Genomic DNA, 223899 nt, shown 5'->3' with positions numbered 1-223899 from the left:
GCTCCGGCCTTCCATCCGATCGTCGTGGCCCTTGGCAAGGGTGATTGCGCCCTTCGTTGTCCTAGGCAACAACTCGAAGAACGCTGCCAGCCGGTCGCGGTCGTAGGCGAGCGTCGGTGGCAGTTGCCAGAGCACCGGGCCGAGCTTGTCGGCCAGCGCGAGGACGCCCGAGGCGAAGAAGTTGGCCAGTGGCGCCTCGACGTCGGCCAGCTTCTTCAGGTGCGTCACGAAGCGCGGGCCCTTGACCGAGAAGACGAAGCCGGGCGGCGTTTCGTCGTACCAGCGCTGGTACGACGTCGGGCGTTGCAGTGAGTAGAAGGAGCCGTTGAGCTCGATCGAGTTGAGCCGGCGGGAGGCGTACTCCAGCTCGGCCCTTTGCGGCAGGCCCTCCGGATAGAAGACCTTGCGCCAGGGCGGATAGCGCCAACCGGAGATACCAACCCGGTACGGCGTATCCGCCCAGCGGTCCATGCGTCTAGAGCTTACGGAGCAGGGGCAGGACGTCGGAGGTGAACTGGGTGAGGAAGCGCTCCTGGTCGTGGCCGGGACCATGCATCACCAGGTGGTTGAAGCCGGCGTCGAGGTACGGCTGCAGCTGACGGACCACCTCTTCGGGGTCCGAGGCGACGATCCAGCGCTGGGCGACCTGCTCGATCGGCAACTCATCGGCGAGGCGCTCCATCTCGGTCGCGCTCTCGACGCTGTGCTTCTGCTCCGGGGTGAGCGACAGCGGCGCCCAGAACCGGGTGTTCTCCAGCGCGAGCGCGGGGTCGCGGTCGTACGAGATCTTCACCTCGAGCATCCGGTCCACGTCGTCGAAGGAGCGCTCGCCCTTCTCCGCGCCCTCCTTGACGGCCGGGATGAGCTTCTCGGTGTAGAGGTCCATGCCCTTGCCCGAGGTGGCGATGAAGCCGTCCGCGGTACGACCGGCGTACCGGGCGACGACGGGACCGCCGGCCGCGACGTACACCTTGACCGGGGTCTCCGGGCGGTCGTAGATCGAGGCGTCGACGAGCTGGTAGAACGGTCCGTCGGAGCTGACGCCCTCGTCCTGCGTCCACAGGTTGCGGATCAGCTCGACCGCCTCCCGCAACCGCGCGAACCGCTCCTTGAACTCCGGCCACTCGCGTCCGGACACGGCGATCTCGTTCAGCGCCTCACCGGTACCGACGCCGAGCATGATCCGCCCCGGGTAGAGCAGCCCCATCGTCGCGAACGCCTGCGCGATCACCGCCGGGTTGTAGCGGAAGGTCGGCGTCAGCACCGACGTGCCGATCAGCACCCGGTTCGTCCGCTCCCCGACCGCCGCCATCCAGGCGAGCGCGAACGGGGCGTGCCCACCCTCATGCCGCCACGGCAGGAAATGATCAGAAACCGTCACACTGTCGAGCCCAAGCTCCTCGGCCCGCACCGCGTACTCCACCAGATCCCGCGGCCCGAACTGCTCGGCAGACGCCTTGTACCCGACCCGAATACTCACCATTGCTCCCGTCTCGTCACCCATACCTACCCCCACTCTCCCACCAACCCAGCCCACCCCCGAGATGTTCCACCCCCGACAGTCGACGACTCACCCAGCCCGCGTTTTGCGTTGTGACACAGATGGGGGCATCGTGGGAAACACGCGAAGCACCGGGGCTTCCTTGGATTCGTCGCCCCGGTGCTCCGCTTCAGTTCCGCCCGGATACCTCGAAGAAGTGCCTGCGGATCCGCGACATCACTGATCGGGCGGCCCTTTCTGCCCGCTGGGGAAAGCCGTTGGCACGCCGCCGGGCAGCACGGGAAATCTTCCCGGTTTTTCCCGGCCCGGCCCCCTGTGCCGCACGTTCGGCGACCGCTTCAACTGGTCGTTACGAGCGGAGGGGATGCGATGACAGCCAACGTAGCGGCGCCCAGAGGGATCGTCTGGCAACTCACCTACGCCTGCCCGCTGCGGTGTGTGCACTGCTACACCGAGTCCGGCCGCAGGCCCACCCGTCAGCTGAGCCGGCCCGAGCAGTCGCGCGTCGTCGACGCGATGATCTCCCTGGAGCCGTACGAGATCAGCCTCGGTGGCGGTGAGCCGTTGATCGTGCCGGGCGTCTACGAGCTGGCCGAGCAGATCCGGGCCGCCGATGTCGGGGTCTCGGTCTGGACCAGCGGCTGGACGATCGGCCCGGATCTGATCGACCCGATCCTGGACAGCTTCGACGCGATCCACGTCAGCGTCGACGGCGCCACCGCCGAGATGCACGACGCGATCCGTGGCCGTCGCGGTTCCTTCGACCGCGCGACCCGTGCCCTCGAACTGCTCGGAGCGGGCATCGACGACCGGCGCAGGCGCGGCCAGTGGGTCCCGTACCTGGGGATCGACTGTTGCGTGACCAGGAGCAACTTCGGCCAGCTCCGCCAGTACTGCGGGGAGCTCCTGCACCGCTTCCCCGAGGTCACCGTGGCCAATCTCGATGCCTGTCTGCCGAACGGACTGGCCAGCCGTGCCGGATTCGCCGAGCACGAACTTCTCACCGAACAGTTGTGCGCCGAGCTGACCAGTGACGAACTGGGTGCCGAACTGCGCTCACTGGCGCCGCGTGGCGTGACGCTCGGGCTCGACGCCTACCAGGCCTGGCGCCCGTCGGCGGACAACCTCCAGCCGGAGACCGGCTTCATGGAGGTGGAGGCCGACGGCAGCGTGCGGGTGTACCCGTTCCTCGAGTGGACGGCCGGCAGTCTGCTGACCGAATCCGCCGCGGAGGTCTGGGCGCGGGTGCACGAGTACCGCCGCGATCCCTTCCTCGCCGAGGTGTTCGCCTCGGTGACCGACATGACCGGCTGGGCGGTTGCCGTCCGCCGGCTCGACGAGCACTTCGGTTCGGGTGAGACGCAGCAGCGGATCGCCCGCAGGCCGGAGTTCATTGCGTTGCCGGCAGTTCCTGCTCCGGCGGCGGACCGACACCTCAAGGAGAAGGTATGACCACAGCAGTCCTCGACGACTTCGACCTCGATCTGCGGATCGACGACGCCATCAGGCCGGAGCGTCACCCCGACCCGACCCAGACGTCCTGCGAATGCAGCTTCCGAACGCTCTGTCCGGAGTGCACGACCAAGGGCGACCGCTGCACCGCCTGACCTGAGCAGCCTGCCGGCCACCAACAAGACAAGGAGAAACCATGACGACAGCCATCCTCGACGACTTCGACCTGGATCTGCGGATCGACGAAGCGATGCAGCCGACCCGCCACCCGGATCCGACCCAGACGTCCTGCGACTGCAGCGTCCGGTCCAACTGCTGCGGCTAGGCGACCCAAGAGAAGGCCGCCGGGCGCCAGCCGCCCGCACGGGGTGGAGCCCGGCGGTCCACCACCCACAGCCTCGCCTCACCCGGGACTGACGCGCAAGGAGAGAACAGATGACCACCTCGACGCTCGACGAGTTCGACCCCGACCTCCACCTCGTGGACCCGGCGTGGCGCGGCGGACGGCGGAAGGCCGGGCTCCGATGACACAGCAGGCGGTGCGTGCCGCCGATGGTCACACGTCGGGGCGGAGGTGGCGGCCGGTCGTGTCCGGGGTGCTTGCGGAGAGGGCCGGGCGTCGGGCATTGGAGGTCGCCGGGCTGGTTCGGCAGGTGGTGGCGGGGGATCCGGAGTACGCCGGTGGGCTCGAAGGCACGGCTGGAGCGGCGGTGCTGTTCGGGCAGCTGGACCGGATTCATCCGGACCAGGGCTGGGACGTCGCGGCGCACGAATGCGTCAAGCTGTCGGTGCGCGAGATCGAAGAGACGGCGAACACCGAGCCGGGCTTGTTCAACGGGCTCGGCGGTCTCGCCTTCACCGCCTGGTCGTTGTCCCGCGGCGGCACCCGGTACGCCGGACTGCTGGCCGGCTTGGACGACCGCGTGACCCGTGGTGCTGTCCGCCTGGCCGAGGAGTTCACGGCCAAGCCCTACGACCGGCCGATCGTGGAGTACGACGTCATCTCCGGGCTGTCCGGGATCACCGGCTATCTCCTGCTCCGCAAGGACGAACCGGCCGTTGCCGAGGCCCTGCCGAAGATCCTCGAAGCCCTGGTCGCATTCTGCGGCATCGGACCCGGCGGACCGAACTGGTTCGTCTCACCGGAGACGCTCGGCCCGGCCATGCTGTCCGATATCTTCCCGGCCGGCATGTACAACCTCGGACTCGCGCACGGCATCCCCGGCCCGCTTGCGCTGCTGGCTCTGGCGTACGACGCCGGCCAGCGGGTCGACGGGCAACTGGAGGCGATCGAGCGAGTGGCCCACTGGCTGGTCGACCAACGGTGCGACGACGAGTGGGGACCGGGCTGGTCGATCGGAGCGGAGCGCGAGCCGACTCCACGTCACGCTGCCCACAACGCGTGGTGCTACGGCAGCGCCGGAGTCGCCCGAGCGCTCTGGCTGGCGGGACGGGCCACTGGTGACGACCGGCTGCGCGCCGAGGCGCTCGAGACGATGGACGGCATCTACCGCCGCCCTTCGAACGTCCGGGGCATCGACAACTCGCCAGGGCTGTGCCACGGCGTCGGCGGGTTGCTCCAGCTGACCTCGCTGTTCGCCGCCGAGACCGCGACCGCCGGCGATGTCGCAGTACCGGCTGAGGTCACGGCGGCCGGAGCGTTCGAAGCGGAGGCTGCCGGGCAGGTCGAGCGGTTGCTGGAGCTCTTCGATCCTGAGCTGCGTACCGGGTACTACGCGCTGGAGACCGAGGGTGCCCGGAACGAGAGCGTCGGTCTGCTGGATGGTGCCGCGGGAGCGGCGCTGGCATTGCTCGCGGCGACGACCGCGGTGGATCCGGTGTGGGACCGGCTCCTGTTGATGGCCTGAGGGAGGCGTCGTGAGCAAGGGACTGTACGAACCGCTGGACTGGGTGATGGTGCGCACGCCGTTGCTACCGGTCGAGGACTACCTGACCTTGACGGGTGGATCGATCCCGACCGCGCCGGGGACCGCGCTGCCGTCCGACCCACAGATCCAGCGAGCGCTGGCCGTCGGTGCGGGCGATCTCTTCCAGGCGTTGGAGAAGCCCGCTACCGATGTCAAGTCCGCACGGCGCCTCAACAGCAGCTTGTTGCGCTACCTGATCAGGATGTCCGCGCGGCCGACCCCCTTCGGCACCTTCGCCGGCGTGGCGGTAGCCGAGTGGGGTGACCACACAGACCTCTTCATGGACGCCGAGGCAGCCCGGCCACGCACCAGACCGGACATGGGCTGGCTACTAGGCCTGGTCGCCGACCTGGAGAAGCGTCCCGAGGTACGGGCCGGTCTGCGCTGGTACGCCAACCCAGCGGCCTGCATCCGGGCCGACCGCCTCTTCCTGACCGAGCGAGCCGTCATCGACGATGCCAGCGAGGCAGCACGCGCGATCAACCTCCGTGCGACACCGGCAGTCCGTACTGCGCTCAGCACCGCCCACAAGCCAGTCCCGTACGCCGAACTGCTCTGCGCTCTCACTGCCAGCGGTGCCCCGCCAGAGAAGGTAGAGCCGTTCCTCGCTCAACTGTGGGAGCAGACAGTCCTCCTCACCGAGCTACGGCCGCCCCTGACTGTCCCCGAGCCGGCCCGCTACGTCGCCGACCTCCTGCGCGCTGTCCCCGCGGCAGCAGAGGAAGCAGCAGCCCTGACAGACCTGCTGGACGAGCTGGCCGAGTGGGACCGGCTGGACCCTGAGCAGGCTGTCGCTGGGTACGCCAAGCTGGTCGCGAGGGCCCGGACGATCTACGAGGGGCCGGCCGAGAAGGGACCCTTCCAGACTGATCTGGCACTGGCACCGGTCGGCAAGAAGGTCAACCAGGAGATCGCCGACGAGGCCGCGCGCCTGGCCGAGTTGCTGCTGCGACTGTCACCGCACCCGCGAGGTACGGGTGCGCTGAAGAAGTACCGCAACGACTTCCAGGAGCGGTACGGGCAGGACCGCGAAGTACCGCTGCTGGAGCTGCTCGATCCCGAACTGGGGCTGGGCTCGCCGGACCATGAGGGTGACGACCACCACGACCATGACCACGGTGGGCGCGAGCGTTTGCTGACTGAGCTGGCGCTGGATGCGATCAAGGACGGCCGACTGGTCGTCGAGCTGTCCCAGGAGCTACTGGACAAGCTCAGCTCCGACGACTTCGAGCCCGAGCGGTCCCCGTCGTCGTTGGACGTCGTGGTGCTCGTCGCGGCCACCTCTGCCGAGGCCCTGGACACCGGCGACTTCCAGCTGGTGGTCGGCCCGAACCTAGCCAGCGGTTCGGCAGGCCGGGTGCTCGGCCGGTTCGCCGACCTGATCGGCGAACCGGCCTTGGCGGGCCTCCGTACTGCGGCCGCCGCCGACTCAGAACGCAACCCGGGCAAGCTTTTCGCCGAAATCAGCTACACCTCACGTTATGCGCGCAGCAACAACGTCGCGATCCGGCCGCTGGTCCGGGAGCGCGAGGTTGCCTTCGGCCTGACCCCCAGTGCTCCTGAAGAGCAGCAGCTACGGGTGGACGAGCTTGTCGTCGCGGTGCAACACGACCGGTTCGTCATCCGGCACCAGGGACGTGAGGTGGTGCCGTCCGCCGGCCACATGCTCAACGCGATGGGCGCACCCGATGTCGTGCGCTTCCTGGACGAGGTGAGCCGGGACGGTCGCGCGATGACCGGCAGCTTCGACTGGGGACCGGTTGCGCGGTTCCCGTTCCTGCCGCGGCTCCAGGTCGGGCGGCTGGTGCTCGCTCCGGCGGTCTGGCGGCTGGACCCGGGAGTGCTCGCCACCGAGTCGGCAGAGGTCTTCGCTGCTGCCTTCAAGACCTGGCAGGCCCGGTGGAACGTGTCGCGGCGGGTGTACTTCGGTTCGTCGGACAACCGCCTGCTGCTGGACCTCGACGACCCCAACCACGTGGCTCAGCTGTTCGAGCAGGCTCACAAGGGCAAGGAGACAATCCGGCTCCTCGAGGCGCTCCCAGGGCCGGACCAGGCCTGGGTAGCCGGCAGCAACGGCACATACCTCAGCGAGCTCGTCGTACCGGTCGTATTGCGGGAAGCCGTGCAGGAGCACCACGTAGTACGGCGTTCTCCTGTTGTTGTCGACTCCAAGCGGTCATACTTGCGGCCGCCAGGTAGCGACTGGCTCTACACGAAGCTGTACGTGCTGCCGACGTACGAGGACGACTTGGCGGCCGGGCCCGTCCGTGAGTTCAGTGCGCGAGCATTGGCCGACCGCACGGCCGACTCGTGGTTCTTCATGCGGTACGCCGACCCCGAGCCGCATCTACGGGTCCGTTGGCATGGCGACCCCGCAGTACTGGCCAGCGAGCTCGCACCGAAGTTGCTTGCTTGGGGAGCTGAGTTGGTTGAGGGCGGCTACCTGCAGCGGTTCGCTTTGGACACCTACGACCAAGAGGTCGAGCGGTACGGCGGCCCTGCCGGGATGGAGTTGGCAGAGCGCCTCTTCGAGGCCGACAGCATCGCCGCGGCCGAGCTGCTGGAGCTCCGCGCGAACAGGCAACTCGACAACGACCGGACCCTGCTCGGGGTCTACACCGTCGATCACCTGCTCGCCTCACTCGGCCTGGCGCCGGATGAGCGGGAGCAGAACTGCAGGGAGCGGGTCAGGGATCGCAAGGCCACGTCGGAGGAGTTCCGGGAGAAGCAGCGGGAGCTGCGGACGGTACTAGGCGATCCGAACTGGCTCGATCCGGCTGCGGCCGAGGTGCTGGCGCGGCGAGCCGCGAAGGTGTCAGAGATCGCACGCCAGCTTGACGAGTTGAGCCAGCGAGGAGAGCTGAGCACCACGAAGTACGACCTGGCCAGGAGCTTTGTGCACATGCATTGCAACCGCTACCTGGGTTGCGGTCATCCGCCCGAGCAGCGTGTGCTGGGCCTGCTCGTGAGGACCAGGGAGAGCCTCGCCCGGGCGCCGTGGCGAGAGCCGCGCAGGTGACGACGGCGCGGCCGCTGGTCGGCATCCAGGACCTGGCGACTCCTGACTGGGCGCTGGCCAGCCAGGAAGCCTCCCGCTCCGGCATGTGGAAGGTGTTGTCGTCGCTGCCATCAGCTGCTCGGCTAGTGCTGCGGTTGGCCTGGCGAGCGTCCCCTTGGATGACAGTCGTGGCCGCTGTACTCGCGGTGGCCAGCGGCTGCGCGACTGCCTTTGGTCTCCTTGCCACTGCCGACGTACTGACTGCCCTGCTGGCAGGCGGACCCACACCGGATCGTCTGACCGATGCGCTGCCCGCCGTACTGACTGTGGTGTCGCTGTTCTCGGCCCGTGCGGTGCTGGAGGCCGCCGAAGGCGCAGTACATGCCGTGCTCCGTGCGCGAGTCCATCAGACCGCGCAGCTGGAGCTACATGAGGCGGTGGTCGGAGTCGACCTGATCGCCTTCGAGGACAGCGAGTTCCTGGAAATCCTCCGGCAGGCCCAGGACGACGGCGTCCGCAACATCGAGACCAGCGTCAAGGCGATCGCCGACCTCGCCGGCGCCGCCATTCAGCTGGCTGCAGCAGTCACCGCCACTGGCTTGCTGCACCCGCTGCTGGCGCCGCTCGTGGTTGTGACCGTGCTGCCTGAGGCCTGGGCGGCGACCAGGGCCGCACGGCTCGCACACCAGTCCTTCCTGGACATGGTGGCGGAGCGGCGGAGTCAGGCGATCGCCAGCGAGCTGATCATCGATCGCAAGACAGCTGCGGAGCTACGGGCTTGTACGGCCGGTCCGGCCCTATTGACCGAATACCTTCGGATCACCGCGCTCCTGACGGCAGAGAACCAGCGAGTCGAGATGGCGCGGTCGAAAGTACAACTGCTCGGCCGAGCTGCCCGTGGGGTCGGGACCGGGGCAGGGTTCGCAGTACTCGGATGGATGCTCTATGACGGGGCCCTGCCGCTCGCACTCGCCGGTACTGCGGTAGTGGCGATGCGGATGGCTGCGTCGACTCTGACGCGGTCAGTGCACGTGGTGAACCAGTTGTACGAGAACACGCTCTACATTGAGCTGTTCACCGCCCTGCTGGAGCAGGCGAGGCGGCGGACTCGTCCACCGACCGATGCACAGGCACCTGGCGATCCTGAGGAGTTCGTGCTCGAGCAGGTCGAGTTCAGCTACCCGGGGCAGGCCGAGCCCGCGTTGCGGGACATCAGCCTGACCATCCGGAAGGGCCAGACGATCGCGTTCGTCGGCGAGAACGGGTCCGGCAAGACGACCCTGGTCAAGGTGCTGACCGGGCTCTACCAGCCGACCGCCGGACGGGTGCGCTGGAACGGTACCGATCTTGCGACGGTCGAGGCGGATTCGGCGTACGAGCAGATCGCCGTCGTTCTGCAGGAACCCGCGCGGTGGCCGATGTCGGCTCACGACAACATCCGGATCGGGCGGCTCGAACGGGCCGACCCGGATGGTCTGGCGCTGACCGCGGCGATCAACGCGTCAGGCGCGGACACGGTGATCGATGGGCTGCCGGCTGGTGGCGAGACCGTCTTGTCGCGTCAGTTCAGCAACGGCCGCGATCTGTCCGGTGGCCAATGGCAACGTATCGGCGTGGCCCGCGGGCTCTACCGCGACGCGCCGATCCTGATCGCCGACGAGCCCACCGCCGCGCTGGACGCCCGCGCCGAGCAAGCCGTGTTCGAGTCGCTGCGCAGGCTGAGCGACGGCGGGCGGACGACACTGCTGATCACGCACCGGCTCGCGAACGTCCGGCATGCCGATCTGATCGTGGTGATGGAGAACGGCCGGATCGTCGATCACGGCGACCATGGTGAGCTGATCAGGCGCGATGGGCCGTACGCCGAGCTCTACAACCTGCAGGCGGCGGCGTACCAGCCGGTCTGACTACCAGCCGGCCTGGCGGGCGAGGATGACCGCGTCCGCGCGTGAGGCGACCTGGAGTTTTCCGAAGATGACCGAGAGGTGGTTGCTGATCGTTTTCGGGGCGAGGGTCAGGCGGCGGGCGATGGCGGAGTTGGGGAGGCCTTCGACGAGCAGGCTGAGGACTTCGCGTTCGCGGGCGGTCAGGTCGGGGAGGTCGGTTCGTACGGTCGGGACCGGCAGCAGGAGTTCTGCGAGGCGGGCGGCGAAGGGTGGGCCTAGTACTACGTCGCCGGCCGCGACTCCGCAGATCGCGCGGGTGATCTGTTCGGGGGATGCGTTCTTGCGGATGTAGCCGCCGGCGCCGGCCTGGAGGGCGGAGACGATCGCGGCGTCCTCGTCGGCCATGGTGAACACCAGGACGCGCGCTCCGCAGCGGCGGATCTCGGTGATCGCGGCGACGCCGCCCAGGTCCAGGTCGATGACCACGACGTCGGGGCGATGGACCGTCACCGCCCGGACTGTGTCGCGGGCGTTGTCGGCATCGGCTAGTACGCGGTAGCGGGTTTGGGTGCTGAGCATCGCGCGCAGGCCGCCGCGGATGACCGGGTGTCCGTCCGCGACGACGACCGACACCGGCGGCTCTGCCGGGTCTGCGTCCATCGAGAGTTCCACCACTGTTCCAGTGAACCGTTCAGGGTGGTGATTGCTGCCTTCCCGGCGGACACCGTTGAGGGACGGGGGTGCTGCCCCATCGGGTACGACGTAATCCGGTTGCCCGGTGCGGAGGTGGCTGACAGGGTCGGCGGTATGCCTACCTTCGTTGCGCCTGACGGGACCAAGCTGGCCTACCACGTGGCCGGCGACGGGGCGCCGGTTGTTTGCTTGCCGGGCGGGCCTATGCAGGCTTCGGAGTATCTCGGGGAGCTTGGTGGGCTTGGGGAGTACCGGACGTTGGTGATGCTGGATTTGCGGGGGTCGGGGGCTTCCGAAGTACCGGCTGACGCGGATTCGTACCGGTGTGATCGGCAGGTTGAGGACGTCGAGGCGTTGCGCGAGCAGCTGGGGCTGGAGCAACTGGATTTGCTGGGGCACTCGGCTGGGGCCAACTTGGCGGTTCTGTATGCGACTCGCTACCCGTCGCGCATCCGCAAGCTCCTGCTGATCACGCCCAGCGTGTACGCGGCCGGCCTCACGATCAGCGCCGAGACGCGGCTGGCGCAGGCTCGGTTGCGGAAGGGTGAGGCGTGGTTCGCTTCGGCGTACCGGGCGTTGGAGGCGGTCAGCGCAGGAGATCACGCGGCGGAGAACTGGGCGGCGCTGGCGCCGTTTTCCTACGGGCGTTGGGATGCGGCTGCTCAAGCGCATCAGGCCGCGGAGGATGCTCAGCGCAACGATTCGGCGGCGCGGATCTACGGGGCCGAGGGGGCGTACACACCGCACTCCACCCGCGCCGCGCTCGCGACCTTCCCAGCGCCTGTACTTCTGACAGCCGGCCAATTTGACCTGGGAGCGCCGCCCGCGACCGTCGCCGAGTTCGCTGATTTGTTTGCCGACGGCACCTTCATCGAACACCCGGCCGCCGGCCACTTCCCCTGGCTGGACGACCCCGCCGCCTTCACCTCCGTCTTGAGGAACTTCCTGTGACCTGGCCCGTACTGACCGGCCCGAGGGTGACCCTAAAGGTGCTCACCATGGCTGACATCGACGCGTGGATGGCCGGCGACGACGAGGAACAACAACGCTGGTTCGAGGCCCCCGGCCCCGCCCCACGCGAGAACGTCGTCCGTCACGTCGAGCAGTCCCGCAACTCCTGGGCGACCTCAGGATCCAAGCGCCATTGGGCAATCTGGCTGGAGGACATCCTTGCCGGAGGCATCGACATCGCGAACCGCGGCAGCGGCGACGCCTACCTGTCCTACGTAATCTTCCCACCCAGTCGCCGCCAGGCCGTCGCCACCGAGTCGATCCCCCTGGTCACCACCTGGGCCTTCACCACCTGGCCGATCACCCGAGCCGTCGCCATCATCGACGAACTCAACACCGCCTCCCGCGCGACCGCCGAATGCACCGGCTTCCACTTCGAAGCCGCAGCCGACCCCACAGAGCACACCGAATCCGGCCACATGCTCCGGTACGTCCTACCCCGCCCCTAGATCGGTCGCTCGACCTTGCCCCCGGTGTACCAGGCGAGGTCGGTGATGATGCGGTTCACTGTGTCGTCCAGGGAGCTGGACGAGCCAATGGTTTTCTCGTCCGGTACGCCGAGGAAGTCGTCCGGCTGGTACCACTCGCGCATCTGCTCGACCGTCACCTCAGCCGCCAACGGTTTGGTCAGATGCCGCCGAGCCGTCTCGTCGAACGGGATCTCGAAGTAGTACACGCCGGTCACCCCCACGTGATCCGCGACGAGTTGGCGCAGCATCTTGCCGTAGTGCGGCTCGTACAGACCGCCTTCCAGTACTACGTGATATCCACTGTCCAGCGCATACCGCGCAGCCAGGTCGATCAACCCGACATTCGGAGCGCCGTCCCAGGGGTGCTCGCGCAGCAGCGTCCGCCGCAGGTAGTCCTGCTCGACCCAGGCGACGCCGGTGCCGATCCGCCGCCGCAACTCCTTCGCCGTAGTGCTCTTGCCCGACGCTGAGTTTCCCCGGAGCACCACCAGCCGCGTCGTCGCATCCCCAGTCATCCGGCGACCCTAGACGACGCCTCCGACGAAATGCGGCGACTACGAGGCGATGCGCTCGCGGGTGGGGGCTGGGCCGGCGTGGGGCTCGGGTGGGTTGATTTCGGCCCAGACGGCGTCGAGGGAGAGGCCGAGGACGTCGGCGATGGCGGCTATGGTCGGGAAGGCGGGGGTGGCGACCCGGCCGGTCTCGATCTTGCGGAGGGTTTCGGGGGAGACGCGAGCGTCGAGTGCCGTCTCGAGCATCGAGCGCTCGCCCCGGGCGCGACGCAGCAGAGCGCCGAGGCGTTGTCCGCGTTCGACCTCTCCGGGGGTGAGCGGCAGTCTGACCATGATCCAATGATAGTACCGGGATACTATTACCGGGATAGTTATTGGTTGCGTGATGAAGGGCCCCACATGATCGAGATCCTGACCCCCAGCGAACTGACCCGAGCCAAGGACACCGGCGCCCTGGTCGCCGACATCCTGCAGACGGCGAAGAGCAAGACCACGGTCGGGACCAACCTGCTGGAGATCGACCAGTGGGCGCACACCATGATCGACGAGGCCGGCGCCCAGTCCTGCTACGTCGACTACGAGCCGTCCTTCGGGCGCGGCCCGTTCGGACACTACATCTGTACTTCCGTCAACGACGCCGTGCTGCACGGACTGCCGTTCGACTATTCCCTAGCCGACGGCGACCTGGTCACCCTCGACCTCGCCGTCCTGCTCGGTGGAGTCGCCGCGGACTCGGCGATCAGCTTCATCGTCGGCGACTCGAAGCCGGCCGAGAGCGTCGCGCTGATCGACGCGACCGAGCGAGCACTGGCCGCTGGGATCGCTGCGGCCAAACCTGGCGCACGTATCGGCGACCTGTCCCACGCCATCGGTACGGTCCTCAGCGCGGCCGGATACCCGATCAACACCGAGTTCGGCGGCCACGGCATCGGCTCGACGATGCACCAGGATCCGCACATCTCGAACACCGGCCGCGCAGGTCGCGGCTACAAGCTCCGCCCCGGCCTGCTCCTCGCCCTCGAGCCCTGGGTGATGGTCGACACCGACGAACTCGTCACCGACGACGACGGCTGGACCCTCCGCAGCGCCACCGGCTCCCGCACGGCCCACAGCGAACACACCATCGCCATCACCCCCGACGGAGCCGAAATCATCACGCTCCCGAGGTAACGAGGGCAGCTATCGGAGTGGCGGGCCGGGTCGTACGGTCGGTACGTCCGCGGCGACCTCGTCGGTCTTCAGCAAGTCGGTGATCGCGCCGTGGCCGGCCAGCTCGATCTCTGGCGCGATCTCCGCGAGCGGTACCAGCACGAACGCGCGCAGGTGGGCACGAGGATGCGGGAGGGTCAGTACCGGATCATCCTGGACGACCTGCTCATCGCCGTCCCACACCGCGATCACGTCGACGTCCAAGGTCCGTGGCCCGAACCTCCGCTCAGGATCCCGCACCCGCCCGCCGGCCTGCTCGAGCCCGTGCGCCAACTCGAGCCAGCCACCCGCCGTCACATCACCCTCGACCAGCACCACCGCGTTCAGGTACTCAGGCTGATCCGGATCCCCCCACGGCGGTGTCCAGTAACTCCCGGACACCTCCACCAGATACTCGTCGAGCCCATCCAACGCCTTGCGCAGGTTGGCTTCCTGGTCGCCCAGATTGGAGCCCAAGGCAAGCACCGCACGCGTCATCCCATCGCCTCCACCACTCGCGGTCGTCCGGCAAGTGTCTCAGCACGGGGATGTCAGTCCTCGGTGACCTTGATGATCGTCCGGCCGCGGGCGGCGAAGGCGTCGGGAGCTTCGTCGAGCGGGCGGACGCTGTTGACCAGCGGGGTCACGCGGCCGTCGCGGAGCCGGGTCGCCAGTTGGATCAGCTGGTCGCGGTTCGGCTCGACTACGAAGTACAGGGCACGGCCGCCGGCGGGCTGGACGGTCGGCGGTTCGGCGATCGTGACGAGAGTGCCACCGGGTCGTACCAGCGCCGTGGAGCGGGTGAGGACCTCGCCGCCGATCACGTCCAGTACGACGTCGACCTGGCCGGCCTTCTCCAGCTCCTCGACGGTGACGAACTTGTGGACGCCCAACTGCTTGGCGCGGTCCTCGTCGGCGGCACGGCCGATACCGATGATCTCGGCGCCGATCTCCCAGGCCAGCTGTACGGCGAGGGAGCCGACGGCACCGCCGACGCCGTTGATGAGGACGGTCTGGCCTGCCTTCAACTGAGCGTGGTCGTACAGCGCCTGCCAGGCCGTCAGGCCGGAGATCACCAGTGCGGCCGCATCGACGTGCTCGACACCCGCCGGCAGCGGCGCCAGGTTGCGGGCTTCGACTGCGGTGTACTCCGCGAGCGAACCGTTGCGGGTCCAATCGGCCAACCCGAAGACCCGCTGCCCCACGGTGAGGCCGGTGGTGCCGACGGGGACCTCGGCGACGACGCCTGAGAGTTCGTGACCGGGAACACTCGGGGTGCGGTCGCGGCCGGCGCGGTCGGTCCACGTGCCCGGCCAGTCGAGCTCGCCCCGGGTGAAGCCGGCGGCGTGGACTTGCACGATGACGTCGTTCTCGGAGGTGTGCGGGTAGGGCAGCTCGGTCAGGGACAGCCCGGCGACACCGGCCTCGCGATCCCGGACAGTGATGGCACGCATGATGGTCCTCGCGGTAGTGGTTTTCTGCTGGTACTTCCGACGGTACTCACGTGTGGCCCGCCATCAGTGGTCCACCTGCCGACTGTTGCGCTGGGCCAATTCTCGCGGCGAATGGCCCAGCCGGCCGGCCTCCGAATGGACCAGTCGGGCAGGCCTTCCCGGTCGTACCGTCGAAGCATGATCGTTTTGGATGACCTCGTGATCCCCTCCACGACCGCCTCGGCGGCGGCCCTCGAGCTGGCCTCGGCGTACCAGTCGCCGTCTTTGCAGAGCCACTCACACCGCGTCTTCATCTGGGCGGCGGCCTACGCGAGGGAACATGACATCGCGTATGACGCGGAGCTGCTGTTCGTGGCCGCGATGCTCCACGACATCGGCCTGGTCACCGAGTTCGACAACCACACCCTCTCCTTCGAAGAGGCCGCCGGCCACATAGCCCGAGTCTTCGCCACCGGCGCCGGCTGGCCCGCTGCCCGCCGCGACCGCCTGGCCGAAGTCATCGTCCGCCACATGTGGCCCGAGGTAGACGTAACCACCGACCCCGAAGGCCACCTGATCTCCCGAGCCGCGGCGTTGGACATAGCCGGCAAAAACCCCGACGACTTCACCCCCGCCTTCCGAGCCGAAGTCCTGGCTAAACACCCCCGCCTGAACCTCGTCGAAGAATTCCTGACCTGCTTCAAATCCCAAGCCACCAGAAAACCCACCAGCTCAGCCGCCCGAGCCATCAACTCCAACCTCGATTCCAGAATGCTCACCAACCCCCTCGACGCCAACTGATCCCACGCGCCCCGCTACGCCTCGCTCCTACGTCGCGAGCTACGCCAAGCGCTCCCACCGGCCCTGAAGCGCGTGCTGCGCCCGCTTACACAAGAGCACCAGCAAAGCGCCCGTCTGGCGTTTACTGAGCAGCGGCCGGCTGCGGCGGCGGCGGCGAGTAAGGGACGCCTAGGAGCTGGGATAGTTCGCGATGAGGGCTGCTATCCAGGTGTCGTGGTGTTTTTGATGTAGGCGGCGGCCGGACCCCAATAGTCTGCGTGGCCTTCTGCGTAGAGGCGCGCCCAGGGTTGCTCGCCCGTACGGTGGCCGCGGACCAGCAGTTCGTGCGCTCCCGAAGTACGGGCGGCGATCTGCGCGGGGAACGCCAGCCGCTGCTCCCGATCGAGTCCGTAGCCGTCCGCCAGGGCACGCAAACGCGGGCCGTCGACCTCGACGTCGCCTCCTGCCGCGAACGGTACGAACGCCGTCGCGGCGTACCCGAGATCCCACAGCCGCGTCGACGGCCCGGCGTTGTCCCAGTCGATGAACACCCAGCGCTGGCCGTCGCGGATCAGATTCCACGGAGCGAGGTCGTTGTGACCGATCAGGTCACCCCCTGAAGGCTCCGGTACCAGCGTCTGCCAAGCGATATCCGGCGGCGCCTGAAAGCTCTCCATCGCATCATGCAGCTCGCGAATCAGCCTGCCCACGCGACGCAACTCGTCCAGCGAGAACGAGCAAGCGACGGCTTCCGCACAGTCGCCCCAACCCGGACGACCTCCGCGGCCACGTTGCCTCCGGTCAACACCTCTTCCATGTCTTCAGACATCTCGCCCACCCACCGCACGCTACGTGACGCAGAACCGCCCCCGGTCGCGCCGACTGATGCGCGACCGGGGCGGCTGAAAGCAGGTGGTGCTAGATCAGGGTGCGGTCCAGCTGACGGCGTCCAGGTAGACGGCGCCGGTCCAGCCTGGGTTGTCCACCTCCACGCCGATGCCCTCGATGCTGGTGACGGCCGGAATCGTCAGCGTGAACGTGTTCCAGGCGCCCGGTGTGAGGACGATGTGCTGGCCGAACCGCTCGATGAACGAGCCGTTGTTGCCGTCCGTCACGTAGCCCTTGGCCTCGATCGGGTGGTTGGCGCTGGCGGGCAGGTACATCTTGAAGGTCACCACCGAGCCGACCCCGATCCCGGTCAGGTCGGAACCCGAACGGTAGCCCGCGTACTGCTCCCCGGTCTGCGGCAGCTTCAGCGAGCGGGTGCCGGCGAACTTGTACGTGGTCGACGACGAGATCGACGTCCCGTCCCAGTCGACGGCCCACCCCTGGACGCCACCGCTCTCCCAGCCGAAGCCGCTGTACGCCGCCCAGGCCTGCCCACTACCGGCAGCTACCAGACCCAGCGACAACCCAGCCGCCGCGACAGCTCCGACAATCCGACGTGATCGAAAAAAGCGCATGCCAAATTCCCCCCTCGTTGGATACAACCCCCGTGAGCTTCAGATCGCTCACCGTGCTCGATTTTGCTTGCTCAGCACCGCCCTGGCAAGACCCCACCAAGGGATGAAACGCTTGAATCACAAGCCTTTCGAAGGCAACCACGCCCTCCAACCACCAGGAACCGAGGCCGCGCCACGCGACCACCCCCAACCCTGAAGCCACCCCAACCAACGCCAGTCGACCATCACCAATACTTGCCCTTATGGGCGACAACCGGCCGAGCGAAAGCACCGAATCCGTGCTCGTCAGGGCAACGGCGTACGGCGCCTGGAAAGGCGCCGTTCTGCCGGCGTCGGCCGGACTCGTATTCCTCGGACTAAGCATCGGTCTCAACGAACTCAACCTGATCCTCATCGCTCTGGCATTCGTCCTGGCCGGTGCCCTACGCGCAATGTGGTGGGCCCGAACCTGCTCCACCGGTCAACTGCTCGACCGCGACAACGCACTCGTCTGGACGTACCGCGGCGAGGTCAGAGACACGATCCCGTGGTCAGACCTTCGCCACATCGTGTTCGAACGCGGCTCACGCCAGATCATGTGGTCGCTGGGCACCAAGACCGGCGGCCCGTTCCCCCACATCCTGGTGGACTCCCGAACCGACCCCTCACCATCAGGCTTCCGCTATTTCGCCGACCTGATGCTCCTCAACCCCACCGACCTGAAAACCGCAGACCGAAACCTGGCCGAAGCCTGTCGCCACCGCGGAATCACCTTCCACGGCGTCGACTCGAACTGGTAGCGGCTTGTCGCCTCAGGTCCGGTTGGCGCCGATGGCTTCCGCGAGCCGGGCGTCGGCGCCGGTGGAAACCTCCAACTTGCGGAACCGCTGATCGAATTCACCCAGCGCCGCCTCGAGGGAGTCGCGGCCGATCTTCTCCGCCCGATCATCAGAATCCAGCGCGTACGGTACTCCGAACAGCGCAACGGCCTCACCCAGAAGCTCAGCCCAGCCGGCCCCGAGCAGCCGCGGCAGCCCGGCCACCGCCGTCAACGCGGTGTCCCCACCCCAGTACCGGAAATACGAGTCGAATCCGCCCGAGTTCACTTCCTGCCGGAAATCGCAGATCGCCAGCACCTGCCGATCCCGCTCATTCAGCGAGGACCTGTCCTCTTCCGCATACTGCTCATAAAATTCCCAGACATCAGTAGCCATAAGCCGAACCTACTAGCAACGTTGCTAGGTTCCCGACCATGACCGTCAAAACCAACGACGACCTCCCGGCCAACGAATGGCCGATCTGAGACATGGTGCTTCCGAACCACGGACGGACGACCGACTGGGCCGGACGTCGGTAGTCAGCTGCTCTGGAGTTCGCCGACAAGCTTCTCGACGCGACCGCGAATCTCGTCACGCACCTGGCGTACGACCTCAATCGGCCGGCCGGCCGGATCGGTGAGTTCCCAGTCCTCGTAACGCTTACCAGGAAAGATCGGGCACGCATCGCCACAGCCCATGGTGATGACGACATCGCTCCCGCGAACCGCTTCGGTCTCGAGGAGCTGCGGCACCGCGCCAGTGATGTCGACACCAACCTCCCGCATCGCCTCGACAGCAACAGGATTGATCTGATCGCGCGGCTCCGACCCCGCCGACCGCACCTCAACACTGTCTCCCGCCAAATGACGAAGCCACCCAGCAGCCATCTGGGACCGGCCGGCGTTGTGGACGCAAACGAACAGGACAACTGGCTTGCTCACGTGGTTGCTCCAGTAGTTGTGGTGTCGGTGTGTGGGGTGACGATTTCGTCGGCGGCCCGGCCGGCATCCGGGTACAGGATCGCCAGCAAGCCGACTCCAACGACCGCACCGAAGAGTTGCGCGACGACGAACCCCACCAGGGATCCGGGCGCGATTCCCGCGAAGGTGTCGCTGAAGGCACGGCCGATACTCACCGCGGGATTGGCGAACGACGTCGACGACGTGAACCAGTACGCCGCGCCGATGTAGGCCCCCACGGCTGCCGGCGCGACCGCTGCGCGACCGGACCACCCGAGCGCGAAGATCAGCACTATGAGTCCGGCCGTGGCGACGATCTCACCGAGCCAGAGATGCCCGGTACTGCGATCGGTGGTCGACCAGGACACAGCGGCCTTGGCGTACATGAGGTTCGCCAGCACGGCTCCGGCGATGGCACCGACGATCTGGGCAGGAACATAGGCAGTCAGCTCTCGCGACGTCAGTCCCGCGCCGGTACGCCGCCCAAGCCACCAGTCGACAGCCGACACGACCGGGTTGAAGTGCGCCCCGGACACCGGCCCCAACATCAGGATCAGCACTCCGAGTCCGAGCGCCGTAGCAAACGAGTTCTCCAACAACTGCAACCCGACATCCCCCGGCGACAACGAAGACGCCGCAATGCCCGACCCGACGACAACAGTCACCAATAGCCCGGTACCAACTGCTTCCGCGACCACTCGTCGCCACAACACCGCCGCGTTGCTCACCTGCGCCCCACCGACTCATCGTGCGAAAGAACAGGCGCCAACCGGTCGATCCGGCCGGCGATCTCGGCGTACGCGGCCTCGAACGCCGCGTCGGTGTCGACCGCCGCGGGATCCGGCACGGCCCAGTGCAGTCGCGGCCGCGACTCGGCCGGGAGGTGCTCGTACGCGATGTCGCACACCGCAACGACGAGGTCGTCTCGCTCGACCACGTCACGCACGTGGGCCGTCCGCCACCCAGCCGGATCAAGGCCGTGCTTGCGGGCGACCCGGACGGCGCGGGGATTCGGCTTGGCAGCAGGTTGAGTACCAGCCGACAGAGCCGGGATGTGGCTGCGGCGCGACCAGATCGACGCGGCCAACTGCGAGCGAGCGGAGTTGTGCGTACAGACGAAGACCACCCGCGGCGGCGTCGCCAGCGAGGGGGTGACCACGGACTCCAGCGCCTCGGTCACCAGCCGCACGTACGTACGCCGGCGGTCACCCTCAGACCGGGAACGCGCAACCAGGCCGGCCTCCTCGAGCACCTTCAAGTGATGGGCGATGAGGTTCGTCGGCAGATCCAGTACCGCGCCCAGCTCACCGGGAGCGGCGTCACCGGCGACCAAGGTGTCGACGATCGCCAGCCGCGCCGGGTCCCCGAGAGCGGCGTGAATCCGCGCTCGCTCAGTCAAGGTCGATCGCTCAGTATCCATTGACTCAATGATCACTGAGGTATTTCAGAGAGTCAAACCGCCGGCAGCTAGGCCGACGCGCTGGCCGGCGTGGCAAGCAGGGCGGAGATCCATTGCAACCGCTCACGCACCGGCCAGTAGTAGACCCAGGTGCCGCGCCGCTCGCAGTCCACCAGACCAGCCTCACGTAGTACCCGCAGATGATGCGAGATGGTCGGCCCACTCACATCGAACGGCGGGGTCAGATCGCACACACAGCTCTCGCCGTCGGCGGACGCGATCATCGACATCAGCCGGAGCCGAATCGGATCGGCCAGCGCCTTGAACACCGCCGCCCCCTCAGCTGCACCCTCAGCATCCAGAGCCGCCTCAGAGATCGGCGCACAGCAACCCCCGGCGACCTGAACGGCGATCTTCTGTTTAGACATACATCTATCTTGACTCCTATCGAATCAAGAGGCAAGGTGGACATCACTGATTAGACGAACATCGAGACAGGAGATCGACCGTGAGCGAGCAGAACCCCGCCACCGTTGCCGCACCGGCGGGACCGGTCGTGGTCATCGGCGCGGGCCCAGTCGGCCTGGCCGCCGCCGCCCACCTAGCCGAGCGCGGCCTGGACTTCCTCGTACTGGAGTCCGGCCCCACCGTCGCCGCCGCGATCGAGGAGTGGCGGCACGTGAAGCTGTTCAGCCCCTGGCGCTACGACATCGACAGCGCCGCGCGCCGCCTGCTCGAGCAGTCCGGCTGGATCGAGCCCGATCTCGCCAAGCTCCCGACCGGCGGCGACCTGATCGACTCCTACCTCGCCCCACTCGTCAAGACTCCCGAGCTGACCGACCGCATCCGCTACAACGCAGCTGTCACAGCGGTGACCCGAGTCGGCTACGACCGCCTCCGTACTGCGGGCCGCGAGCAAGCACCGTTCCTGATCCGCCTCGCCGACGGTACCGAGCTCCTCGCCTCAGCCGTCATCGACGCCACCGGCACCTGGCGCCGCCCGAACGTCCTCGGCGGCTCCGGCATCCCGGCCCGCGGCGAATCCGACATCACCGACAGCATTGCCCACGCGCTCCCCGACGTACTGGGCCGAGACCGAGACCGCTTCGCAGGACGTCGTACTGCGGTAGTCGGCGCCGGCCACTCCGCCTCCACAACCCTCCTGGACCTTGGCGAACTCGCCGAACAGGTACCCGGCACCGAGATCGTCTGGGTAGTACGCAACTCCAACCAAGCCCGTACCTACGGAGGCGGCGAGTCCGACGAACTCCCCGCCCGCGGCGCCCTGGGCACCCGACTGAAGAGGCTCGTCCAGTCCGGCAAAGTCGAGCTGACCAGCAACTTCCGCATCGAAGCCGCCACCCGTACCGCAGACGGCAGGGTCGAGCTGACCGCCGGCGAACGAAGCGTCATCGCCGACACCGTGGTCAACGCCACCGGCTTCCGCCCCGACCACGACATGGTCAGCGAGCTACGCCTGGACCTGGACTCCATCATGGGATCCACCCGGGCCCTCGCCCCGCTGATCGACCCGAACCAGCACTCCTGCGGGACCGTACCGCCGCACGGCGCCGACGAACTAGCCCACCCCGAACCCCGCTACTACGCGATCGGCGCGAAGTCCTACGGCCGAGCCCCAACCTTCCTCCTCGCCACCGGCTACGAACAGGCCCGCTCGGTCGTAGCCGCCCTAGCCGGCGACTGGGAAGCCGCACGGGACGTCCAACTCGACCTCCCCGAAACCGGCGTCTGCTCCTCCAACCTCGCGTACGGCGACTCCAACGACGAGGCAGCCGGCGGATGCTGCGGCCCCGCCCCACAAGCCGTCGAGATCTCCGCACCAGCCGGACGCGGCCTGGCCACCGGCATCAGCGGCGGCCTGCTGACCGTCATCGACAACGCCCCAACGAACCAGTCGAGCTGCTGCAACTGATGAACCACCCCGCTGCGGCGATCGCCTCGGGCACTGGCGATCGCCGCAACGGACAGCGTCGCGACGTCGTCGCAGTGCTCGCCATCACCACCACCATCGGCTACGGCGTCCTGTACTACGCCTTCAGCGCACTCCTCGCCCCGATGACCCACGATCTCCGGATCTCCACCACCACAGCCACCGGAGCACTCACCACCGCAGTACTCGTCAGCGCCGCCATGGCCATCCCAGTCGGCCGCTGGCTCGACGCCCGCGGTGGCCATGGAGTCATGACCGCTGGCTCGCTCGTGGCGACCGTTGCCGTCCTCGCCTGGTCGCAAGTCCAGACACCAGCCCAGCTCTACGCCGTCTTCGTGGCGATCGGCGCCGCCTCGGCGATGGTCCTCTATCAGCCGGCCTTCGCCATCCTCGTCGCCGTCACCGCACCTGCGAAGCGAGGCAATGCCCTGCTCGGCATCACCCTCGTGGCAGGCTTCGCCAGCTCGATCTTCATCCCACTCACCGGCCAGCTCATCCACGCCTACGGATGGCGCAACGCCTTGGTCGTCCTGGCCGCCGTCGTCGCCCTGATCACCGTGCCTTTGCACGCGGTGGGACTCCGCCATACCCGTCCAGCAACGTCGACAGGCACTCACCACGTACCCAGGTCACCTACCCGAGTACTACGCGACGCCGGATTCTGGCTGATCGCCTGCGCCTTCATCCTGCACAGCGCGGCCCTCGCCGTCATGGCCGTCCACCTCGTCACGTACCTGACCCAACTCGGCCACTCACCAACCGTCGCCGCCACCTTGACCGGCCTGCTGGGCCTGCTGTCGGTCACCGGCCGCATCATCACCACCGTGGCCAAACGCTTGCTACCCATCACACTCGTCGCCGCCGGCATCATCACCCTGCAAGGCGTCGCCATCGCCCTACTTCCCTTTATCGGAAGCACAGTCACCGGCGCGGCTATCAGCCTGATTCTCTTCGGCCTCGGCTTCGGCGTCGCCTCGATCGCAACCCCCGCCATCCTGCTCGACCGCTATGGCGACGAGGGCTACGCCACCATCGCCGGCATTCTCGGCACCCCCACCACCATCAGCCGCGCCACAGCCCCACTCGCCGCAGCCGCCCTGACCGCCATCACCGGCTACCGGCCTCTCATCCTCGGCGCCGCCGCAGCCTGCATCACCGCCGGACTGTTCCTCGCCCTGACTAGGCGTCGGGATCACGCAGCCCAACCGCATCATGCCGCCAGAACGCATCCGGATAAACAAGCGTCCCCGTCATCCAGGGCTCGTACGCCGGAAGCCTGACGATCTGGAAGGCACCCTCAGGGATACGCAACGACGGCCGCCGGAACCCCAGCCCGCCCCCGGCCTGGAACCCGAGCTGCGAGTAGTACCCCGGATCCCCCTCCAACCACACCAGCGGAACCCCTCGTCTCCCAAGGATCTCGAGCCCGTGCCGAATCAGCGCCGCCCCGATACCGCGCCGCTGAACCTCAGGCCTCACACCCACCGGGCTCAGCACCTGCACCTCGACCAACCGCCGAGCCGCATCCAGCAAACTGCCGCTGAACATCACATGCCCCACCACCCGGCCGTCCTGCTCAGCGACCAACGAAAGACCACTGGTCTCCCTCAAGGCGCCAGCCAGCTCAGCAACAACACCGCCATGATCGCCGAACGCCTGCAGGTGAACCTCCCGCACAGCCTGGTCATCACCCGGAAGTTCCTCTCGAAGCTCCATCCCCACAGTCTGCAGGAACCTGCAGCTCACCGTGTTCAAACGGCTGCCTGACTCTCGTACCCCCCCAGAATGGGCACGCGAGACGACCACCTCGACCGGCCGAAAGGGGCTGACCGTTTGTGCGGGCGGTACTGCTGAGCGGCGCGCTTGCGGTGATCTGCTCGCTATTGGGGACCCGCATCGCGATCGGGTGGTTCGTCCGGCACGGCTTCGGCCAGCCGATCAGGCACGACGGGCCGACCACCCATCACGTCAAGCGCGGTACGCCGACCATGGGCGGTCTGGTGATCCTGCTGAGCGCCGCCGCGGCGTACCTGGCGGCAACGATCCTGACCGGCGGGCGGCCCAGTACCAGTGCCTGGCTCCTGATGTTGCTGTTCCTCGGCTGCGGCGTGATCGGCTTCCTCGACGACTTCATCAAGGTCTACACCCAGAACAACCAGGGTCTGAGCGGCCGGGCCAAGATGGCAGGCCAGACGCTGATCGCGCTCGTCTTCGGAGTACTGGCGACGCAGTTCTTCGCCGACGAGCGCGGTGTCAGGCCGGCTTCGCAGTACCTCTCCACCACCCACGACTGGGGGATCAAGCTGCCCCTGGTCGTGGTCCTGCTGGTGATCTGGTTCATCGTGGCCGCAACCTCCAACGGCGCCAACCTCACCGACGGTGCCGACGGCCTGCTGGCCGGCTCCTCGGCGCTGATCTTCGGCGCGTACACGATCGTGAACATCTGGCAGAACAACCAGCTGTGTGGCTCCTCGCGGCCCGAAGTCGTGGAGTCCCAGTGCTACCAGGTGCGCGACCCTCTCGACCTCGCAGTCTTCGCGACCGCCATCGCCGCGGCATGTGTCGGCTTCCTCTGGTGGAATGCCAAGCCCGCCCGGATCATGATGGGCGACGTCGGCTCGCTCGCCATCGGCGGCGCCCTGGCCGGGCTGGCGATCATGTCCCGTACCGAGCTTCTGCTGATCGTCATCGCCGGACTGTTCGTCCTCGAGACGCTGTCCGTCCTGCTCCAGATGATCACCTTCAAACTGACCAGGCGACTCACCGGAACCGGCCGCCGGATCTTCCGGATCACCCCCATCCACCACCACTTCGAACACCTGGGCTGGGACGAGGTCACCGTGGTGATCCGGTTCTGGATCATCGCCGGAATCTCGGTGGCACTGGGCCTCGGAATCTTCTACGCCTCCTGGCTCGCCTGACCCCGCAGACGCCGACCCGATCTGCACAGAATCTTCGCAACTCGTCCGCACATCCTGCCCACCGGAGCTCCTAGGGTCGCGGCATGATCCGGCTCCGTGGGGTGACCAAGCGGTACGGCGAGGTGCTGGCCGTCGACGATCTGAGCTTCGACGTCGAGCCGGGCAAGGTGACCGGATTCCTCGGCCCGAACGGCGCGGGCAAGTCGACGACGATGCGGATCATCCTCGGGCTCGATCGGCCCAGCTCCGGGGAGGTGCTGGTGAACGGGCGACCGTTCGCGGCGTACGCCGAACCGCTGCGCGAGGTCGGGGCGCTGCTGGATCCCGGCTCGGTGCACTCCGGCCGTACCGGGCGCAGCCATCTCCGGGTGGCGGCCCGGACGAACGGCCTCCCGCTGCGCCGGGTCGAAGAGGTGATCGAGCAGGTCGGACTCGATGGCGCGGCCCGGCGCCGTATCAAGGGCTACTCGCTCGGCATGCGCCAGCGGCTCGGGATCGCGGCGGCACTGCTGGGCGATCCGCGGGTACTGCTGTTCGACGAGCCGATCAACGGACTGGACCTCGATGGGGTCCGCTGGATCCGCGACCTGTTGCGCCGGCTGGCCGACGACGGCCGTACCGTCCTGGTCTCCAGTCACCTGATGAGTGAGATGGAGCAGACGGCCGATCGCCTGGTCGTCATCGGTCGTGGCCGGCTGATCGCCGACGCGACCACGGCGGAGATCCTCAACGGCCTCGGGCGCCGTCAGGTACTCGTACGCACCCCACAGCCGGTCCAGTTGCTCAGACACCTGCAGGAGCGGGGCTTTACCGCTTCGCAGCTCGACGGCCAGGACCTCCAGGTCGAGGACCGGACGGCCGAAGAGGTTGGCGAGCTGGCCCACAGCTTCGGCGTACCGCTCCATCACCTCTCGGATGTCCAGCAGTCCCTAGAGGAAGCATTCATCGAGCTGACCGGCGACAGCGTCGACTACCACGGCCGCCCCGCCGAGGTAGCACCATGACGCCCCAAGCCCCTCCGGTCACCGGTCTACAGGTCTTCGCACGCACCTGCAGCGCCGAGTGGCTCCGACTCTGGACCGTCAAAGCCACCTGGTGGTTCCTCGCCGTAGCCGCCTCGATCATGGTTGCCCTCGGCGCCGTCGCTGGCTTAGACACAGGCGGCGACGCGCCCCCACCCCCAGACGCCACAGCCTGGACCGCCGCGCACTTCACCGTCCTACCGGCCCTGTTCCTCTTCCTGGCCCTAGTCCTCACCGCAGTGACCTCCGACTACGCCACCGGCGGCATCATCCCAACCCTCCAGTGGACACCCCGCCGCACGACCCTCTTCCTCGCACGCACCCTCGTCACAGCCGGAACCGCAACCGTCCTAGGCACACTGCTAGCCCTAGCCTCCGCCCTGGCCGCCTTCACCGGCGCCCACCCACTCCTCGGCCTCCCGCTTGCCGAAGGCATCGACACCCTCGCGACCATTGCCTTCGTATTCGCCGCGGGCACCGCCCTCGCGGCCGGCCTCGGCTTCATACTGCGCAACACCGCAGGCAGCCTCGTCGCGATCTTCCTACTGATCCTCCTGCTCCCGCTTGTCCTCCCCCAGTTCGGCTACCACTGGCTGACGACCATCGCCGACCTACTACCCGGCTCACGCGCGGTCTTCCTCCTGAACGGCGAACCAACCGACCGAGGCTTCACCCACACCTCCTCGGTAGTCGTCATGCTTGCCTGGTCCACCACCGCTCTCCTCCTAGGCCACCTGCGCCTACGCCACACCGACGCGAACCCCTGAGCGCCCACGGGGCGGGGTTGAGCCGCGGCAAGCGCGGGCCTTTCTACCCACGTGATGACTGACCTCCGGCTCTACGACCGGCTCGGCCCCCGGACCAGATTAGGAGTGGAGCACTAGGAGGCAATCATGACAACAACCATGCAAGACCAGTCTTCTCCGCCCCGGTCCCCTCGCACCGATTGGACATCCCGCATCCTCGTCCGCGAGATGTGGGCCACGGTAGCGATCGCCGCGATGTGGCTGGCCGTCCTCTTCGTCGGCATCTACGGCGGCAACGCAACCTTCCACAGCGTCGACTCGAGCTACAGCACCATCCCCTCAGTAATCTTCGTATCCCTCTTCGCCGCCCTAGGCACCGCCTCAGTAGCCAAACGAGTCTTCACCCGCAAACCGGAGTAGCCGGCACGTACGGTCGGTCGATCATGTGGCGGGATGGCCTCGACCGCAGTCGGGTTGATCTGATCACGGAACTGTAAGGTCACCAGCCATGGACGTCGGGTCTCTCGCCGAGTGGGTTTCCGGCCTTGGAGCGCTCGCTGCTGCGCTCGTTGCGTTGAACGTCGCAACTGATGCTCAACGCATCGCAAAGGAAGATCGCCGCGCAGCTGTCCGCGACCGTTTGGCGGGACGTCTGGTCGAGCTGATCAAGGCTGTCGAGTACGACATCCTCCTATCCGAGGATCGCGGCGAGATCCAACGATCAGCAACCACTGCCGCGCTCTGCCGGGTGCTGTGGGGGCAGCGAAACTGGTTCGGCACGACCTGGCATGTCTATTGCGAGGAAGACCAACGGTGGCCCGAAGACCTGTACCAACACGGTCAGTTGTTCCCTCGAATGCGGTCTGAGCTGCAAGAGGCCCTCAACCAGCTAGATCACCAAGACGCCATAGAGGACCGCCCGCGCGTACCGCTGCGGGACCGCGCGCTGGCCAAACTCGGGCTGCAGCGAAGGCAGCGCATTTGAAGGCCTGGACGGCTAAAGCGTCGTGGGCCAAGACTCGGCCCGCTGCTCTGCGGCGTTGACCGGCGTCACCGGGACGACCCGTTATTGAAACTCGAGCCTGAGAAGCCTGCGGTCGCCGAATGGATCGATACGACTACGGTCCCCAAGCCATTCGTCAACCGGCCCGGGGCGGCCTTGCAGGGCTACTTGACCGGAGAGGTGACCGTTTCCTTGGACAGGTGGCCTTGACGAATGGTCCTCAAGCAGGGCGAGTGGGATAGGTCCAGCGGTACGACGGGTAGCGGCATGAATTCCGACCGAGCGAGCGACGGTGCTCGTCCACGGGGCAGGCCTCGCCGCAGCAGCGTGGGTCCGAGGTCTTCGAGCAGCTCACTCGGCACGTGATGGCGGGGCGCGGTCGAAGAAGCGGGCGCAGCACGCGCGCCCGGGGTGGGTGGGAGCGGTCCGCGGAGCGGGCGACGGCGGAGCCTGCATAGTGGGGCCGCGTGGGGGAACCACAGCACCCCGGAATGACAAAACCCCAGGTCATCCACCTGGTGACCTGGGGTTTTGCTGGCGCGCTCGGAGGGATTCGAACCCCCAACCTTCTGATCCGTAGTCAGATGCTCTATCCGTTGAGCTACGAGCGCCGGACAACGAAGGGTAACGATACACGCGGGGTGGGGGTGGGTGCCAATCGGCTCCGTTGGGGCCTTCGGGAGGGCAAGGCGAGCGGGTCGGCGAGGTCGTCGCGGGTGGGTTCGGTGCGGCGTACGGAGGGCGGTCAGTACGGCGCACCGGGAGGTCAGTTGAGGAGGGTTTTTACGGAGGTGCCGGAGTCGGTTAGTTTTTCGCCTAGGCCGGAGAGGGCTTCGCCTACTGAGGCGAGGATGCCGGAGAGGTCTTGGAGGTTGCCGGCGAGGCTTTCGATTTCGGTGGCTACGCCGCCGATGGAGCCGCTGCCGTCGTTGAGGCGCTTGGCGGCGGCGTCGCCGATGCCGGGGATCTTGTCTAGTTCGCCGGCCAGGCCGGCGAGCATGCCTGCGGCGTCGTGGAGTTTGTCCTTGGCGGAGTTCATCGTGTTGGCGCTGCCGGTCAGGGCCTTGCGGGCGCCGCCTTCGCCGTCGTCGCCGACCAGGGCGCCGGCGGCTTTGGCGGCTTGTTCGCCGGCTTCGGCCAGGCCGGTACCGATCGTTTTCATCAGGTCCGGGAGGCGGCCGATGAAGCCGAGTGCGTCGTCGGGCAGGCCCTTGACCAGCTTCAGGAGTTTGTCGAAGTCATCGGAGTTGTCCAGCACGAATCCGACGGCCTTTTTCACATCGCCGAGGTCACGTCCACCCAGCAAATCCCCAAGATCCATGCCGGGATGGTATTCCCCAAAGCCCGCCGAAAGGGTCAGAACTCAGCAGGTGTCGTCTGCTGTTCGGCCCGCAACTCATTCAGTAGCGTAGGCGTGATCTCCACTCCGGACGCGGCGGCCGAAGCGACCGCCCGGAAGTAGTTCTCGTAGCCGGCTGGCGTGAACAGGGTCGTCAACCGAGCCACCGAGCTGCTCGCGTTCCGGTACCCATGCGCCTGCCCCCGCGGCACCGCCACGGAACCACCCGCGCCAACAGTCAGTACGCCGTCCGCCGTGTCGAACGTGACCTCGCCATCGGTCACCAGGAAATACTCCTCATGCCCGTGATGGACATGCGGCGCCGCCCCCAACGCACCGGCGGAGAGCACCGACTCGACCACGGACAAAGCGCCACCAGTCTGCGAACCCGAGATCCGCACGGTGAAGACGCCGAAGGGCAACTCGAGTACTTCGCCATCGCCGGGCGCGCCGACGACGATGTCCGGGAAGGAGGTCACCGCCGCAGCATAAGCAGGAACCAGGACCATCCTCCGAGCGTCAAAGGCGAGATCCGGGGGACAGAAAAGGGAGAAACGCTGCGTGGCCAGTGCACTTGTTCGCGGTACTGCGATCGCATGCGGCGTCGCCGCCGTCGCCGGCCTGGGGATCGGCATCGCCGTCGGCAAACCCATCCGGCCGGCAGACGTCCAATCGACACGCCTTCTCCCGAAGGACCTCTGCGCCCGACTCGGTGACATCTCGACTTTGTTGCCCAAAGCCACGACCGTCAAAGCGTTCACCCAGCTGGGCATCACCGAGATCACCTGCGCGATCGACGTCCCCGAGCAGACCCAGCCGACCTTCTCGGCCGCGTCGATCAAGATCAGGATCACCCCGTACGCCGGCCGCGAAGCGGGCCCCGGCCAGCCACCATCCACCCCACTGGACGTCGCCAAACAGGCCTTCGCCCGCAAACCCTGGCCCACCGTCAACGACCGCCCGTACCCCACCAAGGTGGACAAACACGCCGGCCAGGACCCCCGCGTCGCCGTACTCGTCTACCGAGCCGACCTGACCGTCCAGGTCGACTATGCCGCCCACCCCATCGACCTGGCGACCGCACAGCAGGCTGCCCAGGTACTGGCGGACCGGGCCATCTGGGAGAGCCAGTGAACCCCACGCCGGAGCTAGCCGGCTATGAGCTCGACCAGCGCCTACTGGAGCACCCGCTGGCCGAGATCTGGCGTGGGCGCTCCTCCACCGGCATGGAGATCATCGCCCTCATCCTCAGCGAGCAGGGCGCAGCAGACGCACAGGTCCGCGACAGGTTGACCAAGGCGAGCCGCGCGGCCGCGCTGGAGCCGCACCAGCACCAGACACCGCTATGGGCCGCCAACCTCACCACCGACCGGCCGTACGCGGTAACGCAGCTAGTGCCGGGCCAGTCAGGCGCAGAGCGACTCCTGGACCCGCTGGACGGCCTACTGGGCAACGACGACGACTCACTGGACGCAGTGCGCTCCCAACTGGCCCAGCAGTACGGCCTACGGCCGCCAACGGCCAAGAAGCCAGACGGCGGAGGCAGCCCAACGGATCGAGCGGGCAGACTGCCGGACGGCGGAGGGAGTTTGCAGGAGGTGCTCGGGGCATGGGTGGCGCAGGCGGCGCCACCCGGTGCAGGGATCGTCGGCAGGCCCCAGGGCTGGTGGCCGAAGCTCCTCTCAGCACTAGCGGTCCTGGTCGTTTTCTGCGCTCTGTACTCCGTCGGGACCAAGATCGGCAGCCAAGCCAAGGAGCAGGAGCCGACCCCCGCGGTGCTGGTCAGCCCAGCCCCGCTGCCGTCCCCAGGACTACTCCCAGCTACCCCCAAGCCCAAGTAAGTCCGCCGCTTCAGACCACTGACCACCGCAAACCGGCCGCGTGAGCACCCCGCGGCCGGTCTTTTTTGCTGGGAAAGCCCTTGTCGGCGGAATTTTGTGACCGTCCTCACGTCCAGCCGGTTCTCAACACGCGCTCCGGTCGCGTACCGTTAGTACCACTTGCACACTGGTATACGCCCACTAGACGTACTGGTATGCGACAGATCACACCGCCAGCCAGCTGAATCGAACCGCCGGAGACCCCGGCGGCCGACGTCGTACCCGAACCTCAGCGTCGAGGGCCGGGGCAAAACGCCGGGACGATCGCGAGCGAGAGGGAATGAGCCGCCGATGACGACAACCGCCAGCCCTGCCCATACCGAGACTGCCCTCAGAGTCGAGAGCCCGCCGACCAGCGCAAGCGCCTACGACCTGAGCAACGCCCCGACTGAGCACCAGGGCCTGCTGGCCTGGGTTGCCGAGGTTGCCGAACTCACCCAGCCCGACCGGATCCATTGGGTCGACGGTTCCGACGCGGAGTACAAGCTGCTCACCGACGAGCTGATCGCCGGCGGCACGCTGGTCCGGCTCAACGACGAGAAGAAGCCGAACTCGTTCTGGGCCCGCACCGACCCTTCCGACGTCGCCCGGGTCGAGCAGCGCACGTTCATCTGTTCGGTCGACGAGGCCGACGCCGGCCCGACCAACAACTGGATGGCGCCGGCCGAGATGAAGGCGCTGATGACGGAGCTGTACCGCGGCAGCATGCGCGGCCGGACCCTGTACGTCGTCCCCTTCTGCATGGGCCCGCTGACGGCCGAGAAGCCGATGTTCGGCGTCGAGATCACCGATTCGGCGTACGTCGTCGCGTCGATGCGGATCATGGCCCGTACCGGCGCCGAGGTCCTGCAGAAGATGGGTACCGACGCGAAGTACGTGCCCTGCCTGCACTCCGTCGGCGCGCCGCTCGCACCCGGTCAGAAGGATGTCCCCTGGCCGTGCAACGACGAGAAGTACATCGTCCAGTTCCCCGAGGAGCGGACGATCTGGTCGTACGGCTCCGGTTACGGCGGCAACTCGCTGCTGGGCAAGAAGTGCTACTCGCTGCGGATCGCGAGCGCGATGGCCCGCGACGAGGGCTGGCTGGCCGAGCACATGCTGATCCTCAAGCTGATCTCGCCGGAGAAGAAGGTCCACTACATCGCGGCCGCGTTCCCGAGCGCGTGCGGCAAGACCAACCTGGCCATGCTCGACCCGACCCTGGAGGGCTGGGAGGTCGAGACGCTGGGCGACGACATCGCCTGGATGCGGTTCGGCGAGGACGGCCGCCTGTACGCCGTGAACCCCGAGTTCGGCCTGTTCGGCGTCGCCCCCGGTACCGGCTGGAAGACCAACCCGAACGCGATGCGCACGATCGAGAAGGGCAACTCGCTCTTCACCAACGTCGCGCTGACCGACGACGGTGACGTCTGGTGGGAGGGCTACTCGCAGACTCCGCCGAACCACCTCACGGACTGGAAGGGCCGCGAGTGGACGCCGGAGTCCGGCGAGCTGAGCAGCCACCCGAACAGCCGGTTCTGCACGCCGATCAAGCAGTGCCCGATCATCGCCGACGAGTACGAGGACCCCAACGGCGTACCGATCTCCGCGATCATCTTCGGCGGTCGTCGCGCGACGACCGTGCCGCTGGTGACCCAGTCCCGCGACTGGGACCACGGTGTCTTCATGGGTGCGACGCTGTCGTCCGAGACCACCGCCGCGGCGGTCGGCGAGGTCGGCGTCGTCCGCCGCGACCCGATGGCAATGCTGCCGTTCCTCGGCTACAACGCCGGCGACTACCTGAACCACTGGCTGACCGTCGGCAAGGAGCACGCCGCCGACAAGCTGCCGAAGATCTTCTACGTCAACTGGTTCCGCAAGGACGAGGCCGGCAAGTTCGTCTGGCCGGGCTTCAGCGAGAACGGCCGGGTGCTCAAGTGGATCATCGAGCGCCTCGACGGCACGGCTGAGGCGGTCGAGACCCCGATCGGCCTCGTGCCGGCCGTGGACGCGCTCGATGTCACCGGCCTGGACCTCAGTCTCGAGGCCCTGCAGGTCGCGCTGAACGTCGACGAGGAGGAGTGGAAGGCCGAGCTCCCGCTGATCGAGGAGTGGTTCACCAAGCTCGGCGACAAGGTCCCGGCGACGCTCAAGCTCGAGCTCGACAACCTCAAGGCCCGGCTCGGCTGACGCCTTGACGGCTGAAACACCCCGTACTCCGACCAGCTGACCGGAAGCCAGCGCCGTCGGACTGCAGAAGCGCCCCGGCCGATCGGCCGGGGCGCTTCGCTTTCCTGTCGCCGACCCGGCCGCGAGGTTAGGTTGACCGCATGGAGATTCCGGGGAGTGTTCGGGAGTTGCTGGAGTCGGATGCGCTGGCGCATCTGGTGACGATCAATCCGGATGGGAGTCCGCAGGTTTCGGTGGTCTGGGTCGGGGTGGACGGGGACGAGATCGTCGCCGCGCACGTGCCCAACAACCGCAAGGTGCAGAACATCCGCCGGGACGGCCGGGTCGCGCTGTCGATCGAGACCGATCGGCAGAATGCGATGGGCCTGACGGAGTACCTGGTGATCAAGGGGACAGCACGGATCACGGAAGGTGGTGCCGTGCCGTTGCTGCGAGAGCTGGCGAAGACCTACCAGGGGCCGGATGCCGACTTCCTGCCCGGTGACGATCTGCCGGCTGGGTACGTCACGCACATCACCGTCGACAAGATCTCGGGTGTCGGCCCTTGGGCCTAGGACATCCCCAAGGTCGATTCCCGTGGGATGAGGTGAGTCGGCAGCTCCAGTACGCCGTGATGCGGGTCGCCTGCGATGGCGTCGAGCAGCAAGGTCGCAGTACGGCGGCCGAGCTCCTCTAGTTGCAAGTCGACCGTCGTCAGCGGCGGACGGCTCGCCTCGGCCATGACCGACCAGTTGTCGTAGCCGGTGACGGCTATGTCGACTGGTACCGACTTGCCCAGCTCGCGGAGCCGGTCGCAGACACCACGGGCCAGCTGATCGCTTCCGCACGTGATGGCGTCGGGGGCGCTGCGCAGTAGCTGGTCGACCGACTGGCGGCCCCAGCGCTCGCTCCACTCACCGTAGAGAGGCTCACCGAGGAAGGCGCTGCCCGCCGCTTCGATCACTGCGTGAGCCCGCTCAGTGGCCGACCGGTGGTTGGCCGGGCCGGTCACATGAGCGATCCGCTCGCGCCCGAGCCCTCTCAGGTGCGTGACGACGGAAGCCGCGCCGCCCGCGTCGTCGACGATCACCGACGCGTCGTCTGGATCAGTGGACGCGGCAAGCGCATAGACAACCGGCAGCGGTACGTCGATAGGCCCGCGCGGCTCAGTACGCCGGCCGGTCACCACGATCCCATCTACCCGCCGGGCGACCAGCGACCGCAAGTAGTGCTGCTCCCGGAGCGGATCGTCCCGGGTATCGCACAGAATCGTCGCCAGCTCACCCGCGCTCAGCACGTCCTCGACACCGCGCATGATCGGGATGCTGAACCGCCCCGAGCTGTCCGTGGTCAGCAACGCGACCGTGTACGTCCGCCCCGACGACAGCGCCCGCCCCCGGGTATCCGGCGTGAACCCGAGCTGCTCGGCCGCCCTCCGAACCCGTTCCCGCGTCGCCGGGCTGAGCTGGCCGGTGTTGTTGAGCGCCTTCGACGCGGTCCCCGCGGACACCCCGGCGAGCGCGGCCACGTCGACGATCCGCGCCTGCTGCCTCATCTTTTTCCTCCCGAGCCCTGCCGCAACGTCTGGCGACAGCTTAGTATCGATCGCGGAAAACGTGTGCCGTTTTTCCGCAATCAGTGTGATGTAACCCGCCCCGAACCATCACGCGAAAGGCTTCATCATGGTCGAAGGGATCCACCGTCGTGACTTCTTGCTCGCAACCGGCGGCCTGGCTGCCGGCATGACCGTCAACTCATCCGCCGCCCACGCCGCTACTCCCGCTGCTCCTTTCGAGCCGCCTGCCAGTCGGGGCGGCCATTACGTCCCCAACCGTGCTCCCCTGCAACCAGTGCCCTTCCAGAAGCTCCCACCCGGCGCTATCGAGCCACGCGGCTGGCTGGCGCAGCAGCTCGACCTCCAGGTGAAGGGCCTCTGCGGCCGGTACGACGAGATCTCCGACTTCCTCCCCTACGAGGGCAACGGCTGGGTCGACCCGTCGCAGGGTGCCTGGGAGGAGCTGCCCTACTGGCTCAGGGGGTTCGGCGATCTCGGGTACGTCACCGGCGATACCGGCGTACTGACCAGGGCCGAGCGCTGGCTCAACGGGATCATCGCTACCCAGGCACCTGACGGCTGGTTCGGCCCATCACGGTTGCGGACCTCGCTGGAGGGTGGGCCTGACTTCTGGCCGGGGATGCCGTTGCTGGCGGCCTTCCGGTCTTGGTACGAGTACAGCGGGGATGAGCGGGTTATCCCGTTCATGACGCGGTATCTGCAGTTCCAGGACGGGCAGCCGGCTGAGGTGTTCAACCGGTCGTGGGGCGCGTATCGGTGGGGTGACAACATCGACAGCGCCTACTGGCTCTACAACCGGACCGGCGACGAGTGGTTGCTCGACTTGGTCAGCAAGATGCACTCGGGCTCGGCCGACTACGTGAACGGCATCCCTACCTGGCATAACGTCAACCTGGCGCAGGGGATCCGGGAGCCGCTGCAGTACGGGCTGCTGAGTGGCGACCCTGCGCACAGCGCAGCGACGTACCGGAACTACGCGACGATCATGGGGCTCTATGGCCAGTTCCCGGGCGGTGGGTTCGCTGGGGACGAGAACTCGCGACCTGGGTTCGGCGATCCGCGGCAGGGCTTCGAGACGTGCGGGATCGTCGAGCTGATGCACACGTTCGAGATGCTGACTCGCTTTACCGGTGATACCTCCTGGACCGACCGGTGCGAGGAACTGGCCTTCAACCTGCTCCCTGCCTCGTATGACGAGCAGCAGAAGGTCCTGCACTACATCACGTCCGCCAACAGCATCCAGCTGGACGACGGGGTGAAGCATGGGCAGTTCCAGAACGGCTTTGCCATGCAGGCTTACAAGTACGGGGTGCATCAGTACCGGTGCTGCCCGCACAACTACGGCATGGGCTGGCCGTACTACGCCCAGGAGCTGTGGCTGGCTACTACCGACAACGGGCTCGCCGCCTCCATGTATGCCGCCAGCAAGGTCACAGCGAAGGTAGGAGCAGCCGGTACTACGGTCAGCATCGTCGCGGACACCGACTACCCGTTCGGGGACGCCATCACGCTCACCGTAACCGGCAGCGCTCGATTCCCCTTGTATCTAAGGGTTCCTGGCTGGGCAGCGGAGTTCACTGTCACGGTTAACTCGGTTAAGACCCCGGCGCGAGCCGAGGGTGGTTGGGTCAAGCTGGACCGCGCCTGGCGTTCCGGTGACCGGGTGAAGCTTGTCCTGCCGATGCGGACGACCACCCGGACCTGGTCCGCCAACCAGGGCGCTGTGTCGGTCTCTCGTGGCTCGCTGACGTATTCGCTGGCTATCGAGGAGCGCACCGAGGTCATCGGCGGTACGCCGGAGTGGCCGGAGCTAGCCGTCTATCCAGAGTCCCCCTGGAACTACGGCCTGGTCGCCGGCAGCAGCTTCGACCTGGTACGCCGTACTGTCCCGCGCGACGCCAATCCGTTCACCCACGCCGGTACGCCACTGCTCTTGAAGGGGTCGGCTCGACGCATCCCCCAGTGGGAGGCAGACAGCGAGGACGTGGTCGGGCTACTGCAGGCCAGCCCGGCGCGGTCCACGCAGCCGGTGGAGCAAGTGACGCTGATGCCGATGGGGGCGGCTCGGCTGCGCATCACCTCCTTCCCGTCGGTTGCTGCCAGGGGTGCTGAGTGGCGGTACCGCACTCGGGTGACCGCGTCGCATGTCAACGACGGGGACTCGCTGGAGGCGGTCGACGACGGGCGTACTCCGTCGTCGTCGGCTGACACGTCCATACCGCGCTTCACCTGGTGGGATCGGCGGGGGACGACCGAGTGGATCCAGTACGACCTGAGGTCGGTACGGGTCGTCTCTGGGGTGTCGGCGTATTGGTTTGACGACACTGGGTTCGGCGCTTGTCGGGTGCCGGCCGCATGGCGGGTGCTGTGGCTTGACGGTTCCACGTGGCGGGAGGTGGTGGGCTCATCGGCGTACGGGGTGGAGAGGGATCGGGCCAACTCGGTTTCGTTTGCTCCCGTACGGGCGCAGTACCTGCGTGTGGAGGCGGTACTGAGGCCTGACTTCTCCGGTGGGCTGCTGGAACTGGCCTTCAGCTGACCGGTCTGCCCGCCGCAGATTGGGGCGCGGATCGGCGGCGGGCGGATTAGGTTGGCGAGATGAACATCGGAGTGATGCTGCCGGTCGGTGGGAACGACGGACCGACCGGAGGGATGCCGACCTGGGCGGATGTCAAGGCGATGGCGGTCGCGGCGGACGAGGCTGGGCTCGACTCGGTGTGGCTGGCTGATCACTACTTCTACAAGGCGCCCGACGAGACTGTTTACGGGATGCATGAGTCGTGGACGCTGCTGAGTGCGGTCGCTGCGGTGACCTCGCGGGTGGAGCTGGGCAACATGGTGCTCTGCTCGTCGTTCCGGGACCCGGGACTGACGGCGAAGATGGCGGCGACGCTCGACCTGGTGTCGGACGGGCGGCTGATTCTCGGGGTGGGCGCTGGTTGGCACGACCCGGAGTACGAGGCCTTCGGTCTGCCGACTGATCACCGGGTCGCGCGGTTCGAGGAGTGGCTGGAGATCGTCGCCCGGCTGCTGCGGCACGAGACGGTGACGTTCGACGGTACGTACCACCGCGTTCAGGACCTGGCGCTGCAACCGCCGCCTGCGCGCCAGATCCCGCTCCTGGTAGCAGCCCGCCGCCCCCGCATGCTCGACCTCACCGCCAAATGGGCCGACCAATGGAACACAGCCTGGTTCGGCCAGGTAGACGACACGGTCCGAAGCCGCCTCGACGACATGCGGTCCGCCATAGCCAAGACCGACCGCCCCACCGACTCCGTCGAGCTAACCGTCGGCATCACCGTCACAGACCCCGACCAGCCCTCCGTAACCGAGCCAGAAGCAACCACCCTCAACGGAACAGTCGAGGAACTGGCCCGGTCATTCAAAGAATACGAATCCTTAGGCGTAACCCACCTGATCGCCGCCACCGAACCAATGACCCCCCGCTCAACCCACCGCCTGGCGGAGGCCAAGAACCTAGCCTTCGGCTAACCACCAGTACGCCCGCCGACCTCACCCCGTACGCCGTACCCAGCTCGTGGCGCTGCGCGCCACCTCGCCTTCGCCTGGATGCTGACGGCACCTAGTCCTTCGAAGCCGATCAGCCCATGGGGTGGACCTGGTCGGCCCGGACGGGACGTGTCGTCGAGGGCGGCGACCCGTGAACGTGCCTACCGACAGGACGTAGTGCTCGTTTTCAGGCTGACCAGCACCTCCGTGAGCGTGCGGCTCAATTGAGTAGCCGACTATGTCCTGTCGGTAGGTACACGACCCTCGGGTTCTGGCGGCCGGTTCTCCAGAGCTACCGATGGCCGGCTGAGCCCGTGGCGCAGGCTCAGGGCTGCTGGTTTGGTCGCCTGGCGCCGCGCTTGGTGTGTGGTGGCGGTCCGGGGCCGGGTGGCGCCGCGAGATGGGTGGGGAAAAGCAGAGAGCCGCCTCGCCTTGCGGCTGGGCGGCTCTCGGGTAGTGCGGAGGCGGAGGGATTTGAACCCTCGAGAGGGGATTACCCTCAACCCGCTTAGCAGGCGGGCGCCATCGACCGGACTAGGCGACGCCTCCTCCGTTGCGTCATAGTGCGACGCGACGACGGCCAAGACTATCCGGACAACCGGTCCGGCAGCAAAGTGGGGCCGGATGGCCGTCTTGGGGAAGGGTTTCGTTCACCTGTAACCTGGCCGAATCGACGGGGGTCGTAACGTGACGTCAACCAAGGAGGCCGTGTCGGCGTCTGATGTACAGGGGACCTACTCTGACGGTCCCGCACGCCGCCACGTCGTCGATCAGGGAACGGAGCCATGACGCGGAGTACTCGCGCAGCTGGACGCAGGTCCGCGCCTCGCGCCAACCGTTCCCGGCAACCTGCCCAGCGGGCCTTCCGCACCCGGACCGTCTCCAAGGCCCTCGGCCTGACGCTGCTCAGTGCCCTGATCCCCGGCCTCGGCTTCGTCATGGGCGGCCGTAAGAAGCTCGGCGCGTTCGTGATCACCCTGTACGCCGGCCTGCTGCTGCTCGCAGCGTACGTCGCCCTCACCCAGCGTGGCGCCATCGTCGACCTGGCCGTCGACCCGAGCCGGCTGCTGCTGGCCACCGGCGGCGTCCTGGTGATGGGCTTCATCTGGATCTGCATCGTCGTCTCCAGCCACAAACTGCTCCGCCCGATCAGCCTGACCTCGGTCGGCCGGTTCACCGGCTCGGCCTTCGTCGGGCTGCTCTGCTTCGGCATCGCGGTCCCGACCACCTTCGCCGCGCAGACCGTGATGGCCCAGCGCGACCTGGTCGGCAGCGTCTTCAAGTCCGAGAAGGACTCCAAGAGCGCCACCCGGCCGAACGTCGACAAGAAGGACCCGTGGGCCAAGAAGCCCCGGCTCAACATCGTCCTGCTCGGCGCCGACGACGGCGTCGGCCGCGAGGGCACCCGGACCGACACGGTGATCGTCGCCAGTATCGACACCAAGACCGGTGACACCGCGCTGATCTCGCTCAGCCGGAACTGGATGCGGATGCCGTTCCCCGAGGACTCCCCGCTGCACGAGAAGTACCCGGACGGGTACTACGACCCGAGCGGCCCGGCCGAGCAGCCGGAGTACTACCTCGACTCGATGTACGACAACATCCCGAAGAAGTACCCGGGCCTGCTGGGCCCGACCGACAACATGGGCGCGGACGTGCTCAAACTGTCGGCCGGCGCTGCCCTCGGCCTCGACATCGACTACTACATGCAGGTCAACCTCAAGGGCTTCGAGCAGATCATCGACGCCCTCGGCGGGATCACCGTCAACATCAACTACAAGGTGCCGATCGGTGGCGACTACGGCGCCGGCCCGGGTTCGAACACGGCCCGCAAGCCGTCCGGCTACCTGCAGCCCGGCCCCAACCAGAAGCTCAACGGTCACGACGCCCTCTGGTTCGCCCGCGGCCGATACGGCCTGAGCGACCCGTCCCGGCAGGAGCGGCAGCGCTGCACGATCCACGCGCTGGTCAACAGCGCCAGCCCGGCCGCCCTGGTGACGAGCTACAACCAGATCGCCGCGGCCGGCAAGCAGCTGCTGCGCACCGACATCCCCGGCGACATCCTGGGTGACTTCATCGAGCTCGGCCTCAAGGTGAAGAACGCCAACGTCACCAACGTCGACCTGGACAAGTCGAAGAACTTCCCGACCGGCCAGAACCCGAACTACGAGGCGATGCGCGAGCTGGTCCAGAAGGCGATCCAGCCGAAGACCAAGCCGGTCGCCTCCACCCCGTCGAACAAGCCGTCGACCTCGACCACGAAGAAGCCGGGCAAGAAGCCCACCACGGCCAAGCCGCCGGCCGGCCAGCCGCAGAACCTCGCCGACGCCTGCGCCTACGACCCGACCCAGACCGGCAACTGACGGACTCGACCGGACCCGCCATCCGAGTCGGTGGCGGCGGTTGAGATCCTGGGTGGATGCGTACGACGTACCGGATGCGGCCGGGGCGGTTCCTCGGGGTTCCGGCTGCTGGGTTGATTCTGCTGGGCGTGGCGGCGGTGCTCTGGGGTATCGGGGTGCCGGCGGCCGCAGTGGCCGTGTTCGGCGTACTGGGCGGGCTCGTGGTGCTGGCTGGGCTGTGGATCCTTGCCCGGCCGCCGGTGCTGCTCAGGCTGGGGTCCGACGATGTCCAGGTGCGCGGGCTGCGGACCGAATGGAAGGACATCACCGAGGTCGGCCGGACCGGTACTACGCAAGGCCAGGCGATCATCCTGCGCACCAAGCAGCAGGAGCACTCGGTGCTGATCCCCGTGCACTGGCTCGTACCGGCGCGGGTGGACAAGCTCGAGACCGAGCTGCGGGAGCGGCTCAACACGGCCAACGGCTACAAGATCTGGGACGGTACTGCCGCCGAACCTGCTGACCCCGCAGAATGAAGGTCGTTCGTTTGACCTGACAAAGGGAGTCCGGAGACCGTGCTGTCGTTCGAGATGTCGTCCGAGGAACTGCTCGCCTACCGGGGGACCAACCCCCGGCCGGCCGATTTCGACGAGTTCTGGGACAAAGGCCTGGCCGAGCTGGCCGGTACCGACCCGGAGACCGAGTTCGCCCCGGCGACCGACTTCCCGCTGCCGTTCGCGCAGGCCGAGCATCTGTACTTCACCGGCACCGGCGGCTACCGCGTGCACGCCAAGGTGATCCGCCCGGCCAACCCCGAGGGCCCGGCCGTCCTGATGTTCCACGGGTACGGCGGTGAGCAGCCGAACTGGGTCGACCTCCTCCCGTACGCCGCCCGCGGGTTCACCGTCGCGGCTCTCGACGTCCGCGAGCAGGTCGGCTACCGCAGCGACACCCAGCAGCCGAACAGCTTCTCGCTCCGCAACCACCTCGTCGAGGGTCTGGACGGCGGCCCCGAGACGCTGCTGTACCGGCACGTCTTCCTGGACACCCGGCGCCTCGCCGACATCATCGGCGCCCTGCCCGGGGTCGACCCGGCCCGGATCGGCACGACCGGCTGGAGTCAGGGCGGCGGCCTCAGCCTGGTCACCGCGGCCCTGACGCCGACCATCAAGTACACGGCGAGCGTGTTCCCGTTCCTGGCCGATTACCAGCGCGCGTGGGAGCTCAACCTCGACAAGGGCCCGTACAACGAGATCACCACCTGGTTCAAGAAGCGCGACCCCAGGCACCTGCGCGAGCAGGAGGTGTTCACGACGCTCGGCTACATCGACCTACAGCACCTGGCAGCCCGGATCCAGGCCGAAGTTACGCTCTACTCCGGCCTGGAAGACCAGACCTGCCCACCGTCGACGCAGTACGCGGTCTACAACAAGCTGACCGGCCCGAAGCAGCACCGCACATACCCTGACCTCGGCCACGACGACCTTCCGGGTGCCCACGACGAGATCTTCCAGCTGCTCAGTCAGAAGCTCTGAAACCCTCGGTAGCCCCGCAGTACCCGCCTCCACCTTTTAGGTGAGTACTGCGCGGCCGCCTTGGCGTCAGTTCGCCTCTTTACCGACCCAGTAGTGCCAGGGTGGAGAAGCCACTGGAGACCGGGTCAGACCGTCCGGCCAGGTCGCCGGCAGATCATGACTCCGAGCTGCGTACAAAATCACCTCCGATGCGGTCCGGTCGCCGCGGACGGCGACTCGTGCGGCTGTCTCGGCCCGCATGTCCGCCAGGTAGTGGATGGCGGGCAGGAACTCGGCGCTCAGCCGGGGACTCAGCCGGCCGACGGGCTCGTCGTCCAGCCTGATCTCCACCACCATCTGGTGCCGCTCCTGGAACCCGTCCACCTCCTCGACGGCGATCATCGTCCCGTACGCCCAGCACTCGCCTTCCGGCCGGAAGAACGGTGTGAGGACGTCCGGATGGACCTCACTGCCCGGCACTACGATCCCGCTGCCCGGTGGCAGCAGGTGGTAGCTCCCGGGCGGTGGCAGGTTGACCGGGACCAGCATGTGCGGCTGGCCCAGGGCGACGGCGACGCTGGCGTGGAACTCGGTGCCGTTGTCCCCCTTGCCCTCCCAATCGGCGGGCTCCCATTCACTGACCCACAAGTGGCACGGCACCTGCGGTTGCAGGCCCTGCGCCACCAGTTCCGACAACACCGGGTGGTACCGGTGCGCATCGTCCCTCGGCAAGTAGCCGACCACACTTCCCTGCACCCGAACAGCGATCGAGCGAGGGTCGAAGCGGTTCCGCGGTTCTGGGACCAAGTCCGCGGTGGTGTCCAAATCTGCGCCGCGCGCCGGGATCGGATCAGGAAACAGCCGACGGATCGCCTGCTCGTGCGGAGCCTCCCGCACGACTTCCTGCCCACACCACAACGCATCTCCCCACAGACTGAACGGAATCGATTCCATCTCTGCCCTCCAGTCCCCGTTGACCGGTTTACTCGGCTCATCCCGTCCAGACCCCTGGCCGTTACACCGAGTGAGCGTATGAGAACTAGACTGCCCAGGCCGGACCCGTTTCACGCATGAATCAAGGACCTGTTGCGCAACAGTGTTGTACGGTCCGAACTCTGGACGCGGCGTGTCTTGTGGAGCGAGCAAATCGGAGAAGATCGTGCAAATGCACGGGAAGGAACGTCATGCAGGGGAGTCATTCAGTTGCTTCAAGCACGGTTGACGCGGCCCAGATCGAGGCTGCCGTCGAGCGGCTCGACGGGATCGCGGTCCGTACTCCGCTGCAGCGCAACCCGCGACTCTCCGCACGCACGGGCGCTGACGTCTGGCTGAAGCGCGAGGACCTGCAGATCGGCCGTTCCTACAAGCTGCGCGGGGCGTACAACCTGATCGCCCAGCTCGACGAGACCGCGAAGAAGGCCGGTGTCATCTGCGCGAGTGCCGGCAACCACGGCCAGGGCCTGGCGTACTCGTGCCACACCCTCGACGTCCACGGCCGCGTCTACGTTCCCCGTACTACGCCACGCCAGAAGCGGGACAGGATCGCGGCACTCGGCGGTGACCAGGTCGAGGTGATCGTGACAGGCGACACCTATGACGACGCGGCCGCTGCCGCACTGGCTGAGGCGGAGGCCACCGGCGCGACGCTGGTTCCCGCGTTCGACGACCCCAGAACCGTTGCAGGGCAGGGCACGGTGGCCATCGAGATCCTGGAGCAGCTCGGCCAGGTCCCGGACGTATTGGTCGTCCCGGTGGGAGGTGGCGGGCTGATCGCCGGTGTGGCGACTTGGCTCGCGCAGCGGCATCCCGGCGTACGGGTTGTGGGCGTGGAGCCTGGTGGGGCAGCAAGTATGGCTGCTGCGTTGGCTGCCGGCTCGCCTGTGACGCTGCCGCACTTGGACAGCTTTGTGGACGGCGCTGCGGTACGCCGGGTCGGTGACGTGACGCTCCCGTTGGTTTCGGCCGCGGGGGTGGAGATGGTGTCTGTGCCCGAGGGGTTGGTCTGCTCGGAGATGCTGGAGCTGTACCAAACCGACGGGCTCATCGCTGAGCCCGCCGGCGCCTTGTCTGCAGCGGCTCTGGGCAACGGGGTCGAGATCAAGCCGGGCCAGTCTGTCGTGTGCCTGCTCTCCGGTGGGAACAACGATGTCAGCCGGTACGGCGAGATCCTCGAGCGATCCCTTGTCCACAAGGGACTCAAGCACTATTTCCTGGTGACCTTCCCCCAGGAGCCGGGAGCTTTGCGGCAATTCCTCGACGACGTGCTCGGGCCTGACGACGACATCACCCTGTTCGAGTACGTGAAGCGCAACAACCGGGAGACCGGTGTCGCCCTCGTCGGCATCGAGATCGGCCGCCCCACTGACCTCACCGGTCTGCTCGACCGGATGGAGGCGGCCCCTCTCGACATCGAACGCATCAAGCCCGACTCCGCCGAGTTCCGCTACCTGATCTAGCGTCCGGCGCCGGAGCGCCGGACGCTAGATGCGATCAGGGCGTCGGCAGCGACCAGACGTCCGCGATGGACGGGTCGTAGCCGGAGGCGGTCGCGTTGTGCTGGATCCTCACCCGGACGGTCTGGCTGGTCAGCAGCGTCGGGTCGTCGACGACGAACTGGTAGGTCTGCAGTCCGGCGCCCGGGCTGCTGATCACCCGATGCTTGACGACCTTTCCGTTGACCAGCACCTCGTAGTCCTTCGTCTGCGCCTTGTCGTAGGTCTCCACCAACCGCATGACGAACGGCTGGCCGGCCGTGATACCGAGGTTGAACTCGAACCATGCACCGGGCACGAACATCCCGGCGTACCGTCGGGTCCGCCCAGCCTCCACGGTCGTCCCCGACGACGGCGCGGCCGTCAACGAGTGCGCCGACTCGGACGCCATCACGCCGAGATCCACATAGTCGATGGCGTTGCCCGGCTCCAGCGACTCATTCACCGTGAAGCCGATCGCCGGCGCCACCGCATCGAGGAACTTCACCCCGAACGACACTGCACCGGCATTCACAGCAACCGGTACTGCGATGCGCGCCGTGACCGTGGTCTGCGTGCCCGGCGCCAAGGTCACGGACTCCGTCGTCGGCGCCGTCCAGCCCTCGGGCACGGTCACCTCGAGCTTGCCGGTGACCGGAGCCGTCGAGCGGTTCTTCACCACGGCCGTCAGAGTCGCGGTCGAACCGGGCTCTCCGGCGGCCGGCGAGCCGGTCACGCTGAGCCGGATCGGCGCCGGCTCGACCACGAACCTGTAGGTGCCCGACGCAACCGTCATCGCGACGGTCGAGCCCTCGTCGACCACATTGCTCACGTGATCGGCACCCGTCAGCGGATTCCCGCTCTCGGTGACAGCGCCGATGTTCGGCGCCGGGATCCGTACGGTCGCCGTGGTGTTGGCCGGCACGGTCACGTCCAGCGTCAGACCGTACTCGGTCGTGCCCTTCCAGCGGCTGGCGATTTCGCCGTACGGGGTCTGGTACCGGTAGTCGGACGAGTCGATGCCGCTGCCCGGTGTCGGCGCGATCAGTGCCTTGCGGTAACCCGGCTCGGCGGCCGAGACGCCGGCCAGCGAGCGATACATCCACTCGCCGACAGCGCCGTACGCGTAGTGGTTGAAGGAGTTCATCCCGACGTCGTTGAAGGTGCCGTCCGGGTTGATCGAGTTCCAGCGCTCCCAGACCGTGGTCGCACCCTTGCCGATCTCGTAACCCCAGGACGGGTACGAGGTGTTCTGCAACAGCTTGTACGCAAGGTCGGAGCGGCCGATCTTGGTGAGCACCGGCAGCAGCCCGTCGACCCCGAGGAAGCCGGTCGACAGGTGAGTATCGCGGCGCAGGATCGTGTTGGCGAAGTGATCGCCGGCGGCGGTGACCTTGTCGGTCGGGACCAGGTCGTTGGTGAAGGCGAGGATGTAGCCGGTCTGGCTGTCCGTGCCCACCGTGCCGTCGGCCGCGACGAACCTCGCCTGGAACGCAGCCTTGGTGTCCTCATAGACCTTCTGGTACTTCGCTGCGTCGGCCTGGTTGCCGATCGCGGCCGCCATCTGGCTCAACTGGCGAGAACCCTTGGCGATGAACGACGTACCGATCAGGTCGCCCGGGGTCGGATCGTCGAGGTTCAGCCAGTCGCCGTAGTCACCGCCGCCGCGGATGAGCCCGTTGGAGCTCGCGACGAGGTAGTCGACGTACCGGCGCATCGAGTCGTAGTGCTGGCTGATGACGGAGGTATCGCCGTATGCCTGCCAGAGCGTCCACGGCACGTTGACGCCCGCGTCGGCCCAGCCTGCATTGCCGAGACCGCCGTCGAACGAGTTGGGCACGGTCGGCGCGACGCTGGCGTAGGCGCCGTTGGCCGCTTGGCTGTCGCGGAGGTCCTGCAGCCACTTGGTGAGGAAGGCCTGCGAATCCAGGTTGTAGACGGCGGTACGGGCGAACACGTTGATGTCACCCGTCCAGCCCATCCGCTCGTCGCGGGCCGGGGTGTCGGTCGGGATCGAGAGGAAGTTGCCGCGCTGTCCCCAGACGATGTTGCTGTGCAGCTTGTTCACCAAGGCCGAGTTGGTGGTGAAGCTGCTGGTCTTGGCTCCGTCGGTGCCCATCACGACGCCGGTGATGGCGCTGGCCGGTGGGGCGGTGGGTAGGCCGCTGAGCTCGATGTACCGGAAGCCGTGGAAGGTGAAGCGCGGCTGGTACGTCTCGGGGCCGCTGGTGGCGAAGGTGTAGCGGTCGGTGGCCTTCGCGCTGCGGAGGTTGTCGGTGTAGAGGGTGCCGTCGGGGTTGAGCACCTCGCCGTACCGGATCTTGACGGTCTGGCCGGGGGTGCCGGTCAGCTTGAAGTTGCCGACGCCGACCATGTTCTGGCCGAGGTCGTAGAGGTAGACGCCGGGAGTGGGCGACGCGATCGCCTTGGCCTGCAGCTCTCCGGTGACCCGGACAGGCTGGTCGGTTTGCTGGGCCAGCTTGGACGTCGCGCTCGGCCGGATCTGGACCGGCGTCCAGTCGGTCGGGGTCTTGCGGGCGTCGTAGGTCTCGCCGTTGAGCAGATCAGCAGCCTGTACCGCGCCTGGCGCGGTCTCCCAGCTCGAGTCAGTGGCGAACACGTCGGTCGTGCCGTCGGTGTAGGTCACCCGGAGCTGGGCGGACAGGGCAGTCTGGCTGCCGTACTTGTTGGAGCCGAACATCGCCACGTTGCCGGCGAACCAGCCGTTGGCCAGCTCGGCGCCGATCGTGTTGCTGCCCTTGGTGATCAGCTTGGTGACGTCGTAGCTCTGGGACTGGATCCGGTGCGCGTAGTCGGTCCAGCCGGGAGCGAGGTGCTGGTCGCCGACCTTCTGGCCGTTGAGGCTCAGTTCGTAGATGCCTTGCGCGGCGGCGTACATCCGGGCCTTGGCGATCCTCTTGGGCAGAGTGATGTTCTTGCGGAAGACGGGGACGGCCTTGCCGGGGAGCCAGAGGTCGGTGGTGCCCTTGACCTCTAGGCCGCCGGTGGGGAGGACCGTGCCGTCGGGGAAGGTCTGGTCGCCGCTGGGGAAGGCCGTGTCGATGAGCTGTTTGCCGGCGGCGTTGGTGACCTTGAGGGTGTGAACGACACCTGCCTCGACGCCGTTGGTGCGGAAGCCGACCAGGCCGGGGGCGTCGTGGTCGGAGCGGTCGCGCTGGTCGACCTGGGTGTTGTTGATCCAGGTGGTGATCGTGTGGCCCGCGACGGTGATCTTGAGGTGGTTGCGCTGCTTGAGGTTGACGCCGTTGAGCGGGATCTCACCGAGCAGGCTGTAGCCGGTGGCAAGCTTCACGTGCGGGCGGAGGAGGGGACGGGCGTCGTTCTCCTGGTTGAGCTGCCACATGTAGCCGTTGCCACCACGGCCGCGGAAGAAGAAGCCGAGCGCGTCCTTGGTGAGGGTGACGTCGGCGTCGATCGTGTAGTCGGTCCACTCCGCGCCGGGCTGGCTGTCGGCGCCGATCCAGTCGCCTTGCCAGTCCTCGGGCTTGAGGTTCGCCGTCTCGAAGGTGGCGACTGGGGACCAGGCGGATGCGGTGCCGGTGTCGTCCCAGACCCGCACCTGCCAGAAGTACTGGGTGTACGGGGTCAGGGCTGGTCCGGCGTACGCGACGTCGACCGAGCGGTCGTCGGTGACGACGCCGCTGCTCCAGATGTCGGGGTCCGCGGTCTTGGCGGCTGTCGAGGCGACGTGGACCTCGTACTTCGTCTGCGCTGCTCCACGACGGCTGGAGTCAAGCTGCCAACTCAGCCGAGGTGCACCTGGCGCGATCCCCAGTGGGTTGGTGAGGCTGTTGGTCCGCAGGCTGCCCACGGTCGTAGGCCCCGGGGCTGTCGTGCCCGCCGTGGCTGCAGCGTCCGGGGTGGTAGCCGATGGCGGCGGCGCGGCTGTCGCCGGCAAGAGCGGACTGATCAAGACGGCGGCAGCCACCAGGCTGCCGATGCGTAAACGGAGAGACATCTGGACGGACTCCTCGAGATTCGGGCGGGATCTTCTGACGGAGCACGGCACTCGGTAGAGGCGAGGCCGGAACTGGACAGCGAGAACAGACCCGTCGGCCATGCGGCCGGCAGGCGATCGTGGCGATATGAGTCGTGCTCGACCGGCGGAAAGGACCGGTAGGAGCTGTCGGCAACCAGCGGAGACGGTCGGGGGGTGTGGTCGACCGGGGCGGCCGACTGTTGGTTAGAGGAGGCCGCGGCGGGCGGCCCAGACGATGGCTTCTACGGCGGTGCCGAAGCCGAGACGGTCACAGGCGGCGCGGGTGCGCCGGCGTACGGTGCGTTCGGACAGATCGAGGCGGCGGGCGACGGAGTCCATCGGCAGACCGGTCGCAAGCAGCCGGAGCAGTTGCAGGTCGTCATGGCTGATCTCGCGATGCGCCCCCCGCCCAATCCGCGCCAACGCTTCCCGCGACCGCACATCCCGCCCCAGCGGCTCCTGCTCCGCACTGTCTCGAGCCACCAGGTCCCGAGCAGCCGGCTCACGCCCCGCCATCTCCCGAACCACCAGGTCCCGAGAGTCCGGCTCATGCCCCGGTATCTCCCGAACCACCAGGTCCCGAGAGTCCGGCTCACGCCCCGGTATCTTCCGGACCACCAGGTCCCGGTCAAGCGGCTCGCGCAGTCGTTCCCGCGCAGAGGCTTCCAGGGCAAACGCCTCCCGAGTCAACGTGTCCCGCGGCTCCGGATGGTCGCGCGGGAGGGCACGAGGTTGTTGCTCTCCGGAATACGGATCGCTGGCTCTCGGATGGTCGCGGTGGAGGGGGCGAGGTTGTTGTGCGGCTCCGGCGTACAGGTCGGAGGGTTCGCGGTCGTGGGGAGCGGGTTGGGCGGGGTGGGGTGGGTTGTGGGGGATGGCTCGGAGGTGGGGTGGATTGGGGTGGGGGCGGTTCTCTGGGGCCAGGGGGTCGTTCTGGAGGGTGGTCATGGGGGTCACCTTGTTCCGAACACCCGGGACTCGGCGGCGTCCCAGTCGGCCGGTTTGCCCTGCGGCTGGTAGGGCCGCAGCTTGTGGGTTGCGCGGACTAGTGCGCGCATCGCGGTTAGGTCGGGGAGCGGTTCGCCTAGGGCTCGCGCTTGGACTAGTACGTTGCCTAGAGCGGATGCCTCGACTGGACCTGCCAGGACCGGCAGGCCGCAGGCATCTGCTGTGAGCTGGCAGAGCAGTTCGTTCTGCGAACCGCCGCCGATCACGTGTACTACCTCGATCTCCCGCCCGGCGACTTCCTGCGCCAGCCGGAGCGTCCGGCGGTACGCGAGCGCGAGACTCTCCAGCACACACCGCGCGACAGCCGCCCGCGACCGCGGCGCATCCTGCCCGGAGCGGGCGCAGAACTCCTCGATCCTGCCCGGCATGTCGCCGGGGGCAAGGAAACTCGGATCGTCCGGATCAATCAGTACTGCGAACGCCGGCGCCTCGGCAGCCGCGCGCAACAGTCCCGGTAGATCATCATCCCCCCACACGCGCAGGCACTCCTGCAGAATCCACAGCCCCATCACGTTCCGCAGGAACCTGATCCGGCCGTCGACACCCCCTTCGTTCGTGAAGTTCGCCGCTTGCGCCTCGGCGGTCAGCACCGGCTCGTCGAGCTCCAGCCCGACCAGCGACCAGGTCCCCGACGAGATATAGGCGAACCGCTCCCCCTCCACGGCCGGCACCGCAACCACCGACGAAGCGGTGTCATGCGACCCCACCGCGATCACCGGCGTCGCCGGATCAAGTCCCGTCTCCTCAGCAACCGCCGGCAGCAACCCCCCGATCACCTGCCCCGCTTCCCGAATTTCCGGCAACAACCCGTCCGGTACTCCGATCCGCCTGGCCAGCTCTGCACTCCACCGCCGAGCCCGCACGTCATACAACTGGGTAGTCGAAGCGTTGGTCGCCTCGGCCCCGACCTCGCCGGTGAGCCAGTATCCGAGCAGGTCCGGAATCATCAACAAGGTGGTGGCCCGCTCGATCCCTTGCTCAGCGGCCAACTGGTAGATCGTGTTGAACGGCAACTGCTGCAACCCCGTCACCGCATAAAGCTCGTCTGCAGAGATGCTCTGCAACACCCGCTCCATCACCCCGTCGGTCCGCCCGTCGCGGTAATGCACCGGATTCCCAAGCAACCGTCCCTGCGAGTCCAGCAGCCCGTAGTCCACCGCCCAGGAGTCAATCCCCAAGCCATCCAACCCCGCCGGAGCCGGAGCTGAGGCCGGAGCTGAGGCCGGGGCGGTGGCCGGGGCGGTGGCCGGGGCGGTGGCCGGGGAAGGGCGAGCTGCAGTGGTGCCGCGGGTTTGGGTGAGAGTGTTGGCGGCGGCCAGGCCGACGAGGATCTCGCGGTACAGCGCGAGGATGTCCCAGTGCAGGGTGTTTCCCAACCGCACCGGGCCGTTCCAGAAGCGGTGGACCTCGGTCAGCTCCAGCCGGCCTGCGCCGCCTGAAGCGCGCCGGCTGCCAGCCGTGCGGCCACGGGCGGCCGCGTCGACGTGGCCCAGCATCACCCGGCCGCTCGAGGCGCCGAGGTCTACCGCTGCGAGGTTCACTGCCATGGATCAGCCCTCAGACCTTTACGACGCGGAGGTCTAGGTGGAGAAGGTCGGCTACTGCTTTCAGCTCTGCCACGCGGTGGCCGGTGCCTAGGGCCCAGTGGTGGGCTATGCCGGAGGCGGACCAGGCGTCGGTCCATTCGCCGGGGTCGCAGCCGAAGTCGACGCGGGAGGTGGTGTTGCCGATCTGGAGGAGGGGGCCGGGGACCACCTCGCCTTCGGAAGCGATCAGGCGGAAGGAGCCGTCGCGGAGTTGACCGAGACCGAGTGCGGTAACCGGGCCATGCTTGACGTCAAACTCGACGGAGACACCCCAACCGCGCTTCCCGTGGTAGATGCCAAGCCCACGGAGCAACGGCTTCTCAGCACTGATCGCCAGGTGGGCTGGGCCGTCGTGGCCCATCTCCACCACGTTGTCGTGGAAGTTCAGCGCCTGCAGCTCGGTGAAGGAACCGCCTGCGCCCAGCTTGTCCATCACCAGCATCGCCAGCGACGTCCGCAGCTCGTACTCCCCCGCCGCCGGCACACCTCTTGCCGTGAGCAACGAAGCGCCGAGAATCATCCCCGCGGCGACCCGCTCGTGCGTCTCGCCGTCGAGCCCGCGGTGGTAGTACGCCAACGTGTCCAGCTGGAAGTCCTCGACCAACCGATCCAGCGCGACCGACACCGTCGCACCCCACCGGAAGTCGTCCTCGTTCACCGAATCGTCCAGCGTGAAGATCTCCCGGGCGACCTTCATCCGGAGCGCCGTCTCCGCCTCGGTGACCTTCTCGACCCGGACCCGCAGGTCGTCGATCTCCAGAATCTCGACATGCCCACCGAGCTGCGCCGAGACCAGCGTCGGATCCGTGATCACGTCCATCATCCCGGGGTAGAGATGCCCCAGCAGCCCATGCCGCCCGTGCCGGAACGCAGCTCGTACGCCGGCCGCCTTCAGCCACCGCTCGATCCGGGCCCACGCACGCTCATCTTCCACGTATCCCGAGACCGACCGGAAGTCGATCCCACAACGCTCGAACGCGTTCGCCATCTCCGGCAGCGGACAAGCACCGCAGTACGCGAGCCAAGCCCCGGTGTCGAACGAAGCGTGATCCATCGACTCCGTCGGCTGCAGATTGAGCAACAGGACCGGCGCCCCACTGCGCTGCGCGATCGGCACGAGCATCGACGCGGTCATGTACGTGGTGAGGAACCCGACGATCAGATCGCAGTCCGCGAGCCTCAGCTTCTCAGCCGCCGCCGCGCCTTCCGTGGCATCGGAGATGAAGCCGACATCGATCACCTCGCAATCGAGCGCGGAGAACCGCTCCGACACTCGTCGCGCCGACGCCTGCAGTTGCGGCAGCAACTCGGGGAACTGCGGCCAGTACGCGCCAAGCCCACCCGCGACCAGGCCGATCCGCGTCTTCCGCGGTTCGACCCACGGCAGCAGGCCATGCCCGTCCACCGAGCGGCTCGGATCACTGCTCCACATGGCGAAACTCCTCAGCGCAGGAAGGCGGCGGCAACGCCGGCGTCGACGGGTACGTGCAGGCCAGTCGTCTGGGACAGATCCCCAGCAGCGAGGGCGAAGACGGCCGCAGCCACATGCTCCGGCAGCACTTCCCGCTTGAGCAGCGTGCGCTGCGCGTAGAACGCCCCCAACTCAGACTCCGGTACGCCGTACACCGCGGCGCGTTGCGCACCCCAGCCCTTGGCGAAGATCCCCGACCCCCGGACGACCCCGTCAGGGTTCACGCCGTTGACGCGGATCCCGTACTCGCCCAGCTCGGCGGCCAGCAGCCGGACCTGATGCGCCTGGTCGGCCTTGGCCGCGCCGTACGCGACGTTGTTCGGACCGGCGAAGACCGCGTTCTTGCTGGAGATGTAGACGATGTCGCCTCCGATGCCCTGATCGATCAGCACCTTCGCGGCGGCGCGGGAGACCAGGAACGACCCCTTCGCCATCACGTCGTGCTGCAGATCCCAGTCCTTCTCGGTCGTCTCGAGCAGCGGCTTCGAGATCGAGAGGCCGGCGTTGTTGACGACGAGATCGACGCCACCGAAGGCGAGCACGGCCGCCTGCATCGCCTGCTCGACCGCCGCACCATCTGACACGTCCGCAGCGACGGCGATCGCGCGGTCCGTAGTACCGATCTCCTTCGCGACTGCCTCGGCTGCGGCGAGGTCGAGGTCCGCGACGACGACGCACGCGCCTTCCTCGGCCAGGCGCTGGGCGATCGCCTTGCCGATGCCGGAACCACCACCGGTCACGAAGGCGACCCGGGTGGCGAGCGGCTTCGGCTTGGGCATTCGCTGCAGCTTCGCCTCCTCCAGCGCCCAGTACTCGATCCGGAACTTCTCGCTCTCGTCGATCGGCGAGTACGTCGAGACGGCTTCCGCGCCGCGCATCACGTTGATCGCGTTCAGGTAGAACTCGCCGGCTACCCGAGCGGTCTGCTTGTCCTTGCCGAAGCTGAACATCCCGACGCCGGGCACCAGAACGATCGCCGGGTCGGCGCCGCGCATCGGCGGGCTGTCCGGCGTCGCGTGGCGGTCGTAGTACGCCGCGTAGTCCTCGCGATACCGCAGATGCAGCTCCCTGAGCCGGAGCGTCGCCTCCTCGATCGAAGCAGTCGGTGGCAGGTCGAGAACGAGCGGCCGGACCTTCGTACGCAGGAAGTGATCGGGGCACGAGGTGCCAAGCGCCGCGAGCTCAGCCAACCGCTCCCGAGCAGTGAACTCCAGCACGCCCTCAGAATCGTTGTAGTGCCCGACCTGCGGGTTGTCCGTCGAGGCCAGCCCACGGATCACCGGCGCCAACGCCGCCGCCCGCTGCCGCCGCTCGACCTCAGGCAGAGCTTCATATCCCGGTACTACGCTCCCGAACGGCTCAGCCTTGCCGCGCTCGGCAAGGAAGCGCTCCGCCGTCCGGATGATGTCGAGCGAGTTGGCCTCGCACTCGGCAGAGGTGTCGCCCCAGGCAGTGATGCCGTGGCCGCCGAGGATGACGCCGATCGCTTGCGGGTTGTCCTTCTTGACCTGCGCGATGTCGAGCCCGAGCTGGAACCCGGGACGCCGCCACGGCACCCAGACGACGTGGTCGCCGAAGCATTCCGCGGTCAGCTTCTCCCCGTCGGCGGCCGTCGCCAGCGCGATCCCCGAGTCGGGGTGCAGGTGATCGACGTGCGGCGCGTCCACGAGTCCGTGCATCGCGGTGTCGATCGACGGCGCGGCTCCGCCCTTGCCGTGCAGGCAGTAGTCGAACGCCGCGACCATCTCGTCCTCACGATCCACACCGGGATAGACCTCGACGAGGGCGTTGAGCCGGTCTTGCCGTAGTACCGCCAGGCCGGCGGCGGTGAGCGTGCCGAGGTCGCCGCCGGAGCCCTTCACCCAGACGAGCTCGACGGGCTGCTGGGTCACCGGGTCGATGGCCGTGCCCTTCGCGGACGTGTTGCCGCCCGCGTAGTTGGTGTTGCGCGGGTCGGCGCCCAATCTGTTGCTTCGCGCAACAAGCTCGGCGGCTGGTTCAGACACTGTCATGCTCCCCATCCGGCCTGCTGGCCGTCGGCTCGGTCTTTGGTGATCTGTTCGAAGTAGCCGCTGCGGTGGTAGGCGGCGACCGGGTCCGGGTCGAGACCTTGCGCGATGCGCAGGTCAGCCAGGAGAGGGCGGACATCGGTGTTGAAGGCGTCCATGATCGCGGCGTTCGCAGCGAGGACGTCACCGTCCTGCTGGGCCTTGCGCAACGCGTCCCGGTCGACCAGCAGCGCCTTCGCGGTCGCCTCCTGGACGTTCATCACCGAGCGGATGATGGCCGGGATCTTCGCCTCGATGTTGTGGCACTGGTCGAGCATGAAGGCGATCCCGCGATCCGGGTCGAGGGCGTCGCCGCGGACGATCTCGTTCATGATCCGGAACAGCTGGAACGGGTCGGCCGCACCGACCATCAGGTCGTCGTCGGCGTAGAACCGGCTGTTGAAGTCGAACGCGCCGAGCTTCTTCGCCCGCAACAGGAACGCCACGATGAACTCGATGTTCGTCCCCGGCGCGTGGTGCCCGGTGTCGATGCACACCACGGCCTTCGGCCCGAGCTCGAGACAGTGTGCGTACGACGTACCCCAGTCGGGGACGTCGGTCGCGTAGAAGGCCGGCTCGAACAGCTTGTACTCGAGGAGCATCCGCTGGTCGTCGCCGAGCCGGTCGTAGACCTCCCTGAGTGCCTCGGCCAGCCGGTCCTGCCGGTCCCAGAGGTCGTCCTGGCCCGGGTAGTTCGTGCCGTCGGAGAACCACAGCTTGAGGTCTCGCGAACCAGTGGCGTCCATGATGTCGATGCACTCGAGCAGGTGGTCGGTCGCCTTGCGCCGGATCCGGGGATCCGGGTTGGTGACGCTGCCCAGCTTGTAGTCGTCGTCCTGGAAGACGTTGCTGTTGATCGCGCCGAGCCGGACGCCCTGCTCCTTGGCATACGCCGCGAGCGCCGCGTAGTCGTCGACCTTGTCCCACGGGATGTGCAGCGCCACGCTCGGCGCCACCCCCGTGTACTTGTGGACGACGGCCGCGTCCGCGATCTTCTCCTCCGGCGACCTCGGCACGCCGGGCTGGCTGAAGACCTTGAACCTGGTCCCCGAGTTGCCGAACGCCCATGAGGGCAGCTCGATCTCCTGACGGCTCAATGCATCGGTCACGGCGGTCATATCAGTCCTCGGTACTCGGAGTCAGATGGAAGATCTCGGGCAGCAGCACGAACGACTCGTCCGGCGGCCGGCCGTCGATACCTGTGAAGTACTGAGCCATTTCGGCTTGCCAGCGGGTGTTGACCTCGGTCGCCGCCATCGCCTTCTGCGCCGCCTCCAGGTCCTCGGCCTCGACGTAACCGACCAGCAGGCCGTCGTCGCGGAGGAAGAGCGAGTAGTTGTGCCAGCCGGAGTCGCGGAGCGCGGCTTGCATGTCGGGCCACACGTCGCGGTGGCGTTCGGCGTACTCGTCCAGCCGGTCCTTGCGGACCTGGAGGCAGAAGCAGTAGCGGTTCATGGCAACTTGCTCAGAAGTCGAACTTGTCGATGTTGGCGGCGGTGAACTCGGTCGGGGGGCCGAGCACGATCTCACCGTCCTTGCCGACGGTGTAGTCGCCGAGCTTGCCCGCCTTGAACTTCTCACCCTCGGCGCCGGTGATCTGGCCGGACTTGAGCGCGGCGCCGGCGTACGCGGCCAGGTAGCCGATGTCGGCCGGGTTCCAGAGGGCGAACTTCTTGACCGTGCCGTCCTTGACGAACTTGCGCATCTGGTTCGGCAGGCCGAGGCCGGTGATCGCGACCTTGCCCTTGTAGTTGGAGGCGCTGACGTAACGCGAGGCGGCGGCGATGCCGACCGTGGTCGGCGACACGATCACCTTGAGGTTCGGGAACGACTGCAGCAGGCCCTGCGCCTCGGTGAACGACTTCTGGTCATCATCATTGCCGTAGGCAACCTTGACCAGCTTGAGCTTGGCGTTCTCCGGCTTGGCCAGCTCGGTCTTCATCACCTCGATCCAGGAGTTCTGGTTGGTCGCGTTCGGGGTGGCGGACAGGACGGCGATCTCACCAGAGCCGCCGGCCAGCTCGCTGGCCATCTTCACCAGGCTCTCGCCGATGCCCTGCGTGGTGGCCTGGTTGATGAACGCGTCCCGGCAGTTCTTCGAGGCGTCGGAGTCGAACGAGACGACCTTGATGCCGGCCTTGCGGGCCTGGTTCAGCGACGGGCAGACCGCGTTCGGGTCGTTGGCCGCGACCACGATCACGTCCTGCGTCTGCTGGATCAGCGTGTTGATGTAGCTGACCTGCGAGGACGCGCTGGCGTCGTTCGGGCCGACCAGTTTGTACTCGCCCTTGAGCTCACCGACCGCGACCTTGCCGCCGCCGACCTCGACGTCGGTGTACGGGTTGTTGAGCTGCTTGGGCAGGTAGGCGATCTTCAGGCCTTCCTTGAGTGGCGCGTTCGGGTCGGCCGCGGCCGAGCCGGTGCTGCTCGGCGCGCCGGTGGCCTCGTTCGCCGTACTCGCCTTGGTGGTGCCACCGCCGCAGGCGGTCAGTGCGAGCGAGGCGACGGCCACCGTCGACAAGGGCACCGCCAGGCGGCGTGAGATGCGGAAAGACATGAGCTGTCCTTTCTGGACAAGTGGCCCTACAGGGGATTGGTGGTCCGGTGCCGGCGGCGCTGGACCGAGCCGCGAACGGCGTTGGCAAGGTTGGGGGCGAGCACGGAGACGATCAGCAGGACGCCGGTGACCACGTTCAGCGCCTCGTTCGAGACGTCGGAGAGGCGAAGGGCGTTCTGTAGCGAGGCGAGCAGGACGACACCGGCGATCACGCCGGGCAATGCGCCCTTGCCACCGAAGATGGAGACACCGCCGAGCAGGACGGCCGCGACGACCGCGAGCTCGAGTCCGGCGCCGTTGTCGGCTCGGGCACTGGAGTACCGCAGGGTCCAGAGCACGCCGGCCAGGCCGGACACCAGACCGCTGGCGACGTACAGCCAGAACTTGAGACGGCCGGGGCGGACACCGGCGAAGCGGGCTGCCTGCTCGCTTGCGCCGACGGCGAAGACGGCCCGGCCGATGGGCGTCGCGTGCAGCAGGACGCCGAAGACGGCGGCCAGCACGACGATGATGAGCAGCACGTTCGGGATCGACGTACCGGCGATGTTGCCGGTCACCCAGTCGGTGTATTGGACCGGGAAGTCGGCAACGGCGCTGTCGCCGAGCACGACGAAGGCCAGGCCGCGGTAGAGGGCAAGGGTGCCGATGGTGACGGCGAGGGACGGTAGGCCGAGCACGGTGACGAAGAAGCCGTTCACCGCTCCCAGGACGGCGCCGAGGAGTAGGCAGAGCGGGATGATCGTCTCGATCGGCTGATTCGAGTTCCACAGGGAGCCCATCACCGCGCTGCACAGGCCGAGGGTGCTCGCCACCGACAGGTCGATCTCGCCGGTCACGATCACCAGCGTCATCGGCAACGCGACGAGCGCGATCGGCAGCAGGTCGAGGATCAGGAAGCCGAAGTTCTGCGAGGTGCCGAAGTTCTCGACGGTCGCCGCCGCGACGATCAGCACGACGACGGTGACCGCGATGATCGCGACGTTCCAGTTGGCGACCTTGGCCGTCAGTCCTGCGGTGCGGCTCTCGATGGCGGTTTCAGCTGACATGAGAGCCTCGCTTCTTCAGAGACGCGGCCATTCGGACGGCGACCAGGCGGTCGGCGCCGATGGCGAGCAGGATCAGGCCGCCGACGATCGCCTGCTGCCAGAACTGGTTGATCTCCAGCACCGCGAGCGAGCTGCCGATCGTGGTCAGCAGCAGCGCGCCGAGCGCGGCGCCCCAGACCGAACCGCTGCCGCCGAAGACCGCGACCCCGCCGACCACGACCGCGGCGACCACGTTCAGCTCGTATCCGGTGCCGGCCGCCGCGTCGATCGTCCCGAACCGGGCCGCGAACAGGACCCCGGCCAAACCGGCCAGCGCCCCACTGACCCCGAAGGCGCCGATCGTGCGTCGCCCGACCGAGATGCCGGCCAGCCGCGCGGCCTGCGGGCTCGAACCCATCGCATACAGCTCGCGGCCGACGCGGTAGTTCCGCAGGACGACGCCGGTGACGCCGAGGACCAGCAGCGCGATCAGGACCAGATACGGAACGCCGAGCAAGGTCGCGTTGCCGAAGTCGAGGAAGCCCGCCGGCAGTTCGTCCGCGTTGATCTGCTGGCCACCGGCCCAGAAGTAGGTGATGCCACGGACGACGTACAAGGTGCCGAGGGTGACGACCAGGGCGGGGACGTTGCCGTAGCGGACGAGCACTCCGTTGACCGCGCCGCAGACCCCGCCGACGGCGGCGCCGATCAGCAGCGCCGGCAGGACGGGTAGTCCGGGGTGGTCGCGCAGCAACGTGCCGACGGTGAACGCGCTCAGGCCGAGCACTGACCCCACCGAGAGGTCGATGTTGCGGGTGATCACCACCACGGCCTGGCCGACTGCCAGAACGGCCAGGATCGCGGTGCCGAGCAGGATGTCGCGGATGCTCTGGCCGGACAGGAAACGCGGATTGGAGATCGTGGTCACGGCAACCAGCACCGCGAGCGCCAGCACGATCCCCAACTCACGAGCCCGCAGGACCAGATCGAGTGACGAACGCCGGGAGGCGCCCGCAGGCAGATTCGCGGCCGGCGGGGCGAGGTCGGGTCCAGCAGAGTCTGCGCCGGCTGAACGGGCGCGGGTGGGTGCGGCGGTCATACCGAGGCCTCCTGTCCCATTGCGGCGAACATGACCGACTCCTCGGTGGCCCGCTCGCGGTCGAGCTCGGCGACCAGCCGGCCCTCGCGCATGACGAGCACCCGATCGGCCATCCCGAGCACCTCGGGCAGCTCCGACGACACCATCAGGACGGCGACTCCTTCCGCGGCGAGGCTGGACATCAACCGGTGCACCTCCGCCTTCGTGCCGACGTCGATCCCGCGGGTCGGCTCGTCGACGATGAGCAGCTTCGGCGCCGTCGCCAGCCACTTGGCCAGCACGACCTTCTGCTGGTTGCCACCCGACAAGGTGCCGACCTCGTCGGACAGCCGGCCATACTTCGTCTTCAGGCGCTGGGTCCACTCCTTGGCCGAGCGGCGCTCGCTGCTGCCGGTGAGGAACCCCAGCTGCGAGAGCGCGCGCGACCTGGGCAGCGTCACGTTGCGCTCGATCGACAGCTCCATCACCAGGCCTTGCTGGCGGCGGTCCTCCGGCACGAGCGCGACCCCGGCGGCCATCGCGGCCCGCGGCGAGGCCGGCTTCAGCGTCTTGCCGCCGACCTTGACCGTGCCCGCGTCGCGGGGGTCGACGCCGAAGATCGACTGGACCACCTCGGACCGGCCGGAACCCACCAGCCCGGCCAGCGCGACGATCTCGCCGGCCCGGACCTCGAAGGAGACATCGGCGAAGACGGGATCGCGGGTCAATCCGGTCACGCTCAGCACCACCGCGCCCGGCGTCACGTCCTGCTTGGGGAACAGCGCGCCCAGCTCGCGGCCGACCATCCGGCGGACCATCTCGTCGACGCTGACCTCGCTGACCAGGTCGGTCGAGACATGCTTGCCGTCGCGCATGATCGTCACCCGCTCGCACAGGGCGGTGATCTCCTCGAACCGGTGCGAGATGAAGACCAGCGCGGCGCCGTCGTCACGCAGTGAGCGCGCGACCGCGAACAAGCGCTCGACCTCGACGCCGGTGAGCGCCGCGGTCGGCTCGTCCATCACGACGACGCGAGCGTCGGCGGACAAGGCCTTCGCGATCTCGACCAATTGCTGGTCGGCGATCGACAGACCACGCGCCGGACGGCTCGGCTCGATCGCCACACCGAGCCTGCTGAAGAGCTGCTCGGCCTGCTTGATCATCGCCGCGCGGTCGATGGTTTTGAAACGACCCAGTGGCTGCCGGCCCATCGCGATGTTCTCCGCGACGGACAGATCGGGGAACAGCGTGGGCTCCTGGTAGATGACCGCGATCCCGGCCGCTTTGGCGTCGGCCGGGCTGGTCAGCTCGACCGGCGCGCCGTCGAGCTCGAGGCTGCCGGCGTCCGGGCGATGCACGCCCGCCAGCATTTTCACGATGGTGGACTTGCCCGCGCCGTTCTCACCGACCAACGCGTGCGCCTCTCCTCCGTACAGATCGAAGGAGACGCCCTGGACGGCGGCGACGGCGCCGAACGACTTCGACACCTCACGCACCCGCAGTACTGGGGCTTCGGTCGGCATGCTCACCTCCGGCGGGTTCTGATGGTCGTTGAAAGGTCGTTGCTGAAAGGTTTCAAGAAGATTGCACGAAGGTAATGGCGGGCTGCTCAGGCCGTCAAGGCCTCGCACGGAGTCTGTGGAGAACCGCGCGGAAAGACTGAGGTTTTCCACAGGAAAGCAGGTACGCTTCGTCAGCTATCACGTTTCAACCCCGGGGAGGCCGCGTGGCACCGAGTGGCGCTGCCGACCGCGCACGCCGTACCCCGGACCCGGCCCTACCGCCGAAGCAGACCCGTACTCCGAACCCGCCCCGCACCCCGAACGCGGTGCGCGACCAAGAGCGGCTGGCGAAGACCAACGCACGGCGACAAGCCCGGCGGTTGCGGCCGGGCGGCGCGACCCGGAGCGCAGCCGGCGTGAAGGATGTCGCGGCCGCGGCCGGCGTCTCGCTCGGTACCGTCTCGAACGTCCTGAACCGGCCCGAAATGGTCAGCCCGACGACGCGCGCGAAGGTCGAGTCCGCGATGGAGTCACTCGGCTTCGTCCGCAACGAATCGGCGCGGCAACTGCGGGCCGGCTCGAGCCGGATCATCGCGTACCTGATGCTCGACGCCGGCAACCCGTTCTTCACCGACGTCGCGCGCGGTGTCGAGGAGGCGGCACAGAAGGCCGGCCTGTCCGTCTTCCTCTGCAACAGCAACGAGGACGCGGGGCGCGAGGCGGACTACCTCGATCTGCTCGAACAGCAACGCGTTCAAGGCGTGCTGATCACGCCGATCGACCCCGACTCGTCCCGCCTCAGCACGCTGCCCGACCGCGGTACGCCGGTCGTCGTGGTCGACCGCGCGATCGACGACGGCGAGCACTGCTCGGTGGCCGTCGACGACGTGTTGGGTGGCGAGGTCGCGCTGACGCATCTGATCGAGCTCGGGCATCGCCGCGTCGCCTTCGTCGGCGGGCCGAACACGATCGGCCAGGTCACCGACCGGCGCGAGGGTGCCCAGGAGGCCTTGCGGAAGGCGGGTTTGCCGGCCGACAGCCTGGTCGACGTGCTCACCGGCGCGTTGACAGTCGCCGAAGGTAGGGGCGCTGGGCAACGACTTGCCGGGCTGCCCGCGGATCGGCGGCCGACGGCGGCGTTCTGCGCAAATGACTTGCTGGCGTTGGGGTTGCTGCAGCAATGTGTGAGCCTCGGGCTTCGAGTACCGGAGGATCTCGCCATCGTGGGGTATGACGACATCGAGTTCGCGGCGGCTGCCGCAGTACCGCTGACTTCGGTGCGGCAACCGCGTCAGCTGCTCGGGCGTACGGCGGCGGAGTTGCTGCTGGACGAGTCTTCGAACCCGGATCACGAGCATCAACGGGTGACGTTCACCCCGGAGCTCGTGGTCAGGACGTCGACTCGGGGCAATGCGTAGTACGGCAGCCCTTGTACTGTCCGGAGCGCCGGGCGTCGGGAAGACGACCGTGGGGTGGCGGGTGTGGGATCGGTGCATCGATCTCGGGCAGGCTCCCGCGTTCGCGGACCTCGATCTGCTGGGGGCGGTTTGGCCGGCTCCGGCTGACGATCCGTACAACGCGCGACTGAAGGCGACCAACCTGGCTGCCGTGTGGGCGAACTACCAGCTGGCCGGGAGTCGGCGGCTCATCGTGGCGGGGGTCGTCGAGAGTGCGGACGAGCGGCGGCTACTCGAGGAGGCGACAGGTGGGCCGGTGCTGATCTGCCGGCTGGACGCGTCCGATGGCGAGTTGGCCCTTCGGATCGAGCGACGTGGGCGCGAGGAAGGTGACGACCTCACCAGGCTGGCGGCGCGTGCCGCCGAGTTGTCGGCGCAGCTGGCTGTTGACGATCCCAGTGATTTCTCGGTGGCTACGGGCGGCCGTAGTACCGGCGAAGTCGCGGCTGAGGTGCTCGCGCGCTGGTCGTGAGGGTTGTTCGCCTCGGTCCCGGGCCGGTTGTCTGACCGCCGTACCCCTGCGGACGCCGGTAAGTTCAGCCGGCCCGGGGCCGAAGGAAACAAACCCTACCCGGGTAGTTCAGTACGCGGGAGGTCGTCGCGGGTTGTGAGATCGGCCGGGAGGCCGTCGTTCAGGACCAGATCGATGGTGTTGTCGGCGTTCCGGAGGGCTGCGACCAGGCCTGGATCGGGGCTCGCCAGGATGGGCTCCAGATCGGCTTCGCCCAGTTCCTCGCGGGGGTGGTAGGCGAGGCGCTCGTCGGTCAGTGAGAACTCGGTGGTGACACCGGGCTTGTCGCCGCGCGGGTCCTGGCGGTACCACCGGCCGTCGAGCTGGATCGCGACCATACCGTGCAGGAAGTGGCCGCCACGGCCGTTGGAAAGCTTCTGGTAGCAGAGTCCGGCGGGCACACCCTCGGCCCGGAGCAACGCGGTGAGCAGGTGCGACTTGGCGAAACAGAGACCGGCGCCTTGCTCGAGTACCTCGGACGCCGTCACCGTCACGACCGGATCGGCGATGTCCATCGAGTGCTTCACCTCGTCGCGGGTGAAGTCGAAGGCGGCGCGGGCGAAGTCCGTCGTACCGGGGTTGTCAGCGCGGAGCCGGGCGGCCAGGGCGGTGATCGCGGGATGCGAATGATCGATCACCTCGTCCTCGGCCAGGTATCCGCTCACAGCTGCAGTTTCGCATGAATGTCCGACATTCGACACTAATCGTCTCAGCTGATGGTCGCGACGGTTGACCTAGAGAGAACTCCAGCATCGAGGGTTCTGGCTATGACTGAGTTGAACATCGCCCTCGGGGCCATGGAGTACGGCACCCGGATCGACGAGAAGACCGCCTTAGCGCTGCTGGACGCGTACGTCGACGCCGGCGGCGTCTGGATCGACACGGCCAACTGCTACGCCTTCTGGCAGCACGAGAGCGGCCATGGCGGGCAGAGCGAGGAACTGCTCGGCCGCTGGTTCGCCAGTCGGCCCGGCGTTCGCGACCGGGTCAAGCTCGCCACCAAGGTCGGCTGCGAGCCGCTGTGGCCGGGGAGCTATCCGGAGAAGTCCGAGGGGCTGAGCGCCAAAGCGATCGACGCGGCCTTGGAGACGTCGCTCCGCCGCCTCGGCATCGACCACATCGACCTGTACTTCGCGCATCGTGACGACCGCGAGACGCCGCTGGAGGAGACCGTCGCCGCCTTCGGCAAGCACGTCGCGGCCGGCACGGTCGGACGGATCGGACTCTCGAACTACGCGCTCTGGCGGGTGGAGCGGATGCGCGGCCTGGCCGAGCAGCAGGGCGTGGAGGCACCGACCGCGCTGCAACTGCGCTACTCGTACGTCCAGCCGCGGCCGTTCGTCCGCGACCACGCCCACGACCACCGCTTCGGCTGGATCACCGACGAGGTCCTCGACTACGCCGAACTCAACCCGGACCAGCAACTCTTCGCCTACAGCCCCCTGATGTCCGGTGGCTACGAACGAGCCGACCGCCCCTTCCACGAAGCCTTCACCCACCCCGGCACCACCCGCCGCCTGGAAGCCCTCACCACGGTCGCCACCGAACTAGGCGTCACCCCCAACGAAGCAGTAATCGCCTGGCTCACCGGCGGCACCCCCACCATCACCCCCATCATCGGCATCACCACCCCCACCTACCTCACCACCGCCCTGTCCGGCGCCCAACTAACCCTCCCCACCGACCTCCGCTCCCTCCTCGACCAAGCCTGGTAATCACTCCTCGATGCTCACGTTCTGTTGAATTCATACTCAGGTCTTCACGTTCCGTGACGACAGGCGTAAGGTCCGGTACTCACCGCGCGATCAGGGATGCGGACCTGGTGGGGGCCGCAGTTGGCAACGCCTGTGGGGGCAACGAGATGGCAGAGGAAACGTGGCATCAAGCCCGGCTGATTCCTACCTCAGGAATCAACGGAGCGGACGAACAGGAACGCCGGGCGACTTCAGCTCTGCTGGCGGTGATGACGTCGGTCCGCGAGTTCGGCCGCGTGCTGACCCAGCCGTTTGGAGCACCCGCCGGTGTCCTGGAGACCTACATCGAGGTTCCGTTCGAGCTCGGTGACCGGCGGCTCTATCCGGACGGGCTGATCCGCGCCCGTCGCGGTCAGAAGGAATGGACCGCACTGGTCGAGGTGAAGACCGGCGTCAACGAACTGGCGTGCGAGCAACTCGAGGCCTATCTCGACATCGCCCGTGAGCGGGGATTCGATGCGGTGATCACGATCTCGAACGAGATCCCGGCGATCGCCGGGATGCATCCGACCAAGGTCGACAAGAAGAAGCTCAAGCGGGTTGCGCTGCATCACTGGTCCTGGTCGATGGTGCTGGCAGAGGCCGTACTGCAGAAGGAACACCGAGGGGTTGCCGACCCGGATCAGGCCTGGATCCTCGGTGAACTGATCCGGTACCTCGAGCACCCACGGTCTGGCGCCCTGCAGTTCGAGGACATGGGCGGCTCATGGGTGGCGACCCGCGAGGCGGTTGCGGCCGGAACCCTCCGCCCTGGCGACAAGTGCGCACCGGAGGTCGCCGCCCGGTTTGACGCGCTGCTTCGCTACGTCAGCCTTCAACTGGGCCGGCGGCTAGGCGACGACGTCACTCCAGCACTCAGCCGTAAGGAGATGGCGGAACCGGCGCTGCGCTCGCAGGCGCTCGTCCAGTCCATGTGCACGACAGGGACCATGCAGGGTGCGATCAGCATTCCGAACGCGGTCGGGCCATTGATCGTGACAGCCGATCTGCGGGCTGGACAGGTGATCTGCCACGTCGACATCGCAGCGCCCAAGGATGGCAAGCCGACCACCCGGGTCAACTGGCTGGTCCGTCAGCTGCGCCATGCGCCCGATACCGCAAGGCTCGAAGCCTTCACGCTGCACTCCCGCGGACCCGGCACCGCCGATCTGCTCAAGAACGTCCGGGAGCAACCCACCCGGCTGATCGAGGATCCCCGGAAGGAGCTGCGATCGTTCCGGGTCGCACTCACCCTGCCCCTCGGCTCAAAGCGCGGGCGTGGCCGGGGTGCCTTCATCGACTCGGTCGAGGCCGCGATCAACACCTTCTACGGCGATGTCTTGCAGGACCTACGGGCCTGGACGGCGACGCCTCCACGTCTGCGGGAGACGCCAGAGCAGCCGGCGGAGCCGCCAGCCCTCACCTCTACTGCACTGTCCTCGCAGGACGGGCAGGAGCTGGACACCGTCCAGCCGGATGACCCCGATCAGACGATCGCTCTACCTGATGACACTGCCGATGTACCTGCCGAGCAGGTGGAGCCGATCGAGCCGGTGGAGGCTGCTGAGACCGCCGACGGAGAGATCAACTCGCCGATATCTGTCCCGGAACCCGACAAGGGGATGCTTGTGGACCGGGTTTCGTGACACGATTTCGGGGTGGACAAGGATGGGTTCTGGGAGCTTGTCGAGGCGGCTCGGGTTGAGGTGGATGACACCGTCGCGGATCCGGATGGAGTCGCTGACGCGTTGACCAAGGCGCTGGGTGAGTTGGCGCTGGAGGAGATCGCCGGGTTCGGCGTCGTGTGGGAGCGGTTGCAGGCGGAGTCGTACCGGCAGGATCTGTGGGGTGCGGCGTACCTGATCAACGGCGGCGCCTCCGACGACGGGTTCGACTACTTCCGCGGCTGGCTGGCCGCGCAAGGCCGGGAGACCTGGGAGGCCGCGCTGGCCGATCCGGACTCGCTGGCCGATGTGGTCGACGAGGATCTCGGCGAGGGATTCGAGGGGTTCAACGGCGAGGGGATGTTGAGCGTGGCTCAGCATGCCTACGAGGCGGCGGGCGGCTCCAGCGCGGAGTACTGGGAGATCGTCGAGGCTGCCGGTATCGACAGCCCGGACATCCCGGCCGGCGAGAACTTCGACTTCGACGACGACTCCGAGATGGAAGCCCGCTACCCGCTGCTCGCCGGTCTCCAGGACAGCTAGCTCCATCCGGCCGCCGCTTCGGGCCAGTCCTCACTGGTTGCGGACCGGCGGCGTCAGGCGGGTTCGCCGCTCAGGCGTTCTATGAAGGTGCGGAGCGAGCGGCGCCAGCCGCTGGGTTGACCGGTGTCTTCGTCGGCTACGGCGAGGCTGACCAGGTGCTGGGTCATTTCGAAGCCGGCGACCGCCTCGCGGAGGGCGGTCAGCGTTTCGTCGGGGATGGCGTGGCGGCCGTGGTCCGGTTCGTCGTGGTCCTGGCCGACCGGGTGGCTCACCCAGCCTGTGCCGAAGCTGCTCGGGACCAGGAGTTCGGGGACGAGTGACTCGTGCGAGAGGGACGCCAGGTCCTTGTTGCCGTTGTCGATGCTGAAGATCGTCGTACCGCGGCGGCGTACGTCGTCGATGCGCTCCAGCAAGGTGTCGGCCGGGGTCTGCTCGGTGACGACGAGGAGCGACTCGCCACGGCCGGACTCGCGGAGGCGGTCGAGGCCGATCGACAGGTGCGGGGGTGCGTCCGGCGGCGGCGCCCAGCGGACCAGCGACGGGCGGATGTCCTCGATGCCGGCGCGGTGCAGCTCGTCGTCCAGGTGGGCGGTGAGGTGCCAGGGCTCGTCGTCGGCCGGGCCGAACAGCATCAGGCCGCCGGTCCGGGTGGTGAACCTGCGCAGCGAATGGGCGAACTCGGTCGTACGGCTGCCGAGCTCCGTCCCGGTCAGCATCTCGCGCAGGAGCGATGCCTTGGTGAGATCCACACTCCAAAACTGACACACCGAACACGACGGCGCGACTTGGCCCGTGTGGGTGATCTGGGTCACGGCGCCGTGACGAAGTGACGGGTGGGTCCGACTTACTCGTGTCGGCGCTTCGGACGGGGGGCGCCGCGGCCGGGCCATTGGTTGCTGCAGAGGGCAGCCGATGGGCCGGTTCACCCACCAGGGAAGGAAAAACAGATGAGCTTCGCAGACAAGGCCAAGAACGCCGCGGAAGACCTGGCCGGTAAGGCCAAGGAGGTCGTCGGCAAGGTCACGGGTGACGACAGCCTGGAGACCGAGGGCAAGACGGACCAGGGCGTCAGCGACCTGAAGCAGGCCGGCGAGAAGGCCAAGGACGCCTTCAAGCACTGAAGCGCCTGAAGTTCGAAGGCTGAGCTGGCCGTTCTCGAGCGGCTAGCTCAGCCGGTCCGCCTTGGATTGCAGGTAGTTGCGCTCGGGGATCGACGTCGTACGCCGAGCCGCCTGCAAGTAGCTCGCCCGCGCTCCGTCGAGATCACCCGACATCTCCAGCAAATGCGCGCGAACCGCCTCCAGCCGGTGATGCTCGGTGATCCGGTTGTCGGAATCGAGAGGCTCCAGCACAGCCAGCCCCTCCTTCGGCCCGGTCGCCATCGCCACCGCCACCGCGTGGTTCAGCGTCACCATCGGGTTGTCCGAGATCTGCTCCAGTACCTGATACAGCGCGACGATCTGCGGCCAGTCGGTGTCCTCCGACCGCTCGGCAGTCCCATGTACTGCGGCAATCGCCGCCTGCACCTGGTACGGCCCGAGCTGAGTCCGCGACAACGCGTCGGTGACGAGCGCCTCTCCCTCGACGATCGCCGCCTTGTTCCACTTCGACCGATCCTGATCCGCCAACGGAACCAGCCCGCCATCCGCATCCGTGCGCGCCGGCCGTCGCGCATCGGTGAGCAACATCAACGCCAGCAGCCCTTGCACTTCACCGTCGTCGGGCAGCAGCCGGCGAACCCCGCGCACCAGCCGAATCGCCTCGGTCGTCAGCTCCGCGCTGTGCAACGAGGTGCCCGACGAGGCGGTGTAGCCCTCATTGAAGATCAAGTACAGAACATGCAGCACCGCACCCATCCGGGCATCCCGCTCAGCCTCGGGCGGCATCTCGAAAGTACTGCCCGCCTGCTTGATACTGCGCTTCGCCCGGGAGATCCGCTGCGCCATAGTTGCCTCAGGCACCAAAAACGCGGCGGCGATCTGCGCGGTGGTCAAACCGCCGACAGCCCGCAAGGTCAGCGCGATCTGCGACGCCGCCGATACCGCTGGATGGCAACACAGGAACAACAAAGTCAACGTGTCGTCCCGCCCGGCCACGTCGTCGACATCCGGAGCCGAGGCAACGAACTCCTCAGGAGCAGCGAGGTTCGCCGCGTTCTCCTCGCGCCGACGCCGCGCGGACTCGCTGCGCAGCAGGTCGGTCAATCGCCGCGAGCCGACCCGGATCAGCCAGCCGCGCGGGTTGTCAGGCACCCCTTCCGACGGCCACTGCTGAGCAGCCGCGAGGAGGGCCTCCTGCACAGCCTCCTCGGCCAGGTCGAAGTGCCCGTAGTGCCGCACGAGCGCACTGAGCACCTGCGGCGTCTCCTCCCGCAGCAGGAGCTCGAAGTCGCTCACATCTCCAGCCCGGAGCTGTCCATCACAGGTCGCACCTCCACGGCGAGGTACTTCGCGTCCGGCATCCGGGCCGCGTAGTCGATCGCCTGGTCGATGTCGTCGCACTCCACCAGATAGAAGCCCGCCAGGTGCTCCTTGGCTTCGGCGTACGGTCCGTCGGTCGTGGTCAGGGTGTCGCCGCGGACGGAGACGGTCCGGGTGGTGATCGGATCGGCCAGCCCGGCGGCACTGACCAGCATGCCCTGTTCGGTGAGCTCGTGCATCAGCTCTTCGTGCGACCGGGCCAGGCCCTCGCGCTGCTCGGCCGTCAGTCCGGCCCAGCTCTCCTCGTTGCTGTAGATCAGCAGCATGTACTTCACAGGCACCATCCTGACGGTCGCGGAGGTCCCAGCGACCCCCTTTCACCCGGTACGTCGTAGCCGGACCGGCCGATCTCGACATGGCGACTCAAAATGTCGAGCCGCCGACCAGGGGTCCGACGTACCCGGCAAGAGGCGCCCAGCCCGGGTGTCCGGAGTACTGGAGGCCCCGCATCATGGAGAACAGTCCCGATCCGAAGCGCTGGTTCGCCCTCGCCCTGCTGTGTCTGGCGGGGTTCATGATCATCCTGGACGCCTCGATCGTGCTGGTCGCGGTGCCGTCGATCGAGCGGGAGCTGACCTTCTCGACCGGTGGAGTGCAGTGGGTGCCCAGTGGCTATGCACTGATGTTCGGCGGCCTACTGCTGCTCGGTGGGCGAGTGTCGGACCTACTAGGCCGTCGGCGCGTACTGATCGCCGGACTGCTGCTGTTCGCGGCCTGCTCGCTCCTGTGTGGCTTCGCCTGGTCAGGGGATGCGCTGGTGTTCGCACGTGGCCTACAGGGGATCGCTGCCGCAGTACTGGCTCCCAGTGCGCTCTCCATCGTCATGACGACGTTCCCGGACGGCGCTGAGCGGAACAAGGCGCTGGGGATCTGGGGAGCGACCAGCGGTGTCGGCGGTACGGCCGGGTCGCTCATCGGCGGACCAGTGACAGACGGACTCGGCTGGCAGTGGATCTTCTTCATCAACGTGCCTGTGTGCCTGCTGGTAGTCGCCCTGGCCCCGGTACTGCTCAAAGACAGCCGTGGCCCCGGCCGCCGCGGCTTCGACATCGCCGGTGCCGTCACTGTGACCGCTGCATTGATCGTCCTCGTGTACGCCGTAATCGAAGCACCCACGTCATCAGCCGGGCGGACCACATTGCTGGCCCTCGTGTCGGCCGGTCTCTTCGCGTTGTTCGTGCAGGTGGAGAAGCGGTCGGCGGCCCCACTCGTCCCGCTCAGGATCTTCCGGTCGCGCGCGGTGGTCGGCGGCAACCTGATCGGGATGACCTGGGGGCTGGCCGCTTTCGGGCTGAACTTCGTCTACACGCAGTACGCGCAGCTCGCCCTCGGTACCTCCGCGATCCGCTACGGGCTGATGTCCTCCGTGCTCGCCGCCGCGGCGGTCGGCGGATCGATCGTCGGGCAGAACCTGGTCACCCGGATCGGCCCGCGCCCGATCGCCGCCGCCTCGCTCGTCGTGGCGGGTATCGGCAGCACGGTCATGAGCCTGATGTCCGTCTCGTCCGGGTACTTCGAAGTCGCATTCTGGGGGCTGACCATCTTCGGAGCCGGACTCGGCGCGGGGTCCGTGGCCGGGGCGATCGCTGCCCTGAGCGAGGTGGCCGAGAAGGACTCGGGAATGGCGTCGGGGCTGCAGAACGCCACGTTCCAGATCGGTGGGGCGGTGGGGATCGCAGTACTGTCCGCGGTCGCGGTCGGGAACACGCACGGGAGCGCGCCGGCTGAGTTGGTGTCGGGCTACCGGGTCGCGTTCGCGGCGTGCTGGGCGTTCATCGCGGTCGGCTTGGTCGGTACAGGCCTGCTGGTCGGCAGGAAGCGGGCAGCTGACCGCGAAGCAGCAACAGTCGCCGCTTGACGGCTTGCAAGCGCAGTCGGCTCAGGTGCTGAGCACGGTCGGGCGGAGCTCGACGCGGTCGCCGATGATCGTGGAGACGTGGCCTGCCACCTGTTGAGCGCGGGCGTCGTCGGCGACATCGACCAGGAAGAAGCCCGCGAGCTGTTCCTTCGCCTCGCCGTACGGGCCGTCGGTGACGACGCGAGCGCCTTCACGCACCTGCACCACCCGGCCGTCGCCGGGCAACGACAGCCCCTCGGAGCTGACCAGCTCACCGCTCACGGCGAGCTCGCCCTTGAACTTCGTCAACGCGCGCACAGCCGCGAGATCGGCCGGGGAGCCGCTCGGCCGGTCGCCGCCGTAGATCAGTACGAGGTACTTCATACCGCCGGATCGTAACGACCCGCACAGACAAAACCCCGCGAGCCGATGGCTCGCGGGGTCGTCCACTTCAGTCGATCAGAACCAGTGGCGTCGTCCCCCGACAGCGCGACCGGTAGAGCCGAGCAGGAACAACACTGCTCCGATGACGAGCAGCACGATGCCGATCGTCCACAGGACCGGAATACTCAACACGAATCCCAGAATCAACAGGATCAGTCCGAGGATGAGCATGAAGCCTCCCTTATCTCCTCTGGCCGCCAGGGCGGGGGTTGGCGGCGCCCAGTTCAAGTGCCCATCCGTAATCCCCGCTAACCTGTCAACGCGTAGTACGGGCGCGGCCACGCACAGTCAGCGTCGCCAGGGGAATTCCGGCGTGCGCTTGTTCTGGAACGCGGCGATCCCCTCGACCAGCTCACCCTCGGCGATCGTCTCCTGGTACCGCCGGAAGGCGAGCGAATCCGCGTCCTTCCCGGCGAGCAGCGCGTTGACCGTCTCCTTCGCCGAGCGAATGGTCAGCTGCGACCGCGAGATCAGCGTCGCGGCGAACTCGGCCGCACCGGCATCGAGCGCGTCCTCGGCGAAGACCCGATCGACCAGCCCCTTCGCATACGCCTCGTCGGCAGTCAGCAGGTCACCGCTGAACAGCAGGTACTTCGCAGTCGCAGGCCCCACCAGATCGAGCAGAACCTTGATCGCCGCGGGCGGATAGACCACGCCGATCCGGGCCGGCGTCACCCCGTACGTCGACCCGCTCGCCGCGAACCGGAAGTCGCAGTTGACCGCGATCTCCAGCCCGCCGCCGATGCAATGGCCCCGGATCACCGCGACCGTCGGCTTCGGGAACTCGCGCAGTGCCGCCTGCGCTCTCAAGTTGTGAGCCCGGAGCTCCGCCATCGGATCGGCCGGGTCGGCTCCGGAGACCAGCTCGCCGATGTCGGCGCCCGCCGAGAAGCTCGGCCCCGCGCCGGTGACGAGCAGGACCTTCACCTCGGGATCCGCGGCCAACTCGGCCAGCAACCCCGGCAGCGCCTCCCACATGGCCCGGGTGAGCGCGTTCCGTTTGGGTACCCGGTCGATCACCACCCGTGCCACAGCACCGGTCTCGACGCTGAATCCGAGCTCGTCCATGACGCGCAGTCAACCAGACACGACACCCCGCCGCCGCGCGGTGAATCACAACCGCTGAGCGTGCGGCATGTACGTAATTCGTTAAAACGCCGCGCCAGTTGGTGGACCTGTCAGGAAGTGTGCTTGACTCCTCCGGTCGATAACGTTTTGATCTCGGCAGATTGGGTGGACGCAGTGGCTGAAGGACGGCATAGACAGGCGCGGCACCGTCAACCGCGCCCCAAGGTGATCGGCCCCGGCATCGTGAAGGTTGCGATCCCAGGCGCCGCGGTGGCTCTACTGGCCACCGGCTCCGCAGTCGCATTCCCCGACGAAGCCCCGAAGCACGACGTGACTACCGCCAGCTCGCCCCTGCAGCTGAAGCGTGAGGCACCGACCAGCCGGGACGCGAATCGTCCGTCGTTGGACCTCACTCCGACGCAGGCGCCCTCGAAGGCGCCGGCCGCCAAGCACCTCAAGAAGCAGGCTCCGATCCCGAAGCCCAACTCGGTCAAGACCCGGGCCGCGGAGAGCGTGAAGACGGTCGCCCCGCCGAAGATCATCGGCAGCAAGTTCACCACCACCGACCTCAACGTGTGGTCCGCCCCGGTCACCGGCAACCTGCTGACCGTCCTGGAAAAGGGCAGCAAGGTCTCGGTCACCGGCAAGGTCCAGGGCATCTGGGCCGAGATCGTCCGCGACGGCGTCTCCCGCTGGGTCAAGGCGCAGTACCTGGCCGCGACCAAGCCGGTCGAGCAGTCCGTCGAGGGCACCCCGTCGCAGGCAGCCTGCAAGTCGGGCTCCAGCGTCGAGGAAGGCCTGACCGCGGACGCCATCCGGGTGCACCGCGCGATCTGCCACTTGTTCCCCTCGGTCACCTCGTACGGCGGTCTGCGCAGCGGCGACAGCGGCAGCGAGCACTCCACCGGTCACGCGCTCGACATCATGGTCAGCGGCGAGACCGGCCAGGAGATCGCCGACTGGCTGCGCGCCAACCGCAAGGCGATGGGCGTCAGCCAGCTCATCTGGCAGCAGCACATCTGGACGGTCCAGCGCAGCAGCGAGGGCTGGCGCGCGATGGAGGACCGTGGCGGCGCCACGGCCAACCACTACGACCACGTCCACGTCACCGTGTACGGCAACTCCGGCACTGCCTGAGGCAAGCTTTGACGAACGGCCCGGCTCCCTCCCATGGGAGCCGGGCCGTTCTGCTTGTGGTCAGGGCTCGAGGTTGTGGTTGAGGTGGAAGAAGTTGTCCGGGTCGTAGGCGCGCTTGACCGCGCGGAGCCGGCTCAGGTCGGCTTCGCAGTACGCCGAGGTCGCGCGGGCCGGGTCGGCCAGGAAGTTGAGGAACGTCCGCCCGCTGTTGCGTTGGTCGAGCTCCGGGACCTCCTGGTCGATGATCAGCGAGTACGCCGCTTCGCGGTGCCCGACCGGGCCGGCGCCGGGACCGGGGTGCGCCATCGCGCCACCCCAGTGCCGGATCTCGACGGTCGCGCTGGGCAGCGTGGCCAGTCGGTCGAGCAGATCGTCGTCGAGGGTGTCGAGCAGATCGAGGTAACGGGCCGGGGTTCCGCCCATCGACGATCCGGCGTACGGGGTGGTCCTGAGTTCGCCGGCGAGTCGTTGGCCCGCGACCTCGAAGAGGGGCTTGAGGAGGTGTTCGGCCAGTTCGGGCTCACCGGAGTACGAGGCCTTGATCGCGAGTGCGCGGGTGCCGTCGGGGGTGCGGGTAAGGAGGATGGCGGTGCTGAGCTCGTTGGGGATGGTGGCGGACCAGTCGCGGTAGAACTTGAGCGTCTCGGCTGCGTTGTCGATCGCGAAGTAGACGATGCCGGAGTGGACCTGCGGTACGGAGTACAGGCGGAACTCGAGCGAGGTGACGATCCCGAAGTTGCCGCTGCCGCCGCGGATCGCCCAGAACAGGTCCGGGTGCTCGTCCGCGCTCGCCGTGACTACACGACCGTCCGCAGTGACTACCTCGGCGCGGATCACGCTGTCGGCCGCGAACCCGTACTTCCGGGCGAGCCAGCCGACGCCGCCGCCCAGCGTGTAGCCGGTGACGCCGACGTCCCGTGACGATCCGGCCAGCGGCGCCAGCCCGAACTGCCCAGCTGCGTCGATCACTGCACCCCAGCGGGTCCCGGGGCCGACCTTGGCGACCATGCGCTGCGGGTCGACCAGTACTGACGTCATGGCCGAGGTCCTGAGCAGGATGCCGCCGTCAGCCGGCACCCGAGTCCCGTGCCCAGTCGCCTGTACTGCGATCGGCAACCCGAGCTGCCGGGCCGTGCGTACTGCCGCCTGCACGTCTGTGCGGCTAGAGGCCTCTGCGACCACCAGGGGACGCGAGTCGAAGGTGGGGACGATCGACTTGCGCAGTACGTCGTACTGCTCGTCTCCTGGCCGGTGGACCGACCCGTTGAAGCCGGATCCGAGCAGTGCCGCTACAACGTCACTACCAGTCGTCTCTACCGAGTAGATCGCTTGCGTGCTCATCCTGCTGCTCCCTCGCGTGTGCCTGGCTCTTACACACACGTCGAAGCGGCTGGGCCCAGATAGACACGACCGGTCGAACTATTTTCGTCAGGCGGGGATCTCGAGGGATTCCAGCCGGGAGAGGTCGGCCAGGATGTTGAGCTCGGTGATCCTGCCGTTGTGAACGGTGAGGTCCATGACACCCAGCAGGGTGTCGCCGACGACGGTGATGGCGCCTGGGTAGCCGTTGATGAGGGCCAACCGGCCGTGGGGGGCCAGCCTGCCGAACATGACTGCTTGCTCGACGACGGCGAGGGCGCCTCGCATCAGCTTGGAGACGGCAGGGCCGCCTACCGCGGTACCGGCGTCGGCGCGGAGTACGACGTCGGGGTCGAGGAGGGAGAGCAGCGCCTCGAAGTCGCCGCTGCGGGAGGCGGCGAGGAAGGCTTCGACGACCTCGCGCTGGCGGGTGACGTCGCTGTCGGTGACCGGGGCGCCCTGGACCCGGCGGCGGGCGCGGGAGGCGAGTTGCCTCGCGGCGGCCGGGGTCTTGTCGACGATCTCGGCGACCTCGTCGAAGCTGAGCCCGAACATGTCGTGCAGCACGAACGCGAGCCGCTCGGCGGGCGACAGCTTGTCGAGTACGACCATCATCGCCAGCCCGACCGCGTCCGCCTGGGCGGCCTCTTCCGCCGGGTCGAGCGGACTGAGGATCGGGTCGGGCACGAACATGTCGAGCGAGTCCTCGCGACGGGTCTTGCGGCTGCGCAACTGGTCGAGGCAGACCCGCGACACCACCGTCGTCAGCCAGCCGCCGAGGTTCTGGATCTCGCTCGCGTCGGACCGGCTCAGCCGCAGCCAGGCCTCCTGGACCGCGTCCTCCGCCTCGGTCACCGAGCCGAGCATCCGGTACGCCACCGAGCGCAGCTGGGCGCGGTGCTGCTCGAACTGGCCGGCCAGTTGGTCGAAATCGTCCACAGGTCACAATCTCCCGTCGCGGTCCGTCAATCCTCTGACGGTCGTCGAGGACATCATGTGACAGCTCGGGGGTCCGGCGCCGATCATTACGGCCATGGCCGACCGTGAGCTCGTCTTCGAGGACCACTTCGACGGACCGACCCTGGATCCCGCCGTCTGGCTGCCGAATTACCTTCCCCAGTGGAGTTCCCGGGCCGCGACGGCGGCGCAGTACGAGCTGGCGGACTCCTGCTTGCGACTGTTCGTCCCGCCGGATCAGGGCCTGTGGTGTGAGGACGACCACACGCCGCCGATGCGCGTCTCGGGCATCCAGTCGGGCAACTTCTCGGGACCGGTCGGGAGCACCATCGGCCAGCAGCCCTATCGCGACGGACTTGCCGTCCGCGAGGAGCAGCCTGCGTTCTGGGGCTGGACTCCAACTGGTGGCTACATCGAGCTACGCGCCCGCGCCGTCGTCTCGCCGCGCTCGATGGTCGCCCTGTGGATGGTCGGCCTCGAGGACAGCCCCGAACGCTGCGCCGAAATCTGCATCACCGAGATGTTCGGCAAGTCCGTCACGCCTGGCTCGGTCGAGGTCGGTATGGGCCTCCACACCTTCCGCGACCCGTCCGTCCCCGAAGACTTCGAGGCCGTCCGCCTCCCCTTGGACCTCACCGACTTCCACCTGTACGCCGTCGACTGGACACCCGACCGCGCCGACTTCTACGTCGACGACGTTCTGATCCGCACCTGCCCAAGCCCACCGGCCTACCCCATGCAACTGATGCTCGCCGTCTTCGACTTCCCCGACGGATCCTCAGCTGAAGCGGTACCTGAGTTCGTCGTCGACTACATCCGCGGCTACAAGTGAGCCAGCAGCTGGAGTTTGTCGTGCGACGGCGTGCCGGGCGTGGCGTGGTAGGTGATGAGCATCTGGTGTGGGGCGCCGGGAAGTGCGAGTTTTTCGTAGTTGAGGGTTAGCGGGCCTACTTGTGGATGGTTGAAGCGGGTGGTGCCGCTGGTCTTCTGGCGGACGTCTTGTTTGGCCCAGAGGGTGCTGAAGCGATCGCTGTGCAGGCTCAGTTCGCCGATCAAGGTGGCGATCTGCGGGTCGTCGATGTCGGGGGCGATGATCGAGCGGAGGTAGGCGACGGCCTTGGCGGTCATCTCGTCCCAGTCGAGGTAGAACTCGCGCATCTCCGGCTCCAGGAAGGCTGCGCGCATGGTGTTGACGCCAGGGGCGAAGAAGGGGCTTAGGGCAACGGCCATGCGGTTCGCTGCCAGGGTTGTCAGGTAGCGACCCTGGACCAGGGCCGGGGTGGTCGGCCAGCTGTCGATGAGGCTTTGGATGCCGGTGCTGACCTGCTCGGGTCGGGCAGCGCGGCGGCGTACCGGTTTGGTTGGGGTGGTGAGGTTCTTGAGGTAGGTCTCGGAATCCGCATCCAGTTGGAGCGCACGGGAGAGGCTGTCGAGCACCTGGTCGGAGGGGTGCTGGTCACGGCCCTGCTCGAGCCGCAGGTAGTACTCGACGCTGATGCCGGCCAGCAGCGCGACCTCCTCCCGGCGCAGCCCGGGTACGCGTCTACGGCTGCCCCCTGGCAGCCCTACGTCCTCGGGGCGCAGCCGCTCGCGACGTACCTTCAGGTACTCGCCGAGGTTACTCATGCTTCCAGAGTAGAGGCGTACTACGGGCTCATCCTGCCCCTGCCGGTACCAGTGTCAGCAGGGCCTTCTTCCCCGGCGCTGGTCGACGCACGCTCGGCATATGAACTCATTCTCATCTACTGCTAGCGAAGTACTGGCCGGTGTCGACCTCTCCGGTCAGCGTGCGCTCATCACCGGCGCCAACTCAGGGATCGGTGTCGAGACCGCCCGTGCGCTTGCCGCAGCTGGTGCCGAGGTCGTGCTCGCGGTCCGGAACGTTGTCGCAGGCAAGGAAATCGCCGCGGCGATCGGCGGCGCCGCCCGGGTCGCCGAGCTGGATCTCGCCTCGCTGCCCTCCGTCCGCTCCTTTGTCGACGGCTGGGATGGTCCGCTGCACATCCTGGTCAACAACGCCGGCATCATGGGCGTACCGGAGCTGACCCGTACGCCGGAAGGCCGCGAACTGCAGTTCGCCGTCAACTTCCTCGGCCATTTCGCCCTCACCGTCGGGCTGCACGACGCCCTGGCCGGTGCGGGCAACGCACGCATCGTCTCGCTCAGCTCGAACGCTCACCTGATGGCCCCACCGGTCTTCGACGACCTCGACTGGGTCTACCGGCCGTACCACCCGATCGCTGCGTACGGCGAGTCGAAGACCGCGACCGTCCTGCTCGCCGTCGAGGCGACCCGACGCTGGGCCGCCGACGGGATCGTCGCCAACGCGGTCAACCCCGGCGCGATCGCGACCAACCTCCAGAAGCACACAGGCGGACTCCAGACACTGGTCGAGCGCCGCAAAACCGTCGAGCAGGGCGCAGCCACCTCGGTCCTCGCCGCAACCCTCACCACCGGCGGCCGGTACTACGAAGACTGCGCCGAGGCGCCCGTACTGACCGGGCCACCGGTCATGTTCGGCGGCGGCGTCGCACCCTTCGCCCTCGACCCGGGCAACGCCGAGCGGCTGTGGGAGATCGCTGCGAAGCTGGTCGCCTGACCGCGCTGCTTGTTATCGTTCGGGCGTGATCACGCGTCTGAGCAGCTGGTGGCCCGTCGACTAGGCGGCCACCTTGCTTTGCGCGAACCCAACCGGCCGCCTCGATGAGGCGGCCGCTGTGATGTCTCCTCGTTGGGCGGCCTGACCCCGAGGACTGACCATGCCCACTGTGAATCGCACCTGGTCCGGACTGATCTCCGACCTGCTCAACGGCCGTGACCTCACGCCGGAGGACGTCTGGTGGGCGATGGACAGCGTGGTCGGCTCCGAGGCGACGTCGGCTCAGGTCTCCGGGTTCCTGATCGCTCTGCGGGCCAAGGGCGAGACTGCGGACGAGATCGGTGCGATGGCGGCGGCGCTCCGGCAGCACGCCACCTCCGTCCGCATCCCGGGGCGCTTTGTCGACATCGTCGGGACGGGTGGTGATGGGACGGGGGCGATCAACATCTCGACGATGGCGGCGATCGTGGCCGCGTCTACTGGCGTGACCGTGGTCAAGCACGGTGGGCGGGCCGCGTCTTCGCAGGCCGGCGGTTCGGCCGACTTGGTCGAGCACTTGGGCATTCCGCTCGACCTGTCTGCCGCTGATGCTGTCCGGGTCGCCTCGGCGGCTGGGCTCACTTATCTATTCGCACCCCGGTTCAACCCCGCTCTGCGGCAGGTAGCTGCTGTACGCCGGGAGCTGGGCGTCCCGACCGCGTTCAACGTGCTCGGCCCACTCCTCAACCCCGCTGATCCGGTCTGCCAGTTGGTGGGAGTTGCGGATGCACGCATGCAGCCGGTGCTGGCCGCAGCGATCGCTAGTCGCGGCACCACGGCCCTGGTTGTCCGAGGCGACGACGGCCTCGACAAGCTGACGACTACTACCTCCTCCCGCGTCTGGGTAGTCCGCAGTGGCTGCTCTGCACCCGAGTCCTTGGACCCCCGCTCGTTAGGCCTTGCCCGGTCGTCACTTGCTGCGCTGCGAGGCGGTACTGCGGCGGGCAACGCCCGGGTGCTCCACCGCGTGCTGGCCGGGGATCGTGGGGCTGTGCGGGACGTAGTACTGCTGAACGCTGCGGCTGCTGTAGCCGTCGGGCGGCTGACGGATGAGCCGCTGGTGGAGCAGCTGGCTGTCGCGTTGGAGCAGTGTGCAGAGGCGGTCGACAGTGGTCGGGCGGCTGCAACACTGGGCCGATGGATCGCCGGATCCACCAGCACCTAACCTTCCCCGCCGGCTAGCGACCTTGGAAGAGACCGGTGGCGCGGTAGGCGGCGTACATGTCCCACACCACTTCCGTCTGCGGCTGCAGAGGTGCCGGTAGGTCGTCAGGCCCGAAGAAGCCAGCCTGGATGACTTCATCGTCACCAGGGATCAGTTCACCCGTCCACTGCCTGGCCTCGAAGAGCATGGCGAAGCACTGCAGGCGGTCGCCGTTTGGGTAGGTGATGGTGTGCAGCGCAGCCTCCGACAGGGAGCCGAACGGGGTCAGGTCGTCGGGGTCTACACGCAAGCCGGACTCTTCCAGCAGCTCCTGCGCTGCGGTCTCGCGAAAGCTCATCCCTGGCTCAGTACGAACCTTCGAAGGCCATCTGTGGAGACTACGTGCGGTAGCGGAGGAGGGTTATGCCGGAGCGGAAGGGTTGGGTCTCCACTAGCTGCAGGGTGGCTGGGGTGCTTGTGCCGGGGAAGAGGCGGGCGCCCTTGCCGATCACTACCGGGTAGACGAACAGGCGGTACTCGTCAACCAGGCCGGCGGCCGCTAGCGCGTGGACGAGGGTGATGCTGCCGGTAGCGACTATGTCTTTACCGGCGGTGGCCTTCAGGGCCTCTACCTCGTTCAGCCCACGCAGTACCGTGCTGTGCTCCCACTGCGGATCCTGCAGGGTCGTGGAGACCACGTACTTGGACACTGCGTTGAGGTAGTCGGAGATACCGGTCGGGTCGTCGGTCTGGTGCGGCCAGTAGCCGCGCATGTCCTCGAACGTCTGCCGCCCGACCAGGAACGCATCAGCGGCCTCCCGCTGCACCTCCAGCGCACCCAGTACGTCGGACAGGTCCTCGTCGCCAGGGTTGAACCACCCCTCGCTCGCGTCGATCACCCCGTCGAGCGTGATGTTCTCGGTCACCACCAGGTCCCGCATGCCCCAGCCTCCTCCGTCGTTTCGGGGTACGTCGGAACCCCGTACCCACTCTCGACAAGTCAGCGGGGCTCTTTTGCGCGACCGGCCGGTGCTACGTAGCGTGAGAGTGTGACTGTGGATCCGTACGGGGACGAACGTCTGGTGGAGTTGTACGACGAGGACAACCGACCGGGGGCAGACCACGAGTACTTCCTGAAGCTCGCGGACGGAGCCACCAAGGTCATCGACTTCGGATGCGGTACCGGCCTCCTGACCCGCGCCTTCGTGCAGCCCGGGCGGGTGGTGCTAGGGGTCGATCCGAGCGCGACGATGCTGAACTACGCGCGCCGGCAACCGGGCGCGGAAGACGTCACCTGGATCGACGGTGACGCCGGCGCGGTCCTGCCCGCCGGCGACGCGGATCTGGTCGTCAGCAGCGGCAACACGATGATGCACATCACCGCCGATGACTTTCCGTGGGTGCTCGAGGCGCTCGCGGCGGCGTTGAAGCCCGGTGGGGTGTTGAGCTTCGAGAGTCGGAACCCGGCCGCACGGGCCTGGGAGCAGTGGGGACCGGAGGCGACCTACAGCGAGCGCGATACGCCGGCCGGACATCTGAAGGAGTGGATGGAGGTCACTGAGGTCGGCAACGGCCGGGTGGTCTTCGATGCGCACAACGTGTTCGAGGACGGCGTCGACACCGTCTACACGACCACGCTGTACTTCCGTACGGTCGACGAACTCCGCGCCGGGCTGGAGAAGGCAGGCTTCGGCGACGTCGAGGTGTACGGCGGATGGCACGAACAGCAACTGACGGACGACTCCCGGCTGTTCGTAGTACGGGCAACCAAGTCGTAGCCCGAGCAGCCGAGTTGTCTACAGACTCGTCAGGCCTTGGCCGCGGGGTTATTGTGACGTGGGGGTGACGCGGACACAGAATCCCTTGCTGACAAAGGGATTCTCCTATCTGAAGTAGCTGTTCTCGAGAGGGGCATCACCGTGGGAACCATCACCACCAGCGACGGCACCGAGATCTTCTACAAGGACTGGGGCAGTGGTCAGCCGATCGTGTTCAGCCACGGCTGGCCGTTGTCGGCCGACGACTGGGACAACCAGATGCTGTTCTTCCTGCAGCAGGGGTACCGGGTCGTCGCCCACGACCGCCGCGGCCACGGCCGGTCGACGCAGACCGGTGACGGCCACGACATGGACCACTACGCCGACGACCTTGCAGCCGTCGTCGAGCATCTCGATCTGCACGACGCGATCCACGTCGGCCACTCGACCGGCGGGGGCGAGGTCGCGCACTACCTGGCCCGCCATGGCGAGGGGCGGGCGGCGAAGGCGGCGCTGCTGTGCGCAGTACCGCCGCTGATGCTGAAGACCGACGCGAACCCGGACGGCCTGCCCAAGGAGGTCTTCGACGACCTTCAGGCGCAACTCTTCGCGAACCGGTCGGAGTTCTACCGCGCGCTGCCGTCCGGCCCGTTCTACGGGTTCAACCGGCCGGGCGCGGAGCCGTCCGAGGCGATCATCGCCAACTGGTGGCGGCAGGGGATGATGGGCGGCGCGAAGGCGCACTACGACGGCATCGTCGCCTTCTCCCAGACCGACTTCACCGAGGACCTGAAACAGATCACCATCCCGGTCCTGGTCATGCACAGCGAGGACGACCAGATCGTCCCCTACGTCGCCGCCGGCCCCCGCTCAGCAGAGCTCCTGAAGAACGGCGTCCTCAAGACGTACAAGGACTACCCGCACGGCATGCCGACCACGCACGCCGACGTCATCAACGCCGAGCTCCTCGAATTCATCCGCTCCTGACTCCGGTTGTCGTCGCGGGCTTGCGGACGATGAGATACCCCTGATCGACCTTCTCCCACTCCGCACGCCCGCGTACGGCCGTCATCCACAGCTCGAACCCGCCATCCCGCAACAGCCCGGCGACCTCGTCCGGCCGCTGCCGGTAGAAGTCGAGCTCGAGCGCCGTACCGCCGTACTCGGTCCGCCGCACCTGGTCCTCCCCGACTTGGAAGGCCAGCATCAGTACTCCGCCTGGCGCGAGCACCCGGTAGAACTCGGCGAACACCGCTGCCCGTTGCTCCCACGGAACGTGGATGACCGAGTAGTAGGCGAGCACTCCGCCCAGCGACCCGTCGGGCACGTCCAGCGCCAGCATCGAGCCTTCCTCGAATCGCAACTCGGGGTAGCTCTGCCGAGCCAGCGCCAGCATCCCCGGCGACAGATCGATCCCGAACGCATCCAGCCCCAGCTCGGCCAGCAAGACGGTCACCCGGCCGGGTCCGCACCCCACGTCCGCCACTGGCCTACCGGTGGGTTGGACGAGCTCCGCGAAGGTCGCGAACAGGGATCGGTCGAGCGGCAGGTCGTCGAAGGAAGACTGCACGAGATCGGCATGCTCGGCCGCCAGGGCGTCGTACGAGGTCCGGGTGGTGGTGAGGAAGTCCGCCATGGCCAGGACCCTAGGGGGTGGCTCCGACAAGTTTCGTACGTGGTTGAATTCCGGCGATCAAACGTTCGAAACAGTGAGGAGTTTCGTGTGAACAGGCTTGTCCGTGGGGTGCTCGCGGTGTCCGCTTCCACAGTCGTCATCCTGGCCGGGACGACGATTCCGGCGTCGGCGACCGAGGGCAGCCCGAGCGGCGCGCCGCCGGAGGGGAGCATCGGCGTCTGGTGCGTTTCGGTCACCGGCGCGAAGGCGTGCTTCGGGGAGTACGGCGACAAGGTCTGGGTGAAGGACACCAAGGCGAACGGCGAGCCCGCCGCCGGCACCATCTCCGACACCGAGTCCGACGTGAGCTGGCACCGCGAATGCTACAACGGCCGTGGTGCCGACGGCGGCTGGGTGATGTGCGACTTCGACGTACCGGAGAACGACGAAGGCCTTCTCTGGGCCGTCAACAACCCCTTCGTCGGCGCCCAGGCCAGCACCAAGATCTGGACCACCATCATCTGACCTGCCCGGGATTCCGCGGTGAGGGTCGATCCTGGGGCAGACTCGTGACTTGTTCCTCGTGGCCGGGTTCGGCACGCACTGGATGAGGGAGAGCGCTGGTGACGACTACCTATACGACTCGGCCGTTGTCGCCGGAGACCTGGGACGACTTCAGCGCGCTGGTGGAGGCCAACGGCGGGGTGTGGGGTGGCTGCTGGTGCATCGGCTTCCATGTCGAGGGGTTCGGCGAGAAGCCCCACAGCGCTGAACGCAACCGCGCCGCAAAGCGAGCCCACGTGGACCAAGGCACCGTGCACCAGATCCTCGTCTACGACGCGGATGGCGTGTGCGTGGGTTGGTGCCAGTACGGACCCCCGGCCGAACTACCCAACATCAAGAATCCGGCCAAGTACGCGGCCGGCGCCTCGGAGCTACCCGCATGGCGGATCGGCTGCATCTTCACCGGCAGCCGCCACCGCGGCCGAGGCGTCGCCCGCGCGGCGGTCGCCGGCGCACTGGACGCGATCCGCGCCGCCGGCGGCGGAGTGGTGGAGGCGTACCCGGAGCAGACCACCGACCGCAAGCCCCAACGCGGCGCCTTCCTCCATACCGGCCCCGAAGAACTCTACGAACAATTCGGCTTCACCCGCGACCGCCAGATCGCCAAGTGGCGCTGGGTCATGCGCACCGAACTCTGACCAGCGGAGGGCGTGGGATTCGAACCCACGATGACGGTCACCCGCCATACCGGTTTTCAAGACCAGCGCACTCGGCCACTATGCGAGCCCTCCAGGCGGTCACCCGGAGGTGGCGCCGAAGGTTGAGGATACCGGTACGGGTTGGGCCGGCGGGCGGAGGTGGCACCGCGCCGTACGGGGGTGCGTAAAGAGTTGGAGTCTCTTCGGCGGACGTTGTTACGCTCCGAGGTCGAGAGTCCGACTGCAGCCAGGGGAATGTCATGCCGAACGTCGCGTCGCTCGGCTTGCCCAATATGCGGGGGCGTGCGCCGTTGCTGGCTGGGTTGGCGATCGACTCGTTCGGGGGCGGCTGCGCGGGGCCCTTGTTGCTGCTGTACTTCGTGCGCGTGGCGGGCATCCCGCTCGGTACTGCGGGATTGATGCTGACCGTGGCGACCATGTTCTCCATCGCCGCGCCGGCCGCCGTTGGGGTGGTGATCGATCGGGTCGGGCCGCGGAACCTGGTGATCGGGGCGCAGTTCGCGCAGGGGCTGGCGTTCACCGGGTTCTTCTTCGGGCGTTCGTTGTGGCTGCTGTTTCTTTGTGCGCTGGTGACGACGACCGGGCAGCGGGTCTTCTGGTCGGCGATCTTCAGCCTGCTGGCGGACATCGCGGATCCGGGTGACCGGGACCGCTGGTTCGGGCTCGGCGGGATGATGCAGGCGGCCGGGTTCGGGCTCGGAGCGCTGGCTGCCGGCGTACTGCTGAGCATTGGCGGGGATACGCCGTTCCTGGTCGGTATTGCGGTGAACGCGGTGACCTTCTTCGTCGCTGGCGTGCTGTTGCTCGGGTTGCGCGCCCGGCATGAGGCGCAGGCTGCTCAGGACAGTGGGCCTGCTCCGCTGCTGCGGAAGGACAAGGCGTTCCTGGTACTGATCGCTGCGAACACCATCCTGGCGCTGTGCACGATGATGATCGGGGTGGCGCTTCCGGTGTACGTGACCGAGGCGCTGCCCGAGGCACCCAAGTGGATCGTGGGAGTGCTGCTCGCGGCGACGTCGGTCGTGCTGGCGACCGGGCAAACGCTAGTAGTGCGGCATACCGAGCAGCGGCGGCGTACTTCGGTACTGGTACTCACTGGCGTGCTGTGGGCGGTGTGGGGAGTGCTGATGGCGGCGCTGCTGCATGTGCCGGCTGGGCTTGTGGTGCCGGGGTTGGTACTGGCGACTGTGGTTTTTGCCGGGGCTGACGTGCTGCATGCGGCCACTGGGAACGCGCTGGCTGCCGCTGTTGCGCCGACTGTCGGACGTGGCAAGTACCTTTCGTACTGGCAGTACTCGTTCACCTTCGCGAGTGTGCTGGTGCCGGCGTTCTTCGCGCAGCTCTTCGAGGTGCGGGAGGAGCTGCCCTGGGTGACGCTGTCGGTGCTGGCGCTGGTCGCGGCGGCGACGATCGTGGTGCTCGAGCGGGTGCTGCCGGATGCGGCGACGCGGCGTACCTGAGCTTCGGCGGGGCTTGATTCGCGGCGTTGCGATTGACGGGTCAGGCATTCTTGCGCTCTTCGAACAGGTGTTCTAATGTCCTTCTCGTAGCTCGCGGATTTCACTCCCACCCCAAACCTTCGCTCGCGACGGCTGAGCCTCCCACCTCCGATGTGGACAGCCGGGATCGAGCGCTGGCCGCCCGGGCAGTGAGGGCCCGGGCTGTGGAGTACCCGCTCGCTGCCAAGTACAACTGCTAACGGAAGACCGAGGTGATGCAAGACGAGAGGACGTCCTCATGTTGCTGGAACACCGTGGCCGGAGACCGGTCGTCCCTGAGTCCGCGTACGTGGCGCCATCAGCCGTGCTGTGTGGAGCCGTCGTGCTGGGCGAGGGCAGTCGGGTGCTGCACGGCGCAGTACTGACGGCGGAGGACGGTGAGGTCCACCTCGGAGAGAACAGCGTGGTGATGGAGAACGCCCTGGTGCGCGGCCGGGCGAACCATCCCGCGGTGATCGGCGCTACGGTCTTGGTCGGACCGCACGCCCACGTGAACGGCGCCACGGTCGAAGCTGAAGTCTTCATCGCCACGGGCGCCTCATTGTTCCCAGGATCGATCGCCGGCACCGGCGCCGAACTGCGGATCAACAGCGTGCTCCAGGTCAACTCCCGCCTGGCCGCCGGCGCCGTCCTGCCGATCGGCTGGATCGCGGTCGGTGATCCCGCTCAGCTCTTCTCCCCCGATCGACACGACGAGATCTGGGCGATCCAGCAGACCCTCGACTTCCCCGGTACCGTCTACGGCGCGGGTCGCGACACCACCATGCGCGACATCATGGCCGGCCAGTCCGCCTACTACGGGACCCACCACCAAGACCGCCAACTCCCCGACCCCCACTAACCCCACACGCTTCTCCGACGCAGCGGGTGCGTAGACGTCGCCTGCTCGAACGCTGCGAAGGATCACACCGTCCTCGAACGGACCGGGGTCTACGAACCGATGCCGGCCCATCCACCCGGTCCGGCGCGCTCCCGCGCCAGCGCGCGGCGGGCGGCGGGCGGCGGGCGGCGGGCGGCGGGCGGCGGGCGGCGGGCACACCCTTCGCACTCCCGGCGCGCAGCGTGCCGCACTGCTGGTGCGTGGTGAACTCGGCCCGTTCCCAGCAAGCTAGCGGTAGAGCTTCTCGAGTGCGGTGAGGGTGTATGTCGTCACGTGCCCCGGAGGCTGAGAGGCACAGGTCATGGCGGCGTCGATGGTGGTCGCCCCAGCAGTAACCGTCACCACATAGACGACTCCGCCGGCATCAGCAGCGTCTGCCTGGGTGCCGTCGCCGGCATTGGTGCTGCCGCTTTCGCGGCCGCGAGCGTCGGCATAGGCGTCGGCGCCTCTCCGGGCCGACGCGCCTGCGCTGGCGCTGCCGGGGGGCTGCGTAGCTCCGGTGGCTTTGGTGTCTGCGTCGGCGTTTGTGTGTGCCGCGGCGCTGGTTGTGGGGTGGGTTGGGGTGTTGGTGTCGGGGGTGGTGGTTAGGTGGATTTGCCAGGTGGTGGGGGTGGGGGTTCGGACTTGGGTTGGGTGTAGGGCGTTGAGGGAGAGGGGGGCGCCGGCTGTGCGGGCGAAGTGTTGGGCTGCTTGGACTGGGGGTGGGTGGGCGCCTGAGCCTCGGAGGTACTCGGGGACGATCAGGCCTTCGTTGTAGTGGGTGGCCAGGTCTACGGCTTTGGTGCTGGGGACGTGGCCGTAGAAGAGACTGTGGGGGAGGAAGACCAGGTTGGCGGCGAAGCGGTCGCCGCCTATGTGGCTGCATTCCCAGGTTCGGTCGGGGAAGGCATTCGAGAGGGCGGCTGCGGCTGGGCGGCCGCGGATGGCGCAGCAGGCGTCGTGGCGGCCGTGGGTACAGATCAGGTAGATGGGGTCTGTGCTGGGAGTGCCTGGATCGCGGCCGGACAGGACGTTCAGAAGATGTTCGTCTGTGGGGAGGTCGCCCCAGCGGACGGATTCTTGGCCGGGGCGGCTGTCTATCAGGGCCCAGCGGCGGGTGGTACTGCGGTCTTGTCTGCCGTGGCGGCGGATCAGTACCGGTCGGATTCCTGCTGCCGCGCACAGCCGTGCAACCTCACCAGCCAGACCGTCTCCGAGTGCGGTCAGGGCTTTTCGAGGCCAGGGGGCCCGGTGTTCTATCAGGAGCCAGCGGATGGCGGGTGGGGCTGTGGCTGAGAGTGTGTCGCCGCGGTGTTCGGCTGCGGCGGCGCATCTGAGGCCTAGGGCTTCGGCGAGTTCCTCAGCTGTCTTCACGGGGGCTCTGTACGAGGACTGCTTCGGTCAGGAGGCGGCGGACCAGGACCAGTTGGTCTGCTTCGTCCATCGGGAGGTCGGATACTTTCACGTCGGTACCTGCACACAAGGCGGCCACGGCGGGATACGTTGCCTTAGGCAAGGAGATTGTGCGGTCGGCCAGGTGCAGGCGGACGGGGTCCCCCTCGACCAGGTGGAAACGGAGGCCGGGGCGTAGGCGGACCGTAGTACTGGGGTTCAGAGCAGCAATGGCGGCGGCGTGGGCCAGCGGGGGTAGCGGGGCTGGGCGGTTGCCGGACCAGGTGCGACGGCGTAGCCGTGGGGCTAGGTCTGTGGGGGTGGTTTGCTCGATGCGCTTGGTGAAGAGGGCTGTGACCTCTTCTAGGACTCCGGCTAGTTGCGAGGGGTCGCCGGGGTCGAAGCCGAGCGGGAGGGCTGCGCGCAGGGCGGGTTCGTCGGCTGCTAGGGCTGCTAGTTCTTGGACTAGTAGGTAGCGAGTCATGGTGTGCAGGCCGACGGTTAGGTGGGCGCTGACGCCGCCTAGCGCTTTGGCGGAGTGGAGGAAGCCGCGGGGGACGTAGAGGGCGTCGCCGGGGCGGAGTACGTCGTCGATCACTGGGGCTCGGTCGCGGGCTGCTGCTGCGACGGCTTGGGAGTGGTCGGTCCAGGGCTGGTTGCGGAGGGGGTCGACGTGGACTGGTTCGTGTACGGTCCAGTGCTTTTCGCCGGCTACCTGGAGGACGAAGACGTCGTGTACGTCGTAGTGGGCGGAGAAGCCCTGCGACTCTGCGGGAGTGATGTAGGCGTTGATCTGCACTGGGTGCTTGGCGTCGGACGACAGCTGTGTGGCGAAGTCGACCAGTGCCGGCCAAGTACGGTGCAGAGCTTGCAGTACTACGGTGTGGCCGCTCGCGAAGAGGGCGGCTACCTTGTCGTCGCGGATCTGGTCGCCGATCTCCGCGCCGACTCCTGCGGGGCCGGTGAATTGGCTGTCGCCGACGACCGTGCCGTTCTTGGCGATGCGCAGGAACGGGGTGCGGAGGCCGCGGTGGGACAGGAGTTCGTCGGCGGCTTGCAGGCTGAACAGGTCGCTGTAGTCGCCGCCGTGTGAGAGCAGTGCGCGGGCACCCCAGTAGGAGCGGCCGAACTCGTCTAGGTCGAGCTCACCGCCCACACAGCGCCGGAGAGCCGGGCGCCCTTCCGGAAGCCACCCGCTCTCCGGCACTGGGCTCATCAACTTGAGAAGTTCCCGTCAGCACCGCCGTCAGCGCCACCGTCCGCGCCGCCGTCATGGCCACCGGCGTTGGCGCCACCATCGGCCAAGCCCTCGCCACCAGCTCCGCCATCGGCTCCGCCGTCCGTCACACCCGGCGAAGCGCCACCGTCAGCCGGACCCTCAGCACCGCTGTCAGCACCGCCGTCAGCTCCGCCGTCACTGACACCCGGGGAAGCGCCGCCATCGGCGGGTCCTTCGGCGCCACCATCGGCACCGCCGTCAGTACCGCCGCCTACGGCTCCGCCGTCTGCAGGGCCTTCACCTGCGCCGCTGTCAGCACCGCCGTCTGCGCCGCCATCGCTGACGCCAGGGGAAGCGCCACCGTCAGCCGGTCCCTCGGCACCGCCGTCTGCGCCTCCGTCAGTACCGCCGCCCACAGCTCCACCGTCGGCAGGGCCTTCGCCAGCGCCGGCGTCTGCTCCGCCATCGGCGCCGCCGTCGTGGCCGCCTACCGTTGCGCCGCCGTCGGCGAAGCCTTCACCCTCGGCGTTTCCGGGGAGTCCGGAGCCGCTCGATGAGGTGTTGCCGCCACCGTCAGCGCCGCCATCGGTCGCGCCGCTGGACGCACCACCGTCGGCCGGCCCCTCGCTGTCGGCCGACGAGGTCGTCATGTCGTCGTCGCTCAAACCCATGATGCTGCTCCCTTCGAAGTACCCGGAGTGTCCTGTCGCCCATCTTGTGCGCAAAGTAGACCGGGCCTAAACCCTTGAGCGCGTTACAGCGAGCACTCGGTTCTTCAGCGATCAGCTGATCAACCGAGCACGTCCTGCCAGACCTTCAGAAAAGCATCCGTGACCGACTCCGGCCGCACCGCGATCCGCAGCCAGTCCGGACCCAGCCCAGGGAACGTGTCACCCCGCCGTACGGCGAAACCGCGTTCCCGCAACTGTTCCCGTACTACCGCAGCACCGGCCACATGCACCAGCACGAACGGCCCCCGCGCAACCCCGTACGTCGAAACAGCAGCCGTACACCTCAGACCGGCCAGCAGATGAGCCCGTTGCCGATCCAGATCAGCAGCCGCCTGCGCCGCCTCGGCCACAGCGCGCTCGTTGCTGCAAGCAATCGCAGCAGCCAGCGCAGGAGTGGACACCGGCCACTGCGACTGCACCGCCGCCAACTGCTCGATCAGCGCCGGCGCCGCCACGACGTACCCGACCCGGAGGCCGGCCAGCCCCCAGGTCTTGGTCAGACTCCGTACCACCACCAGCCCGGGAATCGACGCCCCCACCAGCGACTCCGGCTCCCCGGGGACCGCGTCCATGAAGGCCTCGTCGACGACCAGGATGCGGTCGGGGCGGGCGAGTTCGCGCAGCTCATCGGCGCCGTGCAGGATCGACGTCGGGTTGGTCGGGTTGCCGATGACGACCAGGTCCGCGTCGGAAGGCACCGCACGGGGATCCAGGGCGAACCCCGTCTCCGGCCCCAGGATCACCCGGTCGACCAGATGGCCGGCCGAGCGCAAAGCAGCCTCGGGCTCGGTGAATTGTGGGTGAACGACGACCGGGTGCCGCGGCCGGAAGGCGCGAGCGATCAGTACGAAGGCCTCGGCCGCGCCCGCGGTGAGCAGGATCTGCGACGGGTCACGACGATGCCGCGCCGCCACAGCCGCGAGCGCCGCGTCCTGGCGCGGGTACGCGGCGAGGTCGGTCAGGCTCGCACCGACCTCCTCGACCAGCCAGCCCGGCGGCGTACCGGCCCGGACGTTGACCGCGAGATCGACCAGGCCATGCCCGACCTCGAGATCGCCATGGTGGTCGAGGTCGAAATCGTCGGGGCGCAGCGTCACAGCAGGAGGCTAGCTCGCTTGTCCGGACTTTGGGCGGGTGATCTCAGGAAACCTAGCGAGAAGACACCGTGAAGCGTCGGTTCTGCAGTGACGGATTGCGCCGCCGGGTCTCGGTGAGCCGATCCGCGGAGATCTCGGCGGAGGCGATCCCGTCCGCCTCCCCGACGGCGGCGATGGCGATGCCCTGCGGGTCGATGATCTGGCTCAGACCGCAGTACTTCTTCCCGTTCTGCGCGGCGGCGGCGACATAACAGGTGTTCTCGATCGCACGAGCCGTCAGCAGCGTGGTCCAGTGATGCTCCTTGAGCGGGCCGCGCACCCAAGCCGCCGGTACTACGAACACCTCCGCCCCCGCATCGACCAGCGCTCGCGACAACTCGGGGAACCGCAGGTCATAGCAAGTCATCAGTCCGAGCTTCTGCCCGGCGACCTGGACGACGACCGGCGCGACGTCGCCCGGCGTCAGCTGGTCCGACTCGCGGTAGCCGAACGCGTCGTACAGGTGGATCTTGCGGTAAGCGCCGAGTAGATCACCGTCCGCGCCGACCGCGAGCAGCGTGTTGTACGGCCGGGCCTCGTCGCAGCTGCGCTCGAACATGCCCGCGACGATCGCGACGCCGTGCTCGGCCGCGGCTTTGCGCAGCGTCCCGACGAACTCGCCGTCGAGCGCCTCGGCCAGATCGCCGACCGAACCGCCCTCGGTCGCGAAGTCCGCCATCATCGCCTCGGGCAGCACGACGAGATCCGGCCGGCCGGCCGCCGCGTCGGCGACGAGCCGCGTCACCAGCTCACGGTTGGCGGCCTTGTCGTGCGAACTGGCGGTCTGCACCACGGCGATCTTCACCTCCCCATGGTGCCAGGCAAGGACCAAGGGAAGGAAGGAAAGCGGAGGGGTCGGGCAGACTGATGGGGTGGAGTTCGATGTGGTGGTGCTGGCCGGGGGTGGGTCTACTCGATTTGGTGGAGTGGACAAGGCGCTGCTGGTGCTGGACGGGGTGTCGTTGATCGATCGGGTGCTGACGGCAACGAAGGCCGCGGTGTCGACGGTTGTGGTGGGACCGGAGCGTGGGGTTTGCCGGGCGGTGGAGTGGGCCAGGGAGGATCCGCCGGGTGGTGGGCCGGTGGCGGGGATCGCGGCCGGGCTCACCATCGGACGAGCACCCGTCGTTGTGTTGGTGTCTTGCGATCTGCCGTGGATCACGGCTGACGACGTCACCAGGTTGGTCGACGGGGTCGGGGAGCGTGACGGGTTCGGGTTGCTGGACACGGACGGTCGGGAGCAGTGGCTGGCGGCGGCGTACCGGCGTACGGCGCTGGTCGAGGCGTTGAAGCGGGTCGGTGATCCGCAGAACAAGTCGGTCAGGCGGCTCTTCCTCGGCCTGGACCTCGCTTGGTCGAAGCCCACCAGGGCCGGCGACGACGTCGACTCCTGGGCCGACCTCGACGACTAATTGCTTCGACACCCAGGAGCGAGCGCCCTACCTTGGCGGCAATGGATATCGCCGCGATGGTTGAGAAGACCTGTCCGGGGAGTTCGATCGAAGAGGTGGTCGAGCGGTCCGGTGGCCGGCTGAGCAAGGTGTTCGAGGTACGCCGGAACGCGGCCGAACCGGTGATCGTGAAGATCTACGAACCGGAGTGGGCCTGGAAGCAGGCCAAGGAAGTCCATGTCTATGGGCTGCTGCAGGAGCACCTCGGCGACTCCGTGCCAAGAGTTCTGCACGCCGAGCCCGGCGACCCGGCCTTCACCGTGCTGACGAAACTCGACGGCGTGCCGTTGTCGGAGGCGGAGCCGCCGGACTGGAAGAGCGTCTACGTCCAGCTCGGCGAGTTGCTCCAGCGAATCCACCGTATCCCGCAACCGGCGTACGGCTATCTCACCGACGAGGTGCTCGAACCGCTCCCCACCAACGACGCCTACATGCGCCGCCAGTTCACCAAGAAGCTCAACGAGTTCGACCAGCTCGACGGCGATCCACGGCTGAGCGAAAGCATCGGACAGTACGTCGAGCAGCACGCGGAACTCCTCGGCAACGCCACGCAGCCGGTCCTCTGCCACAACGACTTCCACGAGGGCAACGTGCTCGTCGACCCGGTGACCTGGCAGGTGCGGGGGTTCATCGACGTCGAGAACGCGATCGCCGCCGACCCGTTGATGGATCTCGCCAAGACCGAGTGCTACTCGATCTGGGGCAACGCGGACAAGCTCGCCGGCCTCGTCGAGGGCTACGGCGCACTCCCCACCGACTGGCGACCCCGCACGACGCTCTACCGCCTCTACCATTCACTGGAACTGTGGGACTGGTTCAAGTCGATAGGCACCGTCGATCCACTCGAGAGCATCGCCGGTGACATGGCGAAGATCGTGAGCTAGCCGAGACCGGACGCAGTACGGTGGCAGGCATGCGAGCTGTCGTTTGTGAGGGTGCCGGTGGCGTCGAGGTCCTGACGATCGGTGAGATCGAGGATCCGACCCCTGCCGTCGACGAGGTCGTCATCAACGTGGTCGCCGCCGGGGTGAACCGGGCGGACCTGCTCCAGCGGCAGGGGCACTACCCGCCGCCTCCGGGCGCACCCGGCACGATCGGGCTCGAGGTGTCGGGCACGATCGCCGCGGTCGGCGCCGAGGTCGAGGGCTGGTCGGTCGGTGACGAGTGCTGCGCGCTGCTCGCCGGTGGCGGGTACGCCGAGAAGGTCGTCGTACCGGCTCCCCAGGTGATGCCGGTACCTGAGGGCGTCGATCTGGTGAGCGCGGCCGCGCTGCCCGAGGTGGTCGCGACGGTGTGGTCGAACGTGTTCATGACCGCCCACCTCAAGGAGGGCGAGACCCTGCTCGTGCACGGCGGCTCGTCGGGGATCGGCACGATGGCGATCCAGCTCGGGGTGGCTCACGGTGCGCGGGTGCTCTGCACGGTCGGCAGCAAGGACAAGATGGACTTCTGCCACCGGCTCGGCGCGGAGGTCGCGATCAACTACAAGGAAGCCGAGTGGGCGTCGGTGGTCAACGAGGCCACCGGCAAACAGGGCGCCGACGTGATCCTCGACATCATGGGCGCGAAGTACCTGCAGGACAACGTGAAGACCCTCGCGTACGACGGCCGGCTGGTCGTCATCGGGATGCAGGGCGGGACCAAGGCCGAGCTGGACCTCGGGCGGCTGATGTCGAGGCGCGGATCCGTCACCGGTACTGGCCTGCGGGTCCGCTCGGTGGCCGAGAAGGGGCAGATCCTCGCCGAGGTGGTCGGGCACGTCTGGCCACTCGTCGCTGCCAAGAAGGTACGCCCGGTGATCCAGCGCACCTATCCCCTGGAGGCCGTCGCTCAAGCGCACGAAGCGCTCGAGCAGTCCAACCACATCGGCAAGATCCTGCTGACGATCTGAGAACTACTCGGCCGCGGGGAAGTTCGCGGCCAGCCACTCCGGGTCCGGGGCGACCAGCTGGATGACGTCGATCCAGGTGCCCTCGGGGTCGCGGACGAAGAAGTGCCGCTGGCCCCAGACCTCGGTGACCACCTCGGTCTCCAGCGTCACGCCGGCCTCGACCAGGGATGCCGCCAGCCGATCGGCGTCGTCGACGATGAAACCGAAGACGTTGCCGCTCTCGGTGAGCGCGGAGACGGCGGCCGGGACCGACTCGTGGCCGCGTTCGGTGATGGCCAGCTCCCAGTCGGCGTCACCGCGCCGCAAGGTGATGAACCAGCCGATGTCGAGGGCGATCTTCAGGTCGAAGTGCCGCTCGTAGAACGCGGCGACCTCGGCCGGGCGCGCGGTGACCACCGTCGCGCCGAATGCTGCGGGCTGCATGAAGCTCCTCACCGGTGGAGGTCGGGTACCGCTGAAGGTTAGTGGCCGGGCAGGCCTTGTTGACCGGAGAATACTGAGTATGCATACTCAGTATCTATGTCGATCAAGCACGGTTTGCTGGCGCTGCTCCGGACGGAACCGAAGTACGGCTACCAACTGCGCGGCGAGTTCGAGGCGGCCACCAACTCGACCTGGCCGCTGAACATCGGGCAGGTCTACACGACCCTGACCCGGCTCGAACGCGACGGCCTGGTGCAGGCCGGCCAGACCGGCAAGGACGCCGACGGCCGGTCGCTGTACGAGATCACCGAGGCCGGCCGGGACGAGCTGGCGAAGTGGTTCGAGACGCCGGTGACCCGGGAGTCGCGGCCGCGGGACGAGCTGGCGATCAAGCTCGCGCTGGCGCTCGCCGTACCGGGGATCGACGTGACCGCGGTGCTGCAGCGGCAGCGCGCGGCGACCATGCAGTCGATGCAGGAGCTGACCCGGCTCAAGCGCGGCAGCCGCGACGGCGAGATCTCCTGGCTGCTGGTGCTGGAGTCGATGATCTTCGGCGCCGAGGCCGAGATCCGCTGGCTGGACCACTGCGAGGCGATGCTGTCGCGCCATCGAAGGACCAGCACGCCGGTGATTCATTCCGAGGAAGACCAAGAGGCGGGGGCCCACTCATGAGCACGATCCTCGACATTCGCAATCTCTCCCGGGTGCACGGAACCGGCGAGCAGGCCGTGCACGCGCTGCGCGGCGTCGACCTGGCGGTGGCATCCGGTGAGCTCGTGGCCGTGATGGGCCCGTCCGGCTCGGGCAAGTCGACGCTGCTGACCTGCGCCGGCGGACTCGACCGGCCGACCAGCGGCGAGATCCTCGTCGACGGCAACGACCTGGCCACCCTGAGCACCAAGGGTGTCGCGTCTCTGCGCCGCCGCCGGATCGGGTACGTCTTCCAGGACTTCAACCTGATCCCGGCCCTGACCGCCGCCGAGAACGTGATGCTGCCGCTCGAGCTGGACGGCACCCGCGCCCGTACCGCCCGCAAGTACGCCGAAGCCGCGCTGGCGGAGGTGGGCATCGCGGAGCTGGCCGACCGGTTTCCCGACGAGATGTCCGGTGGCCAGCGCCAACGCGTCGCGATCGCCCGCGCCATCGTCGGCGAACGTCGCATCCTGCTCGCCGACGAGCCCACCGGTGCCCTCGACTCCGAGACCGGCGAGGCCGTCCTCCAGCTCCTCCGCGACCGTTGCGACCAGCACGGCATCGCCGGCGTCCTCGTCACCCATGACGCCCGGCACGCCGCCTGGGCCGATCGCGTCGTCTACCTGCGTGATGGTGTCCTGGTAGGCCAGGCGGGTCCGCTCCCCGAGGTCGACGTGCTGCTGGAAACGCACTGATGGCCGGCTGGGGACCCCCGCTCCGGATCGCCCGGCGGACCGCGCGGCGTTCGATCGGGAGGACTCTGCTTGTCGCCGCGCTCATCGGCGTACCGGTGTTCGCCGCATCGTGGATCGGGCTGATGGACAAGGCGCAGACACCGACCGGCGAGACGCTCGCCCGGACCACGATCGGCTCGGCGGACGCCCAGCTCACCGTCTCGACGTACGCGAAGCTGAATCCGTGGCCGGCCCGGCCAAGCCTGATGACAGGCGACCCCGGGATGCTGGAGGGCACCGATCAGCAGCCACGCGACACCAGCAAGGTCGATCCGCTGCCATTCCTGCCGCCGGGGAGTACGACGGCCCGCGCATTGACTGAGGTCGGGACGGTCGACGTGCGTGGGCCAGGGGCTGACACCTCGGTCGGGCTGGTCACAGGCGACGGCCGGAGCAAGCTGACCGCCGGCACCTTCCGGCTCGACGGCGGGCAGCTGCCCGGTAAGCCCACAGAGGTCGCGGTCTCTCCCTCGCTGGCTGAGTACCTCGGGCTCCTGGACGGCGACAAGCTCAAGGCCGATGCCACGCTGACCGCGGCGAGCGGACACAAGTACCAGGTCGTCGGACTGGCCCGTACCTTCACCAATCCCAGCCTGCGCACGATCTTCGGTACTCCGGACACCCCGCTCGCGACCCTGGATCCGAACTCCCCGATCGTCTATCTCGCCGACCTCCCCGACGGCACCGACGCGGACGCCCTGAGCGACCGGCTGCTCGGCAACGGCCTGGCCTTGTTGCCAAGGGCAAACATCGTCGACCCGCCGCCGGATCCGTACGGCGGCTCGACCGACGCCGGGGCCGTCGCGGTGATGGCACTGGTGATCGGATTCGGCATCCTCGAGATCGTCCTGCTCGCCGGTACCGCGTTCGCCGTCATCGCCCGTCGGCAGACCCGCGACCTCGGACTCGTCACGGCGGCCGGCGGGACACCACGCGACATCCGCCGGATCGTCTTGGCGCAGGGCCTGTTCATGGGGGCGATCGGCGCGGGCGGCGGGCTGCTGCTCGCGATCCTCGCAACCCTTGCCGGCCGGCCCCTGTGGGAGAAGATGCTGTCGACGCTGATCGTCAGCAACGAGATTCCGTGGCTCAGCCTGGTGCCGATCGCGGCCCTGGGATTGCTGGCCGGTCTTGCCGCGGCGATCGTGCCTGCGATCAGCGCAGGTCGGCAGACGCCGCTGGCTGCACTCAGCGGGCGGTTCGCCGCGGCCGGCGGAGTGGTCAGACTGCGTAGGCCGGCGATCGGACTGGTCATCTTCGGTGTGGTCAGCACGATCATCGGCAGCATCTGGATGTCGAGGGCACTGGTGGAGGCCCAACGGCAGGTTGCCGCTCAAGGCGAGCACTACCGGGCGACCGTCACTCCAACCGAGCAGATCGCGTTGGTACTACTGGGCATCACCGCGACGATCGTCGGTCTGGTCTGGATGCTGCCGAACCTGGTGGCCAAGCTGGCCGGGTTCGCCCGATTCCTGCCGCTGAGCGGGCGGCTCGCACTGCGCGACGCGGCCCGGCACAGACATCGCACCGGGCCGGCCGCGGCCGCCATCATGATGTCGGTCGGAGCGACCGCAGCGATCGCGTTCGCGATCTCCAACTCGATCGCGGCCGACGCCGAGGACTACGTCCCGGAAAGCCTGCACGGTGACGCCGTCCTGCGCTTCTCGCCGGGTGGGGTCACCTACTCGCCGGTGACGGCGCAGCGAGTGGCCGACGCGCTGCCGACCGAGAAGACCTACGAGATCGGCCAGATCGTCCAGACCGGGGCGAAGCGCAATGGTCCCTTCACCCCCACGCTCGCTGTCGTCACGCCGCCGACGGCGACCCAGTCCGGCTACACCTTGATGGCCGTCGACCCGGCGTACATCGCACGATTCCCTGGCTACGGCCCGCAAGCGGCGGCGGCCCTGCGTACCGGCAAGATCGTGCTCCCCTCTCCGGCTGGGATCAAGGACGGGAAGGTCCCGGTGAGTTCGGACGGTGACCCCGAGAGCAAGTCGGCGATCACCGTGCCGGCGACTGCGGTTGCCTCCGCTCCGACGGCGGGTCAGCTGTCCACCTCGGCGCTGATCAGCACGGAAGCCGCCAAGAAGCTCGGCACCGTCGATCCGTACCTGGCGGTCTACCAACTCGAGCGCGAGCCGACCGGCGACGAGCTCAACGCAGTGGCGAAGCTACTCGGGCACGACGACTATCTGCACGTGGAGAAGGGCTATGAGAGCCCGGCGCGGCTGTGGTTCCTCGGGCTGATGGCCGCGGCGACCATCGTCACATTGCTCGGGGTGGCCATCTCGGTCTCGCTGTCTGCGGCGGAGGGGCGCGCAGACCTCGCGACACTGGCCGCGATCGGCGCCCAGCCACGGCGTCGGCGCAACCTGGCCGCCGCGCAGGCCTGGGTGCTGGGTGAGCTGGGATGTCTGCTGGGCGTGGGAGTCGGTGCTCTGTACGGCTACACGGCTCATGCGGCCTTCGGGTCGCCGCACTTCATGATTCCGTGGCGGGAGATCGGGGGCATCGTGATCGTGGTGCCGTTGTTCGCGGGGTTGCTGGCCTGGTTGCTGACCAGGTCCCGGCTGCCGATGGTCAGCCGGGTCGACTAGCCGGTACTACGTACGCCGCCGCACCTCGTTGCCCTGGGCACCTATTCGGCGATCCTGGTCAGCTCGGGATGGGCAACCGGGTGCAGCGGCGTACTCGTCACCCGCCACTGGCCGCACGCGCAGCGCTGGTAGCTGAGTAATCCCTCACTGACGGGATGCGACGACTCGACGTGCCAGCGGTGCCGGTGGACTTCAGCTGTGGTGGTCATGGGTCCATCGTGCTGTAATGACATTGTGCATCTCAACCCTTACGGCGCCGACGCGGTCCTGCTGGCCGTGAATCTGGTGACCAACCCGGCGTCCACTGCCATCGAGCTGGCCGAACGCTGCGAGGAGAGTGGCGTCGAGAGCCGGCTGGTGCGGGCCAGACGGGTGACGTCCGCCGACCTCGCCGCGGTACGGGTCGCACTGGACGAGTGGCTTGAGGTCGTCGACGCACCCGACGAGGACAGCCGGGTGCGATTGATGAACGCGATGCTGGCGAAGTACACGGAGCATCCCCGGCTGACCAATCACGCCGGCGACGGTTGGCACATGCATTACCGGCCTGACGGCGTACCGGTCGGACGGCTGGTCGCGACGCTGATCAGCACCGGTACCGCGCTGCACCTGGCCGGCCGCGGCATGTCCAGGCTCGGCCGATGCGCCGCGGACGGCTGCGACAACGTGTACGCCGACCTGTCGCGCGGCGGTCGGCAGCGCTATTGCAGCCCTGCGTGTGCGAACCGTGACGCCGTGCGCAGGCATCGCGCCAAGGCCTCCTGAAGGCCCGAACCCAGCAGACCTAGGATGGGTTCATGAGCGAGAGCAGCGGCGAGAACCAGGGCGAGCGGGAAGCACAGATGACCGGCGCCCAGACCGAGGACGGCAAGATCCTGATCGTCGGTCCGGACGGCATGGCTGTCGAAGGGCCGCCGCGTGACCGCAGCGACGAGCGGGACAACGAGCCGCGCTCGGTGACCGAGCTGGTCGAGCAGCCGGCCAAGGTGATGCGGGTCGCGAACATGATCCGGCAGTTGCTCGACGAGGTGAAGGCGGCACCACTCGACGAGGCCTCGCGCAACCAGCTGCGGGCGATCCACGAAGCCTCCATCAAGGAGCTCGAGAGCGGCCTCGCGCCGGAGCTGGTCGAGGAGCTCGAGCGGCTGAGCCTCGACTTCACCGAGGACAGCACGCCCACCGAGGCGGAGCTGCGGATCGCGCAGGCCCAGCTGGTGGGATGGCTGGAGGGTTTGTTCCACGGAATCCAGACCGCGCTGTTCGCCCAGCAGATGGCGGCCCGCCAGCAGCTGGAGCAGATGCGCCGCGCCCTCCCCGGCGGCCAGGGGATGCCTGCCCCCGAAGAGGGTTCGCCCTTCCCCGGCCCGCCGCAGCCCGGCACCACGGACGGCCCGGGCAGCGGAGGCATGTACCTCTAGCTCACTGGAGGTTGAAGAGTTCTTCGAGGACGGTGGCGACACCGTCCTCGTCGTTTGTGGGGCAGACGACGTCGACCATCGCCAGCACCTCGGCGTGCGCGTTGGCCATCCCGTACGACGTCCCGGCCCAGGCGAGCATCGGCAGATCGTTCAGCGAGTCGCCGAACGCGATCGACTGATCGGCCGTGATCCCCAGCTCAGCAGCGAATTCGGCCAGCATCGCCGCCTTCGAGACCCCGCTCGCGGAGATCTCCACCAGGCTGGTGCCGCCGCTGTGGCTGGCCGTCACCCGCGTCCCGACCAGCGGGCCGATGACGGCCAGCAGGTCGTCGGAATGCCTGCTGGGATGGCGAACCAGCAGCTTCGCGGCCGGTTCGGACAGCAACTCGTCGAGCTGCGCGACCAACGTGTCCTCGGGTTTCGGCCACCGATTGAGATAGTGCGGCTCCTGTCCGTAACGGTCGGTCCGCTCGATCGCGAACTCGACGTCGGGCAGCTCGGCCCGGATCGCCAGCGCGACCTCCAGGGCGACCGCCGGATCGATCAGCGCGGTCCGGATCGCCTTACGCCCAACGACGTCGTAGAGAATGGCGCCGTTGGCAACGATCGCGACACCGTGCGCGCCGACCAGGTCGGCCAGGTCGTGCAGCCAGCGTGGCGGCCGGGCGGTCACCATCACGAACTGGGCGCCGGCTTCCTGCACCGCGAGCACCGCCGCCTTGGTGCGCGGAGAGATCGAACGATCACTGTGTACTAAGGTTCCGTCAAGATCGGTCGCGACCAGACGGGGCGGGCGGACTGCTGTGGGGATCGGCACCGGACCACCGTATCTTCCTGCGACCGAGTCGCCTATACCTCTTCGAGCAGGCCCGGCGCAACCGTTTGGACAGCGCTAAACGTGCAATCTGATTGACCGTTGAACAACGTCATCAGACCGTTACGGCAGGAAGCTGCAAAGGCAGCCAGTTCCCATGCACAGCAGGGTTTCCGCGTGATTTCATGCGGTGGCGAACGGGGAACCGGGGGCGATTCAACCGCGTCCCAGTCCTGTTCCGGATCACCGTCCGGCGCAGCCCCACCCTGGTAAAGACCGTCGACATATCGATGTGGAATTGGGTGCAACCAAATCCGCGTCCACAGCGTCAACAGTTATGGATCGGTGCGTCCCGCGCCGGGACGACAGGGGTGGGTCGGCAACAGATCGGTCCATCAGCTAGTGGGCTCGGGTGTTCGAACGTCATTCACCGTTCGTTCACACGAGTCCTGGAACTTGGGGAGCCACGATGATCGTCAACAGCGCCAAGATAGCGGGGCAAGGGAGCAACGGCTCTCGTGCGGCTGTCGACAGATCTTCCATCCTGGAAGGGACGATGACCGGCTGCACCGCACGCACGGACATCTTCCAGCACCGGTTGATGGAAGAGCCGCCGCCCGCATCGGCGACCCGGCGGACACGGGAACGCTATGACCAGTTGGTCCGTGAGGCCAAGGCCGTCTGCGCGTCCTGCCCGTTGTTCACCGACTGCCTGTTCAGTGCCGTCGCCCAGCACGATGTCAGCGGCTTCGTCGCGGGCACCACGGCTGCGCAGCGCCGCTCGATGCGAAACCTGCTGGACGTCGAGGTCCAGGCAGACGATTTCGACCAGCTCGCCGGAGCGCGGGGCACGCGCCGGCCGGTCAGCCACGAAGAGGTCCTGCGGCTGCGTACGCAGTACCCCAACGACAGCCTGGAATCCCTGGCCATGCGGCTGGGATGCTCACTGTCGACCGTCAAGCGCCACCTGCGCAGGGCCCGCCGGGGACAGAGCCCGGCGACCAAGGCACCGCGCGCCCGCCCGGAGCTGAGCGCCGTCCTGGACGCGTTCGACGCCGTGGTGGACCGGCCCTGCCAGTCACCTCGTCCCGGCACCACCCGCGTCGCCTGACCTGATACTCGGCCCGCCAGCGGACTATCAGTCATTCAAAAGGCCGTGGCCCCTGCTACAGCAGGAGCCACGGCCTTTGCGTCGTACAGCTTGGTTGCCCTGTGAAACTATCTCCGACGGCTATTTCATTGTCGTCGAATAGTTCCTCACGTGAGCCTCAGAAATATCGATTGAGCACCGCGGCGACACCGTCGTCGCTGACCGACTTGGTGACTTCGTCGGCTTTCGCTTTCACTTCGTCGGGCGCCGAACCCATCGCAATCCCGAGCCCGGCGAAGACGAGCATCTCGATATCGTTGCGGCCGTCGCCGAGCGCGAGCAGGTCGTCGGATTCCAGCCCGTACTGCGCCAGCGCGACCTTCAGGCCGGTGCTCTTGTCGACGCCCTCCGGCGCGATGTCGAGCCAGGCGGTCCAGCCGACCGCGTAGCTGACCCCGTGCAGGCCGAGGCGTTCGGCCAGCTGGATGAAGTCGTCCTCGGACTGGTCCGGATCGCGGATGATCAACCGGGTCACGTGCCCCGGCGCCAACTCGGCGTCGGAGACGACCCTGATCCTCACGTCGTCCGAGCCCAGGTCGCCGGGCGGGAACGGCGCGGTCACCCGATAGCCGGTGTCTTCCTCCTCGACCGCCATCCGGGCGTTCGGCGCGTACTTGCGGACCGAGGCGATCACTGTGGTCGGGTCGAAGGTCCGCTCGTCCACCACTTCGCCGGACGGCTGCCGCAGAGTGCGCGCACCGTTGCTACAGACAACAAATCCGGCAGGCAGGCCGAGCAGCTCGGCGACTGGCTGGGTGGTCTGCCAGGACCGGCCGGTCGCCAGGATGATCGGCACCTCGGCAGCGGCCCGGCGGACCGCGTCGACCACGGCGGGCGAGAGCCGCTCGTCGTGGTCGATCAGGGTGCCGTCGATGTCGAGGGCAACGGCCTTGGGCCGCCAGCCATCCGTCATTTGCCCACCGGTTCGAGGACCTCGCGGCCCCCGACGTACGGGCGGAGCGCTGCCGGGACCCGGACCGAGCCGTCCGCCTGCTGGTGCGTCTCGAGGATCGCGACCAGCCAGCGGGTGGTGGCCAGCGTGCCGTTCAGGGTCGCGACCGGACGCGGCCTGCCGTCCGCGTCGCGGTGCCGGATGTTCAGCCGGCGGGCCTGGAAGTCGGTGCAGTTCGAGGTGGAGGTGAGCTCGCGGTACGCGCCCTGGGTCGGCACCCAGGCCTCGCAGTCGAACTTCCGGTACGCCGAGGCGCCCAGATCACCCGTCGCGGTGTCGATCACCCGGTAGGCCAGCTCCATCTTGTCCAGCATCTCCTTCTCCCAGCCGAGCAGCCGCTGGTGCTCGGCGGCAGCGTCTTCCAGGGTGCAGTAGGAGAACATCTCGACCTTGTCGAACTGGTGGACACGGATGATCCCGCGGGTGTCCTTCCCGTACGAGCCCGCCTCGCGGCGGTAGCAGGACGACCAGCCCGCGTACCGGATCGGGCCGGCGGAGACGTCGAGGATCTCGTCCATGTGGTAGCCGGCCAGCGGGACTTCCGACGTACCGACCAGGTAGAGCTCTGGCTCCTCCAGCCGGTAGACGTCGTCGTGGGCGTTCAGGTAGCCGGTGCCGCCCATGATCTCGGGCTTGACCAGGCTCGGCGTGATCATCGGGGTGAAGCCGTTCTCCACCGCCTGGGCGATCGCGAGCTGGAGCATGCCGAGCTGGAGCAGCGCGCCGACACCCTTGAGGAAGTAGAACCGGGCGCCGGACACCTTCGCGCCGCGCTCCATGTCGATCGCGCCGAGCAGCTCGCCCAGCTCAAGGTGGTCGCGGGGCTCGAAGCCCTCGGCCGCGAAGTCGCGGGGCTTGCCGATCTCCTCGACGACGGTGAAGTCCTTCTCGCCGCCGACCGGGGCCTCGTCGGAGACCAGGTTGGGCAGCTTGCCGGCCAGCTCGTTGAAGCGGGCCTCCGCCTCGGTCGCGGCGGCCTCGTTGGCCTTCACCTCGGCGGCGAGCGCCTTGGTGCGCTCGAGCAGGGCGGTCCGCTCGTCGCCCTTGGCCTGGGCGACCTCCTTGCCGAGGCCCTTCTGCTCCGAGCGCAACGACTCGAACGCCGCGATGGACGATCGACGATCACCGTCGGCCGCCAGGACCTGGTCGACCAGGTCGGTACTCTCGCCACGCTTGGTCAGGGACGCGCGGACGACATCGGGGTTCTCACGGAGCAATTTGGCATCGATCACAGGTGCAGGGTATCGGGGCGTGTCAGCGGCGGCGAAGTGTATTCGGGATGATGAGCTGAGACCAGCAGGTCACCTAGGGGGAAATCAGCCGGTATGAACCACCATCCACCGACTCATGTTGGCCGTGCGCTGACGGTTGTCCTGGGTGCGCTGCCGTTCATCGTGGTGACCCTTCTGGTGTTCGGCGACTGGCCGCCGTTGCGGCGCTGGGACGAGTCGGTCGCCGCTCGCGTCGCGACGTACGGCGCCACCCACCCGAGCACGGTGGACGTCTGGCAGGTGATCGGGGCGGTGATCCTGCCGTGGACCTCGCGAGCGGTGATCCTGGTCGTCGCCATCTACCTCTGGCACCGGCGCGCCCGGCTGCTGACCGTTTGGCTGGTTGTCTCGGCAGGGGCCGAGCTGGGGCTGGTCCAGGCGGTCGAGCACATCTTCGAGCGGCCGCGGCCGGCTCAGATGCTGGTCGAGTCCGGCGGCTGGTCGTACGTCTCCGGGCACGCCACCGCCGCCTTCGTGATGGCCGGGGCACTCGGAGTCGTGCTCCCGTCGGTCCGTGGTTGGCGACGGCGCTTCCGGCTGCTGGTGACGCTGCCGACGATCGCGGTGGTTTGGATCGCGTCCGTCGACCGGGTCGCGCTGAACCTGCACTGGGTCTCCGACGTGCTCGGCGGCTGGGCGCTCGGGCTGGGGATCCTGACGGCGACCTCGATCGGTTTCGGGCTGCGGCCGGGGCTGCGGCGACGCCGGCGACGGCTGCCGTCGGACGAGAACGGTACGTCGGTACCGCCGCGGGCCGCTGTCATCGTCAACCCGATCAAGGTGGGTGACGGGGTCGCGTTCCGGCGCAAGGTGACCCGGGCGCTCGCGGTCCGGGGGTTCGACGATCCGCTGTGGCTGGAGACGCGGGAGGACGATCCGGGCAACGCGATGGCGAAGCGGGCGATCGAGAACGAGTCGGATCTGATCCTGGTCGCGGGCGGCGACGGTACGGTGCGGGTCGTTTGCGCGGCGTTGTCGGGTACCGGCATCCCGGTGGGCGTGATTCCGGCCGGCACGGGGAACCTGCTGGCCCGGAACCTCCATATCCCGCTGGATCTGGATGACGCGCTGGAGCGGATCCTGGACGGGCGGGACCGGCGGATCGATCTGGTGAAGGTGTCCGGGGACGGCCTCGACACGGATCATTTCGCGGTGATGGCGGGGCTCGGGCTGGACGCGGCGATCATCACGGGGGCGCCGCCGATCCTCAAGGCGCAGATCGGCTGGACGGCGTACCTGGTCTCGGCGGCGAAGAACATCAACCATCCGTCGGTGAAGGTCCGGATCGTGCTGGACGACGAGGAGCCGGTGGAGCGCCGGGTGCGGACGGTCGTGGTCGGCAACGTGGGGATGCTGCAGGCGAACATCCCGCTGCTGCCGGACGCGCGGCCGGACGACGGGCTGATCGACGTGGTGGTGATCGCGCCGCGGCGGGTGACGCAGTGGCCGCTGGTCTTCTGGCGGGTGATGACGCGGACCAAGCGCACCGAGATGTACCTGGAGCGCTTCACCGGCCGCAAGGTGGAGATCACCGCCGCGGTCGACGTCCAGCGCCAACTGGACGGCGACGGCATCGGCCCCGGCCGAACCCTCACCGCCGAGGTCGAACCCGGCTCCCTAGTAGTCCGAGTCCCCAAACGCCGCTAGCCCCCCTCCCCACCCCGCCTCGCCCGCCTGGCCCGCCTCGCCCGACTCGCCCGCCCGCCCGCTCGCCTCGCCCGCCCGCTCGCCCCGCTCGCCGCCCGCCCGCCCCGCTCGCTCGCTCGCTCGCGACATCTCAGGGGTTAACCCCTGAGATGGTGGGTTGCCCCCTCAGATTCTCGCTGGGCAACCCACCATCTGAGGGGTTAACCCCTCAGATGTGGCGGGGTCAGTGGGGGTCGGGGGTGTCGCGGGGTTGGGCGGCTTCTTTGCGGAGGGTTTCGAGGGCTTCCTCTTCCTCGGGCGAGAGTTTGGCGTCGCTTTCGAAGGACTTGACCTCTTTGGCGTACGAGCGGGCGTCGTTGCGGCTGTTGATCGAGGTGAGGACGACGCCGTCGCCCTTGTCGTCGAGCAGGGCCATCGACCAGGACAGGCGGCCGCCCATGTCGCCGTACGCGTCGTAGCGGACGACCGCGAGGTGCTGCAGCGTCTCGCGGAGTTCGCTGCGGGCGTCCTCCAGCTCCTTGCTCAGCCTGCGCAGCTCGGACTTGACCGTGCCCGGCTTGGCCTCGGGCTGAGCCGGCTGGGGCTCGGTCTGGGACACCGTCTGGGGCTGCGGTTGTGGGGTGGCGGGCAGCTTCGCCGCGGCCTTGGGCGTGCCGGACTGCGCCCTCAGCGCCTGAATGGCGAACACGAGGGCGAGCACCGCCACGAACAGAGCGGCGATCCCGAAAGCACCGGCTAACGTCGAAGACACGCACCGCAGCCTAATGGCTGCGTGGTCAAGCGGCTGCGCTGCGTTGCCCGACGGGTGCCCCACGGCTGCCCCGCGGCTGGCCCGCGGAGCCCCGGCAGGGTCCGAATCGGGCTATTCGTGGTCGGGCACGTAGATTCGCGGGGTGACTCATTCGCCTGACCCCAGCAGCCACAGCAACAGCCCCGGCCCTCTGCCTGGAGTGCACGACCTCGGTTACGCACGCCTCGACACCGACCGCCTGGAACGCACAGGGGACGCCGAGGTGGTCTACGGCGCCGGGAAGACGCCTGAGCAGGTTGTAGAGCTCCTGCGCACCCTGCACGAGACACACCCGGGCCACGCCGTACTGGCGACCCGCCTGACCGTCGAGGCGCAGGAGGCGGTCACCGCCGCTCTGCCGGAGGCAGTAGTCGACCCGGTTGGCCGTACTGCGGTGCTGGGCTCTGCACCTGTGCTGCGAGGGACGGTGGCGGTCGTAGCAGCCGGTACTTCGGATGCACCGGTGGCGGCCGAGGCTGCGACGACTGTCGGGGTGTTCGGGGCCAACGTTGACCTGATCACGGACGTCGGGGTGGCCGGGCTGCACCGGATCATGAGCGCGCGTGAGCGGCTGGATGCGGCCGACTGCCTCATCGTGGTCGCCGGGATGGAAGGGGCGCTGCCGAGTGTCGTCGGTGGGCTCGTGGGGGTGCCGCTGGTCGCAGTACCGACATCTGTTGGGTACGGGGCGTCGTTCGGTGGGGTCGCCGCGTTGCTGGGGATGCTCAACTCGTGTGCGCCTGGCGTGACCGTGGTGAACATCGACAACGGCTTCGGGGCCGGGGTCTTCGCCGCCCGGGTCGCGCGTCGTGCTGCCCCGGCTGAGGTGAAGTCCCAGTGAGAATCGCCTGGATCGACTGCGCGGCCGGCGCCTCCGGCGACATGCTCCTCGGCGCCTTCCTCTCCGCCGGAGCCGACCTCGAGCTAGTCAACGCAGCAGTAGCCGCCGTCGACGCCTCGCTCTCGATCACAGTCGAACGAACCACCCGCCACCAGATCGCCGCTACTAAAGCATCGGTCCGAGTAAGCGGAGAACTCCACCCTGAGAACTTCCCGGACCTGGCGCCGGCTAACGCCGGCGCTTCGGGTCACGTTGAGGCCCTGAGCACGCCCGAACGGGTGGCGGGCGAGGCTGAGCACGGCAGCGACCGCGCCGGTGAGGCGACCGGCCACGAGGCCGATGCCGCCGAGCCCGCTGGTGATGTGCCATCGCTCCGCTCGGCCTCGGCCGGGGAGGTGGGGCACGAACACGGTGAGGCCGATGGCACGCACGCCGCTGGTCACGGGCACGGGCATAGGCACGCTGGTGACGTGCCCGGGCAGGAGCACGGCGAGCACGGAGCCGGGCACGGGCATGGGCATGGGCACCCCGGTGACGCGTCGGAGGGCGACGTCGGGCATGGGCATGGGCACGGGCACGCTGGTGATGCGTCGGAGGGCGACGTCGGGCATGGGCACGGGCACGGGCACGCTGGTGATGCGTCGGAGGGCGACGTCGGGCAAGGGCACGGGCATGGGCATGGGCACCCCGGTGACGCGTCGGAGGGCGACGTCGGGCATGGGCACGCTGGTGACGGGCCCGATGGCGGGGCCGGGGCTGGGCATGGGCATGCCGGGGGCGGTGGGCATACGCGGACCTGGGGTGAGGTGCGGAGGCTGATTGAGGGGGCTGGGCTTTCTGACGCCGTGCGGGAGCGGGCGTTGGATGTGTTCGCTCGGTTGGCTCGGGCTGAGGGGGCTGCTCATGGGGTTGAGCCTGATGAGGTGCACTTTCATGAGGTCGGGGCGTTGGATGCGATCGCGGACATCGTGGGGGTTGCGGCGGCGTCGGTTGCGTTGGAGCTGGATCGGATAGTTGTTTCGACGATCGCGTTGGGGGGCGGGCGGCAGGTTCGCGGGCAGCATGGGGGGATTCCGGTGCCGGGGCCCGCGGTGCTGGCGTTGTTGAGTGAGGCGGATGCGCCTGTGGTCGGTGGTACGGCGCCGTACGAGATGACCACGCCGACTGGGGCGGCGCTGCTCGCCTCGCTGGCGGATGATTTCGGGCTGCTGCCGCCGATGCGGATCCAGCAGACCGGCATCGGCGCCGGCGGGCGCGACCCGGTCGAGGTGCCGAACATCGTCCGGGTGATCGTCGGTGACGCGCTCGATCGGCCGGCCAGCGAACTCGTCTACGAGACCAACGTCGACGACCTCGACCCGCGGATCTGGCCGCAGGTGCTCGCCCGGCTGATGGAGGCCGGCGCGGCGGACGCCTGGCTGACCCCGATCCTGATGAAGAAGGGTCGCCCGGCGCACACCCTGTCGGTGCTGGTCGGCGGCGCGAACGCCGAGGAGGTCCGCTCGGTGATCCTGTCCGAGACGTCCGCGATCGGCCTGCGCGAGTCGTCGGTCCGCAAGCACGCGGCCGACCGCGAGTTCGCCAGCGTCGAGGTCGACGGCCAGCGCATCCACGTCAAGATCGCCCGGTACGGCGGCCAGGTGGTCAACGTGCAGCCCGAGTACGACGACGTCGCCGCGGCCGCCTCGGTCCTGAAGAAGCCGATCAAGTCCGTCCTGGCCAAAGCCATCGCCGCGGGCCACGAACTCTGGAGCTAGCACCAGGTGCTGCGGTGCCGGAGTGGGCAGCGCCGGAAGCCTGCTGGCGCCCGGCACCCTGACGCTGCCAGGGCTGCGCGACTAGGAAGCGTCGGCCGGGTGGGGCAGGTCGGGGTGACGGCCGGTGTAGGGCGGGGCGAAGAAGACGAGGAGGGCTAGGTCTTCGGTGACGTCGACGAAGCGGTGGGGTTCTTCGGCGGGGACGAAGAGGACGTCGCCCGGGCCGATCAGCTCGGTCCGGGACGGGGTGACCAGGGTGGCGCGGCCGGTGGTGACGACGTAGATCTCGTCCTCGCGGTGCGGCTGCTGGTCATCGGTTTCGCCGACCGGGATCGAGTACGTCCCCACCGACAACGACTTGGTCGTCAGCTGATCCACGTAATGGCTCGGCAGCTCGTGCTTGAACTCGCCCGCCCCTGAAATCTTGTGCACCGGCTGAGACTAGGGCACCCAGCCGGATAGCCCTAGGGCGTGGAGACCTTCTGGGCTTCTGGCTTGGCTTTGCGTTTCGGCCAGTCGTACGGCCACCACTGGGCGCCGCCGCGGCGGGCCCAGACGATCAGGCCGATCAGGACAGCGAGCTCGATCGCTGGGCAGACGGTGTCGCGGAGGCGGGTGCTGAACCACTCGAGCGAGTCGGACAGGAACGGCGCCACCTGGCGTGCGTTCGGGTCGCGGCCGGGGACGTAGGCGATCGCGATCATGGTGGTCCGGATGACCATCCACTTGTCCACCTTCGACGCGGCCACCGCGGCCAGCGCGACCCACGCGATCACGTCGTACCAGGGCAGGGAGTACATCGCCGTGACGATCCACGCGATCCCGTAGATGGCGGTGTAGCGGATCGCCTCGGGGGTGTGGTCGTCCGGGTGGGTGCGCGGGACGAGCGACTTCGGGAAGACCTGGGAGAGCAGGATCGCCAGCACGATCAGGCCGACCCAGGCGGCGATCGCGAGCACCGTGCGGACCAGGCCGTTCGGCAGGAACAGGGTGAAGAAGCTGAGCAGCACCTTGTGCGGGGTGCCGGTGGAGATGAAGGAGCTGTTCGAGCGGGCCTGCTGGAGTGCTTCGAGGCCGACTACGGCGTACAGGCCGGCCATCGAGATCGCGCCGCCGATGCAGAACATGATCGCCTTGCGGCGGTCGGCGCGCAGTGACCAGAGCATGGCTACGCCGACCAGGCCGATCGAGAGCTTCGTACAGCCTGCGATGCCGAGCATGATGCCGGCCAGGAGGATGTGTCGGCGGAAGAGCACCAGCGCGATCACCGCGAACATCACTGCGATCGCGTCGTTGTGGGCGCCGGCCAGAACGGTCCAGAGCAGCAGTGGGTTGCCGAGGGCGAGCATGGCGACGCGGCGCTTGGCAGGGAGGCTGGGGCCGACGAGCTTCATCAGCAGCAGGCCGGAGACGATCAGGCTGACCGCGACGGACAGCTGCAGCATCCAGACGGTGAGCTGCATCGAGTCGCCGCCGACCCAGGACGAGAACCACTGGACCCAGGTCGCGATCGGGCCGTAGACGCTCTTCGCGCCCTGCCACGGGCGCTCGGTCGCGGCGATCACCGGGTCGTAGCCGAGGCGGATGGTGTCGGCGGGGGCTGTCGTGTACGGATTGCCGCCGAGCGACATGATCCGGCCGTACGCGGCGTAGATCAGGACGTCGCCGGAGGCCATCGGAGGTACCAGGGTGACGGCGGCCGTAGTACCGATGCCTAGGGCAACCAATCGGTTGACGCGGGGGGCCCAGCCGTTCTTGATCGCCCGTGCTGCAAGGAAAACACCGTAGCCGCCGAGCAGGATCGCGACGTAGATCATCAACGTCACGAGCCAGTCGTTCGGCTTCGTGTTGAACCAGTACGACGGCAGCCAGGCGTGCCGATTGGTCAACGTCAACACCACAACCGAAGGCCCCAGCAACCCGGCAGCAACGATCAGAGCCGTCGACGCCAGATACAAACCGACTGCTCGCTTGCCGTCACGGTCGGCGGTCGGCGAGGCGGCAACCACCTCTTCAGCGTCTTCAGTACTCATTTGCTGGGCCCGCGGGTGGGGACGGCGTTGCGAGCCGACAAGGCTCGGCGGACGTGGAGGTACTGGCGGGCTCGGTGGAGTTGGCCTCGGAGGTCTGTGCCGGTGGCTCGGTGCCGGACGTCGATGGGGACTTCCAGGATGCGGAAGCCTTTGCGGCCCAGGTCGATGCTGAGGGCCGCTTCTACGCCGAAGCCCTGGGCCAGGGGGCGGGCTGCTTCGAAGGCGACTCGGGTGAGGCAGCGTTGGCCGGAGAGGGGTTGTTCGGGAGCCCAGCCGGTGGCTTGCTCGATGCCGGAGCGGGCCAGGCGTACTACGAAGCCGTGGCCGCCCGCCTTGCTGCCGTCGGCGCGGATCTGGGCGGGGAGGGTGCCGATCGTCATGTCGGCACGGCCGGCCAGTACGGGCTCGATCAGCGGCTCGGCGCCGGCCGCGGAGTCGGAGAGATCTGCGTCGAGGAAGAGAAGGTGTCGTGGTTGCGCACCATCTTGCTCCGCCACGGCGGCGGCGCCGGTCTCCATGGCCGCGGCTTTTCCGCGATTCTTCGGGTGCCGTACGACGGTCGCGCCGGCCCGCTCGGCGGCCTCGGCCGTCCCGTCGGTGGAGCCGTCGTCGACGACCACGACCAGGTCGACGCCGGCGATCTTGCGCACCGCGTCGACGGTCGCGACGATCCGCTCGACCTCGTCCTTGGCCGGGATCACGCACGCGACGGATCCCAGCGGGGGCTCGACGGGAGGCAGATCAGTACCGGACACAGCACCGCAGCCTAGTTGTTCCGCAGCCGATCCCCGCCTTCGTACCCGCACCCTGTGGATATCTCGTCCTTTCGACCGATCCCCGGCACCCTCCTCGCCAAGTTGGAAATCCTGCAAAATTGTCGGACAATCAGACAGAATCACGGCAGCCTGCCGCTCACGGCCAGGCTGCCGTAGCTTGGTGGGACGGGATCCGGACGAGAGGGCAGGCAGATGACCGAGGCGTATGGCGTCGACAGCGAGGTCGGGCCGCTGCGAACCGTGATGCTGCACCGGCCGGGCAACGAGCTCCGCCGGCTGACACCACGCAACAACGACAAGCTGCTCTTCGACGGCCTCCCCTGGGTGGGCCGCGCGCAGGACGAGCACGACGCGTTCGCGCAGGTGCTCCGCGACCGCGGCGTCGAGGTGCTCTACCTGCACAAGCTGCTCGCCGAGTCACTGAGCGACCCGGCCGCCCGTGCAGTGGCGGTCAGTGGCGCGACCGAGGATCTGCGACTCGGCGACACGCTGCGCAGCTACCTGCAGGCGAGTCTGACCGCGCTCGACCCGGAGCAGCTGGCCGAGGCGCTGATGGCCGGCGTACGCAACGACGAAGTACGGGCCGGAGGTGGGCTCGTCACGTCACTGCTCGCCCACGAGGATTTCCTGATCGACCCGCTGCCGAACCTGCTGTTCACCCGCGACTCGAGCGTCTGGATCCATGACAACGTCGCCGTCACCTCACTGGCGATGCCGGCCCGCGTTCGCGAGTCGCAGCTGACCGAGCTGATCTACACGTACCACCCACGCTTCGCCGGGGCCGAGAAGGTGTACGACCACAGCCTGGAGCACGTCGAGGGCGGCGACATCCTCGCCCTCGGGCCCGGAGTGCTGGCCGTGGGCGTCGGCGAGCGGACCACGCCGGCCGGGGTCGAGCGACTCGCGCGGCGGGTGTTCGCGAAGGGCCTGGCGCACACCGTCCTCGCCGTGCCGATCGCACAGCAGCGGGCGACGATGCACCTGGACACCATCTGCACGATGGTCGACGTCGACGCCGTGCTGATGTACCCGAACATGGCCGAGGAGATGCGCGCGCTCGCCGTCACCGCCGAGGGCGACGAGCTGCACGTCGCGGAGTCCGAGCCGTTCCTGGTCGCCGCGGCCAAGGCGCTCGGCATCGACACCCTGCGCCGGATCGATACCGGTCTGGACCCGGTCACCGCCGAGCGCGAACAGTGGGACGACGGCAACAACACCCTCGCGCTCGCCCCGCGCGTCTGCATCGCGTACGAACGGACCGTCGAGACGAACCAGCGGCTGGAAGAGTCCGGCGTCGAGGTCATCCGCATCGCCGGTTCCGAGCTCGGGTCCGGTCGAGGCGGCCCGCGATGCATGTCCTGCCCGGTACTACGGGACCCGGTCACCGTCGCCTGACGCATGCAATCAGGCTCCGGATGTGGCAGCGATGCCGCATCCGGAGAGGTACCTGACAACGCAAGTACGAGGGACGACACGCGGAGTGAAATCGGGGGTTGTCGACAGGGCCGGTTATGAGTACTCTTCATGCCTAGGCCCAGGCCCTGTTGCTCCCCCGTCAGCAGGACTTGGGCCGTCCACGTGAAAGGGCCCCGCACTCATCGAGTGCGGGGCCCTTTGTTCTGTCCTAACGGATCGTCAACTGACGGCTGGCCAGACCGGCCCGGGCCGCCCGCTCTTCGGTCGTCAGCGGAGCCTCGGTGGCGAGCGCCTTGTCGAGCGCGACGGCGAACTCACCGGCCGGCTTCTCCAGGTCAGCGGCCTCCGCGTCGGCGGGCAGCTCCCACACCGGCGCCAGTACGCCGAGGGCGCGGAAGGAACCGATCAGACGGCTGCCCTCGGTCAGCGCGGACGAGCCGGCCGCGTGCAGCCGGGCGAGCGCGTCGAGCAGGGTGTCCTCCGCATGCGGCAGCACCCAGCGCAGGTACCGGCGGTCGCCGATCTGGGTCCAGTACGCCGCTTCGACCGACTCCAGCCGTACGGTCGGAGCAGCCGCCGCGTTGGCGCGCTCGAGCCCCGCCGCCACCTCACCGGTCGGGTCGTCGACGTTCTCGCCGACCCAGTAGTCGAAGCCCTCGTGCACCTTGACGGTGATCGGCTTGGAGGTGTCGATCAGGTCCTGCAGCCGCGGACCGTCCTTGAGCAGGTCGCCCAGCTGGATCGGGTTGCCCGGCTCGGTCGCCAGCGCGGCGGTGATCGCGTGCGCGACGTCGCGGCTCGGGTCACCGGACGAGGCGTGCGTCTGCAGGCCGATCCAGATCGTCTCGTCGTCGCGGACCAGCCCGGGCATCGCCATCGGCAGCAGGGTGACCAGGTTGACGGTCTTGCCCTTGTGCTCGCCGGCCAGCGTGACCTCCGCCGTACCGGCCGGGACGATCTCGCGGAAGGCGATCAGGTCGCACTCGGACGGCAGGCCCTCGAACGGGCGGACCACGAAGCTGTCGGCCGCCTGCGCCTTCTCACGGCCGTGGCACTGCTTGAACCGCTTGCCGGAGCCACACGGGCAGGGTTCGCGCGGGCCGACGTCGACCAGGTCGGCCGGGTCCAGCGTGACGGTCGTGGTGTTGTTGGCGCGGTTGCGCGACTTCTTTCCCATACCCCGCAGTCTTGCAGTACCGGGCTACCGGTCACCAACTCGCGGTCAGCGCGGAACGAGGGCGTACACGGTACGCCGGTGCTGAGCGGTCCGGACGCCCCATTCGGACGTCAGCACGTCCACGATCGCCAGGCCCCGGCCACCGACCGCGTCGGGGTGCGCGTCGGCGATCCGGCGCGGCTCGGTCTCACCACAGCCGTCGACCACCTCGAGGTGGATTCCGGCCTTGTCGATCCACCAGGCGGCACGCACCTCACCACCCGGCAGCGGCGGCGCGTACCGGATCGCGTTGGAGAGCAACTCCGAGAGGACCAGCTGCGCGTCGTCGCAAGCGTGCTCTGTCACCCGGTGCCGCTTCAGATAGCCGGCCAGACGGCGGCGGGCGTCCGCTACCGCGGACACTTCATGCGGCAGTACGACGTCCACAACACTCACGTCGGCGGGCAAGGTCGCAGAGGACAAGCAGGGTCTCCTCAAGTCGGAACAACACTCCCACTTCTGCCCCCGATCGGGCGTCCGAAAACACCCTTGCGTATTCCGTTACATAGCGGCGCCGAAGTTCACGCGTTTAGCAGAGAAACCGAGACAATTCGGACGGAATTGAACGTCCAAATAACAGCTCGCATTCGGCCCGTCACGCAGAAGGACAAAGTGAGACGCACTGCACAAACGCTCCGCAACCGGCTTCGCTCGAATGAGCGCGAACCGGAGTGGTCAATCGGGTCGGTGGGAGCGCCGCAGCGGCAGGTGGAGCTTGCGGCGGGAGGGCTGGGCCGGGAGGGCCGGCGAGGTCTGCGGAGGGGTCGCCAGCGTCTGGATGGCCAGCTCCGGGCGGTCGCTGATCAGGGCGTCGACGCCGATGTCCTGGCAGTGCCGGACGTCCTGCTCGGTGTTCACGGTCCAGACGTGCACCTGGTGGCCGTGTTTGTGGGCGCGATCGACGTACTCCGGGTGGGCGGTGACGATCTCCAGGCTCGGACCGGCATACGAGACCCCCGTGGGCAGGGAGCCGTCGCGGAAGCGGAGCGGGACGCGGTCCATCAGCAGGACCGTGCGGAGGCCGGGCGCCAGGACGCGCATCCGGCGCAGTGAGAGCCAGGAGAAGCTCATCACCCGGATGGGCGACTCCGTGCCGATCTTGGGGTGGGCCCAGCCGAAGCGGTCGAGCATCTCGATCAGGCGGCGCTCCACGAGCCCGGCGTACCGGGTGGGGTGCTTGGTCTCGATCGCCAGCTCCAGCGGTCGGCCGGCGTCGCGTACGGTCTCCAGCAGCCGCTCGAGGGTGAGCACCTTGGTGAGGTCGGGGTCGGGCAGCTCGGCCTCGTCGTCGAGCTCGGCCCAGGGGTTCTTCCACGAGCCCCAGTCGAAGCCGTCCAGCTCCTCCAGGCTCATCGTGGACAGCACCCCACGCCCGTTGGAGGTCCGGTCGATCCGCCGGTCGTGGACGCAGACCAGGTGCCCGTCAGCGGTCAGCCGGATGTCACACTCCAGCCCGTCCGCTCCGGCCTCGACGGCCCGGCGGTACGCCGCCAGCGTGTGCTCGGGACTGACTTCGCTGGAGCCACGATGGGCCACCACGCTGGGGCGTTTCGCCATGAGCCAACTCTGACACGCTCACTCGTCAACAACTCCGGCAGGCGCGCCCAACGCGCTCGCCCCGGCGGCTAGGCCCGGGCGGCCGGAGCCGCGTGGGTCGCCGGGGCGGCCGGGAGGATCGCTTCGCCGTTGTCGGCGGCCCATTGTGCGAGGGCTGCGAGGGGGCCAGCGGCTAGTGAGGAGCCTGTGGGGGTCAGCTCGTAGGCGACGCCCCGGTGATCGGCGGGCACCGCCGTGCGGGTGATCAGGCCGTGCTTGGTGAGTCGTGCGAGGGCCTGGCTGAGGACCTTGTCGCTGACCCCGCCGATACCTGCCAGGAGGTCGCGGCGGCGCGTAGTACCGCGCCTGAGCGCCATCAGGACGAGCGGGTCCCAGGTGTGGGCGATCAGCTCGGTCGCCTGCCGGAGTCTGCAGTCCGCCACGAAGGTCTCACAGCCGCCGTTGTCCACCTCTCGATTGTCGCAGGAAGTTCCCTACCGATCGGTCGGAGAACGGTCCCTAGCGTGAATTGCAGAAAACTGGACAAGTGGAGGATTTGATCAAATGAAGATTGCCTTTCTGGGGACCGGGAACCTGGCCGTTGCACTCGGCAAGGTGTGGGCGGCGGCCGGGCACGAGATCTTTGTCGCGGGACGATCGTCGGACAATTCGGCAAAGGCCGCCGCGGCGTTCTCCGGTACGCCGATCGCGCCGGCCGGGCTGGCCGCGGTCGCCGATGTGATCGTGGTCGCGGTGGCGTGGGAGGGGCTGGCGCCGATGCTGTCGATGGCTGGTGCTCCGGACGGGGTTTTCGCCGGAAAGACGGTGATCGACTGCACCAACGCCGTCGACTACACCACCGGCCGGCTGAAGCCCGGGACCGGCTCGGCTGCTGAACTGGTCGCCTCGCTCGCACCAGGCGCACACGTGGTGAAGGCACTGCACCTGTTCGCCGGAACGTCCTGGCCAGGCCGACCCAACGCCGCGCGAGGCGCCGGGGCGGTGGGCGAGGCCGGGCCTGTGGGCGAGGCCGGGGCGGTCGGCGGGGCCGGGGCGGCGGACGCCTCGGGTGGGCGGGCGGTTGTGGCTGTCTGCGGCGACGACGGAGGTGCTCTCGAGGTTGTCGGGGGCCTTGTGCGGGACCTCGGAGGCGAGGTGGCGGTCGTCGGTGACCTGGGTAGTGCCCGGCAGTTGGAGGAGGCGGCTGGGTTCGTGATGCGGGTGGTGGCCGCTGGCCACAACCCCCGCTCGGCCGTCCCCGATGTACCGAACGACAGGTAGTGCACCCCGTACGCCGTACACATCGGCTCCGGCCCCGCTCAAGTGCACTAGACGCCATCGCGGACATCCTGTCCTTGGGTACGGGAGGGGCGGGCGGGCGTCGGGGACACTGGATGGGTGACCACCATGCGAGCAGTTGTGTTGACCGAGCCTGGGCCGCCGGAGTCGTTGAAGGTCAGCAGTGTGGAGCGGCCGGAGCCGCGGGCCGGGTGGGTGCGGATCAAGGTCGAGGCGTTCGGGCTGAATCGGTCCGAGTACCACCTCCGGGCGGGGATGGCGACGAACGCGAAGTTCCCGGTCATCCCGGGGATCGAGGCGACCGGCACGGTGGACCTGGCGCCCGGTGGCGAGTTCGCGGTCGGGCAGCAGGTGGTCGCGATGATGGGTGGGATGGGGCGCGAGTTCGACGGCGGGTACGCGGAGTACACCGTCGTACCGGCCGGCTCGGTCGTACCTGTGACCACCGACCTCGACTGGGCGACGCTCGGCGCCTTGCCGGAGATGCTCCAGACGGCCCACGGCTCGCTGCACACCGGGCTCGGGATCCAGGCGGGCCAGTCGATCCTGGTGCGGGGCGGTACGTCGTCAGTCGGCGTCGCCGCCGCCGTACTGGCCAAGGAGCAGGGTCTGACGGTCTTCTCGACGACCCGGAACCCGCAGCGGCTGGAGATGCTGCGCGAGCTCGGCGTCGATCACCCACTGCTCGACGACGGCAACGTCGCGGCACAGGTCCGCGAGATCCTCCCCGACGGCGTCAACGCGGCCCTCGAACTGGTCGGTACCAACGTCCTCCCCGACACCCTCAAGGCCACCGCGGTCCACGGCACCGTCTGCTTCACCGGCATGCTGAGCGACGCCTGGACGATCCCCGACTTCTACCCGATCGGCTACCTCCCGAACGGCGTCCGGCTCACTGCCTACAGCGGCGAATCCAGCGACCTCCCCGCCACCGCCCTGCAGCGCTATGTCGACTTAGTTGCCGCAGGCAAACTCCCGATCCGGATCGACCGCGTCTTCGCCCTCGACGAGATCGCCGAGGCCCACCGCATCATGGAAGCCGGCGAAGCAGTCGGCAAACTGGTGGTCCGGGTCAGCTGACTTCGCCCGTCAGCGGACTTGTTTGTGGTAGTTGGCGAGGTCGCGGATCTCTACGGTGAGCTGGATGTTCAGGTCCGGGGTGGGCTTGAGGTGGTCGGTCAGTAGCGCGAGGACGAGTTCGGCCAGGCGGTCCTTGGTTTCCGTGTCGCGGCCCGGCAGGAGCGCGATCTCGAGGTGGATCATCGCCTCGCCGGGGTTGCCGTCGGCGATGACGGTCTCGCCGGTCGGCCGGAAGCGGGTCTTGAAGGCGGGTACGGTGCTGCCGATCACCTCGGCCGCCGCGGGATGCAGCGCCAGCGCAAACCCCTGCCGGTCGAACGCGTCCGTCAACGACTCCGAGTACTCAACTCTGATCTGAGGCATGCGACCCATTATCCAAGGCCCCGGCCGTTGCAGGTTGATGCAATTCGGGCGATGGGGGTGGCGCTCGCCGGTACGGTGTGCCTGACATTCGGCGATGCGCGGGGGCTCTGCGGCATCGCGACCAAGGGAGAACTCTGCTGATGAGGATTCGTCGATTCGCTCTCGCAGTAGCCGGGCTGAGCCTGGCCGCGGGCGCTGTGGGGGCCGGCCAGGCCACTGCCGGAGTACAGGGCAAGCCCGGGCCGAATTTTGCGGCAGCCGGTAAGGCGCAGGCGGCGGGGCCGTGCGACGTACAGGTCGGCGCCGTGGACAGCACCGGACAGGCCAGCGCAAACAAGATCTATGCGACCAAACCGCTCAGCGCAGGCGGGCCGATGGACTTCAAGTTCTTCCCGATCCGCGCCAGCGCCACTTGGTACTACACGGGTGTCAACACGCCCAAGTCGTACTACAGCGCGTACGTCCTGCAGGGCTCGAACCTCTACCTCGCCAGGGCGAACTACGAGTTCGGCGATGCCACTGCACCGACAGCCAAGCGGGTCGGCACCGGTTGGGCCGGGTTCAGCACCATCGCGACCTCCAATGTGCTGGGCTCCAAGGGACACAAGTTCCTCTACGGCCTGCACGCCAACGGTTCGCTGTACCGGTACAACGTCACCACCGGCGCGGTGAAGTCGTACGGGTCGGCCCCTGGCTACGCGGGATTCAAGGCGATCACGGTGATCTCCGAGACGGCTGGGTACGACACCCTGCTGGCCAGCACCAAGGCCGGTGCGCTGTGGACCATTCACATCCCGGTCACCGCGCCGTTCAAGGCGACCCTCAAGCTGGTCCGCTCGACCGGTTTCAAGGCGTACGACTATCTGGTCGCCCAGCGGTGTGGCTCGAGCAGCACCATGCTCGCCGGGCTCAGCAAGACCAGCCAGGTGGCGACCGCCTACGCCGTCAGCCACGCCAACGGCACCAAGACCGTGATCAACCCTCTCGGCACTATCGAACTTCACTCGAAGGCCAGCAGTGTCCGTCTCCTCCGCACAGGGAGCGACGGACCGCAGCTGCTCGGCGAGTGACTTCCTGAGGTAGTTGCCCACCGCGTCCTGGAGGAGACGCGGTGGGCAAGTTCTTAGCTGACCGCTTCTTGTAGGGATTTCGTGCGGCCGGCTGGGCGGGCGAGGCCGTAGTGGTCTCGGAGGGTTGTGCCTGTGTAGTCCGCGCGGAACAGGTCGCGGGCTTGCAGGATCGGGACCACGTGGTCGGTGAAGACCTCCAGGCCGGACGGTAGGACGGCGGGCATGATGTTGAAGCCGTCCGCGGCGCCGGCATCGAACCATTCCTGGATGGCGTCGGCGACCTGCTCGGGGGTGCCGCTGAAGGTCCGGTGGCCTCGGCCTCCGCCCAGGCGGCCGATCAGCTGGCGGACGGTGAGTTTCTCGCGACGAGCCAGCGTGACGATCAGCGTGTAGCGGCTCTTGGCACCTTCGATCTCGTCCTCGTCGGGGAGGTCGGAGGGCAGCTGCTGGTCGAGCGGGAGATCCTCCGGCTTGACCCGCAACGTCTTGGCCAGTTGCCGGCGGGCGTACTCGGGCTTGATCAGGTCGTCGAGTTCGCGTTCCAGACGCAGCGCCTCGGCCTCGGTGTCGGCGATTACCGGGACGATGCCGGGGAGGATCTTCAGCGTCGACGGGTCACGGCCGAGCGCCGCAGTACGGGCCTTCAGGTCGCTGTAGAAGGCCTGCGCGTCTTCGAGCGTCTGCTGCGCGGTGAAGACGGCCTCGGCGTACCGGGCTGCCAATCCCTTGCCGTCCTCGGACGATCCGGCCTGGACGATCAGCGGATGGCCTTGCGGTGAGCGCGGCAGGTTGAGGGCGCCGTGGACCTGGAAGTGGCGGCCGACGTGTTCGATCGGCTGGACCTTGGCGTCGTCGCCCCAGATACCGGACTCCTTGTCCGCCAGCGTCGCGTCGTCCTCCCACGAGTCCCACAGCTTGTACGCGACCTCCAGGAACTCAGCCGCCCGGTCGTACCGCTCCGCGTGCGCTGGTTGGTCGGCCAGGTTGAAGTTCTTCGCCGCCTCCGGCCCGGCCGTGGTGACCACGTTCCAGCCCGCGCGCCCGCCACTCACGTGATCGACGCTCGCGAACCGCCGCGCCAGGTTGTACGGATCGTTGTACGTCGTACTGGCCGTAGCGATCAGCCCGATCCGTGAAGTGGCCGCCGCGATAGCGGTCAACAGCACGGTCGGCTCCAATGCACCGGCCGGCCGACGCCCGATGTCGCCGATCAGCTGCGGCGAATCGGCGAAGAAGACCGAGTCGAACTTGCCGCGCTCCGCGATCCGGGCGAGGTTCTGGTAGTGCGCCACGTCCGTGTTGGCGACCGGGTTGCTCTCGGGCAACCGCCACGAGGCCTCGTGATGCCCGGTGCTCATCAAGAACGCGTTCAGGTGCAGATGACGGGTCACAGCGAAACTCCCAACGCATCGAGAAGTCTGGTACGAACGGCAGCGAACCCGGGATCCGCCGGACTGCGCGGCTCGGCGAGCTCGATCGGCTCCTCCGCGACGATCCGGCCCTCGTCGAGCACGATCACCCGGTCGGCGAGCACGATCGACTCGTCCACGTCATGGGTGACAAGCAGGACGGCCGGCTGATGCGCGGCGCAGAGTTTCCTCAACAGGACATGCATCTTCAGCCGGGTCAGCGCGTCGAGCGCTCCGAACGGCTCGTCGGCGAGCAGCAACGCAGGCTCGCGCACCAGCGACCGCGCCAACGCGACCCGCTGCTGCTCGCCACCCGACAGTTCGTTCGGCCAGGCCTTCTCGCGCCCCGCCAACCCCACCTCGGCAAGGCTTTCCCGTCCCCGCTCCTCGGCGCCGCGCAAGCCCAGCACGACGTTGTCGAGAACCCGGGCCCAAGGCAACAATCGTGAATCCTGGAAGACAACGGAGACGTTCGCCGGTACGACGAGTTCGCCAGAACCCGCGACGTCGTAGTCCAGCCCGGCCAGCGCCCGCAGCAAGGTGCTCTTGCCGGAACCACTCTTTCCCAACAGGGCAACGAACTCGCCCGGTTCGATGCTCAGATCGAGGTCGCAGAGAACGGCGCGGTCGTCATAGCGTCGAGTCAGTCCACGAACCTCGACAGCCTTCCCCCCTCCCTCGCTTTCCTTCCTTCCCTTGTTCTTTTCAAGCGTCAGTCCGCCAGTGTGCGTCGCCATGACAGCGTCCTCCTCTGGACCAGTCGGACCGCGCCATCGGAGAGCAGGCCGAGCGCGCCGTACAGGACCAGGCCGACGATGATGATGTCGGTCTGTCCGTAGGTGCGGGCCAGCTCCATCATGTAGCCGATGCCGCTGGTCGAGTTGATCTGCTCGACGACCACCAGCGACAGCCAGGCGGCCGTCACGGCGAAGCGCAGGCCGAGCAGGAATCCGGGCAACGCGCCGGGCAGTACGACCCGGCGGATGAACTCCCAGCGGGACAGCCCGACGGTCTCGGCGAGTTCGACGTACCGGCTGTCGATCGTGCGCAGGCCGTTGTGGGTGTGGATGTAGATCGGCACGAAGACGCCGAGCGTGATGGTGGTGATCTTCATCGACTCGCCGATGCCGAGCCAGAGGATCAGCAGCGGCAGCAAGGCGAGCGACGGGATCGCGCGCTTGATCTGGATCGGCCCGTCGAGGATCGCCTCACCGAGACGGCTCAGGCCCGAGAGCAACGCCAGGACGGTGCCGAGCAGCACGCCGATGCCGAGGCCGGCGAAGGCTCGCTGGGAGGACGTCAGCAGGTTCGACTGGAGCCGGCCGTCCGCGATCAGGTCGCCGGTCGTGGTGACGACGGTCCACGGCGCCGACAGGACGCGCGGATCGAGCAGGCCGGTCGCGGATCCGATCGACCACACCACCAGCAAGAGGATCGGGCCGAGCGCGGCGCCGAACTTGATCTGCCTACCCGGCCCGAGCCGGCGGCGCCGACGGAGCGGTTGAGCGATCGCGCGTTGCTCCCGCTCCCCCGTCCGGAGGCCGGGGATCGCCAGCTGCGTCATCTGGCCGCCGCCTTGATCGCGTCGGAGGCGACGGTCTGGAAGCGCAGGTCGTACAGATCCTTGGCCTGGATCACCGGCTTGCCGGTCTCCTTGGCGAGCAGCTCGATGGTCTCCTGGTGGCGCTTGATCGCGTCGGTCCAGTCACCGCTGATGTCCGGGTGCCCGGCGTTGTCGACCAGCCACTGGCCATCGGCCTCGGTGAGTCCCTGGTCCTTCACGTAGTACCCCTCGATCCATTCCTTGGGGTGCTTGTCGATCCAGTCCTGAGCGACTCCCCACGCGGCGACATAGGCCCGGATCGCGGCCGCCTTGCCCGCGTCCTCGAGCGACTCGGTCGGCCCGTAGAGGTGACCGGCATCATCGCGGAGTCCGTGCTGGATCGTGGTCCCGCCGTCCTTGCCGTACTTCGTCAGGTACCGCTTGATCTGGACGCCGCCGATCGGCGCGACATCGATCTGCTTGGCCGCGAGCGCGTTCGGGTAGACGTCGCCCGTGCTCGGCAGCTCGACGAGCTTGACGTCCTCCTTGGTCAGCCCGGCCTTCTTCAGCACCTTGAGCACGAGCGCGCCCTGCGCCTGGCCCGGGCTGTACGCGATCTTCTTGCCGCGCAGCTCGGCCAGCGTCTTCACCTGTACGCCGGGAGCGATACCGAGCTCGTAGATCGGGTGATTGATCGGGTCCAGCCGGAACTTGGAGGCGACGATCTTGACGTGCAGCCCGGTCCAGGTGGCATGGATCGACGGGATCTCCGCGACCGAGCCGAGGTCCAGCGCATGCGCGCGGAACGCCTCGGTGGTCTGTGGACCACCGCTGAGGTTGGCGAAGGTGGTGTACTTCGAGACCTTGTCGAGCTGGCCCGACAGCTTGAAGGCGACCTGGGTGGCCGGATCGCCGACGACGATCTTGACGCCGTCCGGCACCTCGGTGGGCAGCGGGGCGTCGAGCGCGAGCTTCGCGCCGGTACCGCCGGCTTGGGCGTCGCCGCCGCAGCCGGACAGCAGGGTGACGGCGGCGAGGGCCGCGGCGGCAAGTGCAGCAAGGGATTTCTTGGGCATGAGCTTCATCCAGACAGGGGTTCAGGAGGGCCGGTCGGTGGTTGCGTAGCGACCGTCGTGGTACAGCAACGGCTCGTGTTCGCGGCGTTCGGCGTGGGTGGCGAGCCGGGCCACGACGATGTGGTGATCGGCCACTGCGAAGCGGTGTTCGACGAGAGCCCGCAGGTAGCTCGGGGCCTCGTCCAGTACGGGTTCCCCGGTGCGCAGCCGGGACCAGCGGGTCGGTTCGGCGAACCGGTCGACACCACTGGTGGCGAACCGGCCGGCGATCTCGTGCTGGCCGGCGTCGAGGAAGTTGATCACCAGGCTGTCGGCCCGGTGCACGGTCGGCCAGCTGGACGCGGTGGTGGCGATCGAGAACGACACCAGCGGCGGCAGCAGGCTGACCGAGACGAGCGAGGTCGCGGTGAAGCCGACCGGGCCGTTGCCCGCGTCCGCGGTGATCACCACCACGCCGGCCGCGTGCCGGCGGAACACCGAGCGGAAGATGTCGGCGTCGACGGTGCGCTCCACATCGTCTGGATCCGGTACGACGGTGAGGCCGGGGCGGCTGGGCAGGGCAGGGTTGATCGCATGGACGGACATGTCTCTCCCTCGGGACGGGGCAGGGACGACCGGCAGCGGACAGGCAGGATCAACCGCAACCGGACGGGTGGGGTAGCAGCTGGCTCAGTGGCCAGGAGGCGTCGTCGCCGTCACGTGGACAGGCGGTGGTGCGACGTACTAGCGACAGGTCGCGCTGGAGGTGCGCATCTGGTCGATGACGCGACGGCGCGTCAGCAGACTGCTGATCAGCACCGGCAAGTTCGTCGTCATGTCAACGACTCTCTCATCAAAGTCCACTGGAAAACTAGACAATCTCGGTATTCGATACGACAGTCCAGGGAGCACCCTCACATCTCGCGACGTGCATGCGTTCTACTGACGTGATGCTTTCCTTACCGCCGTTCCAGGCGCTCATCGACGATCACTGGCGCGACGTCGCCAGGCTCGCCCGGGCGCTGGCCGGACCGGTCGACGGCGACGACGTGGCCCAGCGCGCCTGGGAGAAGGCCTTCGCCGCCTATCCGAACCTCACCTCGGCACGGAACCTGCGCAGCTGGCTGCTCACCATCACCGCCCGCTGCGCGACCGACGTGCACCGAGCCCGCAAACCACAGACACCCCTCGACGACGCGCCCCCGATCGCCGTCGACGGCCCGGAGGCCGTCGACTTCCCCGATCCGGAGCTCTGGCAGGCCGTGAAGGACCTGCCCGAGCGGCAACGCGTCGCCGTCACGCTCAAGTACGTCGGCGACCTGGACCACCATGGCGTGGCCGCCGCTCTGGACACCACGCCCGCCGCATCCCGCCGACTCGTCAGCGATGCGCTCGCGACCTTGCGTACCAAACTCGGAGTGGATCATGACTGACCTCGAAGGCCGGCTGAGCCGGCTCACCCATGGAGGCGCCCGCCCGCCGGTCCTGCCGACCGCAGACGTCTCCTACACCCTGCACGACACCCCCATCGGCACGCTGCTGCTCGCGGTCGCGGGCGACCGGGTGGTGGCCAGCTCCTTCGGCGACGAGGAGACGCTGACCGGCAGGCTGGCCCGCGCGATCTCCCCGCGGGTACTACGCCAGCCCGGGCCACTCGACGACGTCCGGCGGCAATTGGACGAATACCTGACAGGTCAACGAAAGGCGTTTGAATTAAATGTTGACCTGACCCTGGCGACACCATTCCAGCGGCTCGTACTGACCGATCTCCCCGATCACACCAGCTACGGCAAGACGACGACGTACGGGCAGGTCGCAGGTGAGATCGACCGGCCGAAGGCTGCCCGGGCAGTCGGTACCGCGCTCGGCGCGAACCCCTTGTGCGTCGTGATTCCCTGCCACCGGGTGATCGGCGCGAGCGGGGCACTCACCGGGTACGCCGGCGGCCTGGAGGCGAAGCGGTTCCTGCTGAATCTTGAATCGAAAAGTTAACTTTTCCGGCGGTCGATCGTTTTCTTTATACTCGGGTGAAAGCAGCAGGTCCCCAATGTGGAGTGGGGACCTGCTGTTCTTTTATTCGTTGCCGGGTTGGTGGATTTCCAGGATGAGCCGGCGACGGCCGCCCCACTCGCGCTTGTAGACCTTGTAGTCCTTGATGCCCGCCGCGGCGCAGAGCCGGCCGTAGCTGGCCTCGTCGTGGATGTAGTGGACGCTGCTGGTGCCGAAGTGCTCGGTGGTGACGATCCGGTGCTCGGGGCCCTGCCGCAGCCCGTTGGCGATCTCCGAGGCGGTCGCCGGGCCCCAGACCGGCCCCTCGATCACGGCGAGCCCGCCAGGGCGTAGTACCCGGGAGATCTCCCAGATCGTCGACATCTGCTCGTCCTCGGCGAACAGCTCGTGGAACGCCGTCCACAGGCAGAGCACCGCGTCGAAGGAGTCCGACTTGTACGGCAGGTCCGTCATCGATCCGATCGCCCAGTCGATCGACAGCTCTTCTTCTCGCGCCTTGGCCTGACCGGCCTCGACCAGGTTCGGGGAGATGTCCAGAGCTCGCACGGTCTTGCCCGCCCGCCGCAACGGCAGGCTGATCCGGCCGTAGCCGCAGCACAGGTCCAGTACGGACTCCCGGCCCTCCAGGAGCTCTTCGACGGCCTGGACGATGGCGGCGTCACTTTCCGGCGTGGTGCGACTGGCCAGCCCCTCGACCCCGAGTTCTTCGTACTCGGCCCGGCTGCGCAGTGCAGAGTTCAGCATTGCGCCAGTATCCCGGCCACGCTGGGTCACTGTCAGTATCGGGAACCGGATCGAGACCTTCCGAAGTCGGCGAACGGTAATCGTGCGGCTCTCGTGCGGGACCAGGCTGGGCGATGACACTGAGCCACAGCAACGACTTCACCCGAAGGAGAGCCATGTCCACCACCAGCTACGACGATCTGCGCGCGCTGTTCATCAACTGCACGCTGAAGCGGTCGCCCGAGCGCAGCAACACCGAGGGTCTGATCGACGTGAGCAGGCACATCCTGGAGAAGCAGGGCGTAGCGGTCGAGGTGATCCGGGCGATCGACCACGACATCGCCACCGGCGTCTGGCCGGACATGACCGAGCACGGCTGGGCGAGCGACGAGTGGCCCGCCCTGCAGGAGAAGGTGATGGCGGCCGACATCCTGGTGATCGCCGGACCGATCTGGCTGGGCGACAACAGCTCGGTGACCAAGAAGGTGATCGAGCGGCTCTACGCGAACTCCTCGATCCTCAACGCCGCCGGGCAGTACGCGTACTACGGCAGGGTCGGCGGCTGTGTCATCACCGGCAACGAGGACGGCGTCAAGCACTGCGCGATGAACGTGCTCTACAGCCTGCAGCACCTCGGCTACACGATCCCGCCGCAGGCCGACGCCGGCTGGATCGGCGAAGCCGGCCCGGGTCCGTCGTACCTGGATGAAGGATCCGGTGGCCCGCAGAACGACTTCACCAACCGGAACACGACCTTCATGACCTGGAACCTGTTGCACCTGGCAAGGATGCTGAAGGACGCCGGCGGCATTCCCGCCTACGGCAACCAGCGGTCCGAGTGGGACGCGGGCTCACGCTTCGACTTCGAGAACCCCGAGTACCGCTGAGCCTGCGATGCCCGCCGTGGAGTTCGGCAATCTCTTCGCCGTCACCCTGATCGCGCTGCTGGCGCCGCTCCTGCTCGGACTTCGGCCGGCGCTGCGGATCCCCGCCGTCGTGCTGGAGATCGTCGCCGGCATCGCGCTCGGCCCGCACGCTCTCGGGGTGATCGACATCGACCTGCCGGTACAGATCGTCTCGCTGCTCGGGCTGGCCTTCCTGTTGTTCCTCGCCGGGCTCGAGATCGACCTGCACCAGCTCCGCGGCCGGGTACTGCGGCTCGCGATACTCGGCTATCTCGTGACGCTCGCCGTCGGTGTCGCGGCCGGGTTCGGCTTCTCGGCGGCGGGCTGGGTGAAGAGCCCGTTCCTGCTGGCGGTCACGCTGTCCGCCACCTCGCTCGGCCTCGTCGTACCGGTCTTGAAGGACGCCCGGCAAGCCGATGGCGAGGTCGGGCGACTGGCGGTCGCTTCGGCCTCGGTGGCTGACTTCGCCGCGGTACTCGTGCTCTCGCTGGTGTTCTCGACCGAGGGCGGCAGCCCCGGCGAGCGGGTGGTGATGCTCGTACTGTTCGCAGCGCTGGTCGCTATCGCGGGACTGGTGGTAGCGACGGCCGGGCGGTCGCGGCAGATCGAGATGGCGCTGTTCCGGCTGCAGGACACGACAGCCGAGATCCGGGTGCGGGCCGCCGTGGTGCTGCTCGTCGCCTTCGTGGTGCTCGCCGGCCGGTTCGGGCTGGAGACGATTCTCGGTGCGTTCCTGGCCGGTGCGGTGGTCGGTCTGGTCGATCGCGACTCCCGGTCGCATCCGCAGTTCCGGGTCAAGCTGGAGGCGCTGGGCTACGGCTTCCTGATTCCGGTGTTCTTCGTGACCAGTGGACTGCGACTGGATCTCAGCGGGCTGGTCGACGACCCGGCGGCGATGCTCCGGGTGCCGTTGTTCCTGCTGGCGTTGCTGCTGGCTCGCGGAGTACCGGCGCTGCTGTCGCTGCGGGCACTCGGTCCCCGGCCGACGGGGGCGGTGGCGTTGCTGCAGGCAACCTCGTTGCCGTTCATCGTGACCGCGAGCCAGATCGGGACGGCGACCGGGCTGATGTCCCCGGTCACCGCCGCCGCTCTGGTCTGCGCGGGATTGCTGTCGGTGCTGCTCTTTCCCGTTATCGCGTTGACGTTGCTGGACGGCGACCGAGCCGGCCGAACAGGATCGCGGCCAGCATCGAGATGATGATGGAGGTGTAGGTCGCGCCGAGCCAGCCTGGTACGGCGTGGTTGTCGAAGAGGGACTGCTGGAGGTCGAGCCAGAACGGCGACCAGCCCTCGACCGTGCCGGGGTTGACGAGCTGGTAGGCGACGAAGCCGAACACCCAGGCCAGCGTGGGCTGCCAACGGAACCTGGCGGTCTCGGAGACGTCCCAGTTCATCTTGCTCACCACGAAGAAGTCGGCGATCGCGACCGCGAACAACGGGATGAAGACGGAGCCGATCAGGTAGAGGAACTGGGTGTAGTTGCCCAGGTCAACGAACAGCGCGAGCACGGTGGCGAGGATGCCGATGGCGATCGAGATCCAGCGCCGGTCGATGTGCCCGATCAGGTTGTGCGCGGCCATCGTGGTCGAGTAGACGTTCGCGTAGGCCTCGTCGACCTCGTCCACCAGCAGGACGAACAACGCGATCGCGCCGGCCGGCAGGGTGACCAGCGCGGTGATGACGTCGGTGCTGTTGGTCTGCAGGGTGGCGACGGCGATCACACCGAGTGCGTAGTACAGGATCGCGGCGAGGCCGTAGCCGAAGGCTGAACCGGCGAAGGCCGCCTTGTTCGTACGTGAGTGCCGGGTGTAGTCGGCGGCGAGGGGCGCGAAGGATACGACGCCGGCCGCAGCGAGGTCGACGCCGGGCCAGAAGCCGAAGACGCCGTCCTGCGGGAGGTCGTGGACCGGCTTGCTGAGCACCTGGATGAACAGGTAGACCGAGGCGAGCAGGACGAGCCAGACCATGAACTTGCGCAGCAGCTTCACACTGCCGAGCGGCCGGACGGCCATCGCGGTGGCGATGAAGCCGGCGATCAGGACGAACAGCCAGCGCCAGCGCTCACTCGTCACGGCGACGGCCGCCTGGGAGATCACGATGATCTCCATCGTGGCCCAGCCGATGTTCTGCGCGATGTTGAGCACGGTCGGCGCCATCGAGCCGCGGCGGCCGAACAGCCCGCGCAGGCTGGCCATCGCGGGCGCGCCGGTGTGCGAGCCGAAGACGGCGGCGCCGCCGAGCACCAGGGCGCCGATCCCGCAGCCGACCACGACGGCGATCAGGCCCTTCACCAGGGAGCCCGTGTACGCCGCGACGAGCGCGCCGGTCACCGGGCCGAACAGCGAGATGCCGAAGTTGCCCCAGAGCGTGAACTGGTCGAGGAACCCCAAGGTGCGGGGCGCGTCCGTGGTCAGGACGAGCGGCGCCTCGGTGGCGGTGGACGTGCGTGCAGCGGTAGTGGTCATGGCTGACCTGCTCCCTACGCCGGCATTACCCGGTCAGGTTCAGGCGGTCGGCGACCCGGCTGCTTCCAGCTCGTCGCCCTCTCAGCCCGCCAATCGGCGCGAGCTCCCGCGGAGGTTTGTTACTTCGTCAACGATAACGCGTCATTGACCGTTGTATACACCGACCGCCCGCTTGATGAACGTCACAACCTCTTCGCCGTTCGTCAGCACCGGCATGTGAGCACCGGTCGGCAGCGTCCAGGCCTGCGCTCCTGCCAGGTCGGCGATTCGCTGGGCCCAGTCGGCCGGTGACAGGCTGTCGTGCTCGCTGCGGACGACCGCTGTCGGGCAGGTGACCCCGCGGATCGCTGCTGCGAGGTCGTAGTGCCTGGCGACCTCCATCGCGCGGGCCATCGACACCAGTCCGGTGCGGGCGTACTGGGGAGCCAGGATGGGCACCACGCTCGGCGACTCCCACACTGCCGAGCGGAGCCATCTGGCGGCGAGAGTCGGCCAGTCTGAGGCGGTGACGTCTCCGGTGGGGCCGATCAGTACAAGGGCCTTCACCAGGCCGGGCTGGGCGAGGGCGGCTGCGACCACTATCTGGCAGCTGGCCGAGTGGCCGACCAGGACTGCTGGGCCGTTGACGTGCTCGAGCAGGCGGGTGGCCAGGGCTTCGGTGTGGAGGTCGTCGTCGGGGCCAGCCGGATCGCCGTACCCGGGGAGGGTGACGATCTCGTACGGCGTGGTGAGGTGCTGGACGGTCGGGGCATAGGACTCCGGCCCGAGGCCCAGCCCGGGAACCAGGACGACCTGGGTCACTCCCAAGGCGGGCGGTCCGGGGCTTGCTGGACTACGGGGTTGCGTACTTCCGGCTTGAGCTCGCGGTAGCCGAGGGCTAGGCCGACGGTGAGGATGAGGAGGCCGGTGCCGCCCCAGGCGTATGCGGTGGGGAGGCGGTGGAGGGAGTCGTCGATGGCGCCCATGCCGGTGGTCAGGACCATCACGAACCAGACCAGGATCGGGATGAGGGACAGGGCGACCAGGCCTAGGCCGGTCAGCTCTATCGGGTCTGGCTGGCGGTCGGCCTTGCGGCGGTTGAGCACGTCGCGCAGCCACATGCCTAGGGCGGCCAGGCCGACTATGAGGGTCAGGAGCTGGCCGATGGTGTCGATCGCGTCCGTGCGGAGCGGGTGGTTCAGCGGGGAGCCGGGGAGCTGGGAGATCTCCCGGAGCGAGATGCGCTGGACTGAGATGACCAGTAGTCCGTAGATGCCGGCGATGACGGCGGCTAGGAGGACTACCCGGGCTGCGCGGGGGTCGCGGGCCGGTGGGCGACCGTACGTCGGCAGCTCGTGGGGCTGGGGGTTGGCGGGCGGGCCGTAGGGAGCACCGGGGCGGTAGGCCGGCGGCTGGTTATAGGCCGGGGGTGGTGGCTGCTCGCCGTACTGGGGCGGTACGCCGTACTGCGGCGGCTGGCCGGGTTGCGGCTGATAGGCGCCGGGCTGACCTTGATACGGGCCGGGCTGTGGGGCGTACGGGCCGGGCTGGGTGGTGCTGGTGCCTTGGGCATAGGTGTTGCCGCCGTAGGGGGCCGGCTTGGCGTAGTGGTCGTCCTCGGGGGACTCGTCGGGGTTGTCACCCCGGCCGTAGGTGGGGAAGTCCTGTGACGACATTCGCTGCGCCCTCCCGCTCACTCAGACCGTCTTCCGGACAGGTTCTCACGGGGAGAGGATCTAGGTGGCTTTGACTGTCGGCCAGGCGTTGGGGAGGCAGCCGGCCAGGCCCTTGGTCTGCTGCATCATCACCGGTGCGGGGGTGTTCGGCTTGGTACAGAGCGAGTGGCCGTGGCCGAGCGCGTGGCCCACCTCGTGGTTGACCAGATAGCTGCGGTAGAGGTCGACCTTGCCGGCGTAGGCCGGTACGGCGTACATCCAGCGCTTGGCGTTGAGCACCACGCGGTTCTCGACCCGGCAGGAGACCTCGCCGCCGGTATCGAGCGGCAGGCACAGCTTGTCGGTCAGCGTCGGAGTCGCGACGATCACGCGCAGGTCGGCGTCGACCTTGTCGGTCCGCTCGAACCGTACCGGCCCGAGCGCCTGCCAGCCGCGCGGGTCGGTGAGCGTCTTGTGGATCTCGGCCGCGACCTTTTCCCCGTTGAGGGACAGCCCGTCCTCGATCTCGACCCGGTAGGTGAGCTTGTTGCGCGGCTCGGTCGCCCGCGCGAACCCGGACACCACCAGCAAACGCCCGGTCGACACGGTGACATTCGGCTTGGACCCCTTGGGCCGCCGGGTCAGAGTCGGTGCCGGCCGCAACGGTGTGGTGAACGTTGCCGTCGGCGTCGGCACATGCGTCGGCTTGGCGACCGGAGCCTGCGTCGGCTCGCTCTTCGCAACCACACTGCCACTGAACTGCGCGGCCAGATTGCGCTCCTGAGTGGCGTCAGGATGCACCACCATCACCACCCCGAGCACCGCCAGCGCGGTCACCGAGAACCACTGCGCCTTGTACGACTTCCGCCGGCTGTGCCGCCCCGACTTCACTCGGCGCACACCACTCCCCGAACGCCGCCCACTTCGCCCGGTAGTCATCTCGACTCACCCTATCGACTCCGAGTTACATCACGAAAGGGCAACTTCCGCGACAACGACATACAAGGTCACCGCCGCCAGGAACGGCCCCTCCGCAAGCCCCTCCAGCCACCGCCGTCCGGCACTCGCCGACAGGTACCCCGCCTCGATCGCGCGCTCGGTATTCCGCTGAAACCCGAAGACCTGATCCGCCGCCCGCAACTCCCGAACACCGAGGTCACCGGCAACACCGTCGGTACGTCGAACCCAGCCGACACCGCCAGCCGCGCCAACTGCCGCCCGATCACCCCGTTGCGAACAACCTTCTCCGCAACGTGCCGCGCATACCCCCGAGACACCTCAGCATCCTGACTTCAGGAAGTTCCTAGGCGGTTCGGGTGCGGAGGAATTTGCCGAAGTGGGGGACTGTGAAGGCTACTGTGCCGCGTTCGGCGGAGAAGACGAGGCCTTTTTTGATGAGGCCGTCTCGGGCTGGGGAGAGGGACTGGGGTTTGCGGTTGAGGGTGGTGGCAACCTCGGCGGTGGGGACTGAACCGTCGTCGGCGTTGATGCCCAGCTCGGCCATGGCTCGCATATATTCGCGTTCGGCGGGGGTGGCGCGTTCGTAGCGGGAGCCGAAGAAGCCGACCGTTAGTTCGGCGGAGGCTTCGGGGCCGGCTACCGCGACGTCCTTGATGGTGATGGGGCTGGTCGGGGCGTGGTCCCAGGTGGCGTGGGCGAAGGCCTGGACGAAGTACGGGTAGCCGTCGGTCTGGGCGTAGAGCTCGTCGAGGGCTTCCTCTTCGAAGGTGACGCCCTCGGTTTCGGCGGGGACCATCAGGGCCCGGTCGCAGGCCTCGCGGGACAGGCGGTCGACGCGGACGTAGCGGAAGAGGCGTTCGGAGTAGGACTTGCTGGCGGACAGGACAGCAGGAAGGTGCGGGAGACCGGCGCCTACTACGACCAGGGCGGCGCTCTGCTGGCTGATCTCGTGGCAGGCGGCGCACAGCGCGGACAGGTCGTCGGCGCTGATGTCCTGCATCTCGTCGATGAACAGCCCGACCCCCACCGACAGGTCGCCGGCCAGGTCGGCGGCATCGGCGAACAGCTCGATCAGGTCCATCTCCAGGTCGCCCGAGTCGGCCCGGCCCTTCGCAGCGACCACATCCACCGGCGGCTGCCACCGGATGCCCTTGCGATCGTTCAGCCCGGTACGCAGCGCAAAGGCCTTCAGTACTGCGCTGAACTCGTCGACCCGATCGGAGTCGCGGTGCCGGTGCCCGAGCTCCCGCATCGCCGTGTGCAGCGCCTGCGCGATCGGCAGCCGGATGCTCTGGTCCGGCCGCGCCTCGATCTTGCCGGTACCCCAGGCGCGCTTGATCGCCTGGCTCCGCAGCGTGTTGAGCAGGACCGTCTTGCCGACCCCGCGCAGCCCCGACAGCACCAGGCTACGCTCCGGCCGTCCCGCCGCAACACGTTCGAGTACTACCTCGAACTGCCGCACCTCGGTGTCGCGTCCGGCCAGCTCGGGCGGGCGCTGGCCGGCGCCGGGCGCATAGGGATTCCGGATCGGATCCATGCATTTCACTCTATGAGGCTGTCTAGTGTTTTCCTTAGATTTCGCTAGTCAACCCGATCGCGTGTCGCTGTTCTGTCAGCTTCTGCCCATATCTAGCGAAAATACTAGAAAACGCTAGACACGCGTAGCGCAGCCTAGGAACCACGATCAGCACTATGGTCTGCGCATGGGTGGGGCTGAGCTGCAGGACTGGACGGTGCAGGCGGCTGCGCAGTACGAGCGGACGCATCAGCAGTACGTCGGTGGCGCCCGGAAGCTGGAAGCGCTGATCAACGAGCTGATCGGCGAGGAAGAGGGCATCAACTACCTCAGCGCGACGGCCCGGGCCAAGGACCCCGAGTCGTTCCTGGCGAAGGCCTCCAAACCGCATCCGGACGATCCCGCCAAACCGAAGTACGACGATCCGCTCAACCAGATCACTGACCTGGTCGCGGCCCGGATCATCACCTTCCTGGTCGAGGCCGTCGACCGGGTCTGCGAGGTGATCGAGTCGGAGTTCGAGATCGTCGAGCACACTGACATGGGTGCGCACACTCGCGCCCAAGGCGCCTTCGGGTACGCGAGCAAGCACTACCTGGTACGCCTGAACGCCCACCGCCGGGAGCTGCCGGAGTACGCGGTGCTGAAGAACCTGACGATGGAGATCCAGGTCCGTACCGCCGTCCAGCACGCCTGGGCCGAGTTCGAGCACGACATCCGCTACAAGCTGGACATCCCGCCGGACCGCAAGCCCGAGTTCGACCGGCGCTTCCTGCTCGCCGCCGCGCTGATGGAGCTGGCGGACAACGAGTTCGCCGAGATCGACAAGCTGTACCGCGAACTGGCCGCCGCCGAGCCCGACGCGGCGCCGATGGACCTGACGACGGCAACGCTCACGACGTACCTGACCAGGCGCTACCCGGACGCCCCGCACGCGAAGACGAACCACTACGCGTGGATCCTCGGCATCCTGGCCCAGCTCGGCGTCACCACCGAGGACCAGCTGACCGAGCTACTGCAGGACATCGACAGCAATGCCGTCCAAGCGGCCATGACCCATCGCTTCCCGGCCGGTACCGTCCGCCGGCTCGACGACGACCTGCTGGCGGCGAAGGGCTCGGAGTACGTGGACCTCTTCCCGGCGGAGGAACGTCGGCAGAAGATCCTGCGCGGCCGCTTGAAGGCGCTCGCCCGGGCCGGCCTGTTCGAGGGCTAGCGCGGCCGCTGGCGTAGTAGTGCCGCACCGAGTGGGGTGAGGACGTGCAGCACTGTCTTGTCGGCGCGGTGGGTTGTGATCAGGCCGCTGTCGCGGAGGACGGTCAGGTGATGGCTGGTGGTGGGGGCGCCGATGCCTACCTGGACTGCTATCTCTCCGGCGGTCAGACCGGAGGCGGTGGACCGCAGTACGGCAGCGCGGGTTTTGCCGAGCAGGGCTGCCGCAGTCACCTCTGCGTTCTTGGGGTTGGGCGGTTCAGCTAGTACCGGGTAGACGAGGACCGGCGAGAGTTCTGTGTCCGCCAGAGTGATGGCGTTCTGCCAGCAGAAGTAGGACGGGACCAGGCGGAGGCCGCGGCCGGCCAGGTGGATGGTTCGGTTGACGGGGTAGCGGACCTCGAGGACTGGCGAGCGCCACCGCATCAGGGGTTGGAAGCTGCTCAGTAGTCGGTCGGGGCCGCCCCGGGCCAGCGCGCGAGCTCGGGTCGCCCGGTCCGCTGCGAGCTCTGCGGAGATCAGGTCGGAGTGCGGCTCGATCACTTTCTGGTGGTACGTCCGCAGGGCGGCACCGAGGTCGGAGCGCAGGTCGCCGGCGGCCAGCCGAGGACCCCACGAAGGAGCCTGGTGGACCAGTGCCAGCGTCTTGAGTTCATCGGTGACCCGTTCGGACGGGGTCGACAAGATGGCGTCGATGTCGGCCTCGAGGCCGTCAGGCGCGGCCGGCGGGGTGAGGAAGTCGGGGAAGTACGCGGCCCGGGGGAACAACGGCAGGAGCATCGAGGTGACCTGCTTGCGCAGTACAGGCTCGGTCAGCGTCTCGGAGGCAGCGCGGTACCAGGGCGCGTAGGCCCACCGGCCCCGCCTGGTCTGGAGCCGGTCGAGACTGTTCGCGATCTCCCACAGCGGGTCGGCAGTCGCGGCGACCCGGACCTGGGAGAGGTCGTCTTCGGTGAAGATCACTCGCAGCATGTCGCCCCCAGTCGGCCTCGACTACAGATCGAAGGCGAGCGGCGACGCCCTGTCAAGCAATTCGAGCTGGGGACTCCATCTGGTTGGCGACGCGGGCCGCTGTGGCGCGTGCCCAGCGGCCGCTGGTGATCAGTCCGAAGACGAGAACCAGTACGCCGCAACACGCGATGATGTACCACCCCAGCCGGGCCGCCGAGACGAAGCCGGTCTCCAGCGGGCCGGTCAATCGGGCGGTCAGCACGGTACCGACGATCGCGACCCCCAGCGATGCGCCGACCTGGCGACTCGTCGAGGCGATCGCCGCGGCGACACCGGCCTGCGAGCGAGGCATCCCGGACACGGCCGCGTTGGTGATCGGCGAGTTGAGCATGCCGAAGCCGAGGCCGAAGATCAGGTACCCGAGCAGCAGCAACGGGACGGCGGTGGTGGCGGTCAACTGGGCGAGGATCAGCCCACTCAGGGCGAGCATCGTGCCGGCGACCACCAGCGGCAGCCGCGGCCCACGATTACCGACGAGCCAGCCGGAGACCGGGGCGAAGATCACCGTCATCGCGGCCATCGGCAGCGTCAGCAGGCCCGCGTGCAGCGCGGTGAAGCCCCGAACCTCTTGCAAATAAAGGGAATTCAGGAACAGGAAGCCAGACAACGCGGCGAACCCGGCCACCGCGATCAGCGTCGCGCCGGAGAAGGGAGCGCTGCGGAAGAACCGCGGATCGAGCAATGGCTGCTCACGCCGGCGCTCGTACAGAACCAGCGCGACCATCGACAGCACCACGACGACGAAGCACGAGATGATCAGCGGCGAACCCCAGCCGGCCGACCGGCCCTCGATGATCCCGTAGGTCAGCCCGACCAGGAACAGGATCACCAGTGACTGCCCGACCGGATCGAGCCGGCGCGCGACCGCCGCCCGCGACTCGGGGACGAAGAACGCGGTCAGCAACAAGGCCACGAGCACCACGGGCACGTTGACGAAGAAGATGAACCGCCAGCCGGCCGAGTCGACCAGCGCGCCGCCGACCACCGGGCCGACCGACATGCTCAGCCCGACCACGCCACCCCAGACGCCGATCGCCTGGGCGCGTTCGCGCGGATCCGTGAAGGTGTTGGTGATGATCGACATCGCGACCGGGTTGAGCATCGAGCCGCCGATCGCCTGCAGCATCCGGAACGCGATCAGCAGGCCGACCGTCGGTGCGAACCCGCAGGCCAGCGAGCCGAGCCCGAACAGCACCAGCCCGGCCTGGAAGGTCCGCCGCCGGCCGATCCGGTCCGCGGTCGAGCCGGACAGCATCAGCAGGCTGGCGATCACCAGCGTGTAGGCATCGATCGTCCACTGCAATTTGGAGACCGAGGCGTTCAGCTCGGACCGGATCGACGGCAGCGCGAGATTCACCACGGTCGAGTCGAGGCCCACGATGAACAGGCTCAGGCAACAGATCGCCAGCACCAGCAACCGACGCCGCCGACTCAGCTCCTGCACTCGTCTCCCTCGCTCCGGACCCGTTGAAGACTGTACTACCCAGTACCGCACCGCCCGCGCCGGAACCGTTTCCAGCCGCCTCGATCCGGCCGCCGGAAAAGCCTTGGCGAAGTGTCGGCGGGCCCACCTAGTCTGGATCCATTCGCCTGATCAGGTCCGAACAAGCCCCTCTAGTTCCTTTGGGACGTCATGTCGCTGCGCCTCATTCCGTTCGCCGATCCGGGTGTGCCAGACACCCGGTCCGGCCTCCGTCTCATACTCTGGCTCGAACACCAGCAGCTACGTGGTCAGGCCGTAGCGCTCTGCTGGGGTCTGCTGTACTTCGGTGGCATCGCCGCCGCCCCCGTCGCGGTCGGGCTGGCCGTCCAGGCCGTGATCGACAAGTCCTGGCCGAAGCTCTTCGTGGCCGGCCTGTTGCTGCTCGCGATGGGTGCCGCGAAGGCGGGCGCCGACTCGTTCTTCCACAAGGCCGTCGTCACCAACTGGATCGCCACCGCGTCCCGGCTCCAGCAACTGCTGTCCCGCAAGGCTGCTGAACTGGGCTCGATGCTGACCCGCCGGATCGCGGCCGGCGAGGTGGTCGCGGTCAGCAGCGGTGACGTCGAGAAGATCGGCTGGTTCGTCGAGGTGCTCGGCCGGTTCACGGCCGCGTTGCTGACCTGCTTCGCGGTGGTCGTCGGCCTGCTCTTCTACGAGCCACGACTCGGCCTGGTGGTGCTGGTCGCCGTACCGATCCTGGCTTTCTCGATCGTGCCGCTGATGGGTCCCGCCGAGCGTCGCGCCGACGCGCAGCGGGCCAAGGGCGGCCGCGCGACCGAGCTGGCTGCCGACACGGTGGCCGGTCTGCGCGTGTTGCGTGGCATCGGCGGTGAGCAGCTCTTCCTCGACCGCTACCGGGCGGCCTCCCAGGAGTACAGGCAGAGCGCAGTCCGCAGCGCGCGGATGTGGTCGCTGATCGCGGCCATCCAGGTGCTGCTGTTCGGGCTGTTCCTGGTGCTGATCGTCTGGCTGGGAGTCGGGCTGGTCACCGATGGGCACATCAGCGTCGGCGAGCTCGTCACGACGTACGGGTTCATCACCTTCATGCTCGTTCCGCTGCACACCTTCGAGGAGACGGCGAGCGCGTTCATCTTCTCCAAGGTGTCCGCGCGGCGTGCTGCTCGCGTGCTGTCGCTGCAGCGGATGGACGACAGCAAGGGGACAGCTGAGGCCGAGGTGCCGCACGGTGATCTGGTCGACCCGTTGTCCGGGCTGACCGTGCCGACCGGGAGCTTCACGGCCGTGGTCTGTGGCAACCCGGATGCAGGCGGTCTGCTCGCGGACCGCCTCGGCGGTCACAGTCCCGAGGCCGAGCCGGGCGACCCGTCCGTCCTGCTGGGTGGCGTCGCCCTCGACGACCTCCCGCTGTACTCCGCAAGGACCGCAGTGCTCGTGCAGGACAAGGACCCTGTACTGCTCTCAGGCACCGTCCGTGAGCTGTTCGACGTACCGGCGAGTGGAGCCGTGTCGGTCGAGGCAGCCCTCGATGCGGCTCAGTGCGCCGACATCCTCGACGTACTGCGTCAGTCGCTGCCTGACGGCGGCACTGATGCCACGGCAGCCGTGCTGACCGAGCGCGGCCGGTCCCTGTCAGGTGGACAGCGGCAGCGGGTCGCGCTGGCCCGTTCCCTGTACGTCGATCCCGCGGTGCTCGTGCTCGACGAGCCGACGAGTGCCGTAGACGCCCACACGGAGGCGCGGATCGCGGACAGCCTGCGGTCCCTCCGGTCGGGCCGGACCACCGTGGTGTTCACCTCGAGCCCGCTGATGCTGGACCGGGCTGAGCGGGTCGTGTTCGTGCCGGACGGCCGGGTGGACGCCGTCGGCACCCACCACGAACTGCTGCACACCAACGCGCGCTACCGCGCGGTGGTCACCCGTGAAGACGAGCCAACTCTTGAGGAGTCGCTGTGAAGCGCCCCGAGTACGACCCGGCAGCCCCGCAGGAGGCGGCTCGCCTGCCGGTGGCCGGTACCGCGACGGTGTCGGCCTATCTGAAAACGCTGTTCCGCAGGCACCGGCGTGCCTTCGGCTGGCTGACGCTGGTGAACGCAGTGGCGGCGCTGAGCGGCATGGTCGGGCCCTACCTGCTCGGCAACGTGGTGGAGAAGCTGTCGCTCGGTGAGACCGATGTCGACCTTCCCTATGTGGTGCTGGGCTTCGTCATCGCCCTTGCCGTGCAGACGGTCTTCGTCCGGCTCACCCGGCTCCGCGGCGCGGTGCTGGGTGAGGAGATGCTCGCGGACCTTCGCGAGGACTTCCTGGTCCGTGCCGTCGCGCTGCCGCCCGGCGTGCTGGAGCGGGCCGGCACGGGTGACCTGCTGTCCCGGATCACCACTGACGTGGACCGTCTCTCGCACGCCATGCGAGATGCGGTGCCGCAGTTGACCATCGCGGTGATCTGGGCCGGGCTGCTGATCGGCGCCCTGATCGTGACGGCGCCCGAGCTGGCCGTGGCGATCGTCATCGCCGCGCCGATCCTGATCATCGGTGGCCGCTGGTACTTCCGCCGCGCGCCATCGGCGTACCGGTCCGAGGCTGCGGGCTATGCGGCCGTCGCCTCGGCGCTGGCCGAGACTGTCGACGCCGGGCGGACCGTCGAGTCGCACCGGCTCGGCAACCGCCGGGTGAAGATGGGTGACACCCGCATCGGCCAGTGGGTCGCCTGGGAGCGGTACACGCTGTCCCTGCGGATGGTGCTCTTCCCGGTGATCAACATGACCCACACGGTCGCGCTGGCCGCGGTGCTGGTGATCGGTGGTGGGTTGTCGATCAAGGGCTGGATCACCGTCGGCGCACTGACCACGGGTGCGCTCTACATCCAGATGCTGGTCGAGCCGGTCAACATGATGATCCGCTGGTACGACGAACTGCAGGTGGCCCAGGTATCGCTGGCTCGCCTGGTCGGCGTGCGAGAGATCGAGGAAGAGACGGCTGCCGCGCAGGACGAGCCCGAGGGTCGGACTGTGCTGGCTGACGAGGTTCGGTTCGGTTACCTGGAAGGCCGCGACGTGCTGCACGGCGTCACGCTGACCGTCGAGCCCGGTGCCCGGGTTGCTCTCGTAGGCCCTTCAGGAGCAGGGAAATCGACGCTCGGCCGGCTACTGGCCGGGATCTACTCGCCACGGGTGGGTGACATCACCCTGGGTGGGGCGGCGCTGGACAAGATGTCTGCCGAGCAGGTGCGGAGCCACGTGGCGCTGGTGAACCAGGAGCACCACGTGTTCGTCGGTACCGTCCGGGACAACCTGCGACTGGCCCGGCCCGCTGCTGCCGACGCAGAGCTGTGGACTGCCTTGCGGGCGGTCGATGCGCATGCGTGGGTGGCCGGGTTCGAGCACGGCCTCGACACGGAGGTCGGGTCGGGTGGAGTCTCGCTGACTCCGGCACAGGCACAGCAGGTCGCACTGGCCCGGCTGGTCCTGGCCGACCCCCACACGCTGGTCTTGGACGAGGCGACCTCGTTGATGGACCCGCGTGCGGCCCGTCATCTGGAGCGGTCGCTGGCCGGAGTACTGGAAGGCAGGACGGTCGTCGCGATCGCCCACCGGCTGCACACCGCGCACGACGCGGATGTAATCGCGGTGGTCGAGGACGGCCGGATCGTCGAGCTGGGCGGCCACGACGAACTAGTAGGAGCCCAAGGCCCCTACGCGGCTCTCTGGCACTCCTGGCACGGCGAACGCTGACCTAGCTGGGTGAGGGGCATCAAGCCCCTCACCCAGCACCTTGCACGAAGTTGCAGACCACAGTGGTTGGCTGCGTGCCAGGATTGGGGAGTGCTGACGACGCTGCTCTCGCTGCCTACCGTGATGGCCTTTGATGTGGATCCGGCGGGGAATCTGCTCGTCGGGTACGACGAGAGCGGGGTCCGGCAGATCCATCTCGTCGCCGTGGACGGTTCCTGGCGTGCGTTGACCGCCTTGGATGAGACGGCTCGGGCGGCTCGGTTCGTGCCGGGGAGCCGGCTGGTGGTCGTTGAGCACGACAGTGGTGGGGATGAGCGTGGACAGCTGTCCCTGCTGGATCTGGACGACAGCAGTGGGGTGCTCTCGCCCCTGACGCATGATCTTGCGTACTTCCATCACCTCGTGGATGCCAAGCCAGGCAGGGTTTTCTTCACCACGAACCGCCGCAACGAGGTGGACTTCGACCTGGTGATGCTCGACCTGATTAGTGGCGACGAGACCACGCTGTACGACGGTGGCGGGTATCTGTCGTCGGCACACGTGTCCCCCGACGAGCACTGGGCGGTAGTCGCGCTCGCCGGCGGCCCTGGCAACTCGGTGCAGCTCTTGCTGGTCGATGTAGCCGATAAGGCGGTCACTGCGCTCACTGGGTACGACGACCCGACGTACCAGGAGGGTGCCTCGTGGCTGCCCGACTCGTCCGGGTTCGTCGTCGCCAGCGATGAAGGGCGCGACCGGCTGGCCTTACGCCGGTACGACGTCGGTACTGCGAGTTGGACCGACCTCCTGGTCGACGACAAGCACGACCTGGCCGGGTGGGTCTGCCCGGACGGCGAGCACCTCTTGGTCGGGACCACCGACGACGGTGTGGTGACCATGGCGCTGCACAAGCTGGCGGACGCCTCGTACATCGCGCAGCTCGACCTGCCGATCGGTGGCTGCGCTGCCCGGCTCATCGTGGCTCCGGACCCACTCTGGTCTGCTGATGGCAGCTACGCGTTGCTCAACCACGCCTCGCCGATCGACCCGCTGTCGGTGTTCCGCTACACCCTTGAGACGGGCGAGGTCGACGCCATCCAGACCCCTGCTGGTCTTGAGCTGCCGCCGGGGCTCAGGCATCCAGAGAGCCATCGGGTGACCTCCTTCGATGGCGAACAGATCCCTGTCTTCGTGTACCGGCCCGTGGAGGGCACCAGCGACGGCTCGGCCGTGGTGTGGGTGCACGGTGGCCCCGAGATGATGGCGATGCGCACCTGGAATCCCGTGGTCACGGCGCTGACCGCCGAGGGCCACACGGTCATCGTGCCCAACGTGCGCGGCTCAGCGGCGTACGGGAAGCGTTGGTACTCGCTGGACGACAAGGAGTTGCGGCTCGACTCCGTGAAGGATCTGGCGGCGATCCACGACTGGCTGCCCTCGATCGACCTCGATCCCCGGCGCACTGCGTTGTGGGGCGGGTCGTACGGCGGCTACATGGTGCTGGCCGGACTCGCGTTCCAGCCGGAGCGCTGGGCGGCTGGGGTGGATGTCGTCGGGATCGCTTCGCTGGTGACTTTCCTGGAGAACACGTCGTCATATCGACGGGTGGCGCGCGAGCGGGAGTACGGCGTACTGGCGGTGGACCGTGAGTTCCTGGAGGAGGCGAGCCCGCTCAACCGGGTGGACGACATCCGGGCGCCGCTGTTCGTCATCCACGGCGCCAACGACCCGCGGGTGCCGCTGTCAGAGGCGGAGCAGATCGTCGAGGCGCTCAGCAAGCGAGACGTTCCATGTCAGCTGTTGGTCTACCCGGACGAGGGCCACGGCCTCGCGAAGCGCGCCAACCGCCTCGACGCCTACCCGAAGGCGTTCGCCTTTCTCAAAGAGCACCTGTCTAGCTGAAGGCCGGCAGCAGTGGCGTGAGGGTGCCGGCCGCCGCGTCGAGGCGAACCGGCAGTCCGAGCGGGACAGCCAGGTTGACCTCTTCGTGCCCGATCGCCGCGCCCTCGACCATCGGTACGCCGAGTGGCTCGAGCCGCTCACGAACCACGTCGGCGACCAGTCCCTGATCGTCAGCCTCACTGAAGTCGCCGATCACCAGCCCGGTGACCTGGTCGAACCAGCCGGACCTCAACAGCTGGGTGAGCAGGCGATCGACGCGGTAGCCGTCCTCACCCACGTCTTCGAGCACGACGATGCCGTCCGGCCTGACGGAGGTCGGAGTACCCAGGCTGGCGGCCAGCAGCGCCAGGTTGCCACCCAGCAACCGGCCCTCCGAAGTACCGCCCACGACGGTTCGGGCGGCTCTAGGCGCCAATAGGTCTCTGACGGACTCGGGCTCGAACAGCAGGTCATGCAACCGCTCACGCCCTTCGAGCGCGCCCAGTTGCTCGACGGCCGCAGCCATCGGGCCGTGAACGGTGACCAGCCCCTGGGCGTTGAATGCCTCGTGCAACGCGGTGATGTCACTGAAGCCGACCAGTACCTTGTCGACTCCAGCTAGCTCGTCCAAGTCCAGATGCTGCAGCAACCGCTGCACGCCGTAGCCCCCGCGGCCACAGAAGACAGCTGCGTACTGGGGGTCCAGCCACGCGTCCCGGAAGTCCGCTGCGCGCGCAGCATCGTCACCGGCGAGGTAGGGGAACCGCTCATGCCGGGTCAGCACTGCCGGCATGACGTCGATCTCCAGACCCCAGTCCCGCAGGTGCGCAGATCCCTTCTCCAGCCGCCCCGCATCCATCGGGCCGGCCGGAGCCACCACTGCTACCCGATCCCCACTACGCAGCCGCTGCGGGCGCCTCACCTCAGTCATGCACCAGACGCTACCTGCAGCGCCGGCATCTGCCAGCCGCGAGCCAGTGACGACTCGTACGCCGGTGCGCCACCGGCGAAGTACTCGGTGAACTTCATGATCAGCGGCTCCCAGCGCAGCGGGTCGATGTAGCGGTCGTCGTTCATCAGCAGGTCCTCCCGCACGTGGACACGGCGCACCGACATCTCCATCGCCCGCAGCGTCGAGTCCGGGCCGCCGACGGTGTGGATCGCCTCGATCCGCCCCTCGAGGTTGATCGGGCTCTCCTCGACGGCGTCCACGTCCACCAGGGTTCCCGGCGTCCTGCTCCAGCCGGCCGCCGCGAACTTGTCCGGCACGTAGCGATAACCGCGTGCCCGCTTCGCTTCGGGGATCTGCTGGGAGCCGGTCAGCAGCGCGATCCGGTCGAGCCCTGCGACCATGGCCGGCTCGACCAGGTTGAGGATGCAGTCCGGCCGCTCGGTCAGGTTCTGCACGGTCTGCGACGCAGCGGCCATCCCCAGCATCGCCGTCTGGTGCAGCCACCACGCTGAGGACATCGGCGCGAGGTTGGTGCTGCCGTCCGGGTTCTGCGAGCTGATGAGGACCACTGGCGTTCCGAAGTACAGGACCTTGGGCTCGATGATTCGCTTCATGCCCATTGAACGGCTGCGCGCCGCATTGTGTGAGGGCTACCAGTCGATCTGCACGGGTGTGCTCTTGCTGGTGCCGTTGACTGTCACCCCTAGCTGGATAGTGCCGGGGCGTAGGCCGGTGAGGGTGCCAGTAGCCGGGTCGTAGGAGGCCACGGCCCAGAAGGGCGCAGTACGGACCGGACCGATGTGCAGGAGGGACGAGCCGAACCAGTCGGCGGAGACGGGGAAGGACACGGGCACCCGCCGGTTCTCCTGTACTACGGTCGCCGCGACCGGTGCTGTCTTGCCCATCTTGAGCGTGGTTGGCGCGGCGAGCTCCAGCGAGTCCACATGCGCCCTGAGCTCGACCTGGAACCAGTCCCTCTCTGGTGCCGACCAGTGCCGCTCACCCGCGGCAGCCTCCTCCGCTGACGGGTCGATGCCCACCAGCGCCCACCCAGTGAAGCCACCAGCGTCCGGAGCCGCTGCTGGGCCCTTACCCGAGTTGCCGGTCAAGGGCAGCAGCACTCCGTCAGTACGGGTCGCTGCGAAGGTCCCGGCGTGCGCCGCCATGTATGCCGCGCCCTTGCCCGTCGAGGACCGGAAGTCGGCCAGCCAGCGGACCAGCAGCTCAGCCTCCTTGCGGTCGCCGAGCTGCGAGTTCTGAGTCGGCGACGGGTCGTCTATCGGGTGGTGCGCCATCACCACGACGTTCTTGATGGTTCTGTTGCTTGCTGCGTCGTCGAGCTGTTGCTTGAGGTCGACGATCTGCGCGAACCCACCGGCCCGCAGCGACCCGAGCGACGAGTCGCGCAGGATGAACCGGGTGCCCTTGTGGTCGAACGTGCTGGTCGGAGCACCGAAAACCTTGGCCCACTCGGACAGATCGCCCGGCCCGTAGCTCTCGTGGTTGCCCGGCACGTAGTGCACCGGCACCTTGCCGGCGACCTCCTCGTCGATGATCTTCTTCGCCAGCGCGATGTCCTGCGCGAACCCGCGATCGACGAAGTCGCCGTTGATCACCAGGAAGTCCGGGTGCTGCGCGAGCGCCTCGCGGATCGTCCGGCGGGCCTGCTTCACGAAGTCCGAGTTCGGGTCGTCGGCCGTGAACTGCGCGTCCGACATGACCGCGAACTTCCAGCGCCCGCCGCCGGTCGCCGTACCGTCCGTGACGACCATCGGGTCGATCACCTTGGCCGGCGGCGCGACCGTCACCGGCGGGGCACCGCGGACGGTCAGGTCGTCGATCACGATGCGGCCGGAGTACTGCCGGGTCGGCACGGTCTCGACGACGTAGATCCGCCAGAACCGCAGCGGCATCGTCAGCCCCGGCGGGATGTTCGCCTCGACGTACTTCCAGCCGGTCCAGTCGACCGCCGCCGCCAGGTTGAGCGTCTGGGCCGACCCGCCCGCGCCGTCGTAGGCGTTCGCGCGCAACCACGCTCCCTTGCCGTCGCCGTAGATCCAGGCGCCGAGCTTCTGCGGCTGACCCGGCAGCATCTCCTGCGGAGTCTGCGCCAGGTACGCCGCCCGCGTCGCGGTGCTCCCCGTCAACGAGTAGTCCAACGCGATCGCCTGACCACCATCGTGCCCCTCGGCAACCGACCGGGACGCGGTGGCAGCACCGACCGGTACTGCGTTCGCCACCCAGTGACTCGGGTCGTCGACCTCGTCCACGACCTGACTGGTCAGCCCTGCGGTCACACTGAGTTGGGTGGTGAGCGCGCCGACCTTCGCGGTGACGACCGTCGAGACGGCGTCGGAGCCGATCGCGCTCACGTCGAAGCCATTGCCTCGGGCAACCACCGTGACGAGCTTGTCGTCGAAGGTGAGCTCGACGTCGCGCGGTTCGACCCAGGTGGAGAAGCCGTCCGCGTCGTAGCCGTTGACGGTGAAGAAGCCCTTGGCGGTGGCGTCCGACAACGAGACCTGCCGGGTCGAGGGGGCCAGGCGGATCGGCGTACCGAGCACGGTCATCGGGAACCGGCCGCGGGCCGACCCCTTCGCGGCCGTGACAATGACATCGCCTGCTCGGCGGCCGGTGACGACGCCTTCGCGGCTCACTACAGCTCTGCTGCCGGTGGACCAGTTCGGCGTACCGGTGGCTGGCGCGTAGGTCTCGTCGTAGCCGTGCGCGGTCAGTACGCGGGACAGGCCGGTGAGGACGCGGGCGCTCTTGGAGACGTCCGTGTCGGCCTCTTCGGCCGCGGTACCGGTTGCTTCGATATGGAAGCCCTTGAGCTTGCCGGAGCCCTTGGTGGGAACGAGCCCGAGACCGTTGGGGACCAGACGCTCGCCACCGTCGGACGGGTCGTTGACGACCTCGGGCGCGGCCTCGCCGGGTGAGCGGGCGAGCATCGTGGAGGAGCCGCCGCCGTCGAGGTTGAGGACGTCGTCGGCGCCGAGGCCGACCATCAGCTGGCCCATTTCCTTCAGTGACAGGCCGCGGGAGCCGGTGGCCCGGCCGTCGACGGTGAGGAGGACCATGCGGCGGCCGTTCTCGGTGAAGCCGACGGCGGTTCGGGGGGCGAGGTCGGCATCGGGGACGTCGTCGGGGACCTTGCCGTCGTGGGCCAATTGGAAGTTGCCGCTGATCGCTACGGCGGCGTCGAGCGCGTCGGGGCGGGGGCCGTAGTGGACTTCCACCTTGTCGCCGGGTTCGAAGGCGGCCAGGGAGACGGCGCCTGCGTCTCGGCCGATCAGGGCTAGTTCGTTCGCCGCTAGGGGCGTCGTACCGGGGGTGGTGGCCGAGGAGACGACCACGCCGTCGCGGAGGAGGACCTCGCGGACGTCCGGTACGCCGTCGACGGTTCTGGTGCGGGGTGCGTCGCCCCACTCGGGGGTGTAGAGGCCGATGCCTCCCGCGTTGACGCCTGGTGAGTTGAGGTTGGTCAGGTCGAGCTTGACGGCGTCGTCGTCGGTCGCGGTGCCTTGGAGGAAGACCTGGGCGATCCGGCCGAGGCCGTCCTTGCCGATCACGGCAGTGTCGTTATGTCCGGCCGCGGGAGCGTTGACCAGGCGGCCATGGTCGATTCCGACGCCGAGTGGGGCGGTGGTGTCGTTGATGTCGAAGAAGTCGCCGTTGACACCGGCGATCGCGCCCTCGCGGGCGAGCTGCTGACTGAGCGGCTGGCCGCCGGAGACCTTGCCGGTGTTCACGTAGTCGACGGTCACGCCGTGCTGGTCGAGATCGGCGACGATGATGTCGCCGCGCAGCCAGCCGCGGGCGTCGAGCCGCTCGAACGCGGTGTGGTCGACGCCGGGTGCGATCGGGTCGTCCTGCCGGCTCGTCACCAGCCCGTCCCCGGCGATGGCGCTGTCGGGGAGCGGTTGCTGCTCGGCCGGCTGGTGCTCGACGGCTTGAGCGAAGGCCGGGTTGAGCGCAGTACCGAGCACCAGGCCGGTCGCTGCGGTGACACTGACGGCAACGCGACGGAACGACACAGCGGCCTCCTCGGCGTGGGCGGACGCGGCCATCCGACGCCGTGCGACCTACCGCCGTGTGAGACGCAGGTGTACGCCGGTCAACCGATCGGTGACAAAGTAACGTCTTTGATCGGCTACCGGAAGATTATTTCCAGATTCAGTCGAGCGCGACCGGGCGGCCGGCGCCTTCCCAGGCCGTCATGCCGCCGTCCAGGTTGATCGCGTCGCGGCCCTGGGACGCCAGGAACTGGGTCGCCATCGAGGACCGGCCGCCGACCGCGCAGACGCAGAGCACCTTCTGGCCGAGCGGCACCTCGCCGACCCGCTCCTGCAGCTGGCCGAGCGGAATGTGCACCGCGTCCTCGATGTGGCCGCGGGCCCACTCGTCCGGCTCACGGACGTCGAGCACGAACGCCTCGGCGAGCAACGCGTCATCGACGTCGGCAACCACCACTGCGGGAATCTCCGGAGTCATAGGTTGATCATCGCAGCCCCGGCCGGCCACCGCGTCATCCGGTCACTTGAGGAGCTTGGACAGGCGGCGGTCGGCGAGCGGCTTGCCGCCTGTCTGGCAGGTGGCGCAGTACTGCAGCGAGGAGTCGGCGAAGCTGACCTCGCGGACGATGTCGCCGCAGACCGGGCACTTCTGGCCGGTCCGGCCGTGCACGCGCATACCGCTCTTCTTCTCGGACTTCAGGTCCTGGACGGCGAGGCCGGCCGAGCGGGCGACGGCGTCGCGCAGGGTGTCCTGCATCGCGTCGAAGAGCTGCTGGAGCTCGTCGGCGGACAGGTTGGAGGCCGGTTTGAAGGGGCTCATCTTCGCGACGTGCAGGATCTCGTCGGAGTACGCGTTGCCGATGCCGGCGATCACCGACTGGTTGCGCAGTACGCCCTTCATCTGGACCCGGCCGGCGGCCTTCAGGATGTCGCCGAACTCCTCGATGGTGAGCGTGAACGGGTCTGGGCCGAGCTTGGCGATGCCGGGCACCTCGGCGGGGTCGCGGACCACGTACACCGCGAGCTTCTTCTGGGTGCCGGCCTCGGTCAGGTCGAAACCGGAGCCGTCGTCGAGCACCACCCGGCAGGCGATCGGGCCCTTGCCCGGGCGGACCAGGCCGGTGGATTGCTCCTCGCGCCAGCGCAGCCAGCCCGCGCGGGCCAGGTGGATGATCAGGTGGATGCCCTGGGCGGAGATGTCGATGAACTTGCCGTGCCGCTGCACGTCGTCGATCAGCAGGCCCACCAGGGAGGAGATCGGCGGGTCGTAGGTCTTCAGCGCGCTGATCGCGGTGATGTCGGCGCGCACGAACGCCCGCTCGACGGCACGTTCCCGCAGGAACCCCGCCAGCGACTCAACCTCCGGCAACTCGGGCACGCCCCCCAGTGTGCCTTACGGCACCGACAGTGCAAGGAAAGAAAGGAGGGCGGAGGGGAGGAAGTCGGGGGGCAACACAAGAGAATGAGGACGGGGTAATGCGGGTGACTTGCACGCCTGTACTTCGGTCCGCCAAGGTCTGGGGGTGAGCGACGTACCGACCTTCCGCTATCACCCCGATCCGGTGGCCACCGGCGAGGTGATCACCGGTGACGCGCCGTGCCGGTGCTGTGGCCGCCAGCGGGGATTCATCTACACCGGGCCGGTCTACAGCGCCGACGAGGTGGTCGAGGAGCTGTGCCTGTGGTGCATCGCGGACGGCTCGGCGGCCACGCTGTTCGAGGCCGAGTTCACCGACGTGGCAAACGTTCCGGACGACGTACCGCGCGCTGTACTCACCGAAGTGCTCACCCGCACTCCTGGGTTCAGCGGCTGGCAGCAGGAGCACTGGATGTTCCACTGCGCCGACGCCGCGGCGTACCTGGGCAAGGTCGGGTACGAGGACCTACTGACCGTCCCCGAGGCGCTGGAGATGGTCCAGCAGGACTATGTCCGGACCCTGTCGCCCACCGGCGAGGCGACCGGCTACCTGTTCCGCTGCCTCCACTGCGGTACCCACCTGGCCTACAGCGACCACGTCTGAGGGACAGCTGCGGGGGATCACCCATGGGGAATGGTTGTGGGTACCGCTAACGTCGTAGGCAGGAGAGAAGGAGGCCCCCAATGGGTTTCGTGAAGACACTGGTCAAGGGCGCTGTGGTCGCCAAGCTGCTGCAGGTCGCACAGCGTGAGCTCAGCAAGCCCGAGAACCAGCGCAAGGCCAAGGAGATGTTCCAGAAGGTGCAGCAGCGCCGGAGCGCTCACTAGGCACCTAGCTGGACAGCTACTGCCGGCGGCGCGCTTGCAGGGTGTAGGTGGCGGGGAGACGTTCCGGTTGATCCGTGAGGCGCCACTCGCCCTGCTCGTCGCGCGTCATGTGGCCGGGCAGCGGATCCCAGGGAGCGCTGTCGTGCTCCTCGAGGTGGGTGACGTCCAGGCCGGCCTTCTGCAGCGCCGTGAAGATCTCCCCGAGTCCGTGGTTCCACTCGTGGGTGGTGTTGTGGCTGAACTCGGTGTCGGTCTCGACGTAGGTGCCACCCTCGTCCCAGACCTGCGGCGCCTCGGTCTCGAAGTAGGGCGCGTCGAGCACGATCTCACCGCTCGTCTTCGAGACGCCCAGCGACCACAGCATCGGGTGCCCTTCGCGGATGAACAGCCGCCCGCCGGGCTTGAGCAGCGCGCCCACCACGTCGGCCCAGCGCTGGATGCTCGGCAGCCAGCCGATCGCACCGATCCCGGTGAAGACCAGGTCGTACTGCGCTTCGCCGAGCACCTCGACCGCGTCGTACACATCGGCCTGGTGGAAGTCGATCTGGTGCCCGAGCCCGTCGGCGAACTTCTGTGCCTGCTCGATGGCCGGCCCGGAGAAGTCCAGCCCGCTCATCCGCGCCCCGAGCCGCGCCAGCGACACCGTGTCGGTCCCGATGTGGCACTGCAGATGCACGCCGCGTAGCCCGGCGATGTCGCCGAGTCGCGGGAGGTCGAACTGCACGACCTGGCTCAGGAACTCGGGGTCGGCGAACTTGTCCAGCATGTAGTCGGGAGACGCGGCGTGCGCGGGCACCCGCTCGTCCCAGCTGGCCCGGTTCACTGTGCGGTAGTCGTCCATGAGCCCGACTGTGGCACAGCTTCCCCGGGCCACGCCTGTGGTTTTACCCCAACAGGCAGCGGCTTACTGGAAGGCGGTGGTCCAGATCCGGGCCTTGTAGAACTGTGCGCCCGTGCGGGTCCGGTCGGGCGACGCGGAGAAGCGGACCGTCTTGTTGGCCCAGTCACGCGGCTGGGTGCCGTCGCCCTTGATCGAGACGACCTCGCCCGACGAGTGCTTCACGTACGACTTCACGCTGCGCTCGGTGGAGATCTGCCGGCTCCGGAACGTACCGCCGTCGGTGAGCAGCTCGTACACACCCTTTGTTGCCGTGATCAACATCTTCTGCTTGTTGGTGTAGTCGGGCTGCAGGTCGTGGCCGAGGTTTCCGCTGCCCAGGCTGAAGTGCGCGGCGTACTTGAGCCTGGTAGCGCGCTTGCTGCCGGTCACCGCGTAGTGGCTGAACCGGTTCTTGCCGACCACCCAGAGCAACTCGTAGGTGGGGTCCCACAGCACGCCGTGCGCGCCGGCGTAGTCGATGGTCTGTACCTTCGCCAGGCTGCCCAGGTTGCCGACAGTGCTCGGCGCGTACACGGTCAGCTTGCCGTCCGAACTGGCGACGACCACCGAGCCGTTGCCGGGTACGCGCTCGATCGCGTGCGGGTTGCCACCCGGTGTCGCCGACCAGGACAGGTCGTTGAGCTCGGTGTCCTTCTCGCTGCCGATATTGACGATCCCGGCCTTGCCACCCGACGCGGCCACCAGCGCGATCCACCCCTGCGCCTCGGTCGCCCGGAACTTCACATCCGACAGGTTGGCCCAGGCCCCGCCGCCCGGACTGAAACTCCAGTGCCGGTTGGCGTCGCTGAACGCCTTGTTCTTGTCGAAGACCATCACCTTGTTCTGCGTCTGCTCGGTGGTGCCGACGTAGTAGCTCGCCGTCGCCGCGGCCTGCGCCTGCTGCTGTCCGAGAGCCGCCGCCACCGGCGCCGCCGCCAGGCCGAGAAGTAGGGTCCTGCGCTCCATCAAGTGATCCTCCGTCAGTCGAGGTGGACCATCCACCCTGCCAACCGATGGGGTCAACTTTCGATCTGAGTCGAATTGGTTGACAGATTCTTACCGCCGTCCGGCAGCCGCCGGCTTGGTGCTCAGACGCGAGCTTGTGCGTCGGTGAGGGCTGCGGAGGCTTCGGCCAGGCGTTGCCATTCGCCTACCTCGTCCAGGCCTTTCACTGCTGTCCGGTACGCCGATGCTGCTTCGCGGAGGCGGCCTAGGCCCGCTAGAGAGCGACCTAGTTCGTAGTGGGCTACTGCGGTGCCCCACTGGTCGTCGTGGGACTTGAAGACGGCCAGGGCTCGGCGGGCCCGTTGCAGGGCTTCCTCGTGGTTGCCCTGGTCGTTGCGGAGGGCACTGAAGCGGTACTCGGCCATGGCGACTCCTCGCTGGTCACCTAGCTCGGAGCGCATCTTCAGGGCTCGGCGGAGGCAGGCTGCTGCTTCGGTGTGCTTGCCCAGCATCTGCAGGGCGTGGGATCTGCGGCCTATTGCGGCTGCTTCGCCCCACTGGTCGCCTAGTACTCGACACTGCTCCGCGTGGTCGGCATGGCGGGCTTCTGCTTCGGCGTACCGGCCTAGGCCTTCGTAGGCGAGGCCTAGGCGGCCGAAGAGTTCTGCTTCCTCGGCGGCTAGTCCTGCTGCTCTGGCGTCTTTGAGGCCGAGTTCGCAGGAGGCTAGGGCTGCGCGGTACTGGTGTTGGCCGAGTTGTCCTAGCCCGAGCATGCTGTGGGCGAAAGCGCGCTCTGCCAGGTTGTTTGAGCGGTCGGCGGCAACTCGAGCGTGGTTGGCGACTTCGACCATGTCGGACCAGCGGCAGCGCAGGTCGTAGTACCAGGGGATGCGTTGGGTGAGGTCTCGTAGGAGGGGATCGAGTTCGCCGTCTAGGCGTTCACCGGTACGCCGTACCGCACCCAGCAGCGCGCCTGCCTCGGCGTCGAGCCAGGCTAAGGCGGCTGCGCGGCCGCCGGGGTAGTCGGACGACTCTGGGGCCAGTGCAGCTGCAGCTGCTCGCGCGTGGGCGAAAAGCCAAGAAAACAAGGCATATTCGGCTTCTGCTCGTTGACCCTCCTCCTGGAGGAGTTCGGAGGCGTAGAGGCGGAGCAGGTCGTGCATGCGGTAGCGGCCGGGGACCGCTGCTAGTCCGATGAGGCTTGCTCCGGCTAGTTCTTCCAAGGCGCTTTCGGCTGGTGCGCCGAGGAGAGCAGTAGCTGCCTGTACTTCGAAGTCGGCGCCTGGGGCGAGTACTAGTCGACGGAAGAGTCGGCCGGCCGTTGGCGAGATCTCCCTGTAGGACAAGGCGAATGCGCTTCGTACGGCCAGGTCGCCCGCGGTGAGTCGGCCTAGTCGGCTCTGCTCGTCTCTGAGCAGCTCGGCGAGGTGTGCGATCGACCAGTCGGGCCAGCAGGCGAGTCTGTTCCCGGCGATGCGCACTGCGAGCGGTAGGCGTCCGCAGGCGGCGACTACCTCGGCGACGGCTTCTGGCTCGGCGGCTGCACGCGCCTTGCCGACTATGTCCGTCAACAGCGCTTGCGCGTCGTCCTCGGCCAGCTCTGCGAGGTCCACCCGCCGGGCACCGGCCAAGCCGGTCAGCCGCTGACGACTGGTAACAACAACTAGTACAGGTCCTGGTCCAGGCAGTAGCGCACGTACCTGCGCCTCATCACGCGCGCTGTCCAACACCAGCACGCACCGTCGCCCCGCCAGCCGCGACCGGAACATCGCTGCTGCCCCCGCCACATCCGGCGGCAACTGCACATCCGGCACACCCAGCGCCCGCAACAACCGATGCAACACCACCCCAGGCGAGGCGGACCCCAACTCCACAAAGAACTGCGCATCCCGCAACCCCAACGCAAACGCATGCGTAGCCGCCCGCACCGCCAACGACGTCTTCCCCGCCCCCGGCTGCCCCGCCACCACCACCGTCACCGGCCCACCGCCGGCCAAACAATCCGCAGCAGCCCCCAACAGCCGAGCCACCTCCGGCCCACGCCCCTGAAAGTCCGCCGGCGCAGCCGGCAACTCCGCAATAGCAAAGGCCGGCCGCCAGGCCTCGTCTCCGGCGGCGCCGCCCGGCCCCGCCTCCTCCCGCCACCCGCGCCCGATCTCGCCCGCACCTGGCCCGGCTACGCCTCGCCCACTTCCCTCCCCGTCCCCGCCCGCTGCACCTGACGCCCACTGCGGTTCTGTTTTCTGCACCGCGCGCTCAGCGAGAGCGGCCGCGCGGAGCGCGGTGAGTTGGCCGTCGGTTATCTGAAGTTGTTGTTCGTAGCGTTCGATCAGATCGGCCGGGGCTAGGCGGCGGCCTTTTTCGTAGTCGGAGAGGCCGCCGTGGCCTTGCATGCCCAGGCGGGCGGCCAGCTGGCGGAGCGACAAGCCGCGGGACAGGCGGGAGCGGAGCATGGCAGCGCCGAGCGCGGCCAGGGCGGAGCTGTCCATTGCCTCACCTCACCCCAGTGGACAGTCTCTGGACGGCATCCAGCCCACAACATAACCGACGCTCCGTAGTCGATCGATAGCTTCGAGCCACCAATCCTGTTCCGTCCCATCAGGAGGTCTGTTATGACGTTCAACTCGCGTCGGCGCTGGGCAGTTGTGCTTGGTTCCGGCTTGTTTGCGGGAGTTTTGGCTGTGCCTGCCACGGCCGCGCAAGCGCCGCAGCAGGATCTGCAGCAGGCGGTGACGGCCAAGGTCAATGTGGCCAAGTCGAGTAAGGCCAAGACGGCTGGGATCCAGGTCAATGTGACTCGGGGCGCCGGTACGGACTCGGTCTTCGGCACTACCGTTTCGCTGGCGCCCAAGGGGCAGGACAGTCATCCCGAGGGGTGGTTGTTCGCAGCCAGGCTGGTCGACGGGAAGTGGCAGGTCGGGCTCGAAGGCGAGCGGGCCTTCAGTGAGCTGGCCGCTGCGTCCCCAGTGGTGTCGGCGAAGGAGAAGCAGCTCTTCGGGCAGTCCTTCGCTCCGCAGGCGGCTGGTGGCGACTTCCGGACCGGCATGCGGCTGCCGTTCGCGACCGGCGCTTCCTGGAGCATGCCGGGCGGCCCGCACGGCTGGGCCGGTACCGATACGCCGTACAGCTCAGTGGATCTGGCCGGCGGCAACGGCCAGGTGCTCGCGGCGCGCGGCGGTACGGCGTACACGATGTGTGGCAACGGGAAGGGCTGGATCCGGGTCATCCACGACCGCGGATACTCCACGGACTACTACCACATGTTCAACAACATCGCGGCGAACGGACTGGCCGTCAGTGAGGGCACGTTCCTCGGCAACATCGGTACGGACGTGTCGTGCGGCGGCTCGGCCAGTGGCAACCACGTGCACTTCGCCCTGCGGCAGAACAGCGCGTATGTCGGGATCGCCGGGCACAACGTCGGCGGTTGGGTCTTCCAGAACGCAGCGTCGGCGTACAACGGCACTGCTCTGCATGGGAGCACACTGCGGAGCCCGGGGCAGCAGCTGTACAACTACGGAGCGCTGGGCTTCACGCAGGGGATCATCGACTCGTTCGGCGGTACTACCGTCAACAAGCGGACCGGGCCGGGTACCAACTACGCGCTGGCCGGCAGTGTGGCCGACGGGACGACGGTGAACATCTCCTGCTCGAAGAACGGAACCTCGCACACGGGCCGCTGGGGGACCACCAGCCTGTGGAACCGGCTGAGCGACGGCACCTGGGTGAGCGACGCGTTCATGTGGACCGGGTTGGCGACGCCGGTGAACGGCACTTGCCCGTAGTACACAGCTGTGGCGGGGAGGGTGAACCTCCCCGCCACTGTGGTGCTAGCTGTCAGGCCGCGTGGCGGCCGTGCGAGTGAAGGACCCGGGCGCGACGGATGCTGACGACGCTGCCGGTGTTGGCGACGGGCTTGTGGGAGAACGGCTCTGCCGCGCCGCCGAGGGCGAGCAGGTCGAGCTTGGACCTGGCGAGGTCGCGGTCGTCGGCAACCCAGGTGCCGTCGGGCGCGTGTCCGAGCCCGGTGGCGTTCCGCCTGCTGCTGCCTTCGAGAGCCGCGATGACTACCAGCGCGAGTACTGCGAGGACGATGATTCCGTTCATGGCAGTAATCATGCTACCAACTACATCCAGCCACAATTGGCACTATTGACAGTCATCCACAAATTACTGCCATACTGGTGCGCATGCTGCGGAAGATCGCTGTGGTGCTGATGGAGGACGTCGCGCTGTTCGAGTTCGGCGTGCTGTCGGAGGTGTTCGGGATCGACCGGACCGACGACGGCGTACCGGCCTTCGACTTCAAGGTCTGTTCGACCACCCCGGGCGTGCCGCTGAGCACGAGCAGCCACTCGGCCGTGATCGCGCCGTACGGGCTGGAGGAGCTGGAGGATGCCGACCTGGTCGCGCTGCCGGCCACCACCTGGCGGGGCGCGTACGACGAACGCATCCTGGACGCGCTCCGCAAGGCGCACGAACGCGGCGCGATCCTGCTGACGGTCTGCTCTGGCGCCTTCGTGCTCGGGATGGCCGGGCTGCTCGACGGACGCTGCTGCGCGACCCACTGGCGCTATGCCGACAAGTTCCGCGAGCAGTTCCCGCTGGCCAAGCTCGACGCGGACGTGCTCTTCGTCGACGACGGCGACATCATCACCAGCGCCGGTACGGCCGCCGGCATCGACGCCTGCCTCCACCTCGTCCGCCGAGAGCTCGGCAGCGCAGTGGCGACCCGGATCGCCCGCCGGATGGTGGTCCCACCGCAACGCGACGGCGGCCAGCGCCAGTACGTCGAAGTACCGGTCCCCGAATCATCCGGCGAGAGCCTGCAGCCCGTCCTGGACTGGATGGTCGACAACCTCACCATCGAACACACCGTCCCCGACCTGGCCCGCCGCGCCCAGATGTCCGACCGAACCTTCGCCCGCCGCTTCGTCGCCGAAACCGGCACCACTCCCCTGAAGTGGGTCACCACCCAACGAGTCCTGCACGCCAGAACCCTGCTGGAACAAACCCGCCTAGGCATAGAACAAATCGCCACCGAGGCAGGCTTCGGCACCGCAGCCCTGCTACGACACCACTTCCGCAGAGTGGTCGGAGTGCCGCCGCAGGACTACCGCCGAACCTTTCAAACCGCCAGCTGACGTCGCTGACAGCTCAGCTTCCCGTCGGTTTGGTGAGGCCCGCAATCCCTTCTATCGTTGACGAATCATGCCCGCCCATGCCTTCGTCGATGAATCCTCCAGAGGCGGCTACCTGCTCTGCGCGGTGGTGTTGCTGCCAACCGACCTCGCTCCGGCCCGGCGAACTCTCCGCAGCCTGCGCAAGCCCGGCCAACGACGTATCCACATGAAGCACGAGAGCGACGGAAGACGGCGGGAGATCCTCAGCGTGGTCGCCCAACTGGAGATCGAGACCCGGATCTACCGCGCCAAACTCGACGGCCGGTCCGAGCGACGAACCAGGGACGAGTGCATCCGGGTGATGGTGCCTGAGTTGATCGAGGAACTCGGGGTCTCCCGGATGGTGGTCGAGTCCTGTGACCAGGACCGGCAGGACAACCAGGTCATTCGCGAGATGGTGGTCAAGGCCCAGGCGGAGGAGCGCTTCAGCTATCTGCATTCGGCGCCGGCTGGCGAACCGTTGCTGTGGCTGCCTGACATTGTTGCTTGGGCTGTTGGGCGGGGTGGCGATTGGAAGCGCCGGTGCGGGGATGTCCGGCTCCGGGACATCGAGCCCTAAGGGCCCAGACGCGCGAAACCCGGGCGACCGACCGTCCGGACGGCTCCCGGGTTCACTTCCCACGGCTATTGCCTAGGCTGCTGCCTACTTTACACACTCACTGCCCCAGCTTTCCATCTCGAACTGCACCCTGCGGCGGCTGCCGGAGGGAACAGTTCGAGGGTCTTCGTCAGACCGAGCGTTGGTAGGTGCGGAAGGCTCGGGTGGAGAGGTAGCCGACTATGAGGGTGAAGGTCAGTAGGTAGAGGCCGTGGTGGAGGGCTGAGGTCCAGTCGGGGGTGGCTGAGAGGGCCTGGCGGGCGGTGATGGCGGCCCAGTCGACTGGGTTGTAGCGGGCTGCTACGGCCACCCAGTGGGGGGCGAGTTTGGGGTCGAGCATGATCGAGGACATGAAGGTCAGGGGGAGGGAGATGAATTGGGAGATGCCGATCAATGCTTCCTGCTGGCGGGTTAGCAGGGCTACGGCGTTGGAGAGGGAGCCGAAGGCTGTGCCTACCAGCATCGAGACGACGATGGTGACTACGTAGCCGAGGACGCCGCCGTCGTAGCGGGCGCCGGCTGCGAAGCCGATCGCGAAGACCAGGATTGTCTGGATGACTGTGGTGGTGCCGTTGCTGATCAACTGGCCGGCCATCAGGGCGCCGCGGCGGACCGGCGAAGTCAGCATCCGGTCCATGACGCCGCGTTCCATGTCGGCGATGAAGGTGGTGCCGTTCCAGCCGCTCGTCATCAGGGCAGTCATCATCACGATGCCTGGGGTCAGGAACGCGATGTACGACGAGTCGCTCCACCCCGGCAGTGCCACGACGCCCTTGAAGAGCTGGCCGAACAGCAATAGCCAGATCGCGGGCTGCACCAAGGTGAAGGCAATCAAAGCAGGAGACCGGTACTGCGCTCGCAGCCAGCGGCCCGTGATGAAACCGGTGTGGGTGAGGAAGCCGCCTCGGCGGGCCGCGCTCCGGGTGGCGACTCGTTCTGCCGTCAGTGTGCTCATGCCGCCTGCTCCTTGTCCGCCGTCTTGAACGAGCGACCCGTGTACTGCAGATAGACGTCATCCAGCGACGGCCTCGACACCGTCACCGCGGTGACCGGAATCGCCTTCTCCTCAAGGGCTCCCAGGACCGCGGGAACCGCCGTCGCGCCACGGTCGACGCGGGCTCGCAAGGTGTTGCCGTCGACAACGATCTCGCCGACGCCGGGGAGGGTGCTCAACAGCTTCTGAACAGTTCCGTCGAGATCGGTGTCCACCAGCTCGACCTGGACGGAGTCACCGCGCAGCTCGGCCTTCAGCGCCTCGGGAGTGCCTTCGGCAACGATCTTGCCGTGGTCGACGATCGCGAGCTGGCCGGCCAGCCGGTCGGCCTCTTCCAGGTAGTGGGTCGTCAGCAGGACGGTGAGGCCTTCGGTGCCGGAGAGTCGCTCGACCTCGGTCCACAGGTCCGCGCGGGCTTCCGGGTCGAGGCCGGTGGTCGGCTCGTCGAGGAAGAGCACGCGCGGGCGATGGACGAGTCCGAGAGCGACATCGAGCTTGCGCTGCATGCCGCCTGAGTACGTGCGTACTTGGCGGTTGGCGGCGTCCGTGAGGTCGAAACGGGCGAGGAGTTCGGCTGCCCGGCGTACGGACTCCTGCCTGGACAGGCCGTAGACGCGGCCGGACAGGACGAGGTTCTCGACGCCGGTCGCCATCGGGTCGGAGCTGGACTTCTGCGGTACGTAGCCGATCGCGTGCCGGACCTCCGCCTGCTGCTTGACGACGTCGAAGCCGGCCACCCGCGCGGTGCCGGAGTCGGCCCGCGACAGCGTGGTGAGGATCTTGACGGTGGTGGACTTGCCCGCGCCGTTGGGCCCGAGCAACCCCAGTACTACGCCCTCCGGGACGGTGAAGCTCAGCCCGTCGAGCGCCCGCAGCGGCGGCTTCTTGCGGCCGGCGGGATAGGTCTTGACCAGTTCTGCTGCCTCGAGGGCAGGGGGTGGTGCCATGGTGACGTGACTCCTCTTGCTGAGTGATGAGGAGTCGACCCGGCTATCCTGACGAGTGCGCCTTGGGTGTCAGGTCTCGCTTGCGGGATCGACTCGAGGAACTGCGGCCCTTGACCTCGGCGTTGCCGCGCCCTGGTCGGGGGCCGTGCCTATTTGGCTTCCGGTGGGATCTCCTGCAGCCAGGGAAGCTCCTCTCCGAAGTACTTGACCGGATCCTTGAACAGGTCGGCGGGCTGGATGCCGTACTTCTCGACGGCCTCGAAACCCTTGCGCCAGAAGGCGGAACCCTCCAGCTCGTCGGTCCTGATCGCCCGGACCAACTGCCGGGTGTAGGTGATCTCCGCCTTCACCAGGGCCAGCCGGAACTCGGACTCGACCCAGAAGATCCGCGGGAACTTGTGTGATGCCATCTCCGCGTGCGTGGTCTCCAGCTTCTCGACCTCGGCGGCCAGCGCCTCGATCCGCTGGTCGAGCAACTCGACCACCCGGTCCGGCGAGAACGCCGGCAGGTAGGCCAGGCCCGCTTCCAGCTGGCTGAACTCACGCTCCGGGCTGCCGAGCAGCTCCGCCAGCCAGTCGGCGAACTCGTCCCGGCCGGCGGCGGTGATCGCGTAGACGGTCTTCTCCGGGCGATTGCCGTCGCGCACGGTCTCGACCGCCTCGATGAACCCGTTCTTCTCCAGCGCCGCGACGACCGAGTAGAGCGAGCCGTAGTTGAGCTTGATGCTCAGGTCCTTGCCGCGGGTCTTGAGCATCGTGGAGATCTCGTACGGATGCATCGGCCGCTCGCCGAGGCTGCCGAGCACGGCGAACGCCAGCGGGTTCGCCACCTTGCGCTTGGCCACGCGTCGACTCCTCGATCTCGATTACTCGAAATCGAGTATTAGTTCACGGGTATCCGATGTCAAGTATTCAGACGGCCCGCTCGAAGAGCAGCTCGAGACCGTCCTCCTCGTCCCACTGCTCGCCCGCCTCGAGGAAGCCGAAGCCGGCGATGGTCGCGAGCGAGGCCGCGTTGGTAGGGCTGATCGAGGCCCGGACGATCTTCACCCCGGGCTCTTCGACGGCCCGCTCGATGAGTGCGGTGAGGATCGCCTTCGCGTAGCCCTGCCGCCGGTACGCCGCGTCGACGGTGTAGCCGACCTCGACCATGCCGTTCTCGTCGGGCGGGCCGTGATAGCCGCCGTGGCCGATCACGACACCTTCGGGCTCGGAGACGGCGGCCCGCACGATCCACCGCTGGGCCTCCGGATCGTCCTCCAGCTGGGCGATCCGGTAGTTCCACAGCCACTTCGACTCGTCGTTGGTGAACAACTCGGTCAGCTCGACGCCGGCCTCCCGGCCGGCGGCGGCCAGATCGTCCGCGAGCAACGCGGCCATCGTCGTCGGGGACAACTCCACGAAGCGGATCTGTTTGGTCGTCATGCCGTCGATGCTGCTGCGGACTGGGGCTCGGCGTCTATTTGTTTAGCGCCTCGGCGTACCAGGGCTTGATGATGCCGTCGATGATCGCGAGGCGTTCGTCGAAGGGGATGAAGGCGGACTTCATCGCGTTGATCGCGAACCAGCGGAAGTCGGCCAGCCCGTAGTCGAAGGCTTCGGCGAGCAGGGCGAGCTCGCGGCTCATCGACGTACCGCTCATCAGCCGGTTGTCGGTGTTCACGGTGACCCGGAACTTCAGCTTCGCGAGCAGGCCGATCGGGTGCTGGGCGATCGAGTCGGCCGCGCCGGTCTGCAGGTTCGAGCTCGGGCACATCTCCAACGGGATCCGCCGGTCGCGCACGTACGCCGCCAGCCGGCCGAGCTCCACCTTGCCGTCCAGCCCCGCGCTCTCGTCGTACGAGATGTCGTCGATGATCCGTACGCCGTGACCGAGCCGGTCGGCGCCACACCACTGGATCGCCTGCCAGATCGAGGGCAACCCGAACGCCTCGCCGGCATGGATGGTGAAGTGCGCGTTCTCGCGCTGCAGGTACTCGAAGGCGTCCAGGTGCCGGGTGGGCGGATAGCCGGCCTCGGCGCCGGCGATGTCGAAGCCGACGACACCGCCGTCGCGATAGGCGATCGACAGCTCGGCGATCTCCATCGACCGGGCCTGGTGCCGCATCGCGGTCAGCAGCTGGCGCGCGACGATCGGCCGCTCAGCGCGGGCCATGCCGTCCTCGAACCCTTCCCGGACGGCGTCGACCACCTGCTCGAGGCTGAGCCCGGCGGTGAGGTGCTGCTCCGGGGCGTACCGGATCTCGGCATACACGACCCCGTCGGCGGCCAGATCCTGTACGCACTCGCTGGCGACCCGCTTGATCGCCTCGGCGTTCTGCATCACCGCGACGGTCTGGTCGAAGGTCTCCAGGTACCGCTCGAGCGACCCGGAATCGGCCGACTCGACGAACCACTGCCCGAGCTCGCCGGCGTCCGTCCGCGGCAGCTTGTGCCCGACCTCCGCCGCCAGCTCGACCACGGTCTGCGGCCGTAACCCACCGTCGAGGTGGTCATGCAGCAAGACCTTCGGCGCGACCTTCAATTCCTCCTGCGAGATCATGCCGCCATCTTGCCCCAAGCTGCCCGCCGAAGGCCTTCGTGTCGCCGCCGGCCTCGGTCACATCCTGTCTGGCATGACTCCGATTCCCGCCGCCAGGCCCTCGATGCCGTCCTGGTACCCGGCCTTCCTCGAGACGATCACAGCCCACCTCGCCACAGACCGCGAGCCCTTGCTCATCCACTGGTCGATCGGCCGGGAGATCCTGCACTGGCAGCAGAAACCCGACTGGACGAGCCGCTGCCTCGTCCACCTCTCCACCGACCTGATGGCCCGCTTCCCCGCGCACAAAGGGCTTTCGGTCCGCAACCTCAGCTACATGCGAGCCTTCGCCGAGGCCTGGCCGCACGAGGCGTACGCCCGCGGTCCACTCGCCGCGCTGCCCTGGTACCACCACCTGACCCTGCTGCAATTCCTCGACAGCCCCACCCTGCGCCTCTGGTACGCCCGTGAAGCCCTCGACCACGACTGGACCCGCGCCGACCTCAAGGCCAACATCGCCGCCAACCTCTACCGCCAAGCCCACCTCCGCCGGCCTGCCAAACCCAATCCGACCCGGCCGAAGCGCGATTCCGACACGCCCGAACCCGCTGCCCCGAGCTGCCCCGAGCCGATTTCGGGTGATTCCGGAGTACTGGAGAAGCGGGTCGTGGGGAACGAGGACGGGGAGACCGAGGAGGAGTGAAATGGGGAATCTGCCGCCCGTGGTCGGGCAGGACGAATGGTTCGCGGCTCGGCGGGCGCTGCTGGAGAAGGAGAAGGCGGTGACGCGGGCTCGGGACGAGGTCAACGCCGAGCGGCGGCGGCTGCCCATGGTCCGGGTCGAGAAGGACTATCGCTTCCAGGGCGCCGAGGGTGAGGTCGGGCTGGCCGACTTGTTCGACGGCCGGCCGCAGCTGGTGATGCATCACTTCATGTATGCGCCGGACTGGGAAGACGCGTGTCCGAGTTGCAGCTCCGCGGCCGACGGGATCGGCCGGCTCAGGCAGTTGTACGTACGCAGCACCTCACTCGTGGCGGTGTCGCGTGCGCCGTACGAGAAGCTGGCCGCGTTTCGCGAGCGGATGGGCTGGACGTTTCCCTGGTACTCGTCGTACGGGAGCGACTTCAACTACGACTTCCACGCCACGCTCGACGATCGGGTAGCGCCCGTGGTGCTGCACTACCGGACTCAGGACGAGGTGGCTGACGTCGGTACGCCGTGGACGAACGGGCCGTGGACGACGGACATGAACGGTGAGGAGATGCCCGGGATCAGCGCGTTCCTGCGGGTCGGTGACGAGGTTTTCCACACCTACTCGACGTTCGGCCGCGGGATCGAGGAGTTCCACAACATGTACCGCTACCTCGACCTCACCGTGCTCGGCCGCCAGGAGGAGTGGGAGGAACCGAAGGGCCGGGCGACTCCCCTTGGTCTTCAGGTCGGTGGCCCCAACCTTCGCCTGCCCGACCAGTACGACGTGTGAGGACTCAGACGGTGTGGATCCTGAAGACCGGTACGCCGGGGGCCACGTGGAGCAGGGTTTCGAGCGGGGAGTCCTTGCGGACGTCCTTGCCGAAGAAGGCGCCGACCTCCCAGGCCCACTTCTTCAGGTAGGTGCGGATGATGTCGGGCTTGTCGGCATCGGCGAGCTCTTCGGCGCGGAACGTCTCGACCCGGCGGCCGACGCGGAGGGTGCCGGTGCCGCTGGCGCGCAGGTTGCGGACCCACTGGACGTGACCGCGCGGCGCGACCAGGTAGCGCTGGCCGTCGACGACGAGCAGGTTGACCGGGTTGCTCCGCCACTCGCCGGACTTGCGGCCCTGGACCGAGAGCACCCGGCTGCCCATCAGGCTGATGCCGAGGTTGGTCAGGGCGGCCACCACCTTGTTCATCGCCAGCATGCTGCCGCGGCCGGTGGTCACCACTCGCTTGTCGTTGTACTCCTGCATCAGGATCGCCTCCCAGTTTGCGAGAGCGGTGCTCTCTGTTGTGACCAGTGAACACCTCTTCGACACGCGAGTCAAGAGCAGTGCTCTCGATTTAGTTCGGTGATCATGGCAGACTGCCGGTATGAACGCCGGACGGACCGCCCGTGACCGAGCCCGGGCCGAGCTGACCCACGAGATCAAGGACGCCGCGCGCCGCCAGCTCGCCACCGAGGGCGCCGAGCGGCTGTCACTGCGGGCCGTCTCGCGTGAGCTCGGCATGGTCTCGTCGGCGCTCTACCGGTATTTCCCCAGCCGCGACGATCTGCTCACCGCGCTCATCATCGACGCGTACAACGCGCTGGGCCTCGCAGCCGAGACAGCAGCCAAGAACGCCGGGACTCCCCGTGAAGCCTGGCTCGCCGTCTGCCGGGCCGTCCGGATCTGGGCGATCAAGCACCCTCAGGAGTACGCGCTGATCTACGGCTCGCCGGTCGCCGGGTACAAGGCTCCGGAGAGCACGATCGAGCCGGCGGGCCGGGTGGCGATCGCGCTGCTCGGCATCCTGAGTCAGGCGCAGGCTTCCGGCGTACTGGCTCCGCCTGAGGACGCGCCGGAGCCCAGCGGGTTGATGGTGGAGCAGCTCGGCGTCTTGGCCGAGCTCGCGCCCGGCGTACCGCTGAAGGTGCTGGCTCGCGCGATGATCGCGCTGACCCAGCTCTACGGGATGGTCAGCTTCGAGCTGTTCGGGCAACTGGTCGGCACGATGGATCCGGCCGACGAGTTCTTCGCGGACGCGACCGGCCAGCTGGCCACCTTCATCGGTATCGACTGAGGCTTCCGCCGAAGGCGAGCGGCAGCGGGAGCGCCAGCGCGCGATCCACCCGCCGGACGTACGTCTCACGCGGGATCGAGACGGCGCCGAGGGTCGCCAGATGGCTCGTCACCCACTGGATGTCCAGCACGCGCTCGGATGCGAACTTGTCGCTGAGCAACTCGATCAGCCCCAGCACCGCGGCCTTCGAGCCGTCCGTCTTGTGGTGGAACATCGACTCGCCCGCGAACAGCCCGCCGATCGCGACGCCGTACAGCCCGCCGGCCAGCTCGTCGCCGTCCCAGGCCTCGACCGAGTGGACCCAGCCCATCTCGTGCAGCTTCGTGTAGGACGCGATGATGTCGTCGTCGATCCACGACCCCGGCCGGCTCGGATCCGCGCACGCCCGGATGACCTGGTCGAACGCCGTGTTGACCCGGATCTCGAACCGCTGCCGCGCGCGCCGCAGCGACCGCGACGGCGTGAACCCGTCGACCTCGATCACGCCACGATCCACCGGCGACCACCACAGCAGCGGCCCGTGACTGTCCGGCATCGGGAACAGTCCCCGCTTGTACGCCGCCAGCACGGTGCCCGGCTCGAGATCCGCCCCGGCCGCCACGACGTCGCTGGCACCAGCGACCGCGACCGGCGGGAACTCCCACACGGAGGCAGGTGGATCGATTGGCACCCCACCATCCTGGCCTACTCCGCCGACAGACCTCTCGCCCACCCGGGCCGCAACATCTGTTGACAAGCCGTGAGGCTGGCAACATATGCTGCCGGACATGAAGATCGTCGAAGAGATCGAGGGGTCCGGCGGGCTCGGTGGGCTGGCGCGGATGACCGAGGTGATCGCGGCGCTCGAGCATCGGCGGACCGAGCTGATCGAGCAGTTGCGGTCCCAGCGGCTGGCGAGCTGGGAGGAGATCGGGCAGGCGTGCGGGATGACCCGGCAGGGCGCGAGTCGGCGGTGGTCGAAGCAGTCGCAGGCGGCATCGTTCGGTGACGCGGCGGCGGCGTACCAGCGTGGGCGGCCGTCCTATCCGGTGTCGGCGGTCGACTGGCTGGTCCCTGGTACTGCGAAGTCGGTGCTCGATCTCGGCGCTGGTACGGGCAAGCTCACGTCTTTGCTGGCGGCTCGCGAGCTTGCGGTGACGGCCGTCGAACCGTTGGCGGCGATGCGCGAGGAGCTGGTCGCGGCGGTGCCGTCGGCCGACGTACGGGATGGATCGGCCGAGGCGATTCCGCTGGATGCCGGGGCTGTTGACGCTGTCGTGGTGGCGCAGGCGTGGCATTGGTTCGACCCCGCCGTGGTGCTGCCCGAGATCGCACGGGTGCTGACACCCGGCGGGACGCTCGGGTTGGTGTGGAACATCCGCGACCACACGGTGCCGTGGGTGGCCGAGCTCGATCGGGTGCTGCACCGGCACGCTCGCCAGGAGATCGACTCGGCGCCACCGATCGGTACGCCGTTCCGCGCGGTCGAGCGACTCGAGATCCGCTGGGAGCACGCGCTCACGCGGACCGAGCTGCTCGACATGGTCGCGTCGCGGTCGTACGTCATCACCATGCCGGCCGCGGACCGTGACGAGTTGATGCACCAGGTCACCGAGCTGCTCGACTCGCACCTGGACCTGCGCGGTCGCAAGAATCTGACGATGCCGTACGTCACCCGGTGCACTCGCGCCCACCTCTGAGTAAGCAAGGGATCGGCCGGGGTTTCTCCCGAGTGGCGCGAACTGGGGCGGCACGTAGAGTTGAGAGTGCTGCGCCTGTCCACGGGTCTCCGGGGACGGGTGTCCGAGTTGTGAGGGAGTGCTGTGGCCGGAGTAGCCAGGTTTGTTGCCAGCAGTCTTGCGCCTGCTGCCCAGCGGTTCGCTCCGCAGGCGGCGGCCGGCGTGCTCCGTCAGGTCCTGGAGATCGCGATCGACGGGTACCAACGGTTTCCCGGCGCCGAGAAGGTGGCCGAGCGGCATCTGACCAAGCACGACGGCGATGCCGAGCTCGCGGTCGACACGGTGATCGAGCAGCACATCCGGCTTGCCAGCGTGCAGGGGTTCGTCACCAGCATCGGCGGGCTGGTCACGCTGCCGGTCGCGCTTCCGGCCAATTTGACCGGGCTGGCGGTGGTACAGGCTCGGATGGTGGCTTCGATCGCTCATCTGCGTGGTTTTGATTTGGACGATCCGCGAGTGCGGACGGCGGTCATCACCTGTCTGCTCGGTGAGGACGGTGTGACGGACCGGTTGAAGAAGGCGAGCCTGCCGACGTCGCCGCTGGCGATCGCGACCGCGCCGGTGTTCGACCCGGAGCTGGACCGGATGGTGGCCGGCGAGGTGGTCGGTGAACTCATCGCCCGGATCGGCGGCAAGCGGATGGGGCTGATGGTGACGCGGCGCGTTCCACTGCTCGGCGGCGCTGTGGGCGCGGGGGTCGACGGCTGGTCGACGTTCCGGATCGGTCAGTACGCCGACAAGAGCCTGGTCCGGCGGATCCGGCGCCCGATCGAGCAGTAGTGGTCGCGCCGTTCTGGGGGCCGACGCTCGACTGCCCCGAACCGCTCGCGCCGGCGGAGTTCTACCAGCGGATCTGTGGTGGGGAGATCGCCATCTCCTAGGAGCACTACGCCGAGCTACGACTCGGCTCGGCGAACCTGGGTTGCCAGCGGGACCTCAACTACCGAGCGCCGACCTGGCCGGATGCGCGCGTGCCTCAGCAGTGCCATCTCGACTTCAAGGCCGCGGATCTCGACGCCGAGGAGTTGCCGGCGATCGCGGCGGGCGCGACCAAGACCGCGGTACAGCCGCATCCGGCCGTGTTCCGAGTGTTTCTCGATCCGGCCGGGCATCCGTTCTGTCTGACGACCTACGGTACGAAGGCAGGGCCGCCGCAATCCCGGTGAAACTTGTCGGTGGTGCGTGTCAGCATGATTCGGTGAGTACACGTCGGGCTGAGCTCGGGGAGTTTCTGAAGGCGCGTCGCGCCAAGGTGACGCCCCAGGCGTCGGCCTGCCTCCGGGCGGACGACGCCGTACTCCGGGCCTTCGGCGCGAGGAGCTCGCCCAGCTCGCCGGGGTCGGTGTGACTTGGTATACGTGGCTCGAGCAGGGGCGGCCGATCAACGTCAGTGGTCAGGTGCTCGATGCGGTCGCGACGACGCTCGGGCTGAACGATCTGGAACGGGCGCATCTGTACTCGCTCGCCGAGGCGACGCCGGTGCGCACGAAGACCGGCGTTTGCGCGAACGAGTCGGTGCTGAGCGAGATCCTGGCCGCGCTCGATCCGCTGCCTGCGTTGATCACGAACAAGCGCTACGACATTCTCCAGTCCAACAAGGCGTCCAAGGATCTCTACCACGACTGGCACACGCTGCCTTGCGTCCACCTCAACCTGCTCTGGTGCATCGTGACCGAGCCGCTCGCGCGCGACCAGTTGCTGAAATACGACACCGAGGTGCCGTACCTGGTCGCCCGGATGCGCTCGGCGTACGTCGAGCACATCGGCGATCCCGACTGGGAGACCGATCTGGCCCGCCTCCGCAAGCTGAGCCCGGAGTTCGAACGGCTTTGGGCGACGCACGAGGTCGCGGACGGCGAGGCACGGCTGCGGCGGCTGGTGCATCCGGTCGCCGGGGAGCTGTCGTTCACCGTGACAGAACTGGCAGTGCCCGCACATCCCGACCTGGTCCTGTTCGTCGACACCCCCGCCGACGCCCACACCCGCGAACGCCTCCCCCTCACGCGCCGACAACCGGCCGGGGTTTAGGGCAGAACGACCGAGACCGGGTTGCCGGTCCGGGCTGCCGATCCGGGCTGCCGGTCTGGGCTGTTGGTCTGGGCTGTTGGTCCGGGTTGCCGGTCCGGCGCCCGGACGCTGGTCGGCGCTCCGCCTCCTCCGTTGGCCGTCGTCGCGGCTGTTACCCGGCCAGCGCTTGCACAACGCGGCTGGCTGAAGGCTTGCCGAGTTGTTTTGCCATCCAGGCGCTGGTGGCGACGAGGCTTTCCAGGTCTACGCCGGTTTTGATGCCGAGACCGTCGAGTTGCCAGAGGAGGTCTTCGGTGGCGAGGTTGCCGGTGGCGCTTTCGGCGTACGGGCACCCGCCGAGGCCGCCGGCTGAGCTGTCGACGGTGGTGACGCCCTCGCGCAGTGCGGTGAAGGTGTTGGCGAGCGCCTGGCCGTAGGTGTCGTGGAAGTGGACGGCCAGCTTGTCCACGCCGACCCCGGCCTTCTCGAAAGCGTGGATCAGCGCGACGACCTGACCCGGTGTGGCGACGCCGATCGTGTCGCCGAGGGAGAGTTCGTGGCAGCCGAGCTCGACCAGCCGCGCGCCGACCGTGACCACCTGGTCGATCGGTACGTCGCCCTCCCACGGATCGCCGTAACACATCGACACGTACCCACGGACGCTCAGACCTTCGTCCAGCGCCCGCCGCACGGTCGGCGCGAACATCGTGAACTGCTCGTCGACCGTCGAGTTCAGGTTCTTCGCGGCGAAGGTCTCGGTCGCGCTGGCGAAGATCGCGATCTCGCTCACGCCGGCCTCGAGCGCCCGGTCGAGACCACGCTCGTTCGGCACCAGCACGGGCGCACGGAGTCCGTCCGGCAGGTCGAGGCGGGCCAGCAGTTCGGCCGCGTCGGCGAGCTGCGGCACCCACTTGGGGTGCACGAAGCTGGTCGTCTCGATCGTGGTCAGCCCGGCCGCGGCGAGCCGCTGGATGAACTCGGCCTTGACCGCGACGTCGACGATCGCGTCCTCGTTCTGCAACCCGTCCCGCGGTCCGACCTCGTAGATCGTGACGCTCTCGGGCAGCCCTTCGGCGGTGACCAACTCAGGCTTGCGCACGTGTGCCTCCAATTCAGGAGCCGGGGAGGGTTCTCCTCCACAATGGCTCGTGATGACAACTCTGGCTGACATTCTGCGCGGGATCGAAGGCGGCGTCTTCCCCACCCCGGACCTGAGCATCACGGTGGTACCGGCTCCGTCCGACCGCGAGGTGTGCGTGGTCGCCTTCACCGCGCACATCGTGATCGCGGCGGACGTCTCGCCGGACTGGGTCGCCGGCCTGATCCCCGACGGCGACCTGTCCGCCCCGCTCAACCCGCCGTTCCTGTACGCCCTGGAACAACTCACCGGCCGCCGCGTCAACGCCATCGACCAGATGCTCCTGGCCCCCGCCCTCACCGACCCGGCCGAACGCGCCGCCGCCGTCGACGGCCTGGTCGAGGTCACGGAACGCGGCCACCCCCGCATCGAACGAGCCTGGCGCTACCGCGACGACGTCCACGCCTACACCACCCCGTACGGCGGCCTGGTCCTCACCGGCCGAGGCCTGGCCGGCCGCCTCGAGGTCGCCCTCGAAGTCCCCACCTCCGCCCGGGGCACCGGCCACGGCCGCCACCTGGCCCGAGCCGCCCGAGCCCTCATCCCGCCCGGCACCCACATCTGGTCCCAGGTCTCCCCCGGCAACGCAGCCTCCACCCGAACCTTCCTGGCCGCCGACTACCAACCCATCGGCTCCGAAGCCCTGCTCGTCCGCTGACCCCGCCCCTAGGCCAATTCACAAAGCCACAATGGGATTGGCACCGATGGCATCGATTCCCTGTCTGACGCGTTGTCCCCAGACTTTTGCACAGCGTTATCCATAGCTGGGCATGACGACGAGCCGGTCGAACTAGGCGGGTTGGATCGCGGGGTGGGGGCGGCGGTGGTAGGTGGGAGTGGTGTTGGAGTAGAGGTCGCCTCGGTAGAGGCCGTGGAGGATTTCGGCTTCGTAGCCGTTGAGTTCTGGCATGGACAGGGAGCGGGCTATTTCCAGTTCGGCGTGGGCGTCGTACGGGACCCGGACGAACTGGATGGAGAAGGGGGCGTCCTCGGGGGAGTCGGGGATGCCTTCGAGGATGACGTAGACGGGGGTGGGGTCGGACATGCTGTTGCCGACGCTGCCGGTGTTGAAGAGAGTTCGGCGTTGCAGGTCGACCTCGTAGAAGGCGTCGTGGGTGTCGCCGTAGCCGACGACCGTCGGGATCGGGCCGTCGCCAGTCGCTTCGGTGTTCTCGAACATGCCGAGGAACTCCTGCTCGTCATGGTCGAAGCGGACGCGTCGGTGAACGCTGGTCGCCGACGCGTGGAAGAGCCGGATCTGGCGGCCGCTGAGCAGGAAGTCGTGGCTGAAGGGGAGTGCGCGCAGCCAGGTCCACTGGTCTTCGCGGAGCTCGTTCTTCCACCACCGCAGACCTTCGCTGTCGAACTCGCGAGCCGGATCCGGCAAGAACGAGGCCGGGGCCGAGGTCCGCGGCCGGGCGGCGAGCGGCGGCCGGCGGGTGGCGGACGGCGGGTGGCGGGTGGAAGCGCTGTCGGTGCAGGTGGTCGGGGGTTGGCTCACCAACTGCCGGACGGCGCTGATGGGTCGGACGTCGAGGAGCCTGGGGGCGCCGGTGGCGGCGGAGGTTTGGAGCGGGGTTGGCCGCCTCCGGAGCCGGAGGGGCCGCCGCCACCGTAGGAGCCGCCGCCTGAGCCGGTACCTGAGCCGCCTGCCTGCGAGCCACCACCTGAGCTTGGGCCAGCTGAGCGGGCGCCGCGAGGGCCGCCGGGCCGGGATCCGCCCGACCCGCCGGAGCGGGAGCCGCCGGACGAGGAGCCGCCGAAGGAGCCGCCGGAGGCTGAGGAGCCGCCGCCTGGTTCGCCGGCTGAGTGGGCTACTGCGCCGGCTATGGAGCCGGCTGCCTTTTGTGCGCCGGCCATGGCTACGCCTGCTGGGCCTGCGCCGGCGGCTGCTCCGGCTCCGATCGCACCGGAGGCGCCGCCGCCTGCACCAGCCGCACTGCCGCCCGCACCGGAGCTGGCACCGGCCCCTCCGCCGGCCTTGCCAGCGCCGGAGCTTGAGCCTGAGGAGCGGCCTACGTTGACGGCACCAGAGGCCAGACCGCCTGGGTCCATGGCCGCGGCGCCGGTGCCTGAGCTGCCGCCTGCTGCTGCGGCGGTCAGGGGGACGGTGAAGCGGAGGAGGGCGGGAAGGGCGACGACAGCGAGGCCGAGCATCATCATGCCGGTCAGTGTCTGGATCAGGCCGTCGCCGGTCGAGTTGATCATGCCCTCGTGGGTCATCTGGATCGCGGCCGCGTAGATCAACGCGGCCGCCGGTTTGTACGCGATGAAGGCCAGCGCCCAGCCGCAGAACTTCTTGAACCAGGCCTTACCCAGCTCGGTATGCGTCGCGACCGCCGCCAGCGGGAACGTGCCGGCCAGCAGGACGATCATCGCCGCGCGGATCAGCAGCAGCACGATCTGGATGAGTGATCCGAACAGCACGCCGAGGGCGGAGAAGATGATCAGGAACAGCGGCATCCGCTGGGCGAGCTGGCTGCCGTCCTGCATCATCACGCTTCTCATCGCGGTCTCGAAGCTCTCGCCCTTCGGCAGCGCCGCGTCGACGATGTTCTTGGCGAAGCTGTCCGACCACGCGGACAGCAGTTGCAGGGTGGCGGTCCCGGCCGAGGACACCAGCGCGAACGTCATCATTGCCTTGAGCAACTGTCGGAGCGGGTCGCCGCGCTGCTCCCAGGCGAGCCTGATCCCGGACACCATGATCGCCAGCCCGAACAGCGTGGTGGTCAGCCAGAATGTGTGCGTCTGCAGGAAGGCGATCGTCGGCTGGTTCGTCCAGTGCAGCTTGGCGTCCTCGGTGGCCAGCGTCGGGCCGGGGATCTTCACCCAGAAGGTCGCCTGCGAGTGCAGGCAGGCGAGCACGGCGTCGGACAGCTGCCGGACCAGTCCTTCGGTGGCGTTGCTGATCACGTTGCCGAGGCCTTCGCTGACCTTGCAGCCGACGTCGAAGTTCCCGCACATCAGACACCGCTCCATTCGACGAAGTCGTTGAGGTTGTGGTGCTGGGCGTACGGCGTACCGACCGCGGCGGCGTCTGGCGGTGGCACCAGGTGCCAGTCGCCGGCGTGCCAGGTCAGCGTGAAGGTGCCGCTCATGAACTCCGTCTTCGCCGGCATCGCGAGCATGATGGTGACGCGGTCGCGGTCGGCGTCGACGATCCGATAGCCCGCGACCTGGGCCGGAGTGGACGCTGTGTCGGGGGTTTCCTTGCGCACTTCCTGGAGCAGGAGGTCGGTGTCGCGGCCGGGGACCATCAGTTTGGTCGCGGTCGGGATGATCTTGGTCTGGTCCGCCAGGGCGGCGATCAGGTTGTACGCCGCGTAGACCGCGCCGGTCGGCGAATGCGCGAAGCATCTCCGGAAGCCGTCGGAGTCGGTCTTGGCGGGCCCGTACGCCGATGAGCGCGGCACCACCACTCGGCGGCTGATCTCCCACAGGTCAGCCTTCGGAGGCCGGCTGGACGGCGTCGCTTGGTCGCCATCCGGTAGGCCGCAGCTGCTCGAAGTACCGGACGACCCCGTCGATGTCGACCCAGTCGGAAGAGCCACGGCCTCGCCGGCGGGCGGTGGGGTGGTCGGGCCGGCTCCCTCCTGACCGGAGGTTGGTTCGGAGGCTGGATCGCCGCTGTCGCGGGAGCCATCCCCGCCGGTCCCGCACCCGGGTTGGCCAACACCGGCCGGGGCGCTGCCACCAGTGGAGGCGCCGCCCGTTGAGCCGTCGGCGCAGGCGTTGCTGGCGGACTTGGGGGTGTCGGAGGGGGCGGTGAAGAGGAGGAGGGCGCCACAGGCGAGGATGGCGGTGAGGGTGATGCAGGCCGCGATGAAGCCTGGGCCGTACGGGGATTTCTCTTCGGGCTCGGTCATCGGAAACTCCTGCTTTCCCCTCGTCGGACGGACAAGGGAAAGCCTGGCAAAGATCGGCCGGCCGCCGCGGAAGTTATCCACAGGCAGCACCTGAAGCGGCCTCGGTCACGCTCAATCTGCCATCAATCGCGTCTCGACCTGTAGCCGATAGGTCACCCCGTGTAGCGAAGTCACCGCGTCAGCTAATAGAGTCCGCGCATGACCATCGCGCCTTCGCTTTGCTCGCCCCTAGCGCTCGCCGATGCAGAACCCACTCACGCCGCCGAACCCTGGGAAAGCGACGTGATCACCGCGTACGGCCTGCTGCGAGAAGCAGCAGCCGAACTCGATCACCTGATGCGCCATTCCCTCAAGCGCAGTGGTCTGCAAATGGCAATGTTCGAACTGTTGCTGCGGCTTGCCCGCAGCCACGGGGAGAAGCAGCGTCTCACCTCACTCGCCCGGGAGCTGACCGTCACCACCGGCGGCATCACCCGGCTGGTCGACCGCGCCGAGAACCTCGGTCTGGTGCGCCGGGAGCCCTGTCCCGATGACGCCCGCGGCTCGTACGCGGTCCTCACGGAGGAGGGAAAGCGGCGGCTTCGCGACGCGCTGCCGGACCACCTCCTGGAGATCGACAGCCTGTGGATGTCCCAGCTGGCGGACGAGCAGGAACTCGTCCTCGGCAAGCTCCGTCGCGTTCGCGACAATGCCCGTCGCTGGCCCAACGGCCGGCCCAACCTCGGTTCGCTGTCCGCGGCCGACCGGATCTGAACCACCCCTCGCATTACCCGCTACTAACGGATGCGGCGTCTGGCTGGTGTCGGACGCCGCTCCGAGCGATGGTTTAGCTGTGAACCATCCTCTGGTCCGGTCTCCCCTGAGCGACCCCGGTAGCGACGTCCCAGCGCGGCCTGGCCGGAGAGGCCTCTTCGTCAGAGCAGCTGCCGGCGGCATCCTCGCCGCCGTCGCAGGTCTCGCCGCAGGCTCGGTGGCCGCCGCCCTTCTCGGAACCCGCCAGACGCCCGTCGTGGCGATCGGCTCGGCGTTCATCGACCGCGTTCCGCCGTGGCTGAAAGACCTCGCGATCTCGCTCTTCGGGACGCACGACAAGCTGGCGCTCAAGACCGGCATCCTCGTCGTACTGCTCGCCCTCGCCGCTCTCGGCGGCATCCTGTCGGTACTCCGGTACTGGGCCGGCGCGGCCGTCGTCATCGTGCTCGCGGGCGTCGCGGTAATCGCCGCCTCGACCAGACCTGACGCCGGTCAGACGGGCTTCGCCCCATCCTTCGTCGCCGGTATCACCGCCCTGCTCATCCTCCGGCTCTTCGCCACCCGGCTGTCCGGCCTGGTCAGGTACCCCGAGGACGGCGTCAGTCGCCGCGGCTTCCTCCAGCTCTCGGCCGGGGTGACCCTCGGCGCCATCGCGGTCGGCGCTCTCGGCCGGGTCATCGGTGGGCATCGGGCAGCTGTCGCGGAGGCACGCGACGCGCTCAAGCTGCCGTTGCCGCCGAGCCTCGACCCGCCGGCCGGAGTACAGGCTGCCGGGGCTGGTCCGTGGGCGACGCCCAATGAGGACTTCTATCGGATCGACACGGCGCTGTCGGTGCCGCTGATCATGCCGACCGACTGGAAACTGCGCATCCACGGCATGGTCGATCGCGAGATCAACCTGAACTTCAGCGATCTGTTGCAGCGCAAGGTTGTCCACAAGTGGGTCACGCTGACCTGCGTGAGCAACGAGGTCGGCGGCGACCTGATCGGCAACGCGCTCTGGTCCGGCGTCCTGCTCAAGGACCTGCTGGCCGAGGCCGGGGTGGCGGCCAATGCCGACGCGATCAAGTCGACGTCGAAGGACGGCTTCACCGCCGGTACGCCGTTGAGCGCACTGACCGATGACCGGGAGTCGATGCTGGCGTTCGCGATGAATGGACAGCCGTTGCCGGTGGAACACGGGTTCCCGGTGCGCATCGTCGTACCGGGTCTGTACGGCTACGTCTCGGCGACGAAGTGGCTGGCCGAGATCGAGGTGACCCGCTTCGACCAGTTCGAGGCGTACTGGACTCCGCGCGGCTGGTCGGAGAAGGGGCCGATCAAGTTGTCGTCGCGGATCGACGTACCGCGATCGAAAGCGTCGACTGGTCAGGTGACTGTGGCCGGAGTCGCGTGGGATCAGCATGTGGGTGTCTCGAAGGTCGAGGTCCGTGTTGATGGCGGCCAGTGGCAAGAGGCCGAGCTGGCTGCCGACGCGTCGATCGATACTTGGCGGCAGTGGCACTGGACGTGGGATGCGCCTAGGGGCAACCACGTGCTGCAGGTCCGGGCGTTCGACGCGCAGGGCAACCCGCAGATCGAGGCGCAGGCCCCGCCCGCACCGGACGGCTCGACCGGCCTCCACAGCGTCGACATCAAGGTCGGCTAGAACTACGTCCTGTCAGGCGCGGCCGAGGTCAGGTGCGGCTGGAAACGGCGTCCAGTACCAGCGGTAGGAAAGTGTGTTCCAGCGAGCCGGCCGGGACCAGGTCGGGCTCGAGCAGGCTTTGGGCGCGGGCGCCTTCGTGGACGGCGATCACCAGACGTACGAACTGCTGTGGCGGGACGCTCATCTGGAGACCGCTGGCCCGGGTGATCTCCTCGACGAGCCGGGTGAGCTGATCGCGGAACATCGCGCGCTGCAGGTTGAGCGCCGCCGCGGCCTCGGGGTGGCGCAGGGCGTGCAGGGTGAACTCCGTCGAGATCAGGTGCCACTGCCGCTGGTCTGGCGCGGCCTCGTCCAGCAGGCCGAGGACCGCATCGAGCAGCGTTCCTGGCTGATTCGCAAGGTCCGGGAGCAGCGCGGCGATCTGCTCCAGCAGGCGATCCGTGGTCGCCTGGAACAGGGCGAGCACCAACTCGTCCTTGGAAGCGAAGTTCGAGTAGAACGCGCCGCGGGTGAAGCCGGCCCGGTCGCAGATGTCCTCGACCGAGGCGCCGTGGAAGCCACGCTCGGCGAACACCTCGAGGGCACCTTCGAGCAGCCGGGCCCGGGTGGCGGAGCGACGTCGCTTGGGCGTTTCCATGGCAGTAGGATACAGTTCTGTATTGAATACACAACCGTATTGAACGGGGTAGTTCACGATGGAGCTCAAGGCTCACGCGATCAGCGTGCAGGGTCCGCACGCGCCGATGCTGCATGCGACGTCGATCAGCGTCAGTGACCATCAGTTGGTCCTGCTGACGGGCTATCCCGGACCTGGGCACGTCGCATTGGCCCTGGGGCTCTCCGGGCGGCTGAAGCCGAACGGTGGGGACGTGCAGCTGGATGGCGATACCTCTGGGCGCGTACTACGCCAGCGGGTTGCTGTGGTCGATACGCCGGGGATCACCGAGCCTGACGACGCACTGCCGGTGCGGACGGTCGTGGGCGAGGAGCTGGCGATCGCTGGACACAAGGCTGGGCGCAAGGCGGTTGATGCGTGGCTGTACTCGCATGACTGGGCTGAGTTCGCGGAGCGGCGGTTCGAGCATCTGCCGGTCGGGGTGCGGACCGAGATGCTCGCTGAGCTGACGGTGGCGCGGCCTGAGGTGAAGTTCGTGATCCTGACGATGCCGGATCGGCTCGGCGGAGATCCGCACGAGTGGTACGCGGTGGGCCGGGAGCTGGCGTCGCGCGGGTACGGCGTGGTGATCACGTGTGCGGACGCGTCGGCGCGGTTGCTGGGGGTTGAGGCGGCGCAGCTTGGGTCGGTGAATCAGCCCGATCCGGTGCAGGTGGAGGCGGCGGCGCCGGTCGAACCCGTAGTACCGATCGAGGACGAAGTACCGACCGAGGACGAAGTACCGACCGAGGTCGAGGAGCCGGCCGAAGTTGAAGGGCCGGTCGAAGAAACAGCAGTGCTGGACGACGAAGAGCCTGCAGAGGCGACCGCGGTTGACGGGAAGAAGGACGAAGCATGACCTCGATCCGGATGGCGATGAGCGAGCTGCGGCGGTTGACCGCGGGGCGGTTGCCCAAGCTGGCCGTGATCGCGATGATCCTCGTCCCGACGCTGTACGGCGGGCTCTACCTGTACGCGAACCACGACCCGTACGGCCGGCTCGACAAGGTGCCGACGGCGGTCGTCGTCGAAGACGCCGGTACTACGTTGTCCACCGGCGAGAAACTCTCCGTCGGACCGCAGGTCGCCGATGAACTCGTGCAGTCGAAGAGCTTCGACTGGCACCGGGTCGACCGGGCCGAGGCGCTGGCGGGCGTGGAGAACGGGAAGTACGAGTTCGCGCTGGTACTGCCAAAGTCGTTCTCGTCGGATCTCGCGTCGAGCGCGGAATTCGAACCCAGGCAGGCGAATCTCGAGCTGCTGACCAACGACGCCAACAACTACCTCGCCCACACGATCGCCAATCAGGTCGTCGCGCAGGTGACCAAATCCGTTGCGGCGCAGGTGAGTGAGACGGCGGCGAGCAAGCTGCTGGCCGGGTTCAGCACGATCCACGGGCAGATCACCAAGGCCGCGGACGGCGCTGGTCAATTACAGACCGGCCTCACCTCGGCCGCGACTGGTGTCGGCAAGCTCCAGACCGGGGCTGGTCAGCTCAACACCGCACAGCAGCAGTTGTCTGCCGGCGCGAGCAAGCTGAGCACCGGGCTCACGACGGCCTCGAAGGTCGCGGGCGATCTCGCCAGCGGGGCCGGCCAGTTGAGCTCCGGGCTGACGACCTTGAAGAGCAAGACGGCCAGCCTGCCGGCCGATACGCGGAAGCTCGCCAACGGCGCCGATCAAGTTGCTGATGGCAACGAGAGGATCGCGGGCATCGGGCAGGAGGTGGCGACGGCATCGAGCACGCTGGTGTCGGATCTGTCGGCGCTCGACAAGGGACTCGCCGCGCGGCTGAAGGACCGTGGCTTCACGCAGGCGCAGATCAACCAGGTACTGACTGAGACTGCCAAGCTGCGCGGTCCTGTGGTCACGGCGAACACCAAGATCCAGTCGACCTCGAAGCAGCTCAACCAGCTCGCATCGGGTGCGCGGCAGGTGGCGACCGGCGCGCAGACGCTCGCCGACGCGACTCCGGCGCTGACGGCCGGCATCTCGAGCGCCGCCAATGGCGCCGGGCAGCTCAACTCGGGCGCTGGCCAGTTGAAGACGGGCGTCGACGCTCTGCAGTCCGGCGCCGCGCAACTCGCGACGGGTGAACAGCAGGCGGTCACCGGACAGGGCCAACTGCTCGCGGGCGTCAACAGCCTCGCGACGGGCGTCGGCAAGCTCAAGAGCGGCGCTGGCGAGCTGAACACAGCCCTGACCAATGGTGCGAAGCAGATCCCGGATCCCTCACCCGAAGCACGCAAGGCGGTGGCGGAAACCCTCGGCGCTCCGGTGGGCCTGAAGAACGACTCGCAGGCGACCGCCGACAGCTACGGCGCCGGCCTCGCTCCGTTCTTCCTCAGCCTCTCGTGCTGGATCGGCGCGTACGTCCTCTTCCTGCTGGTACGTCCGCTGTCACCCCGAGCCCTGGCCGGCCTGCAGGCGCCGATCCGGGTCGCGCTCGGCGGTTGGTTGCCTCCGGCAATCTTCGGTTCGATCCAGGCGGCGCTGGTCTTCACGGCGGTCATCTTCGGGCTGGGCATCGATACCGCGCATCCCTTGCTGACGGTCCTCTACCTGATGCTCACATCGATCACCTTCGTCGCGATCCTGCACGCCCTCTCATCCTGGTTCGGAGCCGTCGGCAAGTTCCTCGGCCTGGTCCTGATGGTCATCCAGCTCGTCTCCGCCGGCGGCACCTTCCCCTGGCAGACGATCCCCGCCCCGCTGTACTTCTTCCACCACGTACTCCCGATGAGCTACGCCATCGACGGCGTCCGCCACCTCATGTACGACGGCCCCGGCAACAGCCTCGGCAAGGACCTCCTCGTCCTGGTCGCCTGGCTCCTGGCCGGCCTAGGCGCCTCCGCCCTGGCCGCCCGCAAACAACGAGTCTGGCCCGCCAAAAAACTCCAACCCGAACTAGCCCTCTAACACCTCGTGGGAGAGGAGGTTGGTGGCTGAGGTCAGGAGGGTTTGGGTGGTGGGTTGGTCGAAGTAGGTGATGAGGGCTTCGTAGGTGCCGTGGTGGGCGGCGTCTGGGTCTACTACGTAGCCGTAGTAGCCGTCGGTGTAGCCGATTACCCGGGTGATGGGGTGGGGGCTGTCGGCTTGGAGGAAGCAGCCGTGGCTGGCGAAGAGTTCTACTGGGAGGTGGACCCAGGCGACGTCGCCGAGCATGACGACGCTGATGGGGAGGTCCAGGGTCAGCGGGAGGTTGGCGGCGGCCATCAGGGACTGGCCCCGGGCGCCGTCGAGACGGGTTTGGGCTATGCGTTGGGTGGGGTCGTCCTGGCCGGTGTGGAGGCCAGCTTCGGCGGTCGCGACTACTGCTTCCAGGTCGGGTGGGGTGGGGAGATCGCGGACCTTGAGGCTGACTGTGGTGCGGCGGATGGTCGGGGCCTCGGAGGGAAGGTCGAGGCCGGGGGCGGCGATGGCTTCCGCTACGCGGGTGGCCAGCAGGCTGCCTAGGCGGGCTACCTCGGGAGCGCCTCGGCCCTGCCGGGTGAAGCGAGGGCTGACGTCGCCTGCTGCTCCTTGGAGAAAACCCACAACAGGTGCTCCGGTCAGCCTGGCGAGGGTTGTGCGGGTGGCGCCGGGCCAGTCGGCGGAGTAGAGGTTGTTTTCGGGGCCGTAGGTGGTGGGGTGGCAGGCGAAGTCGAGGAGGACGGCGCTGAGTGATCCGTCGGCGACGGAATGCAACGTTAGAATGCCGGCCGTGTTGTCGTGCGGGCCGTTGCGTCGGTGGCGGTTGGTGCCGACGCCGATGACTTCGGTCGAGCGCCAGGATGCACGGACTGGGTGGCGCTCTAGAACAGCCGATGCGACGGCGGCAGTCAGAGGTTCGTACAGGGCGGGCTCACGTTGTACTGGGATGACCGGGTGGATTTGGCCGGACCAGCCTGCGGGGGCGGAGTGGGTGTGGGAGGCGCAGACGAGGACGCATTCGGGCGGAATGCCGGCGGCGACTCCGGCTGCGATGGAGAGTTCGGCTACCAGTTCGGTGCCGACGGCTATCGCGTCCAGGCTCAGCCAGAGCACTCCGGGCGAGTCCGCCGTACTGAGCCAGATCATGGTCGCGCGGAGCGGGTCCGCAGTACCGGTGGCGATGCCCTCACGGGCGGCGTATCCGTCGAGGCGATGACCCGGTGGTGGGGTCACGTCCAGCGACACCGCTGCCAGCAGCAGCTCACTCATTCTCAATGCTCCAGCCGTCAACCCCGTGCTGATCTGCCTGTGCACACCAAGTAGACAGGCAGCACCCCCAAAGGATCCAGCGAGGGTGCTTCGGTGGCATCAGGCGCGGTGGATGACGAGTAGGTCGGCGTACGGGCCGGGTGGTTGGGTGGCGAGCCGTTCGGCGCCGTCGAGGGAGTTGCCGGCTGGTTCGGTGAGGTGGGCGCGGTGCGGGAGGAGTGCGCGGAGGGGGTCGGTGAGTTGGTCACCGGCTCCGGCGAAGAGGCCGCCGACGCAGGCGACGGGGACGGGCTCGTTGCCGGACAGTTGGGCGATGGCGGTGGCGATGGTTTCGGCGATGTCAGTGACTGCGCTGGTGACGATGTTCTGGGCGATGGGGTCTTGCTCGGCGGCACACCGCAGTACTTCCGGAGCGAACCGCGCGACGTCATCCACCAAGGTCGGCGATGGGTAGAGCGCGATGGGGTCGACCGCCGTCTCGGCAAGCGTGGTTGCAGGCCCACGCCCGTCCCTTGCTCGCTGTACTGCGACCAGCCCCGCGCGCCCGATCGCGAACGCACTCCCCGCGTCGCCGAACAGGTATCCATGCCCATCCACCTTGTACCAAGCCCCGTCCCGGTCCACCGCCAAGCAGACCAACCCAGTCCCCGCCGCAACCACCACCCCGTACCCACCGGGCAGAGCGCCCGCATGAGCAGTCACCATGTCCTGCGTCAGCCGCACCTCCTTCGCCTGCAACACCTCCGCAATCCCGGCCGCCAGTTGTCGCGCGGCGACCGGATCCTGGGGAAATCCGGTCAGCCCGAGGGCGACAACCTCAACCCCCTCCCACCCGCCGAACCCGGCGGACGAGGCGGCCTCCGTGGAGGTGGTGGGTGCTGGGGCTGTGGCGGCGGAGGGGGTTGGAAGTTGCTCGGGGATGCCGGCTTTGGTGGCTGTTTGGCGGATGGCGGTGAGGGTGGCCTGGAGGCTGTGGGGGGTGTGGGTGTGGCCGGGGCCTTCGGCTGTGGTGCGGGTGGGGAGGACTCGGAGGCGGAGGGCTGATTGGCCGCCATCGAAAGCTAGGTGGGTCATGCGATGAGAACCTTTGCCTTCTGTGTGGCGGGGGTGAGGTGGAGCAAACCGAGTAGACCACTGGTCACGCGCCGGGGTCCTCCCGGGCAGGGTTTCGCGCTTGTGGGCAGGGTTTTGGGGTTGGGGGCGGGTTCTCGGGGTTGCGGACTGATGGCGTGCGAGGGTGGTGGAAACAGGACTTCGGGAGGGGTACGAGAATGCGCTTCGGGCTCAAGGTGAATCCGGCTGGGTGGGAGGACGCGGCGCGGTGGGCGGAGGTCGCCGAGTCGGTTGGGTTCGACGGGCTGTGGACCGGGGACAACCTGCGCAATCCGCGTGATGCGTCTATTCCGGTGCATGACGGACCGACTGTCATCGCTGGGTGGGCGGCGACTACCAGTCGGATCCGGGTTGGGTTGCTGATTGCGAACCTGGTGTTCCGGCAGCCGACGGTGCTGGCCAAGGCGGCCACCACGCTCGATCACATCTCCGGCGGACGGTTCGACCTCGGTATCGGTTCGGGAGTCTGGCCGACCGACCACGGGATGGCCGGTACGCCGGTCTGGACCGCGCGCGAGCGTACCGACCGGCTGGCCGAGTTCGTCGCCGTCGTCGAGCGGCTGCTGTCGGGCGATGTCAGCGACCACGACGGTCCGTACTACCCGTACACGCTGGCCGCGATGACGCCCGGGACCATCCAAGAGCGCCTGCCCCTGATCGTCGCCGCGAATGCCCCGCGCGCACTCGCCGTCGTCGCGGCCCACGCGGACGGCTGGGTGACCTTCCCCGGCGCCGCGACCGAGGAGGAGTTCTACGCGAAGTCGATCGAACGCGCGAAGACGCTCGACGCAGGCCTCGCCGGCCGGCAGATCCGCCGAGTCCTGCTCGCCTACGGGCAGATCGACCCATGGGCATCCGAAGACGGCTTCGCCCGCCTGGTCGAACGCTACGAGTCAATCGGCTTCAACGAGATAGTCGTCTACGCCCCCAAGGCACACGAGCAGGCCGTCTTCGACAAGGTCAGCGCCAAGCTCGACGCCTACCGCTGACACCAGGCTGCTGCAGGGGTGGCGAGTGGTTTGGGTTGCTGGCAGGTTTTGGTGCCGCTGGCGTGATGCTTCACACCAGCGGCAGAAGAACCTGCCAGTGGCCGGGCGAGTTGGGGTGACGGCCGGAGGACGGGTCGGGTGATCAGATCTCGATGTTCGACATCACGTGTTTGATGCGGGTGTAGTCCTCTAGGCCGTACATGGAGAGGTCCTTGCCGTGGCCGGAGTTCTTGAAGCCGCCGTGGGGCATCTCGGCGACGATCGGGATGTGCGTGTTGATCCAGACGCAGCCGAAGTCGAGGCGGCGGGCCATCCGCATCGCCCGGCCGTGGTCGCGGGTGAAGACCGAGGAGGCGAGGCCGTAGTCGACACCGTTGGCCCAGCGGAGGGCTTCGGCCTCGTCGGTGAAGCGCTGGACGGTGATGACCGGGCCGAAGATCTCCTGCTGGATGGCCTCGTCGTCCTGCTTCAACCCTGAGACGACCGTCGGCTCGTAGAAGTAGCCGCGGTCGCCGACCGCGTTGCCGCCGGTCTGCAAAGCGGCGTGGTCGGGGAGGCGGTCGATGAAGCCGCTGACCCGGCTGAGCTGGTCGGCGTTGTTCAGAGCGCCGTACGCGACATCGTCCTCCGGCCGCCCGGTCTTGGTCGCGCGAGCCTGATCGGTCAGCGCCGCGACGAAGTCGTCGTGGATGCGCGGTCCGGCGAGGACCCGGGTCGCGGCGGTGCAGTCCTGGCCCGCATTGAAGTAGCCCGCGACGGCGATCGCCTCAGCGGCCGCTTCGAGGTCAGCGTCATCGAAGACGACGACCGGAGCCTTGCCACCGAGCTCGAGATGAGTGCGCTTGAGCTGCTGGGCCGCGGCCGACGCGACCTCCATCCCCGCCCGCACCGAGCCGGTGATCGCAACCAGCTGCGGGACCTCGTGATCCACCAGCGCACGCCCGGTGTCGCGATCACCGCAGACGACGTTGAACACTCCCGGCGGCAAGAACTCGTTGCACAGCTCGGCCAGCAACACCGTCGACGCGGGCGTCGTGTCGCTCGGCTTCAGCACGATCGTGTTGCCCGCCGCCAGCGCCGGCGCGATCTTCCAGATCGCCATCATCAGCGGGTAGTTCCACGGCGTCACCTGACCGACGACTCCGATCGGCTCCCGCCGGATCCACGACGTATGCCCGGCCATGTACTCCCCGGCCGACCGCCCCTCCAGCACGCGCGCCGCCCCGGCGAAGAACCGCAGCTGATCCACGCACGGCGGCAACTCCTCCGAAGCCGTCAGCGCGAGCGGCTTGCCCGTGTTCTGACTCTCGACCCGGGTGAACTCGTCGGCGCGCGTCTCCAGCGCGTCCGCGATCTTCAGCAGCATCCGCTGCCGCTCCGCCGGCGTCGTGTCCCGCCAGGTCTCGAAGGCGCGGTCCGCCGCCCGCATCGCGGCGTCGACATCCTCCACCCCGGACTTCGGCGCCTGCGCGTAGACCTCACCCGTCGTCGGGTCGACCACGTCGTAGGTCGCGCCGCCGAGCGCGCCGGCCGGCTTGCCATCCACAAGATTCGAGAGCGTCTGCATGCCCGGGAGCCTAACTGGACTCACAACGAATTCGGTAGGCCTGACTGGCAGCTCACAACGGATTCACTCGCCATACACGCAATCTCCTTCGACATAGGTCGCCACAACCCGCGCTTCGCCGATCTCCTCGACGGGCTGCGCGAACGGGTCGCGGTCGAGGACAGCGAGGTCGGCCAGCATCCCGGGAGCGATCCGCCCGGTCTCGTCGGCATGGTTCACCCACGCGCTCCCCGACGTGTACGCCGCAAGCGCAGTCGCCAGGTCGAGCGCCTGCTCCGGGAGGAACGGCTCGTACTCCGAATCGCGATGCCGCCGATTCACCGCAACCTGTACCGCGGCCAGCGGGTCCGGACTCGAAACGGGCCAGTCGGAACCGGCCGCCAGCCGTGCCCCCGACCGCGCGAGGTCACCGAACGGGTACTGCCACCGGGTCCGCTCCGGACCGAGGAACGGGATGGTCAACTCGTCCATCTGTGGCTCATGGGCCGCCCACAGCGCCTGCAGGTTGGCTGTCACGTTCAACGCGGCGAACCGGCCGACGTCGTCGGGGTGGATGACTTGCAGGTGGGCGATGTGGTGGCGTCGGTCGGTGTAGCCGTTCGCTGCTTTTGTCGCTTCGAAGGCGTCGAGTGCTTCGCGGACCGCACGGTCGCCGATCGCGTGGACGTGCACCTGGAAGCCGGCTTCGTCGAGGGCGGTGATGTGGTCGCGCAGGGCGATGGGGTCGACGAAGGAGAGGCCGGCGTTGGCGGTTCGGCAGCCGCAGCCGTCGTAGTACGGGTCGAGCAGGCCGGCGGTGAAGTTCTCGGCGACGCCGTCTTGCATGATCTTGACGCTGCCGGCTCGGAGGCGTGGGTGTTGGAGGGCGTCGCGGCGTTCGATCAGGGATGGGAGCTGCTCGGCACCCAGGTCGCGGCGCCACCAGAGGGCTCCGTTCACTCGGGCGGTGAGGCGGCCGTCGTTGGCTAGCTCGACGTATGCGGGGGTTGAGTCGTCGAGGTTGGCGTAGTCGCCGAAGATCGCGTCCTGCCAGCCGGTGATGCCGAAGGAGTGGAGGTACGCCTGGGCTCCGAGGAGGGCGGCGACCTGCTCATCGTGGGTTGTCGGTGGGACGAGGTGGCCGACCAGGTCCATGGCGCCTTCGTGGAGGGTGCCGGTGGGGTTGCCGGCGGGGTCGCGTTCGATCCGGCCGTCGGCGGGGTCCGGCGTACGGGCGTCGATGCCGGCCAGCTCGAGAGCACGCGAGTTGACCCAGGCGCCGTGATGGTCGGCGTTGGCGAGGAAGACCGGTCGGTCGCCGACGATCGCATCCAGATCTGCCGCCAACGGCGCACCACCCGGATAGTCGGGCTGATGCCAACCCCCTCCGAGAATCCACTCCACACCAGGGTTGGCTTCGGCGTACGCCGAGATCGCCGCGAGCGTTGCTGCGCGACCCGAGAGCGGCGAGAGGTCGCAGCGAGCGCGTTCAAGTCCGCCCTGCACGGGGTGCACGTGCGCATCGACGAAGCCGGGCAGCAAGAGGCCACCGGCAAGATCGATCACTTCGGTCTGCGCTGCGCGCAGACCGAAGTGATCGAGAAGACAGGAGAGGCGGGCGGAGCTGGCCGCACTGGTGGCGCCGGGGCTGGGCTGTGGTCCGGGGCCGGCTGCAATGATCCGGCCCTCGCTGACCACGGCCGACCAGCCCGGTTGGTGTGCACGGCCGTCGAACAGGGAGCCGTTGGTGAAGAGGGTGTCCACAGAGTCATCCTCTCGTAGTGCGGAATCCGAATCAGATGGTGTTCTCAACCGAGGAGATCGGCAGGACATAGGCCACACGGGAACGAAATCACTTGCCAGGTGTCGGGCTGGCGGGCAGGATGGCGGGAACGGCCAGCTTGAGATGGGGAAAACGATGATGACGTCCGACGGCCTTGACGACGCCGCCTTCGACCGGTTGCAGCAGTCCGCGCGCGACCACCTGTGGCTGCACTTCAGCAGGATGGGCAGCTACGAGACAGCCGAGGTACCGGTCATCGTCCGCGGCGACGGCGCGTACATCTACGACGCCCGCGGCAAGCGCTACCTCGACGGATTGGCCGGCCTGTTCGTCAGCCAACTCGGCCACGGCCGCACCGAGCTCGCCGAGGCCGCGGCCAAGCAGGCCTCCGAGCTGGCGTTCTTCCCGCTCTGGTCCTACGCGCACCCGAAGTCGATCGAGCTCGCCGAGCGGGTCGCCAGCTACGCGCCGGGCGACCTCAACCGCGTCTTCTTCACCAGTGGTGGCGGCGAGGCCGTCGAGACCGCCTGGAAGCTCGCGAAGAACTACTTCAAGTTGACCGGCAAGCCGATGAAGCACAAGGTGATCAGCCGCGCCATCGCGTACCACGGCACCACCCACGGCGCGCTCTCGATCACCGGCCTGCCGGAGCTCAAGCAGCAGTTCGAGCCACTGGTACCGAGCACCTTCCGGGTGCCGAACACGAACATCTACCGCGCCCCGATCCACGGCGACGACCCGGTCGCGTTCGGCCGCTGGGCCGCCGACCAGATCGCCGTCGCGATCGAGAACGAAGGCCCAAGCACCGTCGCGGCCGTCTTCCTCGAACCGGTCCAGAACGCCGGCGGCTGCTTCCCGCCCCCGCCCGGCTACTTCGAGCGGGTCCGCGAGATCTGCGACGAGTACGACGTACTGCTCGTCTCCGACGAGGTGATCTGCGCGTACGGCCGGCTCGGCCACATGTTCGGCGCCGAGCGGTACGGCTACCAGCCGGACATGATCACCTGCGCGAAGGGTCTCACCTCCGGCTATGCCCCGTTGGGCGCGATGATCGCCACGGACCGGCTGATGGAGCCGTTCCTGCAGGGCAACACGTCGTTCGCCCACGGCTACACCTTCGGGGGCCATCCCGTCTCCGCGGCCGTCGCGCTCACGAACCTCGACATCTTCGAGCGTGAGGGCATCAACGAACACGTCCGGGACACCGAGGGGGAGTTCCGTGCGACGCTCGAGAAACTGCTCGACCTGCCTCTGGTCGGCGACGTCCGCGGTGACGGGTACTTCTACGGCATCGAACTGGTCAAGGACAAGACCACCAAGGAGACCTTCAACGACGAGGAGTCCGAGCGCCTCCTCCGCGGCTTCCTCTCCAAGGCCCTCTTCGACGCCGGCCTCTACTGTCGCGCCGACGACCGCGGCGACCCCGTCATCCAGCTGTCCCCGCCACTGATCTGCGACCAGTCGCACTTCGACGAGATGGAGCAGATCCTCCGCTCGGTCCTGACCGAGGCGGAGACCAAGCTCTAGAAGTCGAACCCGAGACCCATACGGTCAAGGGTTCTGAGCCAGAGGTTGCGATGGCCTGCGTGGGAGTCCGCGTGGGCCATCGACCATCTGGTCAGGTGGATGCCGGCTGATCGGATCGGCTCCGGCGGGAACGGTAGCGGGCGTTCGCGGACCATCTTGAGTTCCGTACGTTCGGTCTTCTCGGCGTACAGGAGGTCGAGCATGACGTCGGCCCCGAAGCGGGTGGCGGCTACACCCAGGCCGGTGTAGCCGAGGGCATAGGCGATGCGGCCTTCGGACGCTGTGCCGAAGAAGGCGCAGAAGCGGGTGCTGGTGTCGATGACGCCGCCCCAGCGGTGGGTGAAGCGGAGGCCTTCCAGCTGGGGGAAGGTGGCGAAGAAGTGGCGGGCGAGCATTTCGTGGATGGTGTCGCGTTGTTCCAGCGCCGGGTCGATTCGGCTGCCGAAGTAGTACAGGGGTGTGTAGCCGCCCCAGAGGATGCGGTTGTCGCGGGTCAGGCGGTAATAGTGGAAGAGGTTGGAGGCGTCACCGATGCCTTGGCGGCCGCGCCAGCCGATCTCGCTCAGCTGCTGAGCCGACAGCGGCTCGGTCGTGAGGACCAAGTCGTAGACAGGCACGGTGTACAGGCGTAGGCGCCGGAGTAAGGACGGGAAGGCGTTGGTGGCAAGGGCGACTCGGCCTGCGCGCACCGAACCGGTTGCCGTGCGCAACAAGTTGCCGCGGAGTGCGGTGACGGGTGAGTGCTCGTGGATGCGGACGCCGAGGTCGAGGCAAGCGCGCCGAAGTCCCCAGGCGAGGTGTGCGGGTTCGATCAGTGCGGTGCCGGAGTGGTCGGCCAGGGCGCCCAGGTAGGTCGGGGAGTTCACCTCGGCTCTGACTTCGTCCGCGTCGAGGAGCGAGACCTTGTGGCCAAGTGCCTGTCGGGCCGCTGCCTCCTCGGCCAGGCCTTCCAGGTGATGGGGCGCGGTTGCGACGGTCAGTTCGCCGGTACGTTCCCAGCCGCAGTCGATTCCGTACTTCGCGATGGTCGCGCCGATCGCTTCCAGGTTCTCTTCACCGAGTCGCTCCAGCAACGGCAACTCGTCCGGCCAGCGGGCCTGGCCGTTGCCGAAGCCGTGCGTCAGGCTGGCGTCGCAGAAGCCGCCGTTGCGACCGCTCGCCGCGCTGCCACAAGTCGCCGCCTCCAGGACGACGACGTCCAGCGATGGGTAGCGTTCCTTGGCCCGGAGCGCTGTCCACAGGCCGGTGTAGCCGCCGCCGACGACCGCCAGGTCCGCTGTATGTTCCCCGATGAGCTGTTCAGCCGGTTCCGGGGCGGCCGGGTCGTCCAGCCAGAAGACACGGGGCTGGGCGTCTCGCAAGGCGAGCACGGGCGGCTCGCTCACCGAGCGCGGGCGTTTCGTCGGCGGCGGGCCAGCTCGCCGCCCAGTACCAGGAAGAGAGCGAGGAGGAACATCGCAGTACCGACGACGTTGATCTGGGGTGGCAGGTCGCGTTGGGCGGAGCCCCAGACGAACATCGGGAAGGTAACCGTCGTGCCGGCATTGAGGTTGGTGATGATGAAGTCGTCGAAGGACAAGGAGAAACTGAGCAGGGCGGCGGCCATGATGCCGGGGAAGACGAGCGGGAAGGTGATCCGCCAGAACGTCTGCCACTCGTTGGCGTACAGATCCATCGCCGCCTGTTCGAGCCGTGAGTCCATCCCGGACAGCCGCGCCTTCACGGTGACGACGACGAAGGACAGGCAGAACATCACGTGCGCGATCAGGATCGTCCAGAAGCCGAGCCGGCCGCCGAAACCGGACGACACGAACAACGCGAGCAGAGAGGAGCCGAGCACGATCTCCGGAGACGCCATCGGCAGGAAGATGAACAGGTTGGTCGCGGACCGGCCGCGGAAGCGCTGACGCACCATCGCGAACGCCATCAGCGTGCCGAGCGCGGTCGCGATCACGGTGGCGGCCAGACCGATCTGCAGGCTCTTGCCCACCGCGTCACACAGCCCGAACGGGCGGCACGGGTGCTGCCAGTTCTCCCAGGTGAAGCCGTCGAAGGTGTAGGACAGCTTGCTCTTGGGCGCGTTGAACGACATCAGGATCACGACGAAGATCGGCGCGAAGAGGTACAGCAGGACCAGCAGCCCGAGGAAGAGGATCAGGTGACGACCGATCCAGCGGCCCAAACCAGTCAGACTCAGCCTGGTCATACCAGCTCCTCCGTCCCGGCGCGGCGGACATAGAAGAGAACGAGGACGACGATCGCGGCCATCAGCGTGACCGAGAGGGCGGCGGCCGTCGGGTAGGCGCCGGCGGCGAAGAGGCGCTGGATGTCGTTGCCGATCATCCGCTGCTTCGGCGTACCGAGCAGCTGCGCGTTGATGTAGTCACCCGCGGCCGGGATGAAGGTCAGCAGCGTCCCAGCCACGACGCCCGGCATCGAGAGCGGCAAGGTCACCGTACGGAAGGTGGTGAACGGCCCCGCGAAGAGATCGCCACCGGCCTCGATCAGGCGGTGATCGATCTTCTCCAGGCTGGCGTAGAGCGGCAGGATCATGAACGGCAGGAAGTTGTACGTGAGGCCGGTGACCACCGCGGCGGTCGTGGCGAGCAGCCGGCCGTCCGAGCCGAGGATGTGGACCGTCTTGAGGAAGTCCACGACAAAGCCGTTGTCGCTGAGCAGCAGCTTCCACGACAGCGTGCGGATCAGGAAGCTGGTGAAGAACGGCGCGATCACCAGCGCCAGCATGATGTTCTTCCAGCGACCCGCCTTGAACGCGATCGCATAGGCCAGTGGATAGCCGAGCAGCAAGCAGAAAGCCGTGGTCAGCAAGGAATACCACAGCGATCGCGCGAACGGCCGGGCGTAGTCGGCGAGCGCGTCCACGTAGTTGTGGAAGCTCCACGTCATCTTGAAGCCGGCCTCGATCGAGCCGTTCGGGTCGTACAGGCTGGCCGCGAGCAGCGACACGATCGGCACGACGAAGAACAGCAACAACCACAGCGCACCGGGCGCCAGCAGCAAGTATCCCGTCAGGCTGCGGCCTTTGCGCACAGGCTCCACGGCGGCAGGCGGCGTACCGGCCGTAGTACCGGCTGCCGGCCCCGGGAGTTGGCCGAGGGCGCTCATCCCGCGTCCGCGATGTCCTCGACACCAGCCAGCGCGTCCTGCGCCGCGTCGAGGACGAACGTGTGCGACGGCTGCCAGTGCAGGTCGACGGAGTCGCCGACCTTCAACGCCTCCCGGGCACCGGTGTTCTGCTCGAACACCGTCAGCTCCTGCCCCCACGGCAGCTTCGCCAGGTACTGCGTACTCACCCCGATATAGCTCACATCCGTCACCACGGCCGACCGCAGCACGTTCGAGCCACTGTCGTCCTCCGACCCCGACGGCGCGAGGAAGACCTTCTCCGGCCTGATCCCCATCCACACGTCGCCCTCGGTCACCCGGCACCGTGGAACCGGTACGACGACCTTGCCGCCCTGCACGTCGACAACCAGGTTGCCGTCCGCCTGGCTGACGATCCTGGCCCGGACCAGGTTCGACTGGCCGAGGAAGTTCGCGACGAACGTCGTCGCCGGCAGGTCGTACAACTCCGCCGGCGACCCCAGCTGCTCGATCACGCCACCGTTCATCACGGCGATCGTGTCGGCCATCGTCATCGCTTCTTCCTGGTCGTGCGTGACGTGCACGAAGGTGATGCCGACCTCGGTCTGGATCCGTTTCAGCTCGATCTGCATCTGCCGCCGCAGCTTCAGGTCGAGCGCACCCAACGGCTCGTCGAGCAGCAGCACCTGCGGCCGGTTGATCAGCGCACGCGCCAGCGCGACTCGTTGCTGCTGGCCACCGGACAACTGGCCGGGCTTGCGCTTGCCATACGTGCCGAGCTCGACCAGCTCGAGCATCTCGTCGACCTTCTGCTTCACGTCCTTGACCTTGCGGCGACGCAGCCCGAAGGCGACGTTCTCGAAGATGTCCAGATGCGGGAAGAGCGCATAGTTCTGGAAGACGGTGTTGACCGGCCGCTTGTACGGTCGCAGGCCGGTGATGTTCTGCTCGCCGAGACTGATCGTCCCGCTGGTCGGTTCCTCCAGCCCGGCGACCATCCGCAGCGTCGTCGTCTTGCCGCAGCCGGACGGTCCGAGCAACGCGAAGAACTCGCCCTGCGGCACGGTCAGATCCAGATCGTTCACGGCCGTGAAGGTCGCGAACCGTTTGGTGATCCCGTTGAGCACCAGATCGCTGGTCCCTGCGGTGGTACCGGCGACTGCGTCCTTTTCGGTGACGGTCATGGCGGTCAGCCCCCGATCGCGAGGTTGAAGTCGGTTTCGTAGAGCTTCGCCTTGGCCGTGTCCAGCGGCATGAACGCGAAGGTCTTCTCGAGCACTTCGGTGTCAGGGAAGATCAGCGGGCTGTCGACCAGCTCGGGATCGACCTTCTCCATCGCCTTCCGGGCCCCCTCGACCGGACAGATGTAGTTCACCCAGGCCGCCAGCGTGGCCGCGACCTCCGGGTCGTAGTAGTAGTTCATCAGCGCCTCGGCGTTCGCTTTGTGCGTCGCCTTGTTCGGCACCAGCATGTTGTCCGACCAGAGCGCCAGACCCTCTTCCGGTACGACGAACTTGACGTCCGGATTGTCCGCCTGGAGCGCCAGGACGTCACCCGACCAGGCCTGGCAGGCGACGATGTTGCCGGCGTTCAGGTCCTGCACGTAGTCGTTGCCGGTGAAGCGGCGGACCTGCCCGGACGCGACGTACCCACTGAGTTTGTCGAGCGCCTTGCTCCAGGCGGCGTCGTCGAACTTGTTCGGGTCGGCGCCGACCAGCCGGAGCATGAACGACATCGTGTCCGGCATCTCCGACAGCATGGTGACCTTGCCCTTGAGATCGCCACGGGTGAGCAGGTCGGCGAAACTGCCGACCTCCTTCGTGTACTTCGCGTTGTAGGCGATGCCGGTGAGCCCCGACTGCCACGGCACGCTGAAGTCGCGGTTCGGATCCCAGCGCGGCGCCTTCAGCTGCTTGAGCAGGTTGGCATCGACGTTCGGGATCTTGGCGTGGTCGAGCTGCTGGATCCAGCCCAGGCCGACCGTGCGAGCGGCCATCCAGTCGGTCAGCACGAAGATGTCGCGGCCACAGGGCTGACAGGCGCCGAGCTGGTCCCGCACCTTCGCGTAGAACTCGGAGTTGTCGTTGACGTCGGCGGTGTACGTGACCTGGACGCCGGACTTCTTCTCGAACTCCTCCAGCGTCGGCAGCACGGTCTTGCCGTTGACCTTCTCGTCCGACTCGTCCATGTAGCTCGGCCAGTTGGAGAAGATCAGCGCCTTCTCGGTCGCCGACCTGTCCGTACTGACGCAACTGCCGGCGCTCTGCTTCGCGGCCGGGATGCCGCAGCCGTTGAGCAGGCCGGCGGCGCCCAGCCCGAGCGCGGCCCCGCGGAGAAGGGCCCGGCGCCCGATCACAGGCTGGGGACGAGAGCTCATCCGGACCTCCCTGTCTGGGTCTGTTAGCGGGCGATACTGTCAAACGGTTTCCGTCAAGACAAGGGATTCCGCAGTTGGATGCTCATTTCGCAACGGATTCCGATACTCGTGCTTGCTTACCCCCGGTGACGCTGACAGGATCTGCAGGTGACCGGACGCACGGGGAACCCCGAAAAGAACGCTGTACTGCTCGACGACACCGCCAAGGCGATCATCCGCGAACTCCAGGTCGACGGGCGCAGGTCGTACGCCGCGATCGGCAAGGCGGTCGGGCTGTCCGAGGCCGCGGTCCGGCAACGCGTCCAGCGGCTGACCGAGGCCGGCATCATGCAGGTCGTCGCCGTCACCGATCCGCTGGAGATGGGGTTCGCCCGGCAGGCGATGATCGGGATCAAGGCCGAGGGAGCGCTCGAGCCGATCGCCGACGAACTCGCGGCGATGGACGAGATCGAGTACGTCGTGATCACGGCCGGCTCGTTCGACCTGCTGGCCGAGGTGCTCTGCGAGAGCGACGAGCAACTGCTGCGGGTGCTGTCGGAACGGGTGCGTTCGATCAAGGGCGTGAAGGGTACTGAGACCTTTGTGTACCTGAAGCTGGTCAAGCAGACCTACTCGTGGGGTGTGCGCTGATCCTGTGGAGCTCGGCCGCGGCACCTGTGGTCGAGCGGCCGGGGCTGGCGGGCGACCGGGATGCCGACGTGGCGATCGTCGGGGCCGGGTACACCGGGCTGTGGACTGCCTATTACCTGGCCAAGGCTGATCCGTCGCTGCGGATTGTCGTGCTGGAGGCCGCGACTGTCGGCTTCGGCGCCTCGGGACGCAACGGTGGTTGGTGTTCGGCGTTGTTCCCGGTGTCTTCGCATCGGCTGGCCTCCCTGCCGGGGTCGAGCCGGGACTCGGCGATCGCGATGCATCTGGCCATGCAGGGGTCGGTGAACGAGGTGGGTCGGGTCAGTGCTCTTGAGGGCATCGACTGCGATTACCACAAGGGCGGGACGATCGTGCTGGCTCGATCGGCGGCTCAGCTGGCTCGGGCTCGGGCTGAGGTGGCGGCGGCCGGAGAGTGGGGGCCGGGGGATCTGCGGTTCCTGGAGCCTGATGAGGTCGCGGAGCAGGTGCGGGCGACGAAGGTGCTGGGGGCAACGTTTACGCCGCATTGCGCTGCGATTCATCCGGGCAAGTTGGTGCGGGGGCTGGCAGCCGTGGTGGAGGGGCTCGGGGTGACTATTCATGAGCACACTCCGGTGGTTTCCATTGCGGGTGGGGTTGCGCGTACGGCGTACGGGGCGGTGCGGGCTGAGGTGGTCGTCCGGGCTACTGAGGGATTCACGCCGTCGCTTGCCGGTGAAGCTCGGACATTGGCGCCGGTCTATTCGTTGATGGTGGCAACGGAGCCGTTGAGTGCGGCGACATGGGAGCGGATCGGGCTGGCGGATCGGCCGACGTTCAGCGATCACCGGCATCTGGTGATCTATGGGCAGCGGACGGCTGATGGGCGGCTGGCCTTCGGCGGGCGCGGGGCGCCATATCACTTCCGGTCGCGGGTCAAGCCGTCCTTCGATGAGGAGCCGCGGGTGTTTGCCGCGTTGCAGGCCACCTTGCGCGATCTCTTCGACGGACTCGATGACGTTGCCTTCACGCATGCGTGGGGAGGGGCGCTCGGCGTACCGCGGGACTGGTGCGCGTCGGTCGGGATCGATCACCAGTCGGGCTTGGCGTGGGCCGGCGGTTATGTCGGCGACGGCGTCAGTACGACGAACCTGGCCGGCCGGACACTGACGGACCTCATCCTCCGTCGCGACACTCCGCTCATCCACCTCCCCTGGGTGGACCATCGCTCGCCCCGCTGGGAGCCGGAGCCGTTGCGCTGGTTGGGCATCAACGCGGGCCTGCGGGCGATGACCGTCGCCGACACCGAAGAGAAGCTGACCCGCCGCGACAGCCGGATCGCCCGCCTGATGTCGCCGCTCCTCGGAGGCTGACCCCTCGGCCGGCCGGCGGCGATCTCGGCCAGCACGACCATGGGCAACCTCTCGGCGATACCGACTCTGGTCGGCCCGGGCGACGTGATGATCCTCGACGCGCAGGTGCATCGCAGCGTGCGGATGGCGGCCAGGCTGACCGAAGCGCCGATCCGGACGGTCCCGCACAACAGCCTGGAGGTACTCGAGCGCCGGGTCCGGGAACTGTCCGCGGAGTACGACCGGGTCTGGTTCATGGCCGACGGCCTCTACAGCATGTTCGGCGACTTCTCCCCCGTCGGTGAACTCGGCGCCCTGGCCGAGCGGTACGAGAAGCTCTGGCTGTACTTCGACGACGCCCACTCGATCTCCTGGACCGGACGCAACGGCCGGGGCCACGTGCTGGACCGGCTGAGCCCGGCAGCGCTCGAGAAGACCGTGGTGGTCGGCTCGCTGAACAAGGCGTTCGGGATCGCCGGCGGGGTGATGACGTTCCCGACCGACGAGCTGCGCCACCAGGTGTTCAGCCTCGGCCTGCCGATGATCTTCTCCGGTCCGGTGCCGCCGCCGATGCTGGCCGGGATCGTCGCGTCCGCGCGGTTGCATCTGTCCGGCGAGGTGGCCGAGCGGCAGCAGCAGGTGGTCGACCGGATCCGGTTCTTCAACCGCGAGGCGGTGGGATACGGGCTGCCGCTGCTGAACGAGTCCGAATCGCCGATCCGGTACGTCGTGACCGGGCGGGACATCGAGTCCACGGCGACGCTGGTCCGGCGGCTGCAGGAGTCCGGGTACTTCGTCAACGCGGCGAGCTATCCGGCCGTACCGGCGAAGCGGTCCGGGTTGCGCGCGACCATCACCGTGCACCAGACGCAGGACGACATCCTCGGCCTGGTCCAGGCGATCGCCAAGTGGCTAGCTGGGGGCGCCAGTCAGGGCCGGTAGGGCCGGGAAGTTGGCCAGGTTGGGGAGGGACGGGAGATCGGCGAGGGTCGGGCGGTTGACGCTGGCTCTGGCCGCGAGCAGCACCTGGAGTGGCGGGCCGTACAGGATGGTCGGCCCGTGCAACCAGTCCTCGATCACCGGGACGGCGGCGTGGTGGTGATTGGCGAGGTCTCGCAGGCTCAGCTCGTCGACGTCGACCGGGTTGCCGGTCAGTTCGACGATGTCGTTCATCAGGCCGCCGACCTGTTGCTCCCAGAGAAGGTTGTCGGTGGCTACCTCGTCGGGGCGGATCAGGAGTAGGGCGACGTCACTGGTGAGGTCGCCCTCGCCGCGGGCGGCAGCGCCGTACAGGCTGGCATGCAGGGGTGGGATGCGCCAGGAGGCGAGGTTCGCCGCGAGGGTGTCGGCGAAGGTGGCGCGGAGGTTCGCCAGGAGTTCCACTGCTTGAGCCGCTAGGTGAGAGCGGTTGAGCCGGTAGAGCAGCGAAGTGCCGGCCTCGTCGACGTGCACCAGGCCGGTCGACGCCAGGCGCTGCAGGACCAGGCGGACACCGGCCACGCTGCCAGTGCCTGCTTCGGCATGCACCTGACGACCGGAGAGCATGCGGTCGGAGCGCGCGAGCACTTGGAGCACGGGTCCGTCTAGCGAGGGGATCACGGTGCTGATCGGCGTACTGAAGTCCACCGGCTACCGTGCCCACAATTCTGCGCACATGATCACTTTTGTGATCATAGTGACTGCCCGATCACTCTGTGTCAGCGGGGCATCGCCAGGGCCTGGTCGACGAGGTAGCCCGGATCGTCGATCTGTCCGGGGAGTTGCGGGTGAGCAGCCAGGGCTGGGGCAACTGGTCAAGCACCTGGAGCGCGAGGGGTACGTCGAGCTGGCGGCCGACCCGGATGATCGGCGGGCGAAGCTGATTCGGCGTACCGGCGCTGGGGACGCCGTGGTGGGGCAGGTGAGCGCGTTGCTCGACGGTGTGGAGCAGGCGTGGCGGGCTGAGGTCGGGGCTGAGCGCTTCGATGTCTTCCGCGAAGTACTGAGTGAACTGGCCGCCAAACTCCGCTGACCTCAGAGCAGTTGTGGCGACCTTTGACACCAAATGGTGTGCGTGAACACGTTATTAGATGTTCAAGGTCACCACGTGGTGTTCAAGGTCGCCACTTCCTCGGCGCAGGGTGGCTAGCGAGCTACCTCGGTGCGGGTGGGGTGGCGGTTGTGGGAGGGGCGGGTTACTACCGCGGAGGCGTAGGCGACGGCGAAGGTCAGGGCTTCGGGGAGGGGTTTGCCGGTCGCTAGCTCGGCAAGGAGGGCGGCGGCGAGGCTGTCGCCGGCGCCGGTGGTGTCCAGGGGGATGGCGGGTGGGGCGGTGATGACGATGGTGTCGGCGCCGGGGGTTGCTGCGCCAGGACGGCTGTTGGGTGGCGTGGGGGTGGTCAGCAGGGCGCCGGCGGGACCTCGTTTGAGGATTGTTTGGTGGTTGCTGTGTTTGGTGAGGGCGATGGCAGCGTCGTGCGGGATGGGGAGGTTGGTGAGGGCGAGCGCCTCTGGTTCGTTGGGGAGGAAGAGGTCGACCCGCGGGAGAAGGTCGAGGATCTCCTGGCGGCCGGTGGTCTTCCAGTCGTCGGGGTCCCAGCCGGTGTCGAGGATGGTGGTGGCGCCGTTCGCGCGGGCCCGCTTGAGGAGTTCGTGGGTGGCGGGGCGGAGGGCGGGGAGGGAGAAGTGGCCGGTGAGCAGGACGTAGTCCGCCTCGGTCGCATCGTCCGGGAGGTCTTCGAGGGTCCAGTCGGCCAGTACTCCGTGCGCGGTGATGAACGCGCGCTCGCGGCCGGGGGCCTCGACGGCGATGGAGATGCCGGTCGCGCCGGGTTTGACGAGGATGTCCTCGTGGAGTTTGAGCTTCTCCAGCTCGGCGAGCACCCAGCGGCCGGCGTAGTCGTCGCCCACTGCGGCGAACAGTCGATGCGGCGTACCGAGTGCGGCAAGCGCGAGGCTCACATTGCCCGCGGCACCGGCCGGGCGGACGTCGATCCGCTCGATGATCGAGTCGCCACCCGGGCGTGGGAGGGCGGTGACCGGATCGGCCAGTACGTCGAGCTGCACGTTGCCGATGACATGAATCGTAGGCAAAACCTCAACTCACCTTCGTATCGCTCTGACGATGTCTGAACCCATCAACCTTCAACCCACGCCGCTGAGCAACCTCCCACCCCAACCGCTGCACCACCACCATCTCCACCACCGCCCGAGCCAGCCCATTACTTGCCCAAGGCAACTTGATGACAGCCAGGTCGTCAGCCGGCTCGACATCGGCCGTGGTGATCAGCACAACCTTGGCCCCGTACTCCAGTACGTCGTACGCCAACTGCACCTCCCGCCCATCCCCGATCAGCACACAGGTGGTCTGCTGATCAAGAATCTCCATCGGCCCATGCAGATAGTTCCGCGTCTCATGCGCCGCCGTATGCAGTCGCCCCGACTCCCGCAACAACAACCCACCTTCGCCCGCAGTCGCCACACTCACACCGCTGGCAACCACGTCCACCACCCGAGCCTCATCCAGGTACGCGCTCGCCGCGCCTAGCGGCGCGACGAGCGCGGCGGAGACGAGAGCCGGCAACGAAGTCCAGTCGAAGCCCGACCCAAACGAGCCAGCGGCGTTGGAGGCGGCCGCGCTGGAGGCGGGCGCAGTGACTCCAGCGGACGCTGCGGCGGTCCAGCGGTCGCCTAGGGCGCCTAGGGCTTGGAGGGTGGCGGTGTAGCCGGTGGTGTAGACGGGGCTGTCTGGGCCGGAGTTCAGGAGGATGAGCTCGTCGGCTGTGGCAGCCAACGGGCTGTCGGGGAAGTTGGTGAGGGCGATTGTTCTTGAGGAGGGTTTGTAGGCGAGGACTTCTGCGCTGCGACCGGATTCGCTGATTAGGAGGGTTACGGCTGCGTCCAGAGGTGGGGCGGAGGCTGGGATGGCGACTGCTGGGAGGCCGGTGGAGCGCCAGGCGGTAGCTGCTCCCTGGGCGGCGTACTCGCTGGCTCCTATTCCTACTAGGGCGATCAGACCGCCTTCGTACGAAGGGAGTTTGAGGGAGGCGAGGCTCGTGGCTAGGGCTGCGGGTTGGGCGGCTATGCCTTCGGGGAACTTCATCCTTTGACCGAGCCGGCTGTTAGGCCGCTGACTATGTAGCGCTGGAAGAGGAGGGCCAGGAGTACCGGGGGCAGGGCGGCCAGGACGCCGCCGGCGGCTACCAGGCCGAAGTCTGAGGAGAATTTGCCGGTGAATTCGGCGATGGCTACTGGGATGGTTTTTGCGTTGGTCGTCGAGGTGAAGATCAACGAGTAGAGGAACTCGTCCCAGGCCAGGAGGAAGCCGAACATGGCGGTGGCGACTATGCCGGGGCGGGCGAGGGGAAGGACTACTCGGAGTAGGGCGCCTAGGCGGGAGCAGCCGTCCACGCGGGCGGCGTCTTCAAGTTCTACCGGGAGGCTGAGGTAGAAGTTGCTCATCGTCCAGAGGCAGAACGGGGTGACGATCGAGCAGTACGTGACGATCAGGCCGAGCTTGGTGTCTAGCAGTTGCAGGTTCGCCATGGCCAGGTACAGCGGGATCACCAGCGCGATCGGCGGGAGCATGTAGATCGCGAGGAAGGCGAACAGCGTCGTACGGCGGAAGCGGAACCGCAGGCGGGCGAAGGCGTAGCCGCCGAGCGAGCCGACCACCAGCGAGATGATCGTCGTGCAGGACGCGACGATCAGGCTGTTCAGCATGGCGAGCCGGAAGGTGCCGGCCACGTTGTCGCCACCCGACGACGAGGTGAAGATGTCGCGGTAGCGCTCGAGCGTCGGGTGGTCCGGCCAGAGCGTGCCGGCGGTCAGCTCGCTCGACGGGGAGACGCTGGAGATGACCAGCCAGGCGAAGGGTGCGAGCACGACCACTGCGAGGACTGCGCAGAAGACGTAGAGCACGGGAGAGGGGCGGTTGCGCATCAGACACCTGCCAACTGGTTCTGCCGGAGGATGCGCAGGTAGAACATCGCCAGCGCGCCGACGGCGATCACGATCAGGTACGCGAGGGCGGCGCCGTACCCGAAGAGCTGGTTCGAGAACGCCTGCAGGTAGGTGTAGAAGGCAACGGTCTGGGTGCCCGACGCGGGGCCGCCGCCGGTCATCACGTAGATGATGTCGAACACCTTGAAGGCCTCGATCGTGCGGAGGACGAGGACGACGGCGATGCTCGGCTTGAGCAGCGGGACGACGACCGACCAGAAGGTGCGCAGCTTGCTCGCGCCGTCCACCACGGCTGCTTCGTGCAGCTCGGCAGGGATGGTCTGCAGGCCGGCGAGCAGGAAGAACGCGACGATCGAGGTGTTCTTCCAGACGTCGGCGACGATCACCATGTTGAGCGCGAGGAACGGCGAGCCCAGCCATTGGGTGTCGGTGCCGAGGATCTGGTTCAGTACGCCGTACTGGCCGTTGTAGATCCAGCGCCAGAGCGCGCCGTTGACGATCGTCGGCAGCGCCCACGGCAGTACGACGAGACTGCGCCAGAGCCAGCGGAAGCGCAGCGGCGCGTTGAGCAGCAGCGCGACGCCGAGCCCGAGGACGAGCTCGATCGCGGTCGACACCAGCGTGAAGTACGCCGTATGCCCGAGCACCGGATAGAACGACGGGTCACTGAAAACCTTGGTGTAGTTGCTCAACCCCGCGAACGGATAACTCCCCGGCATCGCACTGTCGACCTTGTAGAGCGAGATCAACAATGTGCGGATGACCGGGTAGAGCACGACGCCGAAGACGACCAAGGCAGCCGGCAGCAACAGGAAGATCGCAAACTTCCCCTCGCCCCGCACGACCACGGCATTCGGCCGTGGTCGTGCGGGTTTGGGGCGAGGGCGGCGCGAGCCTACTGGGCTCGGCGCAGCCGAGTCGGTGCTGGTCGGCTCGACCGCCCTGCTGTCGGCCGGCTCCGTGCGAGCTGGTGTCTGGCTCACGACTGCAGGAGGCTGTTCGCCTTGTCGGCTGCGTCGTCCAGAGCCTTTTGGGCCGGCTTGCGGCCTAGGAGGGCGTTCTGTAGTTCAGCCTGGAGGGCTTGGGAGAAGGCGTTGTAGTTGCGGGCTTGGGGGCGGAGGATCAGGTCGTCCAGTTGCTTCTTCGCCTGGGGGACGACCGCTGGGTTGGTTTTTACGACCGCGGCGTCGTCGTAGGAGGTCTTCCAGACGGGCAGCGAGTCGAGGGCGTACTTGTTCTGCTCGGCCTGGCTGGTCAGGAAGCTGATGTACTTGAAGGCCGCCGCCTGGTTCTTGCTGCCGGTGGTGACGCAGAGAGCCATCCCGCCGTTGACGCCTGGGCGTCCGGCCGAGCCCTTGGGCGTCTGGAGGACCTTGACCTTGCCGGCGATCTTGCTCTGTTTCGCGTCGTTGGCCGCGCCGTACATGTAGGTCCAGTTCAGTACCGCGCTCGCCTGCCCGGCCTGGAACACCCGCTGTACGTCGGCCTCGAGCGACTGCGTCGACGCCGGGTTGGTCAGCCCGTCGACGATCGTCTGCCGCATGAACTCCAACGCCTGGACCCCTCCGCCAGTGTTGAACGCGGCCTTGCCCGAGTCGTCGAGGAACTTGCCGCCCATCGCGCCGAGCAGCTGGGCGTAGTCGCAGACCAGCGCCTCGGCCTGCTGCCACGACCAGATCAGCGGGTACTTCGCAGCGCCGGTCGCCTTGATCTTGCGGGCGGCCGCGAGCACGCCGTCCCAGGTGTCCAGGCCGGCCGCGTCGACCTTGGCGGTCTGCAGGTGCGCCTCGTTGTAGAAGAAGTACTTGGTGTCCATGATCCACGGCACGCCGTACAGCTTCTGGTCGTACTCCGCGGTCGCGACCGCGCCGGCGAGCATGCCGGACTTCCACTCTGCCGGCCACTGGCTGGTGACGTCGGTGACCATCTTCTTGCCGCCGAACTCGGCCGGCCAGATCACGTCGATCAGCACCACGTCGTACGTACCGGCCGGACCGGCGGCGACGATCTTGTCGTGCAGCGCCTCGTAGGCGACGAACTCCGGCTTGACCGTGATGTCCGGGTTCGCGCCGGCGAAGGAAGCCGTCATCTTGGTGATGTCGTCCTCGGAGTAGCCCGCCTGTTTCATGAACAGCGCGCGGACCTCGCCCTTGCCGCTGCCCTGGTCGCCCGTCGAGGCGCCCTTGCCACCGCCGCACGCCGCCAGGAACGCTGCCAGCCCGAGTCCACCCGCCGCTTGCAGGGCGGTCCGCCGGGAGAGGTTGTCTGCCATGACTCACTCCGATTCCGAGTTTGTTAGGCAGCCTGCCTAACTTACGGGAAGTATCATCAGGCTCCGAGGCGGTAGTCAAGGCTTAACCGGAGGTGACGCATGAACCGTGTTGTGAGCGGCACTCCCAGCGCGAGCGTCGTGCTGACCCAGCTGCTGACCCGGTCTGGACCACAGACCCGGTCCGAGCTCGCGGTGGCGTGTGCCCTGTCCCGCCCGACGGTCTTCGCCGCGGTGGAACGGCTCGAGTCGCTCGGCCTGGCGGAGCCGGTGGCGCAGCGGAGTGGTCTACCCGGACGGACCGCCACGCTGTACGGCGTACCGGCTGGTGCTGGGTGTGTGGCGGGGGTCGACATCGGCGGTACGAACCTTCGGGCAGCGGTTTGTGACCTCAGTGGCGCCCCGTTGGCGGAGCTCAAGCGGTCGACGCGGGCGAAGGGTGCCGCGAGCGTTGTACGGCAGGCCGTGGAATTGCTGGCCGAGGCACGCGCGGCAGCCGATCGGGTGGATGTGCCGTTGCTGGCTGCCGGGGTGTCGATTCCTGGGGTGGTGAATCGGCACGATCCGATGGTCCGGTACGCCTGGAATGTCGGTGAGGACAAGCCGTACGACTTCTACTCGCAGCTGTCGGCCGCGATCGACGGGCCGGTACTGCTGGAGAACAACGTCAACCTCGCCGCGATCGGCGAGCAGCGGCACGGAGCCGGCGCCGAGGCCTCGACGTTCGCCGTGATCGCGATCGGGACCGGCGTCGGCGCGGGCATCATGCACAACGGCGCGCTCCTGCGCGGCGCCCACGGCGCGGCCGGCGAGGTCGCCTTCCTGCCAACCGGCCACGCCCACCGCAGCGGTACTCCGAGCAGCGCCGACGAAGCAGGTGGCAAAGCACTCCTGCGCGAAGCCCAAGCGCTCGACCCGGCCCTGAAAGACGTGGCCGACCTCTTCGAACGAGCCCAGCAAGGCGATCCCCAGGCGCTCTCCCTGGTCGAAGACGAGTGCCGCCGGATCAGCGAGATCGTCGCCGCCATCTGCGCCGTCGTCGACCCCGAAACAGTCATCCTCAGCGGCGGCATCGGCGACAACGACTTCCTCGCCGCCCGAGTCGCCGAACTGGCCGCCGCCCTCCCGATCCCACCCACCATCGTCCGCTCAGCCCTCGGCGACCGAGCCAGCCTGGTCGGCGCGATCACCACCGCCACCACCCACGCAACCACCGAACTCCTCTCCCGAGTAGAAGCCCCGGACTCGGTCACCGGGTAGCTGCGGGTGAATTGTGATAGTCAGTGATCATGACTGTCAGGCGGGTGGATCTTGGGGTGTTGGCCGGGCAGTTGCTGTTCGCCGTTCAGGGGGAGTTGTTCGGGAAGCTGGCTGAGCTCGGGTTCGATGATCTGCATCCGCGGCATGGGTCGGTGCTGGCTTATCTGGAGCCGGAGGGGGTTCGGGCCACCGAGTTGGCTCGGCGGTCGGGGCAGCACAAGCAGGTGATCGGGACGATGGTTGATGAGCTGGAGGGGCTGGGGTACGTCGAGCGGCGGCCTGATCCGGTTGATCGGCGGGCCAAGTTGATCTGTCCGACTGAGCGTGGGGTGGCGGAGCTGGCGGCGGCCGACAGGATTTTGGCGGCGATGCAGGAGCGGCATGCGCGGCGGTTGGGGCGGCAGAGGTACGCGGAGTTCAAGGCTGCTTTTCAGGACATCGTGGAGCACCAGAAGAATCGCTGAGGTCAGCTCGGGGTCATCCGGAGTTCGGCGGTGAAGGCGTAGCGGTCACCGCGATAGACGGATGAGGTGTACTCGAAGACGCGCTCGCGGCGGTCGAAGCTGACGCCGTGCAGGGCCAGGCACGGTTGGGTGCTGGGGATGTCGAGCCATCCGGCCGTCTTGGCGTCGGGCATCACGGGCTCGAGTTTCGACGTACCGGAGGCCAGCTCGATGCCGTACCGGTTCGTCAGCAGCTCGTAGAGGGAGCCGCTCAGGTCGTCGGCTTCGAGGCCCGGTACGTAGCTGCCGGGCAGCGTGGTGCGCTCGACCGCCATCGGCATCCCGTCGGCCAGCCGGAGCCGGGTGAAGGTGAGGACCGGATCGCCGACCGGGATGCGTAGCCGGCGGGCGGCCCCGCGTTCGGCCTTCGTATGGCGGAACTCGAGCGTCTGGCTCTCCGGCCGCATCCCGCGCCGGCGGATGTCCTCGGAGAACCCCATCATCCCCAGCCACCTGGCCACCTTCGGCCGAGCCGTGTAGGTCCCGCTCCCGTGCCGGCGGACCAGCAGTTCCTCGATCACCAGCTCGTCGACCGCCCGCCGCAACGTCATCCGCGCGACATTCCACCGAGCCGCCAGCTCCCGCTCAGGCGGCAACGCGGCACCTTCCGGCAACGTGTCGATCAGGCTGAGCAGCAGCGCCCGGATCTCGGCGGCCTTACCCGGCAGGGAACTGTGCATCCCCCTGCCTAACACCACCCGAGGGTCGCCAGGAACCTTTTCCAACAGCATGCAACTACGGACGGACCGATCGGGCATCCTGGCGTCGTACGGCAAAAACAAGCACGCGTGCTTGATTCTTTCCGGGTTGGGTGGGAGGCTCGGGGAACACCGGGTCTAGGGCAGGAGTCGCGCGTGCAGCTGGATGATGTGCTGGCCGATCTGAGTGCCGAGAGTGTCGAGCTGGATCTGCTCGTCGGTGGGCTCGCCACTGACGGATGGCGTACGCCGACGCCCGCCGAGGGGTGGACGATCGCGCATCAGATCGCTCATCTGGCCTGGACAGATGAGGCTGCCCGGCTGGCGGCGGCCGAGCCGGAGGCGTTCCAGGTCGAGCTGCAGAAGGCGGTGGAAAACCCGGCCGGGTTTGTGGACGACGGTGCTGCCGAAGGGGCCGCGCTGCCGGCCGGAGAGTTGCTGACCTACTGGCGGCAGACGCGTGGCGAGGTGCAGGACGCGCTGAAGGCGGTGCCGGCCGGGCAGAAGGTGGCGTGGTTCGGTCCACCGATGAGTCCGACCTCGATGGCGACGGCCCGGTTGATGGAGACGTGGGCGCATGGGCAGGACGTCGCCGATGCGCTGGGGGTGACGCGGCGGCCGTCCGGGCGGCTCCGGCACGTGGCGCACCTCGCAGTACGGACGAGGGACTTCGCCTATCTGCTGAACAGCCGGCAGCCACCGGCCGAGGCGTTCCACGTGGAACTTTCCGGGCCTGACGGCGAGGCGTGGACCTGGGGGCCCGAGGACGCCGAGCAGCAGGTGACGGGCAAGGCGCTGGACTTCTGTTTGCTGGCGACGCAGCGACGGCATCGTGACGACCTCGACGTACAGGCGGTGGGAGCCGAGGCGGACGAGTGGCTGGGGATCATCCAGGCGTTCGCCGGGATGCCGGGCAAGGGGCGGGAGCGAGGACAGTTCGGATGACTGAGCCGATTCGGATCGGGAACTCGTCCGGGTTCTACGGCGACCGCTTCAAGGCGTTCAAGGAGATGCTGACCGGCGGACCGCTGGACGTGCTGACCGGCGACTACCTGGCCGAGCTGACCATGCTGATCCTCGGCCGCGACCGGTCGAAGGATCCGTCGATGGGGTACGCGAAGACGTTCCCGGCGCAGCTCGAGGGCGCCCTCGGTGAGGTGCTCGACCGCGGCGTCAAGGTGGTCAGCAACGCCGGCGGCCTGAATCCCGCGGGGCTCGCCGAGAAGATCCACGAGATCGCGGACAAGCTCGGACTGCACCCGAAGATCGCGTACGTCGAGGGCGACGACCTCATCTCGCGCGCGGAGGAGCTCGGCTTCGGCGACCCGCTCACCGCCAACGCGTACCTCGGCGCCTGGGGCATCGCCGAAGCGCTCAAGGCCGGCGCCGACATCGTCGTCACCGGCCGCGTCACCGACGCCTCCGTCATCGTCGGACCGGCCGCCGCGCATCACGGCTGGCGGCGCGACCAGTACGACGAACTGGCCGGCGCCGTCGTCGCCGGACATGTGATCGAGTGCGGCTGTCAGGCGACCGGCGGCAACTACTCGTTCTTCCAGGAGATCCGCGACCTCAGCCGGCCCGGTTTCCCGATCGCGGAGATCCACGCCGATGGCAGCAGCGTGATCACCAAGCACGACGGCACCGGCGGCGCGGTCACCATCGACACCGTCAAGGCGCAACTGCTCTACGAGATCACCGGCGCCCGGTACGCCGGTCCGGACGTGACCGCGCGGATGGACTCGATCGAGCTGTCCGAGGACGGCCCGGACCGGATCCGGATCACCGGCGTCGAGGGCGAGCCGCCGCCCCCGACGTACAAGGTGTCGTTGAACAGCCACGGTGGCTTCCGCAACGAGGTGACCTTCGTGCTCACCGGGCTGGAGCTGGAGGCGAAGGCGGAGCTGATCCAGCGGCAGCTCGAGCGGGATCTGGTCAAACGGCCGGCCGAGATGAAGTGGTCCGTGCTGTGGAGCGAGCAGCCGAACGCGGGGACCGAGGAGCAGGCAAGCGTCCTGCTCAAGTGCACGATCAAGGACCCCGATCCGCTGGTCGCCGGACGGGTGTTCACCAGCGCCGCAGTCGAGCTGGCGCTGTCGAGCTACCCGGGCTTCCACGTGACAGCTCCACCAGGCGAGGCATCGGCGTACGGGCTGTTCACCGCCGGGTACGTCGATCCGCATCAGCTGGAGCATGTCGTGGTGCTGCACGACGGCCGGCGCCAGACCATCGCGCCATCCGAGGACACCCAGGTGCTGACGGGGCCGGAAGGTGGCGCGCTGCCGATGCCGTTGCCGCAGCTCGTCGCGGCTGGGCGGCCGGCAAGGTCGCTCACTCGCGAGGTGCCGTTGGGCCGCATCGCCGGGGCGCGGAGTGGCGACAAGGGCGGCGACGCGAACGTCGGGGTGTGGGTGCGGAACGAGACGGCCTGGCGGTGGTTCGCGCACACACTGACGGTCGAGAAGTTCAAGGAGCTGCTGCCCGAGACGCAGGAGCTGACGGTGACCAGGCACGTCTTCCCCAATCTCTGGGCACTGAACTTCGTCGTCGAAGGGCTGCTCGGTGACGGGGTCGCGTCGCAGGCGCGGTTCGATCCGCAGGCCAAGGCGGTCGGCGAATGGCTGCGGTCGCGGTACATCGACGTACCGGAGGTCCTGCTGTGAGTGACTTCAGGGACAGCGTCCGGCGCTTCATGAGCGCGGAGGTGTTGCCCAATCTGGAGCAGTGGGAGCGGGACGGCGAGTTGCCGCGGGAGCTGCACAAGCAGGCCGGCCAGCTCGGGCTGCTCGGCGTCGGGTTCCCGGAGGCTGTGGGTGGTGGCGGCGGATCGCTGAGCGATGCGATCGCGGTGGTCGAGGAGATGCACTACGCGGGCGGCTCCGGCGGGCTGGTCGCCTCGCTGCTGACCTGTGGGATCGCGCTTCCACATATTGTTGCCACCAGCAACGAGAAGCAGATCGCGCGCTGGGTTCGGCCGACGCTCGAGGGTGAGTTGATCGGCGCGTTGGCGATCACCGAGCCCGACGGCGGCTCGGATGTCGCCGGGTTGCGGACGACGGCCCGACGCGACGGCGATCACTTCGTCGTCAACGGGGCCAAGACGTACATCACCTCCGGTAGCCGTGCGGACTTCGTGACGACGGCGGTCCGGACCGGCGGGCCGGGTGCGCGCGGCATCAGCCTGCTGGTGATCGAGCGCGGTACGCCAGGGTTCGTGGTGTCGCGGAAGCTGTCGAAGATGGGGTGGCTCTGCTCGGATACGGCTGAGCTGTCCTTCACCGATGTCCGGGTGCCGGTGGCCAACCTGGTCGGCGAGGCGGGGACCGGGTTCGTGCAGTTGGCGGTGAACTTCGTCGCCGAGCGGCTGACACTTGCCGTGCAGGCCTATGCCGGGGCGCAGCGGGCGCTGGATCTCAGCGTCGAGTGGTGCAGGGCCCGGGAGACGTTCGGCCGGCCGCTGATTTCGCGGCAGAGCGTGCAGCACACGTTGACGGAGATGGCCCGGCGGATCGATGTCGCCCGGACCTACGTGCACTCGGTCGCCGAGCGGGCCGAGCGCGGCGAGGACGTGATCGCCGAGACGTGCTTCGCGAAGAACACCGCGGTCGAGGCCGGCCAGTGGGTCTGCGATCAGGCGCTGCAGTTGCACGGCGGGTTCGGGTACATGCGCGAGGCCGAGGTCGAGCGGCAGTACCGGGACCAGAAGATTCTCGCCATCGGCGGCGGTACGACCGAGATCCTGACCGGCCTGGCAGCCAAGAGACTGGGGTTCACCGCATGACTGTCACCGACAATCGCTCCGCCATGCTCGACAAGCTTGCCGAGCTGGAGGCTGAGCACGCCAAGGCGCTGGCCGGTGGCGGGCCGAAGTATGTGGAGCGGCATCACAAGCGGGGCAAGTTGCTCGCGCGGGAGCGGATCGAGTTGCTGCTCGATCCGGACACCGCGTTTCTGGAGCTGTCGCCGCTCGCCGGGTGGGGCAGCGACTTCACGGTCGGCGCGAGCCTGATCACCGGGATCGGGGTCGTCGAGGGCGTCGAGTGCCTGATCACCGCGAACGACCCGACGGTCAAGGGTGGCGCGAGCAATCCGTGGACGTTGCGGAAGGCACTGCGGTCGGACGAGATCGCCCGGGCGAACCGGTTGCCGGTGATCAGCCTGGTCGAGTCGGGCGGGGCGGATCTGCCGACGCAGAAGGAGATCTTCATCCCGGGCGGGGCGATGTTCCGCAACCTGACCCGGTTGTCGGCGGAAGGGATTCCGACGATCGCGCTGGTGTTCGGCAACTCGACTGCGGGCGGGGCGTACGTCCCGGGGATGAGCGACTACGTGGTGATGGTCGACGGCGGGGCGAAGGTGTTCCTGGCCGGGCCGCCGCTGGTGAAGATGGCGACCGGTGAGGACGCGGACGACGAGTCGCTCGGTGGCGCGGCGATGCATGCGCGGACGTCCGGGCTGGCGGACTACTTCGCGGTGGACGAGCCGGACGCGATCCGGCTCGGGCGGCAGATCGTGTCACGGCTGAACTGGAAGAAGCTCGGGCCGGCGCCGGCCTCCTCGTACGAGGAGCCGTTGTACGACGAGGACGAGCTGCTCGGGATCGTACCGGGGGATCTGAAGATTCCGTTCGACCCGCGAGACGTGATCGCTCGGGTGGTGGACGGCTCGGTGTTCGACGAGTTCAAGCCGCTGTACGGGTCGTCGCTGGCGACTGGATGGGCGTCGGTGCACGGGTATCCGGTCGGGATCCTGGCAAATGCGCGCGGGGTGCTGTTCCGGGAGGAGTCACAGAAGGCTGCGCAGTTCATCCAGTTGGCCAATCGAGCCAATACGCCGTTGATCTTCTTGCACAACACGACCGGGTACATGGTCGGGCAGGAGTACGAGCAGGGCGGGATCATCAAGCACGGCGCGCAGATGATCAACGCGGTCTCCAACTCGAAGGTGCCGCACATCTCGATCCTGATGGGGGCTTCGTACGGCGCCGGGCATTACGGGATGTGTGGGCGGGCTTTTGATCCACGGTTCCTGTTTGCGTGGCCGTCGGCGAAGTCGGCGGTGATGGGGCCGCAGCAGCTCGCCGGGGTGCTGTCGATCGTGGCGCGGGCGGCCGCGGCGGCGAAGGGGCAGCCGTACGACGAGGACGGTGATGCCGCGATGCGGGCTTATGTGGAAGGGCAGATCGAGGCGGAGTCGCTGCCGATGTTCCTGTCCGGGCGGCTCTACGACGACGGTGTGATCGATCCGCGGGACACCCGGACGGTGCTTGGGCTTTGTTTGTCCGCGATCCATTCCGGCCCTGTTGAGGGCACCCGCTTCGATGGCGCCAACTTCGGCGTCTTCCGGATGTGATGGCGATGATGACCTCTGTACTGGTGGCCAATCGGGGCGAGATCGCGCGGCGGGTGTTCCGGACCGCTCGTTCCTTGGGGATGGAGTGCGTGGCGGTGCATTCCTCCGCGGATGCTGCCGCTCCGTATGTCGGTGAGGCGGATGCTGCGGTGCATCTGCCCGGTACCGCGCCTGGCGACACGTACTTGCGGGGCGAGTTGGTGATCGAGGCGGCGCTGAAGGCGGGCGCTGATGCGGTGCATCCGGGGTATGGATTCTTGTCGGAGAACGCTGGGTTCGCGGCGGCGGTGATCGATGCGGGGCTGACCTGGATCGGGCCGCCGGTCGAGGCGATCTCGTCGATGGGGTCGAAGATCGAGGCGAAGAAGCTGATGGCGGCGGCCGGGGTGCCGGTGCTGGCCGAGCTGACGCCGGCATCGGTGGGTGCTTCCGACCTGCCCGTGCTGGTGAAGGCGTCGGCGGGTGGTGGTGGGCGCGGGATGCGGGTGGTGCGGCGGCTGGAGGATCTGGCGGCTGAGATCGATGCGGCGTCGGCTGAGGCGTTGTCGGCGTTTGGGGATGGGACCGTTTTCTGCGAGCGGTATCTGGCTCGCGGGCGGCATATCGAAGTACAGGTGCTGGCTGATCAGCATGGGACGGTGTGGGCTGTCGGCGAGCGGGAGTGCTCGATCCAGCGGCGTCATCAGAAGGTCGTCGAGGAGGCGCCTTCGCCTTTGGTGGAACGTACTTCGGGGATGCGGGCGCGGCTCTTCGATGCTGCGCGTAAAGCTGCCGAGGCGATTGGGTATGTCGGGGCCGGGACAGTTGAGTTCCTCGCCGACGAGGACGGTGGCTTCTACTTCCTCGAGATGAACACCCGCCTCCAGGTCGAACACCCGGTGACGGAGTCGACGACTGGACTCGATCTGGTCGCGCTGCAGTTTGCTGTTGCTGCCGGCGAGGCGCTGCCGGCTGAACCACCTGCTGCGGTTGGGCATTCGATCGAGGTCCGCTTGTATGCGGAGGATCCGGCTGCTGATTGGCAACCTCAGACCGGAACCCTCCACCGCTTCTCACTGCCTGGTTCTTCCTTTGAGCCCGGTGGTTCCCGGGAGGGTTCGCCTTGGGTTCGGGTTGACTCGGGGGTTGTGAGCGGGTCGGTGGTTTCGCCGTTCTACGACGCGATGCTCGCCAAGGTGATCGTTTGGGGGGCGACGCGGGAGCAGGCCGCTGCGCGGCTTGCCGCGGCCTTGCAGCGGGCTGTGATTCATGGGGTACAGACGAACCGGGATCTGTTGGTGTGGATCCTCAGGCATCCCGCGTTTCTTGCTGGGGATACCGATACGGCGTTCTTCGAGACGTATGGGATTGGGGAGCCGGCGGATGAGGCCGGTGAGCGGGTTGCGGCGGTGGTGGCGGCGTTGGCGGATGCGGCTGGGCGTCGGGCCACGGCGACTGTGCAGCGAGGGTTGCCGGGTGGGTGGCGGAATTTGGCTTCGCAGGGGCAGCGGAAGAGTTATCTGGTTGGGGATCGGCGGTACGACGTGGATTACCGGGCGACCCGGGCGGGCGTAGCGGTCGATGGGGTGGAGGTCGTCGAGGCGACGGCTGAGCGGGTGGTGCTGGAGGTCGGCGGGGTGCGGCGGGCGTACGAGGTTGCTGCTTATCCGGGGTTGGTGTGCGTCGGGGCCGTGGCGTTGGTGCCTGTTGAGCGATTTGTGGATCCGGCGGAGCAGTTGGTGGCTGGGTCGTTGGTGGCGCCTATGCCGGGGACCGTGGTGCGGGTGGGGGTTGAGGTGGGCGACAAGGTGACAGCGGGGCAAGGGCTCGTCTGGCTGGAGGCGATGAAGATGGAGCACACCATCTCCGCGCCGGCCGATGGGGTCCTCGCGGAGCTGAGCGTCGCAGCGGGGCAGCAGGTTGAGGTGGGGGCCGTCCTGGCCGTCGTACAAGTTGAGGAGAGCGCATGAGCTTCGTCGAGTCCGAGGAACGTCGCGCGTTGCGGGCGGCGGTGAGCGAGCTGGGGAAGAAGTACGGCTACGCGTACTTCAACGAGCGAGCACGGTCCGGCGGGCAGACGACGGAGCTGTGGCAGGAGGCCGGCAAGCTCGGCTATTTGGGCGTCAACCTTCCTGAGCAGTACGGCGGCGGTGGCGGCGGTATGGGCGACCTGTCGATCGTCTTGGAGGAGCTCGGCGCGGCCGGCTGTCCGTTGCTGATGATGGTCGTGTCACCGGCGATCTGTGGCACGGTGATCACCCGCTTCGGCACCGAGGGGCAGAAGGAGCAGTGGCTGCCGTCGCTGGCCGACGGGTCCACCACGATGGCCTTCGCGATCACCGAGCCCGACGCGGGGTCCAATTCGCATGAGATCACCACGACGGCACGGCGTACCGGCGACGGCTGGTCGTTGTCCGGGCGGAAGGTCTACATCTCCGGCCTCGATGTGGCGAAGGCCGTGCTCGTCGTCGGGCGCACCGAGGACGCGAAGACCGGCAAGCTCAAGCCCGCGCTCTTCATCGTGCCGACGGACGCTGCAGGCGTGGAGTTCCGGCAGATCGAGATGGACCTGATCAGCCCGGACAAGCAGTTCTCGCTCTTCCTCGACGACGTCCAGCTCCCCGCCGAGGCACTCGTCGGGTCCGAGGACGCCGGCCTGATGCAGCTCTTCGCCGGGCTCAACCCGGAGCGGATCATGGCGTCGGCGTTCGCGATCGGGATCGGCCGGCACGCGCTCGGCAAGGCCGTCGCGTACGTCAAGGAGCGGCAGGTGTGGAAGACCGCGATCGGCGCCCACCAGGGCATCGCGCACCCGCTCGCGCAGAACAAGATCGAGCTCGAGCTCGCCCGGCTGATGATGCAGAAGGCCGCCGCCCTGTACGACGCCGGCGACGACCTCGGTGCGGGCGAGGCGGCCAACATGGCGAAGTACGCCGCCGGCGAAGCGACCGTCCGGGCCACCGACCAGGCGGTGCAGTCGCTCGGCGGCAACGGGATGACCGTCGAGTACGGGGTCGCCTCGCTCGTCGCGGCGGCGCGGGCCACCCGGATCGCGCCGGTCAGCCGCGAAATGATCCTCAACTTCGTCGCGCAACACAGTCTGGGCCTACCGAAGTCCTACTGATTCCGTCATCGTTCCTCCAACCCGTCGGCCAGCAGCGCAGAGAGGACCCCGCCCGTGGTCATTCAGAGTCAGTACCCGCCGATCGAGATCCTCGACGCGCCGATCCACGACGTGGTGCTCGGCCGGGCGCAGGAGTACGGCGACCGGATCGCCCTGGTCGACGGCGTCAGCGGACGCGAGGTCAGCTACGCCCAGCTGGACGGGATGAGCCGGCGGATCGCGGCCGGATTCGCCGAGCTGGGCATCGTGCACGGCGACACGATCGCGCTGCACAGCCCGAACACGATCATCTATCCGGCGGTGTTCTACGGCGCGACCCGGGCGGGCGCCACCGTGACGACCGTCAACGCGCTCTACACGGCCAGCGAGCTGCACAAGCAGTTGGTGGACTCGAAGGCGAAATTGCTGGTGACGATTTCGCTCTTCCTGCCGGTGGCGACCGCGGCGGTGGAGGGTACCGACGTCCAGGAGATCCTCGTCTGCGACCAGGCCGAGGGATACCGCTCGGTGCAGGAGCTGCTGGCCTCGACCGGGCCGGAGCCGGTGGTCGACATCGACCCGGCGAACGACGTCGCCGTACTTCCGTACTCCAGCGGTACGACGGGCGCCGCCAAGGGCGTGATGCTGACCCATCGCAACATCGGCACGAACCTGACCCAGGCCGAGGCGATGTTCGAGCTCGACGAGGGCGAGCGGATCATCGCGATCCTGCCGTTCTTCCACATCTACGGCCTGAGCGTGCTGATGAATCTGCCGCTGCGGCTCGGCGCGACCGTGGTGGTGCTGCCCAAGTTCGACCTGCAGCAGTTCCTGACCGTGCTCGACGAGCAGAAGATCACCCGGGCGTTCGTCGCGCCGCCGATCGTGCTGGCGCTGGCGAAGCACCCCGCCGTGGACGGCGTGGATCTGTCCGCGCTGAAGTATGTGACGTCCGCGGCGGCACCGCTCGACGGTGATCTGGCCGAGGCCTGCGCCAAGCGGCTCGGGTTGCACACGATCCTGCAGTGCTACGGGATGACCGAGCTGTCGCCGGGGACGCACGCGGTCCCACAGGACGACATCGACCCGCCGGCCGGCGCCGTGGGCAAGCTGTTCCCGTCCACCGAGATGCGGCTGGTCGGTGCCGACGGCAACGACGCGGACGAGGGCGAGATCTGGATCCGCGGGCCGCAGGTGATGAAGGGCTATCTCGGCCGGCCCGCCGAGACGGACGCCACGATCGACCCGGACGGCTGGCTGCACACCGGTGACATCGGGCGGGTGGACGAGCGCGGCTACCTGTACGTCGTCGACCGGCTCAAGGAGCTGATCAAGTACCACGGGTACCAGGTGCCGCCGGCCGAGTTGGAGGCTGTGCTCCTGACCGACACCCGGATCGCGGATGCGGCGGTGATCGGCGTACAGGCCGATGGCAACGAGGTGCCGAAGGCGTTCGTCGTTGCGATGCCTGGCGTGGAGCTGACCGAGGCGGACGTGATCGAGTACGTCGCGGAGCGGGTGGCGCCGTACAAGAAGGTCCGGCAGGTGGAGTTCATCGACGCCGTCCCGAAGGCCGCTTCGGGCAAGATCCTGCGGCGCGAGCTGAGGGCACGGGAGGCCGCGCGTGAGTGAAACCCTGGCTGGTCGCACGCTGATCATGTCCGGCGGCAGTCGTGGGATCGGGCTGGCGATCGCGATGAAGGCCGCCCGCGACGGCGCGAACGTGGCGTTGCTGGCGAAGACCGCCGAGCCGCATCCGCAGTTGCCGGGCACGATCCACACGGCCGCCGCGGCGATCGAGGCGGCCGGCGGGCACGCGTTGCCGATCGTGGGCGACGTACGCTCGGACGAGTCGGTGACCGAGGCTGTCCGGCGGACGGCGGAGGAGTTCGGCGGGATCGACATCGTGGTGAACAACGCGTCGGCGATCGACCTGACGCCGACGGCGGACATCGCGATGAAGCGGTACGACCTGATGCAGGACATCAATGCGCGGGGGACGTTCCTGCTGTCGAAGCTGTGCATCCCGTGGCTGCGCAAGTCGGCGGCCGGGCACATCCTGACGTTGTCGCCGCCGCTGAACCTGGATCCGCGGTGGGCCGGGGAGCATCTGGCGTACACCATGGCGAAGTACGGGATGAGCCTGACGACGCTGGGGCTCGCGGAGGAGCTTCGCGCCGACGGGATTTCGGTCAATTCGCTCTGGCCGCGGACGTTGATCGCGACGGCTGCTGTGCAGAACCTGCTGGGTGGCGAGGCGGCGACGTCGCGATCGCGGACACCGGAGATCGTGGCGGATGCGGCGTACGTCGTACTGACCGGGCGGCGGTCCGGTGAGTTCCTGATCGATGACGAGGTGCTGGCGTCGGTAGGGGTGACTGACTTCTCGCAGTACCGGACGGGCGCGACGGACGCGGAACTGGCGCCGGATATCTTCCTGGACTCGCTGTGAGTGAGGTACTGCGGGAGCCGCAGCAGGATCGGAGCCGGGCGACCCGGCAGAAGCTCCTGGAGGCAGCGCTCGAGTCACTGTCGCAGGTGGGCTATGCGGCGACCACTGTCGCGGTGGTGGCGGCTCGGGCCGGGGTATCACGTGGGGCGGCGCAGCATCACTTCCCTACTCGAGCAGACCTGTTTGCGGCGGCAGTGGAGTACATGACTGAGGTGCGGCTGGCCGAGATCCGCGAGCAGGCTGTCGGGCTACCTAGTGGCGAGGGACGGACCGAGGCGATCGTCGGGATGCTTGCGGACGTCTACACCGGGCCGCTGTTCAAGGCAGCGCTGCACTTATGGGTAGCGGCCTCTACCGAGGAGCCGCTGCGGCAGCAGATCGTGCGGCTGGAGGCGCATGTCGGGCGGCAGGCGCACCGGGCGTTGTTGGAGGTCTTGGACGTTGAGGAGCGCACGCCTGGAGTGCGGGAGACCATCCAGGGTGTGCTCGACCTGGCTCGCGGGCTGGGGCTGGCGGACCTGCTGACTGACGATGCGGCACGACGGCGCGGCATTGTGCGGCAGTGGTCGCGGATCCTCGACCAGGTGTTAGCGGCTGCGCGCTAGGTTGCCTCGGTTTGCTCGGGCAGCTATTCGTTGGTCCACCTTCGCGGCCAGGGCGTCTGGGTCGCACTCGGCCAGGTGGTCGCGCACTAGCAGGTGGATGAAGGCGTACTCGCCTCGGCCGGTCTTGGCCAGGACGTAGCGCTCGGCGGCGTACCGGAGGAAGGCGCCTCGGCGCCAGGGGAGGTAGCCGCTCCAGCGGAGCAGGAAGCCGTGCAGGCCGCGGGAGAGAGCGCCGGAGAAGAACGGGGCCCGGCGGCGCCAGGCCTTGGAAGCGACCGTGCCGGCGATGATGCCCAGTACCGCTTCGGGGCCGGTGGTCCACCACAGGCTTGCGCCGAGAACAGCTGCGATGAGCACGCCTGCCAGAGCGCCACCAACGGTCCACTTGCCCATCCGCCAACGAACCCCGGGACCGTCCTGGTGTTCCGACTTGCTGTGCGGATAGACCAGATGGTCCATCGGCAGTGTCTTCACGAAACGGATGCCTTGGGCAACGACCAGGCCGATCGCGCAGCCGGCGACGAAGTGGGCCTGGTCGTCGACCGTGGCGAAGACGATCAGGCTCGCCACGGTCACGGCTACCAGCCTGATGCTGAGCAGCACGCGGCGGCGGTTGTTGCCGGACAGGATGTATTCGAGGCCGTAGGACGCCCAGACGATCACGCCTTGGAACGCCAGGCCGAGCCAAGGTGGCAAGCGCTCGGCGATGGCCGTGACGAGCAGGACCGAGACCAAGCCGGCGACCATGCCGATGCAGATCATGACAGCCAGCAGGAGATGGCGTGGTTGGTCGCGGCCTTGCTGGAGGATCCACCAGGTTTGCGGGCGCACATGGACCAGGACCAGCGCGACAGCGCAGACGGCTAGGCCGGCCGATACGCCGTACAGGGCAGTGGCTCCTACTGCGGCTCCGGCAGCCAGACCGGCGAAGAGGCCCGGTAGGCAGATCATGTGGGCCAGGTAGCCGACGGCGGGCAGCACCAGGCCGTACCAGCCGCTGGGCGTCAACCGGCGTGGTACCTCGATCCGGTCGCCGGCCTGGGTGCGAGTCCACCAGGCGAGGCACCAGAGCGAGCGGACAGCAGCGCGGGACTCGAAGTGCGGGCTGCTCGGTCTGTAGCGGGCGAGTACCTCCGAGATGAAGGTGTCGAACAGTTCTCGGCGGTGGTCGGCCAGTACGCCGGCGGCGATGTCGCGGGCGTCCCTGCCCTGGTAGGCGAGGGCCATGACGTTCAGCATCAGCGGGGAGTTGACCAGGTCCCAGAGGTCGTCGTCGCGCTCCATCGCGGCCAGCGCGCCGGACAGCTCGTCGCCACCGGAGGCGAAGTAGTCGAGCACCTGCTCGCGGCTGAGCGGGCGGATGCGGACAGCGCCGTACAGCTTGAGCTTGTGGTGGAGCGCCTCGTACTCCTGGATGCGACACGTGACGGCGACCTGGCCGATCAGGTAGCGCCGGCCCAGCTCGGCCAGTACTGGGGCGAGCTTCTCCTGGTGGGCCAGGGCTACTTCGTCCAGGCCGTCCAGTAGTAGAGCAAGGCGTCCTCTGGTGAGCCAGACCCGGCCTACCGCGGCAGGGATCTGGTACCGGGTGTTGAGCTCGGCGAGGAGCCAGCGGACGAAACCTGCCAGGAGCGGACTGTCACCGGGGTCGTCCTCTGGTGCCTTGGCGGTGCTTGCGGTCCAGCTGGCCAGGTCCACCAGGACAGGGATCGGGGTGTTCGGGTTGGTACGGGCTTCGGCGGCGAGGGTGCGGGCCAGCTCCAGGAGGAGGGTGGTCTTGCCGGCGCCGGGGGCTCCGAGGATGAGCATGGAGTCCTGGAGGTCGTCGAAGGCCGCGGCGATGTCGGCGTCCTCGCGGACCTCGGTGACGTCGCCGTTGAGGGGCTGGACGAGCAGGTCGTACGGGCGGATCACCGCCTCGGGGCTGACATCGAGCGCCAAGGCCAGGCGGGCCCGCGAGGCGAGCGAGCCGGCGAAGCGGTCGGCCAGGTAGCGGTCGACGCGGGCGAGCGCGTTCGGGCGGTTGCGTGGCTGGTCGGCGCTTCGCGCGGAGTGGCCGACGGTGCGCCGGCTCCGGTACTGCGCCAGCCCGGTGCCGATCGCGACGAGCCAGAGCACCCCGATCGCGGGCCAGGTCCAGCCGACGTACGGCTCGAGGAACTCAGGGGCGGTCCCACCGGTACCGACGTTGATCGCGATCGGCAGCAACACCAGCGTCAGCGAGATCGTCACCACCAGCACGACGACCCTGACCAGCCCGTGCATCCTCACCCACGGAGAGTACCCACGCGCCGGCCCCACCGCCTCCGGTGCCGGAGCGTCCACCTGCCGGCTATTGCCGCCCCGCACTCCGCCTTCCTTCCCTCGCCGCCGCAGGCGGGTCCAGTGGGTGAGCCGTGGGTACAGGAATCGATATCCGATCACGTAAGTTGTGTAGCTGTTATGACTACTGAACGGATCGACCGGGCGAGTGTGGGACTGCGGTCGGAGCGGGGACCGATTCTGCTCGCGGTGATGCTGAGCGTCGGGCTGGTGGCGATCGACGCGACCATCCTGGCGACGGCGGTCCCGTCGGTGGTCGAGGACCTGGGCGGCTTCACGCAGTTCCCTTGGTTGTTCTCGATCTACTTGCTGGCCCAGGCGGTCTCGGTGCCGATCTACGGCAAGCTCGCGGATCAGCGCGGCCGCAAACCGCTGATGCTGTTCGGCATCCTGCTCTTCGTACTCGGGTCGGTGCTCTGTGGGTTCGCCTGGAGCATGCCGGCGCTGATCGCCTTCCGGCTGATCCAGGGACTCGGCGCCGGTGCGATCCAGCCGATCGCGATGACGATCGTCGGCGACATCTACTCGGTCGCCGAGCGCGCCAAGGTGCAGGGCTACATCGCGAGCGTCTGGGGCATCGCCTCGTTCGTCGGCCCGACGCTCGGTGGCGTCTTCTCCGACTACATCTCCTGGCGCTGGATCTTCTTCGTCAACGTTCCGCTCGGGCTCGTGGCCGGGGTGGTGTTCTACCGGCGCTTCCAGGAGAACATCGTCCAGACCACCCGGCACCAGATCGACTACGCCGGCACGATCCTGCTCGCGGTCGGCGGCTCGCTGCTGCTGCTCGGGCTGCTCGAAGGCGGCGTGATCTGGTCCTGGGACTCGGTCACCAGCATCGCGATCCTCTCCGTGGCCGTCGTGCTGCTCGTGGTCTTCGGCTTCGTCGAGCGCCGCGCGGCCGAGCCGATCCTGCCGTTGTGGGTGCTCAGCCAGCGGGTACTGAACTCCGCCAACTCGTCCGCGCTGCTGGTCGGCGTCCTGATGATCGGCCTGTCGACCTACGTGCCGCTGTATGCGCAAGGGGTGCTCGGGACGTCGGCGCTGGTGGCCGGTTTCGCGCTCGCTGCGATGACGCTGGGCTGGCCGATCGCGGCGTCGCTCGCGGGCCGGATCTACCTGCGGATCGGCTTCCGCTGGACGATGTTCATCGGCTCGGTCTTCGTCGTACTCGGCTCGGCGCTGCTGCTCACGGTCAAGCCGTCGAGCTCGGTCGTCTACCTCGCCTTCGCCTGCTTCGTGATCGGTATCGGCCTCGGCTTCTCCGCGTCGCCGGGCGTGGTCGCCGCGCAGTCGTCGGTCGTCTGGACCAGCCGCGGTGTGGTGACCGGCGCCAACATGTTCGCCCGCTCGGTCGGCAGCGCGGTCGGCGTCGCCATCTTCGGCGCGGTCGCCAACGCGATGGTCGCCAGCCGGCTCGGCGACAACCACGACGACTTGGAGAAGCTGCCGTCGTCGGTACTCGCTCCCGCGATTCACGACGTGTACTACGGCGCTGCCGCGGCCGCCGTACTGCTCGTCGTCGCGGTCCTCTTCATGCCCAACCGCGTCACCGAGATGCCGCGCGGCTAGGCGCCACGGGACTCTGCCACGCGGCGGAGCCAGTAGCGGAACCAGGCGGGGCCGTAGGGGATGTAGACGCGGGTGGGGATGTCTCTGGTGCGTAGGTCGTCCAGGACGTCGGGGCGGATGCCTAGTAGTTGCTCGACGGGGACTATGCCTAGGGAGAGGAGCACTGCCTCGCGTAGGCGGCCATCGTGGGTCGCCAGGGACCAGCGGGCTTCGCTGGCGGCCAACTGGTGGGCTAGGCGGAGGTACGCGATGTCTGTCTGCTCGCCGTAGGGGTAGGCGCCTGTGGGCTCGACGTATGCGCCTTTGACCAGGCGGATTTGTACTCCGGCGCGGGTCAGCGCGTCGATGTCGTCGGGGGATCGCTGGAGGTTGGCCTGGACGGTGGCGCCGATGCGGTCCGCTAGACCGCGGCCGGCTACGTCCAGTACGCACTGGATGATCGCGTCGGTGCGGGCGGTGTCTTCGGCGCCTAGCTGGAGCAGGCGACCGGGTGGGAGGGCTTCGGCGATGGTGGCGACGTGGTCGGCGGCAGCGGTGGGGTCGATGTCCAGAGCCAGGTGCGAGAGGTCCAAGGAGAGCCAGACGTCGGCGGGTGGTTCGGGGAGGAGCTTGGCCAGCTCCAGGTATTCGTCGACGACACGGGCTGCGTCTGCCGGGTCGGTGGACATCTCGCCGAACAGGTCGACGCTGATGCCGTGGCCCTTGGCGATCTGGGCGTCGGCTACTTGAAGTGCTTCATCGCGGGTCCGGCCGGCGACGTACCGGGAGGCAGCGCGCCAGGCGTTCTCCTCGCCACCCGGGATGCCCTTCACCAGTTGCTCTAGTCGTTCGTTGGTCGCCAGCTTGAACAGAATCGCCCGGTCCGCACGCATGCCGGCCAGTCTGCCAGCGCACCCGGGCTAGCGTGCTGGGTTATGCGGGATGTGGACTGTGTGGGGGCGTTGATCCGGGATGGGCGGGGTCGGGTGTACGTGCACCGGCGTACTGCGGAGCGGCGGTTGTTGCCGGGGATCTGGGACGTCGTGGGTGGGCACGTCGAGGACGGCGAGACGCCGGAGGAGGCGCTGGCCCGGGAGGTTGAGGAGGAGACCGGGTGGCGGGTGCGGGAGGTTGTGGCAGCTGTCACCGACTGGGAGTGGGAGTACGAGGGGCGGGTCCGGCGGGAGATCGACTACCTCGTCGAGGTTGATGGGGATCTGGCGCGGCCTCGGTTGGAGGAGGGGAAGCACGACGCCGGTGCGTGGGTGGGGCCGGAGGAGCTTGAGTTGTTGATGGTCAATCGGACCGATGGGGATCGGCGGCTGCGGGACATCGTCGCGTACGCCGTACGGACTGTATTGACGGAGCGGTTGATGCTGGTTCCGATCACTGGTCCGGGTGAGGTCCTCCCCGGACATGCGGCGGACCTGGAGCGGCTGCACGCCGATTCGTGGGTGGCGGAGTGGTACGACGAGACGTGGTCCGCCGAGGAGTCGGTACGCCGGGCCGCCGGGTTCCAGTCGCGCTGGGAGACCAACGGCGTCAGCAAGTGGATGGCCTACGACCGCTCGACCGGCACCCTCGTCGGCCGCGGCGGCATGGAACGAATGGACCCAGACGCAGAAGTCACCACCAAGATCGCAACCCTCCTCGACGAAGGCCCGCTCCGCGGGCAGCTCGCCGAGGGCGGGCTCGACGGAGGCGGGCTCGGTGGGGGTGGGCTCGGTGGGGGTGGGCTCGGTGGGGGTGGGCTCGGTGGGGGTGGGCTCGGTGGGGGTGGGCTCGGTGGGGGTGGGCTCGGGGGTGCTTGGGCTGCTGATCGGTTGGAGCTTGGGTGGGCTTTGGTGGGCTCTGCCCGCGGCCAAGGCTTTGCTACCGAGCTCGGTCGGGCGGGGCTCGACTACGCCTTCGGTGTGCTGGGGGCTCGGGCGGTGGTCGCGTTCACCGAGCGGATCAACTCCGCGTCCCGCGCGGTGATGGAGCGGTTGGGGATGACGTACGCGGGTGAGATCCGGACCGATGGCCTGGTCGAGGGCCGGGAGGGCGTCCACCCGGACGCACCGTTCGCGGTCTACGTCGCAACGACCGGCTGAGCCCGGGGCCGCGGCGGGGCCGTGGCGGGAGCGCGGCGGGGCCGTGGCGGGAGCGCGGCGGGGCCGTGGCGGGAGCGCGGCGGGGCCGTGGCGGGAG

General features: G+C 67.9%; 220 protein-coding genes, 3 tRNA genes and 1 riboswitch (1 of these 224 only partly in view). Of the genes, 107 read left to right on the top strand and 116 right to left on the bottom strand.

Annotated elements, in window-relative coordinates; genetic code table 11:
* Together ABD116_RS09380 and fgd are read right to left on the bottom strand one after the other, a co-directional pair.
* Nucleotides 1-471: the 5' portion of a DUF72 domain-containing protein gene (locus tag ABD116_RS09380; RefSeq protein WP_343967062.1), read on the bottom strand. The gene continues 354 nt to the left of window position 1, outside the view; the window shows 471 of its 825 coding nt (coding positions 1-471); its start codon is at nt 469-471; its stop codon lies off the left edge, out of view.
* Between the two features lie 4 nt (nt 472-475).
* Nucleotides 476-1480 carry a glucose-6-phosphate dehydrogenase (coenzyme-F420) gene (gene fgd / locus ABD116_RS09375; protein WP_343967060.1) on the bottom strand — a complete coding sequence of 335 codons (1005 nt, stop codon included), beginning with the start codon at nt 1478-1480 and terminating at the stop codon, nt 476-478.
* Between the two features lie 390 nt (nt 1481-1870).
* Here fgd and ABD116_RS09370 point away from each other — a divergent pair, with 390 nt between their 5' ends.
* The 6 genes from ABD116_RS09370 to ABD116_RS09345 all read left to right on the top strand — a co-directional run bounded on the left by ABD116_RS09370 (nt 1871) and on the right by ABD116_RS09345 (nt 9786).
* Nucleotides 1871-2953: a radical SAM protein gene (locus tag ABD116_RS09370; RefSeq protein ID WP_343967058.1), complete on the top strand. Its 1083-nt coding sequence runs from the start codon at nt 1871-1873 to the stop codon at nt 2951-2953.
* Entirely contained in the window at nt 2950-3108 is a 159-nt protein-coding gene (locus ABD116_RS09365) for a hypothetical protein (RefSeq protein WP_343967056.1), read from the top strand. The genes ABD116_RS09370 and ABD116_RS09365 overlap by 4 nt, the downstream gene beginning before the upstream one ends.
* A gap of 41 nt (nt 3109-3149) precedes the next feature.
* Nucleotides 3150-3278: an FDLD family class I lanthipeptide gene (locus tag ABD116_RS09360; RefSeq protein WP_343967054.1), complete on the top strand. Its 129-nt coding sequence runs from the start codon at nt 3150-3152 to the stop codon at nt 3276-3278.
* Nucleotides 3279-3540: 262 nt separating this feature from the next.
* Complete coding sequence (locus ABD116_RS09355) at nt 3541-4821, top strand: lanthionine synthetase C family protein (protein ID WP_343967052.1); 1281 nt, start codon at nt 3541-3543, stop codon at nt 4819-4821.
* A 10-nt stretch (nt 4822-4831) separates the two neighbouring features.
* The gene (locus ABD116_RS09350) at nt 4832-7900 is read left to right on the top strand and encodes a lantibiotic dehydratase (protein WP_343967050.1); all 3069 of its coding nucleotides are present in this window, start codon (nt 4832-4834) and stop codon (nt 7898-7900) included.
* Nucleotides 7879-9786, top strand: a complete 1908-nt coding sequence (locus ABD116_RS09345; RefSeq protein WP_343967048.1) for an ABC transporter ATP-binding protein — start codon at nt 7879-7881, stop codon at nt 9784-9786. The genes ABD116_RS09350 and ABD116_RS09345 overlap by 22 nt, the downstream gene beginning before the upstream one ends.
* On the opposite strand, the gene ABD116_RS09340 is transcribed toward ABD116_RS09345, so the two are convergent.
* Nucleotides 9787-10425, bottom strand: coding sequence for a LuxR C-terminal-related transcriptional regulator (locus ABD116_RS09340; RefSeq protein WP_343967046.1), 639 nt, complete (start codon nt 10423-10425; stop codon nt 9787-9789). It abuts the gene before it with no gap.
* A gap of 147 nt (nt 10426-10572) precedes the next feature.
* Here ABD116_RS09340 and ABD116_RS09335 point away from each other — a divergent pair, with 147 nt between their 5' ends.
* Nucleotides 10573-11409: an alpha/beta fold hydrolase gene (locus ABD116_RS09335; protein ID WP_343967043.1), complete on the top strand. Its 837-nt coding sequence runs from the start codon at nt 10573-10575 to the stop codon at nt 11407-11409.
* Nucleotides 11406-11918 carry a GNAT family N-acetyltransferase gene (locus ABD116_RS09330; RefSeq protein WP_343967041.1) on the top strand — a complete coding sequence of 171 codons (513 nt, stop codon included), beginning with the start codon at nt 11406-11408 and terminating at the stop codon, nt 11916-11918. Before ABD116_RS09335 ends, ABD116_RS09330 begins: the two co-directional genes overlap by 4 nt.
* Here the strand turns inward: ABD116_RS09330 and ABD116_RS09325 are convergent.
* A complete protein-coding gene (locus tag ABD116_RS09325) occupies nt 11915-12454 on the bottom strand; it encodes an AAA family ATPase (protein WP_343967039.1) in 540 nt (179 codons plus the stop codon). The genes ABD116_RS09330 and ABD116_RS09325 overlap by 4 nt on opposite strands.
* 39 nt (nt 12455-12493) lie before the next feature.
* Nucleotides 12494-12784, bottom strand: coding sequence for a helix-turn-helix domain-containing protein (locus ABD116_RS09320; RefSeq protein WP_343967037.1), 291 nt, complete (start codon nt 12782-12784; stop codon nt 12494-12496).
* Between the two features lie 66 nt (nt 12785-12850).
* Between ABD116_RS09320 and map the strand changes: the two genes are divergently transcribed.
* On the top strand, nt 12851-13621 hold the full coding sequence (gene map, locus ABD116_RS09315) for a type I methionyl aminopeptidase (RefSeq protein ID WP_343967035.1): 771 nt from the start codon (nt 12851-12853) through the stop codon (nt 13619-13621).
* A 9-nt stretch (nt 13622-13630) separates the two neighbouring features.
* On the opposite strand, the gene folK is transcribed toward map, so the two are convergent.
* Nucleotides 13631-14137: a 2-amino-4-hydroxy-6-hydroxymethyldihydropteridine diphosphokinase gene (gene folK / locus ABD116_RS09310; RefSeq protein ID WP_343967033.1), complete on the bottom strand. Its 507-nt coding sequence runs from the start codon at nt 14135-14137 to the stop codon at nt 13631-13633.
* 53 nt (nt 14138-14190) lie between these two features.
* On the bottom strand, nt 14191-15093 hold the full coding sequence (locus tag ABD116_RS09305) for an NADP-dependent oxidoreductase (RefSeq protein ID WP_343967031.1): 903 nt from the start codon (nt 15091-15093) through the stop codon (nt 14191-14193).
* A gap of 177 nt (nt 15094-15270) precedes the next feature.
* Here ABD116_RS09305 and ABD116_RS09300 point away from each other — a divergent pair, with 177 nt between their 5' ends.
* Nucleotides 15271-15873, top strand: coding sequence for an HD domain-containing protein (locus tag ABD116_RS09300; RefSeq protein ID WP_343967029.1), 603 nt, complete (start codon nt 15271-15273; stop codon nt 15871-15873).
* A gap of 200 nt (nt 15874-16073) precedes the next feature.
* Here ABD116_RS09300 and ABD116_RS09295 read toward each other — a convergent pair whose 3' ends face one another.
* Together ABD116_RS09295 and ABD116_RS09290 are read right to left on the bottom strand one after the other, a co-directional pair.
* Nucleotides 16074-16562, bottom strand: a complete 489-nt coding sequence (locus ABD116_RS09295) for a phosphotransferase (protein WP_343967027.1) — start codon at nt 16560-16562, stop codon at nt 16074-16076.
* A 213-nt stretch (nt 16563-16775) separates the two neighbouring features.
* Complete coding sequence (locus tag ABD116_RS09290; protein WP_343967025.1) at nt 16776-17315, bottom strand: hypothetical protein; 540 nt, start codon at nt 17313-17315, stop codon at nt 16776-16778.
* A 242-nt stretch (nt 17316-17557) separates the two neighbouring features.
* Between ABD116_RS09290 and ABD116_RS09285 the strand changes: the two genes are divergently transcribed.
* Nucleotides 17558-18094, top strand: coding sequence for a hypothetical protein (locus ABD116_RS09285; RefSeq protein WP_343967023.1), 537 nt, complete (start codon nt 17558-17560; stop codon nt 18092-18094).
* A gap of 12 nt (nt 18095-18106) precedes the next feature.
* Here the strand turns inward: ABD116_RS09285 and ABD116_RS09280 are convergent, their stop codons facing one another.
* From ABD116_RS09280 to ABD116_RS09260, 5 genes are all read right to left on the bottom strand, one after another.
* Nucleotides 18107-18508 (bottom strand): DMP19 family protein, encoded by a 402-nt coding sequence (locus tag ABD116_RS09280; protein WP_343967021.1) that lies wholly within the window; start codon nt 18506-18508, stop codon nt 18107-18109.
* A gap of 143 nt (nt 18509-18651) precedes the next feature.
* Entirely contained in the window at nt 18652-19053 is a 402-nt protein-coding gene (locus tag ABD116_RS09275) for an arsenate reductase ArsC (protein WP_343967019.1), read from the bottom strand.
* The gene (locus tag ABD116_RS09270) at nt 19050-19799 is read right to left on the bottom strand and encodes an aquaporin (protein WP_343967016.1); all 750 of its coding nucleotides are present in this window, start codon (nt 19797-19799) and stop codon (nt 19050-19052) included. Before ABD116_RS09270 ends, ABD116_RS09275 begins: the two co-directional genes overlap by 4 nt.
* Nucleotides 19796-20491: an arsenate reductase/protein-tyrosine-phosphatase family protein gene (locus ABD116_RS09265; protein ID WP_343967013.1), complete on the bottom strand. Its 696-nt coding sequence runs from the start codon at nt 20489-20491 to the stop codon at nt 19796-19798. Before ABD116_RS09265 ends, ABD116_RS09270 begins: the two co-directional genes overlap by 4 nt.
* Before the next feature lie 47 nt (nt 20492-20538).
* Nucleotides 20539-20898, bottom strand: coding sequence for an ArsR/SmtB family transcription factor (locus ABD116_RS09260; RefSeq protein WP_343967010.1), 360 nt, complete (start codon nt 20896-20898; stop codon nt 20539-20541).
* A gap of 80 nt (nt 20899-20978) precedes the next feature.
* On the opposite strand from ABD116_RS09260, the gene ABD116_RS09255 reads away from it, so the two are divergent.
* Together ABD116_RS09255 and ABD116_RS09250 are read left to right on the top strand one after the other, a co-directional pair.
* Entirely contained in the window at nt 20979-22403 is a 1425-nt protein-coding gene (locus ABD116_RS09255; protein ID WP_343967008.1) for an FAD-dependent oxidoreductase, read from the top strand.
* Nucleotides 22403-23701, top strand: a complete 1299-nt coding sequence (locus ABD116_RS09250) for an MFS transporter (RefSeq protein ID WP_343967007.1) — start codon at nt 22403-22405, stop codon at nt 23699-23701. Before ABD116_RS09255 ends, ABD116_RS09250 begins: the two co-directional genes overlap by 1 nt.
* On the opposite strand, the gene ABD116_RS09245 is transcribed toward ABD116_RS09250, so the two are convergent.
* Nucleotides 23601-24137, bottom strand: a complete 537-nt coding sequence (locus ABD116_RS09245) for a GNAT family N-acetyltransferase (RefSeq protein ID WP_343967005.1) — start codon at nt 24135-24137, stop codon at nt 23601-23603. The two genes, ABD116_RS09250 and ABD116_RS09245, sit on opposite strands and share 101 nt — an antisense overlap.
* A 119-nt stretch (nt 24138-24256) precedes the next feature.
* Between ABD116_RS09245 and mraY the strand changes: the two genes are divergently transcribed.
* From mraY to ABD116_RS09220, 5 genes are all read left to right on the top strand, one after another.
* A complete protein-coding gene (gene mraY / locus ABD116_RS09240; RefSeq protein WP_343967003.1) occupies nt 24257-25342 on the top strand; it encodes a phospho-N-acetylmuramoyl-pentapeptide-transferase in 1086 nt (361 codons plus the stop codon).
* 83 nt (nt 25343-25425) lie between these two features.
* Complete coding sequence (locus tag ABD116_RS09235) at nt 25426-26346, top strand: ABC transporter ATP-binding protein (protein ID WP_343967001.1); 921 nt, start codon at nt 25426-25428, stop codon at nt 26344-26346.
* Nucleotides 26343-27131: a hypothetical protein gene (locus ABD116_RS09230; protein WP_343966999.1), complete on the top strand. Its 789-nt coding sequence runs from the start codon at nt 26343-26345 to the stop codon at nt 27129-27131. The genes ABD116_RS09235 and ABD116_RS09230 overlap by 4 nt, the downstream gene beginning before the upstream one ends.
* 207 nt (nt 27132-27338) lie before the next feature.
* Nucleotides 27339-27530: a hypothetical protein gene (locus tag ABD116_RS09225; RefSeq protein ID WP_343966997.1), complete on the top strand. Its 192-nt coding sequence runs from the start codon at nt 27339-27341 to the stop codon at nt 27528-27530.
* Between the two features lie 88 nt (nt 27531-27618).
* A complete protein-coding gene (locus ABD116_RS09220; protein WP_343966995.1) occupies nt 27619-28095 on the top strand; it encodes a hypothetical protein in 477 nt (158 codons plus the stop codon).
* A 553-nt stretch (nt 28096-28648) separates the two neighbouring features.
* Here the strand turns inward: ABD116_RS09220 and ABD116_RS09215 are convergent.
* From ABD116_RS09215 to ABD116_RS09205, 3 genes are all read right to left on the bottom strand, one after another.
* A tRNA-Arg gene (locus ABD116_RS09215) sits at nt 28649-28724 on the bottom strand.
* Between the two features lie 155 nt (nt 28725-28879).
* Nucleotides 28880-29434, bottom strand: a complete 555-nt coding sequence (locus ABD116_RS09210) for a hypothetical protein (protein ID WP_343966993.1) — start codon at nt 29432-29434, stop codon at nt 28880-28882.
* Between the two features lie 35 nt (nt 29435-29469).
* The gene (locus ABD116_RS09205; protein WP_343966991.1) at nt 29470-29931 is read right to left on the bottom strand and encodes a cupin domain-containing protein; all 462 of its coding nucleotides are present in this window, start codon (nt 29929-29931) and stop codon (nt 29470-29472) included.
* 82 nt (nt 29932-30013) lie between these two features.
* Here ABD116_RS09205 and ABD116_RS09200 point away from each other — a divergent pair, with 82 nt between their 5' ends.
* The 4 genes from ABD116_RS09200 (at nt 30014) to ABD116_RS09185 (ending at nt 34055) form a co-directional block, all read left to right on the top strand.
* Entirely contained in the window at nt 30014-30586 is a 573-nt protein-coding gene (locus ABD116_RS09200; protein WP_343966990.1) for a hypothetical protein, read from the top strand.
* On the top strand, nt 30583-31293 hold the full coding sequence (locus ABD116_RS09195; protein WP_343966988.1) for a hypothetical protein: 711 nt from the start codon (nt 30583-30585) through the stop codon (nt 31291-31293). The genes ABD116_RS09200 and ABD116_RS09195 overlap by 4 nt, the downstream gene beginning before the upstream one ends.
* Before the next feature lie 330 nt (nt 31294-31623).
* On the top strand, nt 31624-33501 hold the full coding sequence (locus tag ABD116_RS09190) for a phosphoenolpyruvate carboxykinase (GTP) (RefSeq protein ID WP_343966986.1): 1878 nt from the start codon (nt 31624-31626) through the stop codon (nt 33499-33501).
* 140 nt (nt 33502-33641) lie between these two features.
* Nucleotides 33642-34055: a PPOX class F420-dependent oxidoreductase gene (locus ABD116_RS09185; RefSeq protein WP_343966984.1), complete on the top strand. Its 414-nt coding sequence runs from the start codon at nt 33642-33644 to the stop codon at nt 34053-34055.
* Here ABD116_RS09185 and ABD116_RS09180 read toward each other — a convergent pair.
* On the bottom strand, nt 34052-35035 hold the full coding sequence (locus tag ABD116_RS09180) for a LacI family DNA-binding transcriptional regulator (protein WP_343966982.1): 984 nt from the start codon (nt 35033-35035) through the stop codon (nt 34052-34054). The genes ABD116_RS09185 and ABD116_RS09180 overlap by 4 nt on opposite strands.
* A 127-nt stretch (nt 35036-35162) precedes the next feature.
* On the opposite strand from ABD116_RS09180, the gene ABD116_RS09175 reads away from it, so the two are divergent.
* Nucleotides 35163-37595, top strand: coding sequence for a beta-L-arabinofuranosidase domain-containing protein (locus ABD116_RS09175; RefSeq protein ID WP_343966980.1), 2433 nt, complete (start codon nt 35163-35165; stop codon nt 37593-37595).
* 59 nt (nt 37596-37654) lie between these two features.
* On the top strand, nt 37655-38548 hold the full coding sequence (locus tag ABD116_RS09170; protein ID WP_343966978.1) for an LLM class flavin-dependent oxidoreductase: 894 nt from the start codon (nt 37655-37657) through the stop codon (nt 38546-38548).
* Nucleotides 38549-39025: 477 nt separating this feature from the next.
* Here ABD116_RS09170 and ABD116_RS09165 read toward each other — a convergent pair.
* Nucleotides 39026-39115 (bottom strand) — tRNA-Ser (locus ABD116_RS09165).
* A 236-nt stretch (nt 39116-39351) separates the two neighbouring features.
* On the opposite strand from ABD116_RS09165, the gene ABD116_RS09160 reads away from it, so the two are divergent.
* From ABD116_RS09160 to ABD116_RS09150, 3 genes are read left to right on the top strand one after another with little or no spacing between them, the layout of a single operon-like run.
* Nucleotides 39352-40929 carry an LCP family protein gene (locus tag ABD116_RS09160; RefSeq protein WP_343966976.1) on the top strand — a complete coding sequence of 526 codons (1578 nt, stop codon included), beginning with the start codon at nt 39352-39354 and terminating at the stop codon, nt 40927-40929.
* 56 nt (nt 40930-40985) lie between these two features.
* Nucleotides 40986-41444, top strand: coding sequence for a hypothetical protein (locus ABD116_RS09155; protein ID WP_343966974.1), 459 nt, complete (start codon nt 40986-40988; stop codon nt 41442-41444).
* 39 nt (nt 41445-41483) lie between these two features.
* Nucleotides 41484-42443, top strand: a complete 960-nt coding sequence (locus tag ABD116_RS09150; RefSeq protein ID WP_343966971.1) for an acetylxylan esterase — start codon at nt 41484-41486, stop codon at nt 42441-42443.
* Between the two features lie 66 nt (nt 42444-42509).
* Here the strand turns inward: ABD116_RS09150 and ABD116_RS09145 are convergent, their stop codons facing one another.
* Entirely contained in the window at nt 42510-43376 is an 867-nt protein-coding gene (locus tag ABD116_RS09145) for a hypothetical protein (RefSeq protein ID WP_343966970.1), read from the bottom strand.
* 230 nt (nt 43377-43606) lie between these two features.
* Between ABD116_RS09145 and ilvA the strand changes: the two genes are divergently transcribed.
* Entirely contained in the window at nt 43607-44878 is a 1272-nt protein-coding gene (gene ilvA, locus ABD116_RS09140) for a threonine ammonia-lyase IlvA (RefSeq protein WP_343966968.1), read from the top strand.
* 34 nt (nt 44879-44912) lie between these two features.
* Here ilvA and ABD116_RS09135 read toward each other — a convergent pair whose 3' ends face one another.
* From ABD116_RS09135 to ABD116_RS09085, 11 genes are all read right to left on the bottom strand, one after another.
* Nucleotides 44913-48872 carry a family 78 glycoside hydrolase catalytic domain gene (locus tag ABD116_RS09135; RefSeq protein ID WP_343966966.1) on the bottom strand — a complete coding sequence of 1320 codons (3960 nt, stop codon included), beginning with the start codon at nt 48870-48872 and terminating at the stop codon, nt 44913-44915.
* Nucleotides 48873-49097: 225 nt separating this feature from the next.
* Nucleotides 49098-49409: a LuxR C-terminal-related transcriptional regulator gene (locus ABD116_RS09130; RefSeq protein ID WP_343966964.1), complete on the bottom strand. Its 312-nt coding sequence runs from the start codon at nt 49407-49409 to the stop codon at nt 49098-49100.
* A gap of 437 nt (nt 49410-49846) precedes the next feature.
* Complete coding sequence (locus ABD116_RS09125) at nt 49847-51448, bottom strand: rhamnulokinase (RefSeq protein WP_343966961.1); 1602 nt, start codon at nt 51446-51448, stop codon at nt 49847-49849.
* A gap of 10 nt (nt 51449-51458) precedes the next feature.
* Nucleotides 51459-52919, bottom strand: coding sequence for an L-fucose/L-arabinose isomerase family protein (locus ABD116_RS09120; protein ID WP_343966958.1), 1461 nt, complete (start codon nt 52917-52919; stop codon nt 51459-51461).
* 11 nt (nt 52920-52930) lie between these two features.
* Complete coding sequence (locus ABD116_RS09115; protein WP_343966956.1) at nt 52931-54970, bottom strand: bifunctional aldolase/short-chain dehydrogenase; 2040 nt, start codon at nt 54968-54970, stop codon at nt 52931-52933.
* Nucleotides 54967-56124: an L-rhamnose isomerase gene (gene rhaI, locus ABD116_RS09110; RefSeq protein WP_343966954.1), complete on the bottom strand. Its 1158-nt coding sequence runs from the start codon at nt 56122-56124 to the stop codon at nt 54967-54969. The genes ABD116_RS09115 and rhaI overlap by 4 nt, the downstream gene beginning before the upstream one ends.
* 1 nt (nt 56125) lies before the next feature.
* Nucleotides 56126-56461, bottom strand: a complete 336-nt coding sequence (locus tag ABD116_RS09105; RefSeq protein WP_343966952.1) for an L-rhamnose mutarotase — start codon at nt 56459-56461, stop codon at nt 56126-56128.
* 10 nt (nt 56462-56471) lie between these two features.
* On the bottom strand, nt 56472-57563 hold the full coding sequence (gene rhaS / locus ABD116_RS09100) for a rhamnose ABC transporter substrate-binding protein (protein WP_343966950.1): 1092 nt from the start codon (nt 57561-57563) through the stop codon (nt 56472-56474).
* Nucleotides 57564-57589: 26 nt separating this feature from the next.
* Nucleotides 57590-58609, bottom strand: a complete 1020-nt coding sequence (locus tag ABD116_RS09095; protein WP_343966948.1) for an ABC transporter permease — start codon at nt 58607-58609, stop codon at nt 57590-57592.
* Nucleotides 58599-59687: an ABC transporter permease gene (locus tag ABD116_RS09090; protein WP_343966946.1), complete on the bottom strand. Its 1089-nt coding sequence runs from the start codon at nt 59685-59687 to the stop codon at nt 58599-58601. The genes ABD116_RS09095 and ABD116_RS09090 overlap by 11 nt, the downstream gene beginning before the upstream one ends.
* The gene (locus ABD116_RS09085; RefSeq protein ID WP_343966943.1) at nt 59684-61189 is read right to left on the bottom strand and encodes a sugar ABC transporter ATP-binding protein; all 1506 of its coding nucleotides are present in this window, start codon (nt 61187-61189) and stop codon (nt 59684-59686) included. Before ABD116_RS09085 ends, ABD116_RS09090 begins: the two co-directional genes overlap by 4 nt.
* A gap of 203 nt (nt 61190-61392) precedes the next feature.
* Between ABD116_RS09085 and ABD116_RS09080 the strand changes: the two genes are divergently transcribed.
* Entirely contained in the window at nt 61393-62586 is a 1194-nt protein-coding gene (locus tag ABD116_RS09080; RefSeq protein ID WP_343966941.1) for a LacI family DNA-binding transcriptional regulator, read from the top strand.
* Entirely contained in the window at nt 62579-63097 is a 519-nt protein-coding gene (locus ABD116_RS09075; RefSeq protein WP_343966939.1) for an ATP-binding protein, read from the top strand. The genes ABD116_RS09080 and ABD116_RS09075 overlap by 8 nt, the downstream gene beginning before the upstream one ends.
* Nucleotides 63098-63192: 95 nt before the next feature.
* On the opposite strand, the gene ABD116_RS09070 is transcribed toward ABD116_RS09075, so the two are convergent.
* Nucleotides 63193-63801 (bottom strand): transglutaminase-like domain-containing protein, encoded by a 609-nt coding sequence (locus ABD116_RS09070; protein WP_343966937.1) that lies wholly within the window; start codon nt 63799-63801, stop codon nt 63193-63195.
* Between the two features lie 102 nt (nt 63802-63903).
* Between ABD116_RS09070 and ABD116_RS09065 the strand changes: the two genes are divergently transcribed.
* The 3 genes from ABD116_RS09065 to ABD116_RS09055 all read left to right on the top strand — a co-directional run bounded on the left by ABD116_RS09065 (nt 63904) and on the right by ABD116_RS09055 (nt 67076).
* Complete coding sequence (locus tag ABD116_RS09065) at nt 63904-64851, top strand: aldo/keto reductase (protein WP_343966936.1); 948 nt, start codon at nt 63904-63906, stop codon at nt 64849-64851.
* Nucleotides 64852-64997: 146 nt separating this feature from the next.
* Nucleotides 64998-66515: a hypothetical protein gene (locus tag ABD116_RS09060; RefSeq protein WP_343966934.1), complete on the top strand. Its 1518-nt coding sequence runs from the start codon at nt 64998-65000 to the stop codon at nt 66513-66515.
* A gap of 12 nt (nt 66516-66527) precedes the next feature.
* Nucleotides 66528-67076 carry a DUF4240 domain-containing protein gene (locus ABD116_RS09055; protein ID WP_343966932.1) on the top strand — a complete coding sequence of 183 codons (549 nt, stop codon included), beginning with the start codon at nt 66528-66530 and terminating at the stop codon, nt 67074-67076.
* Between the two features lie 53 nt (nt 67077-67129).
* On the opposite strand, the gene ABD116_RS09050 is transcribed toward ABD116_RS09055, so the two are convergent.
* Nucleotides 67130-67825 carry a hypothetical protein gene (locus ABD116_RS09050; protein WP_343966930.1) on the bottom strand — a complete coding sequence of 232 codons (696 nt, stop codon included), beginning with the start codon at nt 67823-67825 and terminating at the stop codon, nt 67130-67132.
* Between the two features lie 198 nt (nt 67826-68023).
* Here ABD116_RS09050 and ABD116_RS09045 point away from each other — a divergent pair, with 198 nt between their 5' ends.
* Nucleotides 68024-68197 (top strand): CsbD family protein, encoded by a 174-nt coding sequence (locus tag ABD116_RS09045; protein WP_328332045.1) that lies wholly within the window; start codon nt 68024-68026, stop codon nt 68195-68197.
* 42 nt (nt 68198-68239) lie between these two features.
* On the opposite strand, the gene ABD116_RS09040 is transcribed toward ABD116_RS09045, so the two are convergent.
* Together ABD116_RS09040 and ABD116_RS09035 are read right to left on the bottom strand one after the other, a co-directional pair.
* Complete coding sequence (locus ABD116_RS09040) at nt 68240-69472, bottom strand: RNA polymerase sigma factor (RefSeq protein ID WP_343966927.1); 1233 nt, start codon at nt 69470-69472, stop codon at nt 68240-68242.
* On the bottom strand, nt 69469-69822 hold the full coding sequence (locus ABD116_RS09035) for a YciI family protein (RefSeq protein WP_343967684.1): 354 nt from the start codon (nt 69820-69822) through the stop codon (nt 69469-69471). The genes ABD116_RS09040 and ABD116_RS09035 overlap by 4 nt, the downstream gene beginning before the upstream one ends.
* A gap of 185 nt (nt 69823-70007) precedes the next feature.
* On the opposite strand from ABD116_RS09035, the gene ABD116_RS09030 reads away from it, so the two are divergent.
* The gene (locus tag ABD116_RS09030; protein WP_343966925.1) at nt 70008-71414 is read left to right on the top strand and encodes an MFS transporter; all 1407 of its coding nucleotides are present in this window, start codon (nt 70008-70010) and stop codon (nt 71412-71414) included.
* Between the two features lie 21 nt (nt 71415-71435).
* Here the strand turns inward: ABD116_RS09030 and ABD116_RS09025 are convergent, their stop codons facing one another.
* The 3 genes from ABD116_RS09025 to ABD116_RS09015 form a co-directional block, all read right to left on the bottom strand.
* Nucleotides 71436-71777 carry a YciI family protein gene (locus ABD116_RS09025; protein ID WP_343966923.1) on the bottom strand — a complete coding sequence of 114 codons (342 nt, stop codon included), beginning with the start codon at nt 71775-71777 and terminating at the stop codon, nt 71436-71438.
* A 75-nt stretch (nt 71778-71852) separates the two neighbouring features.
* Nucleotides 71853-72008, bottom strand: coding sequence for a DUF6131 family protein (locus tag ABD116_RS09020; RefSeq protein WP_343966921.1), 156 nt, complete (start codon nt 72006-72008; stop codon nt 71853-71855).
* 117 nt (nt 72009-72125) lie between these two features.
* Nucleotides 72126-72905 carry an enoyl-CoA hydratase/isomerase family protein gene (locus tag ABD116_RS09015; RefSeq protein WP_343966920.1) on the bottom strand — a complete coding sequence of 260 codons (780 nt, stop codon included), beginning with the start codon at nt 72903-72905 and terminating at the stop codon, nt 72126-72128.
* A gap of 243 nt (nt 72906-73148) precedes the next feature.
* Between ABD116_RS09015 and ABD116_RS09010 the strand changes: the two genes are divergently transcribed.
* The gene (locus ABD116_RS09010) at nt 73149-74042 is read left to right on the top strand and encodes a VldE C-terminal domain-containing protein (RefSeq protein WP_343966918.1); all 894 of its coding nucleotides are present in this window, start codon (nt 73149-73151) and stop codon (nt 74040-74042) included.
* Between the two features lie 60 nt (nt 74043-74102).
* Here ABD116_RS09010 and ABD116_RS09005 read toward each other — a convergent pair whose 3' ends face one another.
* Together ABD116_RS09005 and sigJ are read right to left on the bottom strand one after the other, a co-directional pair.
* Nucleotides 74103-75383, bottom strand: a complete 1281-nt coding sequence (locus ABD116_RS09005) for an FAD-binding oxidoreductase (protein WP_343966916.1) — start codon at nt 75381-75383, stop codon at nt 74103-74105.
* A gap of 87 nt (nt 75384-75470) precedes the next feature.
* On the bottom strand, nt 75471-76340 hold the full coding sequence (gene sigJ / locus ABD116_RS09000) for an RNA polymerase sigma factor SigJ (protein WP_343966914.1): 870 nt from the start codon (nt 76338-76340) through the stop codon (nt 75471-75473).
* A 94-nt stretch (nt 76341-76434) separates the two neighbouring features.
* On the opposite strand from sigJ, the gene ABD116_RS08995 reads away from it, so the two are divergent.
* Nucleotides 76435-77190: a glycoside hydrolase family 16 protein gene (locus tag ABD116_RS08995; protein WP_343966911.1), complete on the top strand. Its 756-nt coding sequence runs from the start codon at nt 76435-76437 to the stop codon at nt 77188-77190.
* Here ABD116_RS08995 and ABD116_RS08990 read toward each other — a convergent pair.
* Nucleotides 77181-77984, bottom strand: coding sequence for a helix-turn-helix transcriptional regulator (locus ABD116_RS08990; protein WP_343966908.1), 804 nt, complete (start codon nt 77982-77984; stop codon nt 77181-77183). The genes ABD116_RS08995 and ABD116_RS08990 overlap by 10 nt on opposite strands.
* Nucleotides 77985-78084: 100 nt before the next feature.
* On the opposite strand from ABD116_RS08990, the gene ABD116_RS08985 reads away from it, so the two are divergent.
* On the top strand, nt 78085-78957 hold the full coding sequence (locus ABD116_RS08985) for an SDR family NAD(P)-dependent oxidoreductase (RefSeq protein WP_343966906.1): 873 nt from the start codon (nt 78085-78087) through the stop codon (nt 78955-78957).
* Nucleotides 78958-79117: 160 nt separating this feature from the next.
* Entirely contained in the window at nt 79118-80161 is a 1044-nt protein-coding gene (gene trpD, locus ABD116_RS08980) for an anthranilate phosphoribosyltransferase (RefSeq protein WP_343966904.1), read from the top strand.
* A gap of 13 nt (nt 80162-80174) precedes the next feature.
* On the opposite strand, the gene ABD116_RS08975 is transcribed toward trpD, so the two are convergent.
* Both ABD116_RS08975 and ABD116_RS08970 read right to left on the bottom strand, forming a co-directional pair.
* A complete protein-coding gene (locus ABD116_RS08975) occupies nt 80175-80498 on the bottom strand; it encodes an NUDIX domain-containing protein (protein WP_343966902.1) in 324 nt (107 codons plus the stop codon).
* A 40-nt stretch (nt 80499-80538) separates the two neighbouring features.
* Nucleotides 80539-81081, bottom strand: coding sequence for a dihydrofolate reductase family protein (locus ABD116_RS08970; RefSeq protein ID WP_343966900.1), 543 nt, complete (start codon nt 81079-81081; stop codon nt 80539-80541).
* A gap of 108 nt (nt 81082-81189) precedes the next feature.
* Here ABD116_RS08970 and ABD116_RS08965 point away from each other — a divergent pair, with 108 nt between their 5' ends.
* Entirely contained in the window at nt 81190-81918 is a 729-nt protein-coding gene (locus ABD116_RS08965) for a class I SAM-dependent methyltransferase (RefSeq protein ID WP_343966898.1), read from the top strand.
* A 141-nt stretch (nt 81919-82059) separates the two neighbouring features.
* Nucleotides 82060-82884, top strand: coding sequence for an alpha/beta fold hydrolase (locus ABD116_RS08960; protein WP_343966896.1), 825 nt, complete (start codon nt 82060-82062; stop codon nt 82882-82884).
* Here ABD116_RS08960 and ABD116_RS08955 read toward each other — a convergent pair.
* Nucleotides 82871-83533 carry a class I SAM-dependent methyltransferase gene (locus tag ABD116_RS08955; protein WP_343966894.1) on the bottom strand — a complete coding sequence of 221 codons (663 nt, stop codon included), beginning with the start codon at nt 83531-83533 and terminating at the stop codon, nt 82871-82873. The two genes, ABD116_RS08960 and ABD116_RS08955, sit on opposite strands and share 14 nt — an antisense overlap.
* An 87-nt stretch (nt 83534-83620) precedes the next feature.
* Between ABD116_RS08955 and ABD116_RS08950 the strand changes: the two genes are divergently transcribed.
* Both ABD116_RS08950 and ABD116_RS08945 read left to right on the top strand, forming a co-directional pair.
* Entirely contained in the window at nt 83621-84037 is a 417-nt protein-coding gene (locus ABD116_RS08950; protein WP_343966892.1) for a hypothetical protein, read from the top strand.
* Nucleotides 84038-84135: 98 nt separating this feature from the next.
* Nucleotides 84136-84714, top strand: a complete 579-nt coding sequence (locus tag ABD116_RS08945) for a GNAT family N-acetyltransferase (protein ID WP_343966890.1) — start codon at nt 84136-84138, stop codon at nt 84712-84714.
* 4 nt (nt 84715-84718) lie between these two features.
* Here the strand turns inward: ABD116_RS08945 and ABD116_RS08940 are convergent.
* A tRNA-Ser gene (locus tag ABD116_RS08940) sits at nt 84719-84807 on the bottom strand.
* Nucleotides 84808-84974: 167 nt separating this feature from the next.
* Between ABD116_RS08940 and ABD116_RS08935 the strand changes: the two genes are divergently transcribed.
* Together ABD116_RS08935 and ABD116_RS08930 are read left to right on the top strand one after the other, a co-directional pair.
* Nucleotides 84975-86195 (top strand): MFS transporter, encoded by a 1221-nt coding sequence (locus tag ABD116_RS08935; RefSeq protein ID WP_343966888.1) that lies wholly within the window; start codon nt 84975-84977, stop codon nt 86193-86195.
* A gap of 277 nt (nt 86196-86472) precedes the next feature.
* The gene (locus ABD116_RS08930; RefSeq protein ID WP_343966885.1) at nt 86473-87075 is read left to right on the top strand and encodes a gamma carbonic anhydrase family protein; all 603 of its coding nucleotides are present in this window, start codon (nt 86473-86475) and stop codon (nt 87073-87075) included.
* A gap of 267 nt (nt 87076-87342) precedes the next feature.
* Here ABD116_RS08930 and ABD116_RS08925 read toward each other — a convergent pair whose 3' ends face one another.
* Together ABD116_RS08925 and ABD116_RS08920 are read right to left on the bottom strand one after the other, a co-directional pair.
* Complete coding sequence (locus ABD116_RS08925) at nt 87343-88467, bottom strand: ferredoxin family protein (protein ID WP_343966883.1); 1125 nt, start codon at nt 88465-88467, stop codon at nt 87343-87345.
* Nucleotides 88454-89701 carry a cupin domain-containing protein gene (locus ABD116_RS08920; protein WP_343966881.1) on the bottom strand — a complete coding sequence of 416 codons (1248 nt, stop codon included), beginning with the start codon at nt 89699-89701 and terminating at the stop codon, nt 88454-88456. The genes ABD116_RS08925 and ABD116_RS08920 overlap by 14 nt, the downstream gene beginning before the upstream one ends.
* Before the next feature lie 56 nt (nt 89702-89757).
* On the opposite strand from ABD116_RS08920, the gene ABD116_RS08915 reads away from it, so the two are divergent.
* On the top strand, nt 89758-90261 hold the full coding sequence (locus ABD116_RS08915) for a hypothetical protein (protein WP_343966879.1): 504 nt from the start codon (nt 89758-89760) through the stop codon (nt 90259-90261).
* 233 nt (nt 90262-90494) lie between these two features.
* Here ABD116_RS08915 and cobC read toward each other — a convergent pair whose 3' ends face one another.
* Nucleotides 90495-91532, bottom strand: coding sequence for an Rv2231c family histidinol phosphate aminotransferase CobC (gene cobC, locus ABD116_RS08910; RefSeq protein ID WP_343966877.1), 1038 nt, complete (start codon nt 91530-91532; stop codon nt 90495-90497).
* Nucleotides 91533-91584: 52 nt separating this feature from the next.
* Nucleotides 91585-92376, bottom strand: coding sequence for a carbon-nitrogen hydrolase family protein (locus ABD116_RS08905; protein ID WP_343966875.1), 792 nt, complete (start codon nt 92374-92376; stop codon nt 91585-91587).
* A 67-nt stretch (nt 92377-92443) separates the two neighbouring features.
* Here ABD116_RS08905 and mobA point away from each other — a divergent pair, with 67 nt between their 5' ends.
* Genes mobA through ABD116_RS08890 form a run of 3 tightly spaced genes read left to right on the top strand, consistent with a single transcriptional unit; the run spans nt 92444 to nt 94913 of the window.
* The gene (gene mobA, locus ABD116_RS08900; protein ID WP_343966873.1) at nt 92444-92983 is read left to right on the top strand and encodes a molybdenum cofactor guanylyltransferase; all 540 of its coding nucleotides are present in this window, start codon (nt 92444-92446) and stop codon (nt 92981-92983) included.
* 41 nt (nt 92984-93024) lie between these two features.
* The gene (locus ABD116_RS08895; protein ID WP_343966871.1) at nt 93025-93906 is read left to right on the top strand and encodes a phosphotransferase family protein; all 882 of its coding nucleotides are present in this window, start codon (nt 93025-93027) and stop codon (nt 93904-93906) included.
* Between the two features lie 29 nt (nt 93907-93935).
* A complete protein-coding gene (locus ABD116_RS08890) occupies nt 93936-94913 on the top strand; it encodes an NAD(P)H-quinone oxidoreductase (protein WP_343966870.1) in 978 nt (325 codons plus the stop codon).
* A gap of 3 nt (nt 94914-94916) precedes the next feature.
* On the opposite strand, the gene ABD116_RS08885 is transcribed toward ABD116_RS08890, so the two are convergent.
* On the bottom strand, nt 94917-95336 hold the full coding sequence (locus ABD116_RS08885; protein ID WP_343966869.1) for a VOC family protein: 420 nt from the start codon (nt 95334-95336) through the stop codon (nt 94917-94919).
* A 96-nt stretch (nt 95337-95432) separates the two neighbouring features.
* Here ABD116_RS08885 and ABD116_RS08880 point away from each other — a divergent pair, with 96 nt between their 5' ends.
* From ABD116_RS08880 to ABD116_RS08870, 3 genes are read left to right on the top strand one after another with little or no spacing between them, the layout of a single operon-like run.
* A complete protein-coding gene (locus ABD116_RS08880) occupies nt 95433-96008 on the top strand; it encodes a PadR family transcriptional regulator (RefSeq protein WP_343966867.1) in 576 nt (191 codons plus the stop codon).
* Nucleotides 96005-96724 carry an ABC transporter ATP-binding protein gene (locus tag ABD116_RS08875; protein ID WP_343966865.1) on the top strand — a complete coding sequence of 240 codons (720 nt, stop codon included), beginning with the start codon at nt 96005-96007 and terminating at the stop codon, nt 96722-96724. Before ABD116_RS08880 ends, ABD116_RS08875 begins: the two co-directional genes overlap by 4 nt.
* Complete coding sequence (locus ABD116_RS08870) at nt 96724-99363, top strand: FtsX-like permease family protein (protein WP_343966863.1); 2640 nt, start codon at nt 96724-96726, stop codon at nt 99361-99363. Before ABD116_RS08875 ends, ABD116_RS08870 begins: the two co-directional genes overlap by 1 nt.
* A 41-nt stretch (nt 99364-99404) precedes the next feature.
* On the opposite strand, the gene ABD116_RS08865 is transcribed toward ABD116_RS08870, so the two are convergent.
* On the bottom strand, nt 99405-99572 hold the full coding sequence (locus ABD116_RS08865) for a hypothetical protein (RefSeq protein WP_343966861.1): 168 nt from the start codon (nt 99570-99572) through the stop codon (nt 99405-99407).
* Nucleotides 99573-99597: 25 nt separating this feature from the next.
* On the opposite strand from ABD116_RS08865, the gene ABD116_RS08860 reads away from it, so the two are divergent.
* Entirely contained in the window at nt 99598-100128 is a 531-nt protein-coding gene (locus ABD116_RS08860) for a CGNR zinc finger domain-containing protein (RefSeq protein ID WP_343966859.1), read from the top strand.
* Nucleotides 100129-100160: 32 nt separating this feature from the next.
* Entirely contained in the window at nt 100161-100781 is a 621-nt protein-coding gene (locus tag ABD116_RS08855; RefSeq protein ID WP_343966854.1) for a bacterial proteasome activator family protein, read from the top strand.
* A gap of 1 nt (nt 100782) precedes the next feature.
* On the opposite strand, the gene ABD116_RS08850 is transcribed toward ABD116_RS08855, so the two are convergent.
* Nucleotides 100783-101598 (bottom strand): HAD family hydrolase, encoded by an 816-nt coding sequence (locus tag ABD116_RS08850; protein WP_343966852.1) that lies wholly within the window; start codon nt 101596-101598, stop codon nt 100783-100785.
* Between the two features lie 466 nt (nt 101599-102064).
* On the opposite strand from ABD116_RS08850, the gene ABD116_RS08845 reads away from it, so the two are divergent.
* Nucleotides 102065-102706: a WhiB family transcriptional regulator gene (locus tag ABD116_RS08845; RefSeq protein WP_343966850.1), complete on the top strand. Its 642-nt coding sequence runs from the start codon at nt 102065-102067 to the stop codon at nt 102704-102706.
* A gap of 157 nt (nt 102707-102863) precedes the next feature.
* Here ABD116_RS08845 and ABD116_RS08840 read toward each other — a convergent pair whose 3' ends face one another.
* Both ABD116_RS08840 and serS read right to left on the bottom strand, forming a co-directional pair.
* A complete protein-coding gene (locus ABD116_RS08840) occupies nt 102864-103658 on the bottom strand; it encodes an HAD family hydrolase (protein WP_343966848.1) in 795 nt (264 codons plus the stop codon).
* Nucleotides 103655-104929, bottom strand: coding sequence for a serine--tRNA ligase (gene serS, locus ABD116_RS08835; RefSeq protein ID WP_343966846.1), 1275 nt, complete (start codon nt 104927-104929; stop codon nt 103655-103657). Before serS ends, ABD116_RS08840 begins: the two co-directional genes overlap by 4 nt.
* A 93-nt stretch (nt 104930-105022) precedes the next feature.
* Between serS and ABD116_RS08830 the strand changes: the two genes are divergently transcribed.
* Nucleotides 105023-106615: a bifunctional phosphatase PAP2/diacylglycerol kinase family protein gene (locus tag ABD116_RS08830; RefSeq protein ID WP_343966843.1), complete on the top strand. Its 1593-nt coding sequence runs from the start codon at nt 105023-105025 to the stop codon at nt 106613-106615.
* A 223-nt stretch (nt 106616-106838) separates the two neighbouring features.
* Here the strand turns inward: ABD116_RS08830 and ABD116_RS08825 are convergent, their stop codons facing one another.
* The gene (locus ABD116_RS08825; RefSeq protein WP_343966841.1) at nt 106839-107366 is read right to left on the bottom strand and encodes a DUF4446 family protein; all 528 of its coding nucleotides are present in this window, start codon (nt 107364-107366) and stop codon (nt 106839-106841) included.
* Nucleotides 107367-107508: 142 nt separating this feature from the next.
* Here ABD116_RS08825 and larB point away from each other — a divergent pair, with 142 nt between their 5' ends.
* Nucleotides 107509-108246 carry a nickel pincer cofactor biosynthesis protein LarB gene (gene larB, locus ABD116_RS08820; RefSeq protein WP_425552069.1) on the top strand — a complete coding sequence of 246 codons (738 nt, stop codon included), beginning with the start codon at nt 107509-107511 and terminating at the stop codon, nt 108244-108246.
* Nucleotides 108243-110003, top strand: coding sequence for a nickel pincer cofactor biosynthesis protein LarC (larC, locus tag ABD116_RS08815; protein WP_343966839.1), 1761 nt, complete (start codon nt 108243-108245; stop codon nt 110001-110003). The genes larB and larC overlap by 4 nt, the downstream gene beginning before the upstream one ends.
* Before the next feature lie 81 nt (nt 110004-110084).
* On the opposite strand, the gene ABD116_RS08810 is transcribed toward larC, so the two are convergent.
* The 3 genes from ABD116_RS08810 to ABD116_RS08800 are packed head-to-tail and all read right to left on the bottom strand — an operon-like array spanning nt 110085 to nt 112791.
* On the bottom strand, nt 110085-110435 hold the full coding sequence (locus ABD116_RS08810; RefSeq protein ID WP_343966837.1) for a cupin domain-containing protein: 351 nt from the start codon (nt 110433-110435) through the stop codon (nt 110085-110087).
* Nucleotides 110436-110467: 32 nt separating this feature from the next.
* Nucleotides 110468-112036, bottom strand: coding sequence for an MptA/MptB family glycosyltransferase (locus ABD116_RS08805; RefSeq protein ID WP_343966835.1), 1569 nt, complete (start codon nt 112034-112036; stop codon nt 110468-110470).
* Nucleotides 112033-112791: a glycosyltransferase gene (locus ABD116_RS08800; protein ID WP_343966833.1), complete on the bottom strand. Its 759-nt coding sequence runs from the start codon at nt 112789-112791 to the stop codon at nt 112033-112035. Before ABD116_RS08800 ends, ABD116_RS08805 begins: the two co-directional genes overlap by 4 nt.
* A gap of 213 nt (nt 112792-113004) precedes the next feature.
* Here ABD116_RS08800 and ABD116_RS08795 point away from each other — a divergent pair, with 213 nt between their 5' ends.
* Nucleotides 113005-114207 carry an arginine deiminase gene (locus ABD116_RS08795; protein ID WP_343966831.1) on the top strand — a complete coding sequence of 401 codons (1203 nt, stop codon included), beginning with the start codon at nt 113005-113007 and terminating at the stop codon, nt 114205-114207.
* 229 nt (nt 114208-114436) lie between these two features.
* Here the strand turns inward: ABD116_RS08795 and ABD116_RS08790 are convergent, their stop codons facing one another.
* The 4 genes from ABD116_RS08790 to ABD116_RS08775 all read right to left on the bottom strand — a co-directional run bounded on the left by ABD116_RS08790 (nt 114437) and on the right by ABD116_RS08775 (nt 117450).
* Complete coding sequence (locus ABD116_RS08790; RefSeq protein ID WP_343966829.1) at nt 114437-115405, bottom strand: DUF5926 family protein; 969 nt, start codon at nt 115403-115405, stop codon at nt 114437-114439.
* Nucleotides 115406-115450: 45 nt separating this feature from the next.
* Nucleotides 115451-115867, bottom strand: coding sequence for an ATP-binding protein (locus ABD116_RS08785; protein ID WP_343966827.1), 417 nt, complete (start codon nt 115865-115867; stop codon nt 115451-115453).
* 252 nt (nt 115868-116119) lie between these two features.
* Entirely contained in the window at nt 116120-117001 is an 882-nt protein-coding gene (locus ABD116_RS08780; protein ID WP_343966825.1) for a glycerophosphodiester phosphodiesterase, read from the bottom strand.
* A gap of 68 nt (nt 117002-117069) precedes the next feature.
* A complete protein-coding gene (locus ABD116_RS08775; RefSeq protein WP_343966823.1) occupies nt 117070-117450 on the bottom strand; it encodes a winged helix-turn-helix transcriptional regulator in 381 nt (126 codons plus the stop codon).
* A gap of 94 nt (nt 117451-117544) precedes the next feature.
* On the opposite strand from ABD116_RS08775, the gene ABD116_RS08770 reads away from it, so the two are divergent.
* Nucleotides 117545-118261 (top strand): NADPH-dependent F420 reductase, encoded by a 717-nt coding sequence (locus ABD116_RS08770; protein WP_343966821.1) that lies wholly within the window; start codon nt 117545-117547, stop codon nt 118259-118261.
* A 126-nt stretch (nt 118262-118387) separates the two neighbouring features.
* On the top strand, nt 118388-119359 hold the full coding sequence (locus tag ABD116_RS08765) for a zinc-binding alcohol dehydrogenase family protein (RefSeq protein WP_343966819.1): 972 nt from the start codon (nt 118388-118390) through the stop codon (nt 119357-119359).
* Between the two features lie 9 nt (nt 119360-119368).
* On the opposite strand, the gene ABD116_RS08760 is transcribed toward ABD116_RS08765, so the two are convergent.
* On the bottom strand, nt 119369-119722 hold the full coding sequence (locus ABD116_RS08760) for a 5-carboxymethyl-2-hydroxymuconate Delta-isomerase (RefSeq protein WP_343966817.1): 354 nt from the start codon (nt 119720-119722) through the stop codon (nt 119369-119371).
* Between the two features lie 140 nt (nt 119723-119862).
* Between ABD116_RS08760 and ABD116_RS08755 the strand changes: the two genes are divergently transcribed.
* The gene (locus tag ABD116_RS08755; RefSeq protein ID WP_343966815.1) at nt 119863-120792 is read left to right on the top strand and encodes a hypothetical protein; all 930 of its coding nucleotides are present in this window, start codon (nt 119863-119865) and stop codon (nt 120790-120792) included.
* A 53-nt stretch (nt 120793-120845) separates the two neighbouring features.
* On the opposite strand, the gene ABD116_RS08750 is transcribed toward ABD116_RS08755, so the two are convergent.
* The 5 genes from ABD116_RS08750 to ABD116_RS08730 all read right to left on the bottom strand — a co-directional run bounded on the left by ABD116_RS08750 (nt 120846) and on the right by ABD116_RS08730 (nt 125405).
* Nucleotides 120846-122183: an LLM class flavin-dependent oxidoreductase gene (locus ABD116_RS08750; RefSeq protein WP_343966813.1), complete on the bottom strand. Its 1338-nt coding sequence runs from the start codon at nt 122181-122183 to the stop codon at nt 120846-120848.
* The gene (locus ABD116_RS08745; RefSeq protein WP_425552073.1) at nt 122180-122803 is read right to left on the bottom strand and encodes an ABC transporter ATP-binding protein; all 624 of its coding nucleotides are present in this window, start codon (nt 122801-122803) and stop codon (nt 122180-122182) included. The genes ABD116_RS08750 and ABD116_RS08745 overlap by 4 nt, the downstream gene beginning before the upstream one ends.
* A 110-nt stretch (nt 122804-122913) precedes the next feature.
* A complete protein-coding gene (locus ABD116_RS08740; RefSeq protein WP_343966810.1) occupies nt 122914-123765 on the bottom strand; it encodes an ABC transporter permease in 852 nt (283 codons plus the stop codon).
* Complete coding sequence (locus ABD116_RS08735; RefSeq protein ID WP_343966807.1) at nt 123762-124820, bottom strand: ABC transporter substrate-binding protein; 1059 nt, start codon at nt 124818-124820, stop codon at nt 123762-123764. The genes ABD116_RS08740 and ABD116_RS08735 overlap by 4 nt, the downstream gene beginning before the upstream one ends.
* A 21-nt stretch (nt 124821-124841) precedes the next feature.
* A complete protein-coding gene (locus ABD116_RS08730; RefSeq protein WP_343966805.1) occupies nt 124842-125405 on the bottom strand; it encodes a flavin reductase family protein in 564 nt (187 codons plus the stop codon).
* 344 nt (nt 125406-125749) lie between these two features.
* On the opposite strand from ABD116_RS08730, the gene ABD116_RS08725 reads away from it, so the two are divergent.
* Nucleotides 125750-126232, top strand: coding sequence for an RNA polymerase sigma factor (locus ABD116_RS08725; protein ID WP_343966803.1), 483 nt, complete (start codon nt 125750-125752; stop codon nt 126230-126232).
* The gene (locus ABD116_RS08720; protein WP_343966801.1) at nt 126225-126791 is read left to right on the top strand and encodes a methylated-DNA--[protein]-cysteine S-methyltransferase; all 567 of its coding nucleotides are present in this window, start codon (nt 126225-126227) and stop codon (nt 126789-126791) included. Before ABD116_RS08725 ends, ABD116_RS08720 begins: the two co-directional genes overlap by 8 nt.
* Nucleotides 126792-126872: 81 nt before the next feature.
* Here ABD116_RS08720 and ABD116_RS08715 read toward each other — a convergent pair whose 3' ends face one another.
* Nucleotides 126873-127553, bottom strand: a complete 681-nt coding sequence (locus tag ABD116_RS08715; protein ID WP_343966799.1) for a class I SAM-dependent methyltransferase — start codon at nt 127551-127553, stop codon at nt 126873-126875.
* A 155-nt stretch (nt 127554-127708) separates the two neighbouring features.
* Between ABD116_RS08715 and ABD116_RS08710 the strand changes: the two genes are divergently transcribed.
* Together ABD116_RS08710 and ABD116_RS08705 are read left to right on the top strand one after the other, a co-directional pair.
* On the top strand, nt 127709-128419 hold the full coding sequence (locus ABD116_RS08710) for a flavodoxin family protein (protein WP_343966797.1): 711 nt from the start codon (nt 127709-127711) through the stop codon (nt 128417-128419).
* Nucleotides 128420-128426: 7 nt separating this feature from the next.
* Nucleotides 128427-129635, top strand: coding sequence for a cation:proton antiporter (locus ABD116_RS08705; protein ID WP_343966795.1), 1209 nt, complete (start codon nt 128427-128429; stop codon nt 129633-129635).
* Here the strand turns inward: ABD116_RS08705 and ABD116_RS08700 are convergent.
* The 5 genes from ABD116_RS08700 to ABD116_RS08680 all read right to left on the bottom strand — a co-directional run bounded on the left by ABD116_RS08700 (nt 129568) and on the right by ABD116_RS08680 (nt 135033).
* Nucleotides 129568-130902, bottom strand: coding sequence for a purine-cytosine permease family protein (locus ABD116_RS08700; RefSeq protein WP_343966793.1), 1335 nt, complete (start codon nt 130900-130902; stop codon nt 129568-129570). The genes ABD116_RS08705 and ABD116_RS08700 overlap by 68 nt on opposite strands.
* Nucleotides 130897-131022: riboswitch (TPP riboswitch) on the bottom strand. (Overlaps the previous gene by 6 nt.)
* A gap of 21 nt (nt 131023-131043) precedes the next feature.
* Complete coding sequence (locus tag ABD116_RS08695) at nt 131044-131703, bottom strand: alpha/beta fold hydrolase (protein ID WP_343967679.1); 660 nt, start codon at nt 131701-131703, stop codon at nt 131044-131046.
* Nucleotides 131700-132557, bottom strand: a complete 858-nt coding sequence (locus tag ABD116_RS08690) for a hypothetical protein (protein ID WP_343966791.1) — start codon at nt 132555-132557, stop codon at nt 131700-131702. Before ABD116_RS08690 ends, ABD116_RS08695 begins: the two co-directional genes overlap by 4 nt.
* Nucleotides 132558-132617: 60 nt before the next feature.
* The gene (locus tag ABD116_RS08685; protein ID WP_343966789.1) at nt 132618-133475 is read right to left on the bottom strand and encodes a DUF3152 domain-containing protein; all 858 of its coding nucleotides are present in this window, start codon (nt 133473-133475) and stop codon (nt 132618-132620) included.
* 364 nt (nt 133476-133839) lie between these two features.
* On the bottom strand, nt 133840-135033 hold the full coding sequence (locus ABD116_RS08680) for an ATP-binding protein (protein WP_343966787.1): 1194 nt from the start codon (nt 135031-135033) through the stop codon (nt 133840-133842).
* Nucleotides 135034-135199: 166 nt separating this feature from the next.
* On the opposite strand from ABD116_RS08680, the gene ABD116_RS08675 reads away from it, so the two are divergent.
* Entirely contained in the window at nt 135200-136228 is a 1029-nt protein-coding gene (locus ABD116_RS08675; protein WP_343966785.1) for a GTP pyrophosphokinase, read from the top strand.
* Here the strand turns inward: ABD116_RS08675 and ABD116_RS08670 are convergent.
* Nucleotides 136225-137196, bottom strand: coding sequence for an ArsR/SmtB family transcription factor (locus tag ABD116_RS08670; protein WP_343966783.1), 972 nt, complete (start codon nt 137194-137196; stop codon nt 136225-136227). The genes ABD116_RS08675 and ABD116_RS08670 overlap by 4 nt on opposite strands.
* A gap of 52 nt (nt 137197-137248) precedes the next feature.
* Nucleotides 137249-138679, bottom strand: coding sequence for an MFS transporter (locus ABD116_RS08665; protein WP_343966781.1), 1431 nt, complete (start codon nt 138677-138679; stop codon nt 137249-137251).
* A gap of 189 nt (nt 138680-138868) precedes the next feature.
* On the opposite strand from ABD116_RS08665, the gene ABD116_RS08660 reads away from it, so the two are divergent.
* The 3 genes from ABD116_RS08660 (at nt 138869) to ABD116_RS08650 (ending at nt 144288) form a co-directional block, all read left to right on the top strand.
* Entirely contained in the window at nt 138869-140632 is a 1764-nt protein-coding gene (locus tag ABD116_RS08660) for an ABC transporter ATP-binding protein (RefSeq protein WP_343966779.1), read from the top strand.
* Nucleotides 140629-142407, top strand: coding sequence for an ABC transporter ATP-binding protein (locus tag ABD116_RS08655; protein ID WP_343966777.1), 1779 nt, complete (start codon nt 140629-140631; stop codon nt 142405-142407). The genes ABD116_RS08660 and ABD116_RS08655 overlap by 4 nt, the downstream gene beginning before the upstream one ends.
* Before the next feature lie 90 nt (nt 142408-142497).
* Nucleotides 142498-144288: a S9 family peptidase gene (locus ABD116_RS08650; protein WP_343966775.1), complete on the top strand. Its 1791-nt coding sequence runs from the start codon at nt 142498-142500 to the stop codon at nt 144286-144288.
* Here ABD116_RS08650 and ABD116_RS08645 read toward each other — a convergent pair.
* From ABD116_RS08645 to ABD116_RS08625, 5 genes are all read right to left on the bottom strand, one after another.
* Nucleotides 144281-145198 (bottom strand): S66 peptidase family protein, encoded by a 918-nt coding sequence (locus tag ABD116_RS08645; protein WP_343966773.1) that lies wholly within the window; start codon nt 145196-145198, stop codon nt 144281-144283. The two genes, ABD116_RS08650 and ABD116_RS08645, sit on opposite strands and share 8 nt — an antisense overlap.
* Nucleotides 145195-145833, bottom strand: a complete 639-nt coding sequence (locus tag ABD116_RS08640) for a flavin reductase family protein (RefSeq protein WP_343966770.1) — start codon at nt 145831-145833, stop codon at nt 145195-145197. The genes ABD116_RS08645 and ABD116_RS08640 overlap by 4 nt, the downstream gene beginning before the upstream one ends.
* Nucleotides 145834-145869: 36 nt before the next feature.
* A complete protein-coding gene (locus tag ABD116_RS08635) occupies nt 145870-149256 on the bottom strand; it encodes a phosphodiester glycosidase family protein (RefSeq protein WP_343966768.1) in 3387 nt (1128 codons plus the stop codon).
* Between the two features lie 139 nt (nt 149257-149395).
* Nucleotides 149396-149713, bottom strand: a complete 318-nt coding sequence (locus ABD116_RS08630; protein WP_343966766.1) for a rhodanese-like domain-containing protein — start codon at nt 149711-149713, stop codon at nt 149396-149398.
* Nucleotides 149714-149755: 42 nt separating this feature from the next.
* Entirely contained in the window at nt 149756-150613 is an 858-nt protein-coding gene (locus ABD116_RS08625) for a DNA-formamidopyrimidine glycosylase family protein (protein WP_343966764.1), read from the bottom strand.
* 145 nt (nt 150614-150758) lie between these two features.
* Between ABD116_RS08625 and ABD116_RS08620 the strand changes: the two genes are divergently transcribed.
* A complete protein-coding gene (locus ABD116_RS08620; protein WP_343966763.1) occupies nt 150759-151256 on the top strand; it encodes a CbrC family protein in 498 nt (165 codons plus the stop codon).
* Nucleotides 151257-151336: 80 nt separating this feature from the next.
* On the top strand, nt 151337-151480 hold the full coding sequence (locus tag ABD116_RS08615; protein WP_185441943.1) for a hypothetical protein: 144 nt from the start codon (nt 151337-151339) through the stop codon (nt 151478-151480).
* A gap of 16 nt (nt 151481-151496) precedes the next feature.
* Here the strand turns inward: ABD116_RS08615 and ABD116_RS08610 are convergent, their stop codons facing one another.
* From ABD116_RS08610 to ABD116_RS08600, 3 genes are all read right to left on the bottom strand, one after another.
* Nucleotides 151497-152321, bottom strand: coding sequence for a class I SAM-dependent methyltransferase (locus tag ABD116_RS08610; RefSeq protein WP_343966759.1), 825 nt, complete (start codon nt 152319-152321; stop codon nt 151497-151499).
* A gap of 63 nt (nt 152322-152384) precedes the next feature.
* Nucleotides 152385-153326: a DUF6528 family protein gene (locus ABD116_RS08605; protein WP_343966758.1), complete on the bottom strand. Its 942-nt coding sequence runs from the start codon at nt 153324-153326 to the stop codon at nt 152385-152387.
* Nucleotides 153327-153448: 122 nt separating this feature from the next.
* Nucleotides 153449-155794 (bottom strand): tetratricopeptide repeat protein, encoded by a 2346-nt coding sequence (locus ABD116_RS08600; protein ID WP_343966756.1) that lies wholly within the window; start codon nt 155792-155794, stop codon nt 153449-153451.
* Nucleotides 155795-155986: 192 nt separating this feature from the next.
* Here ABD116_RS08600 and ABD116_RS08595 point away from each other — a divergent pair, with 192 nt between their 5' ends.
* Nucleotides 155987-157090: a peptidoglycan DD-metalloendopeptidase family protein gene (locus ABD116_RS08595; RefSeq protein WP_343966754.1), complete on the top strand. Its 1104-nt coding sequence runs from the start codon at nt 155987-155989 to the stop codon at nt 157088-157090.
* A 52-nt stretch (nt 157091-157142) separates the two neighbouring features.
* On the opposite strand, the gene ABD116_RS08590 is transcribed toward ABD116_RS08595, so the two are convergent.
* Nucleotides 157143-157412, bottom strand: coding sequence for a hypothetical protein (locus ABD116_RS08590; RefSeq protein WP_343966752.1), 270 nt, complete (start codon nt 157410-157412; stop codon nt 157143-157145).
* 83 nt (nt 157413-157495) lie between these two features.
* On the opposite strand from ABD116_RS08590, the gene ABD116_RS08585 reads away from it, so the two are divergent.
* Both ABD116_RS08585 and ABD116_RS08580 read left to right on the top strand, forming a co-directional pair.
* Nucleotides 157496-158449, top strand: coding sequence for a GlxA family transcriptional regulator (locus tag ABD116_RS08585; protein WP_343966749.1), 954 nt, complete (start codon nt 157496-157498; stop codon nt 158447-158449).
* Nucleotides 158450-158516: 67 nt separating this feature from the next.
* Nucleotides 158517-159047, top strand: a complete 531-nt coding sequence (locus tag ABD116_RS08580; protein WP_343966747.1) for a hypothetical protein — start codon at nt 158517-158519, stop codon at nt 159045-159047.
* Nucleotides 159048-159216: 169 nt separating this feature from the next.
* Here ABD116_RS08580 and ABD116_RS08575 read toward each other — a convergent pair whose 3' ends face one another.
* The 5 genes from ABD116_RS08575 to ABD116_RS08555 form a co-directional block, all read right to left on the bottom strand.
* Nucleotides 159217-160041 (bottom strand): ABC transporter permease, encoded by an 825-nt coding sequence (locus ABD116_RS08575; RefSeq protein ID WP_343966745.1) that lies wholly within the window; start codon nt 160039-160041, stop codon nt 159217-159219.
* Nucleotides 160038-161027, bottom strand: a complete 990-nt coding sequence (locus ABD116_RS08570) for an ATP-binding cassette domain-containing protein (protein WP_343966743.1) — start codon at nt 161025-161027, stop codon at nt 160038-160040. Before ABD116_RS08570 ends, ABD116_RS08575 begins: the two co-directional genes overlap by 4 nt.
* A 149-nt stretch (nt 161028-161176) precedes the next feature.
* Nucleotides 161177-161872, bottom strand: a complete 696-nt coding sequence (locus ABD116_RS08565; protein WP_343966740.1) for a PadR family transcriptional regulator — start codon at nt 161870-161872, stop codon at nt 161177-161179.
* Between the two features lie 67 nt (nt 161873-161939).
* Nucleotides 161940-162452: a GNAT family N-acetyltransferase gene (locus ABD116_RS08560; RefSeq protein ID WP_343966738.1), complete on the bottom strand. Its 513-nt coding sequence runs from the start codon at nt 162450-162452 to the stop codon at nt 161940-161942.
* A gap of 34 nt (nt 162453-162486) precedes the next feature.
* A complete protein-coding gene (locus tag ABD116_RS08555) occupies nt 162487-163569 on the bottom strand; it encodes an adenosine deaminase (RefSeq protein WP_343966736.1) in 1083 nt (360 codons plus the stop codon).
* Nucleotides 163570-163642: 73 nt separating this feature from the next.
* On the opposite strand from ABD116_RS08555, the gene ABD116_RS08550 reads away from it, so the two are divergent.
* Both ABD116_RS08550 and ABD116_RS08545 read left to right on the top strand, forming a co-directional pair.
* Entirely contained in the window at nt 163643-164251 is a 609-nt protein-coding gene (locus tag ABD116_RS08550; RefSeq protein ID WP_343966734.1) for a DUF1016 N-terminal domain-containing protein, read from the top strand.
* A gap of 1 nt (nt 164252) precedes the next feature.
* Nucleotides 164253-165032 carry a DUF899 domain-containing protein gene (locus ABD116_RS08545; RefSeq protein WP_343966731.1) on the top strand — a complete coding sequence of 260 codons (780 nt, stop codon included), beginning with the start codon at nt 164253-164255 and terminating at the stop codon, nt 165030-165032.
* 4 nt (nt 165033-165036) lie between these two features.
* Here the strand turns inward: ABD116_RS08545 and ABD116_RS08540 are convergent, their stop codons facing one another.
* A complete protein-coding gene (locus tag ABD116_RS08540) occupies nt 165037-165498 on the bottom strand; it encodes a nitroreductase family deazaflavin-dependent oxidoreductase (protein ID WP_343966729.1) in 462 nt (153 codons plus the stop codon).
* A gap of 121 nt (nt 165499-165619) precedes the next feature.
* Here ABD116_RS08540 and ABD116_RS08535 point away from each other — a divergent pair, with 121 nt between their 5' ends.
* A complete protein-coding gene (locus ABD116_RS08535; protein ID WP_343966726.1) occupies nt 165620-166309 on the top strand; it encodes a TetR/AcrR family transcriptional regulator in 690 nt (229 codons plus the stop codon).
* Here ABD116_RS08535 and aat read toward each other — a convergent pair.
* On the bottom strand, nt 166293-166979 hold the full coding sequence (gene aat, locus ABD116_RS08530) for a leucyl/phenylalanyl-tRNA--protein transferase (protein ID WP_343966724.1): 687 nt from the start codon (nt 166977-166979) through the stop codon (nt 166293-166295). The genes ABD116_RS08535 and aat overlap by 17 nt on opposite strands.
* 97 nt (nt 166980-167076) lie before the next feature.
* On the opposite strand from aat, the gene ABD116_RS08525 reads away from it, so the two are divergent.
* From ABD116_RS08525 to ABD116_RS08505, 5 genes are all read left to right on the top strand, one after another.
* On the top strand, nt 167077-167988 hold the full coding sequence (locus ABD116_RS08525; protein ID WP_343966722.1) for a class I SAM-dependent methyltransferase: 912 nt from the start codon (nt 167077-167079) through the stop codon (nt 167986-167988).
* Between the two features lie 123 nt (nt 167989-168111).
* Complete coding sequence (locus tag ABD116_RS08520; RefSeq protein ID WP_343966720.1) at nt 168112-168807, top strand: EcsC family protein; 696 nt, start codon at nt 168112-168114, stop codon at nt 168805-168807.
* A gap of 137 nt (nt 168808-168944) precedes the next feature.
* A complete protein-coding gene (locus ABD116_RS08515; RefSeq protein WP_343967677.1) occupies nt 168945-169193 on the top strand; it encodes a VOC family protein in 249 nt (82 codons plus the stop codon).
* Nucleotides 169194-169225: 32 nt separating this feature from the next.
* Entirely contained in the window at nt 169226-169375 is a 150-nt protein-coding gene (locus ABD116_RS08510) for a hypothetical protein (RefSeq protein ID WP_343966718.1), read from the top strand.
* Entirely contained in the window at nt 169372-170055 is a 684-nt protein-coding gene (locus ABD116_RS08505; RefSeq protein ID WP_343966716.1) for a helix-turn-helix transcriptional regulator, read from the top strand. The genes ABD116_RS08510 and ABD116_RS08505 overlap by 4 nt, the downstream gene beginning before the upstream one ends.
* Nucleotides 170056-170206: 151 nt before the next feature.
* Here ABD116_RS08505 and ABD116_RS08500 read toward each other — a convergent pair whose 3' ends face one another.
* The gene (locus ABD116_RS08500; RefSeq protein ID WP_343966714.1) at nt 170207-171133 is read right to left on the bottom strand and encodes a hydroxymethylglutaryl-CoA lyase; all 927 of its coding nucleotides are present in this window, start codon (nt 171131-171133) and stop codon (nt 170207-170209) included.
* Between the two features lie 52 nt (nt 171134-171185).
* Between ABD116_RS08500 and ABD116_RS08495 the strand changes: the two genes are divergently transcribed.
* Nucleotides 171186-171830, top strand: coding sequence for a GNAT family N-acetyltransferase (locus ABD116_RS08495; RefSeq protein ID WP_343966712.1), 645 nt, complete (start codon nt 171186-171188; stop codon nt 171828-171830).
* A gap of 132 nt (nt 171831-171962) precedes the next feature.
* Here the strand turns inward: ABD116_RS08495 and ABD116_RS08490 are convergent, their stop codons facing one another.
* The 3 genes from ABD116_RS08490 to ABD116_RS08480 are packed head-to-tail and all read right to left on the bottom strand — an operon-like array spanning nt 171963 to nt 175038.
* Nucleotides 171963-172673 carry a metallophosphoesterase family protein gene (locus tag ABD116_RS08490; protein ID WP_343966710.1) on the bottom strand — a complete coding sequence of 237 codons (711 nt, stop codon included), beginning with the start codon at nt 172671-172673 and terminating at the stop codon, nt 171963-171965.
* Complete coding sequence (locus ABD116_RS08485; protein ID WP_343966708.1) at nt 172670-174136, bottom strand: TrbL/VirB6 family protein; 1467 nt, start codon at nt 174134-174136, stop codon at nt 172670-172672. The genes ABD116_RS08490 and ABD116_RS08485 overlap by 4 nt, the downstream gene beginning before the upstream one ends.
* A complete protein-coding gene (locus ABD116_RS08480) occupies nt 174136-175038 on the bottom strand; it encodes a DUF8175 domain-containg protein (protein WP_343966706.1) in 903 nt (300 codons plus the stop codon). The genes ABD116_RS08485 and ABD116_RS08480 overlap by 1 nt, the downstream gene beginning before the upstream one ends.
* Nucleotides 175039-175236: 198 nt before the next feature.
* Between ABD116_RS08480 and ABD116_RS08475 the strand changes: the two genes are divergently transcribed.
* Together ABD116_RS08475 and ABD116_RS08470 are read left to right on the top strand one after the other, a co-directional pair.
* The gene (locus ABD116_RS08475; protein WP_343966704.1) at nt 175237-175791 is read left to right on the top strand and encodes a MarR family winged helix-turn-helix transcriptional regulator; all 555 of its coding nucleotides are present in this window, start codon (nt 175237-175239) and stop codon (nt 175789-175791) included.
* Between the two features lie 79 nt (nt 175792-175870).
* On the top strand, nt 175871-177439 hold the full coding sequence (locus tag ABD116_RS08470; protein WP_343966702.1) for a molybdopterin-dependent oxidoreductase: 1569 nt from the start codon (nt 175871-175873) through the stop codon (nt 177437-177439).
* A gap of 28 nt (nt 177440-177467) precedes the next feature.
* On the opposite strand, the gene ABD116_RS08465 is transcribed toward ABD116_RS08470, so the two are convergent.
* On the bottom strand, nt 177468-178076 hold the full coding sequence (locus ABD116_RS08465) for a TetR/AcrR family transcriptional regulator (RefSeq protein ID WP_343966701.1): 609 nt from the start codon (nt 178074-178076) through the stop codon (nt 177468-177470).
* Between the two features lie 58 nt (nt 178077-178134).
* Between ABD116_RS08465 and ABD116_RS08460 the strand changes: the two genes are divergently transcribed.
* Both ABD116_RS08460 and ABD116_RS08455 read left to right on the top strand, forming a co-directional pair.
* Nucleotides 178135-178953: an ATP-binding cassette domain-containing protein gene (locus ABD116_RS08460; RefSeq protein WP_343966699.1), complete on the top strand. Its 819-nt coding sequence runs from the start codon at nt 178135-178137 to the stop codon at nt 178951-178953.
* The gene (locus ABD116_RS08455; RefSeq protein ID WP_343966697.1) at nt 178950-181013 is read left to right on the top strand and encodes a YhgE/Pip domain-containing protein; all 2064 of its coding nucleotides are present in this window, start codon (nt 178950-178952) and stop codon (nt 181011-181013) included. The genes ABD116_RS08460 and ABD116_RS08455 overlap by 4 nt, the downstream gene beginning before the upstream one ends.
* On the opposite strand, the gene ABD116_RS08450 is transcribed toward ABD116_RS08455, so the two are convergent.
* Together ABD116_RS08450 and ABD116_RS08445 are read right to left on the bottom strand one after the other, a co-directional pair.
* Nucleotides 181002-182276 (bottom strand): hypothetical protein, encoded by a 1275-nt coding sequence (locus ABD116_RS08450; protein ID WP_343966695.1) that lies wholly within the window; start codon nt 182274-182276, stop codon nt 181002-181004. The two genes, ABD116_RS08455 and ABD116_RS08450, sit on opposite strands and share 12 nt — an antisense overlap.
* Before the next feature lie 99 nt (nt 182277-182375).
* Nucleotides 182376-183350, bottom strand: a complete 975-nt coding sequence (locus ABD116_RS08445; RefSeq protein WP_343966693.1) for an N-acetylglucosamine kinase — start codon at nt 183348-183350, stop codon at nt 182376-182378.
* Between the two features lie 197 nt (nt 183351-183547).
* Between ABD116_RS08445 and ABD116_RS08440 the strand changes: the two genes are divergently transcribed.
* On the top strand, nt 183548-184378 hold the full coding sequence (locus ABD116_RS08440) for an LLM class flavin-dependent oxidoreductase (protein WP_343966691.1): 831 nt from the start codon (nt 183548-183550) through the stop codon (nt 184376-184378).
* 142 nt (nt 184379-184520) lie between these two features.
* Here the strand turns inward: ABD116_RS08440 and ABD116_RS08435 are convergent, their stop codons facing one another.
* A complete protein-coding gene (locus tag ABD116_RS08435; protein ID WP_343966689.1) occupies nt 184521-185945 on the bottom strand; it encodes a gamma-aminobutyraldehyde dehydrogenase in 1425 nt (474 codons plus the stop codon).
* A 63-nt stretch (nt 185946-186008) separates the two neighbouring features.
* Entirely contained in the window at nt 186009-187688 is a 1680-nt protein-coding gene (locus ABD116_RS08430) for an amidohydrolase (protein WP_343966687.1), read from the bottom strand.
* Between the two features lie 157 nt (nt 187689-187845).
* Here ABD116_RS08430 and ABD116_RS08425 point away from each other — a divergent pair, with 157 nt between their 5' ends.
* Entirely contained in the window at nt 187846-189234 is a 1389-nt protein-coding gene (locus tag ABD116_RS08425; RefSeq protein ID WP_425552068.1) for an aspartate aminotransferase family protein, read from the top strand.
* Here ABD116_RS08425 and ABD116_RS08420 read toward each other — a convergent pair.
* The 5 genes from ABD116_RS08420 to ABD116_RS08400 are packed head-to-tail and all read right to left on the bottom strand — an operon-like array spanning nt 189231 to nt 194716.
* Entirely contained in the window at nt 189231-190604 is a 1374-nt protein-coding gene (locus ABD116_RS08420; protein WP_343966683.1) for an NAD(P)/FAD-dependent oxidoreductase, read from the bottom strand. The two genes, ABD116_RS08425 and ABD116_RS08420, sit on opposite strands and share 4 nt — an antisense overlap.
* 11 nt (nt 190605-190615) lie before the next feature.
* Nucleotides 190616-191440 carry an ABC transporter permease gene (locus tag ABD116_RS08415; RefSeq protein ID WP_343966680.1) on the bottom strand — a complete coding sequence of 275 codons (825 nt, stop codon included), beginning with the start codon at nt 191438-191440 and terminating at the stop codon, nt 190616-190618.
* Nucleotides 191437-192360, bottom strand: a complete 924-nt coding sequence (locus ABD116_RS08410) for an ABC transporter permease (protein ID WP_343966678.1) — start codon at nt 192358-192360, stop codon at nt 191437-191439. Before ABD116_RS08410 ends, ABD116_RS08415 begins: the two co-directional genes overlap by 4 nt.
* Nucleotides 192357-193523, bottom strand: coding sequence for an ABC transporter ATP-binding protein (locus tag ABD116_RS08405; protein ID WP_343966676.1), 1167 nt, complete (start codon nt 193521-193523; stop codon nt 192357-192359). Before ABD116_RS08405 ends, ABD116_RS08410 begins: the two co-directional genes overlap by 4 nt.
* Before the next feature lie 5 nt (nt 193524-193528).
* Entirely contained in the window at nt 193529-194716 is a 1188-nt protein-coding gene (locus ABD116_RS08400; RefSeq protein ID WP_343966674.1) for a polyamine ABC transporter substrate-binding protein, read from the bottom strand.
* Nucleotides 194717-194863: 147 nt separating this feature from the next.
* Here ABD116_RS08400 and ABD116_RS08395 point away from each other — a divergent pair, with 147 nt between their 5' ends.
* From ABD116_RS08395 to ABD116_RS08385, 3 genes are read left to right on the top strand one after another with little or no spacing between them, the layout of a single operon-like run.
* Nucleotides 194864-195346, top strand: coding sequence for an Lrp/AsnC family transcriptional regulator (locus tag ABD116_RS08395; RefSeq protein ID WP_328331787.1), 483 nt, complete (start codon nt 194864-194866; stop codon nt 195344-195346).
* Nucleotides 195331-196698 (top strand): NAD(P)/FAD-dependent oxidoreductase, encoded by a 1368-nt coding sequence (locus tag ABD116_RS08390; RefSeq protein ID WP_343966670.1) that lies wholly within the window; start codon nt 195331-195333, stop codon nt 196696-196698. The genes ABD116_RS08395 and ABD116_RS08390 overlap by 16 nt, the downstream gene beginning before the upstream one ends.
* 39 nt (nt 196699-196737) lie before the next feature.
* Complete coding sequence (locus ABD116_RS08385; protein ID WP_343966668.1) at nt 196738-197619, top strand: aminotransferase class I/II-fold pyridoxal phosphate-dependent enzyme; 882 nt, start codon at nt 196738-196740, stop codon at nt 197617-197619.
* On the opposite strand, the gene ABD116_RS08380 is transcribed toward ABD116_RS08385, so the two are convergent.
* Entirely contained in the window at nt 197590-198303 is a 714-nt protein-coding gene (locus ABD116_RS08380) for a hypothetical protein (RefSeq protein WP_343966666.1), read from the bottom strand. The genes ABD116_RS08385 and ABD116_RS08380 overlap by 30 nt on opposite strands.
* 68 nt (nt 198304-198371) lie before the next feature.
* On the opposite strand from ABD116_RS08380, the gene ABD116_RS08375 reads away from it, so the two are divergent.
* Nucleotides 198372-198539 (top strand): hypothetical protein, encoded by a 168-nt coding sequence (locus tag ABD116_RS08375; protein WP_343966663.1) that lies wholly within the window; start codon nt 198372-198374, stop codon nt 198537-198539.
* 262 nt (nt 198540-198801) lie between these two features.
* On the opposite strand, the gene ABD116_RS08370 is transcribed toward ABD116_RS08375, so the two are convergent.
* The 5 genes from ABD116_RS08370 to ABD116_RS08350 form a co-directional block, all read right to left on the bottom strand.
* Nucleotides 198802-199749: a carbohydrate kinase family protein gene (locus ABD116_RS08370; RefSeq protein ID WP_343966661.1), complete on the bottom strand. Its 948-nt coding sequence runs from the start codon at nt 199747-199749 to the stop codon at nt 198802-198804.
* Nucleotides 199750-199753: 4 nt separating this feature from the next.
* Nucleotides 199754-200758, bottom strand: a complete 1005-nt coding sequence (locus ABD116_RS08365; protein ID WP_343966659.1) for an SIS domain-containing protein — start codon at nt 200756-200758, stop codon at nt 199754-199756.
* On the bottom strand, nt 200755-201597 hold the full coding sequence (locus ABD116_RS08360; RefSeq protein ID WP_343966657.1) for a carbohydrate ABC transporter permease: 843 nt from the start codon (nt 201595-201597) through the stop codon (nt 200755-200757). The genes ABD116_RS08365 and ABD116_RS08360 overlap by 4 nt, the downstream gene beginning before the upstream one ends.
* Entirely contained in the window at nt 201597-202460 is an 864-nt protein-coding gene (locus ABD116_RS08355) for a carbohydrate ABC transporter permease (RefSeq protein WP_343966655.1), read from the bottom strand. Before ABD116_RS08355 ends, ABD116_RS08360 begins: the two co-directional genes overlap by 1 nt.
* Before the next feature lie 137 nt (nt 202461-202597).
* Nucleotides 202598-203890, bottom strand: coding sequence for an extracellular solute-binding protein (locus ABD116_RS08350; protein WP_343966652.1), 1293 nt, complete (start codon nt 203888-203890; stop codon nt 202598-202600).
* A 99-nt stretch (nt 203891-203989) separates the two neighbouring features.
* Between ABD116_RS08350 and ABD116_RS08345 the strand changes: the two genes are divergently transcribed.
* Both ABD116_RS08345 and ABD116_RS08340 read left to right on the top strand, forming a co-directional pair.
* A complete protein-coding gene (locus tag ABD116_RS08345; RefSeq protein ID WP_343966650.1) occupies nt 203990-205147 on the top strand; it encodes an ROK family transcriptional regulator in 1158 nt (385 codons plus the stop codon).
* 29 nt (nt 205148-205176) lie between these two features.
* Nucleotides 205177-205611 (top strand): MarR family winged helix-turn-helix transcriptional regulator, encoded by a 435-nt coding sequence (locus ABD116_RS08340; RefSeq protein WP_343966648.1) that lies wholly within the window; start codon nt 205177-205179, stop codon nt 205609-205611.
* A gap of 2 nt (nt 205612-205613) precedes the next feature.
* Here ABD116_RS08340 and ABD116_RS08335 read toward each other — a convergent pair whose 3' ends face one another.
* The gene (locus ABD116_RS08335) at nt 205614-206330 is read right to left on the bottom strand and encodes a GntR family transcriptional regulator (protein WP_343966646.1); all 717 of its coding nucleotides are present in this window, start codon (nt 206328-206330) and stop codon (nt 205614-205616) included.
* A 174-nt stretch (nt 206331-206504) separates the two neighbouring features.
* On the opposite strand from ABD116_RS08335, the gene ABD116_RS08330 reads away from it, so the two are divergent.
* The 9 genes from ABD116_RS08330 to ABD116_RS08290 are packed head-to-tail and all read left to right on the top strand — an operon-like array spanning nt 206505 to nt 217839.
* On the top strand, nt 206505-207293 hold the full coding sequence (locus tag ABD116_RS08330; protein ID WP_343966644.1) for a TIGR03084 family metal-binding protein: 789 nt from the start codon (nt 206505-206507) through the stop codon (nt 207291-207293).
* Complete coding sequence (locus ABD116_RS08325) at nt 207290-209011, top strand: acyclic terpene utilization AtuA family protein (protein WP_343966642.1); 1722 nt, start codon at nt 207290-207292, stop codon at nt 209009-209011. The genes ABD116_RS08330 and ABD116_RS08325 overlap by 4 nt, the downstream gene beginning before the upstream one ends.
* Nucleotides 209008-210129: an acyl-CoA dehydrogenase family protein gene (locus ABD116_RS08320; protein WP_343966640.1), complete on the top strand. Its 1122-nt coding sequence runs from the start codon at nt 209008-209010 to the stop codon at nt 210127-210129. The genes ABD116_RS08325 and ABD116_RS08320 overlap by 4 nt, the downstream gene beginning before the upstream one ends.
* The gene (locus ABD116_RS08315; protein ID WP_343966638.1) at nt 210126-211700 is read left to right on the top strand and encodes an acyl-CoA carboxylase subunit beta; all 1575 of its coding nucleotides are present in this window, start codon (nt 210126-210128) and stop codon (nt 211698-211700) included. Before ABD116_RS08320 ends, ABD116_RS08315 begins: the two co-directional genes overlap by 4 nt.
* 5 nt (nt 211701-211705) lie before the next feature.
* Nucleotides 211706-213649, top strand: coding sequence for an acetyl/propionyl/methylcrotonyl-CoA carboxylase subunit alpha (locus tag ABD116_RS08310; protein WP_343966636.1), 1944 nt, complete (start codon nt 211706-211708; stop codon nt 213647-213649).
* Complete coding sequence (locus tag ABD116_RS08305) at nt 213646-214803, top strand: acyl-CoA dehydrogenase family protein (RefSeq protein ID WP_343966634.1); 1158 nt, start codon at nt 213646-213648, stop codon at nt 214801-214803. Before ABD116_RS08310 ends, ABD116_RS08305 begins: the two co-directional genes overlap by 4 nt.
* A 54-nt stretch (nt 214804-214857) precedes the next feature.
* The gene (locus tag ABD116_RS08300; protein ID WP_343966632.1) at nt 214858-216414 is read left to right on the top strand and encodes an AMP-binding protein; all 1557 of its coding nucleotides are present in this window, start codon (nt 214858-214860) and stop codon (nt 216412-216414) included.
* Nucleotides 216407-217234, top strand: coding sequence for an SDR family oxidoreductase (locus ABD116_RS08295; protein ID WP_343966629.1), 828 nt, complete (start codon nt 216407-216409; stop codon nt 217232-217234). The genes ABD116_RS08300 and ABD116_RS08295 overlap by 8 nt, the downstream gene beginning before the upstream one ends.
* On the top strand, nt 217231-217839 hold the full coding sequence (locus ABD116_RS08290) for a TetR family transcriptional regulator (protein WP_343966627.1): 609 nt from the start codon (nt 217231-217233) through the stop codon (nt 217837-217839). Before ABD116_RS08295 ends, ABD116_RS08290 begins: the two co-directional genes overlap by 4 nt.
* Here the strand turns inward: ABD116_RS08290 and ABD116_RS08285 are convergent.
* Entirely contained in the window at nt 217822-220104 is a 2283-nt protein-coding gene (locus ABD116_RS08285) for an NACHT domain-containing protein (RefSeq protein ID WP_343967675.1), read from the bottom strand. The two genes, ABD116_RS08290 and ABD116_RS08285, sit on opposite strands and share 18 nt — an antisense overlap.
* Before the next feature lie 177 nt (nt 220105-220281).
* On the opposite strand from ABD116_RS08285, the gene ABD116_RS08280 reads away from it, so the two are divergent.
* Nucleotides 220282-221730: an MDR family MFS transporter gene (locus ABD116_RS08280; RefSeq protein ID WP_343966624.1), complete on the top strand. Its 1449-nt coding sequence runs from the start codon at nt 220282-220284 to the stop codon at nt 221728-221730.
* Here the strand turns inward: ABD116_RS08280 and ABD116_RS08275 are convergent.
* The gene (locus ABD116_RS08275; RefSeq protein ID WP_343966622.1) at nt 221727-222602 is read right to left on the bottom strand and encodes a proline dehydrogenase family protein; all 876 of its coding nucleotides are present in this window, start codon (nt 222600-222602) and stop codon (nt 221727-221729) included. The genes ABD116_RS08280 and ABD116_RS08275 overlap by 4 nt on opposite strands.
* Nucleotides 222603-222644: 42 nt before the next feature.
* Between ABD116_RS08275 and ABD116_RS08270 the strand changes: the two genes are divergently transcribed.
* A complete protein-coding gene (locus ABD116_RS08270) occupies nt 222645-223802 on the top strand; it encodes a GNAT family N-acetyltransferase (protein ID WP_343966620.1) in 1158 nt (385 codons plus the stop codon).
* Nucleotides 223803-223899 lie beyond the last annotated feature (97 nt).

The sequence above is a fragment of the Kribbella koreensis genome, assembly GCF_039525325.1.
Lineage (GTDB): Bacteria > Actinomycetota > Actinomycetes > Propionibacteriales > Kribbellaceae > Kribbella > Kribbella koreensis.
Note: the sequence above shows the minus strand (reverse complement) of the source record. Positions and strands in the feature narration are given on the sequence as shown.

Excerpts from the sequence above, each read along its gene's own strand:
- ABD116_RS09370 (WP_343967058.1), top strand. The coding sequence starts at position 1,871 with ATGACAGCCAACGTAGCGGCGCCCAGAGGGATCGTCTGGCAACTCACC.
- ABD116_RS09365 (WP_343967056.1), top strand. The coding sequence starts at position 2,950 with ATGACCACAGCAGTCCTCGACGACTTCGACCTCGATCTGCGGATCGAC.
- ABD116_RS09360 (WP_343967054.1), top strand. The coding sequence starts at position 3,150 with ATGACGACAGCCATCCTCGACGACTTCGACCTGGATCTGCGGATCGAC.
- ABD116_RS09340 (WP_343967046.1), bottom strand. The coding sequence starts at position 10,425 with ATGGACGCAGACCCGGCAGAGCCGCCGGTGTCGGTCGTCGTCGCGGAC.
- ABD116_RS09335 (WP_343967043.1), top strand. The coding sequence starts at position 10,573 with ATGCCTACCTTCGTTGCGCCTGACGGGACCAAGCTGGCCTACCACGTG.
- ABD116_RS09325 (WP_343967039.1), bottom strand. The coding sequence starts at position 12,454 with ATGACTGGGGATGCGACGACGCGGCTGGTGGTGCTCCGGGGAAACTCA.
- ABD116_RS09320 (WP_343967037.1), bottom strand. The coding sequence starts at position 12,784 with ATGGTCAGACTGCCGCTCACCCCCGGAGAGGTCGAACGCGGACAACGC.
- map (WP_343967035.1), top strand. The coding sequence starts at position 12,851 with ATGATCGAGATCCTGACCCCCAGCGAACTGACCCGAGCCAAGGACACC.
- folK (WP_343967033.1), bottom strand. The coding sequence starts at position 14,137 with ATGACGCGTGCGGTGCTTGCCTTGGGCTCCAATCTGGGCGACCAGGAA.
- ABD116_RS09305 (WP_343967031.1), bottom strand. The coding sequence starts at position 15,093 with ATGCGTGCCATCACTGTCCGGGATCGCGAGGCCGGTGTCGCCGGGCTG.
- ABD116_RS09300 (WP_343967029.1), top strand. The coding sequence starts at position 15,271 with ATGATCGTTTTGGATGACCTCGTGATCCCCTCCACGACCGCCTCGGCG.
- ABD116_RS09290 (WP_343967025.1), bottom strand. The coding sequence starts at position 17,315 with ATGCGCTTTTTTCGATCACGTCGGATTGTCGGAGCTGTCGCGGCGGCT.
- ABD116_RS09285 (WP_343967023.1), top strand. The coding sequence starts at position 17,558 with ATGGGCGACAACCGGCCGAGCGAAAGCACCGAATCCGTGCTCGTCAGG.
- ABD116_RS09280 (WP_343967021.1), bottom strand. The coding sequence starts at position 18,508 with ATGGCTACTGATGTCTGGGAATTTTATGAGCAGTATGCGGAAGAGGAC.
- ABD116_RS09265 (WP_343967013.1), bottom strand. The coding sequence starts at position 20,491 with ATGGATACTGAGCGATCGACCTTGACTGAGCGAGCGCGGATTCACGCC.
- ABD116_RS09260 (WP_343967010.1), bottom strand. The coding sequence starts at position 20,898 with ATGTCTAAACAGAAGATCGCCGTTCAGGTCGCCGGGGGTTGCTGTGCG.
- ABD116_RS09250 (WP_343967007.1), top strand. The coding sequence starts at position 22,403 with ATGAACCACCCCGCTGCGGCGATCGCCTCGGGCACTGGCGATCGCCGC.
- ABD116_RS09245 (WP_343967005.1), bottom strand. The coding sequence starts at position 24,137 with ATGGAGCTTCGAGAGGAACTTCCGGGTGATGACCAGGCTGTGCGGGAG.
- ABD116_RS09235 (WP_343967001.1), top strand. The coding sequence starts at position 25,426 with ATGATCCGGCTCCGTGGGGTGACCAAGCGGTACGGCGAGGTGCTGGCC.
- ABD116_RS09230 (WP_343966999.1), top strand. The coding sequence starts at position 26,343 with ATGACGCCCCAAGCCCCTCCGGTCACCGGTCTACAGGTCTTCGCACGC.
- ABD116_RS09225 (WP_343966997.1), top strand. The coding sequence starts at position 27,339 with ATGTGGGCCACGGTAGCGATCGCCGCGATGTGGCTGGCCGTCCTCTTC.
- ABD116_RS09220 (WP_343966995.1), top strand. The coding sequence starts at position 27,619 with ATGGACGTCGGGTCTCTCGCCGAGTGGGTTTCCGGCCTTGGAGCGCTC.
- ABD116_RS09210 (WP_343966993.1), bottom strand. The coding sequence starts at position 29,434 with ATGGATCTTGGGGATTTGCTGGGTGGACGTGACCTCGGCGATGTGAAA.
- ABD116_RS09190 (WP_343966986.1), top strand. The coding sequence starts at position 31,624 with ATGACGACAACCGCCAGCCCTGCCCATACCGAGACTGCCCTCAGAGTC.
- ABD116_RS09185 (WP_343966984.1), top strand. The coding sequence starts at position 33,642 with ATGGAGATTCCGGGGAGTGTTCGGGAGTTGCTGGAGTCGGATGCGCTG.
- ABD116_RS09180 (WP_343966982.1), bottom strand. The coding sequence starts at position 35,035 with ATGAGGCAGCAGGCGCGGATCGTCGACGTGGCCGCGCTCGCCGGGGTG.
- ABD116_RS09175 (WP_343966980.1), top strand. The coding sequence starts at position 35,163 with ATGGTCGAAGGGATCCACCGTCGTGACTTCTTGCTCGCAACCGGCGGC.
- ABD116_RS09170 (WP_343966978.1), top strand. The coding sequence starts at position 37,655 with ATGAACATCGGAGTGATGCTGCCGGTCGGTGGGAACGACGGACCGACC.
- ABD116_RS09160 (WP_343966976.1), top strand. The coding sequence starts at position 39,352 with ATGACGCGGAGTACTCGCGCAGCTGGACGCAGGTCCGCGCCTCGCGCC.
- ABD116_RS09155 (WP_343966974.1), top strand. The coding sequence starts at position 40,986 with ATGCGTACGACGTACCGGATGCGGCCGGGGCGGTTCCTCGGGGTTCCG.
- ABD116_RS09145 (WP_343966970.1), bottom strand. The coding sequence starts at position 43,376 with ATGGAATCGATTCCGTTCAGTCTGTGGGGAGATGCGTTGTGGTGTGGG.
- ilvA (WP_343966968.1), top strand. The coding sequence starts at position 43,607 with ATGCAGGGGAGTCATTCAGTTGCTTCAAGCACGGTTGACGCGGCCCAG.
- ABD116_RS09135 (WP_343966966.1), bottom strand. The coding sequence starts at position 48,872 with ATGTCTCTCCGTTTACGCATCGGCAGCCTGGTGGCTGCCGCCGTCTTG.
- ABD116_RS09130 (WP_343966964.1), bottom strand. The coding sequence starts at position 49,409 with ATGGCGGGGCGTGAGCCGGCTGCTCGGGACCTGGTGGCTCGAGACAGT.
- ABD116_RS09125 (WP_343966961.1), bottom strand. The coding sequence starts at position 51,448 with ATGGCAGTGAACCTCGCAGCGGTAGACCTCGGCGCCTCGAGCGGCCGG.
- ABD116_RS09120 (WP_343966958.1), bottom strand. The coding sequence starts at position 52,919 with ATGTGGAGCAGTGATCCGAGCCGCTCGGTGGACGGGCATGGCCTGCTG.
- ABD116_RS09115 (WP_343966956.1), bottom strand. The coding sequence starts at position 54,970 with ATGACAGTGTCTGAACCAGCCGCCGAGCTTGTTGCGCGAAGCAACAGA.
- rhaI (WP_343966954.1), bottom strand. The coding sequence starts at position 56,124 with ATGACCGCCGTGACCGATGCATTGAGCCGTCAGGAGATCGAGCTGCCC.
- ABD116_RS09105 (WP_343966952.1), bottom strand. The coding sequence starts at position 56,461 with ATGAACCGCTACTGCTTCTGCCTCCAGGTCCGCAAGGACCGGCTGGAC.
- rhaS (WP_343966950.1), bottom strand. The coding sequence starts at position 57,563 with ATGTCTTTCCGCATCTCACGCCGCCTGGCGGTGCCCTTGTCGACGGTG.
- ABD116_RS09095 (WP_343966948.1), bottom strand. The coding sequence starts at position 58,609 with ATGTCAGCTGAAACCGCCATCGAGAGCCGCACCGCAGGACTGACGGCC.
- ABD116_RS09090 (WP_343966946.1), bottom strand. The coding sequence starts at position 59,687 with ATGACCGCCGCACCCACCCGCGCCCGTTCAGCCGGCGCAGACTCTGCT.
- ABD116_RS09085 (WP_343966943.1), bottom strand. The coding sequence starts at position 61,189 with ATGCCGACCGAAGCCCCAGTACTGCGGGTGCGTGAGGTGTCGAAGTCG.
- ABD116_RS09075 (WP_343966939.1), top strand. The coding sequence starts at position 62,579 with ATGCGTAGTACGGCAGCCCTTGTACTGTCCGGAGCGCCGGGCGTCGGG.
- ABD116_RS09065 (WP_343966936.1), top strand. The coding sequence starts at position 63,904 with ATGACTGAGTTGAACATCGCCCTCGGGGCCATGGAGTACGGCACCCGG.
- ABD116_RS09060 (WP_343966934.1), top strand. The coding sequence starts at position 64,998 with ATGGCAGAGGAAACGTGGCATCAAGCCCGGCTGATTCCTACCTCAGGA.
- ABD116_RS09045 (WP_328332045.1), top strand. The coding sequence starts at position 68,024 with ATGAGCTTCGCAGACAAGGCCAAGAACGCCGCGGAAGACCTGGCCGGT.
- ABD116_RS09035 (WP_343967684.1), bottom strand. The coding sequence starts at position 69,822 with ATGCTGCTGATCTACAGCAACGAGGAGAGCTGGGCCGGACTGACGGCC.
- ABD116_RS09030 (WP_343966925.1), top strand. The coding sequence starts at position 70,008 with ATGGAGAACAGTCCCGATCCGAAGCGCTGGTTCGCCCTCGCCCTGCTG.
- ABD116_RS09025 (WP_343966923.1), bottom strand. The coding sequence starts at position 71,777 with ATGAAGTACCTCGTACTGATCTACGGCGGCGACCGGCCGAGCGGCTCC.
- ABD116_RS09020 (WP_343966921.1), bottom strand. The coding sequence starts at position 72,008 with ATGCTCATCCTCGGACTGATCCTGTTGATTCTGGGATTCGTGTTGAGT.
- ABD116_RS09015 (WP_343966920.1), bottom strand. The coding sequence starts at position 72,905 with ATGGACGAGCTCGGATTCAGCGTCGAGACCGGTGCTGTGGCACGGGTG.
- ABD116_RS09005 (WP_343966916.1), bottom strand. The coding sequence starts at position 75,383 with ATGAGCACGCAAGCGATCTACTCGGTAGAGACGACTGGTAGTGACGTT.
- ABD116_RS08995 (WP_343966911.1), top strand. The coding sequence starts at position 76,435 with ATGGCCGACCGTGAGCTCGTCTTCGAGGACCACTTCGACGGACCGACC.
- ABD116_RS08990 (WP_343966908.1), bottom strand. The coding sequence starts at position 77,984 with ATGAGTAACCTCGGCGAGTACCTGAAGGTACGTCGCGAGCGGCTGCGC.
- ABD116_RS08985 (WP_343966906.1), top strand. The coding sequence starts at position 78,085 with ATGAACTCATTCTCATCTACTGCTAGCGAAGTACTGGCCGGTGTCGAC.
- trpD (WP_343966904.1), top strand. The coding sequence starts at position 79,118 with ATGCCCACTGTGAATCGCACCTGGTCCGGACTGATCTCCGACCTGCTC.
- ABD116_RS08975 (WP_343966902.1), bottom strand. The coding sequence starts at position 80,498 with ATGAGCTTTCGCGAGACCGCAGCGCAGGAGCTGCTGGAAGAGTCCGGC.
- ABD116_RS08970 (WP_343966900.1), bottom strand. The coding sequence starts at position 81,081 with ATGCGGGACCTGGTGGTGACCGAGAACATCACGCTCGACGGGGTGATC.
- ABD116_RS08955 (WP_343966894.1), bottom strand. The coding sequence starts at position 83,533 with ATGGCGGACTTCCTCACCACCACCCGGACCTCGTACGACGCCCTGGCG.
- ABD116_RS08935 (WP_343966888.1), top strand. The coding sequence starts at position 84,975 with ATGCCGAACGTCGCGTCGCTCGGCTTGCCCAATATGCGGGGGCGTGCG.
- ABD116_RS08930 (WP_343966885.1), top strand. The coding sequence starts at position 86,473 with ATGTTGCTGGAACACCGTGGCCGGAGACCGGTCGTCCCTGAGTCCGCG.
- ABD116_RS08920 (WP_343966881.1), bottom strand. The coding sequence starts at position 89,701 with ATGAGCCCAGTGCCGGAGAGCGGGTGGCTTCCGGAAGGGCGCCCGGCT.
- ABD116_RS08915 (WP_343966879.1), top strand. The coding sequence starts at position 89,758 with ATGGCCACCGGCGTTGGCGCCACCATCGGCCAAGCCCTCGCCACCAGC.
- ABD116_RS08895 (WP_343966871.1), top strand. The coding sequence starts at position 93,025 with ATGGATATCGCCGCGATGGTTGAGAAGACCTGTCCGGGGAGTTCGATC.
- ABD116_RS08890 (WP_343966870.1), top strand. The coding sequence starts at position 93,936 with ATGCGAGCTGTCGTTTGTGAGGGTGCCGGTGGCGTCGAGGTCCTGACG.
- ABD116_RS08885 (WP_343966869.1), bottom strand. The coding sequence starts at position 95,336 with ATGCAGCCCGCAGCATTCGGCGCGACGGTGGTCACCGCGCGCCCGGCC.
- ABD116_RS08880 (WP_343966867.1), top strand. The coding sequence starts at position 95,433 with ATGTCGATCAAGCACGGTTTGCTGGCGCTGCTCCGGACGGAACCGAAG.
- ABD116_RS08875 (WP_343966865.1), top strand. The coding sequence starts at position 96,005 with ATGAGCACGATCCTCGACATTCGCAATCTCTCCCGGGTGCACGGAACC.
- ABD116_RS08870 (WP_343966863.1), top strand. The coding sequence starts at position 96,724 with ATGGCCGGCTGGGGACCCCCGCTCCGGATCGCCCGGCGGACCGCGCGG.
- ABD116_RS08865 (WP_343966861.1), bottom strand. The coding sequence starts at position 99,572 with ATGACCACCACAGCTGAAGTCCACCGGCACCGCTGGCACGTCGAGTCG.
- ABD116_RS08855 (WP_343966854.1), top strand. The coding sequence starts at position 100,161 with ATGAGCGAGAGCAGCGGCGAGAACCAGGGCGAGCGGGAAGCACAGATG.
- ABD116_RS08845 (WP_343966850.1), top strand. The coding sequence starts at position 102,065 with ATGATCGTCAACAGCGCCAAGATAGCGGGGCAAGGGAGCAACGGCTCT.
- ABD116_RS08840 (WP_343966848.1), bottom strand. The coding sequence starts at position 103,658 with ATGACGGATGGCTGGCGGCCCAAGGCCGTTGCCCTCGACATCGACGGC.
- ABD116_RS08830 (WP_343966843.1), top strand. The coding sequence starts at position 105,023 with ATGAACCACCATCCACCGACTCATGTTGGCCGTGCGCTGACGGTTGTC.
- ABD116_RS08805 (WP_343966835.1), bottom strand. The coding sequence starts at position 112,036 with ATGAGTACTGAAGACGCTGAAGAGGTGGTTGCCGCCTCGCCGACCGCC.
- ABD116_RS08795 (WP_343966831.1), top strand. The coding sequence starts at position 113,005 with ATGACCGAGGCGTATGGCGTCGACAGCGAGGTCGGGCCGCTGCGAACC.
- ABD116_RS08790 (WP_343966829.1), bottom strand. The coding sequence starts at position 115,405 with ATGGGAAAGAAGTCGCGCAACCGCGCCAACAACACCACGACCGTCACG.
- ABD116_RS08780 (WP_343966825.1), bottom strand. The coding sequence starts at position 117,001 with ATGGCGAAACGCCCCAGCGTGGTGGCCCATCGTGGCTCCAGCGAAGTC.
- ABD116_RS08770 (WP_343966821.1), top strand. The coding sequence starts at position 117,545 with ATGAAGATTGCCTTTCTGGGGACCGGGAACCTGGCCGTTGCACTCGGC.
- ABD116_RS08765 (WP_343966819.1), top strand. The coding sequence starts at position 118,388 with ATGCGAGCAGTTGTGTTGACCGAGCCTGGGCCGCCGGAGTCGTTGAAG.
- ABD116_RS08760 (WP_343966817.1), bottom strand. The coding sequence starts at position 119,722 with ATGCCTCAGATCAGAGTTGAGTACTCGGAGTCGTTGACGGACGCGTTC.
- ABD116_RS08755 (WP_343966815.1), top strand. The coding sequence starts at position 119,863 with ATGAGGATTCGTCGATTCGCTCTCGCAGTAGCCGGGCTGAGCCTGGCC.
- ABD116_RS08740 (WP_343966810.1), bottom strand. The coding sequence starts at position 123,765 with ATGACGCAGCTGGCGATCCCCGGCCTCCGGACGGGGGAGCGGGAGCAA.
- ABD116_RS08735 (WP_343966807.1), bottom strand. The coding sequence starts at position 124,820 with ATGCCCAAGAAATCCCTTGCTGCACTTGCCGCCGCGGCCCTCGCCGCC.
- ABD116_RS08730 (WP_343966805.1), bottom strand. The coding sequence starts at position 125,405 with ATGTCCGTCCATGCGATCAACCCTGCCCTGCCCAGCCGCCCCGGCCTC.
- ABD116_RS08725 (WP_343966803.1), top strand. The coding sequence starts at position 125,750 with ATGCTTTCCTTACCGCCGTTCCAGGCGCTCATCGACGATCACTGGCGC.
- ABD116_RS08720 (WP_343966801.1), top strand. The coding sequence starts at position 126,225 with ATGACTGACCTCGAAGGCCGGCTGAGCCGGCTCACCCATGGAGGCGCC.
- ABD116_RS08715 (WP_343966799.1), bottom strand. The coding sequence starts at position 127,553 with ATGCTGAACTCTGCACTGCGCAGCCGGGCCGAGTACGAAGAACTCGGG.
- ABD116_RS08710 (WP_343966797.1), top strand. The coding sequence starts at position 127,709 with ATGTCCACCACCAGCTACGACGATCTGCGCGCGCTGTTCATCAACTGC.
- ABD116_RS08705 (WP_343966795.1), top strand. The coding sequence starts at position 128,427 with ATGCCCGCCGTGGAGTTCGGCAATCTCTTCGCCGTCACCCTGATCGCG.
- ABD116_RS08700 (WP_343966793.1), bottom strand. The coding sequence starts at position 130,902 with ATGACCACTACCGCTGCACGCACGTCCACCGCCACCGAGGCGCCGCTC.
- ABD116_RS08690 (WP_343966791.1), bottom strand. The coding sequence starts at position 132,557 with ATGTCGTCACAGGACTTCCCCACCTACGGCCGGGGTGACAACCCCGAC.
- ABD116_RS08685 (WP_343966789.1), bottom strand. The coding sequence starts at position 133,475 with ATGACTACCGGGCGAAGTGGGCGGCGTTCGGGGAGTGGTGTGCGCCGA.
- ABD116_RS08680 (WP_343966787.1), bottom strand. The coding sequence starts at position 135,033 with ATGGATCCGATCCGGAATCCCTATGCGCCCGGCGCCGGCCAGCGCCCG.
- ABD116_RS08675 (WP_343966785.1), top strand. The coding sequence starts at position 135,200 with ATGGGTGGGGCTGAGCTGCAGGACTGGACGGTGCAGGCGGCTGCGCAG.
- ABD116_RS08670 (WP_343966783.1), bottom strand. The coding sequence starts at position 137,196 with ATGCTGCGAGTGATCTTCACCGAAGACGACCTCTCCCAGGTCCGGGTC.
- ABD116_RS08660 (WP_343966779.1), top strand. The coding sequence starts at position 138,869 with ATGTCGCTGCGCCTCATTCCGTTCGCCGATCCGGGTGTGCCAGACACC.
- ABD116_RS08645 (WP_343966773.1), bottom strand. The coding sequence starts at position 145,198 with ATGACTGAGGTGAGGCGCCCGCAGCGGCTGCGTAGTGGGGATCGGGTA.
- ABD116_RS08640 (WP_343966770.1), bottom strand. The coding sequence starts at position 145,833 with ATGAAGCGAATCATCGAGCCCAAGGTCCTGTACTTCGGAACGCCAGTG.
- ABD116_RS08630 (WP_343966766.1), bottom strand. The coding sequence starts at position 149,713 with ATGACTCCGGAGATTCCCGCAGTGGTGGTTGCCGACGTCGATGACGCG.
- ABD116_RS08615 (WP_185441943.1), top strand. The coding sequence starts at position 151,337 with ATGGGTTTCGTGAAGACACTGGTCAAGGGCGCTGTGGTCGCCAAGCTG.
- ABD116_RS08610 (WP_343966759.1), bottom strand. The coding sequence starts at position 152,321 with ATGGACGACTACCGCACAGTGAACCGGGCCAGCTGGGACGAGCGGGTG.
- ABD116_RS08605 (WP_343966758.1), bottom strand. The coding sequence starts at position 153,326 with ATGGAGCGCAGGACCCTACTTCTCGGCCTGGCGGCGGCGCCGGTGGCG.
- ABD116_RS08600 (WP_343966756.1), bottom strand. The coding sequence starts at position 155,794 with ATGGACAGCTCCGCCCTGGCCGCGCTCGGCGCTGCCATGCTCCGCTCC.
- ABD116_RS08590 (WP_343966752.1), bottom strand. The coding sequence starts at position 157,412 with ATGAACGGAATCATCGTCCTCGCAGTACTCGCGCTGGTAGTCATCGCG.
- ABD116_RS08585 (WP_343966749.1), top strand. The coding sequence starts at position 157,496 with ATGCTGCGGAAGATCGCTGTGGTGCTGATGGAGGACGTCGCGCTGTTC.
- ABD116_RS08580 (WP_343966747.1), top strand. The coding sequence starts at position 158,517 with ATGCCCGCCCATGCCTTCGTCGATGAATCCTCCAGAGGCGGCTACCTG.
- ABD116_RS08575 (WP_343966745.1), bottom strand. The coding sequence starts at position 160,041 with ATGAGCACACTGACGGCAGAACGAGTCGCCACCCGGAGCGCGGCCCGC.
- ABD116_RS08570 (WP_343966743.1), bottom strand. The coding sequence starts at position 161,027 with ATGGCACCACCCCCTGCCCTCGAGGCAGCAGAACTGGTCAAGACCTAT.
- ABD116_RS08560 (WP_343966738.1), bottom strand. The coding sequence starts at position 162,452 with ATGACGACCAAACAGATCCGCTTCGTGGAGTTGTCCCCGACGACGATG.
- ABD116_RS08555 (WP_343966736.1), bottom strand. The coding sequence starts at position 163,569 with ATGATCTCGCAGGAGGAATTGAAGGTCGCGCCGAAGGTCTTGCTGCAT.
- ABD116_RS08550 (WP_343966734.1), top strand. The coding sequence starts at position 163,643 with ATGACTCCGATTCCCGCCGCCAGGCCCTCGATGCCGTCCTGGTACCCG.
- ABD116_RS08545 (WP_343966731.1), top strand. The coding sequence starts at position 164,253 with ATGGGGAATCTGCCGCCCGTGGTCGGGCAGGACGAATGGTTCGCGGCT.
- ABD116_RS08540 (WP_343966729.1), bottom strand. The coding sequence starts at position 165,498 with ATGCAGGAGTACAACGACAAGCGAGTGGTGACCACCGGCCGCGGCAGC.
- ABD116_RS08535 (WP_343966726.1), top strand. The coding sequence starts at position 165,620 with ATGAACGCCGGACGGACCGCCCGTGACCGAGCCCGGGCCGAGCTGACC.
- ABD116_RS08525 (WP_343966722.1), top strand. The coding sequence starts at position 167,077 with ATGAAGATCGTCGAAGAGATCGAGGGGTCCGGCGGGCTCGGTGGGCTG.
- ABD116_RS08495 (WP_343966712.1), top strand. The coding sequence starts at position 171,186 with ATGACAACTCTGGCTGACATTCTGCGCGGGATCGAAGGCGGCGTCTTC.
- ABD116_RS08485 (WP_343966708.1), bottom strand. The coding sequence starts at position 174,136 with ATGTGCGGGAACTTCGACGTCGGCTGCAAGGTCAGCGAAGGCCTCGGC.
- ABD116_RS08480 (WP_343966706.1), bottom strand. The coding sequence starts at position 175,038 with ATGACCGAGCCCGAAGAGAAATCCCCGTACGGCCCAGGCTTCATCGCG.
- ABD116_RS08475 (WP_343966704.1), top strand. The coding sequence starts at position 175,237 with ATGACCATCGCGCCTTCGCTTTGCTCGCCCCTAGCGCTCGCCGATGCA.
- ABD116_RS08465 (WP_343966701.1), bottom strand. The coding sequence starts at position 178,076 with ATGGAAACGCCCAAGCGACGTCGCTCCGCCACCCGGGCCCGGCTGCTC.
- ABD116_RS08460 (WP_343966699.1), top strand. The coding sequence starts at position 178,135 with ATGGAGCTCAAGGCTCACGCGATCAGCGTGCAGGGTCCGCACGCGCCG.
- ABD116_RS08455 (WP_343966697.1), top strand. The coding sequence starts at position 178,950 with ATGACCTCGATCCGGATGGCGATGAGCGAGCTGCGGCGGTTGACCGCG.
- ABD116_RS08450 (WP_343966695.1), bottom strand. The coding sequence starts at position 182,276 with ATGAGTGAGCTGCTGCTGGCAGCGGTGTCGCTGGACGTGACCCCACCA.
- ABD116_RS08445 (WP_343966693.1), bottom strand. The coding sequence starts at position 183,350 with ATGACCCACCTAGCTTTCGATGGCGGCCAATCAGCCCTCCGCCTCCGA.
- ABD116_RS08440 (WP_343966691.1), top strand. The coding sequence starts at position 183,548 with ATGCGCTTCGGGCTCAAGGTGAATCCGGCTGGGTGGGAGGACGCGGCG.
- ABD116_RS08435 (WP_343966689.1), bottom strand. The coding sequence starts at position 185,945 with ATGCAGACGCTCTCGAATCTTGTGGATGGCAAGCCGGCCGGCGCGCTC.
- ABD116_RS08425 (WP_425552068.1), top strand. The coding sequence starts at position 187,846 with ATGACGTCCGACGGCCTTGACGACGCCGCCTTCGACCGGTTGCAGCAG.
- ABD116_RS08415 (WP_343966680.1), bottom strand. The coding sequence starts at position 191,440 with ATGACCAGGCTGAGTCTGACTGGTTTGGGCCGCTGGATCGGTCGTCAC.
- ABD116_RS08410 (WP_343966678.1), bottom strand. The coding sequence starts at position 192,360 with ATGAGCGCCCTCGGCCAACTCCCGGGGCCGGCAGCCGGTACTACGGCC.
- ABD116_RS08405 (WP_343966676.1), bottom strand. The coding sequence starts at position 193,523 with ATGACCGTCACCGAAAAGGACGCAGTCGCCGGTACCACCGCAGGGACC.
- ABD116_RS08400 (WP_343966674.1), bottom strand. The coding sequence starts at position 194,716 with ATGAGCTCTCGTCCCCAGCCTGTGATCGGGCGCCGGGCCCTTCTCCGC.
- ABD116_RS08385 (WP_343966668.1), top strand. The coding sequence starts at position 196,738 with ATGGGCAACCTCTCGGCGATACCGACTCTGGTCGGCCCGGGCGACGTG.
- ABD116_RS08365 (WP_343966659.1), bottom strand. The coding sequence starts at position 200,758 with ATGAAGTTCCCCGAAGGCATAGCCGCCCAACCCGCAGCCCTAGCCACG.
- ABD116_RS08360 (WP_343966657.1), bottom strand. The coding sequence starts at position 201,597 with ATGCGCAACCGCCCCTCTCCCGTGCTCTACGTCTTCTGCGCAGTCCTC.
- ABD116_RS08350 (WP_343966652.1), bottom strand. The coding sequence starts at position 203,890 with ATGGCAGACAACCTCTCCCGGCGGACCGCCCTGCAAGCGGCGGGTGGA.
- ABD116_RS08345 (WP_343966650.1), top strand. The coding sequence starts at position 203,990 with ATGAACCGTGTTGTGAGCGGCACTCCCAGCGCGAGCGTCGTGCTGACC.
- ABD116_RS08340 (WP_343966648.1), top strand. The coding sequence starts at position 205,177 with ATGACTGTCAGGCGGGTGGATCTTGGGGTGTTGGCCGGGCAGTTGCTG.
- ABD116_RS08335 (WP_343966646.1), bottom strand. The coding sequence starts at position 206,330 with ATGCACAGTTCCCTGCCGGGTAAGGCCGCCGAGATCCGGGCGCTGCTG.
- ABD116_RS08325 (WP_343966642.1), top strand. The coding sequence starts at position 207,290 with ATGACTGAGCCGATTCGGATCGGGAACTCGTCCGGGTTCTACGGCGAC.
- ABD116_RS08315 (WP_343966638.1), top strand. The coding sequence starts at position 210,126 with ATGACTGTCACCGACAATCGCTCCGCCATGCTCGACAAGCTTGCCGAG.
- ABD116_RS08310 (WP_343966636.1), top strand. The coding sequence starts at position 211,706 with ATGATGACCTCTGTACTGGTGGCCAATCGGGGCGAGATCGCGCGGCGG.
- ABD116_RS08305 (WP_343966634.1), top strand. The coding sequence starts at position 213,646 with ATGAGCTTCGTCGAGTCCGAGGAACGTCGCGCGTTGCGGGCGGCGGTG.
- ABD116_RS08285 (WP_343967675.1), bottom strand. The coding sequence starts at position 220,104 with ATGCACGGGCTGGTCAGGGTCGTCGTGCTGGTGGTGACGATCTCGCTG.
- ABD116_RS08280 (WP_343966624.1), top strand. The coding sequence starts at position 220,282 with ATGACTACTGAACGGATCGACCGGGCGAGTGTGGGACTGCGGTCGGAG.
- ABD116_RS08275 (WP_343966622.1), bottom strand. The coding sequence starts at position 222,602 with ATGCGTGCGGACCGGGCGATTCTGTTCAAGCTGGCGACCAACGAACGA.
- ABD116_RS08270 (WP_343966620.1), top strand. The coding sequence starts at position 222,645 with ATGCGGGATGTGGACTGTGTGGGGGCGTTGATCCGGGATGGGCGGGGT.